The organism is Sorangium sp. So ce375 (assembly GCF_051473855.1).
Taxonomy (GTDB): domain Bacteria; phylum Myxococcota_A; class Polyangia; order Polyangiales; family Polyangiaceae; genus Sorangium.
Genome location: NZ_CP150335.1, coordinates 10503648 through 10734333, shown reverse-complemented (window position 1 = coordinate 10734333; position 230686 = coordinate 10503648). Strand labels below are relative to the sequence as shown.

Genomic DNA, 230686 nt, shown 5'->3' with positions numbered 1-230686 from the left:
GAGCCCCCGGCCGGAGATGGACCAGCCCCTCGGCCAGGCGTGCGGCGCGCCGGCGGCGCGCAGCGTGAACGCGAGCTCGTCGGGCGGCATGATCTCCCCGCCCTGGAGCTGCCGCTCGACGTTGCGCTGGGCGACGGCGGCGAGCGCCGCGTCCGCGCTCCCGCAGCGCGCCGCGAGCGCGGCGATCTCCGGCGAGACCGCCTTGGGTGGCTGGGGCGAGCGCGTCGTCGTCTCCCACGTGAGCGCCGGCGGCTCCGCCGTCGCCGTGCCGGCCGAGGCGAGCGCCGCGCCGAACACCCCACTGGCCCACAAAGACCGCATTTGCCTCGGCTAGCAGGTTTCCCGACCCGGCGCTCGTGCACCTGCGCCGGGGCAGGCTTGCCGCCTGCGCCGTGGGCAAGCTTGCGTCGAGGCGCGTGGACGCGCGTCTAGGCGCATGGACGCGCGTCCACGCGAAAGCCGCGCGGTCCTCGGGGCGGCTCGTGCTACCGTGGCCGTTGCGCAGCATGGCGGAGGTCTCCAAGGCCGCGAAGGTCGGCGTGATGACGATCGTGCTCGCGGGCGCGGCCTACGGCGGGTACCGCTTCGTCTCGCGCGACGTCGGCGGCGGGAGCGGCTACCGGGTCTGGGCCACGCTGCCCGATGCGATCGGCGTGTCGCCGCAATCGCGGGTGATGATCTCGGGCATCCAGGTCGGCGTCGTCGACAAGATCTCGCTCTACAACGGCCAGGCGCGCATCGACATCAAGATGAGCCCCGACGTCCCGCTCTACGAGGACGCGGCCATCGGCAAGCGCGCGACGAGCCTCATCGGCGAGTCGTTCGTCGTGCTCTCGCCCGGCACCGAGGGCAAGCCGCGCATCCCCGACGAGGGGCGGGTCCTCTACTACATCGATGAGCCGACCATCCAGTCGATGCAGGGGCAGGTCTCCGACATCCTCAAGGATGTCAAGGCCGTCACCGAGACGCTGAAGCAGACCGTCGGCTCCGAGGGCGGGCAGGAGCGGCTCGCGCAGATCCTCGACAACCTCGCGGACGTCACCGAGCAGCTGAACGCGACCGTGCGAGAGAACCGCGCGGGCGTCACGCAGACGATCAACAACATCAACCAGATCACGGGCGACTCGGGCCCGCGCCTGCGGGAGATCCTGCGCAACGTCGAGCAGGTGAGCCGCGACATCCGCACGATGACCGCCGCGGCCGAGGTGCCGGGCCGGAACGGGCAGCCCGGCGAGCTCCGGAGCGCCGCGGAGCGGGTGGGCCGCGCGACAGAGAGCCTCGAGTCGGCGCTGAAGCACGTGGACAGCGTCGCCGCGCGCGTGGACCGCGGGGAGGGGACGCTCGGCCGCATCACCCGGGACGAGACGCTGATCAACGAGGTCGAGACGGTCGTCGAGAACGTCGGTGACCTCGTCGGCGGGCTCAACCGGTTCCAGACCGTGGTCGGGCTCCGGACCGACTACAACTTCCTGGCGAACACCATCAAGAGCTACGTCGAGCTCAGGCTCCAGCCGGCGGAGGACAAGTATTACCTCGTCGAGCTGGTGAACGACCCGCGCGGCAAGACGGACTTCCAGCAGATCGACGTCGACACGACGAACCCGAACGAGCCCGCGCACTACCGGGAGATCCGCACGATCACGACGAACGCCTTCCGGTTCTCGTTCCAGTTCGCGAAGCGGCTCGGCCCGTTCACGGGCCGGTTCGGCATCAAGGAGTCGACGGGCGGCCTCGGCCTCGACCTCCACCTGCTCGACGACCGGTTCGAGCTCCGCCAGGACCTCTTCGGCTTCGGCGAGGAGCTGTCGCCGCGCTGGCGGGTCGCGCTCGCGTACGAGTTCATCCGCAAGCTGTGGCTGCTCGGCGGGATCGACGACATCCTGAACGGCGATCGCCGGGACTACTTCATCGGCCTGCAGCTCCGGTTCAACGACGCGGACCTGAAGACGGTCCTGCCCTTCGCTCCGTCGTTCTGATCGCGCGCGCGCCCTCTCGGCGCGGCCCCGGCGGTGCGCCCGAGCCCCTGTGCTATAGCGCGAGCATGAAGCGCTCGCTTCTTCGCGGAGTGCGTCGCGGATACGCGCTCTTGATTCCTTTCCTCGCGATCGCCGCGGCGGGCTTCGCTTCGGCCTGCCAGGGGTGCAAGCTCCCCGCGACGGCCGCCGTGAGCGCGGACGCGGACGTGGACGCGAACGCGAACACGCCGACGGTGCGGCTCTACGTGCTCAGCACCGTGGCGGGCGCGCTGGAGCCGTGCGGTTGCACGAAGGATCAGCTGGGCGGCATCGACCACCTCGCGGCCTTGATCGAGAGCCAGCGCAAGGAGGCCCCGCAGCGGCTCGTCGTCGGCGCGGGGCCGATGCTGTTCACGGACCCCGAGGTGAAGGCGGAGCGCTCGTCCCAGGACGCCTGGAAGGCCGAGGCGATGGCGCTGGCGGCGAAGGAGATCGGGCTGACGGCGTGGGCGCCTGGGGAGAACGACTGGGCGCTCGGCGCGGACGCGCTCGGGAAGTACGAGGAGCAGTCCGGGGCGGCGCTGCTCGGCAAGAACCTGGAGGGCGCGAAGGGGGTCCAGGGCGTCGTCGTGCGCGACGTCTCCGGCGTGAAGGTGGGCCTCATCGGCGTGAGCGACCCGAAGGGCCGCGCCGGCACGTATCCCGAGGGCGTCAAGGCCGGCCCGGCGATCGACGCGATGAAGGCGGGCGTCGAGGAGGCGAGGAAGCAGGGCGCGAGCGTCTTCGTGGGGCTCGCGGCCTTGCCCCGGGGCGAGGCGCTGCGGCTCGCGGACAACGTGCCGGCGCTGCACGTGCTGGTGCTCGGCAAGCCCAGCGAGCGCGGCGACGGCAACGACGGCCCGAAGCCGCCGGAGATCATCGGGTCGACGCTTGTCGTCGAGACGCCGAACCACCTCCAGTCGGTGGCGATCGTGGATCTCTTCGTTCGAGGCGGCGGCGCCGGCCCGCTCGTGTTCGCCGACGCGGGCGGCGTCGCGAAGGCCGGGGAGCTCATCAGCCTGTCCTCGCGGATCCGGGAGCTCGAGATCCGCCTGAACGGCTGGGAGGGCGACAAGCAGGTCTCGGCGAAGGACGTCGAGGCGCGGAAGGCGGATCTGGAGAAGCTGCGGGCCGAGAAGGCGCAGCTCGAGGCGGCGGAGACGAAGGTGAGCGGCAGCTTCTTCCGCTACAGCTCGGTCGAGGTGCGCGAGAAGCTCGGCGCCGACAAGGACGTCTCCGGGCAGCTCCTCGCCTATTACAAGCGGGTCAACGACCACAACAAGCAGGCCTTCGCGGATCGCGTCCCCGAGAAGCCGGCGAAGGGCGAGGCCAGCTACATCGGCATCGACGCCTGCACGAACTGCCACGACGAGGAGCGCAAGGTCTTCGACGGCACCGCGCACGCGCGGGCCTACGCGACGCTGCAGCAGGATTTCAAGGAGTTCAACCTGGACTGCGTGAGCTGTCACGTGACCGGGTACGGCAAGCCGGGCGGCTCCACGGTGACGCACAACGCCTCGCTGCAGAACGTGCAGTGCGAGGAGTGCCACGGCCCGGGCTCGCTGCACGCGAAGGATCCCGAGAAGAAGGGGCTCATCGTGCTCTCGCCCCCGCCCCAGAGCTGCGTCACGCAGTGTCACCACTCGCCGCACGTCGAAGGGTTCGAGCCCATGTCCAAGATGCAGCTCATCCTCGGGCCCGGGCACGGCAGGGACTGACGGGGGCGCCGCGCGGCGGCGGCGCTCTCCCGCTGGGCGGCTCCCGGCGCGGCGGCGGCGCTCTGCCGCTGGGCGGCTCCCGGCGCGGCGGCGGCGCTCTCCCGCTGGGCGGCTCCTGGGCTGCGGCATTCCCGCGCCGTTTCGATCGCGCTACGGCATGTGCCTGTGACGAACGTCCACGCCGTCGTCTCCCGCCTGGGCCCGGTCGAGAGCGCGATCCTCGCGGAGCTCACCTCGGGCACGCCTCCCTTCACCGTGCACCGCCGCGCCGCGCTGAGCTCGACGCTCCGCTACCTGGAGGGCGGCGGCGGCTCGCCGGTGGTCCTCCTGCACGGCCGCGGGAACGCCGCGACGACGTGGTTCCCGCTGCTCCCCGAGCTCGCGCGGCGCCACCGCGTCGTCGCCGTGGATCTGCCGGGCTTCGGCCACGCGTCGTCGCCCCCCTTCGAGGGAGGAGGCTTCGAGGGAGGCCTTCGCTTCTTCGTGGAGCCGGTGGAGGAGCTCCTCCACGAGCTGGGCCTCGGCGACGCCGCCCTCGTAGGCCACTCCCTCGGCGCGCTTGTCGCGGCGGAGATCGCGCTCCGCAAGCGCGCGCGCCCGCGGAGGCTCGTGCTCATCGGCGCGATGGGGGTCGGTCCCATCATGACCGCGCGGAGCCGCGCCTACTTCCGCGCTCCGCCGGAGCGCCTCGTACGGGTGCTCGGCCCCGCGCTCTTCCGCCGCATCCACCCTCCGGGGCCCACCGCGCTCGGCGAGCGCGTGGCGGCCTTGCACAGCGAGCTCTACGCCGTCCCTGACGGCCGGGTCGCGCCTGTCGCCGCGTTCAACGCGCTGTTCCCTGCCTTCGGCGCCGTGCCCCATCGCCTCTCGCGGCTCGGCGAGATCGACGCGGAGACGCTGGTGCTCTGGGGCGAGCGCGACGACGTGTTCCCGGCGCCGCTCGGCATCGCCGCGGCCGCCGCGATCCCCCGCGCCACGCTGCGCATGGTGCCGCTCGGGCACGCGCCCCACCTGGAGGATCCGGCGCTCGTCCTCCCGGCGCTCACCGCTTTCCTCTCGCCGGGAGCCGCGCCACCCCCGTAGCCCTCGTGCGACGCCACGACATCGCCGTGCGGTCCGGGACGGGAGGATCGGGGCCCGGGACGGGAGGATCGCGGCTCGGGACGGGAGGATCGCGGTCCGGGACGGGAGGATCGGGGCCCGGGACGGGAGGATCGGGGCCCGGGACGGGAGGATCGGGGCCCGGGACGGGAGGATCGGGGCCCGGGACGGGAGGATCGGGGCCCGGGACGGGAGGATCGCGGTCGAGGGCCGCTCAGTGTACGCCGCCGACGAGCCACGCCTGCGCCGGGACGAGCACCTCTTCCGGTGAGCCTCCGCCCTGCGACGCCGGGCCGGTCGTGCTGCCGTCTCCCATCGGCGCCATGCGGAAGCCGTGGTCGCCGAACACGAGCAGCAAGGTCCGCGGCGGCAGGCTGGCCATGAACCGCGCGACCACGTCGGCGACCTCCTCCGCGATGGCCTCGATCCGCTCGGCGAACGGCGGCCCCGCGGCGCGCAGGCGCGCCTCCACGAGGTCGAGCTTCATCAGCTCGCGCGACCCGACCCGCTCGCGCCGCAGCGTCGCCACGGCGCGCCCGCGGGCGATGGCCGGCTCCGCCTCGCTCGGGGGCATCGTCTCGCGGAGCCCGTCCGGCCCGCGGGCGAGCAGAGACATCTGCGCCGTCGTCGTGGGCGGCAGCGCCGCCCAGAGCAGCGATCGCTCCACGAGGATGGCCCGATCCATCAGGATCTCCCTTAGATGGGCGGCGACCCGCTCGCCGAGATCGAAGCGCATCGCGTCCACGAGCAGGAGCTTCACCCCGCGCGCCCCGTTGAGCCGGGCGATGCGCGCGGCGATGTCCGGGGCATCGAACACCATGGGCGGCCGCTTGCCGGTCACGCGCAGCGCCGAGAACGCCTCGCGGTAGCTGTGCTCGAAGCTGGTCCTCCAGGTGTCGACAACGCCGCGCACGGCCGCGTCGGTCTCGCCGGCGAGCGTTGCGCCGAGCAGCGGCGTGTAGTGGGTCGCGAACAGCTGCTCGATGACCCGGACCGGCTTCGGACCGCGGGCGTTGTCGAGCTCGACGGCGAGCGCGCGCCACTCCGCCGCGCTGAGGACCCTGTCGCGCGGCGCCTTCCGTTCCTGCCGCGCCTGCGGGGGCGCGTCGGCGTCCGCCTGGGCCGCGTCAGCGCTCGGCGCGCTCGGCGCGGCCTCGTACGCTGCTCGCGGCGGCCTCAGCGTCGGCCCTGCGCCGCGCTCCTCGCGCGGCGTGACCGGCTCCTCGGCCTTTGCGCCGGGGTCGGCGCTGGCCGGCGCCATCGCGGCCGTCTCGTTCGCGGCGGTCGGCGCCCCCGGCGCTCGCGCGACGCCGGCGCCCCTCCCGGCGACGACCGCCGGCGCATCCGCGCGGCGGATCCTCGAGGAGCGGGGGGGCAGCACGCCGCGCGGCCTCCCGTCGGTCCGCCCTTCGGCGGAGGCAGGCGACGCCGGTGCTCCGTGTGCCTCGGGGGCCGTCGGTCGGGCCTGGAGCGCCTCGTCCGTGGCCATCGAGCGGGCCTGGAGCGCCTCGAACGGGGCCGCCGGTCCGGCCTGGAGCACCTCGTCGGTGGCCGTCGAGCGGGCCTGGAGCACCTCGTCCGTGGCCATCGGTCCGGCGCTCGGCTGCGCCGGCCCGACGGGGCGCTCTTCCCCGCGCGCCGCGAGGCCGCGCGCCTGCCCGCGCGGGTACAAGGAGGAGACGGCGCCATACCCGTCGCGCGAGCTCCTCTCCACGAGGTCCGTGAGGGGCACCGGCGCGAGCAGCTGCGTGGACCTGTCGTCCGCGTCGAAGACGAGGGCGACGGGCGCCTCGCGCGCCGCGCCGAGCCAGGCGAGGAGCGTCGCGCTGTCCTCCAGGGGGAGCGCGCGCGGCGAGGCCGAGCGCCCGCCCGTGAGCCGCGGCAGCGCGACGGCGAGGCCTGCGGCGCCGAGCGCCCTGGCGCGGAAGACCTGGTCGGCGATCACCGCCTCGACCGGCGCGCCTTCCTGGACCCGCGGCGGCAGCGCGCCGCGCATGGCCAGCGCGAGCTCGACGGCCTCCTCGAGCGCCACGCGGAGCTGCCCTTCAGGCGCCGCCGGGGCGCTCACCCAGAGGAAGCGCTGCGCCCTGAGCTCGCGCTCGGCGTCGGCGCCCTGCCCGCTCGGGGCGAAGCGGGCCGTGCCGGATGGGGGCGCAGGGGGGGACGTCGGTCGGCCCTCCTCGGAGGTGGAGTCGAGGCGGGAGACAGGATCGAGGCGCATCGCGCGGGACCCTCGCAGAGCTCGCGGAAATGGGCCAAGTTTCGGCGAGCGAGCGCGTTATGGCCGGGCGCGACCCGAGCGGGCCATGGGCCCGGCCTCAGCGGGATTCGCGCGCGGTCTCGGCCATGAGGGCGAGCAGGGAGCAGGCGATGGCGAACCGGGCGTCGATTCGCCCCTGGTTCATCGACAGGTCGAGCGTGAACTCCTTCACGAAGAACCGGAACACCTGCTTCACCTTCGCGACTTCCTGCTGGTTGAGCTCGATGTGCCACTTCCCGACGAGGAGCGGGAACATGCGGCGGAGCATCGCGGCGCCGTCCTCCTGCATCAGCCCGACCGGCTGATCCGCGGGGTCGAGGATGTCCCACGTGTCGCGGATGATCGATTTGAGCCCGCGCGAGCGGATGGTGCCGACGCGCTCGCCGGTGCGCGCGTCGAGGACGTCGAGGCACCTGTTGAGGGCGATCACCTGCCGCGAGCGGATCGTGAGCAGCGGCTGCGACTCCGACTCGTCGGCGAAGAGGGTGAACTCCTCACGCAGCTTGAGCAGCGGGTGCTTGACGAAACAGACGAGGGAGCCGTCGGGCGCGTAGACGTGAAACTTGCGGCCGAGCAGCGACCAGAAAGGCCGCTTGATCGTGTAGGTGGGGTGCGCAAACGGTTGAACCGCGAGGCCGCCGTACGCGGCTTGGACCATGGGGCTGGCAGTCTGCATTGGCGTCGAGTAGGCCGGAGCCGAGCGCGTCGGTCAAGCGGCGTGTACCGCTCGGTCCACCGCTCGATTTACCTACTTATTACCTACCGACCTGCCGCCTACCGCTCGATCGGGCCGCGCCCATCGACGGTCATACCCGCCGTGATGGCCTTCACGAGGTCTGGTTTGACGACCTTGCCCATCGCGTTGCGCGGCAGGGTCCGCATGACGAGCGACTCGCGTGGGACCTTGTAGGGCGCGAGTCGCTCCTTCGCCCAGGCGCGGAGCGGTCCGGTGGCGCACTCCGCCTCTCGCCCCGGCGCGGCGACGACGACAGCGACGACGCGCTCTCCCCACGCCTCGTCAGGGATGCCGACCACCGCGACCTCGGCGATCGCGCCGTGCTCGCGCAGCGCCTCCTCGATCTCGAGGGCGGACAGCTTGTACCCGCCGCTCTTGAGGATATCGACCGAGGTCCGCCCGAGGAGCCGGAAGCACCCGTCGCTGGAGCGCTCCGCGACGTCGCCGGTGCGGAACCAGCCGTCCTGGAAGGCCGCGGCGGTGGCGTCCTCGCGCCCGAGGTATCCCTTGAAGACGCTCGGCCCGCGGATCCAGAGCTCGCCTCGCGCGACCGCGCCGCCGCCGTGCCGCGCCGACGGCTCGTCCGGCGGTCGTTCGCCCGGCGCCCACGCCGACGTGTTGCCCGCGTCGTCCGTGATGCGGGCCTCGACGGTCGGCAGCGGGGAGCCGACCCAGCCTGCCCGCCGCGCGCCCGGATCGAGCGGGTTGCTCATGCCGACGCCGATCTCGGTCATCCCGAAGCGCTCGAGCGGGATCGTGCCGGTGAGGTCGCGCCAGCGCTCGGCGAGCGTCACCGGCAGCGCCGCGGAGCCGCTCGTCGCGAGCCGCAGGGCCTGCGCCCCCGCGGCGAACCCGGGCGCGCCGCCCCGGTCGACGTGCTCGAACAGCCGCTGGTACATGGTCGGCACCGCCATGAACGCCGTCACCGAGCGGCGCGCGATCTCGGCGGCGACGCGCTGGGCGTCGAAGCGCGGCAGCATCCTCGTCGCGCTGCCCGCGAGCAGCGACGTCGTGAGCGCGATGGCGACGCCGTGGAGGTGGTGCAGCGGCAGCGCGTGCAGCAGCACGTCCTGATCGGAGAAGCCCCAGGCCGCGCGCAGGAGCTCCGCCTGCACGGCCAGGTTCCGGTGCGTGAGGAGCGCCCCCTTCGGCTTGCCGGTCGTGCCGCTCGTGTAGAGCAGGAGCGCCGGCTCGTCCGCGGCGAGGTCGGAGATCGCCGCGTCCGACCCCGGGGCGGCGCGCTCGAGGTCCTCCACGCGCAGGACGACGCGGCCCTGCGCGATCGGGGCGACGAGGGGGGCGAGGTCGTCGTCGGCGATGATCCTCCGCACGCCGGCGTCGCTCGCGAGCCACGCGAGCTCCGCCGGCGGGTAGAGCGCCGACAGCGGCAGCGCGATCCCGCCGGCGAGGATGGCGCCGAGGAAGGCCGAGACCCACGCCGCGCCGGGCGACACGAGGAGCAGGATCCGCTCCCCCTCCAGGGAGCTCGGGCGCCCTCCCTCGCCCAGGCCGCGCCGCGTGCTGCCCGCGAGCAGCGCGCCGCGGACGCGGAGGGCTCGCTCCAGGAGCGCCGCGAAGGGGGTCTGCCCCCGCTCGTCCTCGACGGCGGTTCGGGCGGACGAGCCGAGCTGAGCGAGCCGTTCGACGAGCGGGGAAGCCATCGCGCGAACTCTCGCACGGCGGACGTGCGCGGAGCCAGGCCGGTTGGTTACACTGCCGCGCCATGAGAGCTTCCTGCCTCCTTGTCAGCGCCTCGCCGCGCCTCGCGATCGCCGCCGGCCTGATCTTGGCCGCGGCGGCGTGCGAGAGCGCGCCGAAGCCCTCCGGGCCTGGCGCCGCCGTCACGGCGGCCACGAGCGTCGAGGCGCCCGTCGAGCCGCCGAAGCCGAAGGGCATGCCCGAGCTGCTCGTCGATTCCATGGGCCCCTACATCGGCGGCCAGCGCGTGGATCTGGCGCAGAAAGAGGGGCCGGAGAAGCTGGCGAAGGTGATCCGTGAGCTGCCGATCGAGGGCAAGCCCGTCACGCTGCTGGCCGAAAAGAGGGCGAAGCCGAGCGCGGTCGCCGCCGTCGTGACGGAGCTCGGCGCGGCCGGCGCGCCGAAGGTCGTGATCAAGACCGACGGGCGCGACGACCTCCCGAAGGAGATCACGGTGGTCCCCGAGGGGCGCGTGTCGAAGCCCCCCGCCTGCGCCGTCAGCACGATGGTGCTGAAGGATCTCGCGACGGCGATTTGGCCGTTCGGCGGCGGCTTGGGCAAGAAGCAGCGCAAGGGGCTCGCCGGCCCGGATCTTTCGAACACCGGCGAGCAGCTCACGAAGGACATCGCCGCGTGCAGCGCGACGGTGGCCTTCTTCTCGGCAGACGACGAGGTGCCCTGGGAGATGGCGCACAACCTGGCGGGCACGCTCATAACTTCCGACGCGAAGAAGAAGCTCGGTACGCTCGTCCTGCTCCGCGCTGCCCCGGTCGCGGGGCGGCCGGTGCAGCTCGGTGGCGGCTGACGTGTGTTGCCCCGGGGGATCCCTCGCCTGGACCGCCGTGCCCTCGGGGCGCGCATCCACTCGAGCGGGAAGGTGGTGCGCTCGGTCTGCATTTTTGCGAACAAGCTGTCGATTGGGGTTGGGGCGAGATGTCGTGTGTGTTCGTTTGAGCGCGGGCAGGGTTGGCGGGGGTGGCCGCGGCACGATCCGGCACACGTGATGGTGCCGCGAGGGCACGGAAATGCGTGGGCGGGCGCTCGCCGATGGGGTCGGCCTGGATCATGAATAGAGCGAGTCGCCGGTCCCCTGCGCCATCGGGGGCGTGACAATCACGGGAGGATGGTTCGGACATGTCGAAGCGACTTCTTGCATCGGCCCGCGCGAACAGGGGCCGAAGTCTCCGTCCTCGGGCCTCCCAGCCGCGCGTGTCGTCGGCGCCGGAGGGGCTGGCCGTCGCGACTCGAGACTCCGCGAGCCCGGTCGCGAGCGACCCGGACGTCGTCGCCGAGGCGGCTGAGCGCTCCGCTGCTCCTGCACAGGCCACCGGCGCCGAGAGTGATGTGCCGGCCGCGCCGCCGGCTCTCGAGGCGCCCGCTGCGCGGCCGGCTCTCGAGGCGCTCGCTGCGTCTCCGTGTTTCGAGGCGCCCGCTGCGCCGCCGGTTCTCGAGGCGCTCGCTGCGCGGCCGGCTCTCGAGGCGCTCGCTGCGTCTCAGTCTCTCGAGGCATCCGCTGCGCCGCCGGTTCTCGAGGCGCTCGCTGTGCCACGGGTCGCGGAGGCGGCCCGCGCTGAGCCGGCCGCCGCTGCCAAGCCGGCCGCCGCTGCTGAGCCGGCGTTCGAGGTGCTCGCCGCGCCGCAGGCCGTTCCAGGCGACACAGGCGACGCGGCGCCCGGCGACGCGCTGGAGCTCGACCCGTCGACCGTGTCTCCACGAGCCGGCTCCCTGGACCAGCCGGCTGCGCTCGCGTCCGCCCCCGACGAGCCGGCGTCCGACGCGGATGCGCTCGATCTCATCGATCCCTCCTCGCCCACCGCGGCGTTCTTCCGGCGCGAGGAGGAGTCGTTCCCGCCGCTCGCCGAGGTGGCCAGCAACCCCGATGATCACGCTGACGAGCGCCTCGTGGTGGTTCATCAGCTGTCGCCCGAGACCCTCGCCCGGCGGGCGCGCCTTCGTCGGATCGTCGCGGGGGTCGCCGGGCTCGCCGGGGTGATCTCCGTGGCGGTTGTCGCCAAGGCCGTGCTCTCGAGCAAGCCGTCCTCGCCTGCGCCGGTCACGATGGCCGCGCCGGCTCCGAGGCCCTCGCCCGTCGAGGCGAAGCTCCTTGCGGCGGCGGGAGCACCCTCTCCGGCTCAGGCAAAGGCGCCCGCGCAGGTCGACCCGGCGCTGACGGAGCCCGCTGCAAAGGGGGCGGGCGCCGTTCCCGATCCGGTGAAGGCGGCCGCCGAAGCGGAGAAGGCCGAGGCGGAGAAGGCTGCGGCAGAGAAGGCTGCGGCAGCGAAGGCCGAAGCGGAGAGGGCTGCGGCGGAGAAGGCCGAAGCGGAGAGGGCTGCGGCGGAGAAGGCCGAGGCGGAGAAAGCCGAGGCGCCGGCGGCCAGCCCGGAGGACGCAGGCAAGCTCAAGAAGGAGGCGCTGAGCTTCCTCAACCGCGGCAGGTACAAGGACGCGATCGAGGCGTCCCGTGCGGCCATCGCGGTCGATCCGACGGACGCGCTGCCCTATCTCTACCTGGGCTCGGCGCTCCAGGACACGGGCAAGTGGAAGGATGGCCTTGCCGCGTACAGCGATTGCGTTCGCAACGCCACGAAGGGCCCCATCCACGAGTGCAGGGCCATGGGCGGCCGCAAGTAGCGCGAGCGCAGGGACATGGGCGGCCGCAAGTAGCGCGAGCGCAGGGCCATGGGCGGTCGCACGCGGCGCTCAGCCCGGGCGGCGAGCGATCTGCGCGAGGAGCGCTGCGGCCGCGGCATAGCCGAACGCCAGGCCCGTGGCGAGGCGGGTCGTGTGCCAGACGGGGTGCAGCCCGAGGTCCTGGGTCGCGACGTCGATCGTCATCAGCGCGGCGAGGGCGATGAGGATCGGGCGCCACGCCGTCATCGCCAGGTGAGGCCGCGCGATCGCTGCGCCCGCCGCGAGCCCGGCGAAGATGCCGGCGCAGCGGCTGCAGAGCGGCATGACGACGCCGTCGAGCGCGAGCGATCGCTCGGGCAGGCGGTGGCACATCGGCGCGAAGACGCGATCGAGCGCGGCTCCGAGCGCTCCGAGCGGCGCGCGGCTCCGCGCCAAAGGGAGGCACCAGGGCAGGGCGCCGAGGAGCACCAGCGTGCAGCGCACAGCCGAGAGCAGCGAGGGCGGTTCGGCTGGGCTCGACTCGCCGGGCGCCCGCGCCGCCGGCCGCCCGTGCCCGGAAGCGCCTGCGGCCACCTCAGCCTCTGTCGGGCGCGCTCTTGCCGAGGTGGCGCATCACCTCTTTCAGATCGCTCCAGACCTCTCGCTTCGCGCCCGGCTGGCGCAGCAGGTAGGCCGGGTGGAACGTGGGCATGATCGGGATCGAGCCCTTGTAGAGCTTCCACGTGCCGCGGAGCTTCGTGATCCCCTCGCTCGTTCCGATCAGCCCCTGCACCGCGGTGGCGCCGAGCGCCACGATCACCTTCGGCTTGATCAGCGCGAGCTGAGCCGTGAGGTAGGGGCTGCAAGCCGCCATCTCGGCCGGCTCCGGCTTCCGGTTCTTCGGCGGCCGGCACTTCACGATGTTGCAGATGTAGACCGCGTCGCGGTGGTACCCCATCGCCGCGATCATCTTGTCGAGCAGCTGCCCCGCCGCGCCGACGAACGGCTGCCCCTGCAGGTCCTCGTCCGCCCCTGGACCCTCGCCGACGAACACGATGTCGGAGCTCGGATCTCCTCGCGAGAACACCGTGTGGGTGCGGCCCTCGTGGAGCGGACACTTCTGGCAGGTGCGGACCTCCTCCGCGATGAGCGAGAGCCGCGCCGCGCGCTCCTCTTTCGTGTCCGGCAGCGGTGCGCTCGCGCGTGCAACCGTCTCGGCGCGAGGCGCTGGTGCGGCGCTCATCGCAGGCCGGGGCGACGGCTCGGGACCCCGCGGCGATTGCGCCGGAGACCACGCCCCCTGCACCTCGGCGCCGCCTCGCTGCTCCGGACGCGGGGAGGCGCCCGCGACGCCGCCGCGCTGCTCCGCTTGCTGCGGGGAGGCGCCCGCGACGCCGCCGCGCTGCTCCGCTTGCTGCGGGGAGGCGCCCGCGACGCCGCCGCGCTGCTCCGCTTGCTGCGGGGAGGCGCCCGCGGCGCCGCCGCGCTGCTCAGGCGGCGAGAATGGCGCGCCGATGCCCCCGCGCGGCACCGGCGGCGAGGGCGCATCCAGCCCGGCGAAAGCGCGCTCCGGCCGCCGAGGGGCCGGAGGAGCGCCGTCCGAAGAAGCCGCGCCCAGCGCCTCGTGGAGCGCCGCAGGATGGCCCGGCATTCCGTCTGCGCCGGTCGCTGCGTGCCATTCCAGGAACGCCCGGACCGAGGCGGTCAGATCGGCGAGCTCTTCGCGCAGCGCTTCGACCATCGTCGTCCCCTCAGTGGCCGCCCTGCTGCGCGAGCCAGCGCTCCGCGTCGAGGGCGGCCATGCAGCCCGTCCCAGCGGCCGTGACGGCCTGGCGGTAGTTCCAGTCCTGCACGTCGCCCGCGGCGAAGACGCCGGGGATGTTCGTGCGCGTCGAGCCGGGCACCGTCTTCAGGTAGCCGTTCGGGTGCGTGTCGAGCTGCCCGACGAACAGATCGGTCATCGGCGTGTGGCCGATCGCGACGAACATCGCCGCCGCCGGCACGAGGTGGCTGTCGCCGGTCTTCGTGTTCTTCACGCGGACGCCCGTCACCATATCGGCCTTCACGTCGAGCACCTCCTCCACCACGTGGCTGTAGAGGATCTTGATCTTCGGGTTCTCGACAACGCGCTGGACCATCGCCTTCGACGCCCGGAACTCGTCGCGGCGGTGCACCAGCGTGACGCTGCTGCAGAGCCCGGACAGGTAGGAGGCCTCCTCCATCGCCGTGTCGCCGCCGCCGATGACGACGACGTCCTGGCCGCGGAAGAGCGCGCCGTCGCACACCGCGCAGGCGCTGACGCCCTTGTTCTTGAGCTTCTCCTCGCTCTCGAGGCCGAGGTAGTTGGCGCGCGCGCCCGTCGCGATCACCACCGCCTTCGCCAGGTAGAGCGTGTCTTCCACCCACACCTTGAAGGGGTGGCCCGTGAGCTCGACCTTGGTCACGTCCGCCGTCACGATCTCCGTGCCCTGATGAGCGGCCTGATCGCGAAAGCGCTGCATCAGCTCCTGGCCGGTGATCTTCTCGGGGAAGCCGGGGTAGTTCTCGACGTCGGTCGTGAACATGAGCTGGCCCCCCGGGATCAGGCCGCCGGCGCTGAAGCCCTCGATGAGGAGCGGCTTCAGGTTGGCGCGCGCCGCGTAGATGGCGGCGGTGAGCCCGGCGGGGCCGGAGCCGATGATGACCAGGTTGCGGACGTTCGATTCACTCATGGTGGAGGCATCTTATAGGCGCGACCGCCTTCCGCGTCGACCGCCCCGGCGGCCCGGCGCGCCTCCCGCTGCGCTGCGGCTCCGCGCCTCCTGCGCGCTACCACGTCTGAGGCACGTCTGAGGCACGTCTGAGGCACGTCTGAGGCACGTCTGAGGCACGTCTGAGGCACGTCTGAGGCACGTCTGAGGCACGTCTGAGGCAGTCGGAGGCACGCCGGTGCCACGTTCGAGCGGCCGCTCGCTCAGAAGCGCATCGTTCCGCTCAGACCGAACTCGTCCAGGCTGCTCTCGAAGCGGCCGCCGTTGACGCTCTGGAGGCTGCGGTAGCCGCTCAGCGCAGCGCCCGATACGGCCTTGAGGCGCCCGTTCCCGCCGTTGTCCAGCGCACCGAAGAACGTGTGCTGAAACGCGGCGGAAATGTCGACCGGCCCGACACGCGCGGTCACCCCGGCCCCGACGCCGATCCGATGGCCGAGGTGGAAATCGAGGTTCAGATCGGCGTCGTCCTGCCCCTTGCTCTCGAAGAAGCCGCCGGCCCGCAGCGCGAGGAGGCCCGGGAGCACGGTGAAGTCGCCGCCGAGCCGGACCCCCAGGACGTCTCGCCATCGGTGCGGGACGTCGGCGTTGGGCGGCACCGTGCCCACGGTCGTGCCGCGCACGGGGATGCCCTTGCGGAACCGGACCTCGATCGCGTCGACCGCGCTGTTGTTGGCCCAGGTGAAGTCGAGCTCCACGTCGAAGAGGTCGTCCACCATCGGGTCGCGGACGCGGGGCCCGGCGGCAGAGGCGAGGCCTGCGCTCGCCGCGCGCCGCGCGTCAGCGCGCGCGCGCGGCCGGTGGTACCGGAGGCCGAGCTTCGCCTCCATGGGGATCGGCATCCTGAGATCGCCCGCGCCCCGCTCCTCGGTGACATTGCACTTCGGCGCCTCGCCCTTGCAGGGGTCCTCGTTTTTGGCCCCGGCCGGCGTCCAGTAGCGAGACTCGATGGTGAGGTCGGTCTTCGCGCGCACGGCGTCCTGCCACTTGAACCATGCGCCCAGATCGAGGTGATCCGTCGCCGCCCAGCGCGCGCCGAGGACGAAGCCGGGGATGAAGAAGTCGCTCGCCTTCGCGCGCGTGCGCAGGTCGCCGTGCGCGTTGAAGTCGTCGCCCCCTTCGGCCGAGAGGGCCTCGCTGAAATTGACGAAATCGATGGCCGCCATGCCCCAGATGAAGCCGGCGCCGATCGAGACCCCCTCCGCCGGGGTGAAGCCGACCGAGAGCGTCGGCATCAACATCAGCGCGTCGAGCGACGTGAGCAGGTAACGCTGGGGCGACGGCTGCATCATGTCGCCGAAGCTCGGGTGCGTGTACCGGAGCGACTCGGGCCATGCCCGCTCGCCGACGCCGTGCGGGCCGAGCACCGCGACGCCGACGGCGAGCGCGTCGCTCAGGCGCAAGGTCGCCGCGAGCTGGGGGTTCGGGAACAGGCCGCCCTCGGCGCACACCTTCGGGTCGGGGCCGCCGTTGCTGCCGGGCGCCGGGATCGCCGTCGTGTAGCTCGGCGGGACGGGTCGCCCGTCCGGGCCGAGCCGCGTGAAGCACTGCGCCAGCTGGATGAAGTGGACGCCGCCGTGGGCGCCGCTCCGCTGCGCGGCGAGCCCCGCCGGGTTGAAGTAGGCGGCGAGCGGATCGTCCGCCCGCGCGACCCACGCCCCGCCGCGGCCGAGCTGGAGCACCCCGATGTCAGGCGAGTCGAGCCCCGAGGACGCGCGCGCCGCGCCGGCGGCCACCATCGCAGCGAACGCGGCGCCCGCGGCGCCGGCAGATCCTCGTCTCATGACCCCCCGTCCCCGCCGCGCGGCGATGCCGGCGGCTCAGGCTCACTTCACCGGAGACGCCTTGAGCGCCGCCTTGCCGTCCTTCACGTAGACCGTGAAGCGCACGCGCGAGCAGTTGTGGCGAGCCACGAGCGCGTCCTTGTTGCGCTGAAGCGTCCCCTTGAACTTCTCGAAGGTGAGCGCGTTCGTGGGCTCCCCGCACTGCTGCTTGACCGACAGGAACTCCTCGTACACGGCGTTCCATTCGGTGAGCTCGTCCGGGTCCGGCGCGCCGTCCTGCCGCGCGGCCGGCGCTTCCGGCGCGCTTGCCGCCTCGGGGAGCGGGTTCGGCGCGGCGGGCGCCCCCGGCGCCCTGGGCGGCGGCGGCGGCGGCGGCGGGCGCCGCGGCGGCGGCGGGCGCCCGGGAGCGCCCGCGGGCTCGAGGGCGGAGATCGCCATCCCCGCGTCCGAGACCTCCTCGATCGCCTCGACCGGCTCCACGGAGTCGCGGGCCGGCGGTGGACCGCTGAGCGGGTGCGAGCCGGGCCGCCGGGTCGGGCCGCGCGGGCTCACCATGGGCTTCGGGTACGACGGGCGCGAGTCGGGGCGCGGCTCGCCGGGGCCGAGCGGCACCGAGAACGCGCTCATCGCCGGCTGCGTCGGGATCGGGCCGAGCACCTGCTCGAGGTCGGCGGCCTTCCGGGGAGCGCCGCCCTTCGCGGCCACCTTCTCGACGCCGTCGTTGATGTCGGCCGCGATCTTCCGGTAGGCGCCGCGGAAGCGGCTCGGCGCCAGCACGTCGACCTCGCCCTTGGAGAAGCGCGTCGCCTCGTTGCGGAAGACATGGAGCGGCCGCGTGTGCTCCAGGAACGAGAGCACGAGGCCGATGGCGGCGGCGCCGAGGACGCCGGCCAGGATCAGCACCGTGGGCACCTCGCTCTTGTCGTCGTTGTTCGCCTTGTCGAGGAAGTTGAGGGGCGAGTCGACCGACGCCGCGAGGCGGCCGACCGCGTAGCCGGCGCCGAGCTCCCACGCCTCGCCGGGCAGCCGCGCGTACACCACGCCGAGGTGCTGGCCGATGACGCGGACCTCCGAGCGCCCCTTCTCGACGTAGTCCTTGTTGTCGTCGAGCAGCTTCAGATCCTGCGTGATCTGGTCGAGGTTCGCCTTGTCGAACCCCTCGGGCGCGCCGGAGGCGACGCGCGCCCCCTCGGCGTAGAAGCCGACGGCGGCGCCTGTGCGCTTCGTGACGGCGCGGGCGAAGGTGTCGTCGATGATCTTGGCGCCGATCACGGCGCCGACCGGCTCGCCGTTGACCTCCTGCTCGACGGGGCGCGCCACGACGCGGAGGATGCGGCCCTTCCAGACCCACGCGTCATCGCGGATCCAGCCGTGGAGAGCGTCGGCGACAAGCGGGTAGCCGCCGAGCTCCCAGTCCTCGCGGTGCTCGAAGTCCACCGACGCCATCACCCGGCCCGTCGCGTCGACGGCCCACACGTGGTCGAACTTGAGCTCCGGCGGCACCTCGGCGGTCGCGCTGCGCAGCGCGGTGCGGGCCTTCTCGCGCAGCTCGGCGCCGGGCTTGGCCTCGGTCGACGACTTGGCGAGCGCCGTCCGCAACGCGGGGTTCAGCGCGACCCGGATGAGCGCGCTGGAGCGCTTCCGGGCGTCATCGTTGAGGAACCACTCGACGGCGCTGGAGTCGGCGCTGAGCGCCTCGCTCATCGCGCGGTGGCTCGAGCGGTTGTAGAGCTGCGCGGCGACGAAGAGGACGAAGACCGCGGCGCCGAGCGCGAGCGCGAGCACCCCGTACCAGAAACGCGACAGCAGCATGGCCTACTTTCCAGCCTCCGCGCTCGGCGCGCCGGACTCACCCACGACGACCGGGTCCTTGATGAACTGCTCGTCCGGTCCGGGCTTCACGACCGCCTCGATGGGCTTCCCGACCGGCTCGCCGTTGAAGTAGCCCTGCAGCGTGTACGTGCCGGCCTCGATCTCCATGGCGAAGTTGCCCTGACGATCCGGGTAGGCGACGGCCACCGCCCTCGGCTCGACGACGATCCACGACCGGACGCTCGGGGCGAGCTGGTCGCGGAGCTCGTATTTGCCGGGTCCCGGCGGTGTCCAGGCGCGGGTCTTGGCGGCGGCGATCTCGACAGGCTGGAGCCCTTTGTTGCCGACGTCGTAGACCTTGTGCGGGAACGGATCCTGGTTCTCGAACTGGATCTGCTGGCCCTCGGCGACGACGATCGTCACGGGGGAGGTGCGGCCGCCCGAGATGACGATCGAGCGCGGCGTCTTGAGCGGCGCGCCCTTCTCGCCCAGCGCGGCGATGCACAGCTCCTTCGGGGCGTAGCCGAAGAGCGCGCGGACATCGGCCCGGACGGTCGGGGACGGCTCGCGGAAGGTGTACCGGTTCGCCTTCGGGTCCTTGGCCTCGTTCCAGACCGGGTTCAGGAGCTTGGGCATGCCCGTCGCCCTGCCCTTGATCGTCACCGCGGCCAGGGCGGCCCCGGGCACGGTGAGGATCGCGAGCGTCAAGGCCAGGCGCCGGACGAAGCGCGAACTGCCGGAGAGGCGGCGCGCGAGGTGGCTTGACGACCCAAACCGCGCTGCGCCGACGAGCGGGCGCCGCTCGTCGTGCTGCGCACCTGCAGATCGAGGGGATCTCGTATCCATCGCAGGGCCGAAGCTACCGGAAGGGGGATGAGAACGGAAACAAAAGCCGGGCCGAGGTTCGCACGCAGACGCCGCACGCAGACGCCGCACGCAGACGCCGCACGCAGACGCCGCACGCAGACGCCGCGCGCCCCGCCCCAGCCGGCACCCACCGGGCTAGGCTCCGCCGTGGCCGGCTGCGTCTACGTCGCCGCGCCCGCGGCCCTGTCCGCCCCCGCGCCTGATGCGGTGTGCCCCATCTTTTGCAGCACCACGCTTCATGCCGCGAGCGGCACGGCGTCGGGCCCCAGGTGGGGCAACCCCCATCCTCCGGTGACCCCACGGTGCGCCAGCCGTGGGCGGCCATGTCGAGGGCATCAAAAAACTGCGGGCCGTATGGACGGCCCGCAGGGGAGAGATGTTCCGTACCGCCGAGGACGTGGGCAGAAGGACTTGAACCCCTAGCATAGCTGCTAGGTGGGAGCCTAAGTACCGCTTCAGGCTTCCCGGTGAATGGTTCCGGGCCTAGCTCACCACGGTATCGTTGTTGGCTCCCTGGTTCTTGCTTACTCGGGATTCAATCGTCCAGCGCCTCACGAAGTCGGCAGAGGGAACAACCATAGGATAGTTCGCTGGGCGGCTCCGTCAACAGCTCGTTCTCACGTTCTCATGTTTTGCGAGTCGCGTTCGTCGCTCGTCGCTTGCCGCTCGCGGTTCGCCGTTCGCCTCGGCCGCACGTGTCTCGTCCGCACGCATCCCCGCATGGTATGGGTAGGGGGGCACGTACGAACTGCGCACGAATTGCGCACGGGTCCTGCACGAGCGCGTGATGCCGTACGGGTAGCCCCGAGCTGGCTGGCGCCTAGCGGGTCGGCGAGCCCGGGTGGGAGAACAGCGCGGCGATGGAGGCATGGACGAGGCCGTTCGATGCCACGATGTTGCCAGTGTGGTAGTTGGGCGGGCCGCTATCGAGTGCGGTGATGACGCCGCCCGCGCCGCGCACGATCGCGCTTCCGGCGGCGACGTCCCACGCATGCAGCCGGCGCTCCCAGTACGCGTCGTAGGTCCCGTCCGCGACCATGCAGAGATCGATGGCCGCGCTGCCGCAACGACGCACGGCCTGAGCGTTGCGCTTGACGGTCATGAAGGCGTCGAAGTTGTTGTCCGGCGCCCTGTCGCGGATCGGCGGGAAGCCGGTCGCTACCATCGCGTGCCGCAATGACGCCGTGGCGCTGACCGCGCATCGCTCGCCGTTGCGGCGCGCCTCTCCGGCGCTCGCCGCCGGCTCCGCCGCGGCGCCGCGCGGCCCTGGCTCGCGCGGCTGGAAGCCCGTCCAGCGGAGCCCGAGCGCGGGCGCGACGACGGCGCCGGCGACGGGCGTGTCGTCCTCCATCAGGCCGACGGACACGCACCAGAACGGATGGCCGTGGACGAAGTTCGTCGTGCCGTCGAGCGGATCGACATACCAGACGAGCCCCCCGCCCGGCGCCGCGCCGCACGCGGCGCTCTGCTCCTCGCCGACGACGGCGACGCCGGGCGTGAGCGCGCCGAGCCGCGCGACGAGCAGCTCCTCGCTCGCCCGGTCGAACTGGGTCACGAGATCGTGCGGCCCCTTCTCCTCCACGCGCAGGCCGCGCGGCCCCGCGCGGAACCCGGCCTGCACGAGCGCGGCTGCCTCCTCGGCGACGCGCAGCGCGATCCCGGAGAGCTCGAGCAGCTCGGCCGACCCGCGCCCGCTCATCGCGCCCCCGCCGACAGCGCGCCGCGGAGCTTCTCGTAGATGCCGCCGAACGCCCCGTTGGACAGGAGCGCGATCGTGTCGCCCTCCCGCGCGTCGCGCGCGATCGCGTCGACGATCGCGTCCACCGAGGCCGCCGCCTCCGCGCGCTGGCCCCCGCGCTCGATGTCGCGCACCAGCCTGTCGAGATCGAGCCGCTCGCCGGCGGCGATGTCCGGGCGCCCGAGCGGCGCCAGCACCACGCGGTCGGCCGCGCCGAAGGCGCGCGCGTAAGGCTCCTGGTGGAGGGCGCGGCACGCGGTCGCGCTGCGCGGCTCGAACACCGCCCACAGCGCGCCGCCCGGGTGCCTCGACCGGAGCGCGCGCAGCGTCTCGTCCACCGCGGTCGGGTGGTGCGCGAAGTCGTCGTAGACGCGGATCCCGCGCGCCTCGAACAGGAGGTCCTGCCGCCGCCGGACGCCCTCGAAGGCGGCGAGCGCCGAGGTCGCGGTCGAGAGCGGCACGCCGAAGCCCTGCGCCGTGGCCGCGATCGCGGCGATGGCGTTGCGCACGTTGTGGTGCCCCGGCATCTTCAGGGCGAAGCGCCCCGCCATGACGCCGCCGGCGTACAGGTCGAACGACTGGCCGCTGGCGTCGGCCTCCACGGGCGCGGCGAGCCAGTGCGGCGGCTTCCCGTGCGTGTCGTCGCCCTCGAGCGCGAACCACGCGACCTCCGCGCGCGCCGATCGCGACACAAGGTCGACGATCCGCGGATCGTGCGCCGCCGCCACGAGGAGCCCGGTCTCCGGGAGCCGCTCGATGAACCCGCGGAACGCCGCCTCGTAGGACGCGGCGTCGGGGTAGATGTCGATGTGGTCGTGCTCCATCGACGTGACGACGCCGACCTCGGGCTGGTAGTGCCAGAACTTCGGCGTCTTTTCGAAGAACGCGGTGTCGTACTCGTCGCCCTCGACGACGAACGGCGTTTTGCGGCGACCTGCGCCCGTCTCGCCGAGGAGCGGCAGGCCGCGGCGGTCGCCCGCCGAGGAGGCGCTCCGGGGCAGCCGGAAGCTCGCCTCGAAGTTCTTCGGCAGGCCGCCGATGAGGAAGCCGGGGTCCCTGCCCGCCTCGTGGAGGATCCACGCGCACATGGAGCTCGTTGTCGTCTTGCCGTGCGTGCCGGCCACGACGAGCGGGGAGCGGCCGGCGAGCATGTGATCCGCGAGCGCGTGCGCCATCGTGGTCACCCGCATGCCCCCCTCGATCGCGGCGCGGGCCTCGGGGTTCGTCGGGCGGCAGACGTTGCCGATGACGACGAGATCGGGCCGAGGGTCGAGGTGCGCGGGATCGAACCCGGTCAGGAGGCGGATGCCCCACCGCTCGAGGGCCGGTCCCATGGGCGGGTAGAACGAGACGTCGGAGCCCGAGACCTCGTGCCCCGCGGCCTTGAAGAGCCCCGCCAGCGCACCCATGCCGGTGCCCGCGACGGCGACGAAGTGGACGTGCATCGCGGCGCAGTGTGCCCGAGCGCCCCGGGGGAGCAAGGGGGCATCCGCGCGAGAGCTCGCCAGACCGTGCTGATCCACGGAGTCGCCGCGCGCCGCGTCCCCGAGGCCTGGAGTCGTGCGCGCGGCCTCGCCGCGGGGAGAAGAGAGCCAGCGCGCCTCGACTCAACATCTCACGCTCCCCGCGCTTACCGGACCTGGCAGACTCCTTGTCTGAACGGTTCATTGAGGAGGCGGCTCGACCGAGAGCGCGGCTCGGCCGAAGAGGCGGCTCGACCGGATCCAAGCAGCCGACTGCCGCGCGATGGGTCGCGTCCACCATCAAGGCGGATCGACGAGCACGAGCGGCCTCAGCCGCTTCAGCGACCGCCGGCCCAGCCCCTTGACCCGGAGCAGGTCGTCGACCTTCCGGAAACGCTTGAGCTTGGCGCGCAGCGCCAGGATCGCCGCCGCCTTCGCTGGGCCGATGCCCGGAAGGCGCAGGAGGTCCGCCTCGGTCGCGAGGTTCAGCACGACCTTTCCATCCGCGGTCACGCCGCCGCCCGCCGCGGCGCCCGCCCCGCCGTCGCCCGGCGGCGGCTCTACGGCTGTGGCCCCCGCGTCGGCGGCAGGCACGGCGGTGGCCTGGGGCGGGGGGCCTCCGGCGGAGGCGAGCGGCGCTGGATCGCCGGCCACCATCGCCAGCCCTGCGGCTGGGTCCGCCGGGCGGGCCGGGTCCGCCGGGCGGGCCGGGAGCAGGCTCAGCGCATGCCCGGAGCCCACGAGCGCCAGCGCGAAGAACCCCGCAACGTAGGCCGCGACCTTGCCGCCCAGCGCGGTCCAGGCCGAGTCCCTCAGCGCTTCCAGCGCCCGCTCCCGCCACGGGCGACCCACCTCGTTGCCTTGCGCTGCATCGGCCGGCCCGGCGGGCGAGCCTGTCCCCTTCGATGTCGCTTGCATCGTGCCGAATCTCCTTTTCGTGCCAAGGACGTCGCCCTCCGCGCACCAGCCGGCGGCGTTCGTCTCCTCGGCGTCGCCGCCAAGCGAGCGGCGTGCCGGCGCGCGTTTGCTTGGAAACCCGAGCAAATCCCGGGTGCCAGGCGCTCCGGGGCCTGGCGCCGCCATGGCGGAGGCGCGCGGCGGGGCCGAAGCGGCGCGGTCGACCTCGCCGCCGGGCGGCCGGGCGCCGTGTCTCGAGCGAGAAGCTCGGCTACCATCAGCGCCCCGGCGCCCGGCGACCGGCGGCATCCGCCACCTGCGCAAGGTGCTCACCACGAGGTCTTATGCCCTACGATCCCCGTCGCTTCGTTGATCCCGGCCCCGCGGGGCGCTCGCGCCGAGGCTTCCTCGGCGGGCTCGTCGCCGGTGCCGCGGGCGCCGCGCTCCTCGGCCCGCGCGCGGCGTTCGCGGAGGCGCCGCTGAGCCTCGCGGCCTCGCCGCCCCCCGGCTTCACGCCGCTCTCCATCCCGGGGAAGATCGTGAAGGTCACGAAGGCGAACTCGATGCAGCCGAACGGCCTCTGGCCCGACGCGTCGGCGGCGAAGATGATGCTCGAGCGGGCCATGGCCGAGCTCACCGGGAAGGCCGACCTCGGGGACGCCTTCGCGCGGTTCGTCCACAAGGACGACCGCGTGGCGATCAAGACCAACGGGATCGCCGGCCAGAAGGGGGCGACCATGGCCACCAACAAGGAGCTCGTGGTCGAGATCGTGCGCGGGGTGCTCGCGGCGGGCGTCCCCGCGGAGAACGTGGAGATCTTCGAGCAGTACCCGTCCTTCCTCGCCGGCACCCGCTGCGCCGACCGCAGCGCCAAGCCCGCGGCCGAGTTCCCGGCCGGGATCCGCGCCGCGGTTCACGAGAACAAGGACGCGGTGATGCAGAGCATCTCGGTCTGCGGCATCCCCACGAAGTTCGTGCGCCCGTTCACCGAGGCGACGGCGGTGATCAACGTCTCGCTGATCAAGGACCACTCGATCTGCGGCTATACCGGCTGCCTCAAGAACATCACCCACGGCGCGACCATCAACCCGCACTCCTTCCACGAGCACACAGCGAGCCCGCAGATCGCGGAGCTCTACGGGCAGGACGTCGTGAAGAGCCGTGTCCGCCTGCACATCACGGACGGCTTCAAGCTCATCTACGACCAGGGCCCGCTCGACAAGAACCCGAAGCGGCGCGTCCTCCACGAGTCGGTCTACGCGACGACGGATCCGGTCGCCATGGACGTGATCGGTTGGGGCGTTGTCGAGACGTGGCGCAAGGAGAACGGGCTGCCCACGCTGAAAGAGGCGAGCCGTGAACCTTCGTACATCCGCATCGCGGGTGAGCTCGGGCTGGGCATCTTCGACAAGAATAAAATCGCGATGCGCGAGGTCGGATTGTAGCGGCGCCGCGGGACCCGCCCGCGTGACCGCCGTCGATGAGATCGCTCGCCGAGGCTCGTGTTGCCCATGTCCTGCTCCAGGCCGACTGCGCGCTCGTCCACACGCCGGGGGATCGCGTCGGCGGTCCCGCTCCTCGCGTCCCTCGCGCTCCTCGCCTGCGGCAGCGCGCCCCCGACGAGGCCCCCGGGATCGCCTCCGACGCCGGCGTCGGTCACCCGCGAAAACCCGGGGGGCGACGCGGCCGACCCTGAGCGGGCCGCGCTCGAGCGGCTGCTTGTCGAGCCCTGGGGGAGGCAGCAGGACCGGTTCAAAACGCTCGACGTGCCCCTCGTCGACTGGAAGAGCTGGCGCAGGGTGCGGATCTTGACCTACCCGACGCGCGCGACCTTCCGGTACGGCGACGAGCACTACGCCGCCCTGTCGCTCCTCTACACGGACACCTCGGGGCCGAGCGATCCCGACAGCTGCCTCGACGAGTTCTGGACCAAGACCGCGCCGCTCGCCGACGGTTATGGCGTGCGGCTCGGGGAGGCGCAGATCATCCGGACGACGCAGGAGATCGACGGCGAGGTGCGGCCGCTCGTGTTCAAGGTCCTCCAGGGCAGCGTCGAGTCGGTGCTCGCGAGCGACGAGTACGTCGGAGCGATCGCCGTCTACGAGTCGTGGCCAGGGACGTGCCTCGTGGCCGCGATGGCGGTCAAGGCGAGCCAGCACCCCGAGCTCGCGCGCCGGGTGCGCGACCGCTGGATCGACGAGGGCGCCCCGAAGCTCAGGTGGACCTCCCGCATCACCGAGGCGCCCGCCACCAGCGCGCGGTAGCGCCGCCGTCGCGAAGATCGCAGCGACGCCCGTCGCGGCGATCTTCGCGACGGCGGCGTGGCGCCCCGCGGGATCAAGGTCCCGTCGGCCCCTCGCTCTCTGCGGCCTCCAGCGACCACGGCGCGCCCTGAGCCACGCTGTGGCAAACGACGGAGACGGCCCCGATGAGCAGGGCGATGGCGACCATCCAGGGGACCCGGAGCGGCGGCAGGACGCTGCTGTCCAGCACGACCTCGCTCTGCCGGTCGCACGATGCGGGAGCGGGCTCGACGACCGCGCCTGGCGACGTGGTGCTGCCGAGATCGTTCGCCGGCTTCGCCAGCATGGCGGCCATGGTCGTCTGATCCATCGCGCAGCGAAGCGGGGCCGCGACCGCGCCCACATCGCTCCGCTTCACGATGGCGCTCCGCTCGGACGGCGGCGGGATGGGGAACGCCGGCAGCGACTCCGGCGACTTCAGGGAGACCGGCATCTGCACGAGCGCGGAGAACGCTTCCATCATCTCCCTGCCCGACTGGAACCGCGCGTCGGGATCGAACTCGAACGTCCTGGCGAAGAACGCGTCGATCCCGGGCGGGAGCTCCGGCGCGAGCGCGGACGCCTTCGGGAACGACGTCTGGCAGATGTGCCTGACGAGCTCATTGATGTTGGCGCCCGCGAAAGGACACTGGCCGGTGATCGCGCGGTAGAGGATCACCGCCATCGACCAGAGATCGCTCCTGTAATCGACCTGCTTGGGCGCCATGGTCTGCTCGGGGCTCATGTACCTGGGCGTCCCGAGGACCATGCCCGTCTTCGTGATCCGATCGCGCGAGCAGGACGACTTCGCGACGCCGAAATCGACGACCTTGACCAGATCGTCGCCGGCCGAAGATGTGATGAAGATGTTCCCCGGCTTCAGATCCCGGTGGATCACCCCCGCGGCGTGGATCGCGTCGAGGGCTTTGCCGAGCTGCGTGAACAAGGTCGTCGCCTGCGCGAGCGGGAGCCGCTCCTCGCGCTCGAGGCGACGATTCAAGTCCTCTCCCTCGAGGTACTCCATCACGATGAACGCGCAGCCGCGATCGACGCCGTAATCGTAGGTCTCGACGACGTAGGGGCTCCGGACACGCGCGGACGCGCGCGCCTCGCGCTCGAAGCGGGCGATGAGCTCCGGCTCCGTCGCCGCGAAGCTCCGGATGAACTTGATGACGACCCGCCGTCTGAGCTTGATATCGAAGCCCAGCCACAGATCACCCATCCCACCGCCGCCGAGCCTGCGCTCGAGGCGGTACTTGTCCATGATGGCACGACCTTCAGCAGTCTCCTGCATGGCTCCGCACCTGCCACCCAATGCTCTAGCCTGGGACAAGTGATCACCCGATTCCTGTCGAAGGGTCCACCCCAGATACTACGCCTGATCAAACTATAGAGCAATCCGTCCGGACGGTGAGCTGAAAACGTCCCGAAATAGAGCGCAGCTCACAGAGAATGAGCGTATCGCGCCGAAACGCTCGTGGCGCTCGTGTGACTTGATGTGACTTGATGTGACTTGAGGTGAATCGATGTCTGTCGAGGTACGGCAGACTGCGATTATAGAATGTCGAAGGGGTAGGCGCGATCCGCATACGCTCGCACCGCGATGGCCTTGCGCAGCTCGTCGTCGTTCTTCTGGAAGTCAGCGACGTGCTGCCTCAGCCGCTTCTGCGCGATGCCGGTGAACACGGTCGTGAGATCGATCTCCCTCCGTGCCCCGTCCTCCCCGCGCCGCTCGATGGCCCGGGTCGTGCGCGAGATGCACGCGGCCATGCAGTAGAGGTCCATGGCCATCTCCGCGATGCGGCGCTGCGCATACTGCATCTCCGCGATCTCCCGCCCGTGCTTCCTGAGCATGTCCTCGCTGTGGGTGGCGAGCTCGGCGGTGCAGTCCTCGAAGATCACCGCCTCCCGGCTGAGCAGCGGGTGCGCCTTCGACATCCGCTCGCGCCCGAGCACCGAGCGCGCCTTGCGGAGCGCGAAGTCGCTGAGCAGCCCGAAGCCCTTGATGGGCTCTCGCATCGCCTTCGCGACGTCGGCGAGCGCCTTGCCCGGGCCGCTCATCCCGGAGAGCGCCATGAAGCAGCGCAAGATCTCGTTCGTCCCCTCGAAGATCATGTTGATCCGCGCGTCGCGCAGGTGCCGCTCGTAGGGGTACTCCTCCATGTAGCCGATGCCGGCCGCGATCTGGAGCGTCTCGTTGACCACGAACCACAGGGTCTCGCTCCCCATGACCTTGCAGATCGCGCTCTCGATCGAGAAGTCGGGGACCTTGGCGTCGACGAGGCTCGCCGTCAGGTAGGTGACGGACTCGAGCGCGTATGTGTGCGCCAGCATCGTCGCGATCTTGTCCTTGATGAGCCCGAAGTCGCCGATGCTCCGGCCGAACGCGCGCCGCTCCTGGACCCGGTCGAGCGCCATCCGGATCAGCGTGTTGCACGCGCCCACGCACCCCGCCGAGAGCCCGAGGCGCCCGTTGTTGAGCACCTCGACGGCGACCTTGAAGCCCTTGCCGACCTCGCCCAGCACGTTCTCGCGCGGCACCCGCACGTCGTCGAAGAAGAGCTCCGTCGTCGACGAGCCCCGGATACCGAGCTTCTGCTCGTTCGGCCCGTTCTTCACGCCCATGCCCCGCTCCACGATGAAGGCGGTGAGCTTCGGCTTCTTCCCCTCCTCGAGCGCGGAGGTCCGGGCGAACACCGTGAAGACGTCGGCGATGCCGCCGTTCGTGATCCAGATCTTCGACCCGTTCAGGGTGTAATACGAGCCGTCGGGCGACACCTCGGCGCGGGTCCTGATCGCCGCGGCGTCCGAGCCGGCGCCCGGCTCCGTCAGCGCGAAGGCCGCCATCCACTCGCCGGTCGCGAGCTTCGGGAGATAGCGTTGCTTTTGGTCCTCCGTCCCGAAGAGCTGGATCGCCTTGAAGCCGATCGACTGGTGTGCGCCGAGGGTGACGGCGATCGACGCGTCGAGCCCGCCGATCTCCTGCATCACGCGCGCATACGCCATGTTGCTGAGGTTGACGCCGCCGTGCTCGGCCGAGATCTGCAGGCCCATCAAGCCGAGCCGCTTCATCTCGGCCAAGAGGCCGGGATCGATGGTGTGCTCCCGGTCGATCCGGCCGCTGTCGACGCTCGACGCGAAGAACCTCCGCACGCTGTCGAGCATCATCGACGTCGTCTCCCGATCCTCGGCGGGCATCTCGGGATACGGGAAGATGATGTCCTCGGCGATGATGCCGTGGAAGAGGGCCTTCATGAAGCTCTGCTCGATCGTGGGAGGCATCGGACCGTCCTTTCCGGGCGCAGGCCGCTCGGCCTCCACGGGAGCGCGCGGCGCGCCCGGCCTGCTCAGTGGGTTTTTCGCGGAGTCCGTACGGACTCCGCCGGGCTCTCGTCCTTCACGGGCCCCCCGGCCTCGTCCACGCCCGCGGGCAGGGGCCCGCCCCGCGCGCTCGACGAGGGCGGCGGGGCAGCGCCTCGCGCGCTCGATGACGGCGGTGGGGAAGCGCCGCGCGCGCTCGACGAGGACGGCGGGGCAGCGCTCCCGTCCCGCGCCGGCGCGCTGGACGCCGGGACGGGCGTGGGCGTGGCGGGACGCGTGGGGTGCGGCGTGACCGTCGGCGGCGCAGGTGTGTGCCCGGCGCGATCGCTCTCGCGCTGCCACGGGTACTTGATGCGCCCGTGGTACATGTTGACCAGCGTCGACGCCATCCGGCTCGTCATGATGCGCAGGTCCTCGATCGTCAGCCCAGATTGATCGAGCTGGCCGGACGCGAGCTTCGAGAACATCACCCGCTGGATCATCTCCTCGAACTTCTTGTGCTCGGGCGGCCAGATGGTCCGCGACGCCGCCTCGATCGAGTCGACGAGCATCAGGATGGCCGTCTCCTTCGTCTGCGGCTTCATGCCGGGGTAGCGGAAGTGCTCCTGCGTCAGATCCTTCGGGTTCCCGTGCTCGACGCACTTGTGCCAGAAATACTCGACGACCTGCGTGCCGTGGTGGGTGTACGCGAACTCGACCACCGGCTCGGGGATGTTGCCCTCGCGCAGGATCTTCGTACCCATCACCACGTGCGCCATGATCGCGTCGGCGCTCACCTCCGGCTCGAGATCCTCGTGCGGCGATCGCTCGCCGGGCGCGAGGTTCTCGATGAAGTACTTCGGCTGCACCGTCTTGCCGAGGTCGTGGTAGTAGGCGCCCACGCGCGTCAGCAGGGCGTCGGCGCCGATCGCCGCGGCCGAGGCCTCGGCGAGGTTCGCCATCGCGCGCGCGTGCTCCCAGCTGCCCGGCGCCTCCGCCGCCATCTTCTTGAGCAGCGGCTGCTCGAGGTCGGTGAGATCGAGCAGCTTGTCGCGGGGCACGTGCCCCATCGCCCGCTCGGCCGGCTCCCGGAGGCTCCGACCGAGCATGCCGACGAGCAGCCCCCCGCCGATGCAGGCCAGCACGTTGGACCCGAGCCAGCGCTTCAGATCGGCGCCGAGATCGAAGCTCCCCTCGAACAGCACGGTCAGCGCGATGAACCCGATCGCGCCGGCGACGCCCGCCAGGCTGCACGCGACGAGCAGCTGCCTGGAGCCCTTGCGCTTGAAGAAGAACATCGTCGCGGCGATGCCGCGCACGAGCAGCACCGACAGGAGGACCACGTCGAACCGGAGCAGCGATGACGCGATGAACGCCACGCCGACCTCGACGAGGAACGCGGTCCGCCGATCGAACGCGATCGCCACCCAGAGCGGGAGCGCCGCGACCGGCATCCAGAACTCGGGCAGCGCCGTGAAGAGAAGGAGGGCCTTCGCGACGATCAGCGAGCCCGTCATCAGGACGAACATGCCCACCTGCGTACGGAGCAGCCGCACCCGGTTCTGCCCGAAGCGGCGCAGGTAGACCGTCAACATCAGGCAGACGATGAGGTAGATGGCGTACATGCTCGCGACGCGCGCGCCGAGCCCGGGCCGCCGCATGCGCCGCACCGTCTCGTACGCCATCGCGGCGTCGTGATCCTCGTTGTGCTCCGAGAGGACCGTGCCGCGCGGCACGATGACGCGCCGGTGCTCGTACGAGAGCGTGAAGCTCCCGTCGTGCGTGTCGCGCACGATCCGCGGCCCGTACGGGACCCGCAGCGTCACGGGCGCGGGCTTGCCCATCTCGGGGCTGAGCGCAGGGATGAAGAGCTCGCCCACGCCGAGCACGGCGAAGCACGCCGCGAAGAGGGCGCTCAAGACGAAGCCGGCGAGGGGACCTGCCCGGATACGCGTGCGCAGCATGGAACCGCTCGGTCTCGTCCGCTGGGTGCAGCCTGAGAAACGGTTGACAGGGCACGCTCGCGCGTCTCCCCGCCGCCACCGGACGACCGCGGGGGCCGCCGATGTCGATGTGTAGGCGGGACCCTAGCAAAGAAGCGAGGCCGAGTCAGCGGCGCGCGGAGCACGGCCCCCGGCGCGCCGATCCCCTGACGGCCTCCGTTCTCCCCGCTCCCCCGGTTCCCTCGGAGCCCTCTGTCCCCCATGGTTCCCGCTGACGCCCTACCTACCTACCCGCGCGCGGGGCGGCCGCCTGGAAGCCGACCCCCGGAGCCGAATGTCGACGCCGGTGCGCCGTCCAACGCCGGCGCGCGCTCGCCGGTCCAGCCGGCGTTGGAGGAGCGCGACGCGCCGGACCACCCTCGCGATGTTCCAATTGCTCCTGGAAAACATCGATTCGAGCAGACAATTGCCGTTCGGCGCAAAAGTTGCTACCCACAGGAAATGTCCCCGCTGCGCATGCTGCTCGAACGCCGCAGGAGCGTGGTGATCATGGGGGTCCTGAACCGCACGCCGGACTCGTTCTCCGATGGCGGTCGCTTCGCGGATGAAGAGACGGCTCTCGCGCAGATCGATGCGATGCTCTCCGAGGGGGCAGACATGATCGACATCGGCGCGGAGTCGACGCGGCCGGGCGCGCAGCCCGTGCCGGACGACGAGCAGATCGCGCGCATCGGCGGGAGCGTGCGCGACGCGGTGAGGAGGGGAGCCGTGGTCTCCATCGACACGACGTCTCCCGCCGTCGCGGCGCGCGCGCTCGACGACGGCGCGGCCGTCGTCAACTCGATCTCGCTCGACAGCGCGGCGGAGCTCGGCGCGCTCTGCGCGCGGCGCGGGGCGTCGCTCGTGCTCATGCACAGCCGCGGCCCGATGTCGTCGATGGCCGGCTTCTCCGCGTACCCCGACGACGCTTACGGCGACGTCGTGGCGGACGTGGCGCGCGAGTGGTCGAGCGCCGCGGCGCGGGCGATCGAGGCAGGCCTGCCGGAGGGCGAGCTCGTCCTCGACCCGGGCCTCGGCTTCGCCAAGAACGCGCGGCAGTCGCTCGAGCTGTGCGCCAGGCTGCACGAGCTGTGCGCCCTCGGCTTTCCGGTGCTCGTCGGGCCGAGCCGCAAGTCGTTCCTGGCGCGGGCCGCGGCCTCGGAGGTCGCGGCGCGGGGCGACCGCGGGGAAGCCGAGCTCGCGCCGCCCGCGGACCGGCTCGGCGGCACCGTCGCCGCGACGCTCGCGTGCGCCGCGCGCGGCGCCGCGGCCGTCCGTGTCCACGACATCCGCCCTGTGCGGCAGGCCCTCGACGTGATGCGCGCGATCGAGCGCGCGGGCGCCGGCGGCCGGCGGCGCCCCGATGCACCCCTCGCCCAGGGGGCGCGCGGCGATGGTTGAAGGGTTCCTCCGCCTCTTCTCGGCGAGGCCGGTGACGCAGGTCATCCGGGACCTCGTCGACATCTTCATCGTCGCCTACGTCGTGTATCGCGCGCTCCTCGTGCTGCGCGGCACCCGCGCGATGCAGATGGGCCTCGGGCTCGGCATCGTCTTCCTGATCTATCTCGGGGCGAAGATCTTCGGCCTGACGACGCTCCTCAACCTCCTCTCCTGGCTCCTCTCCTCGATCATCCTCATCGTGGTCGTCGTCTTCCAGAACGACATCCGACGCGCCCTCATCCGCGTGGGCGGGAGCAACTGGTTCACGAGCGGCCGCGAGCAACAGTCGCGCGTCATCGACGAGGTGGTCGCCGCCGCGACCGAGCTCGCCCGCCACCGCATGGGCGCGATCATCGCCTTCGAGCAGGACGCCAACGTGCTGGAGTTCGTGAAGAGCGAGGGGATCCACATCGATTCGGTCGTGACCCGGGAGCTGCTCGTCTCGCTGTTCGTCCCCGAGTCGGTGAACAAGCTGCACGACGGCGCGGTGCTGATCCGCGATCTCAAGATCGCGCGCGCCGGCGTCTTCTTCCCGATGCCGGAGACAAAGATCCTCGACGCCAGCCTCGGCTCTCGCCACCGCGCCGCGCTCGGGATCACCGAGGAGACCGACGCGGTCGTGGTCGTCGTCAGCGAGGAGCGCGGCACGATCAGCTTCTGCTTCAGCGGCAACATCGTCTCGAACCTCGATGGCCAGTCGCTGCGGCACGCGCTGCTCGGGCTCTTCGGCCGCTCGTCGCGCAGGCGACGCTTCGCCAAGAAGGTCGCCCAGGTCGGCCGCACGAGCCTCCCGACGCCGCCGGCGCGCAGCCCCGCGGTGGGCGCGGCGCCAGGCGCCGCCGGGCAGGCGCACGAGCCCGGCAAGCCCGCCGCCGCGAAGCCCGCGCCGATCGAGGCCAAGTCCGTGGCGCCGGTCTCGAAGACGTCCTCGATGATCAAGGCGGCCGCGGACCCCGACGCGCGGCCTATGGCGCGGATGTCGACCTCCACCCCGATGCGCTCGGGCGCCGAGGCGCGGGCCGCGAGCGGTTCCAGCGCCGACCTGCGCGCCGCGGCCGGGGCCGGCGCCGAGGCGCGGAGCCCGGGGGGAGCGGCCGCGCAGCAGGACGCGGATCGCCCGTCCGAGCGCGGCCGGCCGGCCATGGTCGATGTCCCCGGGGCGGCCGCGACCGACTCTCCCGTCCCGTCGCAGCGCACCTTCGTTCCGACGGGGCAGGTCGCGCCGACCGCCGCACCCAAGGGGAGCGCGGAGGGGATGCCCCCGCGAGATGAGCCATGACGCTTGCCGGCATCCGCGAGGCGCTCCGCTCGGCGCTGCTCGACAACCTCGGCCTCAAGCTGCTCTCGATCACCTTCGCGCTGTGCCTCTACGCCTTCATCCACGGCGCGGAGAACGCGCAGCGCACGCTGATGCTCAGCGTCGTCTCGATCCTCCCGCCCGAGTCGAGCAACCGCCAGCTCATGACCCAGATCCCGAACGAGGTGGCGGTCACGGTGCGGGGCTCGCGCACGCAGCTCGACGACCTGCGCGCCGAGAGCCTCGGGACGCTGCGGCTCGACCTGCGCAACGGCACGGTGACGCACATCGATCTCGACGCCTCGATGTTTCACGTGCCGGCCGGGCTGGTGGTCGAGCAGATGTACCCGTCGACGATCGAGCTCGGCTGGGACGACGTCGTCACGCGTGCGGTCCCGGTTCACGTGCCCCGCACGGGGGACGCCGCGCAAGGGTTCCTCGTGAAGGGCACGATCTCGGTCGAGCCGCCGATGCTCAGCGCCCGCGGCCCGCGCTCGGTCGTCGACGTGATGCAGCTCGCGCGCACCGCGCCGTTCGACATCAGCGGGCTCACGGAGGGCACCTACCAGCGGCAGCTGGCGCTCGAGCGGCCGCCGAAGCTCGTGACGTACAGCGTCGAGAGCGTGATGGCGACGCTCGAGATCGGGCGCGAGCTCGCCACGCGGACGTTCGAGCGCAAGGTCGAGGTGGTCGGTATCCCGCGCGCGACGGTCGCGCCGGCCGTGGTGCAGGTGAGGATCACGGGGACGCCCGAGGACGTGGGCGCCGTCAACGCCGACGCGATCGTGGCGCGCGTGGAGCCCAAGGCGGCGAACCTGGATCTGAGCCAGCCGGGCAGCGATTTCCTCGACGTGCTCGTCGACGTCCCGCGGGTCACCGCGGAGGTCAACCCGTCGAAGGTCATGGTGAAGTGGTGAGCGCGGCGCGCTGACGCTCCGCCGCCGCGGACGTCAGCGCGAGGGGACGACGAGCTCGCCCCGCGCGATCCGCGCGGACAGCGCGCTCACCCGCGCCTTCGTCGCGTCCGGGATCCCCGCCGCGTGCGGGCCTTCGCTCACGTAGCCGACGCCGCCCTCGGCCAGGCCGAACGACGAGACGCCGCCCTCGAAGCGACCCTCCACGAGCGCGCGGATCACCTCGAAGACCGCCACGTCGGCGCGCTTGATCATGCTGGTCAGCACCGTCCCCGGCATCTCGTCGTGCTGGTCCCTGTCGACGCCTATCGCCTTGACGCCCATGTCGCGCGCCGCCTCGAGCACGCCGTGACCCGTCGCTCCGGCGACGTGGAAGAGGACGTCGGCGCCCGCCGCCGCCTGGCTCACCGCGAGCGCCTTGCCCTTCACCGGATCGCGGAACGCGTCGGGCGTCGTCCCGGCGTAGGCGACGCTGACGTCGCACGCGGGGCAGACCTCTCGCACGCCAGCGCGGTAGCCCGCCTCGAACTTGTGGACGAGCGGGATGTCCATGCCGCCGATGAAGCCGACGCGCCCCGTCGCCGTCGTGAGCCCGGCGACGGCGCCGACCAGGAAGGAGCCTTCTTCCTCGCGAAAGGTGAGGCCAGCGAGGTTCTCCGGCGGGGCGCCGGCCGGCGGCGGCGCGTAGTCGAGGCACGCGAAGCGGGTGGCCGGGAACGCGCGCGCGACGATCTCGGCGTCGGTCGAGAAGATGAAGCCGACGCCGATCACCAGATCGAAGCCGCGCGCCGCGAACAGCCGCATCGCCGCTTCGCGATCCTCCGCGCCGCTCGGCTCGAGCACCTCGGTGGCCACCCCGAGCTCGCGCGCGGCGCGGGCGAGCCCGAGGTCCGCCGCGTCGTTGAAGCTCTTGTCACCGCGCCCGCCGACGTCGAAGACGAGGCCCACGCGGACGGGCGCGCGCTCGCCCTCGGCCCGGGGCGCCTCGCCGCGCGCGGGAAGGAGCAGCGACAGGGCGGCGAGGGCCGCGACGACGGCGGTGGCACGGCGGAGCGACAGCGCGGCGGGCATGGAGCGAGCAGATCGAATCGAGCAGATCGAGCGGACGACAGCGGCGCGCCGCTCGGCTGCTCAGCCGGGCGGGCGCTCGCCGCCGGCGTCCCGGGACAGCCCGAGCTCGCCGAGCAGCGCGCGCAGCTTCTCGGGCCCGCGCTTGGGATCGGCAAGCTTGACGATGGCGTAGCGCTCCTCCTCGGTCAGCTCCGCCAGGCGGTCGAGCGCGCCCTCATCGAGCGCGCCGTCCGGGCCGAGCCGATCGCGCAGGCGCGCGCTGACGCTCTCGCGGTCCCAGGCCGCGCGGCGCACCGGCGCGCCTGCGAGCGGGGCGAGCGTGACCCCGGCGCGCGCCGCGAAGCCGCGGAGCACCTCGGCGTACACCGCGACGTCCTCGTCCGTGTCGACCGGCAGGTGACACAGCGCGAGCCGCTCCGCGCGGGAGAGCGCCTGCCACCCCGCGAGCGAGATCTTGAGCTCGGCGAGGTCCAGCTTCCGCCGCACCGAGAGGGGCACACAGTCGAGCGAGGCGTGGACCTCGCCCTCGAGCGCGAACTGCCTGTACATGGCGCCATCCTATACCCGCACCCCGCGCTCCGGGCGCCCCGCGAGCCGAGGTCGCGCCCGGGATGGGATGCGCGGCGCTGTTGCGCTAGCCTGCCGACGTGCGCCGCTCCGGGCCCCTCACGACGCAGCTCTCGCTGCTCGCGCTCCTCGCGTCGCTGGCCCCCAGCGCACGCGGCCAGATCGCCCCGGTCGCGCCGCCGGCGGCGCCCGTGCAGCTCGATCGCGTCGTCGTGCGCTGGCACGCGCCGGAGACGGGCGGCGTGCGACGGCCTCAGTTCATCTTCGAGCGAGAGCTCGCCTTCGAGGCGCGCCTCGAGGCGCTGGCGGATCCCGACGCGGAGCCTGGCCTCTACCGGGACAGGCACGTCCGTGCCGCGCTCGACCGGCACATCGCGGAGACGCTGCTCGCCAGCTTGCCGATCTCGCCGGCGCCGACCTCGGCAGAGGTGGCGAAGCGGGCCGAGGCCGCCCGGATCGCGCTGGAGCAGCGCGCTCGCGGTCGCGCGCGCCTCCTCGCCGCGGCGGCCGCCGAGGGGATGAGCTCCGACGAGCTCGACGCTCTGCTGCGCCGTCAGGCGCGCGCGAGCTTGTACCTGGACCGCATGGTCGCGCCGATGCTCGAGCCGACCGATTTCGAGCTCAAGATCGTCCTGCGCTCCGGCGCCACGCCGTTCAAGGATCAGCGCTACGAGGACGTCGCCCCGGCGCTGAAGCGCTGGTATGTCGGGCAGCGGCTCGCCCAAGCGCTCGACGCGTACTACCAGAACGCGCGGGCCCGGGTCTCCTTGAGCATCGTGTCCGCTCGCTGAGCCGTGGCGAGCGCGCGAGCGCGCGAGCCAAGCAACGGACGGGGAGTCGCGCCTCGTTTTCCGCCTTTCGGCAGGCGACGGGCGCGGGATCAACCCACGATCTCGAGCGCCGTGCCGCTCGCCATGGCGAGGAGCCGGTGAGCCGCCGCCGGGTACCTGCGCGGCCGAGCGGCACGAGAGCAGAAGTCCATCACGCGGGCCGATTCCACCTCTCGATATCGAAGGACAGCACCAGACCTCGTGAAGATGGCTCGCAAAGAGTTTTTACACGGATGGCGGAGACCTTTTTCATCTCAGGCGCCTCTGGCGGTGAGCAGGCGGGATCGCGCCGCAGCCGCGGTCGGGGTGCGTGGCGGCCACGCCGAAGCAGATGGGATGTCCGGGGGGGCGACACCGCAACGCCCTTCCTGGACAAGAACGCGTCCACCCGCTGAACTGCAATCGAGATTGACCCGCTCCGGATCTGCGTCGATCGGTGCCTCGTTGCAACGCGTTGCGTTATTGCTCGCCTGAGGGCGATCTGCCGGCGCGGCCGCGCGCTGCGCTCTAGCCCTGCGCGTGCGCGCAGGATCCGCGCGCTAGCGCGGCGCGTTCGGCGCGCCGGCCAGCGTCAATGAGGCTCATCGGGGCGCGGGCTCGCCTGGAGCTCAACCTAGGAGAGAGAGGCGAGCACCGAGGCAACGCCTTCCCTGGTCTCCGACGTGAAAAGCCAGGTTCGAGGTCCCGAAACACGCGGCGCTCCATCGCGCGCCGTGGCGCCACAGCGCCGCGAAAGCGTGCCTTGCCGCGGCTCGTCAACGCAGCCTCCCTGTCCGTGTCACGCGCGCGGCGCGCACCCGGTAACGCACCCGGAGCACACGTGAATTCTTCTGGCAACACTTCAGCCAGCGCGAGCCTGTTTTTGGTGCAATGCGTCATCCCAAGCCCCCTGCTCCTGGCCCGAGGGAGAGAGCGGGTCCTGCTTAATCAAGTGATTTCGATTACTTAATAATGACGCGACGCAGAAAGTGACAAACTGCTGAAGACGGTTCGGAGACCTTTGACATGAACAGAACGTTCCTGTTAACTGTGCCCCCCGCGGGCCCCGCATGTGTGGCAGCGGGTGGCTCTACACCCACAGAGTCAACTTAGATTCTCTTGACAGGCCGCTTCCTCTGCCGCGCTTGGCCATCAGGCCGAATCACCTCCCATCACCCCAAGCACACTCCCAGAGAATGGATAGGAGCGTCGTTCGATGACATCACTTATGAGAGACAGGTCGTCGGTCCCCAGCAAGCGAATCGCGGGTCGGCGCGCCGCTGTCCGAGCCCTCGGGCTGCTTTCCGTCTCCGCCCTTTGCCTCACGGCGGCGCCGCGGTCGGCTCACGCGGTGGGGAGCGAGAATTTTGAGTGGCACTGGTACTCACGCCTCGGCATGGCGTGGTCCCCGGTCTACGGGCAGAACGTCCAGGGCGCGTCCCTGAACCTGCTCGGGTTCGGCATCGGCGGCCGCTACGAAGAGGGCGATTACTCCGAGCCGTCGTTCGTCGCGCACGTGGTGAAGGGCGCGACGCCGGATGACTTCTACGTGAAGTCCGAGATGACCTTCGCCATCTGGAACCAGTACGGCGGGCCGTTCATGCAGCCCTCGTCGAACGGTGGCCAGTCGATCACGGTGCAGTTCAACCAGGCGTACATCGAGGCCGGCAACTTCCTCGTCCCGGGCCTCAGCGTCTGGGGCGGCGCGAAGTTCTTCCGCGAGCAGTACGCGCCCATCGGCGACTACTTCTACCTCGACGACCTCAGCGGCCAGGGCGGCGGTATCAAGTACGGCGGTCTGCAGCTCGCGATCCTCGGGTATCGCGGCTTTGGAGCCACCACCCCCCCCTACAACGTCGACGTGAACGGCGACGCGCCGGGCGGGGGCCTCGAGCGCTTCCGCACCATCTTCGCCGGTAACTACAAGGCGGAGTTCGGCGGCGAGGCCAAGCACCACGTCAAGGTCCACGGCGAGTTCCATGTCCTGCCGGCCGCGAAGCTGAGCGAGGGGTGGGCGGTGCCCGACAACGCGCCGGCGGACTTCGGCGGCGTCATCGGCGCGAAGCTCCACCTCGGCCTCGGCCAGGGCAACTGGAGCGACACGGCGGTGCGCTTCGGCACCGGCATCGCCAACGGCGCCGCCGGCGGCGCGAAGACGTACCAGACCTGGGGCAACCCGAACGACGAAGGCACCTACTCGGGCTCCTTCGGCGTCGAAGCGGTCGAGCACCTCGGCTTCCGGATCGGCGACGCCGCCGCGCTGGAAGGCCTCGCCACCTTCCACTACACGAAGGCGGCGTACGAGGCGCCCGATGGCGCTGCGCCCGTGATTGGCGGCCCCCACGAGAAGCAGATGGACTTCTCGGTCCAGGCGAACGCCACGATCTTCGCGCACAAGAACTTCCACCCCGTCGTCGAGGCCTCGTTCCAGGGGCGCAAGGACGGCGACCTCGACATGGGCACCGCGATCAAGTTCTCGGTCGTCCCGACCCTCGTGCCGACGGGCGAGCTGAGCACCGGCGCGCGGCCGCACTTCAAGCTCATCTACTCGATGGCCATCTACAACGACGCGGCGAAGGAGCAGGCGCTGTCCGGCTACCTGCAGCGGGTTGGCGCCTCGGCGAACACCGGGTCGAACATCGGCCAGTACATCGGCGCGCGCACCGACTGGTACTTCTAGACCGCTCGGCGCTCGAAGCCGCCGCTCCCCTCCGTTCCCATCCCACCCTCAGGCCAGCGCCCCGGCGCCGCGATCGCGGCGCCGGCGGCGCGCCCTCACGCCGTGTCGCTGCGCGACTCGCTCGCGATCTCCTGCGAGGCAGGCCCGGCATCGTCATCGGCCGGCCCATGGGCCTCGTGGTAGTGGTGCGCGAACGACCGCGCCGCGCGGCGCGCCTTCAGGAACTCCGCGAACGCCGTCAGCGTGTCGAGATCCCGCGGGCCGAGCGCCTCGGCAATGTCGCGGAGGTTCTTCCGCAGGCTCTCCACGCTCTTGCCGCCGCGGCGGGGCTCCCGCGTCTCCTCACGCTCGCGCTCGCGCTCGCGCTCGCGCTCGCGCTCGCGCGCCGGCGCCTCCACCGCAGGTGCTGCCGGGACGGCCGCCTCCGGGCGGGCCGGCACCTCCGGCACCCAGAGCGGGCGAGGGACCGGGTTCAGCGCGTGGGCGCTGAGCCACGCCTCCATGAAGATCCGCAGCCGCTCGCTCCGGAACGCGAACCAGCGCTCCCGCTCCGGACCGTAGGACATCAACACATCCTTGAAGCGACGGAACGCGCCCTTGCCATCGATCGCCTGGCTGAGCTTCGCCTGGAGATCCATGTCTTCCACCATCGGGATGTAGCGCTCCATCCAGCGGTACTGCTCGCGCGAGCTCACGGGATCGATCCGGAGGTAGTTCGTGTCCGCGGCGATGCGCGCGTGCATCTGCGGATCCGCCACGCCGTCGACCACCCGCAGCACGTCGCCCGTGCCGAGGTGCAGGTACGAGTGCACCTCTGGGGCGTTGTTCTCGAAGGCGTCCTCCAGCGCCTCCCAGTCGATCGGGATGTCGCGAACGGCCGTCCCGCCGGCTGAAGCATTCTCGGTAGTCGGCATGTCCTCCTCGTCTCCATCGAAAGCAGCGAGGCGGCGGTGGGCTGGCCGCGCGCCTCGGTTCAAGTGCACCAAGTTTGAACGGAAATGCGCCGTCGTCATAGCACTCTACGCTGGTTGGGGGCTTCTGGGCCTAACTCTCGCAACCTAGGGTTGATTCCTTGATCCGGAAGCCCGTTCGGCCGCCGAGCCGCGGCGCGATGACGGCTCGGGAGCGAGCTTCGGAAGACCTGGTTCAAGCGGAAAACAGCGTGGAAATTCAGGGGAATCGGCGAGTGCTCAGCTGCGCTGCGAGCGCGTGCGGGCGACGGCGTCGGCCCAGCGGTGGAGGTGGGCGGATCGATCCGCTTCGCTCATCGCGACCTGGAAGCTCTGCCCCACACGGGACATGCGGGCCGCGTCCTCCTTCGTGAGGAAGAGGCCGGCGCCGACCCCAGCGAGCATTGCCGCGCCTCGCGCCGTCGTCTCCAGGTCGGTGGGGCGCTCGATAGCGACGTTCGCCACGTCCGCCTGGAGCTGCATGAGCAGGTCGTTCGCGGCGGCGCCGCCGTCCACGCGCATCCGGCGCAGCGGGTGGCCCAGGTCGTCGGCCATGGCCCGCACGAGATCCGTCACGGAGAGCGCGATTCCCTCGAGCGTCGCGCGGGCGAGGTGCGCCGCGGTCGTGCCGCGCGTCACCCCGGAGATGATCCCGCGAGCGTCCGGATCCCAGTACGGGGCGCCGAGGCCGGAGAGCGCCGGGACGAACGTGACGCCCTCGCTCGAGGGCACGCTGCGGGCGAGCGCCTCGATCTCCGCCGCGCTCTTGATGAGGCCCAGGCCGTCGCGGAGCCACTGCACCGCCGCGCCGGCGATAAAGGCGCTTCCCTCGAGCGCAAAGACCACCTCGGAGCCGATCTTCCACCCGACGGAGGTGAGCAGGCCGAAGCGGCTCCTGAGCGGGCGACCGCCGATGTTGGCCAGCACGAACGCGCCGGTGCCATAGGTGCACTTCGCGTCGCCCGTCGCGAAGCAGGCCTGGCCGAACAGGGCCGCCTGCTGGTCGCCCGCGATGCCGGCGATCGGGATGCCGTCGGGCAGGTGAGGGAAGCCGCGAGTCGCCGCGATGCGGCCCGCCGACCCGACGATCTGCGGCAAGAGCGGGCGCGGGATCCGGAGCATCGCGAGCATCGCGTCGTCCCAGCTCAGCGACGCGAGGCTCATGAGCAGGGTGCGCGACGCGTTTGTGACGTCGGTCGCGTGCACCGGCGAGCCGCCGGCCGCGTCGCCCGAGAGCCGCCAGATGAGAAAGCTGTCGACGGTGCCGAAGCAGAGCTCGCCGCGCTCGGCGCGCGCGCGCGCGCCGGGCACGTCGTCGAGGATCCACGCGAGCTTCGTTCCGCTGAAGTACGGATCGAGCACGAGGCCGGTGGTCTCCTCGACCGCCTGCTCGTGGCCCGCGGCGCGGAGCTCGGCGCAGCGCGCCGCCGTCCGGCGGTCCTGCCACACGATCGCGCGGTGGATCGGGCGCCCGGTCGCGCGCTCCCAGACGAGCGTCGTCTCGCGCTGGTTCGTGATGCCGATGGCCTTGATCGCGCTGCCGGCCACGCCCGCCGCCTTGAGCGTCTCGCCCACGGCATCCTGAACGCTCTGCCAGATCTCCTCCGGGTCGTGCTCGACGAGGCCCGGCTCCGGGAAGTGCTGGCGAAACTCGCGCGAGGCGCGGCCCAGCGTCGCGCCCGACGTGTCCATGAGGAGCGATGTCGTCCCGGTGGTGCCCTGATCGATCGCGAGGAGGTACGCGGAATCCATGCGGCCGACTAACGCGGCGGCATGTGGGCGCATAGCCGTTCCAGGCGGCGCCTCCATGAGATGCAGGCCTCGGTAGGCTAATCATCCGGTCAGGTATTCGTAGGACAGCCGACGACAGCCGCCCCGGGCGGTCGAGCTCGGCGCGCGTGTTTCCAGCAGGCCGAGGCTCATTTCACGCGGCCCGGCACGTCCGCTCCCCTCGGACGGTGCTGGACTTCGGCCGGAAAGATTGTCGGTCCGTGCCCGGCTGGGTAATCTCCCAGAACCAATGGCCCGCCTCATCCTGCAGACCGCCGAGGGCCAGCAGGCGATCGATCTGCGACCCGTGAACTCGCTGGGGCGCCACCCGAACAACTCCATCCAGTTGCTCGACAAGATCGTCTCGAAGGAGCACTGCATCATCGAGCAGCGGGGCGATCACTTCGTCCTGCGCGATCTGGGGAGCCTGAACGGCACGTTCATCAACAGCGAGCGTGTCCGGGGCGAAGCGCCGCTCAAACACGGCGACGAGATCGCCCTGGGGTCCACGCGCGGCCGCTTCGACGACCCGGGCGCCCCGGCGGCGCCGCCGCTCGTTCCGGGCTGGCCGCCCGTGGTCAACCACCCGGGCGCGCCGCCGGCGCAGCCGCAGGGCCACGGGTATCCGCCGCAGCAGCCGCCGTACGCGCGCCAGCCGCAGCAACCGCCGCTCCCGGGCACGCCGGCGGCGCCGCCGGTGACGCGGCCGCCGCCGTACGTGCCGCCGCCGCCGCTGGGCTCCGGGCCGGGCGGGACGGCGCCGCTGCCGGGGCGCTCGGGGGCGCACGGCGGCTCGTACGTCGCGCAGGGCACCCGCATCGACGTGAACGATCAGGCCCGGCAGATCGGGACCCAGATCGCCGCGGTCGACAAGGGGTTCCTGGCGTTCGATCGGATCGCCAACGACATGAACCAGCTGCGCGCCGACTACGAGCGGCTGCGCCTGTCGCACGAGCTGTCCCGCGAGATCGCCGCCGAGCGCGACACGACGAAGCTGCTCGAGAAGATCCTCACGAGCGTGTTCAAGTTCATCCGCGCCGACCGCGGGGTGATCTTCCTGCGCAACGAGAACGGCGAGCTCACGCCGCAGGCCATGCAGCGGCGCGACGGGACGACGGCCCCGATCAGCGTCTCGTCGACGATCCTGAACCACGTCGTGCACGAGCGGGCCGCGGTGCTCACCCACGACGCGGCGATGGATTTCGCGGCGTCGAAGGGCAAGAGCATGATCCTGAACAGGATCAGCTCGGCGATCGTCGCCCCGCTGCAGCACAACAGCGAGGTGCTCGGCGTACTCTGGCTCGACTCCGAGACGCTCGCGCAGTTCCAGCCCAAGGACCTCGAGCTGGTGACGGCGATCGCCTACCAGGCGGCGATGTTCATCGAGATCAACATCCTCGGGAAGAAGATCGAGAACGAGATCGTCACGCGCGAGCAGCTGCGCCGGCTGCTCTCGCCGAACATCGCCGAGCGCGTCCTGAGCGGCCAGCTCGCCGTGAAGCAGGGCGGCCAGCACGTCGAGGAGTGCACCGTCTTCAACAGCGACATCCGCGGCTTCACCCGCATGGCCGAGAGCAAGCGGCCGGAGGAGCTCGTCGAGATGCTGAACAAGTACTTCGAGCGGATGGTCGACACGATCTTCCAGTTCGAAGGCACGCTCGACAAGTTCATGGGCGACGGGATCATGGCGCTCTGGGGCGCGCCGGTCGCCCACCGGGACGATGCGGTCCGCAGCGTGGAGTGCGCCCTGAAGATGGGCGAGGTGCTCGGCGAGTTCAACCGCGAGCGGCTCGAGCTGGGCGAGCTGCCGCTCGCGATCGGCATCGGGATCCACACCGGCCCGCTCGTCGCCGGGTACATCGGGAGCTCGAAGGCGCTCAGCTACACGGTGATCGGCGACGTGGCGAACACGTCGGCGCGGCTCTGCTCGATCGCGCTGGCCGGCCAGATCGTCATCAGCGAGAGCACGTACGCGCAGCTCGGGGGCAGGTTCGAGACCGAGGAGCTCCAGCCCGCCAAGGTGAAGGGCAAGGACAAGCCGATCCCGATCTACAACGTCATCCGGAGCCGGCCGATCTCGCAGGTCCCGGCGAACGCCTTCATCCAGGCCGAGCCGACGAACGCCCTGCCCGAATGACCGCGATGACGCGCCGCCTCGGCCGTTCGGTCGAGGCGCGCGCGCACCCGTGCGTCATCCCATGGACGATGCAGCGCGGCAGCACAGCGCCGTAGCCGTCCGCCCGCTGCAGCGTTAGGGTCCGCGCCGTGGCTGCTTCGATCCTACCCTTTGAGAAACCTGTCGCAGAGCTCATCGAGAAGGTGCGGGAGCTGCGCGCCCTCGCCGCGGCGGATCCGCGGTTCGAGCCGGAGCTCGCCCAGCTCGAGGACAACACGGGCCGGCTGGCGCGCGAGATCTTCGCGGGCCTCACGCCGATGCAGAAGGTGCTGCTCTCGCGGCACGCGAACCGGCCGTACACGCTCGACTACATCAAGCGGCTCTTCACCGACTGGGTCGAGCTGAGGGGCGATCGGCGCTTCGCCGACGACTGCTCCATCGTCGGCGGGCTCGCGACGTACCACGGGCGGAGCGTGGTGGTGGTCGGCCACCAGAAGGGGCGCGGCGCGAAGGAGAACGTGAAGCGCAACTTCGGGATGCCGCACCCGGAGGGCTACCGGAAGGCCATCCGGCTCTACGAGATGGCCGACAGGTTCGGGCTCCCGATCCTGACGTTCATCGACACCATGGGCGCTTACCCGGGCATCGGCGCCGAGGAGCGCGGCCAGAGCGAGGCGATCGGCGCCGCGCTCGCCGCGATGGCGCGCGTCGGGGTGCCGATCGTGGCGACGGTCATCGGCGAGGGAGGCTCGGGCGGCGCGCTGGCGCTCGGCGTCGCCAACCGGGTGCTGGTGCTCGAGTTCAGCTGCTACTCGGTCATCTCGCCGGAAGGCTGCGCGGCCATCCTCTGGAAGGACGGCTCCCGCGCCGACGAGGCCGCGGCTCGGCTCAAGATCACCGCGCCGGACCTGCTGCAGCTCGGCGTCGTCGACGGGATCGTCGAGGAGCCGACCGGCGGCGCGCACCAGGACCACGACGACGCCGCGGCGCGGCTCGACAAGGCGCTCTGGGCGACGCTCACGTCGATGGACGGGCTCGGCCCGGAGGAGCTCGTCGACGACCGGTACCGCAGGTTCCGCGGGCTCGGTTCGTTCGTGGGTTAGGCGGCGCGTCGCCCCGGCTGGCTCTCCCCGAGCGCCGGGGCTATACGGCTCGCGGATGGACTACGGCAAGGCGCTGCGGATGCTGCTGCTCGTGGGCACCAGCGCCGTCGCCGGCGGCGCGGTCCTCTGGGTGCAGTCGAGGTTCAACGCCTCGGACCGCAGGGCCGCGCTCGGCATCGTGCAGCAGTACCGCCCCGAGGGCGGCCGGAGCGTGCCGGAGGCGATCGGCGCGCGGCACCCGGGAAGCGCGCCCTCCTGGAGCGCCGCGACCGAGTCGGCCTGCTTCCAGCACGTCCGCGTGAGCGCGACGATCGCGGGCGAGGCGCGCGCGCGGTACGACTTCCTCGTCGACATCAACGGCCCCTCGATCCACCCGGGCAACGCCGAGGGCGAGGTGATCCTCGGCGAGCTCGCGCGCCGGCCGGCCGAGTCCGCCGCCGCGCCGGGGGCGCCGTGAGCGTCCGGGTCGCGCTGGTGGGCTGCGGGCGGTGGGGGGAGAAGCTCCTCCGCGCGCTGTCGGAGAACGCGCGGGCGCGCGTGATCGCCGTGGCCGACGTCGACCGGGGCCGCCTCTCGCGGGCGCGCGCGCTCGCGCCGCGGGCGCGGCTCGTGCGCACGATCGACGAGGCGCTGGCCGCGCGCGTGGACGCGGTGATCATCGCGACCCCCGCGGCGAGCCACGCCGAGCTCGCGCTGCGCGCCATCGAGGCCGGCGCCGACGTGTTCGTGGAGAAGCCGCTGGCCCTCTGCGCCGCGCAGGCCGATCGCTGCGCCGCCCGCGCGGCGGCGCTCGGCCGGATCGGCATGGTCGGCCACCTGCTCCGCTACCACCCCTCCGTGGTGCAGCTCGTCGCGCTCGCGCGCGAGCGGCGCCTCGGCGATCTCGTGAGCTTCAGCGCGGCGCGCCTCTCGATGAGCGTCGGCGGCGTCGGCGGCGCCCGCTCGGCGCTCTGGACGCTCGGGCCGCACGACCTCTCGTTGCTCTCGGCGATCGACTCGAGCCCGCTCGCCGAGGCGCGGGCCCACGTCTCGCCGTGCGGCGAGCACGTCACGCTCGAGGCGCGCCTCGAGAGCGGCCTCGCGGCGCGGATCGAGCTCTGCTCGTCGAGCCCGACAAAGGAGCGGCGGCTGCGGCTCGCCGGCAGCGCGCGCGTCGCGGTCTTCGACGACGTGCGCGCGCCCGATCGCATCGTGTTCCTGGACGCGCGCGGCGCCGCGGCGGGCGCGCCGGTCAGCGAGCGCGCCGGGCGCGACGCGCTCGCGACGGCCGGGCGCGAGCTCGAGGTGCCGTGGCGCGAGCCGCTCTCCGTGGAGCTCGAGCACTTCCTCCGCTGCGTCGAGGACCGCGCGCCGCCGCTGACGCCGCTCGATGAGGGCGCCGCGGTCGTGAGGATCCTCGAGCGCGTCGAGGCGACGCTCGCCCCCGTCGATGCGCGGGTGGTCGCCACAGGGTGACTTGGGTAGCTGAGGAGCTGAGTCCCTGCGCAGCCGCGGCCCGCTCCGCCTCGGACATGGGGGCGACGCGCTCCGAGGTGCCCGGAAGGGCGCGGAGAGCGCGGAGAGCGCGGGCGCGGTCGGGCTCGGCGGGAGCCCTGGAAACCTCGGAGACGTCGCGAGATCCGAGAAAAGCCGAGCGGCGCTTGGTCGACGCGCCGCGGCGCTTTGCAGCGCCGGATCGGCGTGGTACTGCCGTCGGCTGGAAGGGCACGATGGCGCAGGATCCGAAGATCACTCCCACTCAGGTCAAGGCGCCGCACGGAGCGCGGGTGATGGAGATCCACTGGGCCGATGGCCACCGCGGCGTCCTTCCGCACGAGATCCTGCGCGGCTACTGCCCGTGCGCGAACTGCCAGGGGCACGGCGGCACGATCAACTTCGTGCCCGGCGGCGACCTGAACGTCCGCGAGATCGAGCAGGTCGGCAACTACGCGCTCCAGTTCACGTGGGGCGATCGGCACGACTCGGGCATCTACACCTTCCGGTACCTGCGCTCGCTCTGCCAGTGCGACGAGTGCAAGCCGCAGTTCCAACCCCCTCGCTCCAAGTGACAGCCTCCCGCCGCGCTCCCAAGCCTCAAGCTGCTCCGACGGCGCGCGCCGAGCGGCAGCTCGATCCGTTCCAGATCGTCGACTCGGCGTTCGTCGCCGGCGCGGGCTCGCTCGCGTCGCTCCCCCCGCCCGTCAGCGCGGAGGTGGCGTTCGCGGGGCGCTCGAACGTCGGCAAGTCGAGCCTCATCAACACGCTCGTCGAGCGCAAAGGGCTCGTCCGGACGAGCTCGAACCCCGGCTCGACGCGGCAGATCAACCTCTATGAGGCGCGGGCGCGCGACGGCGCGGTGTTCCAGCTCGTGGATCTGCCGGGGTACGGCTTCAACCGGCGCTCGAAGTCCGAGCAAGCGATGTGGGCGTCGCTGATCGAGGGGTACCTGCGCGGGCGCGTCACGCTCGCCGCGGTGCTGCTCCTTGTCGACGCGCGGCGCGGCCTCGAGGAGGACGATCTCGAGCTCATCCGCTTCATCGAGGCGTCCCGCGACGTCGCGCGGCGGCCTGTGGAGCTCCTCCTCGTCGCGACGAAGATCGACAAGGTGCAGCGCTCGTCCGTCCGGCGCGCGCTGGACCAGCTGTCCTCAGCGGCCCCGCGCACGGCGGGCGGCGCCCTCCGCCGCGCGGTCGGCTTCTCGTCGATCACCGGCGAGGGCAGGCGGGATCTGTGGCTCGCGATCCGGCGCGTGACGCTGCTCGGCAGCGCCGCCGCGTCGCCGAGCAGCGGCGCGGCGCGCGAGGACGACGCCAAGCAGACGACCGACGGGTGACCTCGCGGCGGTGCGAGACGCGCGCAGGAGCTGCGCGTCTCGCCGTGGAACAGGGCCGATGGAAGTATTGACCCGCCCTGTGGCCCTCCATTAACGTGCGGCTCCTCCGGTTCCGCGGGGGAGTCACAAGGGCCGACTGTCACGCTGGCTCGCCGCGTTTGCAGAGCAAAACGCGCGCGCCGGCTCACGTTCTCACCGGCTGCCCCTACGATGCCCGACTACTCCGGCCAGGTCACGCACGTCCACACGTCGCTGACGCCGCTCTGGTGGATTCCGCTCCTGCCGCTGCTCGGCGCGCTGGTGAACGCGCTGTTCGGCCGCGCGCTGCAGCGGAGCGCGTTCGGTCGCGAGGTGTCGAAGCGGCTCCACATCGGGAGCTCCGGCGTCACGCTCGTCGCCGTGGGCGCCATGCTGGGCGCCTTTGCTCTCGGGCTCGCGAGCTTCGTCCAGCTCGTCGGGCTCGCGCCGGGGGAACGCGCGCTCTACAGCTTTGCCTGGCAGATGGTCCGCATCGGATCGCTCGACGCGAACTTCGCGTTCGTGATGGATCCGCTGAGCTGCCTCATGACGCTGATCATCACCGGCGTCGGCACGCTCATCCATGTCTATGCCGCCTCGTACATGGAGGCGGAGCCGGCGTACTGGCGATTCTTTACCTACCTGAACCTCTTCGTCTTCTCGATGTTGCTCCTCGTCCTCGGGGACAACTTCATCGTGATGTTCTTCGGCTGGGAGGGCGTCGGCCTCTGCAGCTATCTGCTCATCGGATTCTGGTACAAGGACTACAAGAAGGCCTCTGCCGGCATGAAGGCCTTCGTCGTGAACCGGGTCGGCGACTGGGGCTTCGTGTGCGGCCTAGCGCTCCTCTTCTGGGGCCTCGGCGCCAAATGGCTCGACGACGGCCGGTTCCTCTCCGATTACCGTGCGCGCTTCGTCGCGGTGGCCGCGGAGGCGCACGGCGAACACGGAGCCGCTACCACCGATGCGCGCGACGGCGCCGGAGCCAAGGCGGGCGAGCGCAGGGCGCAGCCGCTCGCCGGGGCGAAGGGAACTCTGACCTTCACCGGTCATCCCGGCGCGCGCGTGTACCTCGGTATCGCCGACGCCGCGCAGCTCGCCTCGCGCCCGCAGCCGTTCGGCGTGTCCCCCTTTGTCCGCAAGGAGATCGACGCCGGGGCGCACTCCGTGGTGATCGTGCCGGGCGACGGCGCCGTGATCGGCGGCGATGGCGTCGAGATCGCCGCGATCGAGCGGGTGCGCGTCGAGCCGGGCAAGGAGGTCGTTGTGGCGACCGTGGGCTCGACGGTCACGTTCCGCGAGATCCACGACCAGCTCGTGATCAAGGACGCGAGCGGCAAGGCGTTCCTCAAGGATGGTCTCGAGTCGAAGACGGTGTGGGGCGTCGCGCTGGTCACGCTGGCCTGCCTCTTCCTCTTCGTCGGCGCGGCCGGCAAGAGCGCCCAGATACCGCTGTACGTCTGGCTGCCCGACGCGATGGCCGGTCCGACCCCCGTCTCCGCGCTGATCCACGCCGCCACCATGGTCACGGCCGGCGTTTACATGGTCGCGCGCCTCAGCTTCCTGTTCTCGCTGAGCCCGGTCGCGAGCGGGGTGATCGCGCTGATCGGGGCCTCGACGGCGCTCCTCGCGGCCACGATCGGCTTCTTCCAGTACGACATCAAGAAGGTGCTCGCCTACAGCACGGTGAGCCAGCTCGGCTTCATGTTCATCGGGGTCGGCGTCGGCGCGTACTGGGCCGCCGTGTTCCACCTGATGACGCACGCCTTCTTCAAGGCTTGCCTGTTCCTCGGCTCCGGCTCGGTGATCCACGGGATGCACGCCGTGGAGCACGACGAGGCCGCGGCCCAGGACATGCGCAACATGGGCGGGCTCCGCCGCGTCATGCCGCTCACGGCGCGGACGTACCAGGCGGCGTGTCTCGCCATCACCGCCGCGCCTATCCCGTTCTTCGCCGGCTTCTGGTCCAAGGACGAGATCCTCTGGAAGGCGTTCGGCACCGAGAACACCGGCCCGATCCCGGGGCTGCTCATCTACGGAATGGGCCTCGCGGCGGCGCTCGGCACCTCGTTCTACATGTGGCGGAGCTACTTCCTGACGTTCGAGGGGCCCCACGCCCGCAAGGAGATCGCGACCCAGGTCCACGAGTCGCCGCCGGCGATCACCTGGGTGCTCGCGGTGCTGGCGGTCCTGTCGGCGTGCGCGGGCGCGGTGTTCGGCTTCTCCAGCCACTTCGTCGGCGGCCACGGCGAGCCCCTGCTGGAGGCGTGGCTCCATCCGGTGTTCGCCCACGCGGAGGTCTCGTTCCGGCGCCACGGGCTTGGGCTCGAGCTCGCGCTGATGGCGCTCTCCGTCGGCGGCGCGATCGTCGCCTTCTCGCTCGCCCGCGCCCGCTACGGCGCGCGTCGCTCCCCGCGCTGGGCCGAAGAGGAGCGGCGGCTCCCGGGCTTCCAGCTCCTCTCGAGCAAGTACTACGTCGACGAGATCTACGACGCGACCGTGGTGCGCGCCGCCCTCTCGCTGCGCCTCGTCTTCGCCGAGATGGACCGCTGGATCGTCGATGGCATCGTCAACGGCGTCGCGGTCCTGGCCCGGGCCGCCGCCTGGGTCACCGGCGCCATCGACAGGTACCTCGTCGACGGCGTCGTGAACCTCGTCGCCGAGGGCACGCTGAGCGCCGGGGCGAAGCTCCGCTCCCTCCAGACGGGGCGCATCCAGAGCTACGTCTATTTCCTCCTGGGCGGCGTCGCCTTGTTCAGCATCGTTCATTACTTCCTGCGGTGAACGGCCGATGTCGAACCTCTCCATCCTCAGCATGCGTCTCGGATTCGCCCTCGCGAGATCGGCCAGGTCCACCTCGATGAAGCTCCTGATTTCCCTCCTGGCCGCGCTCTGCGTCGTGCTCGGGGCAGCGCCGCCGGCGCCGGCGCAGACCCTCGATGCGCCGAGGGCGCTCGGGCCGCGCGGCCAGATCGCGCTCCGCGCGGAGCCGCCCGGCGCGCCGGTCGAGCTCGCCGCGAGCGGGCCGGACCACGTCGGCTCGTTCACGATCGAGAACCGCGGCGACGGCCCGCTGAAGGTGACGCGGGTGATCGTGCGCTCGTCCCCCGAGGACCCGCGCGTCCCGCCGGGCGTGAGCGCGGAGCTCGAGGGCGGCGGCAGCTCGGCGACCCTCCCGCCGGGCGCGAGCCGGAAGGTCGTCGTGCGGTGGAAGACCGCTGGCGTGCGCGCGCGCGAGCTCTACGGGCACGTCGTCGTCGAGTCGGACGCGGTCGCGGCCGGCGCGGCCGGCGCGCTGGAGGTAGCGCGGACCCTCGCGATGGGCATCCACGCCGAGCGCGGGAGCGGTTTCGTCGGCGACCACATCCTCTCGATCATGACGTTCTTGCCGCTGCTCGGCGTGGTCGCGATCTTCCTTGCGCACCTCCTGCGTTACAAGGACGACAGGAAGCTACGGCTGATGACCGTCGTGCTGATGGGCGTGAACCTCGTCCTCGCGGCGTGGCTCTACGCCCAGTTCGACCGGGGCTTCACCAGGGCCGACGGGAACGACGGATACCAGTTCATCGAGCACGGCGTGTGGATCCGCTCGCTGAGCGTCGAGTACTTCGTCGGCGTCGACGGCGTGTCGATCTCGATGGTCCTGCTGACGGCGCTGATCTCGTTCGTGGGCGCCCTCGCGAGCTACAGCGTCAAGGACCAGCTCAAGGGCTACTTCGCCATGTACAACCTGCTCGTCACAGGGATGTTCGGCGTCTTCATCGCGCTCGACCTGTTCCTCTTCTTCGTCTTCTGGGAGGTGATGCTCCTGCCGATGTATTTCCTCATCGGCATCTGGGGCGGACCGCGGCGCGAGTACGCGGCGATCAAGTTCTTCCTCTACACGCTGGCCGGCAGCGTCTTCATGCTGCTCGCGTTCATCTGGTTCTACCTGAACGCCGGCCACACCTACCTGGTCGACGGCCAGGCCACCGAGCGCATCTTCTCGATCCCGGAGCTCTCGCGGGTCGCGTGGACCGCGCAGGGGCTCACGATCCTCGGCGTCGCCGCGGTGAAGGTGGTCTGGATCTGGCTCTTCATCGGGTTCGCCATCAAGATCCCGATGTTCCCGTTCCACACCTGGCTGCCGGACGCCCACGTGGAGGCGCCCACGGCGATCAGCGTGATCCTCGCCGGGGTGCTCCTCAAGATGGGCACTTACGGCATCCTCCGCATCAACTTCACCCTGCTGCCCGATGCGACGCAGTGGGCCGCGCCGGCCATGGCGGCGTTCGGGGTGGTCAACATCCTCTACGGCGCCTTCTGCGCCATGGCGCAGAGCGATCTGAAGAAGCTCGTCGCCTACTCCTCCGTCAGCCACATGGGCTTCACGCTGCTGGCGCTCGGTGCGATGACGCCGCAGGGCATCCAGGCGTGCCTCGTCCAGATGTTCAACCACGGCCTCATCACGGCGATGCTCTTCACGCTGGTCGGCGTCGTCTATGACCGCGTGCACACGCGCGACATCGACAGGTTCGGCGGCCTCGCCTCGGAGATGCCCCTCTACACGGCGCTCGTCGGCTTCGCGTTCATGGCGTCGCTCGGCCTGCCCGGCCTTTCCGGCTTCTGGGGGGAAGCGATGACGTTCATCGGCGCCTTCCCGCGCTACCGCGCCCTCACGATCCTCGCCGCCATCGGCGTGATCCTCACCGCGGCCTACCACCTCTGGGCGCTCCAGCGGATGTTCCTCGGCACGTTCCGCGCGTCGTGGCGGCAGAGCAAGTACCTCGAGCCGTTCGGCGGGAAGTTCCCGGAGATCAGCGGGCGAGAGCTGGCGTCGATCGCGCCGCTCGCGGCGCTCGTCCTCCTCCTCGGCTTCTGGCCGCGCCCGCTGCTCAGCCTCATCGACCGCGGGGCCCTCGAGGTGCACCGCCTCGTGGACAGGCCGGGGCAGTCCCAGATCGCCGGCGCGTCCGGCGCGGGCGGCGCCGCGTTCGCCCGCGCGGGCGGCCCGGAGGAGGGCGCCTCGCCGAGCCAGGGCGCGCTCGCCAGCGCCAGGTAAGCCGTGGAACCCCGCACCCTCGACAACGTCGCGAGCCTCGCCTACTTCGCGCCGGAGCTCGGCCTCATCGCCGCCGCCCTGCTGCTCGTCGTGTGGGATCTCGCGTCGCCGGCGCGCCTCAAGCTCGCTGGCCTCGTGATCATCAGCCTCGCTGCGCTCGCCTGGTCAGGCGGGCTGGGCGCGTACTTCCTGGCGACGGACGCCGGCCCTCACGGGCTCTTCTACGGCCTGCTCGCGTTCGATCGCTTCTCGAACCTCTTCCGCGTGATCTTCGCGCTCGTCACAGGGGCGATCGTCCTCTTCTCGGTGCCCCCTCGGGCGCCGGGGATCGAGCCCGAGCTCCGCCGCGACTCGGGCGAGCTCTTCACGCTGATCCTCGTGCTCTCGCTGGGCATGAACCTGATGGCGGCGAGCCGCCACCTGCTGCTCATCTACCTGTCGCTCGAGCTCGTCAGCATCATCAGCTTCGTGCTGGCGGGCTTCAAGATCAACGACGCGAAATCGAGCGAGGCGGCGCTCAAGTACGTCATCTTCGGCGGCGTAGCGTCGGGGATCATGCTCTACGGGATGAGCTGGATCTTCGGCATCACCGCGTCGATGCGGCTCGACGAGTGCGCGGCGCGGATCGCCGCGCTCACGGCGCAGCAGGGCAAGGTGCCGGAGGTCGTGTTCGTCGGCACGGCCTGCATGCTCGCGGGCTTCGGTTACAAGATCAGCGCCGTCCCCTTCCACATGTGGACGCCGGACGTGTACGAGGGCGCGCCGACGCCGGTGACCGCGTTCCTCTCGGTCGGGCCGAAGGCGGCCGGCTTCGCGGTGCTGATCCGCTTCTTCTCGGACGCGCTCGGCGTCGGCAGCGTGTTGCCCGCCGTGGCGACGCCGTGGCCGGTGCTCGCCGGGTGCCTCGCGATGGCGACCATGACCGTCGGCAACCTGTCGGCGCTCGAGCAGGAGAACGTGAAGCGGATGCTCGCCTACTCGAGCATCGCGCACGCGGGGTACATGCTGCTCGGCTTCTCCGTGTTCAGCGACGCCGGCGTCGCCGCGATCGCGTTCTACATCGTCACCTACTGCTTCATGAACCTCGGCGCGTTCATGGTGGTGATGGCCGTGGCCGAGGAGAGCGGCGGAGACGAGACGTTCGCCGCCTTCCGTGGGCTCGGGCGCCGCGCCCCGCTCGTCGCCGCGGCGATGGCCGTGTTCCTGGTCTCGCTCACCGGTCTGCCCCCGATGGCCGGCTTCGTCGGCAAATTCTACCTCTTCTCGGCGCTGCTCGCCGCCGGGGGCGCGTGGAGCTGGTTTATCGCGGTCGTCGGCGTGCTGAACAGCGTGATCTCGCTGTTCTATTACGCGCGCCTCCTCCGCGTGATGTACCTGGAGAAGAGCGAGCGCACCGAGCCCACCCCCGTGCGGCCGCTGCTCGGCGCGACGACGTGCGCGCTCGCGATTCCGACCCTGCTGCTCGGGGTCTACTGGGGGCCCGTTTACGATTTCGTGGCGAGCTCGGTGGCGATCCTGCGCTGAGCGGTAACGGAACGGTACCTGAACGGTACCTGAACGGTAACCGCCGTCGCCCCGTCCGGCGCGCGCAGGACCGAACGCGGCGGTATCGATCCCCCTGCGATCCTTGCTAGTGTGCGCGCGCTTGGCCACCACGCAGGACACGAGCTCTCCAGAGGAACGTTTCGCGCGGGGGGTACGCCTGGCCCCGGGCGGCCTGGACATCGGCGGCAAGCTGGTCCCGCTGTACGCCGGCAGCGTGCACTACTGGCGGCTCGACCCGCCGCACTGGCGCGCCTGCCTCGAGGCCACGCGCTCGCTCGGCGTTCACCTGATCGACATCTATGTGCCCTGGGCCGTCCACGAGACCGGTCCGGGCCAGTTCGATTTCGGCCGGATCGATCCGCGCCGCGATGTCGGCGCCTTTCTGCGCCTCGCGCACGAGCTCGGCTTTTACGTCATCGCCCGGCCGGGCCCGCACATCAACGCGGAGCTCACCTGCTTCGGCATCCCCGAGCGCATCATCTGGGACCCGAGCTGTCAGGCCCGCTCGGCGCGGAACAACCCGGTCGTGCTCCCGATGTTGCCGTACGGGTTCCCGGTCCCGAGCTACGCGAGCAACGCATTCCACGATGAGGTCGCCCGCTATTTCAACGCGCTCGCCCCGGTCCTCAAGCCGCACCTCTATCCGGACGGGCCCATCGTGCTCTTGCAGATCGACAACGAGGGCGCGCTCTACTTCCGCGACGGGGCGTACGACCAGGATTACCACCCGGACGCGATCTCCCTTTATCGCGACTTCTTGCGCGAGAAATACCGGACGATCGAGGCGCTCCAGCGCGCTTATGCGAAGAGGGCGGAGCCCGCGCCGGAGGGCGCGGTGGCCGAGGACGCCGGCGCGGCGCTCCTGCGGGTGGCCCGGGAGCGCGCGCAGGTCGAGGAGGGCGACCTGCGGTTCGCCACCATCACGCCGCCGGTCGCGTTCGACGCCGAGGAGCCGGCCGATCTCGCGCGCCACCTCGACTGGAGCGAGTTCCACGAGCACCTCCTCGAGGTCGCCATGGGGCGCTTCGCGAGGGCGCTCTCCGAGGCGGGCATCGGCGGCTTGCCCACGATGCACAACTTCCCGATGGGACAGGACGCGACGCCGCTCAACCCTGCTCGCGTCTCGCGCGTCGTCGACCTCGTCGGCCTCGACTACTACAGCGTCGCGAGCCCGAGCAGCCGGCAGATCATCGCCCGCCGGACGAGCGAGCTCGCCGTGCGCTGCGAGGCGCTCTCGCTGCCGCCCTTCGCGTGCGAGATGGGCGCCGGCTTCCCGCCGTTCTTCCCGCCGCTCGAGGAGCGCGACAGCGTGTTCGTGATGATGGCCGCGCTCGCCTACGGGCTGCGCGGGTACAACATCTACATGGCGGTCGAGCGCGACCGCTGGATCGGCGCGCCGATCGATCCGCGCGGCCGTCCTCGCCCCTTCGCCGCCTTCTGGCGGAAGCTCGCCGCGGCCCTCGAGGCCACGAGGTTCCACGAGCTCCGCCGCCCGGCGCCGGTGCGCATCGTCACGCCGCGCACGGAGCGCCGGCTCTCCCGCGTGATGCACGCCTTCGGCCCGCTCACCGGGGCGTTCTTCTCGATCCTGAACTTCGGCGCGCGCGATCGCTGCCTCGAGGACGACCTCGGGCTCGGTTACCCGCTCGCGGTGGAGTCCGACACCTTCGTGCGCGCGTTCGAGGAGGCGCTCGACGCGCGCGGCGTCCCCTACGCCCACGTCGGCGGCGAGGATCGCGACATCTCGCTCGCCGGGGCGCGCTGGGTCATCTGCGCCACCTCGGGCGGCCTGAGCCCGGAGCTCTTCGCGTGGCTCGAGGCGACGTCTGCGCAGGGGACGCTGATCACGCTCGGCCCCCGCGAGCCCACCTTCGACGGCGCCTTCCGCCCGCTGCCGCGGCCCTACGACCTGAAGCGGCTCCTCGCCCCCGGCCAGAACCTGCCGGCGCTCCTCCAGGACGACCCCGCCGCGGCCGATTCTGCGGTGTCGCGCGCCATCGACGCGCTCGGCCTGCCGACCTTCGCGTGTGATCCCGACAGCGTGTTCGCCACGCTGCACGAGGACGCGGCGGGCACGCCGCGGGTGCTCTTCCTGCTGAACCCTGGCGACGCGGACGTGGTGGCGCGTGTCACCGTGAGCGCGCTGCGCGCGCGCGACGTACTCGACGACGCGCACTTCGAGGCGCGGCGCGGGGCGCTCGAGGTGCGGCTCACGCCTCGCTCCGTGCGGATGCTCGCGCTGGAGTAGCCCCGTCGCCGCGGCGCCGCGGCGTCGCGCGCCGCGCGGCGGCGGTCCGCGAGGCTCGGTATCTCCGCGCGTCCGCCCGCTCTTCTCCTGAGCCGGCGTGCCTCTCGGTCAGCGGTCGAACCGGAGCGAGTTGCCGTCCGCGTCGCGGAAGCGGCCCATGCCGATCATGAGCATGTCGATCAGCGACCAGATGCCGAGCCCGCCGCACGTCAACAGCTTTGCGATGCCGAGCCCGGTCTGTCCGAGATAAAAGCGATCTGCGCCAAAGTAGCCGAGGAAATACGAGAGCAAGAAGAGCGTGGACTGGCTCTTGGTCGGGTGACCGACGGGCGCGTCGCGCCTGAGCACGAGCCCCTGGGCATCTCGCATCGAGCCGGTGCCGATCAGGATCATGTCGATGAGGCTCCAGAAGCCGAGGCCACCGCACGTGACCAGCTTCAGGAGCCCGAGCCCTGTCTGGCCCAGGTAGAAGCGGTCGACGCCGAAGATCCCGAGAAACGCGGCGAGCAAGAAGGCTGTCGCCTGGTCCTTGTCGGAATAGGCCTGCACCGGGGCGCCGTGAGGCGGTCCGCCGCCGTGAGCCGGCGGCGGGCCCCAGCCGCCTCCAGGCGGCGCGCCGTAACCGCCGGGGGGCGCGCCGTAGCCGCCGGGGGGCGCGCCGTAGCCGCCAGGGGGCGCGCCCCATCCTGCGCCTGGCGGCGGGTATCCGCCGCCCGGTGGATATTCCCCACCCGGCGGCGGGTATCCGCCCGCCGAGGAGCCACCCGGCGGTGGATATCCGCCCGCCGAGGACGCGCCGCCGCTGCCCGGCGCGACGCCCTGGCCGCCGGGCGGGCTCGACCCCCAGCCGCCATTTCCCCAGCCGCCGCCTCCGGGCGGAACCCCGCCCCCGCTCGTGCTCATCGTTGTTCCCTCCAGCTGATGCGGTGGTGGAGGCCGTCGTGCGCCTCCGCGGTCGTCAGCCGAGCCTGACTGTATCCCGGAACCACGGCGCTGCGCTCGCGCAACGAGGAAATCACTGGTGTATGCCGGAGGCCGACCCTACCTTGGGCGCGCCACGGGCCGCTGAGCGCGGCGCGAGGAGCGAGCGCAACCGGCGATGCAGCAAGAGACCCAGTCCGATCGATGGCTGTCGTTCGCCCTCCGGGGGGCGCTCATCGCGCTGTTCTTCTGGATGGTGAAGGGGCTGCTCGTCCCCGTCCTGCTCGGCGGGCTGGTCGCGCTCCTCGTCTCCCCGCTCCAGCGCCGCCTCTCGCCTCGACTCGGCCGCTTCCGCCAGCTCGCGCCCGCGATCTCGACGGCGAGCGTGATCATCCTCGTGTGCATCCCGCTCGCGGTGATCATCATCGAGGCGTCCGCCTCGATAAGCCGCTTCTTCGCGCGGGACTGGTCGAACACGATCGAGCGGGTCCAAGGCCTCCTGAACGACGGGAGGATCACGGGGCTCCTCAACAGGGCGGGCCTGTCCGGGGACGATGTCCGCACGTACGTGGGCAACCTGTTCCAGCGGGTGGGCAGCTCCATCGCGGGCTTCGCAGGGGGCATGGTCGCCGCGGTGCCGCAGACGATCGTCGACGCCTTCCTGTTCATCGTGGCGCTCTACTACCTGCTCCGCGACGGGGGCATGCTGCTGCGCTGGTTGCTGACGCAGTCGCCGTTCAGGAACGAGGAGACGGACGTCCTCTTCGCGTCGATCCAGGACACGGTGCACGGCGCCGTCCTCGGGCTGCTCGCGACGGCGGCCGTCCAGGGGACGCTGACGACGGTCGCGCTCTTCGCCTGCAAGGTGCCGGGCGCGTTCCTGTTCGGCCTCCTGGCCACGCTGCTCTCGCTCGTCCCCATGATCGGGACCACGCCGGTCACGCTGGGGGCGGCCATCTACCTGTTCGTCATCGGGCGCATCGGCGCGGGCATCGGCATGTGCGCCGCGGCGGTCGTCGTCGGGCTCTCGGACAACGTGATCCGGCCGTGGGTCCAGAGCTCGCACGGCGGGATGCACCCGCTCATCGCGCTGCTCGCCATCTTCGGCGGGCTCGAGCTGTTCGGCGCGGCAGGGATCTTCATCGGCCCGGTCGTCGCCGCGATCGTCCTCTGGGCGGTCAACACGCGCGGGAGCGTTTCCGGTTCGGGCCTCCCGCTCGGCCCGCACTCGTCGCGGCCGCCGGCCTCGCTCGGGTCGCCGACGTCGCGACCGCCGCCGCCGGCCTCGCGTCCGCCGCCGGGCTCGCGACCGCCGGTGTGAGGCGACGGCGCGCCGGCGCTGTATGAAGGGCGCGGGTCGCTCCCGCGAGCGAGGCGCTCACGGCGACAGGCCGTAGCCGCGGGCGAGGGTGAGGGACAAGAGGTTGCACGCCGCGTGGAACACGAGCGGCGCTCCGATGCCGCCCGTGCGCGCCCGCAGCCACCCGAAGAGGAGCGCGGGGAAGAAGACGGCGAGCCGGGCCGGGTGCTGGATCGTGAGCACGTGGCCGAGCGCGAAGATCGCCGACGAGAGGAGCCACGCCGGGCCGAGCGTCGCGCCGGCGACGCGGAGGCGCGGCGGGAAGACGCGGTCGAGGGCGCTCTGGAGGTAGCCGCGGAAGAACGCCTCCTCTGGCAGCGCGACCACGAGCAGCTGCGCGGCGATCTCGTCGGCGAGCGAGGGCGGCGGGCGCAGCACGAACGGCGAGGTCGCGCCCCAGTAGCGCCGGTAGCCCAGCCAGAACAGCGGGAAGACGATCGCGGCGACCAGCGTCGCCCAGGCGACGGCGTGGAGCGCGGCGCGGACGAGGCGCCTCGGGGACAGCGGCACGGGCTCCAGGAGTCCACCGAGCGACAGGCCGTGGGCGCGGATCGTCGACTCGTCGTACCTCAGCACGAGCCAGAACGTCGCCGCGAAGAACGTGAGGCCGACGAGCGTACCGGCGTAGCTCTTCGGCGCCGCGGCGGACACCGCGGTCACGGCGGCGGTCGTGATGGCGGCGGCGGCGAGCGCGCGCGCGGCGGTCGGCTCGGGCGGCCGCGGGCGCTCGCGCTCGCCGACGCTCGCGCGTGCGGCGTCCGCGTCCGCCGGCGCGCCGGGCGTCTCATCGCCGGCACGTGGGTGGGCGTCGCGGCTCGGTTCGATGGGGGTGGGCGGTTGCAAGGCGTGTTCGTCGCGGAGGGTCGTGCGCGGGGCGGGGGCGTGCGCGAGGATCGCGGCGACCAGGCGTCGCGGCCGCGCGCGCTCAGCCTAGCCGCGACCATGTCCCTCCGCGATGGTCAGCAGCGGCGGCGCGATTCGGGGGCTGCACACGGGTCCAGCCACCGCCCATTTTCTAGCCTTCCAGCCAGGTCACGTTAGAGTGCGGCCGCTGTGGCGTTTTCCCGATTTCACTGTCTTCTGAAGCCGCTGGCCTGCGCGCTGCTCGCGTCCGTCGCGACGCTCGGTCCGGCGCCCGCGTCGGCCGCGTCGCCGTTCCTCACGATGCCGGAGGCGGGCGTCGCCGAGGCGTCCCCGGCGTACCGCTACGCCAACATGACGAACGAAGAGGCGCTGGCGGAGCTGGATCGTCGGAAGATCTTGTACCTCAAGGTCGATCACGCGCCCGGGGTGCGGGCTCCGATCCGGCTCACGGGTCGGCTGAACGGCGTGCACTTTCATTCGGTGCTCCCGCCTGAGCAGCGCGTGACGAGCATGTTCGAGATCCTGGACGCGCGCCTCGCGCTCGCCCTCGACGATTTCGCGGCCGTGCTCTCGCGGCACGATATCGACGAGGTCGTCCATTACACGATGTATCGACCCAACGTGCCGATGCGCGGTCGCGAGGGCGTGGACGACGAAGGAGAGCACGGGCACCCGGCAGCCCAGGCAAAGGCCGCTGACGGCGCGGTGCAACGAGCAGAGGCCGCGGACGGCGCTGCCCGCGAGGAATCGACGGGGCAGGCCTCGCCGGTCGATGCCGCGCCGCCGGTGGAGCTCGGCAAAAAGGGTGCGCTCGACGGGACGTCGAAGGCACCTGAGGAGCGCCCGCGACGTCTGAAGGAGAAGGGTGCGGGGGAGGCCGGGCCGAAGGAGAAGGCCGCAGCTGGGACCGAGCCGAAGGCGAGGGCCGCAGCGGAGTCTGGGCCGAAGAAGAAGGCCGCAGCGGAGTCCGGGCCGAAGGAGAAGGCCGCAGCGGAGGCCGGGCCGAAGGAGAAGGGTGCGGCGGAGCCTGCGCCGAAGGCGAGGGCCGCAGCGGAAGCCGGGCCGAAGGAGAAGGCCGCAGCGGAGGCCGGGCCGAAGGCGAGGGCCGCAGCGGAGGCCGGGCCGAAGGAGAAGGCCGCAGCGGGGGCTGATGGAAGCGCCGCTTCGAGGGCTCCTGGTCAACGGACGCGGACGATCGCGGCGCGCAGCGGGTCGGCCAAGGCCGCCGGCAAGGTCGGAGCGCGCCGCGCCGCCCGGCGCAAATCCGTGGGGGCGTCCCGGGCCACGGCGTCTCCGGCCAAGCATCGCGGCGACGTCGCGCTGCGCAGCGACGCGGGGCAGAAGCCGCGCGGCACCTGGGCTCCGCCCGGCACGCGGCACCCCGCCGGCCTGGCCATCGACGTCGGTGCGCTCAAGAAGCGCGACGGCACCTGGATCAGCGTCGCGCGCCACTTCCACGGTCGCATCGGAGACAAGACCTGCGGTGAGGGGGTGCCCCAGCCCGAGCTCCCCGAGGCGCGCGAGCTCCGGTCCATCGTGTGCGAAGCGGCGGATCTCGGGATTTTTACATATGTGCTGACGCCCAATTTCAATGCGGCGCACGTCGACCATTATCATATGGAGATCAAGCCGGGCGTCCGGTGGTTCCTCTATCACTGAGCGAGACGCACGCCCCCTGTACAGCCCTGAACAGCTTGCAGCGCGCCATACTGCACATCCGTTGATTGCGCATTTTTGATGATCTGAGCGGCTAGTTCGCGCAACTTCTGCCACGAGCGCGACGATTCCCTTCCCGAACGAAGGCGCCGGCGCTCCGCCGCGCGCCCCCGCAAGGGAGGTCGACGGACATGGTGCAAAAGAAAGACGGACAGCCGCTGCCGGGGACTTCCTACCGTCTGCTCCGTCGGATCGGGGCAGGCTCGTGCTCCGAGGTCTTCGAGGTGACCGGGCGCCGCGGCCAGCTGCGGGCGCTCAAGCTGCTCCGCGCCATGCACGAGGGATCGAGCGAGATCGGGGCGCGCCTCGTGCAGGAGGGGCGCACGCTCTCGGCGCTGAGCCATCCGCACATCGTGAAGGTCGAGGAGGTCGGCGTGACGAGCGACGGCCGGCCGTTCCTCGTCATGCCGCGCCTCTTCGGCGAGACGCTCCGCGAGCGGCTCGACGCGCGCGGACCGCTCGCGACGCCCGCCGCCGTGCGCATCGCCATCCAGGTGCTCGGCGGGCTCGCGGCGACGCACCGCGCCGGCATCGTCCACCGCGACATCAAGCCGGCGAACGTCTTCCTCGCGCAGGCGTGCGGCACTGAGCAGCGCGCGGCCGATCTGGAGGGCGCGCCCGGCGCGCCCGAGGCCGAGCACGCCGTGCTCATCGACTTCGGCATCGCGAAGGTGAGCTGCGAGGGGCGGGAGTCGTCGACGGGCACCGACGTCCTCGGCACGCCGCGCTACCTGTCGCCCGAGCAGATCCGGGGCGAGGGGGTCGACGCTCGCACCGACGTGTACGCGGCGGGTCTCCTGCTCTTCGAGGCGATCACCGGACGCGGTCCGTTTCCGGTGGTCGATTCGATGGCGGTGATGCGGGCGCACCTCAACACCCCCGCGCCGCGGCTTCGCTCGCTCCTCTGGGTACCTCCGGCGCTCGATCATGCCGTCGCGCGCGCCCTCGAGAAGGATCCGGGGCTCCGCTGGCAGACAGCGGACGCCATGGCCGCCGCGCTCATGGAGGCGCAAGGCGAAGACGGGGGCAGGGAGACGCCGGCTCACGGCGGAGCGGGGCGCGCCGCGCCGCCGGACGGCGAGCGCAGCGCGCGTGCCCACCTCACGGGCGGGGCGGCGCGATGAGGGGCGCGTCAGCCGAGTGCTCCGCGGCGCGCACGCTGCTCTACGCGTGCGGCGTGTCGCTCGCGCCGAGGGGGCCGATCGCGCGGCCGCTCCGCGCGCTCGGCGAGGGCGAGCCGTCCGAGGGCGCGCGGCCGCTCCGCACGCTCGGCGAGGGCGAGCCGTCCGAGGGCGCGCGGCCGCTCCGCACGCTCGGCGAGGGCCAGGCGCTCCCCGGCACACCGTATGTCGTGCTGCGCCTGCTCGGTCAGGGCGGCATGGGCGAGGTGTACGAGGTCGAGCACCGGGCGCTCGGACGCCGGTTCGCGGTGAAGGTGCTGCACCGCAGCCACGCCGGCCGGAGCGATCTCTCGGCGCGCCTGTGCGCCGAGGCGCGCTCGATCGCCCGCCTGCGTCACCCGGGTCTCCCCGAGGTGTTCGACCTCGGCGCGACCGAAGGCGGCCGCCCCTATTTCGCCATGGAGCTCCTCGAGGGGCGCGACCTCCGGACCGAGCTCGCGCGCCTCGGCGTGGTCGCGGTCCCCACTGCGCTCGACCTGGTCCTCCAGGCCCTGTCCGCGCTGTCGCTCGCGCACGCGGCGGGCATCGTCCACCGCGATCTCAAGCTCGAGAACCTGTTCCTGTGCGATGACGGCACGCTCAAGGTCCTCGACTTCGGCGTCGCGAAGCTCCTTCACGCCAGCGCCTCGCTGACCGCCCCGGACGCCATCATCGGCACGCCCAGGACGATGTCGCCCGAGCAGTGCGCCGCCCAGCCGATCGATCCGCGCGCGGACATCTATGCGATGGGTCTCGTCCTCTACGAGCTCGTCGCCGGGCGAGGCCCGTTCGACGAGCTGCGCGGCCGGGGCGACGCGCTCCGCTTTGCGCACTGCGAGGCGGAGCCTCCTCCTCCCTCGCGCTTCGCCCCGCAGCCGGTCCCGGCCGCGCTCGAGCAGCTGATCCTGCGCGCGATCGCGAAGGCGCCGGAGCATCGCTTCCAGACGGCCGCCGACATGGAAGCCGCTGTGCGCCGGTTGCACGGCGGATCGCTCGGCGGAGCGCCGCTGAGCGTCGCGCCGGCGGTCAGCGCGATCGCGCTCACCCCGACCGCGTCCGACGCCTCCGCGGCCCGCGCGCCTGCGCGCGGCGAGGCGCCCACCGTCGCGCAGCGCCGACCGCTGCTCGCCGCCTCGGTCGGCGCTGCGCACCTCTCGCGCCGCCCGAGGGCGCGCTGGGTGCGGCGCGTGCATTCTACGCGGCCGACGCGGCCGACGCGGCCGACGCGGCCGACGCGGCCCGTCGCCTGTCCCGCGTCGCGCGCCTCAGCGCTCGCCGTCTGTGCGCTGGCCGTCGCGTCGGCCGCGCTCGGGCTCGCGCTCGCGCAGCGCTGGATCGCGACGAGCGAGCACCTCGCGCCTGCGCCGCCGTCCGCGCGCGCCGCGGCGCAGGCGCGCTCGTCTGTAAGGTAGCCTCGCCGCGCCCGTTCTCCGGTCGACACCGCAATTGCGGGGTGGAGGGACCATGAACCGGACGCGACGAATCGGGCTGGCTTGTTTGGCGATATCGCTCCTCGCGAGCACCGCCGGCTGCGGCGGCAGCACCGCGGCTCGGCCGGCGGATTCCACGGCGAAGGGGGGACGCGTGGTCACGGGCGCTCCCGGGCCCTCCGGCACACAGGGGTTTCAGGACGGCGCCGCGTTCGAGCCGGGCGCGCCCGCCGCGCCGCCGTCGCTCGACGCCTCGCCCGCTGCGCCTGCGGCCGAGCTCGCGCCGCCCTCGAGCGCGGGCGGCGCCGAGCGCGCCGAGGGGGCGGCGCGCAAGGCGCCGAGCAGCCAGGTCGCGCCGGAGCCCATCGATCGCCCGGGCCTCGGCACCGAGTGGGGTGAGACGCGCGTGTCGCGCATCTCGACCGCGCCGTTCGTCCGGGCCGACGTCAATCGCCCCTTCGTGGTCGCGAGCCTGTTCTACAACGACGCCGAGGGCGCCCGCGCCATGGCGAGCGCGTCCGGCTTCCGCCGCACGTCTCCGCAGGCCTTCACGCTGGCCGGCGGCGCCGTCGCGGTCGGGCTTCGCAGCGAGGGCGGCGGCTTCCTGAGCGGCTTCGTCGCCGGCGAGAAGAACCACGTCATCGGCGAGGCCGGCCAGCGCTACAGCATCGTGCTGCGCAACCTCACGCCGAACCGCCTCGAGTGCGTCGTCTCCGTCGACGGCCTCGACGTCATGGACGGCCAGGCCGCGGCGTTCAGCAAGCGCGGTTACCTGATCGATCCCCACGGCGAGCTCGAGATCGACGGCTTCCGCCAGTCCGTTGACACGGTCGCCGCCTTCCGCTTCGGCTCGGTCCGCGGCTCCTACGCGAACCAGAAGCACGGCGACACGAGGAACGTCGGCGTGATCGGCGTGGCCCTCTTCAACGAGCGCGGAACGACGCCCTGGACGTTCGATGAGGTCCAGCGCCGCCGGGAGGCGAACCCGTTCCCGGGGCAGTTCGCCACGCCGCCCGGCATCTGAGCCTTTCCAGCGGGCATCTCGCGCCTCCTCCGAGCTCCGACAAAATCAAGCTCCCGCTCCGGCGCGCGCCGGGCTAGGCCACGGCACGGTGTCGGACTTATTGAACCCGTCTCAACGTGCGGCCGTCGAGCACGAGCTCGGGCCAATGCTGGTGCTCGCCGGCGCAGGTTCCGGCAAGACGCGCGTGGTGACCACGCGGATCGCCCGCCTGCTCGATCGCGGCATCCCGGCGCGCTCCATGTTGGCGATGACCTTCACCAACAAGGCCGCCGCCGAGATGCACGAGCGCGTCGGCAAGCTCGTCGGCGCCAAGGTCGCGCGCGAGCTCAAGGTCTGCACCTTCCACCGCTTCGGGCTCGACGTGCTCGGCGCGGAGACCCGCGCCCTCGGCCTGCGGGGCGGCTCCTTCGCCATCTTCGACCAGTCCGACGCCCTGGGGGTCATCCGCGAGATCCTCCGCGAGCTCCGCGCCGGCAAGAGCTACGACGTCAGCGCGATCCTCTCGCGCATCTCGAACGCCAAGAACGCGTTCCTCGACCCCGAGACGTGGGCCGAGGCGCAGCGGCAGGGCAAGGGCATCGACGACTACGACGAGATCTCGATGCTCGTGTACCCGCGCTACATGGCGGCGCTGCGCTCGTTCCAGGCGTTCGACTTCGACGATCTCATCTGCGAGGTGGTCCGCCTCTGGCAGGCGCGCGCCGACGTCCTCGAGCGCTGGCGGATGCGCTACCGCTTCGTGATCGTCGACGAGTACCAGGACACGAACCGCGCCCAGCTGGAGCTCCTGCGCCTGCTCTGCGGCGAGCACCGCAACGTGGTCGTCGTCGGCGACGACGACCAGTCGATCTACGCCTGGCGCGGCGCCGACGTGCGCAACATCCTCGATTTCGAGGAGCACTTCTCGGGCGCGAAGGTCGTCAAGCTCGAGCACAACTACCGATCGCGCAAGCCGATCCTCGACGTCGCGAACGCGGTGCTCGCCAAGTCGGGCGCCCGGCGGCACAAGAAGTCGCTCATCGCCACCCGCGTGGAGGGCGAGAAGGTGCGGTCCATCATCTGCGTGGACCCCGACGTCGAGGCGAGCTTCGTGGCCACGGAGGCGCAGCGCATCCTCGAGCGGGAGGCCGCGCGGCCGAAGGACATCGCCGTGCTGTACCGCTCGAACCTCCAGGCGGCCGCGATCGAGTCGGCCCTCAAGGAGCGGCAGATCCCGATCCGGATGATCGGCGGTCAGCAGTTCTTCGAGCGCAAGGAGGTCAAGGACCTCATCGCCTACCTCCGCGTCGCGCTCAACCCGGGCGACGAGATGTGTCTGCGGCGCATCCTGAACTACCCGGCGCGGGGCATCGGCGACGTCGCTGTGGCCAAGCTCAGCGCCTACGCGACGGCGCACGACGCGACGCTCTGGACGGCGGTGTCGCGGCCGCACGCCATCCACGAGCTGACCTCCGCCGCGATCGAGGGCTGCCGCCAGCTGCTCCGGATCATCGAGGCCACGCGCGCGCGGTTCGAGCGCGGCGAGCCCTCCGCGGAGGTCGCCCGCGCGCTCCTCGCCGACGCCGGCTTCAAGGAAGACATCATGGCCGGCTCGTCGACGGCCAACGCCGCGGCGCGCCGCTGGGGCAACATCGAGGGGCTGCTCAACGTCTTCGCGCGCCGCGACGAGAAGGGGAAGGGGGACCGCGCGAGCTTCGCCGAGTTCCTGCGGCTGCTCGCCCTGCGGCAGGACTCCGAGGAGGAGGAGGCCACCGATCGCGTCACGCTCACGACGATGCACGGCGCGAAGGGGCTCGAGTTCCCGTACGTGTTCGTGATCGGCCTGGAGGAGGGGCTGATGCCCCACCAGCGCAGCCTCGACGAGCGCGCCACGGACGCCGCGCCGAGCGGCGCGGAGGGCGGCGACACGGGCGGTCACAGCATCGAGGAGGAGCGGCGGCTCTTCTACGTCGCGGTGACGCGGGCCCGCGATCGGCTCTACCTCACGCGGGCGAAGCACCGCGGCTCGCGCGGCAAGATGGTGCCGAGGACGCCGAGCAGGTTCATGCTCGAGATTCCCCCCGAGCTCCTGGACGAGCGCGAGGAGCTCGCGCCGGTCGCTCCCGCGATGGAGAAGGTGAAGGCGGGCGCGGCCGGCGTGCTGGCCGCGCTCTCGATGAACCCGTTTGCAGGGGACCCCCCCCTCATCCCGCGCCGCCGCACCTGAGCGGGGCGCGGGACAGCGGGTCTCAGAGGGCGCCTTCCGCGACGGCGAAGCCGGCGCGGGTGATCTCCTGCACGCCCTTGCGCGTGACGAAGTCGCGGAAGCTCTCGCCCTCGGCGCGGCTGGCCATGTAGAAGCGCGCGATGGCGGCGATCACCTTGGGCGTCTCCTCCTCGGGGATGCGGCCGTCGAGGCGCTCCCCGACGCGCGCGCTCGGGCCGCAGCAGCCGCCCACGCGGAGCGAGTAGTGCGGGCGCTCGACGCCGTCCTTGCCCTTCACCATCAGGCCCGTCATCCCGATGTCCGCGACGTGGTGCTGACCGCACGAGTTCGGGCAGCCCGAGATCTTGATGTCGAACTCGCCGAGCGCGCTGACGAAGTCGTCGGCCTCCTGGCGGCTGCCGTTCGGCACAAGGTGCTCCCGGATGCGCGCGCCGACCTCCATGCTCTTCGTGATCGCGAGCGTGCAGTAGTCGCCGCCGGGGCAGGTCACCACGTCCGTGATGTGCCCTGCGTCGGCCTCGGCGAGGCCCATCTCCGAGAGCTCGCGGTGCAGGCTAAGGAGCTTCCCCTCCGGCACCCAGCGCAGCACGAAGTTCTGCGTGTTCGTCGCCCGCACCTCGCCGTTGCCGAAGCGCCGGGAGATGTCGGCCAGGCGCCTCAGCTGCTCGCCCGTGATGTCACCGAGCGGCAGCTTGACCGTCGCCACCCGATAGCCGGGCTGCTTCTGGGCGATCGTGTTGGTCCGCTTCCAGCGCGCGAACGCGCCGTCGCCGAGCGTCTCCCGCAGCGGCGTGAGCGGGGGCGGATCGTTCTCCCGGTACCCGGCCACCTGCTCCGTCAGCTCGGCCGCGAGCGCCTCGCCGCGCTCCGCCTTGATGCGAGCGAACTCCTCGTCGAGCCTGCGCAGGAACTCCGCCTCGCCGATCTTGCGCAGCAGGAACTTGAGGCGCGCCTTCTTCCGGTTCTTCCGCTCACCATCCCGGTGGAACACGCTCACCACGGCCTCGCACACCGGCAGCAGATCGGACTCCGGGATGAACTCCTTCCAGAGGTGCGCGATCTCGGGCGTCGAGCCGAGCGAGCCGGCCACGTAGACGGCGAAGCCGCGGCCGCGGTCGCCGATCTTCGCGAACAGCCCGATGTCGTTGATCATGATCTGCGCGTGATCGCGCGCGCTCCCCGAGAAGGCCACCTTGAACTTCCGCGGTAGCCGCCGGTTGTGCTCGTGGAAGAGGAAGTGTTGGGTGACCGCGAGCGCGTAAGGCGTCACGTCGAACACCTCGTCCTCGACCACGCCAGCGAGGTGGGACGCGGTGATGTTGCGGAGCGTGTCCGCGCACGCGCCGACCGTCGTCACCCCCGCGCCCACGAGCACGCGCTGCAGGTCGATCGTCTCCTCGATCTCCAGGTAGTGCAGCTGGATGTCCTGGCGGGTCGTGACGTGCGCTAGCCCGCGACCCCACCGCTCCGTGACTTCCGCGAGGGCTTCCAGCTGCGCAGCCGTGAGCTGCCCTCCAGGAATCTTGATCCGCTGCATGTGCTTCACATGCGCGAGCTGTGCGTAGACACCCATGGCCAGCCGTAGCGGACGGAACTGGTCGGGGGTCAGCTCACCACGTTTGAATTTGGCGACGTTCTCGGCGTGTACGTCGATGGCCGCCGCAAGGCGCTCGACTGGATGCGACATAACCGATGGTATTCCCTATATTTCCGACGCGTCAAGTGCGACAATTATCACGGCCGGTTCCACGAGAGTTCTGGCCTCCAGCACCAGCACCATGAAGACCGATCTGCCGAACTCGACCGATGCCGTGCACGCGGGCGTACTCCGCCAGCGCCCCTCCCACACCCTCGCGCCTGCGATCGCGCAGACGGCGACGTACACCTTTGAGAACACGGCGGACCTCGAGCGTTACTTCGCCGGAGGCGACGCGGATCCGGAGCGACAGGAGTACGGCCGCTACGGAAACCCCACGGTGCGCGAGGTCGAGCAGCGCATCGCGGCGCTCGACCGCGCGGAGGACGCCCTGCTCTTCGCGAGCGGGATGGCGGCGGTGACGACGACGGCGTTCGCGCTCCTCAAGGCGGGCGACCACGTCATCCTGTTCCGCGACGTGTACCGCCGCACGCGGCAGTTCGTGATCAACGTGCTCTCGCGGCTCGGCGTCGAGCACACGCTGATCGACCCGGGCGCGTTCGACCAGCTCGAGGCGGCCATCCGGCCGCGCACCCGCTTCGCGCTCAGCGAGTCGCCGACGAACCCTTACCTCCACTGTATCGACCTGTCCCGCTTCGCCGAGATCTGCAAGAAGGCGCGGGTCAAGACGGTCGTCGACGCGACGTTCGCGACGCCCTTCAACTCCGACCCCATCGGCCGCGGCATCGACCTCGTGGTCCACAGCGCCAGCAAGTACCTGTCCGGGCACAACGACGTCCTCGGCGGCGCGGTGTCCGGATCGAGCGCGCTGATCTCGCTGATCCGCGACATGCGCAGCGTCCTCGGGAGCATCATGGACCCCCACGCCGCGGCGCTGATCGGGCGCGGGATGAAGACGCTCGCGCTCCGCGTCGAGCGGCAGAACGCGACCGGCCTCGCCGTGGCGCGCGCGCTCGAGGCGCACCCCGCGGTGGAGCGGGTGTTCTACCCGGGGCTCCCCTCGCACCCCGATCACAAGGTCGCGGCCGAGCAGATGCGCGGCTTCGGCGGCGTCGTGAGCTTCACCGTGCGCGGCGGGCGCGAGGCGGCGTCGCGCGTCGTCGACGGCGCGCGGATCGCCGCGATCGCCCCGAGCTTCGGCGGCGTGGAGACGCTCGTCGAGCAGCCCTGCATCATGAGCTTCCACGAGCTCAGCGACGAGCAGCTCGCGGCGATCGGCATCTCCCCCGCGCTGATCCGCCTGTCCGTCGGCGTGGAGGAGACCGAGGACGTCGTGAAAGACATCGTCGGCGCGCTCGACGCGCTCGGCAAGCGCTAGCGCCGCGCGCCCGCGCGCCCGCGCGGGGAGCGCCTCCGCGCGCGGCTAGCCCCCGAGCTTCTTCAGCTTCCGCTGCAGCGTCCGCCGGTCGATCCCGAGCAGCTTCGCCGCGGTGGCCACCACGCCGCCCGACTCCCTGAGCGCGGCGCGGATCGCCTCGCGCTCGAGATCGTCGAGCTTCAAGCTCCCCGGCGGCGGCGTCGGCGCCGCCGACGGCGGGGACCGCTGGCGCTCCCGGAGGCTCGCGGCCTCGCGCAGCAGCTTGTCCGCGTCGACGGGCTTGCTGAGCAGCGTGTCGGCGCCCTCGCGCATCGCCGCCACGGCGAGCGGGATGTCCCCGAACCCGGTCAGCATCACGATCGCCGCGTCGGGCTGCAGCTTGCGGTACTTGGCGAGCGCGCTGAGCCCGTCGCCGCGCGGCATGCGGTAGTCGATGACCACGAGGTCCACCGGCTCGTACTCGAGCGCCACGAGCCCCTCGTCGATCGTCGCGGCGGTCCTCGCCACGACCCCGCGGCGCCGCAGCGCGCCCTGGAGGGTGGTGCGGAACGCGTCGTCGTCGTCCACGAGGAGCGCCGTCTCGATCCGTCGCGTCATCTTCACCTCAAGCGGCCCCGGAGCGCTTCAGCGCGCCGGGGAGATCCGCGTCCATGGGGTCCGTGCTGCCGTCGAGGCGGAGGCGCAGGGTCGCCTTCGCCCCGCCGGTCTCGACGCTCTCCATGCGCAGCACCGCGTTCATGCGGGAGGCCATCATCGAGCTGATGTAGAGCCCGAGCCCCATGCCTCCCTGCGACATCTTCGTCGTCTGGAACGGCTCCCCGAGCCGCCCGGCGATGTCGGGGTTGAGCCCCGGCCCGTTGTCGGAGACCGCGATCTCGCAGACGTCGCCGCGCTCGACGACGCTCACCTCGATCCGCGGCGCGGCCGATTCGGCCGTCGCCTCGGCGGCGTTGGCGAGCAGGTTGACGAGCACCTGGCGGAGCGCCGGCCGCAGCACGTCGACCTCCACCGGCCGCGGCGTGTCGAACGCGAGCTCGCCGCGGTAGCCGAGCCGGGCGAGCTCGACCTTCGCCAGATCGCGCGCGAAGCGGGCGAGCTCCAGCGGCTCCAGCCGCTGATCGAGCCGGATCTGGCCGCGCATCAGCCCGATGATGTCGCTCGCGCGCCTCGCCTCGCCGGCCACGGTCTCGGCCATGCGCGCCGCGTCCTCGGAGCCGGTCTCGCGCGCCACGTCGACGAGGTCCTTGCTCGCGAGGAGGATCGTCGCGAGCGGCGTGCTGAGCTCGTGCGACATCCCGCCGACCATGCGCCCGAGCATCGCCAGCCGCTCGTTCCGCTGGCTCTGCTGCCGGAGCTCCTCGAGCCTGTGCGCGTAGACGACGACGAAGAAGCCGAGGAACAGCGTCAGCGACGTGAGCGAGACGAGATCGCCGAGCCGCCGGATGCGCTCGCCGCCGAGCGGCGCCGCGTCGAGCGGGATCGGCGTCGCGTACGTGAGCACGGCGATCGCGGCCAGCGTCAAGAGGCCCACGAGCACGGTCGTGCGCCGCGGGCACAGGAGACCGGACAGGGCGATATGGAAGGCGAGGAAGACGGCGAACGGGTTCGCTAGCCCGCCCGAGAACCAGAGCATCCAGGCGTTCGCGATCACGTCGCCCACGAGCTGGGCGCGCGCCAGATCCTGCGCGGGCTCGCGCGCCGAGGGCTCGCCTCCGTCCGGCCGGCGCGCGCGCCGGACCCGGAACGTCCAGGCGACGTTGACCGCCGCGATCGCGGCGATGCCGAGGATCAGCGGCGCGAGCCTGAGGTCGGGGACGAGCTCCCTGCCCGCGACCGTCGTCGCGATCATCCCCGTGATCGCACCCCACCGCAGCTGGATCAGCCACCGGTCGGCGGTGTCCCAGGACGGGGGCTTCGGCCCGGAGAGCAGCACCGCGAGCCGCCGGCGCGCGGCCGGCGGCGCGCTGCTCTTGGCGGGGTCGGGGCCTGCGTCAAGCGACCATGGCTGGAAGGAGGAGTGCATCCGCGCGCGGACAGGGGGGCTTTCCAGGGCGCGGTCGAGGCGCCCGGCGTCCATCCCGGAGCAACCTTCCGACGTTGCCTTGCATCCGGTCCCTTGTACCGCGCACGAAAGCCGCGAGCACGCGCGAGGTGCGCCCCGACCCAACTCCAGGGGGTGTCAGGAAAAACCCCCTGAATACCGCAACCTGGAATTGTTGGCTGGATTACGTCTGATCTCGTGCCGGCGGGGCGCTCGGCCCCGGGCCGGTCACTTCGCTTCTTCGGCCCCGCCGTGCGCGCCGTGCGCTGGCGGCGGCGGCGCCTTGTGCGCCCGCTTCATCCTCCAGTCGTCGGCGGCGCGCTTGCCGTCGAACGGCGCCTTGATGTCCGCCGGTCGCTCGGCCTCGATCCCGTCGGCCCGGCCGCGGTTGGCCGTGTCGAACATCGTGAAGCCGATGAAGATCGCCAGGAAAATGAGCGACGACGCGAAGATCAGGGTGTGGAACTTATGGTCCCACTTGAGGTGCATGAAGATGAGCGCCACGACGCCCGCCTTCATCGTCGCGATGAGGATCGCGATCGCCAGGTTGGCCGCGCCGAGGTCGACGTAGCTCGCGCCCACGGTGACGACCGTGAGCACGAGCAGCGCGAGCCACGTGGCGATGTAGACCTTGAGCGGCAGGACGTGAGGCACGTGGTCTCCGCCGTGACCATGGCCGTGCCCGTGCCCGTGCGCGCCGGCTGCTTCTGCGTGTGTCGACATGCTGTCCTCTAGGCCTCAGCCCACCAAGTAGAGCAGGGGGAAGAGATAGATCCAGATGAGGTCGACGAGGTGCCAGTACAGCCCCACCCCTTCGACCGGCGAGTAGTAACGGCTCGAGAACTCACCGCGCGTGTTGCGGATGAGGATCCACGTGATGAGCCCCATCCCGATGACGACGTGCAGGCCGTGGATGCCCGTCATCATGAAGTAGATGGCGAAGAACGTCCCCGCGTGGGCCGTGGTGAAGCCCTCCGCCGTGAAGTACTTCCCGGGCAGGAGGCCGTCGTGGAACTTGTGCTGGTACTCGAAGTACTTGATCACAAGGAACACGGCCGCGCAGAGCAGGGTCACCACGAGCAGCCGGGTGGTGTTCTTCTTGTCGCTCCGCTGCGCAGACCGGACGGCGAGCGCCATCGTCAGGCTGGAACAGATGAGCACGATGGTGTTGATGCCGCCCATCACCTTGTCGAGGTGGTGGTGCGCTTCCACGAACGAGTCGAAGAACCAGCCCCGGAAGATGGCGAACGCGCAGAACAGCCCGCCGAAGAGCAGGATCTCCGTGACCAGGAAGAGCCAGATGCCCATCCTGCCGGCGTCGAACTGCGTGTCGGCGGAATCGAAATGATGGGCGACGTGGAAGTCGGGGGACAGGACGGCGCCTGTCTTGTTCGGCCGGTCGGCGGCCTCGGCGTGCGCGCTCATGCGTTCTCCGTGTTGAAGTCGTAGGCGCCCTTGGTCACGACCGGGGTGCGGACGAAGTTCTCGGTGATGGGCGGGGAGGCGGTGGTCCACTCGAGGCTGAGGCCGCCCCAGGGGTTCGCCGGCGCCGGCGCGCCGGAGCGCAGCGAGCGGATGAAGCCGATGATCATCAGGAGGAAGCCGAGGCCCAGGATCCACGAGCCCACGGTCGAGAAGGCGTGCAGCGGCTGGAACTGGTCCAGGTAGTTGTAGTAGCGGCGCGGCATCCCGCGGCTGCCCATGATGAACTGCGAGAAGAACGTCACGTTGAAGCCGATGAAGATGAGCGCGCAGGCGACGGCGGCGAGCTTCTCGGAGTACATCTTGCCCGTCATCTTGGGCCACCAGTGGTGGAGCCCGCCCATGAAGGCGATGACGGTGCCGCCGACCATCACGTAGTGGAAGTGCGCGACGACGAAGTACGTGTCGTGCAGGTGCAGGTCGACGCTGAGCATCCCGAGGAAGATGCCGGTGAGCCCGCCGATCGAGAAGAGGATGAGGAACGACAGCGCGTACAGCATCGGCGCGTTGAAGCTGATGGAGCCGCGCCACAGCGTCGCGATCCAGTTGAAGACCTTCACGCCGCTGGGGATGGCGACGAGGAAGGTCAGGAACGAGAACATGATCGCCGCGAACTCGCTCTGGCCGGAGGTGAACATGTGGTGGCCCCACACGAGGAAGCCGACCAGGGCGATGGCGATGCTGGAGAACGCGATCGCCTTGTAGCCGAAGACCCTGCGCCGCGCGTGGACGGCGATGAGCTCGCTGATGATGCCCATGCCGGGCAGGATCATGATGTAGACGGCCGGGTGGCTGTAGAACCAGAAGAAGTGCTGGTAGAGCACCGGGTCGCCGCCGAGCGCCGGGTCGAAGATGCCGATGTGGAACGCGCGCTCCGCGATGAGCAGGAGGAGCGTGATGCCGAGGACCGGCGTGGCGAGGATCTGGACGATGCTCGTCGCGTAGATCGCCCAGAGCATGAGCGGCATCTTGTACCAGCCCATCCCGGGCGCCCGGAGCTTGTGCATCGTGACGATGAAGTTCAGCCCCGTGAGCACGCTGGAGAAGCCCAGGATGAACACGCCGAACGTGACGCTCAGGACCGACGTCGTGGTCACCGTGCTCGAGTACGGCACGTAGAACGTCCAGCCGGTGTCGATGCCGCCCGTGACGAGCGACGACAGCGTGAAGAGGGCGCCGATCCAGTAGAGATACAGGCTGAGGAGGTTCAGCTTGGGGAAGGCGACGTCCTTCGCGCCGATCATGATCGGCAGGAGGAAGTTGCCGAGCGCGCCGGGGATGCTCGGGATGATGAACAGGAACGTCATCACCGCGCCGTGGAGCGTGAACATCTGGTTGTAGGTGTTCGCGCTCATGAGCGTCGCCTTCGGCGTCAGGAGCTCGAGCCGGAGGATGAGCGCGAACACCCCGCCCATCGCGAACGCGATGAACGTGCTGATGAGGTACATCAGGCCGATCCGCTTGTGATCGACCGTGGTGAGCCACGACATGATCCCGCTCTGGGCCCGGATGTAGTCCGTTCCGTGGCCGCCGTCGGGTGACGTATTGACGTCGAGGGTTGTTACGGTCTGCGACATGACTGCTTCTCCCCGGCGCTCACTTCACCGACTTCAGATAAGCGATGAGCGCGTCCACTTCTTTGTCCTTCAGGAGCCCCTTGAACGACGGCATCACCGGCGGATAGCCGCGCACGACCTGGCCGCCGGGGTTGAACAGGCTCTCGCGGACGTAGTTCTCGTCCACGACGACCTTGGCCCCGTCCGCGAGCTCCTCCTCGCGGCCGAAGAGCGCCTTGAGCGACGGGCCCTGGATCCGCGTCCCGTCGAGCGAGTGGCAGGTCGCGCAGCTCCGCTTGGTGAAGAGCAGCTTGCCGAGCTCCTCGGGCGGCAGGTCGCTGTTGTTGTTGCCCTCGAGCCACTTCTCGAAGTCCGACTGCTCCAGCACCTTGACGGTGGCCAGCATGTCCGAGTGACCGGAGCCGCAGTACTCGGCGCACAGGAGCACCGTCTCGCGCGCCTCGGTCGCCTCGAACCACACCGACGTGTACGAGCCCGGGACCACGTCCTGCTTCACGCGGAACTCCGGGATGAAGAAGCTGTGGAGGATGTCCTTCGAGCTCAGGATGACCCGCACCGGACGCCCCCGCGGCACGGCGAGCTCGTTCACGGTCGTCGTCCCGTCGGGGTAGGTGAACGTCCACAGGTACATCTCGCCCGTGGCGTTGATCTCGTAAGCCTCGGCCGGCGCGACGGAGGCGTGCACGTAGCCGCGCAGGCCCACGAAGAAGAGCGCGATCACGATGGCGAGCGGGATCAGCGTCCACACGACCTCGACCGTCGTGCTGTGGTCGATGGGGCTCGTCTTGTCGCGCTCGCTGCGCCGCTTGTACTTGATGGCGAAGAGGACCGTCGCCCCCGCCACCAGGATGAAGAAGAGGACGGAGACCCAGTAAGCCGCAGCCCAGGCGCCGTCGATTCGCTCAGCGATCGTCGAGCCCTGACGGGGCAGCCAGAAGGAGCCGAGTTCGATCGGGTTTTTCATCACCATAGTTGTGGCTCCGCCACCTTGTACCTAGGAAGCCTCGTTTACGCGCGCCCTCGTTCGGGAGCGTTCAGTCCGCCAGAAGCGAATCAGCCAGATCCCGAGGAGCACGACGGTGACCGCGCCTGACGCCATCATCAGCCGCTTCGTCGCCAGGACGTACCCTCGGGCGTTGGGATCGTAGTGAAAACAGAACAAGAGCACCCGATCCCAGGCGCTCCCGACCTGCCCGCTGCCCGCTTCGCGCAGCGCGAGGCCGAAGTTCTTCTGTGGGAAGGAGATGCCGTAGAGCGTACGCGACAGGCGTCCATCCGGCGTGAAGACGAACGCGCCCGCCGCGTGCGCGTACTGCTTCGTCGTCTCGTCCCACCGGTAGTGGAAGCCCACCGCGTCGGCGAGCGCGCGCACCGACGCCTCGTCTCCGACGAGGAAGTCGAAGCCGTCGCCGGTGACCGGCTTGCCGTACGCCTCGATATAGTTCGCCCGCTTCTTGCGCCCGGCTTCGGGCGTATCGCGGGGGTCGAAGCTCACGACGAGGGTGCGGTACTCGTTGCCCGCGGTCCAGGCGCTCTCCTTCATGGCCTGGAGCACGCCGTTCAGGACCAGCGAGCACAGCATCGGGCACTCGAAATAACCGAGCACCAGGACGAGGGGCTTGTCCCCCGCCGCGTACTTTGCGAGCTCGACCTCCTGCCCCGACTGGTCGCGGAGCCGGACCTGGCGCGGGAGCAGCGCTCCCGGCCGCTCCTCGATGTCGATTCCGGCGAGCTCGGTCGGGATGGTCGTGTCCGCGGCTCGCGCGCTCCGCGCCGGGGTGACCGTGGCCACCACGAGCGCGAGAACGGCGAGCAGGGCAGACAGCGGGCGGGACATCACTGCTCCGGGGCGGGGGTCGCCGGGGCGGCGGGCTTGGGCGCCGCGCCTCCAGGCTGGGCGGGCTTGGCGTCGGCGGGCTTGGCCGGCTTCACGGCGTCGGCGGGCTTGGCCGTATCGGCAGGCTTCGCGGGCGTGGCCGTATCGACGGGCTTGGCGTCCGAGGGCTTCGCCGCGTCCTTGTCGCCCGGCTTCGCTGCGTCCTGAGCCTTCGACGGCTCGCCAGGAGCGGCGCCCTCGTCGGGCTTCGCCGCGCCGTCCGCGGGCTGAGCGTCGTGCGGGATCGTGTGGATCACCGGGGGGGTGGCCGCGGGCCTCACGCGCTGCTCCTGGTAGTCCTTCAGGGTGAGCGCGACGGCCTGATCGACCGGGATGCGGACGATGCCCTTCTTCTCGTCCGCCCACTGGTAGCGGCCGAGCCGCTCCTTCTCCGTGGCCCGCAGGCCTCGGAGCGTGCTGTTCGGCGGCTCGAGCACCTTTGTCGAGATCTCGTGCTCCATCGTCGACTTGAAGACCTCGTTGACGAAGAGCACGACCGCCACGATCGAGAACAGCGTGGCGATCACGATCACGAAGATGAGCGAGTTATTCGGTCGATCCGCCTCGGCCTGGGCCTCGGCGTGATCGGTCGCTGTGTTGTCGGTCGCTTCGCTCATGGCCGGCTCCTTACGGGTTGTCGATCCGAGCCGCTTCGGCAAGGTGAGGGTCGTTCAGGGGATACAGCGGGCTCTTGGCCGCCTGGAGCGAGAGCACCCAGGCTCCCACGCCCAGCGGGCCGAGCAGGCCGGCGAGGTCGATCCAGCTCAGGTGCGCGCCGTGGTGATCCACGTTCGGCATGACGAGCCAGTAGAGGTCGACGTAGTGCATCACGAGGAGGAGCACCGACGCCGCGCCGAGGACGAGCGGGCTCCGCTTCGCGTGCCGCGACAGGAGGACGAGGAACGGAACGACGAAGTGCCCGAACAGCAAGGCCAGGCTCACGACCTTCCACGAGCCCTCCCAGCGGTGCTGGTAGAAGATCGTCTCCTCGGGGATGTTCGCGTACCAGATCAGGATGAACTGCGAGAACGCGATGTAGGCCCAGAAGATCGTGAAGCCGAAGAGCAGCTTGCCGATGTCGTGCTGGCGCTCGACGTTGCTCACCTTGCGCAGGAGCCCCGCCTTGTGGAGCGCGATCGTGATCAGCGCGAGCGCCGAGAGGGAGCTCGTGGCCGCGCCGGCGAACACGTAGACGCCGAAGATCGTCGAGTACCAGTGCGGGTCGATGCTCATCAGCCAGTCGAACGCCGCGAACGAGATGGTCAGGGCGAAGACGATGACGGCCGGAGCGGCCCCGGCGCGCATCCTCGCGGTGGGCCGGAAATCGGCGCTCTTGTCCTGCGCGCGGGAGGTCTTGATGAACCAGAGCGCGAGGCCCGCCCACGCCGCGAGGAACACCACGGCGCGGATGTAGAAGAAGGTCGGGTTCAGGTAGGGCGCCTTCTGGTGGAGCACATGATCGTTCGCCGCATCGGGCCCCATCCAGTGATGGTAGATGTCGTGGGCGAGCACCGCGACCGGGAGGAACAGCACGATGCAGGCGGGCAGGACGCCGCTCATCCACTCCATGTGGCGGCGCGCGGCCGCCGACCAGCGCGCGCGGGTCAGGTGCTGGATGATCACGAAGAACAGCGCGCCGAGCCCGATCGTCACGAGCCACGTGAAGCCGGTGAGGTACGAGAACGCAAAGCGCTTCGCGTCGGAGACCGCCGCCGCCGCCGAGAGCGCCACGCCGACGATCGCCAGCACCATGCTCCCCGAGACGAGCCGCTTCGCGACCGCCGGATCGAGGACCTTCGTGTCCTCGGCCAGAGCACTTCCGTGGGACTTCATGGAGTACCGCTCTCCTTCGCGATGTTGCCCCGCTGGGCCGCGGGCACGTCGTCGATGTGCGCGTGCTGGCTGTGCTGCAGCACGCGGACCCACGTGACGATCGCCCACCGGTCCCGGACCGGGATCTGCTTCCGATAGGACGGCATGTTCCGCACGCCGTTCGTGATGACGTTGAAGATCTCGCCGTCGGGCAGGCCGAGGGCCCGGTCGGACGCGAGGTCGATGGGGGGCGGATACCCGCGCTTCACCACCATGCCATTGCCGCTCCCGCTCTGGTCGTGGCACGGCGCGCAGTAGATGTTGAAGCGATCCTGGCCGCGACGGATCACCGTCTCATCGACGGTGATGGGCGCCAGGGCCAGGAAGGTCTCGCCGTCCTTCTCCTTGCCGGTGCGGAAGGCCTCGCTCTCGTCGAGCGCTCCCTGGGCCACCGTACCTTCGACGATCGGCCGCATCGCCCGCCCGTCGGGGAACAGGCGCGTGCCCTCCTCGGGCTGGAACTTGGGCTGCCAGTCCATGTCGCCGAAGACGTGGATCGGAGGATCGCTGCTCGCCTGTCCACGACAGCCTGCCAGGACGACGAGGAGGGGAATGCACCAGCGCTTCACGAGGAGACCTCCCGGATGCCCTGCGCGCCGAGGCGCTGGAGGAGGTTGCGCGTCTCCGCGGAATCGTACTTCGGGTCGCTCGCCTCGACGCTGATGAAGAAGGCGTCGTCGGTCGCGCGCGGGAACGAGGGGTGCGTCATGGTGGGGTGGAACAAGGTCGGCAGGCGCCCGAGCGCGAAGAGCCCGAAGAAGCACGTGAGCGCCGCGAAGAGGACCGTGAGCTCGAAGAAGATCGGGATGAAGGCCTGGTACGAGAACGACTGCTTGCCGCTGATGATGAGCGGATAGTCGTAGTACTGCGTGTACCAGGCGAGCAGGATGGCGCTTGTCAGCCCCGCCGCGCCGCCGCCGAGGACGAGCCACGGCAGCGGAGACGGCTTGAGCCCCATCGCCTTCTCCAGCCCGTGCACGGGGAACGGCGTGTGCGCGTCGAAGCGGCTGTACCCGGCGTCCCGGAGCGCCTCGCACGCGTGATAGATGTCCTTCGGGGTCGTGAAGTAGCCCATGATCCCGAAGAGGGCCGACTCGCCGTCCGCCTCGTGCTCGGCCTTGCGCTCCAGCTTGCGCTCGATCGAGAGCGCGGCCTGCCCGTGCGGCCCGCTCTCGTGGGGCTCGGAGTACTCCGCGTCGTCCTCGGGCACGTGGCCCTGCGGCTCGATGTCGGGCTGGCTGTCGCGCGCGGGGCCCTTGTGCGCCCGTGCCTCCTCGGCAGAGGCGGGCTTCCCGGAGCGCTTCTGGCGTCGAGTATCGCTGTTACGCTGCATGATGAGCCTCGTCGTCGCTGTGCGAGCCGTGAGGATCGGCCGCCGCCGTGACCCCCTTCACCTCGCTGATCGCGACCATCGGGAGGTAGCGGACGAACAGCAGGAAGAGGGTGAAGAAGAGGCCGAACGAACCGAAGAACGTCGACATGTCCCAGATGGTCGGGCGGAAGTAGGTCCAGCTCGAGGGGAGGAAGTCGCGGTGGAGGCTCGTCACGATGATGACGAAGCGCTCGAACCACATCCCGATGTTGACCAGGATCGAGATGATGAACATCGCGGGGATGCTGGTGCGCACCTTCTTGAACCAGAAGAGCTGCGGGAAGATCACGTTGCAGCTCACCATGGTCCAGTAGGCCCAGGCGTACGGGCCGAGGATGCGGTTCCGGAAGGCGAACTGCTCGTAGCCGTTGCCGCTGTACCAGGCGATGAAGAGCTCCATCGCGTACGCGTAGCCGACCATGGTGCCGGTCGCGACGATGACCTTGTTCATGTTCTCGAGGTGCCGCATCGTGATGAGCCCCTCGAGGCCGAACGCCTTCCGCGCGAACACCATCAGCGTGACGACCATCGCGAACCCGCTGAAGATGGCGCCCGCGACGAAGTACGGCGGGAAGATGGTCGTGTGCCAGCCGGGGATGATCGAGACGGCGAAGTCGAACGACACGATCGTGTGCACGCTGAGCACGAGCGGCGTGGAGAGCCCGGCGAAGAGCAGGTAGGCCTTCTCGTAGTGGAGCCAGTGGCGGTGCGAGCCGCGCCAGCCGAGGCAGAGGATCCCGAAGACGATCTGCTTCGTCCGGGTCGTGGCCCGGTCGCGGATCGTGGCGAGATCAGGGATGAGCCCGACGAACCAGAAGAGCGTCGAGACCGTCGCGTACGTCGAGACGGCGAACACGTCCCAGAGCAGGGGGCTCTTGAAGTTCGGCCAGAGGCTCATCTGGTTCGGGATCGGGAACAGCCAGTGGGCGAACCAGATCCGGCCCAGGTGGGCCACCGGGTAGATGGCGGCGCACGCGACCGCGAAGATCGTCATCGCCTCCGCGGCGCGGTTGATGCTCGTCCTCCACTTCTGGCGGAAGAGGAAGAGGATGGCGCTGATCAGCGTGCCGGCGTGGCCGATACCGACCCAGAACACGAAGCCGGTGATGTCCCACGCCCAGTTGACCGTGGTGTTCAGCCCCCAGATGCCGATACCGGTCCCGACGAGGTGGACGAGCGAGCCGGCGAGGATAAGGAGGATGCTCAGGGCAAGGCACAGCAGGACGAGCCACCCCGGGGGGCGCTTGCTGAGGATGATGCCCGAGACCTTGTCGGTGAGAGAGCGGAAGTCGTCCTTCCCCTGCACGAGCGGCGTCTCGTCCAAGAGGGCGGCGCGGTCGGAGAGCCGGGGGTGTTCGACCTGGAGGGGTGCTGTGGCGCTCATGCGTCGGCGAGCTCCGGGTTCTTGTTGCGGATCTTGGCGAGGTACGTGACCCGCGGCTTGGTGTTGATCTCGTCCAGCAATCTGTAACCGCGCGGGCTAGCGGACGTCGCGGCCACCTGGCTCGTGCGGTCGTCGAGGTCGCCGAAGACGATCGCCTGCGTCGGGCAAGCGCCCTGGCACGCGGTCACGATCTCGCCGTCCTTGATGTGAGCCCGCCCCTCTCGCTTGGCGTCGATCTTGGCGTGGTTGATCCGCTGCACGCAGAAGGTGCACTTCTCCATGACGCCCCGCGATCGGACGGTGACGTTGGGGTTGAACTGCATCTTCCGCTCCTCCGAGTCCGGCTGGCCGTACTCGAGGAAGTTGAAGCGACGGACCTTGTAAGGGCAGTTGTTGGCGCAGTACTTCGTGCCGACGCACCGGTTGTACGCCATGTCGTTCAGCCCCTCGGGGCTGTGCGTCGTGGCGGCGACCGGGCACACCTGCTCGCACGGCGCGTTCTCGCAGTGCTGGCAGGGGAGCGGCTGCTGGATGCTCTCCGGCTCGTTCGGATCCGTGCCCTGGAAGTAGCGGTCGATCCGGAGCCAGTGCATCTCGCGGGTCTGCCGCACGCCGTCGGCGCCGACGACCGGGATGTTGTTCTCGGCCTGGCAGGCGACAACGCACGCGTTGCATCCGATGCAGGCGTTGAGATCGATGCTCATGCCCCAGGCGTGGCCCTGCCTGCGGTTCGGCTCCTGGAACAGGCTGAAGAGCGACGGCACGTGGACCTGCTTCTGGGCGAACTCCGGGTCCTTCTGGAGCTCGGCGAGCGTCCCCTCGCGCGCGAGCGGGCGGCCCTCCATGACGAAGTGCTCCTGCGTGCGCGCGAGCGCCACGACCTCACCGGCCTTCTCCAGCGAGAAGCCGCCGGCGAGCTCGAAGGCGTCGCTCTTCCGCAGCGGCGTCGTGTCGACGCCGACGCCGTGCCCGACCCGGAGCTTCGCGCGCCGCCCCTGGCCGATGGTGATGCCCACCGAGTCGTCCGCCTGTCCCGGCGCGACGAGCACGGGGATCTTCACCGACGCGCCGCTGCCGGTCAGCGTCACGACGTCGCCGTCCTTCAGGCCGAGCCGCGCCGCCGTCGACGGCGAGAGGCTCGCGCCGTTGCCCCAGGTGAGCTTGGTCATCGGGTGGGGCAGCTCCTGGAGCCACCCGTTGTTCGCGAACCGGCCGTCCCACGCGTGCACGTCGGGCCGGAAGGTCACCTCCATGCCCTCGGCCGCGGCGGGCGCGAACGCGCGCAGCGCCTCGATCGCGCCCTGCGCCGCGGCGGCCACCTGCTCGTCCGCGAGCTGGCTGCCCGCGACGAGGCCGTCGTGGAGGGCGCGGCGGAAGTCGTCCTCGGTGCGCTTCGCGCCCTCGGCGGTCAGCCAGGTCGCCCGCACCAGGTCGTACGCCGTCCGCGAGCCGCCGAGCAGGAGCTCGATGACCTCCGCGTCGGTCCTGCCGCCGAAGAGCGGCGCGATGAGCGGCTGCGCGATGCTGGCCGTCCCGTCCTCCGCCCGGACGTCGCTCCACGACTCCAGCGGGTGGGCGCGGTTCAGGTGCCAGCGGGTGCGCTCGCTCGTCTCGTCGACGTGCGTCGAGACGTGCACGCTCACGGCCACCTTGGCGAGCGCGTCGGCGAAGCGCGCGTCGGCGGGCGCGTCGAAGGCCGGGTTGCCGCCCAGGATGATCAGCGTCTCGACCTCGTTGCGCTCGATGGAGCGCGCGAGCTCGACGAGCGCCTCGGGGCCCTCGCGCGAGTCGTCGAACGGCGCGACGAGGCGGACCGCCTTGCCGGTGTTGTCGAGCGCGAGGTTGATGAGGTGCACGAGGGCGTGGACCTCCTTCGGCAGCGAGCGCCCCGCGACGACCGCGCCCTGCCCGCGGTTGGCGGCGAGGTCGGCGGCGATGGCGGCGACGTGCCGGGTCGCCTTGGCGTCGAGCCCTTCCGACTTGCCCTCGAGCGCCTTGAGGACCTCGGCGTCGAGCGAGACCCCGCGCTTGCCGAGCTCCGTCGCGAGCGCGAAGGCGAAGGCGGGGATCTTGCGGCTCTGGATGCGGAGCCGGTGATCCGCGGCCGCGCCGGTGATCGTAAAGGTGCTCTCGACCGCGTAGAGGCGGTTCATCGCCGTCGGGTCCTTGTCGACCGCGCGGCCCGCCGCGAACGCGCGCGCCTGCTTGAGCGGGCTGCCGTCGGACGCGAACAGGTCGGCGTCGAGCGCGACGATCACGCGCGCCTTCGTCAGGTCGAGCGTCGTCTCGAGCGGCTTGCCGAACGCGAGCCGCGCGCCCTCGCGGGCGGCGTCGCGCGAGAAGGGCTCGTACCGGACGACGCGCGCCTCGGGCAGCGTCTTGCGGAGATCGGCGAGGCGCGCGGCCAGCGTCGGCGACCGGTGCGCCTCGGTCAGGATCGTGAGCCCCTTGCCGCCGCGGCCGCGGAGCTTGTCGCCCTCGGTGCGCAGGAACGCCGCCGCGTCGTCCCACGACTTCTCGGTCGCGCCCTCGCGCGGCGACTTGCTGCGATCGGGATCGTAGAGGTCGAGGACCGTGGCCTGGGTATAGAGGGTTGTCGCGCCGAGGCTCTCGGGGTGCTTCGGGTTGCCCTCGATCTTCGTGGGCCGCCCCTCGTGGCTCTCGACGATGACGCCGAAGGCCGTGCCCATCATCGGGAGCGCCGTCGCGAAGAACAGCGGCTTGCCCGGGATGACCTCCTCCGGGGTGTGCGAGTACGGCAGGATCTGCTCGACCGGCCGGCGGCAGCCCACGAGGCCGCCGAGCGCGAGCGACGCGCCCATGAGGCTCAGGAACGTGCGCCGCCCGACGCCCTCCGGCGGCTCGAACGCGGCCGGCGGGAACTCGCGCCCGAGCGCGTCGACGAAGTCGGCCGAGCCGGCGAGCTCGTTCAAGCTGCGCCAGTAGGTCTTTCCGGAGAGATCCTGAGCGAGGGGGAGAGGAGTTCGTTTGCTCATCGGTGGCACCCCGAGCAGTGGAGCGGAGCCTGCACCTGCCGCCCGGAGGAAGTGACCGCGGGCACGCGATCGTTGTAAGGCTCGTGGCTCGCAGGGACCCCTGCGGCCGCCATGGCGGCCGTCGCCGGTGCCATATCCATCTTTGTGACGTCGGCAGGATTGCGGAGGTGGGGGCCTGGATTGCGGTGGCAGTCCAGACACCATCCCATCGAGAGCGGCTGGACCTGCCGGACCTTGGGCATCTGGTCGACGCGGCCGTGACAGCTCACGCAGCCGACCCCCGCGGCCAGGTGGGCCGAGTGGTCGAAATAGGCGTAGTCGGGCAGGTTGTGGACGCGCACCCAGGGAATGGGTTGATCCGTCGCCCAGCTCTCCTGCACGGGGAGGAGCTTTTCGCTGTCCCGCCGCACCTTGGCGTGACAGTTCATGCACGTCTCCGTGGGGGGAACCGCGGCGAAGCTGGAGACTTCTACTGTGCTGTGACAGTAGCGGCAGTCGATGCCGAGGTCGCCAGCGTGCAGCTTGTGGGAATAGTCGACCGGTTGCTCCGGCTGATATCCGACCTCAAGGTGTTTGTTGGTACCGTAGTACCAGAATCCGCCGATCACAGCGGCGCCGAGGGGCAGGACTCCGAAGAGCAGCCCCAGCGGCACCACTTTGTTGGCCCATCGTGGGAACAGGAACCGAGCCATAGGGTTGTGTGTGGCGTCGGAGGGACGCGCGGGCGCAGTTATGGCTTGCTGGCGGGGTGCGACAAGACGGCAAAGTGCCGCGTGACTGCGGCAGATTGCCGCTGTGGATAACTGAGGCTCCACGCCGCGGCAGGTCGCCGCGGGGGCGCGGCGCTTTGCCGCGGATGTTGGCGTCCACCCTTACGACACGGGGGTGAACTGGACACGACACCGGAGCGAAAAATCGTCGAAATATCGGCGCCGGCCGGGGAGGGAGCCGGGGAAGCAGGGCGGAACGGGAAGGAGAGGGGCTACCGAGCGAGGGCCGTCGGCCACGCCGAGCCCGGCTGCCCGGAGGGGCTCAGAACACGGGCGTGAACGTGCGTGGGGCCTTCTTCTTCCGGAGGCAGCGGGTCGCCCTGCTCATGTAGCAGACGGTGAAGGCCCGCCGCGGCTGGCCGCTCCGGTTCACGGCGGAGCAGTGCCAGAGGTAGTTGTGGATCAGCAGGGCCTCGCCCGCGCGCGCCGGCAGCGCGATCTTGCGGGCGTCCGCGTCGGCCGCGCGCACGCGATCGCCCGGAACGACGCCGCCGAGCGGCGTCGCGAGCCCGTCGAGGTGGCTGCCTTCGAGCACCTCCACGCAGCCGCCGCCGGCGGGGGCGTCGTCGAGCGCTGTCCAGATCTGCAGCTCGGGGTCGCGATCCAGCCCCCAGTAGCTGCCGCCGTCCTGGTGCCAGGGCAACGGCGTCCCGCCGGACGCGGCCTTGTTGAAGAGCACGGCCCGGTAGATGGAGACCTCTCCCTCGATGAGCGCGCGCGCGATCCTCTCGAAGAGCGGGTTCTCGATCCACGCGAGGAACAGCGGGTCCTTCTCGAGCTTCTCGAGCTTCCGGTACGACGTGCTCGGCCCCTGGTAGCCCTTGCCGTACGGCAGATCCTCGTAGCGGCCCGACGCGGCGTCGTGCTGGAAGAAGAGCCCGGGGTACGTCACGCGCCCGAGCATCAGATCGTCCGAGCGCGCGCGGAGCGCCGCGAGCCCCGCGTCGGTCATCACGCGCCCGAGGCGGGCATGGCCGCGGGCGGCGTAGTCGGCCAGGGGGCCCGCGAGGTCGAGGTCCCTGGCCTCGGGCAGCAGGAGATCGATCATCGCGCGTAGCTCGCGTCGGTGCCCAGGTGATCGCGGTAGAGCGCGTCCATGCGCCGCGCCGCCTCCTCCGAGAGAGGGCGCCCGATCGCGTCGGCCGCCTCGTCGAGGTGCTCTGCCCGGACCGGGCCGACGAGGACGGAATCGACCACGTCGCGCCCCGCGAGCCAGGCGTACGACAGCGAGAGCAGGCTCCTCCCTTCGTCCGCCGCCACGGCGGCGTAGGCGGCCGCGAGCTCGAACATGCGCCCGCTCCAGTAGCGGCGCTGGTAGATGCCGTTGCGCTCGAAGCGCGAGCCCGCCTGCGTCGCCTCCGGCCCGGCGTGCCGCCCCGTCAAGAGCCCGCCGGCGAGCGGGTTGTACACAGCGGTGGCCAGCGAATAGCGGCGCGCGAACGCGGCGTACTCGACGTCGAGCTGGCGGATCAGCGCGTTGTAGAGCACCTGAGAGACGGCGGGGCGCGGCCTCCCGACGGCGTCGCGGCGCGCGATGATCTCGAGGATCTGCCACGAGGCGAAGTTGCTGACCCCGAAGCGCAGGACCTTCCCCTGATGGATCAGGGCGTCGATCGCCGACAGCGTCTCCTCGACGGGCGTCTCCGGATCCGGCGCGTGGAGATAGCAGACGTCGACGCGGTCGGTGCCGAGGCGCGCGAGGCTCTCTTCGACGGCGCGGATCACGCGGTCGCGCCCGAGGCCCTCGGGCTTGCCCCGGAGGCGGCGCAGGCCGACCTTCGTGGCGATCTGCGCCTCGTCCCGGCGACCCCGGAGCGCCCGGCCGAGGATCCGCTCGGACCCGCCGTCCAGGTAGAGGTTGGCCGTGTCGAACGCGGTGATTCCACGCTCGAGCGCGCGATCGACGATGCGCTCGGCCTCCTCGGGCGGCGTGCGGCCGCCGAAGTTCATCGTGCCGACGACGATCGCGGGCGGCGCGCCCGGCCGCCGCTTCGCCGTCATTCCAACCGGATCGTCAGCCTTCATGTCAGGCGCCACGCCCCGCTCCTCACGCCCGCGCGACGAGGAGCGCGAGCACGTACACGATGAGCCACACGAGCCACAGGGTGCTCGTTCGCCGCCACCCCAGCCGGAAGCCGTACATCGGCGCGAGCGGCGGCACCACCAGCGCGACGAGCCCGCGCCAGCGCGGCTGGCTCCGGAGCGCGAGCCGCGCGGCCAGCGCGACGTGCGTGGTCACCCAGGCGGCGAATGACAGGACGAGGGTCGCGGTCGCCGCGATATCCTTCACGGGGCCAAGCCTAGCGTCGCCGGCGCGCTCCGCCTCTGGAAAAAGGGCGACCCCGGCGAGCGCGGCGACCTCCGGGCGCGCCCCGAGCCCCGGGTCTGTCGCGCTACCAAATCCGGGCTAAGCTTGGTCCGTGCCTTTGCGCAACATGCCGTGTTTTCGTCCGGATTCCTTCCTCACCGCGCGCGCCGCACCGCGCGCGACCCGCTGCGCGAGGGCGATCGCGGGCGCCGCCCGCGCCCTCGTCGACCGCGAGGGCCGCCTCATCCCCCTGAGCCTGCTCGCCGGCGCGGCGTGCAGCATCGCTGTCGGCGTCGGCGCGGCTCAGGCGATCTCCGCTCCGCCCGATACGTTGCCCATCTCCGAGGTGAAGCCGGGCATGAAGGGATACGGCCTCACCGTCTTCTCCGGCACCACGCCCGAGAAATTCGATGTCGAGGTCATCTCGACGCTCCGCAATTTCCGGCCGAACCAGGATCTCGTCCTCGTCAAGACGAAGCACCCGCGCCTCGAGGTCGCCCGCACCGTGGCGGGGATGAGCGGCAGCCCGATCTACCTGAACGGCAAGATGATCGGCGCCTACGCGTACGGCTGGCTCTTCGGCGCGGAGGCGATCGCCGGCGTCACCCCGATCAAGTCGATGCTCGACGAGCTCGCGCGGCCGCTCCCGCGCGGGATCGCCCCGAAGGTCGGCGGCCCGCTGCCCGCCCCGGTGAGCCGCGCCGGTGGTGCGACGCCGCCGCCGCCGCCGCGCGCCGCCGCGCCGTCCCGCCTGCACGGGAGCCGCGGCTTCCTGGGGGCCGCCGACGCCTACGACCTCGCCGGCCACGCCGGCCAGATCGCCGCGCGCGTCGCGTCGTCGCTCGCCCCGCCCGAGTCGACGGGCCTCGCGCGCGCCTCGACGCCGGTGATGCTCGGCGGGCTCGGCGGGACGTCGCTGCGCATCGCGAGCGACCTGCTCGGCCCGATGGGCCTCGATCCGATGCAGGCCGGCGGCGGCTCGTCCGCGAATCCTGAGCCGGGCGCGCCGACGAAGTACGTCGACGGGGGGGCGATCGGCGTCGAGCTCGTGCGTGGCGACATCTCCGCGATGGGCATCGGCACGGTCACGCGCGTGTCGGGCGACAAGCTGGTCGCGTTCGGCCACCCGATGATGAACGGCGGCGTCACGAACCTCCCCACGGCGATCGCGAGGGTCCACTGGATCCTCGCGAGCCAGAACCGGAGCTTCAAGATCGGCGAGGCGGTGCGGCCCCTGGGCACGCTGGTGAACGATCGGCAGGCCGCGATCGTCGTCGACAGCTCGGCGAAGGCGCCGGTCTTCCCGATGCGCGTCCAGATCGACGGCGTCGAGGGGGCGCCGCACCCGACGTGGAACGTCGAGGTCGCGCACGATCAGTTCCTCGCGCCCGCCTTCGTCTCGATGGCGGTCGGCAACGCCGTGGAGGCGACGACGGCCGAGCGGCGGGACATGACCTGGCGGGCGGTGAGCCAGGTGAAGATCGGCCGCTACGGCACCATCTCGCTCGTCGACTTCGGCGCCGGCAACGGCACCCCGCTCAGCAGCGACGACTTCGTCCGCAGCCGGCTCGTCCGGGCCATGGGGGCGCTCCTGAACAACCCCTGGGAGGACGTCTCGATCGAGCGCGTCGACACCCGCGTGAAGGTCACCTTCGACCGCGAGGTCGTGCTGCTGCGCGGCGCGAAGGTGCTCGAGCCGGAGATCGATGCGGGCGCGCCCGCGCGGATCCGCCTGGATCTCCAGCCCCACCTGGGCGCCGTGGAGTCGCGCGTCATCGAGGTGCCGTTGCCGCGCGAGCTCGCCGGCAGCCAGGTGGACATCGATCTCGCGCCCGGCTACGAAGTGGAGCGCCCGATGGCGACCCCGAACAACGTCGCCGAGCTCGTGGCGATGCTGCCGAACCAGACCCACGACGCCGAGAGCGTCGTCGCGACGTTCCGGCTCCGCGAGAACGGCGCCGCCTACCGCGGCAAGGTCGCCTCGCGGCTCCCCCCCGGCGCGATGGACACGCTGCGCCCGACCTCCGCGTCCGACGCGCCCGAGACCTTCGGCGCGCAGGTGCAGGTGCCGATCTCCCTCAAGCGATTCCTTGTCGGTAAAGACTCCGTGAGCGTCACGGTCCGGCCTATCCTCCGCTGATCCCGCCGTCTCCCCGCCTCCCTCTCTCTGTCCAGACCCCCTCCTCCTCACGACCCATGAGCACAGTGCGCTCTTCTGCCCATCCTCGACCGCTTCCCCTCCGCGCCGTTCCCTCTCCGCGCCGGCTCCTCGCCGCCGCCGTCGCCGCCGCGGGGCTCGTGGCGCTGCCGGCCCACGCGGTGGGCACGCGCAGCTTCGAGCTCCGATCGCTCGAGGACCTGAAGGGCGGGGATCTCACAGGCGTCAGCGTGGACTCGAACGGCGCCGTGCGCGCCGGGCTGACGCTCGGCGCGACGCCGCTGCCGGACGCGACGTCCATCTGGAGCTCCGTGGTGCTGCCCGACGGGACGGTGCTGCTCGGCACGGGCAACGAGGGGAAGATCTACAGCGTCTCGGGCGGCCGGGTCGCGCTCGTGGCCACGACCGGGCAGATGGCGGTCAGCGCGCTCGCCCTCGCGGAAGGCGGCGACGTCATCGCGGGGACCTTCCCCGAGGGCAAGCTCTTCCGCCTGCCGCGCGGCGCGGGCAACGGCGGCCCGGCGAAGCTGTTCGCCGAGCTCCCCGGCGCCGAGGACGTCTGGGGCCTCGCGTACGACCCCAGGGCGAAGGCGCTCTACGCGGCGACCGGCTCCGATGGGAAGCTGTTCCGCGTCGACGCCGCGGGCAAGGCGCAGGTGTACTTCGACAGCGACGAGCCCCACCTCATGTGCGTCGCCGTCGGCGACGACGGCGCCGTCTACGCCGGCTCGAACGGCAAGGCGCTCCTCTACAAGATCACGGCGCCCGGGCGCGCGACCGTGCTCTACGACTTCGAGGCCGACGACGTGAAGGCCATCGCCGTCGCGCCGGGCGCGAAGGGCGGCGCGATCTACGCGATCGCCAACAAGTACACCGAGGCGTTCGCCCCGCCGAAGCGCAACCGGAGCGGGCCGCCGTCGCCGCAGCCGACGCGCACGCAGAAGCCTGGCAAGGGCGTGCTCATGCGCTTCGATCGGAACGGCGTCGCGGAGAAGATGATGAGCGACGACGACACCCACTACGTCTCGCTCGGCCTCGGCGACGATCTGACGCCGTTCGTGGGGACGGGCGCAGAAGGCCAGCTCTACACCGTGAGCGACAACCACGTCGCGCGGCTCGTCGCCGACACCGACGAGCGCCAGGTCGGCGCCTTCATGATGGCCGGGCGGCGCAGGTTCGTCGCGACCACCGACCCCGCGGTCTTCCACGAGGTGAAGGGCGTCGGAGGCGCCGAGGCGGTGTGGACGAGCAAGGTGCTCGACGCCGGGCTGCGGGCCACGTTCGGGCGCCTGACGTGGCGCTCCGACGGCGCGCTGGCGCTCGAGACCCGGAGCGGGAACACCGACGCGCCGGACGGCACCTGGAGCCCGTGGTCCGCCGCCCTGGCCGCGCCTGGGGACGCGAAGAGCCCGCCGGCGCGCTTCGCGCAGATCCGCGCGCGCTGGAGCCGCGATCCGGGCGCGGTGCTCCGCGAGGTGAAGCTCTCCTTCGTCACCGACAACGCGCGCGCCGTGGTCACCTCGATCGAGGCGGCGCCGAAGGGGCAGACGAAGCCCTCTCGCTCGAGCCTCCCGCCGTCCGGCGGGGAGGCGCCGAAGCCCGTGAGCGCGCTCCAGCTGACGTGGAAGGTCGACAATCCAGACCAGGACGATCTCCGCTACCGCCTCTCCTACCGGATGGAGGGGCAGTCGACCTGGCGCAGCCTGCTGAAGCCGGGCGAGAAGGTGACGCGCGCCGAGCACGTATGGGACACGACCGCCCTCCCCGAGGGCGAGTACCGCATCCTCGTCGAGGCGAGCGACGAGCTGGCGAACCCGCCCGAGCGCACGCTGCGCCACAGCCTCGAGTCGGGCACGGTCCTCGTCGACAACACGCCGCCGCTGTTCCGGGCGCTCGCGCTGCAAGGGCGCCGGCTCACGGGCGAGGTCGCGGACGGCCTCGGCCCCATCGCGCGCGTCGAGGTCTCGATCGCGGGCCTGGAGGAGTGGCGGCCCATCTTCCCGAGTGACGGCGTCTTCGATGAGGCCGTCGAGCCGTTCGAAGCGGATCTCGGCGCGATCGTGCCGCCTGGCGCGCACCTGCTCGCGGTGCGCGCTTACGACAGCGCGGGCAACGTGGTCACCCGCGACATCGACGCGCGGTAGGCGTCGTCACACACCGTCGCGCGAGGCCCGGCGCTCGGCGCGACACGGGCGTCATGCTTGCGCCAGGGGCGCCCGCGGGCGAGGCGCACCCGTTGTCGCCGCGCGCACGACGGCGTCCCCTCCCGGCTTGCCTTCGGCGCCCTGGCGACGACACACCGAATCGGCACATTCTGTGAATGCAGGAGGCGACATGATACGCTCATTCCGCTTGTGCTTTTTTGGTGGTCCTGGAATGAGCTCACACCACGCCCGTCTGTTTGCTGGCCTCGCGGCGACCTGGGTTCTCGCGCTCTCCGCGTGTTCGGCCGACGACGGGGCGGCGGGTGGGATCTTCGACGACGGCGGGGCGACGTTCGGGGGTGGAGGGGGCGATTACTGGTCGAGCGGATCGGGCGGCACCCCTCCGATGGCGAGCGGCGGCGCCGGTGGCGCCGGCGGCGTGCCCGTGACCGAGGACGTCAACATCCCGGCGGCCCCCGAGGCGCAGGATCCCTACACCCGCTTCGCTCACCTCTGCGGCGACGGCTGCACGCCGGGGGGTGATCCGATCGAGTGCTCGTCGGACGGCGGCGACGGGGCAGGGGCGGGGCTCCCTGGCGCGCAGACGCTGCGCTGCCAGCTCGTGCTCGACGACGGCGATGTCATCCCGAGCTGCCGGCCGGTGGGGCGCTACGAGGCAGGCGGCCCTTGTCACAGCAGCGCCGATTGCGCGGCCGGCCTGGGGTGCGTGGCCGCCGACGGCGGGGGCGGCGTGTGCCGGCAGTATTGCTGCGGCAACGTCGAGGGCTGCGCGGCGGGGACGTACTGCGACGAGCGACCGATGGCCGAATCGGCCGTCGCGGGGTGCGCTCCGGTCCCGATACCGGTCTGTGTCCCCGCGATGAACTGCGAGCTCTTGAACGACAGCGTGTGCCCCGAAGGCCTCACCTGCACGATCGTCCGCGAGGACGGGACGACGAGCTGCGTGGTGCCCGGCGAAGGGCGGGCCGACGAGCGTTGCCCGTGCGCGCCCGGCTTCGTGTGCTCCATGCTCACGAACCAGTGCAAGCAGCTCTGCCGGATCGACAGCAGGGCGCAGGACTGCGGCGCAGGCGCCAAGTGCCAGGGCGGCAGCGCGATCTATCCCGCCGGCTTCGGCGTGTGCGTCAGCACGTCGTAGCGGCGCTCCGCCGGGTCGCTCGGTTAAGAAATGTTGTAGGGTCCCGCTCCGGCGCGGATCGGAGCGGCGGGCGCGCGCCGCCGTGGTCATGCTGGACGCGTGCAGCGACCGCTCTTCTCCTTCGTCCTCTTCATCGCTGTCTTCAGCGCCATCGTGGCGGGCGTCCACTACTACCTGTGGCAGCGCCTGATCCGCGCGCCCGAGCTCGGCCCGCTCTGGCACCGCGCCGGCAGCGTGGCCCTGGTGGTGCTCGCGTCGCTGGTGCCCCTCGGCCTCTTCCTCACCCGCGCGCTGCCCCGGCACATCGCCAGCGTCGTCGCCGGCGTCGTCTACACGTGGGTCGGGCTCGCGGTCCTGCTCTTCTTCCTCCTGCTCGGCTCCGAGCTCGTCCGCCTCGGCGCCCACGGCGTCACCGCGCTCCTGAACCAGCCGCTCGACGGCGAGCGCCGCACGTTCCTCTCGCGCGCCCTCGCGGGCGCGGCCGGCGTGCTCGCCATGGGCTTCGGCGTCGCCGGCGCCGCGAGCGCCCTCGGCGAGGTCGCCGTCCGCCCGGTGCGCGTCCGCCTCCGCCGCCTCCCCGCGGCCATGTCGGGCTTTCGCGTGGTTCAGCTGACCGACCTCCACATCGGCCCGACGATCGGCCGCGCGTGGCTCGAGCGCGTCGTCGCGCGCGTGAACGCGCTCGAGCCGGATCTCATCGCGATCACGGGCGATCTCGTCGACGGTCCGGTGGAAGAGCTCCGCGAGCACACGGCGCCGCTCGCCGATCTGCGCGCCAGGCACGGCGTCTTCTTCGTGACGGGCAACCATGAGTACTACTCCGGCGTCGAGGCGTGGATCGCGGAGCTCGGCCGGCTCGGCGTGAGGGTGCTGCGCAACGAGCGCGTCTCGATCGGCGACGGCGAGCTCAGCTTCGACCTGGCGGGCGTGGACGACTGGAGCTCCCGCGGCATGGGCCGCGGCCACGGCCCCGATCTCTCGCGCGCGCTCGCGGGGCGCGATGCTTCGCGGGAGCTCGTGCTGCTCGCGCACCAGCCCAAGCAGATCCTGGAGGCCGCGGAGAGGGGCGTGGGCCTGCAGCTCAGCGGCCATACCCACGGCGGTCAGATCTTCCCGTGGAACTTCTTCGTGCGGCTCGACCAGCCCTACGTGGCCGGGCTGTCCTCGCACGGCGACAGCCAGATCTACGTGAGCCGCGGCACCGGCTACTGGGGGCCGCCGATGCGCGTCGGCGCGCCGTCCGAGATCTCGCTGATCGAGCTCGAAGGCGCCGCCGCGGCCGAGGCCTTGGCGTGACCCGACCGCGCGCTCACGGGAGCGGGCTCGCCGGGTCCCTCTTGCAGTTGATGACAGGCGCCGGGTAGCTGCTCGGATCGGTGATGCGCTCCATGGCGAAGGTAGAGCCCTGGAGATCCAGGGGGACGGGCCTCGCCGTGGTGCCGGTGACATCGCCACAGACGAAGTCGGCTGGCGCGCAGAGGGAGCCGCCGGCCAGCGTGATGGTGGCCTCGAGCTCGCTGCCGGAGATGGAGTTGGCGTCGCCCGGTACGACGAGCGTGGGCAGCTGGGCGGTGAACGTCCCATCGGCGGACAGCTCGAAGGGACCCACATCGAACGGCTCGCCGATGGGCGTCTTGCGATCGGCGGCCACGAGCGGCTGGAAGGTCAGCGAGAAGCTCAGGCCGCCGTCGCTGGCCTCGGTGGTCAGGCTGGCCACGAAGACGATAGGGGCTCGCCGCTTGAGATAGGCCGAGAGGCTGAAGAAGAAATCGCCGTCGACGGCGCCCGCTTCCAGCAGGCAGGGGCCTCCACCACCGCCGCCGCCTGCGCCGCCATTTCCGTCGCCGTCACCACCGCCATCGCCGCCGCTCATCTGGTCTTCGCGGATCGCGGTATCGCGAGCTTCGAAGTCATCGTATCTGCCTTCCGGGTCGGCGCATCCGATGAGGAGCGCGGCGCAGGAGAGCGCAGCTGATGCGAGGCAGGGGAGGGCGGCTGAGGCGAGCGTTGTCCGGATGGTGCGGGAGAAAAGCATTTGACACCGTGCAAAAGGTGACATTTGACTTGGGCGGGTCGAACATCCCCCGACGTGGCAGGTGTTGCAACCCTACCACGCAGGGTCCGTCGCAGGCGCCGCATTCCTCCGCCCTCAGAATCGAGAACACCGGATATGTCCATCAACCGCTCCTGTTTCGCGATCTCCGTCGGCCTCCTCGGCGGTCTCGTCTGGACCGGATCCGCGTCGGCCGGTGGATTCGCGACCGCGCGGTTCGGCGGCGAGCACGGCAACCCGATGACGAGCAATGCGACCGCCGTCTATTACAACCCCGCAGGCCTCGCCGAGAGCGAGGGCATTCACCTGTTCCTGGACGGAAACCTCGCGCTGCGCTCCGTGTCCTACACGCACTTGCAGGCGCCGACCGATGACGTGACGGTGCCGCAGGCGAACACGGGGGAGGCGACCCTGTTCAACGTGGCTGCCGCGCCGATGCTCGGCGCGTCGGCCAGGCTCGGGGATCTGGCGCTGGGCGCCGGCGTCTACGTGCCCTTCGGCGGGGCGGCGTCCTGGGACACGAACGGGGCGTTCGAGGGAAATAGCGAGCTCGCCGGGCCGGTCGACGGCGTGCAGCGCTGGCACTCCATCGAGTCCTCGCTGCAGGCGATGTTCTTCACGGTCGCCGCCGCCTACAAGATCCCGGAGCTCCGCCTCAGCCTCGGCGTTTCAGGCAACCTGATTCGGACCCAGGTGAACACCGTGCGCGCCCGCAACGCCTCCGGGGACAACGTCCTTGAGACCGAGGGGCGCTCGCTGCTCGAGGTGAGCGGCCTCCACGCGAGCTTCGGCGTCGGCGCGCTCGTCGAGGCGGTGCCGAAGCAGCTCTGGATCGGCGCGTCGTACCAGTCGCGGCCGAACGTCACGGGGGGAGAGACGCTCGAAGGCACGCTCACGAACCGCTTCAGCGGCGTGTCGAGCGGCGGGAGCGACGTGGAGCTGCACCAGGGCCTGCCCGATATCGTGCGGCTCGGCGCCCGCTTCGTCCCGGAGGACCGCATGGAGATCCGTCTCTTCGGCGACTGGACGCGGTGGAGCTCGATGGAAAACCAGTGCCTCACCCAGGTGGGCGCGGCGTGCGAGATCGACCGCGACGGCTTCGCCGGAGAGGGGTCCCGCGTCGTGCAGAACATCGTCCGCCGCTGGGACGACACCTTCGGCGTGCGCGTGGGGTGGAGCTACTGGCCACGGCCGGCGATCGAGGTCTTCAGCGGCGTCGGATACGACTCCAACGCCATTCCGGACGAGACCCTGGATCCGTCGGCCGTCGATTTCCACGATGTCTCGTTCGCCCTCGGGGGGCGCTTCCAGGTCGCGAAGCAGCTGCACCTCGCCGCGTCGTACACCCACCTGTTCTACGTCGGCCGGGACACGACGGGGGAGAGCATCACCGCGGGCCTGCACCCCAACTCGAGGGCTCCCGACTCCGGCGGGCACTACGGGCAGACCATCGGCGTGCTCAACCTCAACGTGGATGTCGCCTTCTGAGCGCGGATCCTGAGCGCGAGCCCGCGCCGCGGTGAAAGTACGCCGCAGCGAGCTTCACTCTGCGGATGAGCCCGTAGCGCACGAGCCCGCGCCCTGCTCTAGGAAGCGCGCCGGGTCCGGCGGAGCAGGCTGAAGATGCGCGCCCCCAGCTCGGGGGCGCGGAAGGGCTTCACCATGTAGTCGTCGGCGCCGCTGGCGAAGGCCTCGACCATGTCCTGCGACGAGGCGTGCGCCGTGAGGAAGAGGACCGGCAGATCGCCGATCCCAGGCTCCTGCCGCAGCGTCCGGCACAGCTCGATGCCCGTCATCCTCGGGAGGTTCCAGTCGAGGACCACGAGGTGAAACGGTGAGCTGCGGACCCGCGCCAGCGCCTCTTCCGCGCTCCCGACGGCGACGACGGCGAGCTCGACCGCCTCGAGCATCGCCGTCAAGAGCTCGCGGATGTGGGGGTCGTCGTCGACGACGAGGACGCGCGCGCCTTTGCCCTTCAGCCGAGGCGGCGCCGGGAGCGGGGGCGCCCGGCCCGCCGGGCCGGCGCCCTGGACGCCAGGCGGCGCGGCGGGCCCGACCTCGTCCGCGGGGCGGAGGAGCGCCGCGCGGTCGATGTCGGGCACGGAGCCGGGGCGGGGCGCCTCCGTCCGCGCGAAGTGGGCGAGGCGACGCCAGTCGCGCGGCTCGAAGGTGAGGCGCGCCCCCTCCGGGGAGACCGACGCGCACGCCGCGGCCGACGTCGCGCGCCGGTTTTCGCCCAGCTCGAAGACGGCGAGCACCCACTCGCCGTCGGCCACGATCTCTCCGGCAGGCAGCCCGAGCTCGAGGTCACCCTCCTCCGGATCGCACACGATTTGCTCGAACTGCTGCAGATCCGGGAAGCGGTAGAGGACGCTCCGCACCTCATGACGCTACACCCGCGCTAGCATCTCGCAAGGGGTCCGACTAAGCTCGCGCCGCGATGTCATTCCTGCGCTGGATGTCGCCGGTCCTCGCGTTGCTTTCGATCGGCGTCACGGGTTGTCCTGGGAACTCGAGCTCGAGCGAGCCCAAACCGGCCCCGAGCCCGGAGGTGTCGGTCTCGCTACCGGGCGTGGACACCTCCTCGCTGACGCCGCGCGAGCGCCGAGAGTGGGCGGCCCAGGTCTCCGAGCTCCTCTCCCCCTGCCCCGACACGCCCGTGAGCATCGCGCAGTGCGTGAAGGAGCAGCGGTCGTGCAAGGCGTGCCTCCCCGCCGCGCAGCTCCTGCTCGATCAGGTCAAGGACGGCAGGTCGAAGAAGGAGCGCGAGGACGCGTTCCACATGCGCTTCGACGCGAACAAGGTGAAGACGCTCGTCACCGATGGCTCGCCGGACATGGGGCCGCCCGACGCGCCGATCACGATCGTCGAGTGGGCCGACTTCGAGTGCCCGTTCTGCAGGCTGATGGCGCCGCTGCTCGAGGAGCTCGTGAAGCGCTTCGACGGGCAGGTGCGCCTCGTCTTCAAGTTCTACCCGCTCTCGGCGCACGTCCACGGGGAGCCCGCCGCGCGCGCGGCGACCGCCGCGCTCAACCAGGGCAAGTTCTGGGAGATGCACCACCTGCTCTTCGAGAACCAGGACAAGCTGGAGCAGGCCGACCTCGAGCGCTACGCGCAGCGGCTCAAGCTCGATATGGTGAAGTTCCGCGCCGATCTCGTCTCGACGGACACCAAGGCGCGCATCGACAAAGACAAGCTGCAGGCCGACGGGGTCGGGCTCGAGGGGACGCCCCTCGTGTTCATCAACGGCCGCGAGGTCAACCTCCAGCTCCTCACGAACCCCGCCGAGGATCTCGAGGCGTGGGTCAAGCTCGATCTGGAGCTCCTCGGCAAGACGCCGCGGCCTGCGCCGCCGAAGCCGGCCGACGCGCCCGCCTCCGGAAGCGCGATCCCCGCCGCGAGCGCGACCCCTGCCGCGAGCGCGACCCCTGCCGCCGGCACCAGCACGCCGGCGGGCAGCGCGGCGCGCCCCGCGACCTCTCCTGCGCCCGCCCAGCCCGCTCAGCCGAGGACGCCTTGAAGGTCGCCGACCCGTGCGGCTGCTTCCCGACGGGCCGGCACTACCCTGGGATCGCGCACCTCCTCAAGGTGCGCGCCGTCGGTGTCGCGTCCGAGATCGACGCCGGCAGCGGCTGGATCGACCAGCCCATCGCCTTCGTCGACGTCGAGACGACGGGGCGCGATCCGGCCGGTGATCGGATCATCGAGCTCGGCATCGTCATCGGCCGCGCCGGCGAGATCCTGACGCGTTACAACTGGCTCATCCATCCGGGGCGGCCCATCCCGGCGGAGAGCACGGCCATCCACGGGATCAAGGACGCGGACGTCGAGGGCAAGCCGTCGTTCGCCGAGGTCGCCGAGGAGATCCTCGCCTGCTTCAAGGGGGCGATCCCCGCGGCGTACAACGCCTCCTTCGACCGCTCGTTCCTGCTCGCCGAGCTCGAGCGCGCGGGCATGCGCCCGCGCGAGCCGCCGCCCGCCATGCGGCGGGAGGTCGACTGGGTCGATCCGCTCACGTTCGCCCGCGAGCTCTACAAGAACGAGGAGAGCCGCGCCCTCGGCGACATGGCCGCCCGGCTCGGGATCTCGCTCGAGAAGGCGCACCGCGCGACGGACGACGCCGAGGCGGCGCTCCAGGTCCTGTACGCCTTCGCGAAGGATCCGCGGGTGCCTCGCGCCTACGGCGGCCTGATCCAGGAGCAGCGGCGGCTGGTCCGCCTGCAGGACGAAGCGCGGAAGCTCTGGCGGAAGGCGCCTGCCCCCGCCGCGCCCCCGACCTCGAAGCCCAGCTGACGTCATGGGGGACGCGCCGAAGCGACGCCTCCCGGTCGTCGGCAGCGGCGCGGCCGGCGCGGCGCCTCCCCGCGACGGCGCGGCAGCGCCGGAGAAGCGCAAGCTCCCCGTGCTGCAGAGCAGCGGCGACGAGGAGGGCGAGGACCGCCCGCCGTGGCACTGGATCGCGCTCGGGACGGTGGCGATCTTCATCGCGTGGCTGCCGCTCGCGGGCCTCGTCAACACGCTGCTGCGCCGGCTGATCGAGCGGGCGGGAGACGCCGAGGTCCAGGGCTCGGTGCGGCTCGCGATGGTGGGGCTCAACGCGATAGCGTTCGCGCTCGCCGGCGTCGCCGGCGGCTACCTCGTGGGGCGGTTCGGCGGGCGCGCCGGGCGGCGCGAGGCGGCCGCGAGCGGGGCCGTCGTCGCGACGCTCGCCTGGGCGCTCGCCCTCGCGGAGGGCGCGCCGGCGGGCGCGCTGGGGTGGGCGCTGCTGCTGGTCGTGGTGGTCTCGATCGGCGGCGCGGCCTCGTACGCCGGAGGCCTCGCCGGCCTCCGATCCCGCGCCGCTGCCGGCCCGCCGCGCTCGCGCTGAGCGCCGCGCCCGCGCGCTGCGGCGGCGCACGAGCGGCAGCTCAGATCGGGTCGAGCTTGTGAATGGGCGCGCTCGCGGCGGGGAGCTCGGCGTACGCGAGGGCCGTGCGAGGATCGCGCGCGTCGGGGGCGACGTCGAGCAGCGGCCTGAGCGCGAACACGCGCTCGCAGAGCCGCGGGTGCGGCACCACGAGATCCGGCTCCGCGACGACTTCGCCCTCGATCCAGAGCAGATCCAGATCGATCGTGCGCGGCCCCCACCGCACCGGATCCGGGCGCGTCCGCCCGAGCGAGCGCTCCACGGCGAGGGTGCGGTCGAGGATCTGGCGCGCTGGCAGCGACGTGGCGACGAGCACCGCGGTGTTCACGTAGTCGCCTTGCGGAGGGCCGCCTGCGGGCGGCGACTCGTAGCGCGACGCCTCGCGGAGCACGTCGAGCTCGGGATCCGCGCCGAGCGCCTCGATGGCGGCGCGGAGGGTCGCCAGGCGATCACCCAGGCTCGACCCCAGCCCGATGACGACGCGACGACGGGACCTCATGGCGAGAACCTACCATGCGCCGCGCGCCTTTCGGCGTCCCGCGGCGCTCCGCGACGAGAGCGAGCGGCGCTCCGTTTCGGAGCATCGTCGACGAGAGCGAGCGGCGCTCCGTTCCCGGAGCATCGTCGCGGGAGGGGCGCCGGCGCGACCATCGCGATCACTCCACCGGATCGGTGGTGCGGCGCCCCCCGCTGAGCCGCCGGCCTTCCAGCCGCGGGGGGAAGACGCGCCGGTCCTCGGGGCTGCGGCGCGGGATGGGGGAGCGGCGCTCTGCGGACGGATCGCGCTGCGCCGGCTGCGCGCCGCGCTGGAGCCCCACGAACAGCGCGCGCATCTCCTCGAACGTCGCCGGCATGGCGGCGACGACGGTCGCCGCGTGCGTCCGGCACAGGCTCAGCGAGCGCCCCTGGATGACCACGCGCGCCATCCGCGTCCTCGCGCGAGGATCCCCGGGCGCACCGCCCTCCCGATCGCCCAGCTCGCCGTCGTCACACACGGCACATCGCTCGAATGACTCGCCCATGGGGGAGCCTTCGCAGAGCCGGGACCTCCGGGCCAACTTTCCGGAGCGAGGCGGGTTACGCGTTCACGGCCCGGCCGCGCGCGCGCTCCTCGGCCCAGGCGATCACCCTCGCGGCCGGATCCACGCCGTTGAAGCGCCCGAGCTCCTGGATGCCCGTCGGGCTCGTGACGTTCACCTCGGTCAGGCGCTCGCCGATGACGTCGAGGCCCACGAAGTAGAGGCCGTCGGCGCGCAGGCGCGGCGCGACCGCGCGGACGAGATCGAGCTCGCGCGGCGAGAGCTCCGTCGAGACCACGCGCCCGCCGACGTGGATGTTCGAGCGGTGATCGTCGTCGCGGGGCACGCGGAGGATGGCGCCGAGCGGCTCGCCGTCGAGCAAGAGGACGCGCTTGTCGCCGTGGACGACCGCGGGCAGGTACTCCTGGACCATCGCGAGGCGGTGCCCCTCGCTGGTCATCATGTCCGCGATGGCGCGCGCGTTCTTGTCGCGCTCGTTGATCTGCAGCACGCCGAGGCCGCCCGCGCCGTCGAGCGGCTTGATCACCGCCGTGCCGCCGAGGGCGCGCACGAACGCGTGGATCTGCTCGCGGTCGGCGCTGACCAGCGTCTTCGGCGTCCACTCGGGGAAGTTCAGCGCGTAGAGCTTTTCGTTGGCGTCGCGCAGCCCGCGCGGGTCGTTCACGATGACCGGGCAGCGCCGCGCGCGCTCCAGGATCAGCGTCGCGTACAGGTAGCTGCGATCGAACGGCGGGTCCTTGCGGATGAAGATGGCGTCCACGTCCGCGAGCCGGAGCCGCTCCGGGCCCCCCGCGAGCGAGATGAACGGGGGCGCGTCGCCGATGAGCACCGGCGAGACCGAGGCGTGCGCCTCGCCGCCCTCGATCGAGAGGTCGCGCGGCAAGCAGTGGTAGCTCTCGTGGCCGCGCGCCTGCGCCGCGCGGATGAAGGCGAACGACGTGTCCTTGTCGTGCGTCACGCGGCTCAGCGGATCCATGACGAAGACGAAGCGCATGCGGTCTCTCGCGGGTGGGGGTTGGTCGGGGGGGACGAGGGAGGGGAAGACTGCGCCCGCTATCGCGGGGCGCAGGTTCGTGCGCTACGGGCTCATCCGCGTCGTTCGGCTCGCTGCGGCGTACTTTCGTACGCCTCACTCGCCTGCCTAGCGGCTGAGCCCGTATCACACGAACCTGCACCCCGCTATCTATAGAGCGGGCGCCGGCGCGCTCACTGCATCGCGGCGAGGACGAGCTGCGTGCTGACGTCGTCGCCGAGATCCGACGCGAGCGCGTAGCCCACGCCGCTGCGCTCGGCGGCGGCGACCGAGTAGCCGTTGATGTTGCCCACGTAGACGGGGCGCTCGCGCACGACGCGAGGCTGCAGGATCGGCTGCGCCTTCTGCACCGGGACCGCGCGCGAGTTGAACAGGTAGACCGTCACGCGGTGGTTGCCCCGCACCACGAACTGGAGCAGCGCGGCGCGCCGATCGCGCATCGTGTGCACGCGGGCGCCCATGAAGTTCGCGGGGATCGACTGGAACTGCGGCCTGCGGACCGGGACGCCGACGAACGGATCGAAGCGCGGGAGGTCCTCCGGGTTTGTCGTCTCCGGCGGCAGCGGCTGCGCGTGCTGGGTGACGAGATCGTCGAGCAGGACCTCGACGCTCTCGGAGGACGCGAGGTCGATCGCCGCCCTCGCGGCGTTCGCCTTCGCGGTGTCCGCCGGCGCTGCGTCCCGCTGCCGCGCCACGCCCACGATGAAGACGACGCCCGCCGCCGCGGCGAGCGCGATCGCGTACCCCTTGTGCACGAGGCGCGGCCTCGCCTCGGCCTGCTGCGCCGCGTCGCGAGCCGCCCCGCGCGCCTGCTCGTGCGCCATCGCCGCGGCGATGCGCGCCCGGAGCGCGTCCGGACACCCCGACGGCCGCGCCCGCTTCAGGCTCCCCCGCAGCGAGCGGAGCAGCCTCACCTGCTCGAAGCACGGCGGGCACTGGACGAGGTGGGACTCGAGATCGACGGCGTGATCCGGATCCAGCTCGCCGTCGATGTAGGCGCACAGCGCGTGATCGAACCGCGAACAGCTCTCGATCGATTTTGCAGCGTTCATGCGGCACCCCGCTTCCGCTTGCGGTACGCGTCCAGGTCGGCGGGCGCGTCCTTCGCCGCGTCGTCGCTGACGATGCCCATCAGCACCGCGTGCTCGCGCAGCGTCTTCTGGAGGAGCTTGCGGCCCCGGTGCAGCCGCGACATCACCGTGCCGATCGGGCAGCCCATCGCCTCGGCGATCTCCTTGTAGGAGAGCTCCTCGATGTCCGACAGCACCACCGCCAGGCGGAACTCCTCGGGCAGCGCGTCGAGGGCGCGCTGCACCTCCGCCTCCACGAGCGGCGTGAGCGCTTGGGTCTCCGGATCGCGCATCGCCCGCATCGTCGTCGCGCCGATCCACCCGTCGGTGAGCGGCTCGGCGTCGGGGCCGTCGAAGATGCCTCGCTCGAGGCCTCCGCGACGGTAGCGGTTGATGAACGTGTTCGTCAGGATCCGGAGCAGCCAGGCCTTGAGGTTGGTGCCCGGCTCGAACTGATCGCGGGCGCGCATCGCCTTGACGATGGTGTCCTGGACCAGGTCCTCCGCCTCGGTCGAGCTCTTGGTCATCCGGCAGCTCACGCCGTACAGCGTGTCCAGATGACCCAGGAGCTCGATCTCGAAGGCATCGGCGCGACCACCGTCGCTGCCGACCAACGACAGGTCCTGCGCTACGGACGCAGGTTTCTTGCTGAAGAAGAACGGCATGGGATCGACACGGGGAACAGAGGAGCGCCCTGGGCTATTCCAGCTTGCTCTCGCCCCCCGGAGCCTCGTCCGCGGATTCGTCCGCGCCGGAGCCCGCCTGGAGCGGAGCCGCACCCTCGATGGGTTCACCCCCGCGTCCCTGGAGCTTCGCCTCCAGCTCGTCAATGCGCTGTGACAGACGCTTGACGTCGGCCTGGAGATCGCGGACCAGCCCGAGGCCCGGGAGGATGGCGCGGATGCGCTCGTCGACGGCCTGCTGCCACTGATCGAGCGTCTGCTTCGAGCTCTCGACGATCCCGCTCAGGCGCCCCTTCGCGTGGCTCGACCTGTCCGTGTCGAGCGGCGGGGGCGGGTGGGACGACGGCGTCGTGGACGCCACCTGCTCCGTCCCCGGGACCGGCGCCGTTCCGGGCGCCGCCGCGCCGCCCTCTCCAGGGACCGCGCCGGGGATGAGCCGGCCGATCGGGCCCTCGCGCAGCTGCGAGAGCAGCCGCTCGCCGCGCTCCTGGATCAGATCCCTCAGCGTGCCGAGCGGGACCGAGCGCGGCTGCGATTTGAGATCTTCCGAGATGATCAGCGCCAGCGTGACCTCGGTCTTGTCCTCCTTGGTCGCGTTGTCGATGATCTGGACCTCTTCGCCAGCCCGGACCATCTCCCCTATCTGCTGCAGGGTGACGTAACGACTGTCCTTCGTGTCGTAGAGCTTCCGATTGGAGTAGCGCTTAATAACGCGACGCGGTACCTCGCCGCCTCCCAGAGTCTCCTTCGCCGTTTCCATCTCCTCTACGCCTCGAGTCGATTGGACCACCGCCAGAAACCTCGCGCAAGGAAAGATCACTCGATATCACTCAAATCATTCGACAAAAGAGACCGCGTGCAGGGGCCGGCGATCGATCTGCGTGACGTGGCAGCGAGCTATCCCACCGGGAGGCTGGCGCTGGAGGGGATCAGCCTGGAGGTGCGCGCGGGCGAGCTCTGCGCCGTCCTGGGGCCGAACGGCGCGGGGAAATCGACGCTGGTCCGGGTCCTCTCGGGGGCCCTGCGGCCCGCGCGGGGCGAGGCGACGTTGCTGGGGAGGCCGCTCGCCGGCATGGACCGGCGGGCGATCGCGCGGTGCGTGGCGGTCGTGCCGCAGGGGATCGCCTCGGCGCCCGGCTTCACGGTGCGCGAGGTCGTCATGATGGGCCGCGCGCCCCACCAGGGCGCGTGGATGCGCGCCGCGGGCCGGGACGAGGAGGCGGTCGCCCGCGCCCTCGGCGCCTGCGATCTCGTCGGGCTCTCCGGCAGGCCGGTGGCCGAGCTCTCCGGCGGCGAGCAGAAGCGGGTGGCCATCGCCCGCGCGCTCGCGCAGGAGGCGCAGGTGTTGATCCTCGACGAGCCCGGGGCCCACCTCGACATCCGCCACTCGATCGAGGTCCACGAGGTCGTGCGCAGGGAGGTGGCCGAGCGGCGCCTCGCCTGCGTCGCGGTGCTGCACGACCTCAACGCGGCGGCCCAGTACGCCGACCGCGTCGCGCTCCTCAAGGCCGGGCGGCTGGTCGCCCACGGCACCGTCGAGGAGGTGATGACCTACCGCCGGCTCAAGGACGTGTTCGAGGCAGAGCTCTACGTGGGCGTGAACGAGCTCGACGGCAGCCGGTACTTCCTCCCCGTCCGGGGCCGGTAGGCAAGTCGGTAGGTGGACGGCGCGAGCGCTTTTGTCCGCATTCTCGACCGAAGGAGCGGCGCGGTTTATAAGCGGCGCCATGCGCGGATCTCCACCCTGGAGAGCTCTCTCTCGAGGCTTCCTGCCGTGCCTCCTGGCCCTCCTCGCGCTCCTCGGCGCGGCCGGCTGCGCCGAGAGCAGGACGGCGCCCGAGCTCCTGAGCGTCGTCGACGTCGTGCCGCGCGAGGTCGACCTCGGCGACCGCATCGAGATCCTCGGGACGAACCTGCCCACGGCCGAGGCGAAGGAGGCGGTCGTCACGTTCCGCGGCACCCTCCGGCGCCCCGGCCAGGCGCCGCTCACCGGCCAGAGCATCGAGATCGACGGCGCGCAGGTCAGCAGCACGAAGATCTCGCTGATGTTCTCCGAGGGCCTGCAGGCCCGCTTCGCCGGCCGCGGCGACGACGCGGTGCACACGACCTTCCACGGCGACGTGATCGTCGAGATCCCCGCGACCGCGCAGGGGACGCTCCCCGTGAACGGCACGGTGCGCGGCGTCACGATGGACTTCCTCCCGCCGACCCCGCGCCGCGCCGTCATCGAGGCGCGCACGAAGGAGGGGGCGCGCGCGCTCGCGTTCTTCGGCATCGAGGTCGCGGCCGAGTCGCCGCCCGCCGGCGGGCTCGTCGTGACGGGCGTGCGCGACGGGAGCCCGGCGGCTCAGGCAGGGCTCCAGCGCGGCGACGTCATCACGAGCTTCGAGGGCGTGAAGGTCCTGTCGAAGGGCGACGTGATCCCGAGCGGCCACGAGCGGCGGTCCGCGGTCGGGATCCGGCGGGGCGCCGCGGCCCTGCCCGAGATCGCGCTCTCGACCGAGGGGTTCCACGCGAGCGCCCCGACCGATCTGCTCGGCGCCGGGATCATCCTCGGCATCGCCGCCGCGATCATCCTGCTCTTCATGGCGCCGACCGCGGGGATCATCACTTGGGTCGAGCGCCGCGTCTCGGCGCGCATGCAGTCGCGCATCGGGCCGAACCGCGCGGGGCCGCAAGGCTTTCTCGTGTGGGTGGCCGACGGGATCAAGTCGATCATGAAGGAGGACGTCATCCCGGCCGAGAGCGACAAGGCGCTCTTCCGGCTCGCGCCCTACCTCGTCTTCGTCGGCGTGTCGGCGACGTTCGTCGTCATGCCGTTCGGCCAGTACCTCATCGCGGCCGACCTCGACATCGGCATCCTCTTCGTCATCGCCGTGACGTCGCTCGTCACCATCGGCCTCATGACCGGCGGCTGGGCGTCGAACAACAAGTGGTCGCTCCTCGGCGGGATCCGCTCGGCGGCGCAGATCATCAGCTACGAGATCCCCGGCGCGGTCGCGATCGTGTGCATCGTGATGATGACGGGCTCGCTGCGGCTCCAGGACATCATCGGCGCGCAGGGCGGCACCGGGGCCTCGTTCCTCGACGTGGGCGGCTGGCCCTGGCACTGGTTCGTCTTCCGCAACCCGATCACGTTCGCGCTGTTCTTCCTCTACTTCACGACGGCGCTCGCGGAGGGCAACCGCGCGCCGTTCGACCTGCCCGAGGCGGAGAGCGAGCTCGTCGCCGGCTACTCGACCGAGTACTCGGGGATGCGGTACCTCTTCTTCTTCTTCGCCGAGTGGGCGAACGTCTTCGTGATGTGCGGCATCGCGAGCGCGCTCTTCCTCGGGGGCTGGCAGATCCCCGGCGTCTCGCCGGCCCAGCAGGAGGCGAGCTTCGGGCTCCAGCTCGTCGGCGTCTTCCTCTTCCTGCTGAAGAGCTGGGCGCTCGTCTTCGTTGTCATCTGGATCCGCTGGACGCTGCCGCGCGTCCGCATCGACCAGATGATGAACCTCTGCTGGAAGTGGTTCGTCCCGCTGTCGTTCGTGGCTTTCCTGCTGACGGCGCTCTGGATGGTGATCGGCGTCAGCAAGACGGTCCAGCTCGTCATCAGCGTGGTCACCTTCGCCGTCTGGGCGTACCTGTTCATCCACTTCATCCGCAGGGTCCAGCACAACCTGCGGGAGGCCAAGGTTGCGCTCCACCTGAATCCGTTCCTGTGAGCGCAAACCGCGGTGCCACCTCGGCCTTGCGCTGAGGTATGCTGTCGGCGTGGCGGTCCCCTCCAGCCCGGCCTCCGACTTCTGCTCCGCGTGCGGGTTCCCGCTGCGCGGGCCGCGGTGCGAGGCGTGCGGGGTGGACCGGCCGCCGGCCCTCTCCCTCTCGCGCAAGCCGCCCGCGGACGCGGACTGGGACGGGAGCTCGGTCGACGCCTGGCGCTCGCGCGACCCGGTGCGCTTCGTCGCTCACTGCGCCTCCGCGGAGGCCGGGGCGAGCCTCCAGGCGACCACGCTGCAGGAGGGCGTGGGGTGGATCGTTCCGCTCGGGGCGATGACGCTCTTCGTCTCGCTCGACGCGGCGAACGAGCGGGTGTCGATCGACGTCCCGGTCGTGCGCGTCGCGGAGCGGCACCGGGTGCCGCTCCTCAGGACGGCGCTGGAGCTGTCGGGCGGCGCCGAGCCGTTCCGGCTCTGCCTGCGGGAGGATCTGCTGCTGCTCCGCCGCGTCGGCCGCGTCGCCGCCTTCACGCCGGAGGCGCTGCGCCGGGCGCTGCGCGAGAGCGGCGAGGCGGCGCGGCGGCTCGGGGAGACGATGGCCGCGTGGTTCGACGCGCGGCCGCCCTTCGCCGAGGAGCAGCGGGCGGGCCTCACGTGGGCCTCCGCCGGCCGCGCCCGGCCGCTCAAGAGCTTCACCATCCCGCCCGTGCCGGTCCGCCCTCAGAGCGCTCCCTCGGTGCGGGCCGCCGCGCCGGCGACGCCGGTCTCGGGGGCGCGGACGCCGCTCGAGGAGCTCGCGGCGTGGGCGGCGCCCCCCTTGCCGCGCCTGCCCGAGTCGGTCGCGCGCCCCATCCGCGACGCGGACGCGATCCCCGACATCCTGTCCCCGTCCCTGGCGTCGGTGCCGGCCGCGAGCGCCGCGTCGTCGAAGAACGGCGGCGCGCCCGCGCCCAAGGCCGGCATCCTCCCGCCGGCGCACGACGCGGGCGCGGCGTCGAAGGCGGGCGGCGGCGCCGCGGCGCCCGGGTCCGAGGGCGGCGCTGCGAAGCCCGCCTCGGGGAGCGCGGTGACGGCGGCGCCGCTGCCGGGCGAGCAGGCGCCGGCCGCCGAGACGCCGGCGCAGGTCAGCGATCGCCGCAGCGCGCGCACCGTGCCCTTTCGTCGCCCGTCCTCCATCATGGCGGCGACGCCGCTGTCGGTGCGCCCGCCCGCGCTGCCGGAGGTGGAGATCGACCCTCCGTCGCGCCGGAGCATCCCGTCCCGCCCGGAGTCGGCGAACGCGGCGGCCGATCGGTTCTGCCAGCTGCTCCGGGACGCGCAGGTGCTCGGCGCGGCGCTCAGCTTCCAGGAGCGGCCGGGCGTCATGGTGCTCCTTATCCGGTGCACGGTCTTCCGCGCGATCTACGAGCACGGCGAGGCGATGCCCGACGCGGTGGCGCACCTCTACCGCTGCACGGCGGCCGCGACCCGCGAGCTCATCCAGGCCGAGGGCGGCGCGCGCCGCGGGAACACCGCCGGCGTCGCGGAGCCGGCGCTCCTCGCGATGGAGCGGCTCGTGGCGGTGCGCGGCCAGGTGCCCGAGGAGAAGCCGCTCCACATCGATCCGCTCACCACGGCGGCGCTCGCGCGCGAGCACCTCGGCCGCTACCTGCGCGAGATCGAGCGCGCGCCGGCCGACCCGATGCTCCGCCACTTCCTCGCGATCGGCGCCCTGTCCGAGCTCCTCGTGCGCACGAAGCTGCCCGTCAAGACGGAGCAGCGGCTGCGCGACATCGTCGCCTACGCGCAGCGTGACGGCGCCAAGCCCGGCACGATCGAGCTCCTGATGACGGCGCTCTCGAGGATCGTCGCGCAATGACGTCGCAGCTCGCGGCGCACGGCGACGGCGATCTCGCGCTGCTCCACGAGCGCGTCGCCCGCGCCCGTCGCTCGGTGGTGGCGATCCGCGCCGGCGCGCTCGTGACGACCGGCTGGGTGGCGCTCGGCAACGGCGTCGTGGTGGCGAGCCGGCGCGGGCTCGGCTACCCGACGGAGGTCGCGCTGGCGTTCGAGGACGGGCGCGGCATGGCGGGGCGGGTGATCGCCGCGGACGTGGGCCGGGACGTGGCGCTCGTCGCGCCGGCCGATCCGCCCGGCGTGGCGGCGCTCGCCGTCCGCGCGCCGTCCGAGCCGCGGCTCGGCGAGCGCGCCGCGGTGCTGAGCTGCCTGCCGGGGCAGAGCCTGCGCCTCGCGGTCGCGCGGGTCTGCCATGTGGCGCGCAAGGTCGACGGGCAGATGCCCGTGTTCGAGCTCGACGTGGCGGCGCCCCTCGGCGCGCCGGTGCTCGACCCGGAGGGGCGGGTGATCGGGGTTGTCGCGGCGCCGTCGGGCGCGGCCGGGGAGCTCGCGGGGCACAGCGTGGTGGTGCCGGCGGGCGCGTTCCAGCCGCTGCTCGCGTCGGTGGACCGGCCGCTCGTGGAGCTCAGGGAGCGGGCGCCGGTGTACCGCTGCCCGGCGTGCGAGGAGCCGTTCGACGTGGAGTGCGACCGGTGCCTTGGCTGCGGCCGGCTGCTGCCGCACGCGTACGCGCCGTGCCCGGCGCGCGCGGGCGTCGAGCGGGTGATCCGGCAGGGCCTGTCGTCGCTCGGGCTCATCGCCAACCGGGCGCGCATCGGGCCGCGTGCGTGGCGCATCGCGCAGCGGCCGTATCCGACGGCGGAGACGGCGACGCAGGTGGACATCGAGATCGACGAAGAGGGGCGCCTGCTGACGCTGCGCGCGCCGGTCGTGGGCCTGCCCTGGGCGAACCACGAGCCGTTCTACCGGTTTTTGCTCACGATGAACGACCAGACCACGGGGGAGTTCCGTGTGTCGCTCACGGGCGACGAGGTGTCGGCGTCGTGCGTGGCGTCGCTGGAGGGCTGCGCGGACCACGATGTGGCGCTGCTCATCGATGGGCTCGTGCAGATGGCCGACGAGTACCGGAGGACGCTGGCGGAGACGTTCGAGGCGGCGCCCAGGTTCGAGTCGGCGGCAGGGCGCTGAGGGGGCGGGCGCGGGAGAGGTTCCAGTCGGCGAGCGGGGAGCGGGGAGCGCGGGCGGGGACGAGGTCTCGCCGAGCTGACCGGCCATCGGAGGGCCTACGCCCCGCGACGCGGTACCACGGCGCGGGGAAGCGTCGGGCGTGCGTCGGGAGGGAGCGGTCACGCTCGCGAAGGTGCTCGTCGCCGGTACGGAGGCTTCGCGCGCGCTCTGGAGGCTTCGCGCGCGCTCCGGAGGGTTTCCCGCGCGCTCCGGAGGTTTCGCGCGCGCTCCGGAGGGTTTCGCGCGCGCTCCGGAGGTTTCCCGCGCCGGGGCGAAGACCAAAATTCCCGGGAAAATCGTTACACGGCGCCCGCTGGACGGCGCCGGGCGGGCGGCGGACTCCGCTAAGTACGCGAAATCTCGTGCTCCAACGCGCGCGGAAGGTTTCCGGAGCGCGCGCGAAGCTTCCGGAGCGCGCGGGAAGGTCTCGGAGACGAGCCCGAGGTGCGAGACTGTGTTGTGGATTACTTGATTTGGGCGTCGCCGGTCACTTCACCTCGCTCTGCTGGGTTGGGGGGCGTGGCGGTGGGCTTACCCGGGTTGGGCGGCGCGGCGGTGGGCTTGCGTTGGCGCACCTTGCGGCTCGCGAGGCCGAGGCGGATGAGATAGCTGCGCTTCTTGATGACGGCGCGGGCCGTGGTCGACCATTCGTCGAACCAGGCGCGCAGCTTGGCGAGCGCCTCGCGCCGGCGCGCGGACTCCGGGAGCTCGGTTTGCTCGGGCAGAGGCGATGTCGGGCCGAGCGCCACGTCGACGAGCCCCTGGAGGCGCTTGCGCTCAGCCTTGTCGAGGCCGCGGGTCCCGAGGAAGGCGACGGCCTTCTTGTCGCTCTGCTTCAGCCCGGTGCGGCCCGGGTCGGTGCCATTCTCGAGGGCATCGAGCCGCGCGAGGAAGGTGGCCACTCCCTGGACGGCGGCAGTGCCGGTGGAGGGCGCGAGGTCCTTGAAGACATAGGTGTTCACCTCGGGGAAACGCCGGCGGAGCGCGGCGCCATGACGGGCGAAGTTGGGCTCGTCCCACTGATCGAGCTCACCCGTCGCTGCGCGCTGCGCTCTGGCATCGTCGGTATCGGCCGACGCGCCAGGCTGGCGGGGAGCGGCCAGGACATCGAGGAGGAGCGCGCGACCCTCCAGGATATCGTCATCGGTCATCCCCGCCCCGGCCATCAACGTGCGAATCGCGGCGACCGCGCCTATCCCCATCAGGAACTTGGTGACGCGCTCCGGCGTGGTCTCCAGGACCGTATCCGAATACTCCATGCTGACTTCCTCCCTGCCGACCGGGAGATCCGGACGGCGGCAATGAGAACAGAAGCTACAATGGGTGTTTCGACGGTTGGAAGAGGATTGTTGCGCGCACGGGCGTGAGCGAGCGTCGGTTTTTTGCTCTATCGGTCCGGTGCGAGCGGCGCTCGGTGGACTCGGCGACTTGGGGCAATCGCGGACTCCGTCGGATGCGCGGGTGAATGCGCGGGCAAATGCTCGGGCGGACGCGCGGAAGGACGCTCCCGGCGCGAAGCATGCGAGGCGCCCTGTCACGGGGGAGCCCGGCGATGGTGCGTGCGCTGAGGACGGATGGGTTGGCTGGGATCCGGACGACCCGTCGAACTACGCGCTCGGTGCGAGCGATGTGCCGTGGGTCGAGGTGCCGGACATCTCGGAGGTGGACGGGGCGTTCGAGGAGGGGAGGGACCCGTATGCGGCGTACGGGGACGCGGTGCTCGCGGCGCTGGAGGCGGACGTGAGCGGCGGAGCGGTGGTCGCGCGGGCGGACTTCGTGGCGAACGTGCGGGCGTGGAGGGCGAACAGCGCGGCGCTGGAGATCGCGCTGCGCGACCGGAGGGGCGTGTCGCTGGCGGAGACGAACGCGTTCCTGAAGGCGCAGAACCGGCTGACCGGGTTCGTGCGGCGGTTCATGGATGCGTCGGACTGGTCCGAGGACTCGCCGGTACCGGCGGATCTGCGGGCGCAGGTGGACACGGTGCTGAAGCCGCGGTTCGAGGCGCTGGCGGATCGGATGAAGGACAGCCTCAACCTGTGGACGGGCGACGCGCTCGACCTGGAGCAGACGCAGCTCTACCAGACGATCAGCGCGTTCGCGGGGGCGATGTCGACGATCGGCGAGGGGTTCGAGGCGTACGGCGAGATGACGCAGACGCTGGTGCACGCGACGACGCGCATCGGCGTGGGGTTCGTGCCTGTGGTCGGGCCGGTGCTCGACCTGTGCGAGGCGGTGACGGGCAAGTCGTTCTGCCTGCCGTCGGGGGAGGAGCTCAGCGACGAGGAGCGGATCTTCTCGGGGGTGGGGTTTGGGCTCGGCGCGGTCGGGCACGTTTGGCACGGAGTCGCTGCCGCAGGCGCCCTGCGGCCGGGAGCGTTCCGGGTCGCCAAGAAGATCGAGGAGATCGAAGAGCCCGTCTGGGCAGCGATTCGCGCGAACCGGCGCAACTGGTACAAGACGCTGCGTGGGGCGGTCACGAGCAAGTCGCTCGACGCGATGGAGAAGAAGGCGGCCAAGTTCATGCTGGACGACGGGCGGGCGCTCGTCGGGGTGGGGGATGACGGCGTGCGCACAGTGCTGGATATCCCGAAGCAGTCACCCCCTGGCACCGACCTTGCCAAGGCTCCCGATTTCCTGTCGGTCACCAAGGGGAACGCGCTCGCTCTCTCGGAGGTGAAGTCGATTGAGGAGGGGAGCATCGACGTCGATAAGGCGCTCAAGCAGTTGAGGAACGGAATGGAGGCACTCAAGAAGAAGGGGCTCGCCGGAGATGTCCAGAGGGTCGAGCTGATCATGCCCAAGGGCGCGCCGCTCAACAATGAGGATCTGAAGATAGTGAACGGCTACTTGGTGAGGGTGAGCACGGGCGAGCGCATCACCATCAAAGGGTTCAAGAATCTGGTGATGGTCATCCAGCTATGAGCGATTCAGGTCCTTGGTTCTACGCGTGGTGTGACGAGGCGGCGAGAGTTGAGGCGTTCGAGGCGGCCCTGGTCGCCCTCGTCCACCCGCAGGGGCGCTGCGATGTCGACATTACCTCGCTCGACACTCCTGCCAGGATATGGCGTCGCTCGATTCTCATCGACGAGGTTGTCACGGTGACACGTGCCGCCTTTGCTGCGAATACGCACGTCTCCGTCGACTTCGGAGTGCAGCTGAGGTCTGGGCGTTGGCCTTGCTTCGACATCGAGTGCTTCGGCGCGGAGTACGAGCACCGGTCCCCATCCGGCCCGCTGCGCGGGTCGCCGTTCGACCGGAGGGATGTGCTCCCGTGGCGCCTCGAGATCGCCTTAGGCGGGAGCGTGGGCGGCGTGGAGATCGAGGCGGCGATCGCGTCGATGCAAGCCCAGCAGGACATCGAGGATCTCCTGATCCGCCTCTGCGCGCCGGAGGTGCATGCGCGCGTGAAGACCGGCGCGTGCGTGGGTGTCGGGGACTGGGGCGCCCCTGCCGAGACGTGCGCGACCTACCACGCTGACGTCGCATCGATCGCGCGCGACCTGGCCCTCTCATGGGTCCATCTGTACGAGGGTTACAAGACGCCATGTACAGCGGGCATGTCGCTCGACTCGCTACGCGCGTGCATCGACGCTGCTCCGCATGGGGCATGTGTCGGTATCGCAGGCGATGTCGAGCTTGTGCGCCAGCACATGCGGATGGACTGGGCCGCAGCGGCATCGAGAGACACGCGGCCTACGCGCGCCGAGGCTGTTCGTCGCGGAGCGCGCGCCGCCATCGAGGGAGACGCCGAGCTCACGCGCGAAACCGTCATCAAGGCGCTTGATACGCCTCCGAGCCTGCTCCTCGATGCGCTCGAAGCCTCTGCAGTACCGGACGACGCATGGCGCTCGGTCGAATCGGCCGCCCTTGAGACCATCGCAGCCACGAAGGCGGGCGCGCCCACCTACGAGGCGGACGTCACCTCGCGCAAGCACGTCCAGTTCATCGAGCGCCACGCCCCCTACCACGTACGGCGCACCCCGAACGGCGGCGTCATTCTGGCGACCCACCCCTACCGCACGCTCTGGCCGCTCTGGGCGGACACCCTCTTCTTGCTCGGTATCACGTCATGACGAAAGGACATGTCCGCTCCGCCTCGCGGCTCACTGCATTTCATCAAGGCCTCTCGGCCGAGTAGAATCGGTCCTATTGTCTATGAATAACGGACGTCACGAAAGGATGGGCGAGCTCTCGCGTCTCGTTGAGCTGGTGCTCGACGTTGCAAGGAGTGCTCTGGAGGAACAGGGGACATTTCTTCCCGGTTCCATCGCGGTCGACGCCGCCGGGAAGTATGCCCTCGGCGTGGCGCCGCACGGCGGTGTTGACGGCTGGACGCTCCTCACGACCGCGTTCCGGCAGCGCGCGGCGGCCGAGGAGCTCCGAGCGGTCGCGCTCTATCGAGACGTGCGGGTCCGCGAACGAGGCGCATCGGAGGACGTGGACGCCATCCATGCCGTCGTGGAGCTCGCCTCGGGGGAAGCGGTCCATGTGTTCCAGCTCTATCGCAGGAACGACACGGGGCAGGTCGTCTACGACAAACCGGAGATCGAGCAGGCACCCTCCGTCATCTTCGCGGAGTCGCATTGAAGCAGGAGGCGCGAGGCGGCGCGTGAAGAGCGGTGGTCGGAGTCCTGGAGCGAGCCAGGCGTTCTCGAGGCCGTCGACCCATGAGGGAGGGCGAGCCCTCCTACGAGGTGAGGGTCGCCACGGGGAGGCACGTCCGGTTCATCGAGCGCCACTCGCCCTATTACGTCCGGCGCCTTCCCAGTGGTGGCCTCCTGCTGGCAACCCACCCCTCCCGCACCCTCTGGCCGCTCTGGGCGGATGCGCTCCTCGTGCTTGGCATTATGCCGTGAGTGAAAACCGCGGATCGTTTCCTCGGATCATAACGCGCGCCCACCGCTCTCCTGAGTTCACCTTCTTCTTGCTGGCGATCACATCATTGATGTAACGGTCGGCGTGTGACGCGCGTGGGCCCATCGATCCTGGCAGGCCCGTCGCCCATCGTCGGAGCAGGAGGCGCGGTCCATGAGCAAAGATCCTCACGCCAAGCGATTCGAGATCCAGCGGCTCGTCGAGCGGTCGCTCGACTTGGCGCGGCGCGCGCTCCTTCAAGATGGCTCGTTTCTCCCCGGATTCATCGCGGTCCAGCCCAACGGGAAGTACGACATCGGGGTCGCAGCGCAGGGCGGCAGCGATGGATCGAACCTGCTCATCAGCCGGCTGAGGCAGAAGGCCGTGACAGAGCACCTACGAGCGGCCGCGGTATATCGGGACGTGCGCGTCCGGCCACGCGGATCACTGGAGGACGTCGATGCGGTTCAAGTCGTGGTCGAGCTCGTGTCGGGGGAGTCATACAACGTGTTTCAGCTGTACCGCTTGGACGACGAACAGCTGATCTTCGAGGAGGGGCCGGACGTCGAGCGTGCCCCCTCCGTCATCTTCGCGGAAGCGGTTCGTATGGCGGAAGCCGCCAGGCGATGGTGGGAGTTCTGGAAGTGAGCGCCGCGACCGCTTCCTCCCCCGCGCTCGACGCTCAGCCCGGGCACTCCGCGCATTATCCACTCCACAGTCGCTGCCGCGCCATCCGCCGCATTTCACGCCCTCGAGCCACGCGGCGCCTCGCTGGTCTCGACTCGGGCACAGCTGCCTGACACGAGGCAGCTGTGCCCGAGTCGAGACTAGGGCGCCGAACAGATTGAATGCTGTCTGAATTCATTAAGCTGCGATGCCCAACCGTTCTTCCGAGAAGCAAGCTCCAAGGGCAAGGAATGCGGGAAGGAGAGCAACCGCAAGGGCGCAAGGGGCGCAAGGGACGAGAGACGAGAGACGAGATATTTTCTTGCCTTCCCCTTGCGCCCCTCGCGCCCTTGCGGTTGCTCTTCCCTTCTGTTGATTTCCTCGCGACTCAAACGTCATCGGTCCTCTAGCGTACGCCAGCGATAGGCCGGTCGGCCGCGCCTGACGGCCCTTCTTCCGGGCGAGAGATGCCGCGATGAATGGCGTCACCAATGCCTCGACGCCGGCGTCGCAATGCCGCCCGAGCGGCCCGCGTTGCTTGCGGATACGCCAGGATCCACGCTACAACTAGGCTTCTCAAGCACACGCGCGCTCGCTCGCCGCGAGGTGCGCGGCGGCGTGCCCGGCAACCCCGGAGGGAAGGTGATGGCCCAGCTCCTCACGGCTTCGAGCGTCCTTTTGTGCCCGCATGGCGGCACGGTGAGCATCGTTTCGTCCAACGTCCGCTCCCAGGCGATGGGCGGCGCCCTCGCGCGCGCCTCCGACACCTTCCTCGTCAGCGGGTGCGCCCTGGCCGGCAGCTCCCCGCCCTGCGTGACCGTGAAATGGATCGTGCCGAGCGCGCGCAGCAGGGCTGCCGGCGACAGCGCGCTCACCACGGACAGCGTCGGGCTGTGCATGTCGGCGGCGAACGCCCCTCTGGGGAGCGTCGTGGTGGCCGTCGCCCAGCCCAGGGTGAGCGGGCAATGACCGCGGCGGACGCGCAGGACGAGGCCGATTGGCACGAGGCCAACCGGCGGTACCTCGTCGCGCGCCTCGCGGCGCTCGGGTGCCTGCTCTCGCCCGGATCCGGCGGCGAGGACGAGGCCCGGCGCGCCATCGCCGAGGCGGCCGACGCCCTGCGCGCCCCCTCGGCGATCGACCGGGTGGCGGCCCTGTTCGATCTGTCGCCGTTCGAGCGCGATCTCCTGCTGCTCTGCGCGGGGGTCGAGCTCGACGCCTCCTTCGCCGCGCGCTGCGCGGCCGCGCAGGGCGATCCGCTGCGCGTCGCCCCCACCTTCAGCCTCGCGCTCGCGGCGCTGCCGGACGCGCACTGGGGCGCCCTCGGGCCGGGCGCGCCCCTCAGGCGCATGCAGCTCATCGAGGTCGGTCAGGGAGAGACGTTGACGCTGAGCCCGCTGCGCATCAGCGAGCGCGTGCTGCACTTCATCGCGGGCGTCGAGCACCCCGAGGAGCGGCTCGTCGGGCTCGTCGCGCCCGTGGCGCCCGTGGCGCCCGTGGCGCCGGTCGCGGCCCCGCTCGCCCCCTCGCAGGCGCGCCTCGCCGCGCGGATCGGCGACGCCCTCCGCGCCGCGGAGGCCTCCGGCGGCGCGGAGGCCTCCGGCGGCGCGCGGCCGATCGTGAGCCTCACCGGCGCGGATCCGGCGTCGCGCCGCGCGGTCGCCGCGGCCGCGTGCGCCTCGGTCGGCCTCGGCCTGCTCGCGCTCTCGGCCGACGCGCTCGCCGCGCGGCAGGACGCCCAGCTCGTGTGCCGGCTGCTCGGCCGTGAGGCGGTGCTCTCGTCCTCCGCGCTGCTCGTCGAGGCCGATGATCTCGACGCGACCGACGCCGCGCGGGCCGGCCTCGTGGGCCGCCTGCTCGACGGCCTGCCCGGCCCCGTGCTCGTGAGCGCGCGCGAGCGCCTGCGGCTCGGCCGCGCGCCGGACGCGGCGTTCGAGGTGTCGCGCCCCGCCGCCCAGGAGCAGGCCGCGCTCTGGCGGCAGGTGCTCCCGGCGGCGCAGGGCGGCCTGATCGACCGGCTCGTCGCGCAGTTCGATCTCGACGAGCCCGCCCTCCGGAGCGCCGCCGCGGCCGCGGCGAGCGCGGGCGACGGCGCCGATCCGGACGTCGCGCTGTGGGACGCCTGCCGCGCCGAGGCGCGGCCCGCGCTCGACGAGCTCACCCAGCGCATCGAGCCGGCCGCCACGTGGGACGACCTGGTGCTGCCCGAGGCCGCGCGCGCGTCGCTGCGCGAGATCGCGGCGTCGCACCGGCAGCGCGGCACGGTGCACGGCGCCTTCGGGTTCGCCGAGCGCGGCGCGCGCGGGCTCGGCGCCGGCGCGCTCTTCGCGGGGCCGAGCGGCACGGGCAAGACCATGGCGGCCGAGGTGCTCGCGGCCGAGCTGCGGCTCGATCTGCACCGCGTCGACCTGAGCCAGCTCGTCAGCAGGTACATCGGCGAGACGGAGAAGAACCTGCGGCGCGTCTTCGACGCGGCCGAGCGGGGCGCCGCGATCCTCCTCTTCGACGAGGCCGAAGCGCTCTTCGGCCGGCGCGGCGAGGTGCGGGACACCGTGGACCGCTACGCGAACATGGAGGTCGCCTACCTGCTCCAGCGCATCGAGGCGTACCGGGGCCTGGCGATCCTCACGACGAACCTCGAGCGCAACCTGGACCCCGCGTTCCTGCGCCGGCTCCGGTTCGTGGTGCGCTTCCCGCTGCCGGGCCCGGCGGAGCGGGCCGCGCTCTGGCGGCGCGCGTTCCCGCCCCGGGCGCCGGTCGTGGGGCTCGACGTCGAGCGGCTCGCGCAGATGAGCCTGACCGCGGGCAGCATCCGGAACGTCGCGCTCCGCGCCGCGTTCCTCGCCGCCGAGGCGGGGACGCCCATCCGGATGGATCACGTGCTCGCCGCGGCCCGGGCCGAGTACGAGAAGCTCGGGCGAGGCGAGGTGAGGGCGGAGGGCGGCTGAGCGCCCCGGCCCGCTCCGCCCGGCGCTCGCGTCGAGCACCCGTTGCGCCGGCGAGCCTCCACGGTGTCCGGGCGCGCGCCGCCGCGACGGGCGCGGCTCACCGCGGGGCCTCCACGGTGTCCGTGCGCGCGCCGCCGCGACGGGCGCGGCTCACCGCGGCTCCCGGCTCGCCGGCAGGACGAGCCGGCCCGCGTCGACCACCTTGCCCATCTTCTGGTACTCGCGCCGCGCCGCGTGCACGAGGTGCCGCATGCCGATCGGCGCGCCCTCCTCGGCCGCGAGGAACGACGCGGCGAGCGCGACGTTGCGGATGTAGCCGCCCGACAGATCGATCCGATCCGCGAGGAAGGCCAGATCGACGTCGGGGCCGAGCGGCGCCTCGGCGGGCCAGATCTTCTGCCAGATCTTGAGCCGCTCCGCGGGCCCGGGCGCAGGGAACTCGATGACGAAGCCGAGCCTGCGCACGAACGCCTCGTCCACGTTCTTCACGAGGTTCGTGGCGAGGATGACCACGCCGTCGTAGGCGTCGACGCGCTGGAGCAGGTAGCTGGTCTCCTGGTTGGCGTAGCGATCGTGCGCGTCGCGCACCTCGGTGCGCTTGCCGAAGAGCGCGTCGGCCTCGTCGAAGAAGAGCGCGGCGTTCGCGGCCTCGGCGTCGGCGAAGAGCTCGGCGAGGTGCTTCTCGGTCTCGCCGATGTACTTGCTCACGACGCGGCTCAGATCGATGTGGAACAGCTCGACGCCGAGCTCGCCGGCGATGACGCCCGCGGCCATCGTCTTCCCCGTGCCCGGCGGCCCCGAGAAGAGCGCCGAGAGCGGGCGGCCGGGGCCGAGCTTCCGCTCGAAGCCCCACGCGCCGAGCACGCGGCTCCGGTGCTTGAGCTGCAGGCAGACCTCGCGCAGCGCGGCCTTGCGATCCGGCGGGAGGACGAGGTCGTCCCAGCCGAACTGCGGCGGGATGCGGCGCGCGAGGGCGGCGAGCTTGCGGCCGTGGCGCAGCCGGCACGCGGCGGTGACGTCGGCCATGGACACGGGCCCGTCCGCCGCGCCGCGGAGCCGGGCGAGGCTCCGCGCGGCGTCGGCCGCGTCGCGGATCTGGCCGCCGGTGAGCCGGAAGGCGCCGGTCAGGGCCTCGAGGTCGACGTCGGGCGCGCGGCGCTCGCCGAGCGCGCGCGACCAGAGCTCTGCCTGCTCCGCCGCGCCCGGGCGGGGCAGCTCGGCCCGGACGAACGCGCGGCCGCCGAGGGCGCCGGCGGGCTCGAACGGCGCGTCGCCGGAGAGGAAGACGGGGCCTTCGTGCGCGGCGATCGCCGCGAGCAGCGCGGCGCGCGCGGCGGGGCGGGCCTCGTCGAGGACGGCGTCGGCCGCGACGAGGTGCAGCGCCGCGCCGGCGAGCCGCGCCTCGCGCGCGGCGAGGCGCGCGGCGCGCGCGAGATCCGGCTCGCCCGCGGCGAGCAGGCCCGCGCAGTCGACCGCCACGAGCCGCGCGCCGAGCAGCCGGCAGAGCGCCTCCGCCGTGGCGCGCTTGCCCGCGCCGTAGGGGCCCTGGAGGTACACGATGGGCCCGCCCGCGCCGCCCTGCGCCGTGACGAAGCGCGCGAGGCCCTCCTTGAGGGAGGCGGGCAGGAGCAGGTCGTCGAGCCGCGCGCGGGGCTCGTCGAGGCGGGCGTGCGGGGCGAGGCGCGCGTCGAGCTGGTCGTCGCCGTGGAGGTAGGCGGCGATGCGCTCGTCCACAACGACGGCGTGCGCGAGCAGCGAGGCGCGGGGGGCCGACGGATCGGCGCGCAGGTGCACGAGCTCGTGACGGAGGAGCGGGGCGCGCGGCGAGAGGCGCGCGCGCGCGGCGAGGCGCGCCTCGAGCGCGGGCGCGAGGCACTCGACCGCGGCGCCGGCGGTCGCCTGGCCCCCGCCGTCGGGGTCGACGAGGGCGAGCAGGCGCCCGGCGTCGCGGTCGAGCTCGGCGAGCAGCGCGAGGAGCAGGAGGTCGAGGTCGAGCCGAGAGAGCGCGAACCGCTCGGCGAGGTCGGCGAGGCGCAGCGGGACGCCGCGGCGCGCGCTCTCGTCGCAGTGGCGCGCGATGTCCGCGGCCATGGCGTCCGCGGCGGCCTCGGCCTCGGCCAGGGCGGGCGTGAGGTGGGTCGGGGCGGCGCCGCCGGGGCGCACGCCCCGGTCGAGCAGCGCGAAGAGCTCCTCCTCGGGGGAGAGCGCGGGCCCGCGCGCCCCGCCGCCCGGGGCCGGCCTGGCGACCGCGATGCGCAGGAGCAGCGCGATGCGGTCGAGCTCGGCGCGCAGGTGCTCGAGCGAGCTCGCGAACGGCGCGGCGGGGCGCATCGGGGGGCGGTGCTCGACGGGGGAGAGGGGCATGGGTGCGATCTCGCCGCGCCGGCTCAGCCGGCCGGAGGCGCCTCCGCGGCGGCGCCGCCCGAGGCCTCGCCGGAGCGCTCTTGCTCGAGCACCTCGCGGAGGACCTGCATGGCCCCCTCGATGCGCAGGAGCGTGCTCGCGACGCCCTGGCGCCGGGCGTCGAGGTCGGCGACCACCTTCTGGCCGGCGTCGTATTCGGCCTGGAGCTGCTTCATTCGTTCTTCGAGGTGGTGCTTCATTGGACGGGGTTTCCTTTCATCGCGTCGAGGCGACGCTCGAGCGCCTGGAGGGCCTGGTCGTGCGCTTGCACGGCCCGGGTGAGCACGGCGAGGATGCTGAAGGGAGCAATGGCTTTCCGGTCGGGGGTGCCCACGAGATCGGGCACGTCCTCGGCGATGAAGCCCACCTGGAGGCGCTGCTCCGGGTCGTCCTTGTAGGCGTAGGTGACGGGCGTCAGGTTGCGGAAGACGGACAGGGCCTCCTCGGCCGGGAGGGCCTGGATGTGGTCCTTCAAGGCCGCTGCGGAGGTGACCGTTACCCCACTATTGGTCGTGACGTTCCCGCGCAGGTTGACCGTGGCGCCGGCGAGGCCGATGTTCACCGTGGTGCCAGAGAGCTTGCCGATGTCGACCGTGCTGCCTGCCGTCGAGCCGAGGCTCGCGTTGCCGCTGACGCTCAGGGTCGCGGCGCTCACGCTGCCGTAGACCGTCAAGTTCTGGGCGCTCGCTATGCCGCTGATGGTCAGGTTCGCGAGGGTCGTGTTGCCGCTGACGGTCAAGGCCCCTGCGCTCGCGTTGCCGCTGACGCCCAAGGTTGCGGAGCTCGCGCTGCCAACCGTCGTCAGGTCGCCTGTGACGCGGAGATCCTGGCGGACCTCGACGCGAGACCGGCTGCTGCCTCCCCCTGTATTTCCGACGAGGACGAGCGCCTTTGTGGCACCGGTACTGTTGACGATGAACGAGCGCGAAGTATCTCCGCCGCTCGGCGCCACAGAAGTGGAATTGAGCGTCAAACCGGAGGTGGTCGAGGTGTCGACGGCGAGGCTCCCCATGGAAACGCGCGTGTCCCCGTCCACCGTGAGGCGCGCGCTCGTTTGGGGCAACGAGCCTCCGATAGCTACCCTGCCGTCGTCGGTGATATAGAGTCGCCTCGGCGAAAAAGCGCTGCTTTCAATGTCGAGCACGTTCGCGCTTTGGTACGTCTCGAAGATGAAGCTGGGGGCGCGCAAGAGCATCTGGTTCGACGCTTCCGCATTCGAGGCGAAGATAACGAAATTCCTGAAGACTTGCCCGTCGATATCCTCGTCGAACGCCCCGATGGCGCCCTTCGGCACTCCGCTCGGCGTGATGACGTCGAGCCGTCGTGCCGCACAATTCCCCGTGACACTGGCATCGCCGGTGATGCTCAAGCTCGCGTTCAGCTCCGCCCAGCCAGGGCTCCCGTCGCCCTTCGCCCGCAGCGCGAAGCTCGTCTGGCTCGGCCCGGGGAGCCGCAAGCCCGAGTAAATGCGCCCCTCCGGGCCGACCGAGACCACGCCCGATGTCCTCTGGACCGTGCCGAGCACGATCTGGTGGGGGACGTTAGCGTTCAGCGCGACGACCTCGATGAGCGGCGTCTGCTTGAAGCGCGTCGCCTCGGGGGCTCCCAGGTTGTCGTTCGGGATCCGATCGCCCAGCTCGTCAAAGAGCATCCTGAGGAACCATGTCCCGTTTCCAGCCGGGGTCACGTTCACCGTCCGCGCCGTCTCGAGCAGGATCTGCCGCCCCGTGTCGTCGACCGCCGCGCCCGGTGACACGGTGAGCACGCCCGCGTTGACGGTGACGTTCAGGCCCTCGAGGATCCCCGCGACGTGGAGGAGCCGCTCGTGCCGGTGCCGCCGATCGGTGTGGTGGTTCTGCTCGTCGATGAAGTCCTGGTCCTTCAGGTACTGGCCATCGAAGTAGCGGACCCGCGAGGTGACCGTTCCGGGAAGCTCATACTTGGGTGACATCCATTGATCGGGCATGGTGCTTTCTCCATCCGTTCTACATTGAGTCTCGCTCGACGAGCGCGCCTGACCTCAGTCCGTCTCGGTCCCGAGGAGCGTGTTCGTACCGACGATGATGCCCGGACCGAACTCGGGCCTCGCCGCAGGACCGCTGTTGTTGATCTGCATCGCCGGCGCGATGGTCTCCAGCGCATAACAGGTGTGCGCCGGCTTCTCGCGGTCGATGATCGCCCGCACCCGGCGCAGCTTGCGGTTGATCTCGTGCGGGTCGCCGTCCTGCACCGTGACGATCACCTTGAAGTAATGCGTCCGGTCCGGGGGCTCGACGATCTGCGCGGGATCGCCGGACAGCCGGAGCACCTCCGCCATCCCGAAGACGGTGCCCCGCACGTTGTAGAGCGGGACGATGGAGCGGATGAACTGGCGCTGTGTCTGGGCGCTCCAGTCGTCGCGCAGGCTGGTCGCCACCCACTGCGCGAGCCAGGGCAGGAAATCCTCGGGGACCTCGTCCGGATCGAAGAAGGCCTGCACGCTCCCGAGGAGCTGCTCGAGCCCGACGATCTGGCCCGCTGTGGCGAAGCCCGCCGGCAGCGAGAGGCCCTGCCTGTCGGCCGCCGCGAGGTCCGCTCGCTCCACGGGGCTCAGCGGCAGCTCACCCTCCGGGAGCTGGCTCAGATCGAGCCCGCTCAGCACCGCCTCGAAGGCGCGCAGGAACTGCCCGAGGAACGACCCCTGCCGCAGGACGGCAGGCAAGTAATGCAGGTAGCTGCTCACGTTACCTCCACCCACGCGTCGCCGACGCGCTCCTTGATCACGAGATCGCCCGCCTCCACCTCGAAGCGCGGCAGTTGGTGCGGCTGCAACAGCACGGCGTCCGGGCTCCCGGGCGCGCCGACGATCCGCTCAGGGGGCACGCCCGGCGCGGACAGCACGACCGCGTCGGCGAACTCCACCCCGCGGACGCCGTCGAGCGTCGCGTAGATCTCCGAGACATAGACGCCGCGCCCGAACGGCCACCCGCCGCCCCCCCGTCCGCCCTCCAGCGGGTCGAAATAGGCCTCGAGCGCCGTGGCCGCCGCGCTCCGCACGTCGGCCGCCCGCGCGTCGTCCTTGATGTGGAGCGTCGCCGTGAGGCTCATGCTCACGTACGCCGGCGCGACCGCGTGGAAGCGCGTGCCGGCGAGCAGCCGCGAGCGCATGAAGAGCTCGATCGCGTCGCGGAGCGCCTGCGCCGGCAAAGGCCACCGGGCCGCGTCGCTCCCGGGCGGCGCCCCGGGCACATGGCGCGGGACCACGACGAGGCTCACATGTCCTGTCCTGTCCCATTGCGGTGAGAGCGCGTCCGTGAGATCGCAGCCGGACAGCGCCCGCACCTGCGCGAGCGCGCTGGCCGGAGCGCCGGGCGACCCAGCCGTCGCATCGTGCGCCGCCGCTATGGACGATATCGGCCAGTGGTGTCGCGCGATGTACTCGAAATCGTCCAGGCTGACCGCGCGGTACCGCTCTCGCAGGTCGACGATGGCGCCGTGAACCGCCTCGTCGAGCGGCAATGCCTGCCTCGATCCGGCGCCCTCCACGTCGAGGATCCGCAGGAAGGTGCGCGTGCTCGCCTCCGGGATCCTCCCCGTGCGATAGACGAGCATCTCCGTCAGCCAGGCGAAGAGCTCGACGAGCGCGATCCCCGGGTCGGAGGGGTTGTGGTCGGTCCAGGCGGGATCGATCGTGGGAATGGCCGCACGGGCCTCCTCGACCAGCTCCTCGTACGTCTTGTTGTCGAGCTCAGGCAGCGCAATGGGCATCGAAGCCTCCTCTCCGGCTAGACGATCTCGATGGCGTGAGACCCCGAGTACACGAGGGCGCGCGCGCTCCACGCGGCGTCCTCCGGGTCGCCCGCGAGCGGCGTCTCGGTCAGGTCCACGGAAATCACGCTCTCGACGCCGGCGATCGAGAACAGCAATCGATAGATATCGGAGACGTGCGGGAGCTCCCCGAACTGCCAGCCGACCCCGCCGGGCGCGCCCGTGAGCGGGTGCAAGAAGTCGGTGAGGGCGCGCAGCACCCTTCCGCGGAGATCGTCCACGCCCTCGAGCGTCGCGGGGACGAGCCGGACGTGCGCGCTCACCTTCAGCCACTCGGGCCCGACGACGCGCAGCGCGGCGGTCGCGGGGCTCCGCCTTCGCAAATAGTCCTCCACATCCATCAAGAGGCCCATGCTCGGCCGCGGCGGCACCTCGGGGCTGCTCGGCACGACGAGCACGGTGACGTGCCCGCCGCCCTCGATCGCCGCCTCGAACGCGACGTCGTCGTCCTCCAGCTCCGCGAGCTGGAACGGCGAGAACCGCGGCGTGATGGCCCGGGCGCGCGCCACGGCGGGCGAGGCCTCGCGCGCGAGATCCTCGATGTCCTCGGCCGTGACCCCGCGGCCCCGGTGGCGCAGGACCCGCGGGCCGCGCTCCGCCACGCGCGCGTCGGCCTCCCACTCCGTGCCCGCGGTCGCGGGCTCGTGGTTCAGCGCGCCGTCGACGTAGGCGACCGTGGTCTTGAGCTGCGTGAGCGCGCCCGCCGGCCGGTTGCCGTCGGCGCCGCCGCCCGCGCGGTAGACCGCGGCCCGCACGCTGCGCACCCCGCGGGGGGGCGCCATGCCGCGCTGCCCGTCGCCGAAGCGCACCTCGCCGGTCCGGCGATCCAGGCGGTAATGGCGGTCGCGCGGCCCCGAGCCGTGGAAGTCCTGTACCTCGTGCCACCGCACCCAGATCTCCTGCGCTCCGCCCGGCGCGCCGACGGCGCGCACGGCGTCCGGCCCCTCGAGCCGCTCGAGCTCGGCGCGCTCCTCCGGAGGAGGCGCCGCCGGCTCGAGCACCTCGATGCGCTGGCCCTCCAGCACCGGGCGGTGCGACAGCGCGAACGTGAGGCCCGCGCCGCCGTCGCTCGATCCGAGCACCTCGCCCTTGATCGTCGTCGCGTGCGTCGCCCACACGGTGTTCGTGAGCACGCGGCCGAGCCGCGGCGATACCGCGAACGAGCCCTCCGCGAGCCGCGCGCGGAGCCAGAAGAGCTCCTGGCCGAACCGCGCGCAGGGCGCGAGATCTGTCGGGCCGATGAACGCGACGAGGCCGCTCTGGGCGAGGTCGCGCGTCTCGTCCGCGGGGAAGAGCGCCTTCCAGCCGAGCGCGTCGTCGCCGGCCGCGATCCCGCCGGCCGCGGCGGCGGTCGCGTATTCCCAGACGAGCTTCGCCGGCGCCCCGCCCGGGGCCTCGAGCAGCGCCGCGCCGCTCGAGATCGGCTCGACCTGCAGATACAGCAGGTTGTCCCGGTTGGCGAAGGGCTGGTTGAAGCCGAAGTAGATGGCGCGGCCAGCCGCGAGCCGCCGCCACGGGGCGAACGCGGCGCCGGGCTGGTGCTCCACGAGCGCGAAATCGTCGCGCGAGACGCAGAATGGCGTGTTGCTCGTGACCGTCTGGGTGTAGCGGAGCGAGAGCGCGGCGAGGATCGGCGGCCGGTACCCGTCGTCGGTGATCGTGGAGCCGACCTGGATCCCCTTGCCATAATCGTTCTGCACGAGGCGGATCCGCAGCCAGTACGCCTGTTTGCCGAGCACCTCGGCGGGCGCGACATTGGCCGGCAGCGTGAACGTCACCGTGTGAATGGCGTTGTTCTGGTGCATCGACGGGAAGGTCGCGTCCGCGGCGCCGGTCTTCTTCATGTCCGGGGAGACGACGCGCACCCAGCCCGACGCCGTGGACACCTCCCACGCGAGCGTCGGGTCCTCCGTGGTGCGGAGGGGCGCCATCGCGGGGCTCGGCGTCACCGTTACCGTGACCTGCGCCCCCGCGCGCGAGAGCACCGCCGCGCTCGCCACATAGAACGTGTCGCCCACGCGAGGGCGCTCGCCGAGCGGGCGGAAGTCCAACGAGAGGTCCGCCTTGCGGCCGATCGCCAGCGCGAGATCCGGCGCGATCCCGCCCGCCGCGGGCCACGTGATCTCCGCGCGCATCCTCACGGCCTGGATCTGGGGGATCGGATCGAGCGGCCACGCCACGAGATCGGCGCGCAGGAAGCGCGCGGTCCGGCCGGCGACGGTGGTGGCCGCCATGTCGGCGGGGATCGCGAAGCCGAGGTTCCACGCCGTGGTCGAGCCGCCGTCGAGGCTCGGCGTGCACACGAGCTCCTGCCATCCGGCGCCGTTCCAGTACGACCAGCTCACGAGCGGCGGCTCGGGCGGGCTCTGCTGGTAGGCCGCGTCGCCGGCGAGCGGGGGCAGCGCCAACGCGTGCAGGGCGTGGAAGCGCGCCCGCTCGGCCGCCGCGATCTCGAGCGTGACGGTGACCGGGGTGCCCGCGGGCGCGCCGAGGATCGCGTCGTCGGCCAGGTAGAGGGCGTGCTCCACCGGCCGGTCGCCCGCGAGCGCGTCATAGAAGCCCGCGCCCGCCGCGGCGGCGGTGCGATCCGCGTAGCGGTCGCCGTCGGGATCGCGGACGAAGACGGCTTTGAGCTCCGCGCGCGTCGTGGCGAGCTCGCGCTCGGTCTCGAACACGATCTCGCGCGTGTCGCCCGGGACCGCGGCGGCGCCCACGCGCGTGCCCTCGGGCACCACGGGCTCCGCGCTCGAGCGCTGCACGAGCGTGAACGTGAGCGGGACGCGCGCCGGGCGCGGCGGCGTGGGCTCGACGCCGACGAGGTTGAGGAACGCGACGAAGCTCCGCTCCGGCACGCGGTTGAGCCGTTCGAGCGCGTGGCGGGCCATGCGATCGAACACGCGGATGAGCGCGCGGCCGGGATCGGCCGCGTCGCCCGCGGGCGGCCTCCACGGCGAGAGCGCTTGCGCGAGCTTCTCGGTCCGCGCGGCGATGTCGTCGTGCGGCGCACCAGCGATCAGGGGGCGGTCGGGGCTCTGCATCACACCACCGGTCAGGTCGAGAGGTAGAAGGGAAAGACGAGGTTCTGGCGGCTGTTCGTCGCGCGGACCTCGTACTGGATGTCGATGAGGATCCCCGCCGGGTCGGCGGGGTGCAGCCGGGCATCGACGCCGAGCAGCGCGACGCGCGGCTCCCATCGATCGAGCGCCTCGGTCACCGCGCGGCGGACCTCCCCGAGCGTGCCCGTCGTGCGCGGCGCGAACACGAGCTCGTGAAGGCCACAGCCGAAATCGGGCCGCCCGATGCGCTCGCCCCGCGCCGTCGAGAGGAGGAGCCATATCGACTGGCGGACCTTGTCCTCGCCGCTCGCCGCGGCGATGGCGCTGCCCGGATCGAGCCCGACGCCGGGCGCCCCCTCGTCCAGCCCGAAGGCCCAGCCGCTGCCCAGGAAGCCGTCATCCGTATTGTCCATCACCGCACCTCCAGCGCGCCGCTGTTCATGTCGATCCCCGCGAGGCACTCGAGCGCGAGGCCCGATTGCGCCTCCACCCTGCCGTCTTGCCCGCCCGTGATAGCGAACGACTGCCTCGCCTCCACGGAGAGCGCCTTGCACTTGATGGCCAGATCGCCGTCGCCCGCGTCGATGGTGACGCCGCCCTTCGCCTGTATGGCAAGGTCCTTGTCCGAGGTGATCGCGATCGAGCCCGCCGGCCCGTCGATCACGATCGTGTTCTTGCCGGTGCCGTCCGCGATCGTGATCTTCTCCGCTCCTTCGGTGTCGTCGAGCACGATCGTGTGTCCGCTGCGCGATTTGATGACACGCACGTTGTTCTTGCCGTCATCGTTCTCGGCAGGCGGCCTGTCCTTCCCGTTCCAGAGCGCGCCGACGACGAAGGGGCGCTCGAGGCTGCCGTGCTCGAACGCGACGAGCACCTCGTCGTCCACCTCCAGGCCGAAATAGACCCCGCGGCCGTCGCCGGCCATCGGCGCCGCGACGCGCGCCCAGTTGCTCTCGTCGGCCTCGGCGAGCCACGGGAACTTCAGCCTCACCCGGCCGAGCCCCTCGGGATCCTGCGTGTTGGTCACGACCCCGATGGCCACGCCGTGGATCGGCGCCTCTCGACGGCGCCCGGGCTCGTAGTAGGGCTCGAGCAGCTCAAAGCCGTTCATGTCGCGTTCCTCCTCGCGGAGAAGCTGGTCCGATAACCCCGCTGCGGGGAATAGCTATGGGACGTGGAGGTCACGTAATACCTGCCCTCGAAGCGCCCGACGCTCTTCACCTCGATGACGATGCCGGCCCTGAGGTCGGGCCGGCCGAGGCACGCGCCGCTCGCCTGCACGAAGCCGAGCGCGGCCGCCTCGAGCTGCTCGCGGGCGATCCGGTCGGCCTCCTCCTGCGTGGCGACGTTCCTGTCCGCGATCACGAGCGGCGCGTCGCCGAGCGCCCGCTGCGCGGCCGCGGCCGCGGCGACCTTGCCCATCGACGATTGATCCGCGGCCGCCGCCCTGCCGATGATGGGCGACTTCGTCTTGGGGTCCCAGCCGCGCACCTCGACCGCGCTCGGGATGTCGCCGACCGACATCTGCGCGGAGAACTCGAGGAGGTCGCTGCCCGCCTCCATGACGAGGTCCGGCGCGGCGCCGTGCCTGCGCGGCTGGAAGTGGAGCGCCTTGCCCCGGACGAGCACCTCGTAGCCGATCAACGACGCGCGCTGCCGCAGGAAATCGTAGTCGGAGACGCGATCCTGCTCGACGTGATCGAGCTGGATGCCGCTGTCGACGACGTCCGGGGTCAGGCCATAATCCTTGTCCCTCGCGATCTCGGCGGCGATGTCGCTGTCCTTGATCTTGACGAACGGTTTACGCTTCTTCCTGCCGCGCTGCATCCGGTAGCGCCGGTCGCACGCGCTCACCACGAACGACGGCGACTCGCCCCCCTGGAGATCGAGCTCCAGGCGCATGATGTCGCCGAAGAGCATCGTATCGAGCTTGCCCGAATAGCCGAGCTGGAGCTCGATCTCGCCGCCGATATCGAAGAGATCGTCCTCGGCCCACGAGAGGCTCCGCCGCTCGTCGTTCCACGCCGACAGGCGCAGGGTGAGCTGCGAGGGCGCGTCCAGATCCTCCTGCACCGCCACGTCGCGCAGGTCACGATAGGCCTCCTCGGGCAAGGGGCGCCCGTTGAGGAGGACGGCGACGTCGGGGGTTCTGCTCTGTGCGTCAGGCATGGCGCTCGCTCAGCGGATCCGGGGGATGGTGAGGGTCTGCCCGGGCGAGATGCGCCGCGGGTCGTCGATGCGGTTCGCCTCGGCGATGCGGCGCCACGCGGACCTGTCGCCGTACAGCGCGGCCGCGATGCCCATCAGCGTGTCGCCCGGGCGCACAACGTGCTTCTTCGCCACGTCGGGCGAGTGCTGCTCGTCCGACACGAGGGGCTGCCCCGGGTGCTCCACGAAGGTGCAGCTCATGGTGGCGCGCACCGGCGTGCCGTCGTCGAGGAAGAGCAGGTAGGTGCGCGAGGCTTGCTGGAGGACGCCCTGGAACAGCGTGAACGCGCCCCAGGACAGCCTGCAGACAGGCGGGCGGTGCAGCTCGATGTCCTGCTTGGCGAGGTTCGCGACGGCGTCCGTGGCCTTCACGACGCTCTCCGCGCCCAGCCCCGCGCCGAACGAGGGCAATAACCCGAGGAGGTCGCCCCCGGCGCCGCCCCGCGCGTACGTGTCGAAGAAGAGCTCGAGGGTGAGCGTCTCGGGCGCCGAGGACTGATAGAGCATCTCGAAGCCCGGGCGGTACTTCGCGGCTCCGGTGGTGTAGCTCGGAGCCCACGTCACGCTCTTGCTGTAGACGAGCTGATTCGGGTTGAAATAAGCCCCGGGCTCCAGAAGGACGAAGTTGTTCTGCTGATCCTTCTCGTGATGAATTGTGAGCTTCTCGAGGGTCATCGAAATCCTCCTCTGCGCTCGCGCTCCGCGGACATGCGCCGGACGAGCTTGCGTTGCACCTTGTCGACGAGGGTCTCGAGATCCATGCCCAGGGCGCCCGCGACAGGGCCGGGCGCCGCCGCGAGGGGGGAGACGGATCCCGGGACGACCGGGGTCGCCGCGGCGACGGGCACGGCGCGCGGCGGGAGCATCGGGGCGCCCGGCGCCGCGACGGGAGCGGCGCTGTCCGGCGCGGCCGCGGCCTGGGCCTCGGCGCGGCCGCCTGCGACGCGCACGTGCGGCAGGTGATCGGGCCGGGGCGCGGCCGGCTCGGGCGCCGGCGCGACGCGCGGCAGCGGCGGCGCGCCATGGGGCAGGGGCCCCGGCGCCGCAGCGGCGGCAGCAGCGCCGCGCTGCGCGGGCGACGGCTGCACCACGGGGCGCCGCGGCCCATCGCCCAGCGCGACCAGGGCGTCGTCCACGCTGCGCGCGGGCCGGAGGGGCGCCTGGGCGCCGCGCGACAGCGGTGCATGGGGCAGCTGCGCGCGCGCCTCCAAGGGAGCGAGCGAGCGCGCCGGCGAGCGGGGCGCCACGACGGGCCGCGAGGACGGCGCGACAGCCGCAGAGGCGGCCCGCGGCGCAGCGGGCAGCGGCGCGGCGGCCCGCTGCGCTGGTGCGGCCAGGACGAGCGGCAGCGGCGCACCGACGGCCGGGCGCGCCGCGAGCGCGACGGGCAAGGGCGCCGAGGTCACGACCGGCAACGTCGCTGTCGCGCCCCCTGCGACGGGCGAGGGCGCCCGATCCGGATCGAACGCTGCGCGAGGCGCCGCCGGCGCGGCGGGCGCGGCGCTCGCCTCCCGCCTCGCCCGCTCCTCACCTGCCTGCGGCGCGCCCGCGCTCGTCGCCGCCGCAGCGCGGACCGTGACATGGACAAGCGCCGCGCCGGCGGCCGCGGGGGCGGCAGGCGCGCCGAGCCGCCCCGCGCCCTCGTCCGGGCGCGCCGCGGGCGCGGCCTTCACCACGATGACCTCGCGCGTCGCCGCCGGCGCCAGCGCCGGCGCGCTCGGCTCCGGCCGCGGCGGCGCGACCCAGCGGCCGTGGACGATCGGCACCTCGTTCACGCGCAGCCCGCCCGCCTGGCCGCGCCGCCGCGCGAGGTGGGCGAGCAGCGGCAGCCGCGCCGAGAAGCGCTCGACGCCGCGCAGGATGCGCCGCACCAGCGCGAGCGAGATCACCCCGGGAGCGACGAGCGGCCTGAGGAGCCGCTCGAGCAGCACCGGATTCACGCTCTCTTGCCACGCTGCAGCGCTCATGGTGGTTTCGCCCTCGCTCCTCAGAGGAGCTGCCCGGCCCCGGCGCGCACCGCCGTGAGCGCGCGGCTCGCCGTGGGCTTGACGATGCCCCGGTGCACGAGCTCGATGGTCTCCGTCGCCACCTCGCCGTCGCTGCCGGCGTTCAGCGTCGGGCCGACCCACTTGACCGGCAGCGCCTCGCGGACGTTCCACCACATCGCGGGCAGCCGTCGCCCGTCGAGCAGCATGAGCGTGAGGTTGCGACGGACGATGATCCCGCGAGCGACGTCGTCGTACCAGGACCACATCGTGTCGAGATCGACGAGCCCGCGCGCGAGCACGAGGTTCGCGTGCCGCACGGGGCCCGGGAGCCTGTGCAGAAAGCCGTTCTCGCCCCCCTCGGCGTACTCCTTGATCTCCACGCTGCTCTCGAGCCCCCGCACCTCGCGGAAGCCCCCGGAGAGCAGCCCCTCGATCTCGATCAGGAAATTGCAGCCGAGGTACGGATCGAGGCGGGCCCCGAGCGTCCCTGCGGCGGCCGAGAACACCGCGCTCAGCCCGGCGGCGGCGCCGAGGCCCACAGTGGCGTTCACGTTGACGCTGGCGCTGACTCCGAAACCAAAGGCCATGATCTCGTATCCTTATCTCCAGGATGGTTGTGCCGGCCGCGCGCCGCCGTTACGGGCGGCGCGCGGCCTCCTCGTTGATCTGCTGGTTCATCCGCGCGACCTCCGTCACCCACCGCTGCCTCTCGCGGTGATCGAGGCGCATCACCTCGTCGTACGACCAGCGCATGTAATGGGACAGATAAGCTACCTCCTCGAACAGGCGATCCGAGGGGTAGCTCAGGCTTCCCCCAGAGGGCTCGTCTCCACCTCGAACTCTCCCTGGCAATGAGGACAGCTCACGACGAGGCGCGCGTGGCCGTTCTCGTTGATGCGCCGATAGAGGTCCTGCAAGAACATGAGATCCCCCGAGAGCAGGCCCTCCATGACCTTCGGGTTCACGAACTCGAGGGTGCCGAGCCTGGTGACCACCCTCGAGAGGAGGATGATCACCAGATAGCCCGGGTTCGCCTGCACGCGCGGGTCCTTGAGCGGGGCGATCTCGTCGAAGGCCGTGGCCAGACGCATCGCCCCCTCGCGGTGCACGGCGCCGTCCGGGCCCGTGAACCCGTGCGGCAGCGTGAACGGGAACTCCGCGGGCGCGGCTCCTACCACTTCTGCACCTCGACGCCCTCGTGCGCGAGCTCGAGCGTCTCGACGGCCACCGCGTCGCTCGCCGCGTCGAAGCTCGGCCCCGACCACTTGATCGGCCAGCAGTTGCGGATGTTCCAGCGGATCTTCTCGTTGCCCGCGTCGTCGCGCAGGATGACCGAGATCGTCCGCCGGAGCGGCGTGCCCGTGGCCACGCTGTCGCGCCAGTCCCAGAGCGCGCGGTCGTCGGTGACGCCGCGCTGGAGCGAGATGTTCGAGAACGACAGGAGCCCCGGGAGCTGGCGCTGCGCCAGCGTGGGATCGGTGCCCTCTCGGTACTTCACCGCCGCGCTCGAGCTGTCGAGCCCCGACGCCTGCTTGAAGCCCATCCGGGTGATCCCGTCGAGCTCCACCGCGAAGTTGTAGCCGTTGAACGGATCCTTGCGATCAATTGCCATGGTTTCCCTCTCGAGTGCTTCGACGATCTCTCGGAGCGTCCTTCAAAGTGCGTCACCGGCCGGCGGGCGCGCCGGCGATAGACGCGCCGGCGGCGCCCGAGACCAGGCGCACGACCACGAACTCACTGGGCCTCGCGAGCGAGAGCCCCACCTCGGTCACCACCATTCCCTGGTCGCGCGTCGCGGCCGGGTTTGTCTCTGCGTCGCAGCGGACGTAGAACGCCTCGTCCGCCGTCGCGCCTGCGAGCGCGCCCCTCCGGTGGAGCGCCTCCAGGAACGCGGACGTCTCACGGCCGATCCGGGCCCACAGCCGGAGGTCGTTCGGCTCGAACGCGACGGCCGCCATGGTCTGCTCGAGCCACCGGGCGACCGTGATGAGCACGCGGCGCGCGTTCACGTGGGCAAAGCTCGATCCGTGGAGCGCCAGCTGGTCGCTGCTCGCCAGCGTGCGCGCTCCCCAGACCCGGACGCCGCGCCCTGGCAAGGCGCGCAGGGCGTTGACGCCCTTGCCCTTGAGCTCGACGAGCGCCGCGTCGTCGAGGTGGGCGGCGAGGTCGAGGACCCCCTCCACCACCTCGTTCGCGGGCGCCTTGTGCGCGCCGACCCTCCGGTCGGTGCGCGCATAGACGCCCGCCACGTGGCCGGCGGGCGGGACGAAGCCGTCGCCCGTCCCCGCGCAGCCGTTGCACGCCCAGGCCTCGATCCGGCCCGATCCCTTGCAGATCGGGCAGCCGCGCACCCGGACCCAGGGCGCGTAGAGCGCGGCGCACTCGCTCCGGAACGGCGCGTCGAGCGCGGCGGCCGTGAGCGCGTCCCCGGGCGCGTGGAGGACGAAGAACCGCCGCGGGGGCCGCTGCTCGAAGAAGCCCACGAGCGCCGCGAGCAGGCCCCCGGCCGTGGCGGGGAGATCCGGCGCGCAGACCAGATCGAAGTCCTCCACCGCGTCGAGCGCCTCGAACGCGCCCGCGAGGGGCGCGGGAGGCGCCGCGATGTAGCAGCGGCGGCCGCCGTTCTCGAAGAAGCCGCGCACCGCGAAGCCGAGGTAGCCCTCGGCCCACGCCGTGCCCCTGGCCGCGCCCGTGAAGCGGAGGTCCGCGACCTCCGCGGACGCGGCGGAGCGGATCTCGAGCGCGTTCCACGCCGCGCGATCCAGCGGGACCACGCTCCCGCCGCCCTCGAACGGCGCGAGGGCCCCGCCGAGGACCGAGAGCTGCCCCAGGAAGAGCGGCACGCCCGTCTCGAGCGCCGGCGTCGGTCGCCGCGGCGCCTCCTCGAGGTAAACGCCCGGCGCGAGGATCTCGGTCGAAGCAGCCATGATGGTCCCCGCTCAGCTCCCCGCCGTCTGCCCGAGCCGGAAGATCACGAACTCGGCTGGCCGGACGATGGCGATGCCGATCTCCGTGACGACCTGGCCGAGATCCCGCTGCGCCGGCGGGTTCGTCTCCGCGTCGCACTTGACGTAGAACGCTTGCTCGGGCTTGTCCCCGAACAGGCCCCCTGCCGCCCAGACGGTGGTGAGGAAGGCCGCGGTGTTGCGCGTGATCTTCGCCCAGAGGTCGGGGTTGTTGGGCTCGAAGACGGCCCACTGCATGCCCTGATCGATCGACCCGCGCACGAAGTTGAACAGGCGGCGGACATTGAGGTACTTGAACTCGCCGTTCTCGTCGCCGCCCAGCGTGCGCGCCCCCCAGACCTTGACGGCGCCGTTCACGGAGCGGATGGCGTTGACGCCCTGAGGGTTCAGCCCCTCCTGCTGCGATTTGCTGATCGCGTGTCGCACGCCGAGCGCGCCGCGGATCGGCTCGTTCGCCGGGGCCTTGTGCACGCCCCGCTGCGCGTCGACCCGCGCGTAGATGCCCGCGATGTGCCCGCTCGGCGGGACGAACTTGTTCGTCTTCGAGGCGGGGTCGAAGACCTCGATCCAGGGGAAATAGAGCGCCGTGCTGTCGGAGAACGAGGGGAGCGTGCTGCCCGCGGCGTCCGGGTCCAGCGCCGAGAGCGCGGCCGCGACGTTGCCGAACTCCTCCGTTTCGAGGATCGCCACGCGGGTCCCCATCTTCTCGCAATGATCCTTGAGCGCGGTGCGCGCCGCGCTGATCGCGAGCCCGGGTGACGCGACGATGGCGATCTCGTCGATCGACTCGAAGCGCTCGAGCACGCCCGTGATATCGGGCAACGCCGGCGACGCCGGGGGCACGACATAGGCGACATAGCAGCGCGTACCGCCGTTGAGGAAGAAGCCGTTGACGGCGTGCGCGAGCGGCTGGTGCGCGCTGTTGTCCAGGAAGCCCTTGAAGGCGGCCTTGAACTCCGAGAAGTTGGTGATGAGCTTGACCTCGCCCGGGGCCGTCGGGATGGTCTCGGTGATGGTCTGGTTGTGCCTTGGATCGTTCGTGTCCGTGATGCTCGAGTCGTAGATCGGGTTCGGGACCGTGAGGGTCTGGGTGAATGCGCCCACGAAGCCCGCGGTGCTCGTGCCGACGCCGGCGATAGGAGCAGAGCCGGACGGAACCTGCTCCACGTACACGCCCGGTGAACTATAGTTGGCCATGTTCTCACACTCCAGCGTTCAGTTGACGGTTGCCTGGTTCGGCGGCGCGGTCTAGACCGGAGCCGCGTCGAGCAAGACTGTGCCGATATCGGCGATGACACCCTTCGTGATCTGGACGTCGACCGTGGCGAGCAGGAAGCCTGACGCGCTGAATTGCAGCGCGCGCTCGCCCACCTCGACGCCGGTCAGGTAGAATCGACCCTGCGAGTCGCAATAGGCCTCTTCCCCGGTGCCCGCGACGCGCACGCGCGCGAGCGGCAGCGCCTCGGGCGTCCCCTGCACGGGCCCGTGGATGATCCCTCGAACCCCGGTCGGCGGCAGGGCGATCTCCGCGAGCTGCGCCGCGAGCTCGCCCTCTGCGCCGCGCGCGATCGTGAAGTCCCGCGTGGCGTCCCCGTAGCGCCGCGCGCCGCCGGGGACCGTATACGATAGGACGTAATCTCCGTCGGGCAAGTCCACGAATCGATAACAGCCGTCCCGCGCGGTGCGCGTGCGATCCGGCCGCTCGACGAGGGAGCCCCACGCGCCGCCGTGGCGGAGCGCCGCCATGGCGAGCTCTCGTGAGAGCGCGGTGGGCATCCCGGTGATGACCACATGGACGCCCGCGACCGGCTGCTCGGTCTCCTGATCGATCACGCGCCCCGCGATCGCGGCCTGGTGGACGCGACTCTGGATTTGAAGAAGGCTCGGCATGGTCTCCCTCGCTCCTCAACCCTGGGTGGAGAGCACGACGCGGCCCGCGTCCTCCGGCGGGCGCGGGTCGACGGCGATGGTCACGGTGAAGCTGAACGCGGCCCGCGGCTTGCCGCCGAGGGCCTGCCAGAAATCGCCGTTCGCGCGCTCGTTCCCCGGGGCGAGCACGGCTGTCCGCACCGGGAACGCCTGCGATTTGAGGCTGCCTTGCAGCGCCTCGCGCGGGAGCTCGCGGTGGCGGTGGAGCACGCGCAGCGCCTCGCCCAGCAGGCGGTGCTCGTCCTCCTCGGGCCGCGGCGCGTTGGCCGTCCCCCACGCCGTGACGAGATAGCGACAGTCGACGCGCAGCGGAGGCGGCGTGCGCGTCACCGCGCCGTCCGCGCTCCGCTCCACCCACGCCTCGGTCGCGCGCAGCTCGCGGTGCTCCGTGAGCTCGTGGAGAAAGAGATCGATGGCCGGGAGCGTCACCGACGCCGGCGGGAAGTCGTTGCCTGGCGCGGCGAACGTGATGCTCACCTGCGACACGATCTCCGGCGGGAGCTCGCGGCGGAGCAACTCGGCCAGCGTGCTGTCCAGATCGTTGAACATGCTACTCCGTGTCTCCCGCCGCCGCGCGGCCGGGGCTGAACGATGGTGTGAACATTCGCTTCCATGAGTCGAGTTGTCAAACAGGCTAGATGCCGTGAGCAGGCGGTCGACGACGGGATCAGCACGTGAGTCGTGGCGTCTCGCTCGTGACGCCACGATCTCTGCTGATGTTTGCTCAAGACAACAGATCCCGCCTTTGCGACGCGGAGGAGCCGGCGACGGGTGATAGAGAACTCCGGCCGTCGCTGGTGGCGCCGACGCCGGCGTGGCCGATCATCACGTTTGCTTCACGCAACGGAGCGCGCAGCGCGTCGCGGCGCGGGGCGTCATGGATGATGACGAGATGCGCTGTGCAATTCTTATGGAAGCTTGCGAGATGGCGGGCGACGTCGATTGTTGGAAACCTGTTTCGTCTTGGCGTCGTCCGTCGAGAGCTGATAGGTTAGAGTCGTTCCCAAGTAGGTCTGTGCGGCAGCGGTGACATGGCGCTGTCAGGACCGGAGGATTCGATGGTGCGCGTTATCGCACGTGGGCCGCGAGCAAGGCAGAGCGCCCCGACGCAGGGGGCGCCCACGGCGCCGTGGGCGCCGAGGAGATCCGTGGCGGCGCGGGGTCGGTCGTCGAGGAGCCAGGCGGCGACGCCGCTCCCGGTCGCAGGGGGGCACACGCTGTCCATTCCTGGCCGCCTCCGCCGCGCCGTGGAGCGAGCGACGGGGGCATCCACGGAGGGCGTCCGGGCCTTCCGCGGCGCGCTCCCTGCCGGCGCCCCGGCGAGCATCGCCGCCACGTTCGGGCGCGACTGCTTCCTCTCCCCCTCGGCGCCGTCGCTGGGGACGCTCGAGGGGGACCTCGTCATGATCCACGAGATGGCCCACGCGGTGGCCCAGCCGAGGGTCGGCCCGGCGCAGGCCGGGATCGCGCCGCGCGGCGGCCCCGCGCCCGCCGGGGCCGAGTCGGAGGCCCATCACGTCGCGCTGGCGACCCTGGGCCTCTCACCGCCCGCGCGGGTGCGCCCTGGCCCCGCGCCGTACTGGGCTCCTTTCGACGACGCCGTGCACCGCGTGATCGAGGAGCTGGCGCTCCGTGGGGTCTTCACGGAGGAGGAGATCGCGGAGATCTATCGAGGGAATCTGATGAGGGACATGTCCCAGGTGCCCGCGATAGCGAACCCCGCCTTGATCCACGAGTACGGCGACTTCGGTGGATACAGGCCTGTGGAGCATTTCGACAACTATGTGTGGGATCGCTCGATCAATCGGTTCACCGGCCGCGGTCAGGGGCAGGGGGATCCCATCGAGTACATCAACGACAAGCTCGAGCAGAGCATGGGCAGCGCCGGACGCCCCAACCTGGTTCGCCTGGGCGACGCGCTGCACGCCATCGAGGATTTCTTTACTCATTCCAATTTCTTGTCGCTCATCCAGATGTCGGAGGAAGAGCGCGCGAAGCACCTCCTCATCACCGGGAGCTTCGACGGCCACGACCAGCTGGTCACCTTCCAGGAGAAGCTCGCCACCTACGCGGGCGACGAAGAGCGCCGTAAGAGGACGAACGAGGATCTGGAGAAGAGCAGGCTCCTGAAGCCCGATGGGCATTCGCAGCTGAACAAGGACGGCCCCCATCGCCACGGCTTCGCGCAGGCCGCCTCCCTGGCGCTGAGCACGATCGAGGGTGTCGCGCGCCTGATGGCCGCCGCCTACCGGGATCGTGGAGATAGAGGCGCCGCGCACCTCCTCGAAGCGCAGCGGCTTGTCGCCGAGCGGCTCCGGTTTCCGGAGGGCGCCCCCGAGGAGGGCTGGTGGGCCGAAGCGCTCACGGATTTCAACGTCCGCCGGATACAGGAGGCGTTCCGCGGGGTCGACCCGGCGTCGAACATGGGCCCGTTCAGCGTCGCGCGCATGCTCCGCTGGGCGCAGGGGCCCATTCTCCCTCTCCCCCCCTTTGCATCGATGCATTCGTTCCGCTCCGAGGCGATCCCCGGCTATCCGATGGAGATCAACCTGGCCATGGGGCTGCTCACCATGCAGAAGCTCGCGCCTCAGGACCCGCGCTGGAAGAACACGCCGATGGAGCGCACGGCGGGCGTCCCCCTCGTCCCGGGCTGGCCCGGCGGCAAGGACGACGGGTGGCCGCTCCTGGGCCTGGGCTTGGCCATCCAGGGGCGATTCTGATGTCGGGCCAGGCGCCCGAGAGGGCGCGCCGGACCGTGATTGGAACGGCGATGTAGGACCGAAATCCACGTTGAAAGGCCCTTCTCGGGGAAGGATCCGCCATGCTCACGTTCGACCGAAAACCGTGCTCCTCGCCAGCCCGTTCCCCCGACCCGATGACGGCGTCGCTGCGCGCGATGCGGTCGCCGTCGGTGAGGCCGCCCCGGTTCCGGCTGGCCTCACCGGGTGAGGGCGGCGCCGCTGGCCGGCTCGATCTCGCCAGCTTCCGCATCATGCCGCCGGTCCAGCGCAAGCCGGCCATCAGCGCGCCGGGAGACGCGTCCGAGCGCGAGGCGGACGAGGTGGCGGAGCGGGTGATGCGGATGGCCGATCCCGCGCCCATCGGCGTGGCGCCTGCGCCGGTGCAGCGGAAGTGCACGGCGTGCGAGGACGAGGAGGGGGCGGCGATCCAGACCAAGCGTGCGCCTGCTGCTACCGCCGGGGCACCGCTGGATGGGGAGGCCGCCGTCCGCGCGGCCAGGCGCGGCGGAGAGCCGCTGCCGAGGGCGGTGCGCGAGCTCTTCGAGCCGCGGTTCGGGCACGATTTCGGCGATGTGCGCGTGCACGTCGGCGGCGACGCGGCGAGCGCGGCGCGCGCCGTGGAGGCGCGGGCGTACACCACGGGGCGCGATATCGTGTTCGGCGCCGGCGAGTATGCGCCGGCCACCCTCGAGGGCCAAAGGCTCCTCGCGCACGAGCTGACGCACGTCGTTCAGCAAGCCTCCTTCGCCTCGCGGCCCTCGGGTCTGTCAGGCGCGCGCCCCGCCCGGATCGCCCGCCAGCCGGCGGAGCCCGCGGACATCGAGGCGACGAACGCGCTCGGCGACGCCATCGCCACGGCGATCGTCGAGGAGCGCTTCGCGTTCGTCTTCGCCGAGCTCGACATGCGCGACATGAAGCCGATGCTCGACGTGCTCGATCGGCTCGCCGCCGCGGAGATCGGGGTCCTGATCGAGCACTGCCACGCACCGCACACCGACGGCCGCTTCGTCGAGCGGCTGCGCGCGGCGCTCACCACGGTCTGGATCGCCAAGGGCGGCGGCAGCGCCGGCATGGCGGCGGTCAGGAGCGGTGTCGAGGCGATCGCACAGACCGCGCAGACCGCGGCCATCGTCGCGTACCTGAAGGCGCACGCCGAGGCGGAGGACGCCAGGATCCTGCTTCATCAGCTCTCGCCCGAGGCCGACAAGGCGCGCAGCGGCGCAGCCGGAGCGGCCGAAGGCGGCGTCCTCTCGGCCTTCAAGCAGGCGGTGCGCAAGAGGGCCCTCGCCGCGCTCGCGGGCAACCTGACGGCGATCGAGCAGGAAGAGGCCAAGTACGCGGACACGCGCGAGGAGAGCGCGGCCTGGGCGAGGCTGCGCGAGATCGTCAAGCCCATGCTCGCCCGCGACCGCCAGCTCAAGCAGGCAGCGGAGGGCTTCGACGCGCAGGCGGCGAGGGCGGAGGAGGCGGCGCGCGCGGTCGCTGCCCTGGTGGAGAGGAGCGAGGGAGAGGGGGGCGCCGAGGGGGGGCGCGCCGATTCTCCCATGGACCACGTGAGCGCGCTCCTCGACGAGCAGGCGCAGCTCGCCGCTCCGCTGCAGGGCGCCCAGGAAGGGGCGCCGGCCGAGCGCGCGCGCGAGGCGGACGTCTCCGACGCGCTGGGGGAGCTCGAGGCGAGTGCGGCGCTGTGGAGGCAGAGGGCGGCGAGCGCGCGCGCGGCGAGCCAGGCCTTGCGCGCGGCGTATCCGATCCTGGCCGCGGGGGATCTCCTCCACGACGAAGGGCAGGAGGGCGCGTCGGGCGCGAGCGCGAAGGGCGCGGACACGAACGAGCAGCTGCTCGCGAAGATCCGGGTGCGGGTGTTCGGCGCGAGCCGCGAGGCCATCGCCAGGACGAAGGAGCGGATCCTGAGCGACAGCGTGCCGCTCGACGAGCTCGGGCCGATCGTGCGCGAGGTCGAGCGGGAGATGCGCCTCGACGACCCGGCGCGCGCGCAGGACAAGGCGATCGTCGACGGCTGGATCGCGCAGACGCGGAGCCGGGAGCGCACCATCCAGATCGCCGTCGCGGGCGCGGCGGTCGCCTTCGGCATCGCGGCCATCGTGACCGGCGGCGCGGCGGCGGTGATGCTCGGGTTCATCGGCTCCACGGTCGGGCTGGCAGGCGCGACCTACAACGTCCGGCGCGCCGGCGCGCTGAACGACGCCGCGACCGCGGGCGACATCGGCGCCCCGCTGCTCGACGATCCGGACGGGGCCAAGGCGGCCTACCACATGGCCCTCGTCGACCTGGTCCTGAGCGGCATCGACTTCGCTGTCGCGCTCAAGCAGGCCAAGTCGATGGCCAGGGTGATGGCGCCGGAGCGCGCGGCCGGGAGGGGCGCCGGCGGCGGCGCCAGGGCCGCGACCGCCGACGTGACCCGCGAGCAGCTGGCCGCGGAGCTCGACTACCTCGCGAGGAACGCGAAGAACCCCAAGGTCGTCCGGGGCAAGCCGCCGCGCCGCACCGCCCGCCTTGGCGAGCACGACTGGATCGAGCAGCCGGGCGGCGGGTGGTGCCGCTACTCGACAAAGCCGGTATGCACCCCGCAGAACGGCATCCCCGGAACGCTCCGAGCTGCCCCGATCGCCGAGTTCAAGCCGCAGACGCGGATCCTGGACCCGGCCGACTTCGAGAAGGTCGGCGACGTGAAACAAGGCCTCAACCCGGACAAGGTCAGGCTTCGGCAGAGATCGACCGGCAAGGAGTACCTGTTCAAGCCGGCCTCGGCGGAGCAGGAGGCCAACTGGGGAAAGGGCATGGGCATCTTGGCCGGCGACCGCGCCCGGAAGACGCCTGCAGCAGCAGAGCTGGCCGAGCGGCTCGGGATCCCGACGCCGAAGGCCGATCTCGTGGATTATGGCGGGGAGATCGGCTCGCTCCAGGACTGGCAGCATGATCTGGACCAGGGGGAGTCCCTGAAGGAGCTACTCACGCTCAACCAGCCGCGCTACGCCGAGGTAAAGGCGTCACAGCTGAAGAAGGACCTCGACACCTTCAATTATTTCATCGGCGCCATGGACTCGCACGAAGGCGACATGATCGTGTTCGTCGACAGCGCCGGAAAGCCGAGCCGGATCGTCCAGCTCGATAATGACATATCGCTGGGACCGCTGCCCACGCGGTACCCATACCTGGGCAAGCCCCTCCCGGGCTACCACGAGCCTCTCCCGGACGTCATCAGCAAGGATCTGTACGACAGGCTCTCCGCGATGAGCACGGCCAGCGGCCAGGCGGACGTGCGGAGAGCCTTGCAGGCATGGCTGACCGAGAAGGAAATGGACAGCGCCTTCATCCGGTTGAAAGAGATCCTCGACAGGGTCAAGGCAGGAACAATCAAGGTAGAGTGAGAGCAAGATGGCCAAGGTCAAATTCGTGGAGCTCCACCTCGTCAGGGCGCACCAGGAGGTCGTCCCGCTGGCTCGCTTCGTCCTCGGGTCGGAGGGCCCCCCCGTGCGGGTCGTGAAGCTCCACCCGAAGTGCATGAACGCGGTGGGCGACATCCTCGAGCAAGGGCTGCCCAGCTACGAGCGCGTCTACACCCTCGAGGATGGGCTCGATTTCCTGAAGGCCTTGCGGCGGACCTATCACTCCCTTCGGTACTACGCGACCGAGGTCGCCGAGATGGACGAAGAGGAAGCGCTCCGTGGCTGCGAGGACGCCGAGGGGTAACGCGCGGGCCCACCGCGTGGCGCGCGGCCGCCTGGCTCGGCACGCACACCGCCTGAAGGAAGTCAACCCACACGCCCACACGCCGCCGCCGTCCGCCGGCGACCTCGCGCAGGTCTGTCCCGCACCGCCGCGCCGCCGCTCTCCGCACAGCCCGCCGGGACCCTCACCCGGCGGCGCGTGGTAGCTTCACCCGCGCCCGCACGAGGCCGTGCGGCCACCCGTCATCGAGGAGATCATGAAGCGAGAGAAGCGACTGACAAAGCGCGAGCGGAAGGCGCTCGCGCCCGCGCGCCCGGCGCAGCCCCACGAGCACAAGCACATCCACTGCGTCGCCTGCGGCAAGCACCTCGACGCGGAGGAGTTCCTGGCGCAGGGGACGGCGACGTGGATCCAGTGCCTGCACAAGTCGCGCTTCGCCACCTGCGTCGAGTGCGTCGAGATCTCAAAGCGCCTCCTCGCCGAGCACGACCGCACCGGACAGCCCGTGCAGTCCGCTCAGGCATGGCACTGAGCGACCGACCCCAGCCGACGCGCCCGCGCGGCCAAGCCTGAGCACGCCCGCGCGGCCAAGCCTGAGCACGCCCGCGCGGCCAAGCCTGAGCACGCCCGTACCGCAGATGGGCGCCCTGGACAGGCCCCCCAGAAACCCACTCCCATCTCCCGCTCTCCCGGAAACGGAAGCGCGTCGAGGACGGCCAACCGCTGGAACACACGGGTCGTCGGTAGTCCAGGGGACGCCGCTGCGTCCGCTCCGGATGCGCCGGCGCTCATTCCAGTGCGCCGCATCTCATCGCAGCTGTTCCTCGCGCCACACACCCGCGCTGGCCCGTGCGGCATCACACGTGCGCCGCCTACCATCGCAGCTGTCGCTCGGTGTCGCACACCCGCGCTGTGCCCGCCCGGCGTCCCGTCACGGCTCGCCGCGCCCCGCCGAACAGCGCGCGCCCTCGACAGCGACGCGTAACCTCGATCGCTCTCCCGCGCGGCCGTCCACCCCGGATACGCTTGCGCTCGGGGCCCTTTCCGTCAATGGTTTGCGCCCCATTCATCTCGGAGGATCTGCATGACGAAACCAATCCGCCGCGCGGGCGTCATCGGCGCGGGCGTCATGGGCAGCGGCATCGCCGCCCACTTCGCGAACGCCGGCATCGAGGTCCTGCTCCTCGATATCGTGCCCCCCAACCTCACCGACGCCGAGAAGAAGGACCCGGCCGCCCGCAGCCGGTTCGCCGCGGGCGGGCTCGAGAAGGCCCTCAAGGCCAAGCCCGCCGCGCTCTTCCACCCGTCGAACGCCCGCCTCGTCCGCACCGGCAACACCGAAGACAACTTCGCAGAGCTCGCCCAATGCGACCTCGTTATCGAGGCGATCATCGAGAAGATGGAGCCGAAGCGCGCCCTCTTCGCGCGGCTCGAAGAGGTCTTGCGGCCCGACGCGATCGTGGCGTCGAATACCTCCGGGCTGCGCATCGAGGAGATGATGCAGGGGCGCTCCGCGGACTTCCGCAAGCGATTCCTCGTCATGCACTTCTTCAATCCGGTCCGCTACATGAAGCTCCTCGAGCTCGTCGTCGGGCCCGACACCGATCCCGCCGTCGTCGCCCGCGTGCGGAAGCTCGGCGAGGACGTGCTCGGAAAGGGCCTCGTCTTCGGCAAGGACACCCCGAACTTCGTCGGCAATCGCATCGGCACCCACGCGATGCTGACCGCCATCCACCTCATGATCGAGGACGGCCTCGCGCCGGAAGACGTCGACGCCATCACCGGCATCGCCATGGCCCACCCGAAAAGCGCGAGCTTCAGGACGGGCGATATCGTCGGGCTCGACACCCTCGTCCACGTCGCCGACAACTGCTACTCGGCGCTCGATCGCGACGAGGACCGCGAGGTCTTCAAGGTGCCCGCCTACATGCGGAAGATGATCGAGGCGAAGCTGCTCGGCGACAAGACAAAGGGCGGCTTCTACCGCAAGGCCAAGGAAGGCCTGGAGACGCTCGATCCGGCGAAGCTCGAGTACCGCCCGCACGGCGGCGACGAGGCGATCAAGAAGGCCACGAGGTCGTGCGAGAAGATCGAGGACCCCGCCGCGCGCGTGAAGAAGCTCGCGAACGACCCCGGCAAGGCCGGGCAGTTCGCCTGGAAGGTGCTCTCGCGCTCGCTCGCGTACACGGCGCGGCGCGTCGGAGAGATCGCCGACAGCATCGTGGCGATCGATGACGCCATGCGCTGGGGGTACAACTGGGAGCTCGGGCCGTTCCAGACCTGGGACGCGCTCGGCTTCGCCGAGACCGTCGAGCGGATGCAGAAGGACGGCATCAAGCTGCCCGAGTCGATCCTCCGCATGAAGCAGAGCGGCGCGACGTCGTTCTACCGCGCCGATGGGGCGGTGTTCGACCTCCTCAAGGGGGAGTACGCCGCCCGCGCCGTCGATCCGCGCAACGTGACGCTGGCCGGCGCGCGCGCGGCCGTGAAGGGCGCGAAGGCCGTGCTCGCCAACGACGGCGCGGAGGCGTGGGACCTCGGCGACGGCGTGCTCGGCGTCACCTTCAAGACCAAGGCGAACAGCCTGGATCCGGACTCGATCGGGATGCTCTCGCTCGCGGCCGAGAAGGCCGAGCAGGACTTCCGCGCGCTCGTCGTCTTCAACCAGGGCGAGCACTTCTGCGTCGGCGCCAACCTGTTCCTCGTGGCCATGGCCGCGGGCAACAAGGACTGGGACGCGATCCGCAAGATGGTGAAGGCGTACCAGGACGCGACCCAGCGGCTGAAGTACGCGAGCGTGCCGGTCGTGGCCGCGCCCTACGGGATGACGCTCGGCGGCGGCCTCGAGCTCTGCTTCGCCTGCGACGCGGTGCAGGCCGCGGCCGAGACGTACGCGGGGCTCGTCGAGGTCGGCGTCGGCCTGATCCCGGGCGGCGCGGGGACGCTCAACATGCTCTGGCGCGCGCTCGAGGGGATCCCGGAGGGCGTGACGGTGCCGACGTACGACATCGTGACGCAGGTCTTCAAGAACATCGCCCTCGCCAAGGTCGCGACAAGCGCGGACGAGGCGAAGGCGCTCGGCTTCTTCCGCAAGACGGACGGCGTCTCGTTCGACCGGGCGCGCCAGCTGTACGAGGTGAAGGCGCGCGCGATCGGCCTGGCCGAGGCCGGGTACCACGCGCCCGTGCCGCGCGCCTACAAGCTGCCGGGCGAGAGCGGGATCGCGACGCTGCAGATGATGATCGACACGCTCGTCGCCGGCGGCCACGCCAGCGAGCACGACGCGAAGATTGCGCGCAAGCTCGCCGAGGTGCTCTGCGGCGGCGCGGGCGGCGGGGCGCGCGAGGTCACCGAGGACGAGATCCTCGAGCTCGAGCGCGAGGCGTTCGTCAGCCTGTGCGGCGAGCCCAAGAGCGCCGAGCGAATGCAGTACATGCTGATGAACAACAAGCCCCTCCGGAACTAGGTGAACGCCATGGTCGACGTCGTAATTGCAGAGGCCGTCCGCTCGGCCGTTGGCCGGGCCCACAAAGGGTCGCTTGCGCTGAAGCGCCCCGACGAGCTCGCCGGCGAGGTCGTCGCCGCGCTGCTCCAGCGTGTCCCGCAGGTGAAGCCGGAGGACGTCGAGGACCTCGTCCTCGGCTGCGCCATGCCGGAAGGCGAGCAGGGGCTCAATATCGCGCGCGTCGTCTCGCTGCTCGGCGGGATGGCGCAGGAGGGATCCGCGATCACCATCAACCGCTTCTGCTCGAGCGGGCTCCAGGCGATCGCGAGCGCGGCGGGCAGCATCGCGATGGGATCGCTCGACATCGCCGTCGCCGGGGGCGTCGAGTCGATGACGATGGTCCCGATGACCGGCAACAAGCTGAGCGCGTCGCCGGAGGCGATGGAGCGGTGTCCGACGGTGTACACGCCGATGGGCATCACCGCGGAGAACGTGGCGAACCGCTTCCAGGTGAGCCGCGCCGACCAGGACGCGTTCGCGCTGAAGAGCCACCAGAAGGCGGCGGCGGCCCGCGCGGCCGGGCGCTTCGAGGACGAGATCGTCACCGTGAAGGGGGTGCGCTTCGAGAACGGCAAGCGCGCGACCTTCGACTTCCGCACCGATGAGCTGATCCGCAAGGAGACGACGGCGGAGGCGCTCGCGGGGCTGAAGCCGTCGTTCGCGGCGAAGGGGAGCGTCACGCCGGGCAACAGCTCGCCGCTGTCGGACGGCGCCGCCGCCGCGCTCGTGATGAGCAAGGCGAAGGCGGACGCGCTCGGCGTGAAGCCGCTCGGGTACTTCCGGGCGTTCGTGACCGTCGGCGTCGACCCCGCCGTCATGGGGATCGGCCCGGTGCCCGCGGTGCGCAAGCTGCTCGCGAAGACGGGGCTGAAGATGGCCGACATCGACGTCTTCGAGGTCAACGAGGCGTTCGCCTCGCAAGCCGTCTACGTGCAGCGGACGCTCGAGATCCCCGAGGAGAAGCTCAACGTGAACGGCGGCGCGATCGCGCTCGGCCACCCGCTCGGGTGCACCGGCGCGAAGCTCACCGCGACCGCGCTCTACGAGCTGCGCCGGCGCGGCGGCCGGTACGCCGTCGTGACGATGTGCATCGGCGGCGGCATGGGCGCGGCCGGCCTGATCGAGCTGGCCGGCGCGACCGCGCGCGGCTGATCGCTCCGCGCCGATCCCGCGCCGGAGATCCCGTCGACAGCGCGCCCCGCCGCGGCCCGAGCCCTGCGCTCCGGCTTTCCCGCGGCGGGGCGATCGCCTATACATCGCCCATGCCGAGCCACCTGACGACCTTTCAGGGGTCGATCCCCGAGGCCCTGAAGCGCGCCATCGAAGAGAAGATCGAGGGCTCCACCGCCGAGGTGACCGGCGGCGGGGGGCACTTCAACCTGGTCGTGACCTCGCCGGTGTTCGCCGGCAAGAGCATGCTGGAGAGCCAGCGGCTGGTCTACGGGGCGATCGCCCACCTCATGGCCGGCGACCAGGCGCCCGTCCACGCGATCGACAGCCTAAAAACGCGCACCCCCTGAGCGAGCGGGGCGCACCCGCTGCGGATACGGGCCCACCTCGACGTTTTCGGTGCTCGGCGTACCGGAGTACGCCTGCGCGCCGAAAACGCCGATCTGGGCCCGTCTCCTGTGCGGGTGCGCCCCGCTCGGCTGACGCGGATCAGCGATCGGAGGCGTGACGTCGGTCGCCCTCGACGTGGCAGGTGCTGCTGCAGCCGTCGCCGTTGGCGGTGTTGCCGTCGTCGCACTCCTCCAGCCGCGCTTCGATGCCGTCGCCGCAGACGGGGACGCAGGCGCTGGGCTCACCGCTGCAGGTGTAGCCGGGCTCGATGGCGCAGCCCGCGTCGCAGCCGTCCTCGCTCCGGACGTTGCCGTCGTCGCAGGTTTCGGTGCCGCCCACCGCGCCGTCGCCGCACCCACCGGCCTCGGCGCCGCCACCACCGTTGCCGCCGCCGTGGCCGCCATCGCCGTGGCCGCCATTGCCGTGGCCGCCATCGCCGCTGCCGCCGCCGTGGCCGCCATCGCCGCTGCCGCCGCCGTGGCCGCCATCGCCGCTGCCGCCGCCATCGCCGCTGCCGCCGCCGTGGCCGCCGTCGCCAGCGCCGCCCGCGCCCGCGCCCGCCGTCGTCGCGCTCGAGCCGTCCGCGCTCGACGCAGCCTCTCCGGTCCCGCCGGCGCCGTCGCTCGCGCCTCCCTCTCCGCACGCGAGCAGCGCCGTCGCCGCGAGCACCGCGGCCGTCCCAGTCCACCTCGTCATCAGCATCTATCTCTCCAGGCGCGAGGTCTACGAGCGACGGTGGCCTCCCTCGACCCGCGAGCCCGCGCCGAGCACCTGTCGCCCCGATCTCTCACGGAATACTCCGCTCCGGTGGTCAGGACAACTTCACCCCACCGGAGGTCCCGGCGCGCGGCCGCGCGGCGTGTCGGCGCGCGTCAGCGTGTAATTCCCGGTGGATCGCCGGCTCCGCCGAGGGGGAGGTGGGCGCGCCCCGGGCTCAGCAGGGCGTCACCCTCGCTCGCGCCGCGAGCCCGCCGCGCCGTCTGTTTGACACCGGAATTCGCGCGGTGGTACGTGGCGCCGGGCGCCCCCACGCGCTCGCCCGACAGCGACCTCACGACCCCGAGGACCCCTCCCATGACGCCTCGTTCCCCGTTGCTCCCCGCCGAACCGCTCCCAGGCGCTCCTGGGGCGAACGACGCCCGGCTCCCGGCGCTTTCGGCCCAGGCGCGCCCCGGTCGAGCCTCCCGCCTGGGCGCCGGGCTGCTCTCCTTCGTCCTCGGCGCCGCGATGACCGCCGCCTCCGCAGGCGACGCCGCTGCCCAGACGCGCACGGGTGATGGCGCCAACGGCGATGGCATGGACCTGCACCTGTTCCGCCCCGCGGTCGACTCCAAGGGGCTCTTCTCTGTCAACGGCGCGGACATCCTCGGCGCGAACGACATCAGCCTCGGGCTCGTGCTCGATTACGGGCACAACATCCTGCCGCTCACTGAGAACGACCAGAAAACGGACGTGATGCTCAATCACGCGTTCCAGGGGACGTTCCAGTTCGATTACGGCATCGCGAACTTCCTGGTCGTCGGGCTCTCGGTCCCGGTGGTGCTCAACGGGGGCAAGAAGATCAACGACATCGGCCCGGGCCCCGGCGCCAACTACAACGACGACCTGCTCGAAGCGCAGGCGCTCGGCAACCTGGCGGTCCACGGGAAGGTGCGCGTGCTCCGCCCCGATCAGGACGTGATCGGGCTCGCGGTGATCGCCCAGGCCGGCGTCGGGGTCGGCGGGTCCGAGGATTTCGCGTCGGATCCGGGGTTCTTCTTCTGGCCGCAGATCGTGCTGGAGAAGCGGCTCGGCACGACCAACCCGTTCCGCATCGCGGCGAACGTCGGCTACCGCGGTCACACCGGGAAGAACCCCTCGTTCGGCCGGCGCGAGGACGGCACGACCTTCCAGCTCAAGCACGGGGACCTCGAGTACTCCGACCTGATCACCGCCGGGTTCGGGATGAGCTACCGCGTCCTCACGCCGCTCGATCTCGTGGCCGAGACCTACCTGACCCAGCAGGTCGGCGGCGGCGACAGCGCCGACCAGAAGCTGTCGGCCGAGGCGATCGGCGGCATCAAGCTCTTCATCGAGCGGAACAGCTTCCTCATGCTCGGCGCCGGCGTCGGGTACACGCCCGGGTTCCAGTCCGCGGCGCAGCGCGCGACGATCGGGTTCGTCTTCGAGCCGTCCATCGGCGATCGGGACGGCGACGGCATCAAGGACGATCAGGACGACTGCCCCGACGAGCCGGAGGACTACGACGGCTTCCAGGACACGAAGGCGGACTCGCCGCCCGGGAAGTACGGCTGCCCGGATCCGGACAACGACGAGGACGGCATCCTCGACGTCGACGACCGCTGCCCGAACAACCCGGAGGACCGCGACGGCGACGAGGACGACGACGGCTGCCCGGAGGGGAGCGACGGCGATCGCGACGGCGACGGCATCCTCGACTCGCGCGACAAGTGCCCGGACGACCCGGAGGACCGCGACGGCTTCCAGGACAAGGACGGGTGCCCGGATCCGGACAACGACAAGGACGGCATCCCCGACAAGTCCGACCAGTGCCCGAACGACCCCGAGGACAAGGACGACTTCGAGGACGAGGACGGGTGCCCGGAGCCCGACAACGACAGGGACGGCATCCCGGACGTGGCCGACAAGTGCCCGAACGATCCGGAGACGTTCAACGGCCTCGAGGACGAGGACGGGTGCCCGGACAAGGGCAACGTCGTGATCGAGGAGAACAACATCGTCATCCTCGAGAAGATCCAGTTCGCGACCGGCAGCGCCGAGATCCTCCCGGAGTCGTTCGGCATCGTGCAAGCGGTGGCCGAGACGCTGAAGCACCACCCGGAGTTCACGATGATCGAGGTGCAGGGGCACGCCGACGAGCGCTCGGCCGACGCGTACAACCTCAAGCTGACCCAGGCCCGCGCGGACGCGGTCGCCGCGGCGCTCGCGCAGCGCGGCGTCAACAAGAACAGCGTGCGCTCGATGGGCTACGGCGAGTACTGCCCGCTCGACCCCGCCCACAACGCGGCGGCCTGGGAGAAGAACCGGCGCGTCGAGTTCAAGGTCGTGCGGACCGACAAGGGGCCGACCAACGTGGAGCTCGGCTGCGCCCTGGCGCGATCCAAGGGCGTCATCCCGCCGCCGCCCTGAGCAAGTGCGGCGTCGCCCCGAGCGGGAGCACGGCGCCGCCGATCTGGACAGGACCTGTCGGGCCGGGAGAGAGTGAGCCCATGAAGGCCCGCGCCAGGCGCTCCGCTGTCACCCAGCTCACCGCCGCGGCGCTCGCGGTTGCGAGCGCCGCCGCCGCGCTCGCCATGGCGGCGAGCGGCTGCATCGACACCGACGCCGCCGTGTTCGTCGAGCCGTCCATCGCGGCGCCCGAGGCGACCGTCTCCTCGAACGCGCTCGGCACCGGCCTCACGGCGAGCTTCGCGCTCAAGCTCCACCTGGGCTCGCGTGCGAGCGGGCCCAGCAGCGTCGCGGTGCGCACCTTCGCGATCACGAGCGCCGATCAGAAGACCTCGATCGTCCAGCCGCTCCCCGTCGAGACCACGACGGCGCTGCCGGTCGAGGTCGCTCCGGGCAGCGACGTCACCGTGGCGTTCACCGTCGACACCGGCGCCGAGGGAGGGACGCTCCCGGCCGACGCGGCGGCGACGCTCTGCGCCGCGGAGGGGATCCGCATCACGGGCGCGATCGAGGACTCGCTGGAGGACGGGGCGACGCCGCTCGCCTCCGACGTGTTCCACGCGCGCTGCCCCTGAGGCGCCGCGCGCCCTCCGCGCCGCCGCGTTCGCCGGCATTGCCCGGCGTCATCGCGTGCGCCCCGCGCTAACATGCCGGCCATGGCGTCTCGAGAGCTCACCCCCCCTCCGGAGACCGCGGCGGATCGCGCGCCCGGGTCCCCGGACAACGCCGACGAGCGCGGCGGCGACGCGCTCCGTTCCACGAACGGCGGGGGCGGCGAGGGGGTCGCGCTCGACGAGGCAGGCCTAGAGGCGCTCCGGCGCGCGGTGGCCGCGTGGCGGGCAGGCCCGGTCGCCGAGGCGTCGGCGCGCTTTCCGCCCCGGAGCGAGCGCTTCACCACCTGGAGCGGCATCGACGTGCCCGACCTCGCGACCCCGGCCGACGCGCCGGTCGACCACGCGGCGGATCTCGGGCTGCCCGGGGAGTACCCGTTCACGCGGGGCGTCCAGCCGACGATGTACCGCGGCAGGCTCTGGACGATGCGGATGTTCGCGGGCTTCGGCACGCCGGAGCAGACGAACGCGCGGTTCAAATACCTGCTCGCGGAGGGGCAGACGGGCCTCTCGACCGCCTTCGATTTCCCGACCCTCATGGGCTACGACTCGGATTCTCCGAGGTCGCTCGGCGAGGTCGGGATGTGCGGTGTCGCGGTCGACACGCTCCGCGACATGGAGGTGCTCTTCGACGGCATCCCGCTCGATCAGGTGACGACGTCGATGACCATCAACGGCCCCGCCGCCGTGCTGCTCGCGTTCTATATCGCGCTCGCCGACAAGCGGGGGATCCCGCGGAGCCGCATCGGCGGCACCGTGCAGAACGACTGCCTCAAGGAGTTCATCGCCCAGCACGCCTGGCTCGTGCCCCCGCGCCCGGCGATGCGCGTCGTGACCGACATGATCGAGTTCTGCGCGCGCGAGGTGCCGCGGTGGAACTCGGTGTCGATCAGCGGATACCACATCCGGGAGGCGGGCTCGACCGCCGCGCAGGAGCTCGCGTTCACGCTCGCGGACGGGCTCGCCTACGTCGAGAGCTGCGTCGCGCGCGGCCTCGACGTCGACGCCTTCGCGCCGCGCCTGTCGTTCTTCTTCGACGTCCACAGCGATTTCTTCGAGGAGATCGCGAAGTTCCGCGCCGCGCGCCGCATGTGGGCGCGGTTCCTCAAGGTGCGGTACGGGGCGAAGAAGGCCGAGAGCATGAAGCTGCGGACGCACGCGCAGACGGCCGGCGTGTCGCTGACCGCGCAGCAGCCGTACAACAACGTGGTCCGCGTCTCGCTCCAGGCGCTCGCCGCCGTGCTCGGCGGGACCCAGTCGCTCCACACGAACTCGCTCGATGAGACGTACGCGCTCCCGACCGAGGAGAGCGTGACCATCGCCCTCCGGACGCAGCAGATCATCGCGCACGAGAGCGGGGTAGCGAACACCATCGATCCGCTCGGCGGGAGCTACTACGTGGAGTGGCTCACGGACCGCCTGGAGAGCGAGGCGCTCGCGTACATCCAGCGGATCGACGAGATGGGCGGGATGGTGGCCGCCATCGAGAAGGGGTATCCGCAGCGCGAGATCGCCGCCTCGGCCTATCGGTTCCAGCGAGAGCTGGAGTCGAACGAGCGGATCATGGTGGGCGTCAACCGCTACGCCGGGGCGGGCGAGAAGACGATCCCCCTCCTGCGCATCGACGAGGAGGTGCAGCGGGTGCAATGCGAGAACCTGGCCCGGGTCAAGGCCCAGCGCGACCAGGACCGGGTGCGGAGCGCCTTGGCGGAGGTGCGGAGCGCCGCGCGGGGCCGCGACAACCTGATGCCGCCCCTCATCGCGGCGGCCAGCGCGTACGCGACCGAACAGGAGATCTGCGACGTGCTGCGCGACGTCATGGGGACCTACAGCGATCCGGCCGAGTTTTGAGCGCGCGCGGGCGCGCGGGAAGGGGCGCGCCCGCGGCGTGCTGCGGCGCGCCGTGGGCGCCGGCGTGCGCATCCGAGCAGGTCGAGGGCGGCGCGGGGGCCGGGGAATCCCTCAACTCGTCAGGTTGACACTTCTCTACGTCGGCCGGTAGAGTGCGCCGGCGTCAGGTTGCCGCAGTCGCGGCTCATCCGTGGCGCCGCCGTACGGTCTGCATTTGTCGCTGCGCTGCGGCGCTGCGTTCTGTCGGTCGAGTGAGAGGATCGTCGTGGGCGACCGAGGTCGCCGCGTAGGGAGCAAGCTTATGAAGAGTCGATCCATGTCGCGCCGCATTTTTGCCCTTTCGGCGCTCGTCCTATCTGTCGGCGCCACGGCGGCCTGCGAATCCAAGCCCGAGTCCGGCGGCAAGGACCCCGCGGGCGGCACCACGGCCGCGCCCGGGGCCACGGGCGCGGCGAAGGGCGATGCGAAGGGCGGCGCGAAGTTCGTCACCATCTCCAGGGAGCAGCAGGCGTCCTGGGTGCGCAACTTCAACCCCCTGCTCGGCGAGGGGGCCACGCGCTTCCCCACCGTCGCGGGCATCTACGAGCCCATGATCGTGTACAACACGATGAAGGGCGAGTTCGTGCCGTGGCTCGCCACGAAGTACGAGTGGAGCGACGCGAACAAGAAGCTCACCTTCACGACCCGCACCGAAGTCAAGTGGTCTGACGGACAACCCTTCTCGGCGAAGGACGTCGCCTTCACGTTCGGGCTCCTCAAGAAGTTCCCCGCGCTCGATCAGACGGGCGTCTGGAAGCTCATCGAGTCGGTCGAGGCCAAGAACGACACGACCGTCGAGTTCATCTTCAAGGAGCCCTTCGTGCCCGGGCTCCACTACATCGGCCACCAGCCGATCGTGCCGGAGCACAAGTGGAAGGACGTCGCCGACCCGGTCACGTTCACGAACGAGAACCCCGTCGCGACGGGCCCCTTCACCGAGGTGAAGACGTTCCAGAACCAGATCTACGAGCTCGGCAAGAACCCGAACTACTGGCAGAAGGGTAAGCCGGCGGTCGAGGGGCTGCGCTTCCCGGCGTACCCGGGCAACGACCAGGCGAACCTGGCGCTCATCAACGGCGAGGTCGACTGGGCCGGCAACTTCGTCCCCGACATCGACAAGACCTACGTCTCCAAGGACCCGGAGAACAACCACTACTGGTTCCCGCTCGTCGGCGGCACCGTGACGCTCTACCCGAACGCCACGAAGAAGCCGTTCAACGACATCAAGCTGCGCAAGGCCATCAGCATGGCCATCGACCGCGCCCAGATCGCGAAGATCGCGGTCAACGGCTACACGGTCGGCGCGGACGGGACCGGGCTCGACGACGCCTACGGGCGCTGGCGCAACGAGAAGGCCGCCGCGGCCGGCGACTGGACGACCTTCGACGTGGCCAAGGCGAACGCCCTCCTCGACGAGGCCGGCTACGCCAAGGGCTCCGACGGCATCCGCGCGAAGGACGGCAAGCCGCTGAAGTTCGACATCAACGTCGTGACCGGCTGGTCCGACTGGGTGCGCGCGGTCCAGATCACCACGCAGAGCCTGAAGGCCGTCGGCATCGAGGCCACGCTGAAGACGTACGACTTCAGCGCGTTCTTCGAGGCGCTCCAGAAGGGCACGTTCGACATGTCGATGGGCTGGACCAACACCGAGCCCACGCCGTTCAACTACTACCGCGATCTCATGGCCCCGGAGTTCGTGAAGCCGGTCGGCGAGGTCACGAACCGCAACTGGCACCGCTTCTCCGCCAAGGAGGCCGAGCCGCTGTTCAAGAAGTTCGCGGCCGCGACGGATCCGGCGGAGCAGAAGAGCATCGTCGACGAGCTGCAGATGATCTACGCCGCGCAGGTGCCGGTCATCCCGCTGTTCAAGAACCCGTCCTGGGGCGAGTACAGCACGAAGCGCTTCGTCGGGTGGCCCAGCAAGGAGAACCCGTACGCGAAGCTGTCGCCGAACAACGCGCCGGACTACCTGCTCGTCCTGACCGAGATCAAGCCGAAGTGACGGCTCCTGCGCTGCGCGCCGGGTATCCGGCGCGCAGCGCGTGTGTCTCGGCCGACAGCGCCTAGAAGCGCTTCATCTCTCTTCCCACCTCAGACTCAGCACAAACCTTGGCCGCCGGCGGCGCCGGTGCGAAGATCGCACTGCATGCTCCCCTCGGGCGTCCAGATTGCACGCTTCGCTGCGCTCCTCTCCGGAGTCTTCCTCGCCGCCTGTAGCGGTAACCAGCACGCGGGCGCCGCTGCGTTCTGGGAAGGCGATACCGTCGATCCCGCCGCGCCGGCGGATCAGACGGAGACGGGCGCGAAGAAGAAGGCGCCCCGGCGGGCGCTCGGCGCGGCCGACGATTTCAGCGGGGCCCCGTCGACGCCCCAGGAGCGGGCGCCCTCGTCGTGGGTGGGCGTGCGGCACGATCTCTCGCTCGCGCGCGCCGAGTCGCGCAAGGAGCGCTGCAGCTGCCTGGCCGTGGAGGTGGGGGAAGCGCGCGATCCCAGGTTCCAGTGGGCGGCGGGCGCGCCCGAGACCGGGGCCGATACGCTGGCCATCGCGCTGAGCGCGCGCGGGGTGCCCTGTCCAGGCGGCGCTCCCGACGAGGAGAGCCGGCGGCCGTCGATTTCGGCGGTCGATCAGGAGGGGAGCGATATCGTCATCGAGGTCGAGGAGCTGCCCGCCGGGCGCCCGCTCGCGACAGGGGCCGTGATCCCGAGGCCCGCTCCGGGCGGGGCGATCTACGTGAAGGGGCGCAGCGCGAAGATCCCGTATGCGCGCGCCGTGGGTGGCGCGCGCTGCAAGGTCTACTGAGAAGCCCGCCCTATCGAGAGCCCGCCCTGCCGGGACAGGCGCTGAGTCGGGCGGACGGGCTCACTCGGGAGCGCCGGCGCAGATCCAGTCGCTGATTGTCTTGATATTGGCCTCGGACAGGGCCGGTGCCGGGGCCGGGGGCATGCGCTTGCCAGTGGCGCAGAGGTCCTTGCCGCGCAGCTCGTTGATGAGGTAGCTCTCGCTCGGCTTGCCCGGCACGACGAGCACCCTGCCGTTGCAGGTCGAGCTGGCTCCGTCGACCAGCTCGCCATGCGCCATGTTCGCGCGGAGGTCGAGGCCGGCGGCCGGCGCGTTCTGGCTGCCGTGGCAGGTCGCCCCCGCGCAGCTCGTGTTCAGGATCGTCCGCACCTGAGCGAAGGTCGCGGTGTCCGTGCCGCACGCGGGGTCGCTGGGGGCGGCGGAGCCGCCTTCACCGCTGCCACCCTCGCCGCTGGCGCCGCCCTGGCCGCCGGTGCCGCCGCCCTGGCCGTCGGGGCCGCCGCCCTGACCGCCGGTGCCGCCGCCCTGGCCGTCGGTCCCGCCGGTGCCGCCGCCCTGGCCGTCGGTCCCGCCGGTGCCGCCGCCCTGGCCCGCGCTGGTGCTGCTGGTCGTGCTGCTCGCGCCGCTGGTGGTGCTGCTGGTGCCGGTCTCGTCACCGTCGTCAGAGCAGGCAGCCGCCGCGAGCCCGATGGTCAGAGAGAGGACCAGTTGAAGTGCAGTTTTATGGGAGAACATGTGAGGACCTCTTTGACGCTGTGTTCGCGCGGCGAGCGCCGCGCCGTCAACTCGCGGAGGACCCTAGATGGCATTGCCGGTGTTCACAACGCATTTCACGAAATGAAAATAATTATCTTTATCGCGAGCTCGCGACGCTGCAATGCAATGATAGAACTGTACGGGGGCTTTGTTCGCCGGCTACGCGGAGAGCGCCTTCGAGGAGAGCAGCTCACCGGGATCGCGCTCGGCCATGTCCTCGAAGCGCGGGAGGTCGGCGAGCCGGCGCGCGATCGTGGCGGACGTCTCGGGGTCGCGCTGGAACACGACCGCGCGGCTGAGGCCCTGCTTCGACACCCCCCGGAGCAGCGCGGGCGAGTGCGTCGTCGCCACGATCTGGCAGACGGAGGGCCGCGCCGCCCCCTCGAGGAGCTGCGCGAGCAGGCCGGCGCGCTCGGGGTGCATGCCGGCGTCCGGGTCCTCGACGAGGAGGAGCGAGCCCTCCGGCGCGGTGAGCACGCCGGCGATCTTGCCGAGCGCGCGCAGCGCGCCGTCCGGGAGGCTCGGCGCCGGGACGCGGGCGCCGCCCCTCTCGACGAGCACCATCATCACGTCGCCGAGGCCCGTCTCCGCGAACTCGATATCTTCGATCTCGGGCGCGAAGATCGAGCGCACCCAGCCGAGCACGTCGGCCTTGTGCTCGGCCTCCTGACAGAGCCAGCGGAGCACGGCGGAGAGGTTCTGCCCGCCAGCGCCGAGGTTCTCGATCTCGTGCGGCACGTAACCCCTCATCCGCGAAGGATCGATGTCGAGCGACAGCGTGCTCCGCATCGCGACCTGGAGCGCGTTGCAGAGCGGGATGACGTCCGAGAGGCTCACGTCGTCGCCGCGCCCGCGGTGGTGCTCTATCTGGCCGAGCAGGCTGCGCCGCGCGGGGTTGCGATCCATGGAGGCGATCCTCATCGAGCGGCCCTTCTTCGACGCCGCCTTCATCGCGCCGCCCGAGGTGAACCCCTCCAGCCCCTTCAGCGCCGACGCCGGCGTGTCGAAGAGCGGGCCCCCTGCCGACTTCGCCTCGAGCGACTCGTGCTCCACGATCACGTCAGGCTCGACCTGACACGTGATCTTGTGTGTGAGCTCCTCCCTCCCGATCGTCCATCGGCTCTCGATGGTGAACGATTTCGCCCCCCGGTGCGTGGCCCCCTGCGTGCCGCCGCGCAGGCCGGGCCACACCTCGCGCCTGCCGTCGACGCGGCCGCGGAAGACGTCGCACAGGGGCAGATCCAGCCCGACGCCCTGCAGGAAGCGCAGGGCGTCGAGGAAGTTGCTCTTCCCGGAGCCGTTGGCCCCGAGCAGCAGCGTGAAGGGGGACAGCTCCACCGTTTGATCGGCGAAGCTCTTGAAGTTCCTGAGTCGGATGGATGTCAGCATGCCTGGCCGCTCGCAGCCATCATGTGACCAGGCAGTCGGCCGGATGTAAAGCGCCGGCCGAAGAAGGCTCAGCGAAAGTCGATGAGCTCGATGTCGAACACCAGCATACCGGCGGGCGCGCCGGGGCGTGTGGGCTTGTCGCCGTAAGCGAGGTCGGCCGGTATCCAGAATCGCGCCTTCTCGCCTTTCACCATCAGCTGTACGCCCTCGGTCCACCCCTTGATCACGCCACCCACCGGGAAGGTGGCCGGTTCGTCGCGGACGATGGAGCTGTCGAACATCTTCCCGTCGGTCGTCCAGCCCGTGTAGTGGACGGTGACGCGGCTCGTCGGCTTCGGGTGCTCGGTGCCCGTGCCCTTCTGCAGGACCTGGTAGGCGAGCCCGGAGGCGGTCTTCGTCGCGCTCTTCGGCGGCGCCTTCACGTCCTTCGGCACGGGCGGGGGCTTCGGCGCGGCGGCGAAGTCGAGCAGCTCGACATCGAACACAAGCATTCCGGCCGGGGCGCCCGGCTGGGCCGGCTTGTCGCCGTACGCGAGGGCGCCGGGGATCCAGAGGCGGCGCTTCTCGCCCTTGCTCATGAGCTGGAGCGCTTCCGTCCACCCCTTGATCACGCCGCCCACCGGGAAGCTGGCCGGCTCGCCGCGGAGCGTGGAGCTGTCGAACATCTTCCCGTCCGTGGTCCACCCCGTGTAGTGGACCGTCACCTTGTCGTCGGGGCCGGGGTGCGCCTTGTCCTTGCCCGGCGTCAGCACCTTGAACGCGAGGCCCGACGCCGTCTTCTGCGCGTCGGCGGGCGGCGCCGCGACGTCCGGCGGCGCGGGCAGGCCGGCGGGCTCTGCGGGCTCTGCGGGCTGCTGCGGCGTGGCGGCGGGCTCGGGCGTGGGCGGCGGCGGGGCCGGCTTGACCGAGACGCTCACCGGCGCGTCGGCGGTCGCCTGCGAGGCAGGCTTCTGGTCGCACGCGGTGAGGGGTACGGCGAACATTGCAACGAGGACGAGGGAGAAGCGCTTCATGCGCGGCTTCATAGCTCGTCCGCCGTCGAGAGCCGGTATTTTTGTGAGGCGCACGCCGCAGTTCCGACGGCTCTGGATCTGACAGCGGTCGTCGACGGTCGGCCGTCCGACGGACGTCTGCGGACGTCTGCGGACGTCTGCGGACGTCTGCGGACGTCCATTCCGCCGTTCGACGGATCTCGACCTGACTGCGAGGACGATCTAGCGTGCCCCCGCCATGGGGAGATCGATATATTTCTTCGGCGCAGGTCAGGCGGACGGGGACGCACAGCAGAAGGATCTGCTCGGCGGAAAGGGCGCGGGGCTCGCCGAGATGACCCGCCTCGGCATCCCGGTACCGCCGGGCTTCACGGTCACCACCGAGGTCTGCAACGCCTACTACGCCGCAGGCAAGGTGCTCCCCGCCGGCGTCGAGGACGAGATCAAGGCGGCGATCGGTCGGCTGGAGTCGCTGCGCGGCGCGCGGTTCGGCAGCGCCGATGCGCCGCTGCTCGTGTCGGTCCGCTCGGGCGCGCGCGCGTCGATGCCGGGAATGATGGATACCATCCTGAACCTCGGCCTGAACGACGAGATCGCGCAGGGGCTCGCGCGGCGCACCGGCAGCGAGCGATTCGCGCTGGACGCCTATCGGCGGTTCATCCTGGCGTATGCCGATATCGTGCTCGGCGTGCCCCGCGACCGCTTCGAGGATGCGCTCGGCCGCGCGCGCAGGCAGGCGGCCGCGAAGCTCGGCGTCGACGCGACGCGCCTGAACTCCGCCGAGCTCGAGCGCAAGGTGCCCGATTCCCTGCTCGATCCGGAGTCGCTCGCGGCCCTGATCCAGCGCCAGAAGGATATCGTCCTCGGGGCGACGGGTCGCCCGTTCCCCGATGATCCGGCTGCGCAGCTCTGGGGGGCGATCCGCGCCGTATTCGATAGCTGGAAGAACCACCGGGCCGAGGTGTACCGGAAGATTCATGATATCCCGGAGGCCTGGGGGACGGCTTGCACCATCCAGGTGATGGTGTTCGGCAACCTGGGCGACGACTCCGGCACGGGCGTCGCATTCACGCGCGATCCGTCGACAGGGGAGCGGCGCTTCTACGGCGAGTGGCTCCCCAACGCGCAGGGCGAGGACGTCGTGGCGGGGGTGCGCACGCCGCATCCCCTGTCGCTGACCGGCACCGGCGCGGGCGGCGCGGACGACGGGAGCTCGCTCGAGGCGCGGATGCCCGCGGTGTACGCGGAGCTCTTCGCGGTGCAGGGCAAGCTCGAGCAGCACTTCCGCGAGGTGCAGGATCTGGAGTTCACGATCCAGCAGAACGAGCTCTTCCTGCTCCAGTGCCGCGCCGCCAAGCGCACGGGCCGCGCGGCCGTGCGCATCGCGGTCGAGATGGCCAAGGAGGGCCTGATCAGCCAGCGCGAGGCCATCCTGCGGGTGGATCCAGGCTCGATCGATCAGCTGCTGCACCCGAGCATCGACCCGAGCGCGCCGAAGGAGCTGCTCGCGCGCGGCCTCCCGGCGAGCCCCGGGGCGGCGACGGGTCAGGTGGTGTTCAGCGCGGACGAGGCGGAGCGGCGCGCCGGCCAGGGCAGGGCGGTGATCCTCGTGCGCTCCGAGACGTCGCCGGAGGACATCCACGGGATGAAGGCGGCGCGCGGCATCCTGACGGCCCGGGGCGGCATGACGAGCCACGCGGCCGTGGTCGCGCGGGGGATGGGCAAGAGCTGCGTCGCCGGTTGCTCGGCCATCAGCGTGAGCCAGGGCCGGATGGCGGTGACGACCTACGACGACCACGGGCGCACGACCGGCGCGATCACGGTGAAGGACGGCGACCTGATCACGCTCGACGGCGGCACCGGCACCGTCTACCTCGGGGCGGTGCCGACCGTCCCGGCGGCGCTGAGCGACGAGTTCGGGGAGCTCATGGCCTGGGCCGACGCGGTCCGGCGCCTCCGGGTGCGGTCGAACGCCGACACGCCGCACGACGCCAGGACGGCGCGCAACTTCGGCGCCGAGGGCATCGGGCTCTGCCGCACCGAGCACATGTTCTTCGACGAGGAGCGCATCCAGGCGATGCGCGAGATGATCCTCGCGGACAGCGAGCTCGGGCGGCGGCGCGCGCTCGCGAAGCTGCTCCCGTTCCAGCGCAGCGATTTCCTGGGCGTCTTCCGGGAGATGGCCGGTCTGCCCGTGACGATCCGGCTGCTCGATCCGCCGCTGCACGAGTTCTTGCCGCAGGACGAGGCGCAGCTCGCTCAGCTCTCGAGGGCGACGGGCGTCTCCGCGGAGGATCTCCGGCACAAGAGCGAGGAGCTCGCCGAGTACAACCCCATGCTGGGCCACCGCGGCTGCCGCCTGGCGATCACGTCGCCGGAGATCTACGAGATGCAGGCGCGCGCCATCCTCGAGGCGGCGTGCGAGGTCGCGGCGGCGGGCATTGAGGTGGAGCCCGAGATCATGATCCCGCTCAGCATGACCCGACGAGAGCTCTCCCTGACGCGCGCGCTCGTCGAGGAGGTCGCGGAGAAGGTCTTCGCCGAGAAGGGGAGGCGGGTCGACTTCCGGTTCGGGACGATGATCGAGCTCCCGCGCGCCGCGCTCAGGGCCGGCGAGCTGGCCGAGGAGTCGGAGTTCTTCAGCTTCGGCACGAACGATCTCACGCAGACGACGCTGGGCATCTCGCGCGACGACGCGGGCCGGTTCCTCGGCGCGTACGTCGAGGCCGGCGTCTTCGCGAAGGATCCGTTCCAGTCGCTGGACGTGGCCGGCGTCGGAGAGCTCGTGGAGATCGGCCGGGATCGAGGGCGCGCCGTACGGCCCGGCCTGAAGCTCGGTGTCTGCGGCGAGCACGGCGGCGATCCGAGCTCGATTGCGTTCTTCGAGCGGGCCGGGCTCGATTACGTATCTTGCTCCCCGTTCCGCGTCCCCATCGCGCGCCTGGCCGCGGCGCAGGCGGCGCTCGCGGCGGAGGCCGCGAGAGGTCCGCGCGCGACGGATTGACACCCATCGTCCGGTGAACATATGCCCGGACAGGGCGGCGGGACATCCGTTCTCACGAGCGTTATTTGATTATGCTCGTGCGAGCTTTGGTATCTCGCCAAGTCTGCTAAAACAGGAACCTCGCTGTTCATCGCCGGTGTCTCGCCGGGCGCGCCAGGCCGCCCGAGCCGCTCCACCGCGCGCTGGCGAGACATGGAGGTTTCATGCGTCATCTCGGCGTCTCCTCTACGCTTCTCGCTCTCCTTGGGGCTGCGACCTCGGGTGTGTTCGTCGCGGTCGGCTGCAATGCCTCGGCCCCGCGCATCGACTTCGTCGCGAGCGGCGGCGCGTCTGGGGACGGCGGCGGCGGCGGCGCGGCCGGGGGCGCCTCCGAGGGCGGCAGCGGCAGCGGCAGCGGTGAATTCATCCCGGAGACCGGCCCTGGCGGGTTCATCCCGCCCGACGACGGCGGGGTCGATGCGGCCGTGAACCCCTGCGGCACCCAGTGCGGTACGGAGGAGCTCTGCGATCTCAACCACCTCGGGCTCGACGACGACTGCGACGGTCAGGTCGACGAGACGTGCTCCTGCCTCGCGGGGCAGGCGCACGCGTGTTTCATGGGCGATCCGTCGTACCGCGGGGCGGAGGGGTGTTTTCCGGGCACCGAGCTTTGCAACGAGGTGGGCGTCTGGGGGCCGTGCATCGGCGGCCGCCACGCGACCGAGGCCTGCTTCAGCGAGAACCCCGGCGGGTGCCACGCGCTCCGCGTGCCTCCGTTCGCGGACGTGGATCTGAAGGAGGGGACAGGCACGTTCGGCGTGGACGCCGAGCCTGGTTCGGAGACCTGGGAGGTCGTCTGCCCGGCGGGCATCGATCCGTGTCCGGCCGTGTCCGGGGTGAGCCCGGCGGATGACTACAAACCGCTCCAGTCGGGGGAGTACAAAGTCATTTACACGAAGCGCCTCGCGGACGGCACGATCGACTCGTGCGAATACGCCCTTTACGTCGGCGCGCCCGGCCTGCGGGTCGAGCTCGAGTGGGAGCACGACCTCGGCGACGAAGGGGTGGATCTCGATCTGCACCTGCACGAGCCGGGCGAAACGCGGCCGTGGAAGGTCGCCGGCTCGTCGAGCGACTGCGGCTACAACAACTGCACCGTGGACACGCTCGGATCGGATCCGGAGCTCCGGTGGTTCAGCGACTCCGCGTCGCCGCCGGAGCCGGTGAGCTGGTATTTGGACCAGGAGGAGGCGAAGAACACGTGTTACTTCGCCCCTCGCGGCGCCGGACAGGCATGGCGCGAGCTCGGGCTGGGGTGCCACAACCCGCGGCTCGACATCGACAACATCACGTGCGACCCCGACGTCACGGACCCGGACGACGACGACTTTTGCGCGCCCGAGAACATCAACGTCGATTTTCCACCGTTCGGGAAGTGGACGCGGATCGGCGTCCATTACTACTCGGCGCACGGCCGGCACTACTCGGTTCACCCGCGGATCAAGATCTACTGCAATGGCTCCCTCGGGGCGGATCTCGGCCCGACGGGGTTCTACGACCCGGAGGCGCCCGTCACGTTCGCGTCGGCGGACGGGAGCACCCGGTACTGGCTGGTCGCCGACGTCGCGTTCGTCGACGGGGGCGAGTGCGGGGAGGACAGCTGCGTGGTGAGGCCGCTGTACGACGACGAGACGCTGAAGACCCCGCTGCTGACGACGCGGTCGTCCGTGGAGTCGAGCTTCGGTCCGGCGTACCCGCCGCCGCCCTGATCGCCGGTCTCCCTGGGGCCGCGGGGGCGCCCGCGGCCCCGCGTGCGGGCGCTTTACAGGGGCGGCGGGGCGGTGCACGCTAGCGTGCATGGGCATCTTCGACCGGATGGGAAAGGTCATCTCGAGCAACGTCAACGCGCTCCTCGACAAGGCGGAAGATCCGAAAAAGTCGCTGGATCTCATCGTCGAGGAGATGAAGGACCAGGTCCGCGCGGCGCGGAAGGAGCTGGTCGACGCGGTGGCGGCCGAGAAGGTGCTGCGCAAGAAGGTCGACGAGCTCGACGCCGAGGCGGAGAAGTGGGAGAAGCGCGCCGAGCTCGCGCTGAAGGCGAACGACGAGAAGCTCGCGCGCGAGGCGCTCGTCCAGAAGAAGCGGGTGGTGGGCGAGCGCGACCGCGCCGAGGCGATGCGCGCGGAGCAGCGCTCCGCCGTGCTCTCGATGAAGACCGAGCTCGAGCGCATGGAGGCCAAGCAGGAGGAGTTCCAGGCGCGGAAGGGCACGCTCGCGGCGCAGATCCAGCAGCAGCGCGCGGGCGGCGGCGCCGAGGGGCTCGGGGCGAGGGGCGGCCAGAGCGCCTTCTCCGAGTTCCGGCGCATGGAGGAGCAGGTCGAGGGGCAGGTGGCGCAGGTCGCGGCGTCGCGCGAGATCGAGGAGGCGATCTCCGGCGGCGGCCTGTCGGCGGCGGAGCTGGAGGCGAAGTTCGCCCAGCTCGAGCACGGCCGCGGCGGCGCTGGCGCCGGCAGCGCGGACAAGCCCGGCGGATCGGCGGTCGATGACGAGCTCGCCGCGCTGAAGAAGCGGATCCGGATCGGGTCCTGAGCGCCTGAGAAGAGAGCGGCAGGAGGGCGGGCAGCGGCGACCGTCCTCGCCGAACGCGCAGCGGCGCCGGCGCCTCAATCGAGCGTCATTCCGCCTCGGCGAGCATCCTTCCTTCGACAGGTGACGAAGGCTCCATCACGGAGCGGCGCGGGCGACATCCCGCTCATCGGCACATCGGCTGGGGACGCGTCGTGAGATGGCAGACTCAGCCGTATGGACCGATATTTTCGGCGTGCCTGTAGCTCATGTTACGCTGCTGCGCGTCACAGAGAGCCGAGGTGCGAATGAAGTGGATATCGATCGTCTTTCTTGGGTGCTTGCTGGTTGCCTGCGGGGACGACGAGCCCAGCTCTGGTAGCGGCGGCGCGGGCGCGGGCGGCAACGCGGAGGGCGGCGGCGGCGCGGGCGCGGGCGGCGCTGCGGAAGGCGGCGGCGGCGCGGGTGCGGGCGGCGCTGCGGAAGGTGGCGGCGGCGCGGGGGCAGGCGGCGCTGCGGAAGGCGGCGGCGGCGCGGGTACGGGCGGTAGTGCCGAAGGCGGCGGCGGCGCGGGCGCGGGCGGCAACGCGGAAGGCGGCGGCGGCGCGGGCGGCAACGCGGAAGGCGGCGGCGGCGCGGGCGACAGCGGCCTCGGTACGACGGAGCTCGCGATCGCCTCCGACGAAGCCGCCACGGCGGGGTGCGCGACGTTCGTGGACGGGGCCTGGGGCGTCGGGGAAACCGACTTCATCGGCGGCGAGCCCACGAACGACGATTGCGCCCTGGTGCCCGTGCTGGTTGATGGGAATCCCTACTGGATCGCGTCGCGCGAGTTCGACGGGGACATCCATATCGACCGCCTGGAGCACTCGTTCTCGACCGCGGCAGCGGCGATCAGCGTGGGGAGCTATTCGTTCGTCCTCCGCAACTTCACGTTCGAGGAGATCTTCACCGGAAGCCTCGAGGTGGCATACGTGACGGACGATGCCGTCACCCTGTCGATCGAATAGAGTCCGTGGCCCCTCACTCCTCGCCCCCGACGGCGCGCAGCTCGTCACGGCGGCGCCGCTCGAGCACCCATGGGCGCAAGGACCTGGCCCGGCGTGCTCGCATGAGCGATCACGAGAGAGGCAGCTCGACGTGGAAGGTCGAGCCCAGGCCGACCTCGCTCGACACGCGAATTCGTCCGCCGTGCGCCTCGACGATGGTGCGCGTGATATAGAGGCCGAGCCCGAGCCCCCCGTAATGCTGCGACGAGACGCCGCGGCGAAATCGCTCGAAGAGCTGCGCCTGCACCTCGGCCGGGATCCCGATCCCGTGGTCCGTCACCGAGAGCCGTGCGACCCGATCTTCCCCGGTGATGGTGATCTCGATCGGTGAGCGTTCCCCGAACTTGATTGCATTGGTGAGGAGGTTGGTCACGACCTGCTCCAGGCGGTACGGGTCCCACCAGCCGGTGATCGGCTGCTCCGCGCTCACCGCGAGCGTGCTGCCCGACTGCGCGAGCTGGTCGCCGAGGTGGGCGACGATCTCGGTGACCAGCTCGCGCAGATCGACGGACGCCCGGTGCAACTCGAGCCTCCCTGCCTGGATCCGGGAGACGTCGAGGAGCATGTCGACGAGGTTGGTGAGGCGCTTGATCTGGCGGTCGGAGAGCGCGACCGCCGATCGCACGCGCTCGGCGTCCATGCCCCGCGAGAGCCTTTGCCCCAGCGATTGAATGGAGAGCTGCAGGCTGGTGAGCGGGGTACGGAGCTCGTGCGAGGCGACGAGGAGGAACTCGTCCCGCAGGCGGATGGCCCCCTCCGCCGCCGCGCGCGTGCGCCGCTCCTCCAGCAGGAGCCGATCGCGCTGCTGTTCGGCGTGCACGCGCGCGGTGATGTCGCGGAAGCTCCAGACCCGCCCGACCACGCGCTCACCGAGGCGCTGGGGCTGCGAATAGCGCTCGAAGACCCGCCCGTCCAGGAGCGCGAACGTGTCGACGGCGCTCACCTCGGGCTCGGCACAGAGGTCATGGACGCTCTTCACGAAGAGCTCGGGCTCACGGAGCTGGCCGCAGGCGAACGCGAGGCACACGTCGGCCGATCCGTCGGCGAGGACGTCGTCGGGGATGCGCCACATCTGCGCGAGCCTGTGGTTATGGCGCACGACGCGCCTCGCGCCGTCGACGACCAGGATGCCGTCCGCCGTCGATTCGAGCGTGGCCTCGAGGAGTGAGTAGGAATGGCGCAGCACGTCCTCGGCGTGCTTGCGGTTGGTGATGTCGGTCGAGATACCGCAGATGCCATCAGGCTCGCCGGCGGGGCCGCGGAGCGGGAACTTGAGAGAGAGGTACGTGCGTACGCCGTCGCGCTGGGGGGCCACCTCGTCGAGCTCCATGGCCCCATTCTGCTGCAGGACGAGCAAGTCGTTGGCGCGATACCCATCGGCCTGCTCGCGCGGGAAGAGGTCGTGGTCGGTCTTGCCGATGACCTGCTCGCGGCGCACCTGGAAGAGCTCCTCGAACCCGCTGTTGACGAGCATGTAGCGGCCCTCGATGTCCTTCGCGAAGACGACGGCGGTCGTGTTGTCGACGATGGCCTGGAGCAGGTGCTGGCTCTCGCGGAGAGCAGCGTTCGAGCTGGCCAGCTCGGCAGTGCGTTCTCGCACCCGCTGCTCCAGCTCTTGATGGACACGCTGCAGCTCCGCGTTCTTTTCTTCGAGCTCCTTTTGCGCCTCGCGCAGGCTCAGGTGCGTCGTGATCCGCGCTATCACCTCTCCAATCTCGAATGGTCTGGTGATGTAGTCGACGCCCCCCGCCCTGAACCCCACGAGCTTGTCAGCCGCGTCGGTCAGGCAGGTCATGAAGAGCACCGGGATGTCTCGAGTTCTTTCTGCCCCTTTCAGCCGCCGGCAAGTCTCGAAGCCGTCGATGCCAGGCATCAACACGTCCAGCAGGATCAGGTCGGGTCGCATGAGGCTGGCCCGCATCAAGGCCTCTTCGCCGCCCTGAGCGACGAGCACTCGATGACCTATGCACTCCAGGCTGTCCACCAGCACGCCGAGGTTGGCGGGCACGTCATCCACGATCAGGACGACGCGGGTGCGCGGACCGGGTACCGTGGCGCGGCTCATGGTCGCTGACCGCCCTCCATGCACGGCGGTAGCTCCGGCCCCACCATCGCCTTCGGCTCGGCCCCCTGCAGGCGCTCCTCGACCAGGTTGAGGAGCGCCTGGGACTGGTAGTCCTGCGCGAGGCGATCCAGGCGGTCGGCGAAGGGGCGGTAGCGCTCGCCCAGGGTGGTCAGGTAGGCCGCCCGCCTCCGGATGTCGCGCATGTTGCCCTGCAGGGCCAGGGCATGCAGGACTTCCATCTCCTCCCGGGGAGGCGCCACGAGCTCCGCGGCGCCCCCGTCCCCGGCTCGCTCCCCGGCCGGTCTGGCATAGACCCAGGTGAGCCCGAGCTGGGCGCCGACGATCCGCAGCAGGCTTTCCTGGTCGATCGGCTTGCTGAGGAAGGCGTCGGCGCCGGCGGCGACGCTCTCAGCCTGGTCTTCCTCGTTGGCGATCGCGGAGACGACGATGAACGGCAGCCGCGCGAGCCCACGAGCCTCGCGATTGCGGCGAATGCAATGGATGGTCTCCAGGCCGCCCATCACCGGCATGACCAGATCCATCACCGCCAGATCCGGCGACGCCGCCATCTCCTGCTCAACGGCTTCCTGGCCATTGGCCGACTCGCAGACCTCGAAGCCCAGGCCGCTCATCAGGTTCGAGAGCACCGCCCGATTGCCCACCACATCGTCTGCGACCAGCACCTTCCGGCGCGGCCCCTCGTAGCCGACGGCGACCCGCTCGGAAGGCCGGAGGGGCGCCGCGATCTCGGTCACCGGCAGCGTCACCTCAAACCAGAACCGGCTGCCTTCATCGGGCCGGCTCTCCACGTGGATCTCGCTGCCCATGAGCTGCACCAGCTGGCGGCTGATCATGAGCCCGAGGCCGGTGCCCGCGCGGCGTCGCACATCGCCTACCCGCCCGAAAGGCTGGAAGAGCTTTCCCAGCTGCTCCGGCGTCAGTCCGACGCCGGTATCCTCCACCTCGAAGCGCAGGCGCGCCCCGGTCCCGTCCCGGGCCAGCACCTGCACCCCGAACCGCACCCGCCCCCGATCGGTGTATTTCACCGCGTTGCCCAGGAGGTTGAGCAGCACCTGGCGCAGGCGCTTCTCGTCGGCCAGCACCGCCTGGGGCAGGTGGGGCGTGACCTCGTAGACGAAGTGAAGGCTCTTCTGCTCCACCCTGACGCGGATGATGTCGGCGACGACCGTCAGGAAGGACGAGAGATGGATCGGTTCGGGGCAGAGCTCGAGCTTGCCCGCCTCGATCTTGGCCAGGTCCAGGAGGTCGTTGATGAGGGTCAAGAGGTGCTGACCGCTCTGCTGAATGGTATTCAGTCCCACCGCCTGGCGGTCTTCGAGATCGGGGGAGCGCTTGAGGATCTGTGCGTAGCCGAGGATGGCGTTGAGCGGCGTGCGCAGCTCGTGGCTCATGTTCCTCAGGAAATCGGTCTTTGCTCGGCTCTCGGCTTCGGCCGTCTTGCGGGCTTGGCGCTCCGCCTCGGCCTGCTTGCGCTCGGTGATGTCGGTGGAGATGCCGCAGATGGCATAAGGCTGCCCCGCCGCGTTGCACAGGGGATACTTGAGAGAGATGTAGGTGTGCAGCCCATCGTCCTGTGAAGCCTCTTCCTCGACTTGCAGCGCGGTTCCGGTGGCCACCACCTCTTGGTCGACGGCGCGGTAGGCATCGGCGCGCTCCCTGGGAAATACATCGTAGTCGGTTCGGCCGACGATCGCTTGCTCACTGACGTGGAACAGCTCGGCGTAGCGCCGGTTGATCATCAGGTAGCGACCCTCGAGATTCTTGAGGGAGATGACCGCTGTCGAGTTGTCGACGATCGACTGCAGCAGCTCTTTGCTGTCCCGCACGGCCTGCTCGGCTCGCCGGCGTTCGCTGTTCTCCTGGAGCAGGTCCGCGTAGAGCGTGGCATTGGCGATCGAGATGGCGGCCTGGGCCGAGAGCAGCTCCAGCACCGAGAGCCGCTCCGGGGTGAACGCGCCGGCGATGAGGTCGTTTTCCAGGTAGAGCAGCCCTACGAGCTCCGCCTGCCGCAGGATGGGCAGGCAAAGGGCGGATCTGGGGTAACGATAGAGGTCGCCGCTGGCGATGATGGGACTCTGTGCCGTCCCGTCGTCCAGGATCACCTTCTCCCGGCTGCGCCGGACGTAGTTGAGCAGGGACGCCGGCAGATCCGGAGGGGAGGCTTCGGGCTCGTGGGGAATACGCACCTCGATCTGGGGGCCCTCCGCCCTCGCCTCGGCCGTCAAGAACAGGGTCTCGCCGCGGGCGAGGAGCAGGCAGCCCCGCCTCGCGCCGGCGTTCTTCACCAGGATGCGCATCAGGGTGTCGAGCAGTCGGTCGAGGACGATCTCGCCCGAGATCGCCTGAGAGGCCTTGAGCACCGAGCCGAGGTCGAGGGCGGTGGTGGCGGGCGCGGCGGCCTCCGGAGGCGTCGCGCCGCGGAGGATCTCGCCGGGGACGAGGTCGGGGTACGCGCGCTCGAGGCGGCGCATCGCCTCGGTCGCGCTCCATCGGCCGTAGGCGCTGTGCGCTTCGGTGAGGTAGGCGCGGGCGATGGTGGTCTTGCCGAGCGCGCGGAAGGAGAGGCCGGCGAGCTCGTTGGCGAGCGCCTCGTCGTGGAGGTAGCCGCCGCGCTGCGCGAGGGAGATCGCCTCGTCGTAGCGATCCCCCGCCGCGCGCGCGTCGCCGCGGACGCGCGCGAGCTCGGCGCCGAGCAGGGCGCTGCGGTGCGCCATGTTCTCCGGGCAGAGGTCCGCCCAGCGCGAGAGTTTTTCAGCAAAGAGCTCCGCGCGTTCGAGGAAGAGTGCGCGCTCGTCGGGGGAGACCACGTCCGCCGCCCGCGTGAACGCGACGCCGGCGTAGAAATGGAACGCGGGGATGCCGTGCCAGGCCGCCACGGCCGGGGTCTCGATGTTCAGCGGGAGAGCCGCGCGCGCTGCATCCTCGAACGCGCCCTGGAAGACGCCGAGGAGAACGACGTAGAAGTTGGCGAAGACGAGCGAGCCCTGGCTGTCGATCCGGCGGGCCTCCTCGATCACCTCGTCGATGTCGACCCATGCGCCCTTGAGCTTGGCCGGGCACGCGGTCTCGTTCGAGAGCTGATGCGCGAGCTGTCCGACCGCGCCGACCATCCAGGTGATGGCGTTGAACTTGTCGAGCTTTCGTATCGGCTGGTAGCTCTGCGCCTCGGCGAGGAGGTCGGAGAGCGGGAGGCCCCGGAGGAGGCTGTTGGTCATGCCATTGACCGCGCTGTAGAACGCCCAGATGTACTGGCCCGTCTCGAGCCCGGCGTGCATGCCCGCGAGCAACGAACCCTTGCAGGCGGGGTAGCCCTCTCTCCAGTGCTGCACGAAGGCGCCCCAGATGTCGCGGAGCACCGCTTCGGACTTCTTGTCCGGGTAGCGCTCCGAAAGGTCGATCGCGGCGCGGCCGAAGCGGTAGCCGAGCGCGATGTCGCCGCGGCCGCAGAGGAACGCCCCGAATTGAATGTAACCGAAGATCGCGTGCTTCGACACCCCGTGGCGCAGCGTGTTCTCGACGAGCTTCGCGAGCATGACGCTGTGGTTGTTGAGGCTCAAGAACCAGCAGGGGAGGAAGAGCTCCACGAGCACGTCCTGCATGGCACGGATCTCCGGGTCCTCGAGTTGCGGCAGAGCTGGCAGCGCCTCGATCGTCTTTTCCCGGACGAGGTCCATCGTCGCGCGGATCTGGGCGTCGACCATCGCTTCGTCAGGGAAGGGGGGCAAGTCGAGCCCGAACGGGCGCAGGGCCGCGAGCCCCTCCGCGAGCGCGGCGGGCAGGTCGTTCTTGAGCACCTGCACGCTCAGCTTGAGCCGCAGCACCTCGGTGCGATCGAGCCGGCCCACGGCGCGTTCCAGGCAACCGGAGAGGAGCGCGAGGGCGTCGTCGTGCCGGCCCGAGAGCGAGAGCATGAGGGCCGTCTTCCTCGCGTACTCGAGGCGGAGCGGGTACTGCGACGTCCATGCGTCCTCCGGAAGGTGCAGGAGGCCGAGCTCCAGGTAGCGCAGGGCGGCGTCGAAGGCGGCCGAGTCCTCGGCGCGGCAGGCGGCATCGAGGCTCATGCGGGCGAGGGAAAGGCGCTCCGCGGGGTCTGACACGAGGTCGCACGCGCTGTTCAGGTGGCCGACGACGTCGAAGAGGCTCTGGCTCTCGGACAGGTCGAGCTTGCCCGCGAGCAGCCGGCCGATGCGGAGGTGGAAGGCGGGCCGGTCCGCCTCCGGGATCATCGCGTAGGCGCCCTCCTGCACCTTGTCATGAGCGAAGCGGTAGCCATCGCGCCTGGCGATCACGAGCCCCTCGCTCACGGCGGGATCGAGGCGGCCGTACGCTTCTTCCTGCGAGCACTCGCTCACGGTGGCGAGCACGTCGAGGTCGAACCGGTTGCCGATCGCCGCCGCCAGCTTGAGCGCCTCCACCGTCGAAGGCGGCAGGCGCGCGATGGTGCGCACCATGAGGTCGACGACATTGTCCGTGTACGCGAGCGCGCCGATCCGGGTGAGGTCCCAGCGCCAGCCTGACCCGGCTTTATACGTGAGCACGCCGTGGTCGTGCAGCGACCGGACGAACTGCTTGACGAAGAACGGGTTGCCGCCGGTCTTCTTCTGCACCGCATCGACGAGCGGCCCGCAGTCGTCGCACTTGAGGCTGTCCGAGAGCATCTGGAGCAGGTGCCGGCGCGCGAGCGGGGCGAGGACGATGTCGCGCACGACGAGCCCTGTGTGCTTGAGCTCCGCGATGGCACGGACGAACGGGTGCCCCGGCGACACCTCGTTGTCGCGGTAGGCGCCGCAGAAGAAGAGCGCCTCGAGCGAGTCGTCGGCGAGGAGAGCGCGGAGCAGCCCGACGCTCGCGGGATCGATCCACTGCAGGTCGTCGAGGAACAGGACGAGCGGGTGCGCGCTGCGCGCGAACACCGAGACGAACAGCAAGAAGCACCGGCTCAGGCGGTTCTGCGCCTCGAGCGGGCCGAACGCCGGCACGGGCGGCTGCGCGCCGAGCACATGGCAGAGCGAGGGGATGACGTCGCAGATGACCTGCGCGTTCGGCCCGAGCGCCTCGAGGATCGCGCTCCGCCAGCGCTGGATGCGCGCCTCGCTCTCGGTGAGGATCTGCCGCACCAGGCCGTCGAACGCCTGGATCACCGCGCTGTAGGGCGCGTCGCGGTTGTACTGGTCGTACTTGCCGCTCGTGAAATAGCCCTTCTGCCGCGCGAGCGGCCGCAGGATCTCCTGCACGAGCGAGGACTTGCCGATGCCGGAGTAGCCGGAGACGAGGACGCTCTCGCGGCTGCCCTCGAGCGCGCGCTCGAACGAGGCGGTCAGCGCCTCGATGTCCTGCTCGCGGCCATAGAGCTTCTGGTGGATCCGGAACAGGTCCTGGCGATCGTGCTGGCCGGCGACGAAGGGCTCGATCGTCCCCGTGCCGCGCAGGGCCTCGCGGCAGCGTTCGAGGTCGGCGAGCAGGCCCTCGGCGCTCTGGTAGCGGTCCTCGGCGTTCTTCGCGAGCAGCCTGAGCATGATGCCGGAGATGGCCTCGGGGATCGTCGGGTCGACGCGGGACGGCGGCGCGGGAGCGAGGGCGAGGTGCGCGTGGATGAGCTCCATCGGGTCCAGTGCATCGAAGGGGCGCTGACCCGTGAGCATCTGATAAAGGATGACGCCGAGCGCGTAGAGGTCCGTCCGGTAGTCGACACCGCGGTTCATGCGGCCTGTCTGCTCGGGGGAGACGTAGGGCAGCACGTCGGCGATCACCGCCGGCGCGTAGAGCCGCTCGTGCGCGCGGGTGATCTCGGCGTCGACGCCGAAGCTCGTGATCTTGACCGCACCGCACGCGCCGACGAGCACGTTGTGCGGGCGCAGATCGCGGTGGATGAGCCCCGCCGCGTGCACGGCGGCGAGGCCTTCGGCGAGCGCGGCCGTGAGATCGAGCGCCTCGCAGAGCGGCATTCTGCGCGACGGGCGCGCGGCGAGGATCCGCGCGAGAGCGCGGCCCGGGAAGTCCTCGAGGACGACAATCAGGGCGCCGGCGGACTCCTCGACGCCGTGCAGCGCGACGAGGCGGGGTGAGGCGAGCTGCGCGATGCGCTCGCACTGGTGCTTGAAGCGCGCGATCTCGGCGCGAGCCGCTCTTTCGGCGCGCAGGACTTTCAGCAAGACAGGGACGCCGTCGCCTTCGCGGCACGCGCGGAACAAGCTGAAATCAGCGTGTTCCTCCATCTTCTCGCGGAGCGCGTAGCCTCTTTCGACGAACATCGATAGCTCAACCTCGCTCGCTTGCCCGTGAGAGGTGGTGCATTCAACCAGTTATATCTCCGAGGGGGAGCTCTGCACCGAGCTGTGCCGCCAGGGTTGGCTGCCCACGCCCCCAGCCTCCAACATCATCAACATCATAGCGAACCAGGTTCAGGCGCAGCCGCCAAACGGGGTGACTCACTGGGAGTCCCCGCAGGCGACGCGGCACCCGGCCAGCCGCTCCGAGCCCGACGCGCTGAGCCAACATCTGCCAACACCTGTTCGATGACGAGCACGAGCGGCGGAACGAGCTCCCCGGAGCCAGGTGCGGGCCGGCGGACGACACCAACAACAACCACCTGCGCGCCGCCCCGCGGGAGCATGGAGTCCGTCGAATCGACTCAGGACGGATGGGGGAGAGCGATATATGTCCGAACTGCAGTGTGATGTATGTCCGAACTGCGGTGTACTGATGCGCAATCCGCAGAACCACGCCAATCAGGGGCGTCCCGAGGGCGAGCCGCCGGTCGACCTTGGGAACCGGGCGATCGACGCGCCCAGCCAGCGAGCTCAGGACGCCGTGGCGGCCGGGAACCCGCGCCCGGGGCCGCCACGGCGCGCTCGTCCCCCGCTCCTCGGCGCTACTTCGGCCCCGCCCTGCCGATCGCGATCACGTTCTGCTGCGCCGCCGGCTTGCCGCCCTCGTGCGCCGGCACGAACGCGCGCGGGTGCGCCCGGAGCAGCGTCACCGTGAGCGTGATCCCCCAGCCGTCGTTCGTCTTGAGCTCCGCGTGGCCGTGGCTGTCCTCGACCGCCAGGATCAGCCGGCCGAGCGGCTCCAGACCTGCCGGCGCGGCGCCGGGCGCGGTGAGCACGCGCTGGAGCGCCGACTCGGGCAGCCCCAGGCCGAAGCCGACGTCCAGGATCGACAGCTGCACGCCCTGGGCCGCCTCGCGCACCGACACCACCGGGCCGTGGCCCGGGAGCCCGCGGCCCGCGACGTCCGTCAGGAACGCCTCGAGCACCTGCCCGAGCTCGCCGCGGTGGCCGAGCGCGTGCGTGGCGCCGCGGATGGGCTCGAGCCGCACGGCGCGGCCCGTCGCGCGCGCGGCGCTCGCGACGGCATCGGCCACGACGTCGCCGAGCTGGAACGCGCAGAGCGGATCGGCGGCGTCGCGCACCGCGAGCGGCCGAACGTTCGCGGACGCCGGGGCCGCCTGCTGGACCGGGATCAGCGCGGCGACGTAGCCCGCGATCCACGAGGAGCCGTCGGACTCGCGCCGCAGCGGGCGCACCGAGAGCACGGCCGGCTCGGGCGCGCTGACGCTCAGCTCGATGCCGTCGTCGCTCGCCATCACGCTGGAGAGCGACACGGCGGCGTCGCTCGCGGACGTGGCGCCGAGGACGTCGCCCAGCGTGAGCGAGCCCGGCGGGAGCGCCGCGCTCGCGCTCTCCGCGGGCACCGTGACGTCGCGCGCCCGCAGCCACTTCGCGAACTCCGGCGCGACGAAGCGGACGTCGCCGAAGGCGTCGGCGTACAGCAGCCCGACCGGCGCGCTGCGCAGCATCGAGCCGAAGAGCTGGAGGTCGTCGAGCGCGACGCGCGCGCCCTCGACGAGGTCGTCCTCCGGCGAGCCGCCGCCGCGCGCCTCGCCCGCGCCGCCCTGCGCCGTGCGCGCGAGGCGCTTCCTGCGCAGGAGCAGCGCGAGCTCGCGGCCGACGTGCTCGGCCCGCTCCGGCTCGCGCGAGAACGTCTGCTCGGCGACCGGGCCGCAGAAGAACACGTACCCCTCGATCTCGCCGAACGCGATGAGCGGGACCACGACCGCCGGCATGTCCTGCTTGGCCAGGAACCGGCGCGAGAGGCGGATCGCCGGCACGCCCTGCTCGCTGCTGTACGGCGGGCGGCGGACGTCGCGGCGGAGCTCGGCGACGAGGCTCTCGCCGCCGCCCTGCCGATCGTTCCAGAACCGGAGGTGCCAGCTCCCCGCGGGCAGCTCCGCGACGAGCACGAGATCGGCCGGGTGCGCCTGCTCCGCGAGGCGCGCCACGCGCGGCCAGAACTCCTCGTCCGGCAGCGTGTGGACCCCCTGCATGCGGAACAGCGCGGCGCGCTGGATGAGCTCCGCGGCGCGATCGACGGAGCGCTGGGCGACGAGGCCGCGGAGGATCATGACCCCCGTGAACGCGACCGCGAGGCCGAACAGCGTGCTCGGCAGCGCGATCAGGCTCGCCTCGGCCCGCGCGGCGAGCGCGCCCTGGCCCATCGCCAGCGCGAACACGCTGAGGAACAGCGCGGCCGTGGCGACGAGGATCCCGTAGCGGCGGCGCACGAGCCTCACGAGCCCGCCCGCGAGCAGCACGAACAGCGCCGGCACCCACGCCGGCGCCGCGGCGCGCCGGCCGCCGTCGAGCAGCCCGCCGAGGACCGCGGCGACGCCCTTCGCCGGCGGCAGCGCCGACGTCGCGACCGCCTGGGGCGCAACGCCGCCGGCGCCCACCGCGACCACGGCGACGCGGCCCTCGAGCGCGCTCGCGGGGACCTGGCCGTCCGCGAGATCGCGCAGGCTGACCGCCGGGACGCTCTGCGGCGCCTTCTTGATCACCCAGGGCGCCGCCGAGACGCCGAGCGCGCCGAGCTCCGGCGCGCGCTCCTCCGCCGCCGGCGGGAAGAAGCCGACGACCTCGCCCGCGCTCAGGCGGAGCAGCGCGGGCGGCATCCGTACGACCGGCGACGCGTTCGCGGCGGGGCCTGCGGCGCTCGCGGCGCCCGCGGCGCTCGCGGCGCTCGCGGCGTGGCCTGCGGCGCTCGCGGCGTGGCCCGCGCTGCTCGCGGCGCCCGCGGCGGCGCCGCCGCAGAAGGCGTCGGCCGGGGGGATCAGCAGCGCGCCGCGCGCGCGCCCGCGCTCGAGCAGACCGGGGAGCGAGCGCTCGCAGAGCCCATCGCGCAGCGCCTCGGGCGAGGCCGTGACGAGCAGCACCTGCGCGGACGGCGCTGCGTCGGCGAGCGCCGACGCGGTGAGGCCGCGCGCCACGTAGTCGAGCCGATCGAGCGGCGCCACGGCGGCGATCAGCGCCCCCGCGGCGATCGAGAGCACGTCGGGCCTGAGCCACCCGAAGCGCGCCGCTTCCGCCTGCGCGGTCATCGGTCGCGGGATGCGAAAGGGCTTGGGGATCCGCGGACGGTAAGTCTTCGCCATAATCGCTGAAAGCCGCGGCCGTCGAGGGGCGCGGGACGCCCCGGGCAGCCAGAGCGTCGCATCGTGGTCGAATCAATACAATTGTCCACCCGGCTCGGCCGCGCCAAAAACATCGGCTGTCCGACGAAGACGGTCGCGCCCTGCGGCCGCGCGCGCAGGCAGGCGCCCGCGCCTATCCGCCTCCGGCGCGCCGCGAACTCCGACCGGGCCGCGGCGCCGCGGCGAATCTGTCCGTGACAGGGTGCGACGTGGTGCTCCCAACCCTCCGACGAGGCGCGTTGTGCTGCCGGCGGCGTACGTGTGATGCGACGTCCGCGCGCCGTGGACGATTCGGCTGGATCGGCCTGTCGGAAGGCGTTTGAATCCTTGCTGCGTATGCGCCGTGCTTCACCCGTTCTTCGTGCCGCGCCCGCCCTCGGACTGCTCAGCCTGGTCAGCAGCGTGGTCTTCTCGACCTCGAGCTGTGGCTGCGAGTCGGACGTGCAGATCGCAAATCCTTCGGGCAGCGGGGGCGCCGGCGGCGCGGCCGGCAGCGGCGGCGCGGCCGGGACCGGCGGCGGGGGCGCGGCCGAGACCGGCGGCGGGGGCGCGGCCGAGGGCGGCGGCGGGGCGGGCGGCGCCGGTGGGCAGGCTCTGCCGGACGAGCTGCCCGACTTCACCGAGGAGGAGCGCGAGCCCACGCAGGCCACGGACGGCATCCCGAGCCCGCTTCCGGGCGTGTACACCGACAAGGGCGTGGCCGGGGGCGACGAGGTGGTCCGCGCGCTGATGGGCTTCCCCATCCGCAACTCGGGGCTGCTCGAGCAGAGGATCGCGGAGATCTACGACCCGACGAGCCCGCGGTTCCGCCAGTACCTCACCCGGGACGAGTGGATCGCGGCGTACGCGCCGCGGGAGCTCGACGTGCACCTCGTGAAGCTCTGGCTCGAGGAGCAGGGGATGCAGGTGAACTTCACGGCCACGAACCGGCTGCTGATCCAGTTCACCGGCACGGTGAGCCAGTTCAACGAGACCTTCGATACGGAGCTCCGGGTCTTCGAGCGGGAGAACCCGCAGGCGGGGAATCCGCCGTTCGACGTCTACGGCGCCCTCGGCCAGCTCACCGTGCCGACGTGGGTGTCCGAGCGCACGACCGGCATCCTCACCGCGGATCTCGCGGCGAGCACCAAGCCGCTCCCGGGCGAGGGCGGGGAGATCGAGCCGGATCCGCCGGACAACGTCGAGCGGGGGCTGACACCCGCGCAGATCGCGGGCGCGTACGATATCGACGACCTCTACGAGCTCGGGTTCACCGGCGAGGGCGTGAAGCTCGGGGTCACGATCGGCGCGACCTTCAAGTACAAGGACCTGCAGTCGTTCTGGCGGGCGCTCGGCGTGGAGCGGGCGAACCCGCAGGTCGTCCTGACCATGGAGCCGGTGGCCACGCGCTACGTGGAGTCGACGCTCGACGTGGCGTGGTCGGGGGGCCTCGCGCCGGGCGCGGACCTCGTCGTCTACCAGGGCCCCGACTCGCGCAACACGTCGATGGTCTACACGTTCAACGAGGCCATCGGCCGCGGTGAGGTGTCGGTCATCACGGACTCGTTCGCCCACCGCGAGGACTCCGAGCCGCCGGCCGTGCGGCTCCAGTACCACCGCTCGGCGCAGATGGCCGCGGCGCTCGGGATCACCGTGGTCGCGGCGACCGGCGACTCGGGGCAGACCGACACGCCCTCGGCGAGCCCGTACGTGACCGGCGTCGGCGGGACGTCGCTCTGGCTCGACGCGGACGGCGAGGTCGAGGAAGAGCTCGCCTGGACCGGCTCCGGCTCCGGCCCGACGCTCTCGTTCCCGATCCCCTCCTGGCAGGTCGGGGTCGTCGAGGGATCCGACGGCAAGCGGGCGGTCGCGGACGTCGCCATGCACGCCGCGACGTCGCCGACCCCGTACTGGGTCTACTACCTCGGCGAGTGGCGGCAGTACGGGGGGACGTCGTTCGCCGCGCCCTCGTTCGCGGGGCTCATCGCCGTGGTGAACAGCTACCGCGCCGCGGAGGGGCTGCCGCGCGTCGGGTTCCTCAACTCGCTCCTCTACACGACCCCCGCCGTGCAGGCGACGTTCCGCGACGTCGTGCGCGGCGAGACGGAGTTCTTTGCCGCAGCGCCCGGCTGGGACTACCCGACGGGCTGGGGCGCGCCGAGCGCGATCGGCCTGGCCACCACGCTGCCGTAGCGCAGCGCCCGCCGGGCGGGCCGCGGCGCGCGCCGCGCCGTCCCGCCGCCGCCCCGCCGCATGCTCGAGAACCTGCCGCTCTTCCCACCGAACGGGCTCGATCGGAGCCTCCACACCGCGGTCCTGATCGGCCTCGTCTTCGGGACGTTCTTCACCGAGACGCTCGGCTGGACGTACGCGGGGCTCGTCGTGCCCGGCTACCTCGCGACGGTGTTCTTCGCGGCCCCGGTCACCGCGGTGTTCATCATCGCGGAGTCGATCGTGACGTACCTGTTCGTCGCGCTGATCGGCCGCTGGGTCACCCGGACCGGCGCGTGGTCGACGGCGTTCGGGCGCGAGCGGTTCTACCTGTTCATCGTCGGCGCGGTGATCGTGCGGCTCTTCGTCGAGGGCTTCGTCGTGCCCGAGGTCTCGGCGCGCTACGACTTCGTGCACTCGCGGGAGCTCTACAGCATCGGGCTCGTGCTGGTGCCGCTCATCGCGAACGCGTTCTGGAACAGCGGCTTCCTGCGCGCGGCGCCGCGGCTCGCGGTCGTCACGACGCTGACGGCGCTCGTGCTCGGCGTGCTGCTCCGGACGACCAACCTCTCGGTCTCGCGCTTCCAGGTGCTCAACGAGAGCCTGTCGCTCGAGTTCCTCGAGCTGCCGAAGGCCCACATCATCCTGGTCATCGGCGCGCTGATGGGCGCGCGCAACAACGTCCGCTACGGGTGGGACTACAACGGCATCCTCGTGCCCGGCCTGCTCGCGGTGGCCTGGTACGAGCCGACGAAGCTGCTCACGACGACGATCGAGGCGCTCGTCGTCTTCTACCTCTCGCGCTGGATCACGTCGGTCCGCCCGTTCTCCCGGATGCTGCTCGTGGGGCCGAGGCGGATGATCTTCGTGTACGTGCTCGGCTTCGTCGTGAAGATGGGGATCGGCTTCGCCATGGTGCGGTACGCGCCGGGGCTGCAGATGATCGACTACTTCGGCTTCGGTTACCTGCTCCCGAGCCTGCTCGCCGTGAAGATGTGGAACAAGGAGCACGTTGGCATCGTGATCATGCCGACGATCCAGGTGTCGCTCACGGCGTTCCTCGTCGGCAACGGCGTCGGCTACGCGCTGGTCGCGCTCGGCTGGGGCGGCGGGCCGCCGCCGCCCGCGGCCGAGGCCAGGCCGGTGCCGCGCGTCGAGAGCGCGGCGATGTCGCTCGTGCTCGCGGACACGGCGCCGCGGCCAGGCCCGCGCCCGAGGGCGGCCGCGATCGCGGCCGACATCGAGTCGCGGCGGATCGCCCACCGGCTCGCGCGCGGCGTGCTGCGCGACGGGCGGCCCGCGGACGAGATCCTCGGCGCGGCGGAGCGCGCGCGGGTGTCGGTGGCGCGAGAGGGCGACGGCGAGCGGCCGTGGTACGTGCTGAGCCCGCGGTTCGACGATCCGGACGACACGCCGAGCGCGCCGCGGGCGGCGATCCGCAAGCGCGCCGGCCGGAGCCCGACGTCCGCGCCCGAGTGGCTGGTGCTGGCGGCGCCCGCCGAGATCGGCTCGGCGCTGCCGGCGGTGGCGCTCCGGGTCGCGGAGCTGCTCGACGCCGCGGGGGTCGTGCTGCTGTCGCGCCACGGGGCGATCCGGCGCCACGACGAGGCGTTCGCGGCCGCGGTGATCGAGGCCATGGAGGATCCGCAGGTGCTGATCGTGGAGCCGGGCGGCGGCGACGGGCCGGAGCTGAGCGTGGTGGGCTCGCCGGCGGGGCTGCCCGTGGTGTCGATCGGCCTGGGGCTCGGCGCCGAGACGGCGATGACGTTCCGCCCGGCGGCCGAGCCGTCCGTGCCCCTCGGCGACGCGCCGCGCCTGCGGGTGCCGCGCGACGTCGCCGAGGCGGTCGGCGCGCGCTCTCTCGGCGCGCCGGAGGCCGTGCGCTGGAGCGGGACGCTGGAGGAGGAGCTCTCGAAGCGCATGGTCTCCTTGACGGAGGTCCAGCCGGGCCGCTTCCGTCCGCCGTCGCTCGAGGAGCTCAGGTTGTTCGACGCCGCGGTGGCGCCGCGGCTGATCGCGGCGGCGACGCGCCCCGGCGGCGCGTCCGGCGCGGAGCCGGAGGCCGCGTGGGAGCGGGCGATCCTCGGGCGCCTCGGCTTCCGCGAGGTGCGCATCGGCGGCACCGACGCGGCGCCGGCGGCGTGGGGCATCGCGGAGCCCGGTCCGGCCGAGGGCGGCCCGGAGCGGCGCGGGAACCCGGCGTGGCTCGTGCTGGCGCATCAGTCCGCGCCGCCGCACGCGGCGTCGAGCGGCGGCATCTTGCCCGCGGCGCCCTCCACGGAGGCGGTGAGGTCGCCGCTCTCGAGCGCGATGCTGATCGAGGTGCCCGCGCCGCGGTGGCAGATCGGGGCGTTCGGCGCGGGGCTCGCGCTCGCCGACGCGCTCTCGGCGCAGTCGCTGCTGCTCGCCGGGGCGGTGCCCACGGCGGAGCCGGGCGGGGCCGCAGACGTGCGGCGCGCCGAGGGGCTGCGCAGCTACTTCCAGCGGGCGCACGAGGTCTGGGTCGGGGACGGCGGCAACGCGCTGTCGGTGCAGGCGATCGAGGCGGACCGGACCCACGAGCGGGACGCGGTGATCTCGTTCGGGTACGAGGTCGTGCGGCCGGGGCACGTGCCGACGTTCTCGGGGCCGCTGCTGGAGACGCTGCGCGATCTCGAGCTGCGCGTCGGGATCTTCGACGGCGCGCGCGAGCAGGTGCCGTTCAGCGGCGCGACGGACATGGCGATGGCCTACGCGAAGCGGTTCGCCGAGGGGCGGTTCGCGATCGTGTACCTGGGCAGCGCGCTCCGGCGCTTCTTCGAGCTCCGGCGCTTCGCTCCGGGGCAGGGAGAGACGCGCCTCGAGGCGCGGCTCGGGCGGCTCGGCGTGACGCCCGAGCCGCTCGACGTGGCCGCGCGCGCCCAGGCGCTCGCGTCGTGCGCGGGGAGCGCGGGCGCAGGCGCGAGCGGGGACGAGGTCTGCCCGACCCGGGGCGTGACGGCAGAGTGCGATCTTTCCGCTGCGATGGAAGCCTTCCGGCGCTACACGACCGAGCGGAACCCGTACTACCTGAGGGCGTACTTCTCGACGCAAGCGGCTGGGCTCGGGGGCGCTCCGGCGCGAACGGACGCGCCGCGGGCAGGGGCGTCGGATGCGCCGCGGGCCGGAGCGTCCGACGCGTCGCGGGCGGGGGCGGCGGACGCGTCGCGGGCAGGGGGTGCGGCTGCGCCACGGGTGGGGGTGGCGGCCGCGGCGCGCGCGGCGGCTGCGGCTGCGCTGCGCGCGAGCGCGGCGGCCGCGCCGCGGGGCGAGGCGCGGTGCCATGTGGAGGTCGCGCGCGACGTGATCACGGGGCGCCCGTGGGTCATCGCGGCGCGGCCGGGGGAGGCGCAGCTGCTGCCCATCGACGGCGCGCTCGTCGCGGTGCCGGGCGCGGCCGTGCCCGTCGGCCCGCGGCTGCGGCGCGCGGTCACCGTCGGCACGAGCGCGCTCCGGGTCGAGGCGGCCGGGCCTCCTGCGGCCCCGCGGGAGGCGGCGCCGTGACCGCCCCGGCGAAGCGCCGCGAGCCGTCGAGCCACGAGCTGCCCGCGCCGCCGCGCCCCGCGCGGCCGCCGTCGCGGGTGCGCCTTCCGACGGGGGGCTTCCGCGCCCGCGACGGCGCGCCGCGCAGGGCGCTGAACCCGCGGTGGCTGATCGCGATGGCGCTGCTCGGGGTGACGGCGTTCGCGCTCTCGCAGCTGTCGAGCGCGCCGCCGCTGGGCAGCTCGCTGCCGGCCGAGGACGAGATCCTCGCCTACCACATCGAGACGGAGCGGGACCTCGTGATCAAGGTCCCGGCCGAGATCGACGCGGTGGAGGTGACGACCTGGGGGAGCGTAAAGGCCGACGCCTGCGACTCGGCGCGGCGCTACCCGTACGGGTTCGTCGCGGCGTTCGTGAACGAGCGGGGGGAGGAGGTCGCGCGGCACGCGATCGATCTGGAGAGCCGGGTCAGCTGCGATCCGGATCGTCCGCTCGGCGAGGGCGAGTACGCGGCGCGGCTCGCCGGCGGCGGGGGCGCGGTGACGGATCCGCGCTCGACGCTGCTCATCACGCACGACGTGCTCCCGCAAGGCGGGCAGGTGCGGCTCCGGGCCAAGCCCACGGTGGGGAGCGACGGCGCGGGCGTGCCGAGCGAGCTGACGATCCTGTCCCGGCTGGAGGGGCGCTACCAGCGCAGCGAGGCGTCGCGCGCGGTCTACGAGCAGAGCCTCGACGCGGAAGAGCGGCGGCAGCTCGGGCTCCGGGTGTCGGCGCTCGGCTTCGCCGATCTGCCGGAGCCGGCGCGCAAGGAGCTGCTCCGGGGCTGGGCGCGGCGGCTCGAGGCCGGGGGTCGCGAGGGGCTCGACTACGAGATGTCGCGGCTCCTCTTGCGGCGGTTCCGGATGCCGTACCCGCGCGCCGAGGGGCGCGGCGCGTCCGAGTTCGTGATCGGCGAGCGCCGCGCGGCCGCCCTGAACTTCCGCGGCCCGCTGTCGCTCGACATCGAGGGCCCGCCGGGCCGCACGGTGCGGGTCGCCGACGGCGCGAGCTCCTCCGCGAGCGTCGCGCTCGGCCCGCTCGGGCGGGCGACGGTGCGCCTCCTGCGGGAGGACATCCGGACGGTGGTGATCGACGGCGTCGGCCCGGATTTCGGCGTGCGGTTCGGCGCGTCGGAGGCGCAGGCGGTGCAGCAGATAGGCGAGATCGTCCACCCGGCGATGCCGTCGCCCGCGGCCGCTGGCGGCCCCGGCGCCGCGCCGGAGGCCGCCGCGGAGCCGTCCGCGCCGTCCGCTCCCGCCGCGGCGCCGGCGGAGGCGGCTCCGGCGCGGCTCCAGACGCCGCCGGACGTGCGCATCGTGCGCTACCTGGCGCTGGATCCGAGCGATCCGGTGATCGCGCGGATGGCGCCTGGGCAAGAGCTCCTCGGGCTGCTGATCCGGGCGGAGATCGACGCGACCGGGGGCGCGAACCAGGGCGACGCGAAGGTGGTGGCGCGGTGGGGTCCTGGGCCGTCCGAGCGGGCCGAGCTCGCGGTGACGCTCCCGCGATCGCGGTTCGAGTGGTGGAACGAGGGGGCCGACGCGTCCGAGCCGCGGCTCGCGATCCTCCGGCCGCCGGCGGGGGTGGAGCGGATCGAGATCACCGGCGACGCGAGGACGCGCCTGCGGCTGCGCACGATCGAGCCGGGCGTGAACGAGACGCTGTACCGGCTGCCGTACCGGGTGACGCTGGCCGAGGACGAGACGTGGCGCTACGCGCCGTTCGACGTGAGCACGTGGACCGACGTCCGCGCGTTCAACCTCGACGAGCTGGAGCGGAAGGAGCGCTTCTCGGATCTGCGCGAGCAGGTGCGGATCGAGCGGGCGGGGGAGGGGGCGAGGTCGGACGCGTATCGGCCGGAGCGGGTGCTCATCCCGGAGCACGCGCCGGTGCGGAGGCGGCTGTTGATGCCTGCGTGGCAGTCGGCGGGGGAGCCGTCGCCCGGCGATGCGTGGACGCCGCTGCTCGTGGCGAAGGACGTGCGGGTCGACGGGGAGGGGGCGCGGGCCGGGCGGCTGTCGGTGATCTACCGGGCCGCGCGCGCGTCGCTGGGCAAGGAGGTGGCGGTGCGCGTGGACGGCGAGGTGGCGCTGAGGGAGCCGATCGTGGCGCTGTCGGGGTCGCTCCGCGTGACGGCGCCGGCGGGGGCGCGGCGGGTGGAGATCGAGGGGCTGGGCGAGTCGGGGGTGGCGTACACGGACGCACCGCCGGCGAAGGGCGGGGCGATCGTGCGGCGGCGCGACGTGTTCGAGCTGACGCGCGGCCGGCCGATGACGTACCGGTTCGAGCAGGCGGCGGGCGAGACGCTGCACCTGGTGCTGTTCGTGGTGACGCCCGGGGAGAACGCGGACTACCGGATCCGGTACCGGATCGAGGGGGCGACGCCGGCGTCGCGGGAGGCGGCGTTCTTCCGGCGGGTGACGATCCCCGACGGCGTGCTGGCGGGCCGGGGCGGCGATCTGACGCGCGCGACGTTGTGGGAGGCGGCGACGGACAAGCGCGGTACGGACGGGGTGGGGCGCGGGGTGATCCGGCTGGGCGACGATCTGGCGCCGGGGGAGCGGGCGGTGAGGCTGTCGCTGCTGGGGCCGCAGGCGGGCGACACGGGGGAGCCGGCGAAGGCGGTCTGGGTGGGGGCGGTGCTGGTCGGGCAGAAGGCGCCGGGGCGGGACGACGGGCCGAGGCTGTGGGTGGAGGACGATCCGTGAGGTGTGGCCGCAGGACGGAGCGCGGCTGGCGAGCGACGGTGCGTGTTGGGGAGGGATGTGGGACCGCGACGACAATGGGGCGACTCCTCGAAGAGATGGCGAGGAGCCCCTGCACTGGAATAAGCTCGATTAATTGGTACGAGTTTGACCAGCGTGTCTGGCTCGGGGCCGCGCAGCTGCGAGAATCGCTTCGGAGAGCTGCTCCTCGAACCGGAGGAACGCAGGCAGTCGGCGGAGCGTCTTGGGGTCAATGTTGGCGCCAAAGAAATCGTAGAGATCGGAACCGCAGAGGCGACCGCCGCCGCTCGTCGTGAGGACCTCTTCGAGCGCACGCTTCGGATCGAGCGCCGCCGCGACGTGCGCGCCGGGGCGTCGATGCCCACGCTGGGGCCGATCATGGGCACCTCGGGGAGCACCTTGGCGGCGAGCGCGGGGATCAGCTGATCGAGGAGCGGCAGCAGCAACGCATAGTCCGTTCTTCCCTCGGCGAAGAGCCCCGCGCAAAGGTACGTCATGCCTCCGCGGGCTCCGCGGGGCTGGCCGTCTCCAGGATGCGCCGGAGCTCTGCTGTCGAGATGTACCGCTCGCGATCGATGACGCCGGCGGGCGCTACCCGTCGTACCCGTGTGCGCCGGAGTCCGCTGCCGAGCCGTACCAGGTCGAGCGCCATGATGCACTCCGGGTGATCCATCAGGGCCGCGAGGACGACTGGAGAGTGGCTGGTGACCAGCACCTGCGCGGTGCCAGCGGCATCCGAGTCGCCGTCGCTGGCGGTCGGGCGCTGCGTCGCGTCCAGGATCCGCTCGATGAGGGTCCGGACGCGCGCTGGGTGGAGCCCGTTTTCCGGCTCTTCGATCGCGATCAGCGCGCCCGGGGCGTCTGCGCGGAGCACTGTCGAGAGCGCCAGGACGCGCAGCGTCCCGTCGGAGAGGACACGCGAGGGGAGGCGCTGGCCATCGGACGATTCGATCTGCACGACGAGCGTGTCGCCCTCGACGACGACCTCGACGGTGCGGACTCCAGGCACGAGGCTCGCAACGTCGGCACGGATCTCGGCGAGCACACCGGGGCTCTGCGCCGCCAGGGTAGCGGCCAGGTTGGCGCCGTCTGCTGTGAGCTCCGCTGGTGCGCCAGGCTCGCTCGGCTCGCGGATCCGCTGGGCCGCCAGGTGCAGCACGCGCAGGCCGCTGAGCGCCTCGGCGACGGCGCGCAGGTGCGGCGAGCGAGCCTGCATCTCCGGCTCCGAGAGGAACGTTGCCTCGGGAACGTACTGCACGGTCGCTGTCATCGAGAACTGGGGCGCGCTCGGATCCGCCACGGTCAGAGCCCGCCCGTACTCCATGAGCGCGCCGCCGTCCCCATGGCGTATGCGTGACGCAAAGGTCGGATGGCGCTTCAGCCATGTGTCCTCGTCCGACGTCATCGACCGCAGCACCTCGCGGACGACCGTCAGCCGCTCTCTCATGGAGCTGAGCTGCTGGAGCTCCATGTCCACTTCATAACGGAGCCGCGTCGTCTCGAGCGGTACGTCGCGCAGCCCGATCCTCACGGTGGAACGCGGCAGGATCACCTCGATCGCGAGCGCCATGCTGGCGAGGGCACCAAAGCCGCGTTCGACCGTCGCGGTCGGCTCTTCGTCCCGGCGACGGAACTGCTCGCGGATGCGCCCTCTCCCCTCTCCGACCGCGGCGGCGAGCGGGCTACCCGCCAGCCGCGCAAGCAGCGAGAGCGCGTCGAGCAGGTTCGACTTTCCGGCTCCGTTCGGGCCGATGAGAACGGAGAACGGCTCGAGATCGAGGGCGAAGCCCTGAAACGACTTGAACCCGTCTATCTCGATGCGGGTGATCATTCCCGGAGCCCTTGTGGCAGAGCCTACAGCACATGAGTCCCGCCGGCCAGCGGTTCTCGGGGTTGAGCCGGCCATCTGAAGCGGGCGGCGCCAGCGGCTCGTGCCGGTGCGATGTCGACGAAGTCAACGCGAGCCGGCACCTGGCTCGAGGGCGTGCAACCGCCCGCCGAGAGCAGCCGCGCCGGCTGACCAGTCGGCCGGCGAGCGCTCGCAGCAGATTGCCAGGCGCTTACTCCGCCGGCGTCCAGTTCCCCCGGCGTTCTTCCGGCGGGTCACGATCCCGGACGGCGTGCTCGCCGGTCCTGGTCGTGACCTGACAGGCCGTCGTACTTGACGGCAAAGTCGTTGGTGCCGCGAAACTGCATGACCGGGATCGGCCGCGCCGGCCCACCTCGGACGAACCTCCGGCGGCGAGACCCATACAGCCGAAGAAGACCACCAAGCGCTGCCCGTGAGGGTTCAACTTCTTCACAACCACCTCGAGTTTGAATTGCTAATAGAAAGGGTGGGAGCCAACCTGCGGGGTCAAACTCGAGGTGGTTGTCGGCTGATCGATCGAGACCTGCGGGCTGTGCCTTCATGACCCGGCAGCAGCGCGGTCTCTACGTCGACTGAGCTCTCGATGAGCCGAGAAGCGACGGCACCAGGGGCTAGCGCCGGGCGCAGCGCTCGTCAGCGGTCGGGGGTGCCGGATCTGCCACTGTCGCGCCCGACGGCGCCCCGGCGCCCGCGCCGTCGTCGTGCTGGCCGTCCGCGTGGCCTCGACAGGTTGGTCGTGCCGCCCTTTTTGTTGTAGGGTCTCCCCGCGCGCCCCCGCGGCTCGCTGCAGCGGAACGAGCACACATGGCGGAAACGACGACGAGCCCGCTCGGGAAATGCCTTGTTGCGGCACCCATTCTTCGCCTCGCCGACACCCGCCGTGGCGCGGGTCTCCCGCAGCGCGCTCGCGCCTTCGCCGGCCTGGCGTCTGCTGTCGCGGTCGCGCTCGGCGGAGCGGCGGCGCACGCGCAGCAGCCCGCGCGCGACCCGGTGGCCGCGGAGGCGCTCTTCAAGGCCGCGCGCGCGCTCGTCGACAAGGGGGACGACGCGGCGGGGTGCCCGAAGTTCGAGGCCAGCCTCGCGCTCAACCCCTCCGCGAGCACCCAGATCAACATCGCGCGTTGCCGCGAGCGCGAGGGCAAGCTCGCGACGGCCTGGCACGATTACCACCGTGCCCTCGTCCTGAACCGCGAGACGGCCGGGGAGCAGCGGCAGAAAAGCCTCGAGGAGATCGCGAACAAGGGGATCGCGGCCCTCGATCCGCGCGTGCCGAAGCTCGTGATCGTGGTCAAGGGCGCCGCCGCCGGCGCGGAGGTGCAGCGCGACGGCACGGCGCTCCCGGTGGCCGCGCTCGGAGAGCCCCTGCCGGTCGATCCTGGCCCGCACGAGATCCGCGCGAGCGCCCCGGGGCACGAGGCAGAGACCCGCTCGATCACGCTCGCGGAGGGCGAGACGGCGACGGTCGAGCTCACGCTGCGACCGGCGGCCGCGGCCAGCGCCGCGAAGCCGCCCGCCAAGGCGGACGAAGCGCGAGGCGGGGGCACCCCGACCTGGGCATGGCTCTCCGGAGCCGCCGGGATCGCGCTCGCCGGCGCGTCGGTCGGGTTCCTGATCGACGACCTCTCCGCGATCAGCGCACTGCGCGAGAGCTGCCGCGAGGTCCCGGGCGGGACGTACTGCGACCCCGGTTATGATTTCGCTGCCGACAATGCGCGCAAGAACCGCGATTTCGGCCTCTTCGCCGGCCTCGGCGCCGCGGGGCTCGTCGCGATGGGGGCGGCGGTCTATGGGATCACCCGGTCGGGCGGCGAAGAGGCGCGCGCGCCGGCGGCCGTCGCGCTCCCCTGGATCGCGCCGTCCGGCGCCGGCGCCAGCATCTCCGGGAGCTTCTGATGCGCACGGGCGACAGCAAACGCAGGGTGTTCTTCAGGCCTCTTGCCGCGATGGCGATGCCGCTGGCCGCGATGGGCGCGTGCATCCCTGACGTGGAGCCCAGCGTGTTCGTCCTGCCGCATTGCGACAAGGTCGCGCCCACGTGCGGTCCGGCGGCCGACGAGAGCTGCTGTGCTGCGGGCGAGGTGGTCGGCGGCCAGTTCAACCGCCTGAACGACGTGAGCTATCCGGCCACGGTGGCCGACTTCTCCCTCGATCGCTTCGAGGTGACGGTGGGCCGGTTCCGGCAGTTCGTCGCGGGCTACCCGGCGATCAGGCCGACGGCGGGCGCGGGCGCGCACCCGCTCATCCAGGGCAGCGGCTGGGACCCGGCGTGGGATGCGAGCTTGCCCGCGGGGCAGGACGAGCTGCGGGCCTCGCTGGGATGCGACGCCAATTTCCGGACGTGGACCGATGAGCCCGCCGGAAACGAAGATGCGCCGATCAACTGCGTGAGCTGGTATCTCGCGTTCGCCTTCTGTGCATGGGACGAGGGCCGGCTGCCCACGGAAGCGGAGTGGAACTACGCCGCGGTCGGGGGGAACGATCACCGCGCCTATCCGTGGGGAGACGAGGCTCCGAGCCAGGAGCTCGCGGTGTACGGCTGCGATACCACGACGACGGTGTGCCCGATCCCGCACGTGGGGTCGAAATCTCCGGCGGGCGACGCGAGATGGGAGCAGGCGGATCTGGCGGGCAGCCTGTTCGAGTGGGTCCTCGACTACCATGCCGATCTGACGGGGACGTGCACCAACTGCGCGGCCCTGACCGACGGAGGCTTCGGTAGGGGCTCGCGTGGAGGGGCGTTCTCCCACACCGAGGAGACGCTCAGCCCGGCGTACCGTATCGGCGAGCTGCCCGAGAGGACGCTGTCTTTCTACGGTTTCCGCTGCGCGCGGGACGAGTAGGGGGTCGACGGCGTCCCGGCGCAGCCATACCCGTCGACAGGTCTCTCGGGCGCGATCACTCGAACGTCCGGGTTTGCCGGGGTGCAATTCATCGTAAAAAACCATAGATCCCGTTGGGGGGCGATGAGGCGAGGCGATATCTATGGCGTCGGCCTCGACAAGGGCGTGTGGCGCACGCGTCCTGGTGAAACAGGGCAACGCATCACCGAAGGGAGCGTGACGGCGATTTCGGTCACTCCCAACGGCGACGTATAGAGCGCCGAACGGGTTGAAGCTTGCCTGAATTCAATGGGTTGTAAATCCCAGCCGATCTTCCAGGAAGCAAGCTCCAAGGGCAAGGAATGCGGGAAAGAGAGCAACCGCAAGGGCGCAAGGGGCGCAAGGGACCAGAGATGAGATATTTCTTGCCTTTCCCTTGCGCCCCTCGCGCCCTTGCGGTTGCTCTTCCCTTCTGTTGATTTCCTCGGAACTCCAACGTGATCGGTGCGCTAGGGTGTCAGTCCGATAGGGCCGTGTGGCGTAGGTAGTCGTAGTCTCCGGGAGAGCTGCCGCACGCGCCTTTCGTGCTGCGGAACCCGCTGCCGGTCGGGGCGCTTCGAACGACCGCCCCAGCAGCGTCTGCGGTGCGCCCCGCCACCGCGAGGGTCGCGGCGCGCGCTGGTCGGTCGCGCTCTCGCCGATCGCGTGCTTGCGCTCGACGCCGGAAATCGGTTAGCCCGATAGCCCGCGGCGCACGGAGCGCACGATGGGCATGGTGCAAGAGTAATCGCCGTGGATCTCGACACCTTGGTCGCGCCCGCTGCCCGCCGCGCGCTGCTCGGTGCGGCCCTTGCCCTCGCCCTTGGCGTGGCCCCCGGCGCCCCGGGGTCGCGCGAGGCAGCGGCCGCGGAGCCGCTCGCCTGGGTGGCCCCCAGCAGCGCGCGGATCGTCTCGTGGACCAGCGGCCAGCAGCAGGGCGCGCCTGCTCGGGAGAGGACGAGCGCCGCGCCCGTCGCTGCTGATCCGAGCAAGCCGGTCGCGCTCACCACGGAGCAGCTGCTCCTCGTGCCCGTGGAGCCCGGCGACCGGCTGGAGGTGCGCGGCGACGTCGCGGGCATCGGGCTCGGCTCCGGCATCGCGGATACGCCCGACGTGATCACGTGGATGCCGCTGCCGCCCCTCAGGGCGGGCGCGCGCGACGTCGCGGTGCCGGCCTGGTCGAGCGCGCGCTTCGTCGTCCTGCGCGCGGCCGCCGCGCGCGGCGCCGCGAGCACACAGGTCGCCGTGCGGGTCGCCGCGCGGGAGAGCGCGCCGCTCGTCTGGTACCGCCTCGACGAGGACGTCGCCGCATGGCTCGGCGGCCGCGCGCCCGCGCCGGCCAACGCGCCGGGCGAGGCGGGCGCGCTGCTCCGCTGGGTCGTCGCCGCGCGCGCGGCGCTCTCCGCGCCGGGCGCCGCGAGGGCGTCCTCCGCGCGCCTCGACCCGGCCGCCGCGCGCCTCGACCCGGCCGCGGCCGCATGGCTCACCGCGCGCTACCTCGAGGAGTCGCTGCTCGTCCGGCCGCTCGTCGAGCCGTACTTCGTCGTGCGCGACGTCGAGCTGCGCGGAGGCCGGGAACGCTCCGAGCTCCCGGCCGTCGAGCGCGCCACGCCATGGCGCTCGCTCGGCGCCGGGGCGCGGCTCGAGCTCCGCGCGCCCGGCGCGGACGTGCTGCGTATCGCCCTCCGGGCGCGCGCCTACGGCACCACGCGCGTCGTTGTCCGCGCCAGCGGTGCCGTTGTCCGGGAGCTCGCCTTCCGCACCGGCGCGCGGCTCGCGGACGCCGCGCGCTGGAGCGAGCCGCGGTGGATCCGCGTACCGCTGCCGGTCGACGCGCGCGCGGCGACCGTCGACGTCCTCGAGGGAGAGATCGCCGTCGCCGCCAGCGGCCACCAGCAGCGCGCCGGCGTCGCCGAGCTCCTCACGCCGCAGCGCGACCGCGCCGCGCTGCTCGATCGCGCGGCGCAGCGCGATCAGACCGGCGACGGAGATCGCACGCCGGTCCACGCCGAGGCCCCGCGGCTCCTCGCCGCCGCAGACCGGGCCGCCGCGCCGGCCGCCGCGAAGGCCGCGCTCGACTTCGCCGCGCGGCCGGCCGTGCCGCCGTCGCTCCGGGCGCTCGTCCTCGCCGAGTCGGTGCGGTGGGCGCCCTCTCCAGGCGCGGCGTTCGCGCGCGCGGCGCAGGCCTATGCGGCGGCGCAAGGCGATGCGGCGCCGCAAGGCGGTGCGGCGGCGCCGCGCAGCACCGCGCCGCCGGGCAGCACGGCGGCGGGCGCCGTGTCCCTGAAGCGCGCCCTCCTCGCGCGGCTCGCCGCGGTGCACGCGGATCCGGGCGCCGCGGACGCGCCCTGGGCTGCGCACGCACGGCCCGAGACGCCGCGCGATCCCGCCGGTGGCCGTGCGCACCCGGACGACGTCGCGGCCGTGGCCGCGCTCGGCGCCGCGCTGTCGCCCCAGCGCGACGGCCGCCGGCCGGCGGGGGCGCCGGTCGCGGAGCGCTATGCGCTCGGCCACGGCGACGTCGAGAGCGCGGCGCCGCTCGCGCGCACCGCCTGGACGCGCGAGGCCCCCTGGGATGCGCTCGACATCCCCGACGGCGTCATCGCGTGGAGCTCGATCGCGCCCCCGCGCGACGCGCTGCCGCCCACCGAAGCCGGCGCCTCGCAGCGCGTCGCCACGGACGGGCTCTGCGAGGTGGACGCGGAGTCCGGGCTTCGCTGGACGCTCCTCGACGCCGCGCGCGCGCAGATCGACGTCGAGGCGCTGCCGGGCGCCCACGCGCGGGTGCTCCTGCGGAGCGCCTCGAGCCAGGTCGTCCCCGAGTCGTCGGTGCTCATCGACGGCACGCCGGCCGCCGTGCACGGCGGCGCCGGGCTCACCTCGGTCGTCGCCGTGGCGCCCGGGGCGCGCACCTTCCAGCGGCCGGCGGGCTCCCCGCACGTGCTCGCGCGCATCCCGCGCAGCGGGCGCGCTCCGTGCGCGTCCCTGCGCGAGATCGTGCAGTGGGCCTGGGTCGACGGCGCAGCGATCTTCGCGCTCCCCGACCCGGAGCGCGCCACGGTGGCCCGCGTCGTCATCGCGCCGCCCGCCGTGATGAGCGAGGCGGCGCTGGCGTCCGGAGCGCCGGGCGCAGCGGCGCGGACGCCCGGAGCGCAAGGCGCGCCGCCCGCCGCAGGCGGCCCCGCGCGCGTGCTCCGCGTGCGCGCTGGCGCCGCCGTCCACGAGGCGTGGGTGCGCGCTGGCGCCACGGGCTCGATCGAGATCCCTGTCCCCGCCGGCGCACACGCGCTGCGCATCGAGACCGACGCGCCAGCGCTGCTCCGCGCCGCGGTGCGCCTGCACCCGGTCGATCCCGGAGCGCCGCGCGTCGTCACGCCGGCGCGCCCGCCGGCCGGCTCGCCCGTCGACGGCACGCTCGAGCAGATCCGGGGCGCCACGCGCGCCCTCCGCGCCGCGCCCTCGCCTGCCCGCGCGGGGCTCCACGCGCAGCGGGCCGCGGCGCTCGAGGCCCTCGGCTTCCCGGCGCTCGCCGCGCTCGACCGCCCCGCCGCCGACGAGCCCTGGGACGCCGGGCAGCTCCCTGGCGCGTCGATCGCGGGCGCGCCGCCGAGCACCGTCTTCTCCCTGCCGCCGGGCAGCCCGACGGCCGTCGCGCTCGGCCTGCCCGCGCGTGTGCCGCCGCTCCCGCTGCCCGACGACCGTGCGCCCCTCGCCGCCGCGCGCGGCGCGCACAGCAGCGGCGACCCGCGGCGCGGCATCGCGTTGCTCGCGGGCCCCGCGGGTGACAGCGCGGGCGCCGACGCGCTCCTGCTCGGCTTCCTCGCCGAGCGCTCCGGCGACGCGCAGATCGGCGCGGACGCCTTCACCCGGATCGGGCTCGCCCACCGGTCCGCCGCCGCGCTCGCGCGCGCAGCGAACCTCGCCACCGACGTGGCCGCCGCCGCTGCGACGCCCGATCGGCGGCTCACCCTGCGCGCCCTCGCGCTCGCCGAGCTCGCCGTGCAGGAGTCCGCCCGCGAGGCTGGCGCCGCCCAAGGCGTCGCGCCCGCGGCCGCCGGGAACACCGCGCCCGCGGCCCCCGGGAACACCGCGGCGAGCCCGGCCGCCGCTCCTCCGGCCGGCGCTGCATCGGCCGCGCCGTCGCCGCCGCTCCAGCTCCCGCCGGCCGCCCTCGCGCGGCTGGCCCCGGTGACCGGCTGGGCCGTGCCGCCGCGCGCCGACGCCACGGCCGGCACGGCGACGCTCGAGATCCGGGCCAGGGCCGATCGCGATCTGCCGCTCCGCGTGCGGGTGCGGCGCGCGCTCGTCGATGCGCCGGAGGCGTCGCTCCTCATCACCGACGGCGCGCGCGCCGAGTTCCGGCTCGACCGCCCCGCGCCGGGCGCGATCGTGCTCGACGGCCTCTGCCGCGCGCTCGACCGCGAGGAGACGCCCTGTGCGTTCTCGATCGCGCTCGACGGCGAGCCGGTCGCGTGCTCCGCCGCGTCGGCGCCGATGGCGGACCGCTGCGTCGTGCAGGTGCCGCGGGGCAGCCACCGCATCGAGGCGCGGCCTCCGGCGGACCGGAGCGTCCTCGGCTGGATCCGCGCTACCGCGGCCGGCGCGGCGCAGCCCTTCTCTGGCCGCGTCCTCTCGACCTGGAACGACATCGACCCCGCGCGCCCCCTGGAGCTCGCGTTCGTCGGCCCGACCGTGGTGCGCATCCGCGCCCGCGCCGCCTACGAGTGCGCGTCGCCCCGCGTGCGCGCCGCGCCCGCGGACGGCGGGGATCCGGCCTGCCATCCCGAGGTCGCCGCGGCCACGCCGTCCGGCCAGCTGCGCTTCTCGGTGGCGCCGCTCGACGTTGACGGCGGCGAGGCCGGCAGCGGCGCGCCCGGCGAGGCCGGCAGCGGCGCGCCCCGCGCGCTGGAGGAGGGGACCATCGCGCTCGACGCCTCCGAGGACCGCGCCGCGCGCCGTCTGGGCGTCACGCGCGAGCCGTTCTTCTGGCTCGGCGGCGAGGTCGAGTCCCGCGTCGCCGTCCTCCCCGAGGGCCCGCACGTGCTGCGCGTCGCCTCGCCCGGCGGCAGGGCGCTGCTCCGCGTCGAGCTCGCCGTCGCGAGCGGCGCGCCCCGCCCCCGCGTGCCGCCGCCCGCGCCGCCGCCGCCGCCTGCGCCGCTCGCGCCCGCGGACGAGGCGCTCCGGCCGGCGCCCCCGGTGGGAGAGGATCCGGACGCGGGGCCGCTCACCGTCGGCGGCTACGCGCGCCTCGTCGACAGCGAGCTCGCCGAGGAGGACTTCCGCCTCCCGCTCCGCTTCCTGGAGCTCGGCGTCGACGCGCACCGCGAGCTGATCGAGCGGCGCGCCTGGATCGCGGCCGCGGGGTTCGGTCGCCTGCGCGACGGGCCGGCGAGCTTCGGCGCGGAGGCGCGCTTCGACCTGAGCTCGAGCGGCTGGGTCCCCGGCGGTTCGCTGAGCGGCCGCGTGGTGTTCCAGCCGGACGCCAGCGACGCGATGGGCGCCAGGGCGAGCGCGAGCGCGTTCTGGTCCATCCCGCTCGGCGGGCTAACGCTCTCGCCGTGGGCGGGCTTCACGTGGCTCGCGGTCGACGAGTCGCTGCGAGGCTTCACCGGCGCCGACAAGGACGTCTACACGCCGTACGGCGCCAAGCACGGCACCCAGGCCTCGCTCGGGGCGCGCCTGCGGTACCGGCCGTTCGTCGACGCGCTCGTCACGGCGGGCACGTCGCTGCGCCTGAGCCCGGTGCCGTCGACGCTCGACCGCATCGACGCGACGCTCGACCTCGACCTGCTCCCCGGCCGGGGGCTGTGGCCGTGGATCCAGCTCGGCTGGCTCGCGAGCTACGGGCCGGTGAACGAGACGCGCGACGAGGCTTTCCTGCGCGACGCGTTCACCGCGGGGCTCACGTTCTGGAGCTGGCTCGCGCGCGGACACCGCGTCTCGCTCGGCGCGGAAGGGACGTTCCTGTTCGACGTCCCGAGCCCAGCCGAGACCTCGCCGCGCGTCTCGGGGCTGGTCTTCGTCCGTTACGACTACACCGCCCGCCGCGGCCTCCGCGACTTCCCGCCGGCGTCGACGCCGTTCCGCGACCGGCAGGAGGAGGGGAGCGGGCGTATCGAGCGGGAGCGGCCGGCCGTCGAGCCCTCGTGGCAAGAGCCGTGAAGCAGGCTGCCCGGTCGGCGCCCGGGTGGTGACGATGAGCTGCGGGGCAGGAGAGCGGTCATGTCACGCTCAATTCGTGACGTGTCACGCTCGATCCGTGACATGTCACGCTCGAGCCGAGGCATGTCACGACGGACCGCTCTCTCGTCGCCGCCAGCGCTGCCGTGGAAATGCGCCTGATCTCGCTGGCCGAGGGCTGGCCCGACGATTGCTATTATCTCTAGGAGACGATCGCCAGGCAAGGTGATCCATCGCGCCTGACGACGGCTCGCCCGGTCGCACCGGCGACTCCACGCCATCCACCGCCCCTCCGCGCCTCGCGGCCGCGGCGGTGAGCACCTGCTCGGGAACGATGTCGAGGAGATGGATTCAAATCGAGGTGCTTGAACCATTCACGCGAGAGGACGGACGCCAAAGCATGAGTTCAACGATGCGACCCGCCCATTCGCGCCCTATATCATCGCTCGGTGCCTTGCGTCCGGCGTCCGTGGAGGGGCCCGAGAGCGGTGATGACCATGGTGAGACCACGCATCGTCGCCGCCCCGCTTCGATCTCCGCACCGCGGTCCTCGCGGCTCGGCGGCGCCCTCGCCGCGGCGTCGGCGCCCGCAGGCCGTGGAGTGAACGCGGCCCCTTCGATGCGTGGATAGATTGTTGATATCGCATCGCTTTTTCAGGAGGGGGCGGATCGCACAAGGTCTTTCTATGTCAACCAGCGCGCGCGGCGTGGCTGACGATGGGACGGCGCTGCGAGGAGCTTGATTTTCTTGTCACGAATGGCGAGCGGAGGCGTGACAGACCGGCTTCTGACGGTCATTCAACGAACCATCCACCCGCCAGGAGCTACATCAGGCGCGTAACGCGCTTCGTCGGGAGCGCGAATGACGGGCGAGGGATGCCCGCTTGTCCGAGGTGAACCATGAAGATTCATAAGATTGGCCTGGTCATCGGGTTGGCCGCGGCTGCGCTTGGCCTGGGCGTGTTGGGTAGGAGCGCGGGCCTCACCGCGAAGCTCGCGAGGCTCGGCGCGCCGGACGCGCCGCAGACGGCGGCGGCCACGGCCGCGGAGGCGGTCACCGGCGCCCGCGCCGACGGCTCGGCGCCGCGGTCTGCGGCGCCGAGCCTCCGCCTGGAGGGGCTGCTCGCCTCGCTGGAGGGCGCTGTCGCGCGGGAGCTCGACGCCTTCTGCGAGCGCGCGAACGTCGGGGCGGAGACGAAGCAAGCTGTCGCGCGCGTGCTCGGTGAGCACCGGAGGCACAGCCTCTCGTTCGTGGGCCACCCGCGCGGCGACTTCCTGATGGATCGGTTGAACCGGTTCACGCGAGCGCGCGTGATCGCGCTGCTCGATCCGGATCAGGAAAAGGCCTTCGACCAGTCGGAGCTGCCGGGCGCGCTCGGCGAGTAGGCGCCGCGCAGGGCCGAGCTCGGCTCCGCCTGCGGCGGGGGCGGCTGGCCGATATCGAGATCTCATCGAAGCGCCGGGCGCAAGGGCCCGGCGCACGGGACACGTGTTTTCTTCGTGCAACGACGAAATCCATTGAATCTAACCTAGGGGAAGAGAGATTGTCATGAGGCGTTCCAGTATTCTCGCAGCAGGTTGGTTGTTGGCGCTGGTGGGCGCTGGTTGCGACGGATGGCCGGGCCCACACGGGGACCCGACCGACAGGGTGTGGTGCTCCGTCAAGAAGACGCAATGCTCGGACTGGATCGTTAACCAGGACGGTATCCCGCAGGTTTGCCTCGCGGTCACCCGGGACGCGAACGGGGTCACCGCGCTCGTCCCGCAGGATCCTGAGGGGATCGGGCAAGCCAAGTGCTTCGATCCGAACCTGCAGACCCCGCAGGAGGCATGTGAGGTCGAGTGCCAGTGGCTGAACCCGGTGATGCAACCTCCTGTCACGAACGCGCAGGGGCAGGTGATCTCCGGCGCGCCGCGCTGCGTGGCGCAGGTCCTCGACGATCCGGCCAACCCGAACGACGGCGTGCAGCCGGGCGAATGCGTCGAGTCGAGCAGCCAGCCTCTCGAGTACGACAACGAGATCCCCGGGGCGCCGACGAGCCCGGATTTCTACGGCGACCTGGCCGGCTCCGGCTCCATGACGTTCGATGGGTCAACCCATGTCGTGCAGGTCACGGGAGGGTTGATCTCGCTGAAGACGCCCGATCCGACGTGCGCGAACAGCCCTGGCGTATGCCGCATGCGGGTGAACGCGGTCGAGGTTCACTACGATACCTTCTCGATCGACGGGCACGCCGTCAGCGGCTTGAAGGTGTTCCTCGTCGAGCCTCTCGACACCCTCGCCTTCCCGATCGAAGGGACATCGGAGGTGGCCTTCGTGATGCTGAGCGGCACGGTGCTGAACGCCACCGGCACGGTCGATGGAGAGAGGGTCAGCCTCAGGGTCCAGACCACGTCGGAGATCAACGGCACCTACGACTGGCAGACAGGGGCCATCACGCTCGGCATCGACTTCGCGGGAGCCCTCGCGGGACAGCCCGTGAGCGGGACCGCCTTGGTGACCACGGACCAGATCGGCAACCGGCCTCCGATCGCCGTCGCCGGGGCGGATCAGACCGTGGCGGCGACGGGCTCCTGCGAGGCGCTCGTGGCGCTCGACGGCAGCGCGACCGCGGACGGTAACGGCAACCTGAGCGAGCTGCTCTGGTCGACCGAGACCGCGACGCTCGGGTCCGGGCCGACCATCCAGGCGTCGCTCCCGATCGGGGAGCACCGCGTGAAGCTCACCGCGCTCGACGAGGCAGGCGCGTACACGTTCGACGAGCTGATCGTCACCGTGACGGACGAGACGCTGCCCGAGTTCGTGGCGCCGGCGGCGGCGGAGCAGGTGTGGAGCTGCGCGCCGGGTGCGAGCACGGTGACGCTGCCGGTGCCGCAGGCGGTGAGCCCGTGCAGCGGCGACGCGCCGGCTGTCACGGGGCAGGTGGTGTCGATCAACGGCGCTCCGGCCTCGCTGCCGGTCGTCGACGGGCACGTCTCGCTGCCGGCGGGCACGAGCGTCGTCGAGTGGACCGCCACCAACGACAACGGGTCGGTGACCATCACCCAAGAGGTACACGTCGCCTCCCAGCCGACGCTGTTCGCCACGAGCTCCCTCACGGTCGGCGACGCCGTCCAGGTCAACGCCGACGGCGGCGTGCGCGGCACCCTGATGAGCGTGGGCAGCAGCCCCACCACGCTCCGCAACGACGTCCGGCTCGGCGACGTCTTCAGCCTGCCCTCGGTGACGGTCATGGACCGGGGGGTGCTCGCGAGCCTGCACCACGGCGGGGCGTTCACGCTCGGCAACCAGGTCAGCATCGGCGCCATCGTCGCCGACTCGGACTTCCCGCAGCCCCAGATGCCCGTGCTGCCGGCCATCGGCACGGGGCCCGGCGTGACCGTCGAGCCGGATCAGACCGACTCCATCGCGCAGGGCAGCTACGGAAACGTGGTCGTCAGGTCGCGCGCGAAGCTGACCCTCGCGGCCGGCGTCACCACCATGGAGCGGCTGGAGCTCTCTCCGCAGGCTCAGCTCGTGGTCCCGAGCGACGGTAGCGCGCAGCTCTTCGTGCGCGACCAGCTCGTCTTCCAGGGCTCCGTCACCAGCGTGGGCCCCTCGGGCTCCACCGTCGCGACCCCGCTCTACCTCGGCTTCGCGGGCGCCGAGGGCAGGCTCTCCGCCGACTTCTGGGGGGTCGCCGTCGTACCGAACGGGCGGCTGCTCATCGAGAGCGCGAGCTCCCCCTCCTCGCCCTCCGCGCGCGGGCGCTTCTATGCCCAGTCGATCGATGTCCAGGCGGGCGTCCGCCTCAAGCACGACAGCGTCTTCTGCCAGTGATCCGCGCGGGAGAGCCGCAGGCGCGCAAGGCGCCTGCGGCTCTCCGCGTCCCCTTTCCCCCCCCGGCGCGGCCGTCGCCGCGCGCACGCCCTCGCAGTCGGCTCGAACGACAGATTGTAAGAGAGGATTTCATGTCAAAGCGATGGAATGTGATTGCGACCATGGTATGGGCCGCGGCCGGCGCAGGGTGTGACGGCGAGCTGCCCCCTCCTCCGCTCTCGCCGGAGCCCGACAAGGTCTACTGCCGCGCCGAAGTGACCGCTTGCGCCCGCGTGGGCAGGAACGCGCAGGGCGAGCTGGAGTGCCAGGAGATCGAGACCAACCCTGACGGCTCGGTGTTGTGGACCCCGCTGTTCGGGAAGAACGAACGCTGGACGTGCTTCGATCCAGGATCGGACACCCCCGAGAACGCGTGCAACGCGGACATGTGCGACAACCTGAATCCTGTGTTCACTCCCGCTCCCGCGCCGGGCCAGCTGGGCTGCCGGGCCTTCCCCCAGGCGGACGAGACCCATGGCGACGCCGTTCACCCCGGCGAGTGCGACCACTCCTTCGACCAGAGCAGCCAGCCGCTCAGCGCGATTCCCGGCCCGACGTTCAGCCCGGACTTCGATCTGGGCCTGGCGGGCACCGGGGAACTGACTGTCGGCGACGGGCTCAGCTTCGTGATGCTCGAGCGGGGGCACGTGTCGCTGAAAGCCCCGGACCCCACCTGCACGAACAGCCCGCTCCACGGGTGCCGTATCCGGATCAACGATCTGGAGGTCGAGTATGAAGATTTCGACTACGACGATCGGTCGATCGTCGACTTGACGGTGTTCACGGCGAAGCCCGTCGACTCCTTCGCGGCGTCGATCGACGGCACGCGCCTGTTCCTGTTCTCCATCCCTGCAGGCACGGAGTATCATGCGACAGGGCTCATCGACGGCGTCCGGTACACGCTCGTGCTGCACTCGGACAACGCTGTCACGGGGACGTACGACACGGAGACCGGAGAGGTCACGTTCAGCCTCCAGTTCAGCGGCGAGGCATTCGGCGCGAGCGTGGCGGGATCGCTGTTCGGTGGCACGAACGTTGTCTACAACCGTGCCCCCATCGCCCGCGCCGGTGAGGATCTGCAGGTCGCCGCGACCGACGCCTCGTGCGCGGCGGAGCTGGTCCTGGACGCCTCGGCGACCACGGATACGGACGGCGATCTGCTCCGGCTGCTCTGGTCGGAGGACGGGGCGACCATCGGAGCCGGCAGCTCGGCGCCGGTGAGCTTGCCGATCGGCCACCACGCCATCACGCTCGAGGCGTTCGACGCGGCGGGAGCTTACTCCTACGATAACCTGTCCATCACCGTGACGGACGAGACGCTGCCCGAGTTCGTGGCGCCGGCGGCGGCGGAGCAGGTGTGGAGCTGCGCGCCGGGCGCGAGCACGGTGACGCTGCCGGTGCCGCAGGCGGTGAGCCCGTGCAACGGCGACGCGCCGGTGGTCACGGGGCAGGTGGTGTCGATCAACGGCGCTCCGGCCTCGCTGCCGGTCGTCGACGGGCACGTCTCGCTGCCGGCGGGCACGAGCGTCGTCGAGTGGACCGCCACCAACGACAACGGGTCGGTGACCATCACCCAAGAGGTACACGTCGCCTCCCAGCCGACGCTGTTCGCCACGAGCTCCCTCACGGTCGGCGACGCCGTCCAGGTCAACGCCGACGGCGGCGTGCGCGGCACCCTGATGAGCGTGGGCAGCAGCCCCACCACGCTCCGCAACGACGTCCGGCTCGGCGACGTCTTCAGCCTGCCCTCGGTGACGGTCATGGACCGGGGGGTGCTGGCGAGCCTGCACCACGGCGGGGCGTTCACGCTCGGCAACCAGGTCAGCATCGGCGCCGTCGTCGCCGACTCGGACTTCCCGCAGCCCCAGATGCCCGTGCTGCCGGCCATCGGCACGGGGCCCGGCGTGACCGTCGAGCCGGATCAGACCGACGCCATCGCGCAGGGCAGCTACGGAAACGTGGTCGTCAGGTCGCGCGCGAAGCTGACCCTCGCGGCCGGCGTCACCACCATGGAGCGGCTGGAGCTCTCTCCGCAGGCCCAGCTCGTGGTCCCGAGCGACGGCAGCGCGCAGCTCTTCGTGCGTGACCAGCTCGTCTTCCAGGGCTCCGTCACCAGCGTCGGCCCCTCGGGCTCCAACGTTGCGGCCCCGCTCTACCTCGGCTTCGCCGGCGTCGAGGGCAGGCTCTCCGCCGACTTCTGGGGGGTCGCCGTCGTGCCGAACGGGCGGCTGCTCATCGAGACCGCGAGCTCACCCACCTCGCCCTCCGCGCGCGGGCGCTTCTATGCCAAGTCGATCGATGTCCAGGCGGGCGTCCGCCTCAAGCACGACAGCGTCTTCTGCAGCGCGCCCTGAGACGCGCGCGTCAGGATGGCGGCGCCGCGCGGCCGGCGCAGCGCTCATGACCCGAGGCGACCCGCGCGCCAGGATTCCTATCCTGGCGCAGCGCCGACCTGCCGCCACGATTCCATCGGACTCCACGGCCGCGCGAATCTCTGCGAGCCCCGTCGCCGTGGGACACCTCGCCCTCTACCGCGCGTGCGACGAATACTCGACATAACACTCGACACGAAATCAATACAACCCCCTCGCATTGACCCGCGATCTGCGGTGAGCTACGTTCGGCCCATTATGCGTCGAACCATGATATTGGGCACTGCAGTCGCATTCAGCGTGCTGCTCGGCGCTGGCTGTTCTGAGGTCGAATGGGAGGGAGGCGTCACGTCGCTCTCCGCGCACTTTCGTTATCACATGCGCGAAGACGATACGCACGTGTGTAGCGACATCCACTCGGCCCTCGAGCGACACTTGCAAGTGATGACGGCGGAGCTCGGGATCGACTGGCCAGAGGATGCCGTGATCGACTACTACAAGTTCCGGGACGTACAGGACTCCAGGGCGCACTCCGGGTGCGGGGGCTCGATCGCTTCGTGCTACTCGGACGACGGGCTCAGGTCGCCCTTCGCGATGGACCCGCACGAGCTGATACACGCCTACACGATGTCGCAGTGGGGCGACAGCGCGTCGCTGCTTCGAGAGGGGATCGCGGTGGCGCTCTCGTGCCGGCCATGGGGACGTGTCGGCCAGGGGTTGGCCTGGCAGGACGCCTTCGCAGGGACCGAGGTGGTCGACGACTCCAGCTACCTGCTCGCCGGCGCGCTGGTGACGCGCCTGCTCAGCGAGCACGGCGGCATGTCCAAGTTCCGGCAGCTTCATCAGAGCGTCCCGCGCTTTAGCCCGCCCGAGTACTTCGCGTCCGCGTTCCAGCGTGTCTACGGCGTCGACATCGATACCGTCTGGTCGGCCTTGTTCGCGGGCGTGCAGATCCCTACCTGCCTCCCCATCTGGGCCTGCGCGGCCGGCGAGCTCTCGGAGACCGACCTGGTCGGGCCGACCTGCGCGGGGACTGGAGAGCGCGTCTTCAGCACGGACACGCCGAGCGTGCTCCTCACGGAGGGACCGCCGCTGCGCGCCATCTCGTGCGATCGAGGCGGCCGCGAGGTGTTCCTGGGCGGCGAGGATCCCGTCTTCGGGACGGTTCGAGGGCAGCACTTCTGGCCTGCGCTCGGGGAGCGGTTCGCGCTCACGCGGATCGGAGAAATGAACGATATCGCTGCGCTCGCGGAGCCCACGCGCACGGAGCTCCGCGCGATCGAGGCGTGGTCCAGCCCGACCTGCGGCGAGCCCGAGGCCGTCCGGTTGCCCTCCGACGCGATGAGCACGTTCGTGCTGCCGGAGGCCGGGCAGAGGGTGCGCGTGCTCGCCGACGGCGAGCGGCAGCTCGGCGCGATCACCGACGGCGGCGTGGCGGCGTTCTGCGAGGACTGTGACGCCGGCTGCGTGGACGTGATCGGCTTCACGACGCTTCCGCGGCTGGACAGCGCCGTGCTCGAGATGCGCGCGCCGCTCGGGCTCGGCGCCTTGCGCGTGCACCCCCTTCCTTGACCTCGGACAGGAGGCGTCGCGCCGGGCGCGCGCGGGGGTTCAACGCATGCAGATGACGCCGCCCTCCCGCGGACGACGGATCACGGTGGTCGGGAGGCCGGGAGAGGTGTCGCGGGAGAGGTGCTGATCGTCATGAATCGAGATGTGCTCTGCGGTGTCGCGGCGACGCTCCTCGCGCTGCCCGGCTGTGATTCTTACGCCGTCGATTGGGACGGCGGGATGACGTCGAGCTCCGCGCATTTCCGCTACCACGCGCGCGAGGGGGACGAGCACGCCTGCAGCGACGTCCACGCCGCCCTCGAGCGGCACCTCCAGCGGATGACCTCGGAGCTGGAGATCGAGTGGCCGGACGACGCCGTCATCGATTACTACAAATTCCTTGACCAGAGCGATTTCAATGAGCACTCAGGGTGCCCGAACGGGAGCAGCGGGTGTTACTACCGCGGTGAGGTCCGCGCGACGCGCCCGTTCGAGCCTCACGAGCTGATCCATGCGTACGTGGGCCCGCGCTGGGGGCAGAGCGCGCCGGTGCTCAACGAGGGCCTCGCCGTGGCGCTCTCGTGCTCCCCGTGGGGCCACGCCCAGCGGACACGGAGCTGGCAGGAGGTGTTCGACGAGGCGAACGACAGCGGCTTCGCCTACGTCCTCGCGGGGGCGCTGGTGACTCACCTGCTCGACGAGCACGGCGGCGTGTCGAAGTTCCGGGAGCTCTACCAGAGCCTCTCGCCCTCGACCCCGGCCCTGTATTTCCCGCAAAAGTTCAAGGCGGTCTACGGCGTCGACCTGGAGACCGTCTGGTCGACCTTGCTCGGCCGCCAGCGCATCCCCATCTGCCGCCCTGTCTGGGCCTGCGCGGCCGACGAGCTTTCGGCGAGCGATGAGGTGGGGCCGACCTGCGCGGGCTCCGGCGAGCGCGTCTTCAGCACGGAGACGCCGATCAGGCTGGTCACGGAGGGATTGCGGCTGCGCGCGATGGCGTGCGACGGCAGCGGACGCGAGGTGCTCCTGAGCGGCGGGGATCCCAGCCTCGGCGCGGTTCGAGGGGAGCACTGGATGCCGGCGCTCGGGGAGCGGTTCGCGCTCACGCGGATCGGAGAGGGGCGCGACATCGAGTGGTCCATGGTGCCCACGCGCACGGAGGTCCATGCGACGGCGGCGTGGTCCGCGGCGATGTGCGCCGAGCCCGAGGTCATCCGGCTCCGGCCGGACACCATGAGCACCTTCGTCATGCCGGAGGCCGGCCAGATCTTGCGGCTGGCAGCGGATCGAGACGAGCAGTTCCAGGTGGTCGCCAACGGCATGGTGCTTTGCCGCGGCTGCGAGGAAGGCTGCGCCGACGTGCAGAGCTTCGCGCTGCTCCCCAGGGACAGCGTGCTGGAGAGGCGCTTTCCCAGCCAGCTCGGCGTGCTGGAGATCTCGCCCAACCCCTGAGCCGGCACCGCCCGCGCCCCGGTCGCCGTCCAGCGCTTCGTCCCACACGCCCTTCCCGGCATCCTAGCGGCGCGCGGCTCCTGCCTAGAACAACGGCGTCCCAAGGCGGGAAGATGATCATGGTTTTCTTCGCGCCTTCCCGCCTTCATGGTCAAATTTGACCATTACCCTCGCCTGTCTAGCGGCTGAGCCCGTATCCCACGAACCTGCTCCCCGCGATAAGACCTCGGAAAACACGCGCCTGACGGACAGCGAGGGCGATGGCGGCGCGACGACATCGCGCCCGGGTCTCGCGCAGCGTCGCGGCGGGCTCATCGCCTTCGGACATGATAACACTCGATCCATCATCCGGGAGGCTTTGCATGTTGACACTTGACCGGAAACGCCCCGCGCCTTCCGTGCGCTCTCCCCTCCAGATGTCCGAATCTCGGGATCAGACGTCGGCGCCGACGAGCCCGCTCTGGTCTCGGTCGGCCTCGTCCAGAGGTGTCCGGGCCACGGCCCGGCACGGTGCCCAGCTCGACTTCGCCCGTATCGCCATCACGCGACCACCGATCCTGCGCAAGCCGGCCGTCAGCTCGCCGGGTGACCCGTACGAGCGCGACGCGGACGATGCGGCCGACAAGGTGATGCGCATGGCCGAGCCGGCGCCGATCGGCGCGGCGCCGGCCGTGGTTCAGCGCCGGTGCGCGACCTGCGAAGGCGAGGAGGAAAGCGTGGTCCAGCGCGAGCGCGCGCCGTCGCTCGAGCCCGGCGCGGAGCTCGACGTGGAGTCCGCCGTGCGCGCCGCCAGGCGAGGTGGAGAGCCGCTGCCGGGCGCGCTCCGCTCGTATTTCGAGCCGCGCTTCGGGCACGACCTTGGCAACGTACGGGTACACGCCGGGGGCGAGGCGGCAGACGCGGCCCGCGCGGTGCAGGCGCGGGCGTACACGGTGGGCGGCGACATCGTCTTTGGCGCCGGCCAGTATGCCCCCGGCACGGAGGCGGGGAAGCGGCTCCTGGCGCACGAGCTCGCGCACGTCGTGCAGCAGCGCGCCGCGCCTGCCGGATCCGCTGGCCTGCTCCAGCGGCAGCCGGCCGAGGGCCCGTCGCCGGGCTGCGGGCCGCGCTTCAAGCGGCGATTTCGAGGGAAGGTCAACGCAGAGCAGCCCGAATCGCACCGCGGCGTCCCGCGCATGTACTACGCGACGACCCAGCAGGACGAGAAGGTCCCAGGCCGTCCGGTCGAGCCGCTCATCGCGGGAACGGAGCTCGACGCCGGGGAGACCGGCGGCTACGGGGGGCTGTGGCGGTCGGTCTGCTCTAAGACGTCGACCTTGCCCGCCCAGATCCTCTGGGTCCTGGACGAGTATGTCTCGAACCTGGACGCGCAGCGGACACGCGAGGCGGAGGCCGCTGCTGAAGCCGGAGCGGTGCAGGCTCCCGATGCGTCGAACGAGCCTGCGGACGGAGCGGACCTCCTCGCCCGGCCGGCGAGCGAGATCATGAAGGACAGCAGCTACATCGACAACCGCATGAAGTCGGTGAGCTTCTACGCCGGTGAGCTGGCGGTCATCGATTACGAGGACGGGAGCCAGCTCAGGGTGGGGCTGGTACCCCGGCACATCAAGGCTCCCATCGAAGGCGTCGACTATCGCACCCCCCGCTCGGAGCACATCCTTGTCTCGTCCAGTGAGCGGGGAAAGATGGGCTATATCCCGCGCGGGCGGGAAGCTCTCCTCCACCTGCCGGACAGCATGACCGCGGGAGAGGCGATCGAGGCCTTGAACCGCACCGTCACCTTCAAGCGCGATCCCGCCAGCAAGCGCATCGTCCCGACGCAGATCAACGACCTCACCGCCCCGCGGCTCTGCCAGGCGCTCAGGGAGGCCGAGGCGGAGTTCGTCAGGGACTTCGATGCGTTCGCGTCCGGTGGCGAGAAGATCAGCAAGAAGGCCGAGCTGATCTTGCACATCGCGTCGCTCCTGCCGGGCGGCGGCGCCGTCGCCAGAAGGCTGGAGGCCAGCGCTGCCAGCAAGGCGGCGTCGAAGGCGGGCGAAAGCCTGGTGGCGAGGCTGGCAAAGAGATTGACCGATGCGCTCCCGGGCGGCGGAGCGCTCGTGGAGATCCTCGAGGACGGTGTATACCTGGGGTCGGTGCAGGTCAGCCGTACGGGGACGACCCTCGCCGTCCGGTATATCTTCATCGAGAACGTCGGCAGGGTCGCCAACCAGGGCAAGATGATGCAGATCGCCCTGGAGGGCGCCGCCGTTCAGGTCGCCAGGGAGGCTGGCCTCAAGGAGGCCCGTGTCATTGTCGAGCTCGTCGTCAACGCCAAATGGGCCGCCTACCTCGAGTCCATCGGGTACACAAGGTCCGTGCTCACCAAGGTTGGCAGCGTGGGCTTCGAGGCCGTGTACCTGAAGGTCCTGAAGGTCGTCGAGTAGGAGGCCCTCGGGATCACCCGCTGGGCTACAAGTCCGGGAGATCGATCTTTTCGAGCTCGAGGAGCAGCGCGAGGTTCGCGGGATCGGTGCGCGACGGCGCGAAGCCGATCCACCGGAGGCCGCTGGCCCTCGCCTTTTCCCAAGTCGCGCGGCATGCCGCGAACCAGTCACGGACGAGCTCGTCGTGGCTATCTCGGAACTCTTCCGGCCGGTACATCATGGATCGACAGGACTGGAGCATGATGAGCGTCTTGAGCGTCGACAATTCGACGTCGCGCGGCCTCTCATCCGACCAGACCAGCATCCCCTTGGTCAGCTCGTAGCTCACCCTCGCCACCGGATCCTCCGTGAGCGCCTCGATCTTCGCCCGGTCGGCGGGCGGGAATAGATCGTTCGAGTCACTGTCAGTCGGGTCGTTCATTCGACGAGCGTACACAGCAGTCAATACCTCGTCCAGGAGCAGCCGCGTGGCACGGGTTATGCCAGATCATGCTAGCAGCCCGTGCACCCCGGCAAGATTTTCCGGAACGAACGAGGCGGCTCTTCCGGAACCAACGCCGGACACGCTCACGCAACGCACCGCGCGGATGCTAGAGGCCAGGATGGGTCGACGCTGACGCGAAGAGGTGGTAGACGCACGGGTCCCAGGAGTGCACCATGGCGCCGACACGTACGCGAAAAGTGAGTCTCTGCGGCAAGGAGCTGCACGGCCTGCAGCACATCTGCGCGTTCTTTGATTCGCGCAAGGAGATGTACGACGTCCTCAATCCGTACTTCCAGGAAGGAATCGATACCGGCGACGAGGTGGTGACCATCCTCGAGTCGAGCGTTCACGACGACCATGTGAATCGGATGCAACAGGGCGGCGTGCCCGTGCAGGATGCGATTCAGCGTGGCCAGCTCAAGGTCGTGCCCTCCGAGGAGACGTACATCCAGGACAACGTGTTCGTCGTGGACCGCATGTACGCGACCGTCGAGGGCGTGCTCAAGGGCGCAGCCGAAGGCGAGTTCAAGTCCGTTCGCACCTGCGGCGACATGGAATGGGCGCTGAAGAACCTGCCGGGCACCGAGGAGCTGATGGTCTACGAAGCAAAGCTGAACACGTTGACGCACGAGCACGACTGCACGCTTCTTTGCTGCTACGACGTCAATCGCTTCAGCGGCCGGGTGATCGCCGATGTGCTCGCCACGCACTCGCACGTGATCATCGGCGGCCACGTACACGAGAATCCGTACTACCTCGACCCGGTGACGTTCCTGCGGAAGCTCGCGCTGCGTCGGGCCCCGGTGTCTCTCACGAACGAAGGCTGACCGTCACGCCTTCGGCAGGTCCGCGTCACGCGGCAGGCGCTCGTGGTCGCGGGTCATTGGCCGGCAGGCGGCTGCCAGAGCTCTACCTTGTTTCCTTCTGGATCGATGACCCAGGCAAACTTCCCGTACTCGGAATCGTCGATCTTCTCGAGGACGTTGCAGCCTTCTTCGCGCAAGACCTTGACGAGGGCGTGGAGATCCTCGACCCGGTAATTGACCATGAACGTCGCGGTGCTGGGCGCAAACTGGTCGCTCTGCGCCGGAGCAATGGACCAGGCGGTCGTTCCGGCGACCGGCTTGCCTTCGCCGTCGGTCCAGGTAAAAGCCGCGCCGCCCCATTCCTGGACATCGATCCCGAGGTGACGCTTGTACCAGGCCTGTAGCGCCGGAGCGTCTTTGGCTTTGAAGAAGATGCCGCCAATGCCAGTGACTCGCTTCATGGAACCTCCGAGGACGGTTTGTGGTGAGGGAGAGCGTGTTTTCTGCTACCTGACGCCCGCGTCGAGCCGCGCCGCGGAGCGGCGTCGGCTTGAACGATCTGCTGGCTATCACTCCATGGGTTGGCGGATGATGGTCTTCCACCTGGCCGGATCGGCGCGGCGTATGTCGCTCAGATACACCTCATGGTGCTTTCCTGCAAGCGCCGAGCGCGCACAAATGAAATCATGGACTCGCTGAATGGTCGGCCCTTCTTCGGTGAAGGGGCCGATGTGAAGTATCTGAGCGCATGATCCTTCGGTGAAGCTCTCCAGCCTGAGCGCGCCTACCGCGGGGAGCGCCTTCTTTCGCCTCACCTCCACCATGGCCGCCCGGATCACCGCCTCCTCCACGAAATGAGGCTGCATGATCATCATCGTCCATTTCCACCTCGACCTGTCGTTCGAGGTGAAGACGGACATGTCATCAGACCACCAAAGGCCTTCGAGAGGCATGACCGCATAGTCGACCCCTCGCGCCCCCTTCTTTATCATGAACTTCGTCGTGTAGGCAACGGAGAACAGCGCTTCCACCGCCTCGGCGTACGCCTGTGATGTGTTGGGGTCGCCCTCGCCGTCGATCATGAGGAACTGCAATGTTGGCACTTCGACCTGGACCACCTCCTTCGCGGATGCCTGGTAGAGGTGTTTGAGCTCCCTCTTGAGATCAACCTTCGACACGAATGCACCTGATGATGGCCAGCGCGTTGCCGCAGAAATAGACAATGGCGTCGGCGGCTTCCCGGTGAGCCGCTCTCTCGACGTCGCTCATGGTGCAGGGAGCTTACCGCAACTTCGGCCGGGTCACGAGCCGGGCCCGCCTCGGCGCGGGTCCTGGGCGAGGGGCCTTGGCTCGCGGCGACCCCGGTCCTTGGTCCGCTGCCGGCGACGCCCGGCCTGCAGGTCACGCAGACCGACCGGCGCTTGCACCGCCGCGTCCGCGGCTCACTCCGAGCCCGCGACTCCGGCGAGGATCAGGTCGATCCCGGCGAGGAACTCTTCGCGGTCGTCGTGGCCGGGGAGGTGGGCGGCGACGTTTCGCGTGAACGGGTACTCACGGGCGTCGAGCTCGCGCCAGCGCGCCGCTGCCGCCTCGAGGACGTCGACGCGGTTCGTCGACGGCCCGAGCTCGCGGCGCGCGAACTGGCTCGCCGTGGCGTTCTGGATGCTCACGCCGATGACGTAGCCGAGCAGCGTCGACGCCGCGGTGAACTGGGCCCTCCCGCGGACGCCCAGCGCCTCGACTTGACGGCCGAGGCGCTCGTAGATCCGCAGCATCGGCGTCTCCCACGGAGCGCGCGAGAGCTGCGCACCCACCCACGGATGCGCCTCGATCGCGTCGAACACGCCGAGCGCGACGCGATGGATCGCCTCGCGCGGCTCGGGCGAGCCGCGCACTGCGCCCATCGTGCGCGCGATCACGGCGTCGGCCGCGGCGACGAGGAGCTCGCTCTTGTTCGTGACGTGCCAGTAGATCGCGCCCGAGCCCGTCGCCAGGCTCGTCGCGAGCGCGCGGAACGTCAGCCCCTCCTCACCGTCCGCGTCCAGCAGCGCGATCGCCGCCTCGACGATCCGCTCGCGCGAGAGCGCATCCTCGCGGCGCTTCTCGCGGTCCGGCCCTCGCGTCGCCTTCTTCGCCAAGGCTCCATCTTGACAGGTCTGGAACGGCGCTCCAAGTAAATGAATGGAACGATGTTCCAGAATGAAGGCCGAGAGGGATCACGATGACTTCTATCTCCATCATTGGCGCCGGACCGGGCGGGCTCACCCTCGCGCGCGTCCTCCACGTCCACGGGATCCGGGCGACCGTGTACGAGGCGGACGCCTCCGCCAAGGCGCGTACCCAGGGCGGGATGCTCGACATCCACGACTACAACGGCCAGCTCGCGCTCAAGGCCGCCGGCCTCTTCGACGAGTTCCGCCGCATCGTCCACGAAGGCGGCGAGGCGATGCGCATTGTCGATCCGCAGGGCACCGTCCTCCTCGACCAGCCGGACGACGGCACCGGCGTTCGCCCCGAGGTGCTCCGCGGCGACCTCCGCCGCATCCTCCTCGACTCGCTCCCGCCTGGCACCGTGCAATGGGGCCGCAAGCTCACGGGCGTGCGTGCGCTCGGCGACGGAGAGCACGAGCTCACCTTCGCGGACGGGTCGACCGTGACCACCGGCCTCCTCGTCGGCGCCGACGGCGCGTGGTCGAAGGTTCGGCCGCTCCTCTCCGACGTGAAGCCCGAATACATCGGCACCGCTTACATCGAGACGTACCTGCTCGACCCCGACGCGCGGCATGCCGCCAGCGCCAAGCTCGTCGGCGGGGGCGCGTTCTACGCGCTCACGCCCGGCAAAGGCATCCTCACGCACCGTGAGACGAACGGCGTCCTCCACACCTACGTCGCGCTCACGAAGCCAAAGGCGTGGATCGAGGGCATCGACTTCACCGACCCGAAGGCGGCGCGGGCGCGCGTCGCCGCGGAGTTCGAGGGCTGGGCTCCGGCCCTGACCGCGCTCATCACCGACGGCGAGACCGATCCGGTCCCGCGCATGATCCACAAGCTCCCCGTCGGGCATCGCTGGGATCGCGTGCCCGGCGTGACGCTCCTCGGCGACGCAGCGCACCTGAGCCCGCCCGACGGGGAAGGCGCAAACCTCGCGATGTACGACGGCGCGGAGCTCGGCAAGGCCATCGCCGCGCACCCGAATGACCTCGAAGCCGCGCTCGCCAAATACGAAGAAGAGATGTTCGCTCGTGGAGCGAAGGCCGCCGCCGAAGCCGCGGCGACCTTCGAGCTTTGCTTCGGCGAAACCGCCCCGCACGGCATCATCGCCTTTCTGTCGGGCGGGGAAGCGCTGTCGAGCGGCTGAGACGTGTGGCTGCCGTCGAGGCGCTGCTCGTGCTACGGCCGCACGTCGGTGAGCGGCGGCGCCGTCCGCGATGCAGGAGAACTGCACGTTCCGCGAGCTGTGGTGGTCATGCATCTGCCCAGATCACACGGCCATCGTAGGGCGTCATGAGCCGATCGGCGGTGACGAGCTGGATGTCCTCGACCTGGGCCTGCGCGACCAGGATCCGATCAAATGGATCCTTGTGATGCGGGGGAAGTCCGGCGACCTGGAGGGTGTGCCGTTGCTCGATGGGCAGAGAAAGGTGACCGAGGGCGGCCATGCGGGAAGGAATGTATTCGGCAGGCGGGATGGGAAGGGAGAGCTTTCCGAGCGCGTGCTTGATGACAATTTCCCATGCTGTCGCTGCCGAGATGTAGACGTCAGTGCCTTCTGCGACGAGCATCTCTACGACGTCGCGCCTGATCCTCTCGGGGTCGGCGACGAGTCAGAGCCAGCAGTGTGTGTCGAGCAGCACCCTCATGTCTCGCCATCGAACGCTCGCTGTAGGTCCTCCGGCAGCGGCGCGTCGAAGTCGTCGGCGATCTGGACCGCACCCCGATCCATGCCAAGCGCTGCCCGCTTGTCGCGTGGCGCAGCCTTCTGCGGGGCGGTGATGAGGACGATCACCTCCGCTGGACCTTCTGGAAGGTCTGCGGGCACCTGTAGTTCCACCCGACGGTCTGCGGGGATGACGATGGGGATCTTGGCGGCTTGCACGGTGCTTCCTCCTGTTCCGTTACCGGCGATCTCAGTCTAGCGTCAGAGCTCCCCGGCGTCACGCGCGATGCCCGAGGCGGGCCGCCCGGTGTGCGCGGCCCGGGCGGACACGTCCGGCGGGCGCCGGCTCGACCCGGCGTGATGTGCCGGAACCTGCGCCTGAACGACCGTACCCCGGTCTTTGCCCGCCCAACGCCTTGCCGGTCACCCGCGGGCGCTTCGCGCCTGTCGGGTGCAGCGGCGGGTTGGGCCGCTCCTTCATTCTCGTGCGCTTTTACCTCACGCTCGACTGACATCGAAGGCCGCGCACGGCACGTACGACGCACCCGCTCACCCTGTCATGGTCTGGCACATCTTGGCGCCCCGTATGACGCGCTGATCGCTCCGGCCACGCGCAGGGCGGTGCATTCGGCGCCGAGCGCGCCTCGGAGCTCGTTGGCCCAGCCATTGTATGCCCCCTTCGATGCGTGGATAACCCATCCCTCTTCGGGGACGGTGGCGGATCGCGTGAGGGGTCGTCTGCCCCTCGCGACGAGCATGGATCCAGCGCTTGATATCATCGTACAATTTTGCTCCATTGTCGCGAATTCTTAATGTCCTTATTCGAGGTTGACGGAGATGAAAGGAACAGTCCGAAAACTCGGCTCGTTGTGGTCCATGACCTGTGCTCCGGCCGTCGTGCCGAGCTTCTCGCGCACCTTGCTCACGCTGCACGCCGGGCTCGCGATTGCGCTCTCCGCCTGCGGAGGTGATGGGGAGTGTACTGCATTCAATTACTATGGCTACGCGGTTCGGGCCGACCTCGGCTGCCCTTCGACTCAGGAGGTGGAGGAGGTCATGCAGCCGCGTATCGAGCGCGATAAAACAATCGATGACATGGTAATCGAGAATTCCCCGGGGGAGATTCGCACGGAGCCATGGACGGTTTGTTGGTACCGGATCGAGGGCTCTCCTCTCGAGTTCGACTGCGCCGATGAAGAGAGCGCTGTGACGGACGACAGCCTGCTGTCCAGAGCGCTGCGCCTCGCCCGGGTTCAAGGGACGGGACGCGACGATCTCTGGGCGGACAATACGCCATCGTCGGACGGGCGAGCTGATTATCCGATCGCGTGCGACGCGGAGGGGTTGCTCTATGCCCACACGATCGTTCACGATGTGACGAGCCAGGATGCCGCCCTGGCCACGATGCCCGCCGATTGCCCCGCTGCTCTGACTGAAGAACAGGTGAAGGAGGTGAACGTGCACGACCCTTCCGCGGCCGATGAGACGCGCCAGTGGAACGCTGCAGGCGAAAGGCTCTCTGGGCTGGTGGGGCGCGACTTCTACCCGGCGCGGCTCGAATGCACTTACAAGGCGGTCGTGCATTATGCCTGCAGCGATTCTGGCCTTGGTTGGCCGATCGGCCCCGATTGACGAGGTGGAGCGCTCGGGGGCTCCAAGCCGATGTCGTACGAGGGACGACTGCGGACGGTCAGGGGCCTGCGGACCGAATTCACATGCACCGCCGCAGACTGGGCAGTATCTCGAGCTGCATATCGACATAAATCAGTTCGTGGCGCGAGGCTCTGGGCGGCGTGTAAAGACCGAGCAAAGCGCAATGCTTTTTTCTTTGCTCCGAAGCGCGCGCCGGGTCTACCATGCGACGGAGCATCAGCACCATGCGCGCGCCCTTCCTTCAGACGCTCGCCCTCGTCCCTGCCTTTGCGCTCGTCGCTTGCGGCGCGCGCACCAGCCTGCTGGAGCTCGATACTCTGGGCGAGGGGGGCGCGTCGTCAGCGTCGTCGTCGTCCTCTGCATCAGCCAGCGGCACCGGCGCCGGCGTGCCCTGCTCCGAGGAGCTCTGCAACGGCGTCGACGACGACTGCGACGGTCAGATCGACGAAGAGAGCCCCATTTCCGGCGCCGCTTGCCTCACGGGACTGACGGGTCCTTGCGCGAACGGAAGGGTCTTTTGTGTGGGCGGCGCGCTCGCTTGCATCCCCGATATAGAGCCGGTGCCCGAGTTGTGCGGCGATGAAGTCGACAACGACTGTGACGGCAGGATCGACGAGGGCTGCGCGCCAACGACAAACGGCTGCAGTGACGGCACGCGCGAGGCGTTCATCGAGGAGGACCTCTATCCGTTGATCGCCGGGTGCGCAGGCGGCTTCACCGTACCGGGTATCTTGATCGATCCATTACCCCAGTGTGGGTTCGGCGGCGGCAACACCGGCCAAAACCCGGCGGGCCTCGGCTGCAGCGCCAGCGACCTGTGCGCGAGAGGTTTTCATGTCTGCAAGGGCGCGGATGACGTCGCTCTCCATTCGCCTACCGGCTGCGACGGCGCGGTGGCCGAGCCCGGCCTGTTCTTCGCGACGCGCCAGGGGAGCACCGGCTGTGCGTATTGCACTCTGGGGGACAACAAGGACCCGGATGTGTGTACCGGAGCGAGCTGCGCCCGCGGTTGCGCCACCTCAAGCATCACGGCGAACGACCTCTTTGGGTGCGGCTCCGTCGGCAGAAGGCCACCCATTTGCGGCGTGCTCGACCGCACCTCGGGCGATCTCTGCGAAGCCCTCAAAGGGCCCTGGGACTGCGGGGGCGACGGCTATGACGAGTCCAATCAAGTCATAAAGCCTGGAGCAACGGGCGGCGGCGTGCTCTGCTGCGCCGATTGAGATCGGTTGCTCCGAGCCCGCTCGGGGGGGAGGCACGTCGTCATCGTGGTGTCGCAGCCGTAGATCGCACGATCGTACTCCGGCCCTTCGTCGCCCGCAGGCTGTCGAGCTCCAGGCGGCCGAGATCCTTCAAGGGGAGAGGATGAGCACCTTGACCTGGCTCGGCACGATCCGCATTCCGGGGCAGTTCGTGGAGTTCTGCAGGCTCATGCTGGTCAGCCGGGTGGCCGGCATGCCGCCGACGAGGCAGGTGAACGCGGCGGTGATGTGGCGGGAAGGCCCCATGACCGAGCCGGACGCGACCCCCAGGGCGACGCCGGGCTGATCGCCGACGGAGATGAGCTGCGTCGTCAGCAGGTTATGCGCGGGCGCGCACATGAACAGCACGTTGTACGCGGCTGGCGCGCTCACCGGGCCAAAGGACATGTTCGGATAAGGGATCGGGACAGGCACCGGCGGGGTGAGGCACACGTCCGGAAACCCCAGGTTCATCCCGCCCATCTGCGTGTTCGCGAACATGATGCCTCCTCAACCCAGGTGGATCTGCTCGCCGTCGATCTTGACGAGCTCCTGCGCTGTCACCAGCGTGTTCTCGCCGCGCAGGCTCATCGTCTTCTTCGCGACGTAATCGATCCGCTCGGCCCGGAGCTGCTCGCTCTCCTCGATGGTACGGTAGGAGCGCTTCACCCGCTGCGAGAGCCGCTCCAGCACGGAGTCGAGGCTCCCGGCAAGGACCTTGGCCTTGCTGATCTCCGCGCGAAGGAGCGTCCCGACGAACGAGAGGCTCTGCAGCGCGATGTTTCCGTCGACGGCGTTCACCGAGAGGCCCGCCGAGACCACCGCCACTTCCTTGGCCGAGACCAGGCCGATGCCGTCCTGCGCGGCGACGCCGAGGCGACCGGCAGGCAGCTTGATGTTCAGGTCGCCGTCCGCGACGATGCTCCCGGGCGCGCCGTCCTCCCGCTCCAGCACGGAGAGCACGTAGCAACGCCCGTCGCTCGCCACGGCAACGAGCACGAGGTCGCCCGCCTCGGGCTCCAGGAGGCACCCCTTGGCGCGCTTCGCCCTGAATTCGCCCGCGTCGGTCTCCACGACGAGCGCCGCGCCGTCGGCGCGCGCCACGGTGCCGAACTCCTGAGTGACCAGAGCCCTCGGCTCCTGCTTTCTCGCCAGACTGCGCATGATTCCCTCGTCAACGTGTAGACGTCTCGACACCCACGGCCGGAGGCTCCGAGCTCCCCCGGCTGCCGCCCAAAACCCGTGATTGCCACTGCTCCGCCTCGGCGAGATCCGCGTCGTCGCCGAGGGCGGCAGCCCGGCTGGACCACACGGCCCCTTCGTCCTTGATCCGATGGAGGCGCGCCCGAAACAGGGTCGCCCTCGAGAAGTCGCCGGCCGAGACGTCGGCGTGGGACAGGTCGGCGTACGTCAGGTTGGCGCCGTTCCAGCGCGCGCCCGCGCACGCGGCCCGGGTCAGGATGCACATCTCCAGGTTGGCGCCGGCGAGGTTGGCCTCGATGAGGCGAGCGCCCACGAAGACCGACTCCTTGAGCACGGCCCCGGCGAGGCTCGCGCGGGTGAGGTTGGCATTCACGAAGAGCGCGCGGCCCGCGAGAGCGCCGTCGAGCTTGGCGCCGGAGAGGTTCGCGTCCTTGAAACCGCACTGCGTCAGCGTCGCGCCGGAGAAGTCGCAGCCGCTGAGATCGGCGCCCGTGAACTGCGTCATCGTGAACGACATCCCGCGCAGGTCCTGGCCCGCGAGCTTCCCCTCCACGAGCACGACGAGCTCCAGGACGGCGCCGCCGAGGGTCGCGGTCGAGAGATCGGCGCGCACGAGCGCCGTCTGCTTCAGCACGGCGCCCGAGAGGTCGATCCGCTCGGTCACCACGTCCAGGATGGCGGCGCGGTCCAGGTTGGCGCGCGTGAGCCAGGCGCCCGAGAGGCTCGTGTCGATCACGCTCGCGAGGGTCATGTCTGCGCCGCTCAGGTCGATCCCGGAGAGATCGCCGCCGGTGAGCTGCGCTGCGATCAGGGAGGCGCCGTCCAGCTTCGCCCCCGTGAGATCACAGTCCACGATCGCCGCAAGGTGCAGGTTGGCGCCGGACAGGCGCGCGCCGCTGAAGCTGCAGCCGGTGGCCGTCGACTCCTTCAGCCGAGCGCCCGAGAGGTCCGCGCCGGCGAAGCTCACCTTGTCGAAGATCGCGCCGGAGAGATCGGCGCCCGAGAGATCGACGCCCGAGAGGTCGACGTCGGAGATGATCTCGCCGCCCTGGACCAGCTCGACAAGATCACTTCTGTCCATGGCTCTCCGGCGGCGCGACGAAGCGCACGTATTTCACATTGGCCCCCTTCAGGCTCGTCGCGGCGTTTCCGCGCATCTTCGTGGCGTCGACGCGGAACAGGTTGGCCCTCTCGAAGCTCGCGTCGTCGACCTTCGCCTTCTGCAGCACGGCCTCCATCAGATCGATGCCGGACAGCGAGGCGCCCGAGAGGTCTGCCCGCGTGAGCATGGCGCCCACCGCGACAGCGCGATCCAGGCGAGCGCCCGTGAGGTCGCACTCGCTGAGATCGGAGCTCCGCAGGTTCGCCTCGGTGAAGTCGCTCCCTCTGAGGCAGGTGCCCCGAAGGTTGGCCTGCTCGAGCGAAGCGCCGCGGAAGTCGGCGCCGGTGAACGACGAGCCCGCGATGAGGCGGATGTTGTCGAGCTTGGCTCCGCGGAAGACGGCGCCGTCGCCCTTGCCGGTGATGAACACCGACGCGCGGAGGTTCGCCCCGCGAAAGTCGACGCCCTCCACGTTGGCCTCGATGAAGGTGCACTGCTCGAGGTCTGCGCCGGAGAGCTGGGCGCCGGAGAGGTCGGCGTTGATAAGGACGAGGTTGCGCGCGGTCACGCGGCTGAAGTCGGCCCCGTCGAAGGTCGCCTCGGACAGGTCGGCGTCCGACAGGCGCGCGCCGGTCAGGTCGGCGCCCGCCAGGTTGGCCTTGGCCAGCACGGCGCCGGTGAGGTCGAGCCCGCCGCCCATCTTCACGTCGCAAAGGTTCGCTCCGCCGAAGTTCGCGCCGGCGAGGTTCGCCCCGGTGAGATCTGCGCCGAGGAGATTGGCCTTTGCCAGGACCGCGCCGGCGATGTTCGCGCCGCACAGCCGGGTGCCCGTGAGGACGGCGGCCTCGAGCAGCGCGCCCTCGAGATCGATGCCCGACAGGTCGAGGTGCGAGAGATCGGCGCCCGTGAGATCGCGCCCCGCGAAGCTCTCCCCGGCCCGGTGCCCGGCGATCACCTCTTCCCGCACGCGAGCGGCCTCCTCGCCGCCCAGCCGGGAGGCCGCCGGGTAGTGGTGTGCGAACTTCCGGTAGGCAGAGCGCATCTGCTCCTCGACCTGGAACAGGCGCGCCACGAGCTCCGGATCACCGAGCTGCGCCTCGAGCTCGGGCCACTCGACCCCGCCGTTCCGCGCCATCTGGGCCACGTCCTCGAGCCGCTCGAGCTCCTTCTTGGCCGAGAACCGGGGCGGGCCGCCGGCTTCTTTCTGCCGCTCGCCCATGATCGCGTCGTAATCGAATCCGTGCTTCGCGCACTCGGCGCGCGCCCTCTGCTCCTCGGCCGCGCGGCGCGCCTCCGCGTCCGCCTTGGCCTTCTCGGCCTCGGTCATCGCCCGCTCGACGTACGCCGGCAGCTCGTCCAGGCTGGGCTCGAGCACGTCGTCGTCCGGCGGCAGCGGGGCGACGAGCGGCGCCGGATCGAGCCCCTGCGCCCGGATCTTCGCCTTGATCTCCTCGAGCTCCCGCTCCGCCTTCGCGCGGGCGCGCTTCTGCAAGAGCCCTTCCGATCGGAGCAGCCTGGTCATCTCCGCCTGAGGGTCGTCCGGCAGCGGCCCCGCGTCCGGCGGCGGAGGCGGCATCAGATCCGCGTCACGCAGGAGGAAGAGGTGCCCTTTCTCCTTGTCCAGCCGCTGGGCCATGACGGTTCGGTAATGCTCGACCGGCCTGGGCTCGCCCATCGCCTCGCAGCCCGCGACGATGTGGAGCACGTCGGCCGCGTCGTCTTCACGGATCGCGAGCACCCCGCGATAGACGAGGATCCCGCGCTCGTGGTGAGGGAAGAGCCGGACCGTGTCAAGGCGTGTCGCGATCTCCCGGAAGGACTCCCCCTCGCCGGACCTCTGGTTGATGAAGCACCGCGTCGCCACCCCCGGCAGCGCCCCTTCGATCCGGGGCTTCCCGGGGTGCATGTTCTCGATGACGAACGCCTCGTCGCCCCGGAAATACCCCTCGATCTGCTGGTCCGGCGGCGCGGCGTTGAAGAAGCTCCAGTCGAGGTCCCTGGCGAGCTCGGGGAAGCGCTCCTTGAGCCACGCTTCATCGTACGTCCCGACCTTGGAGAAGCGCTGTGGCCACGTTGGATCGTAACCTCCGAACCCGGCGGGCGGGGGCCGGTCGCTGGGCGACCGGACGAGGCGGCGCGGATCCTCGATGTTGGGCAACGGATGGACCGAGCCGTCCTCGCCGCGCACCGGCGCGAAGCCTTTGCCGATCGGGTTCGGCGCGTAGCCCTCGCCCCCGAAGGCGTTCCGCCATGTGATCGGCATCTCGGCGAACGGCTCCGGATCGGTCATCCCCAGGAGCCCGAAGCGGCGGTCTCCGACGACGTAAAGCGTCTTGTCGATCGCCCCGAGCTGGACCCGCACCGAGCACGCGGCGCGCGGCACGGCGCCCGCGGTGAAGCAGCGGCCGTTCACGAGCAGCTCTCCCCGGAGCTTCGGCATGCACTCGTCGAGGATGGCGTCGCTCCCGAGCTCCGCGCCGGCGAACCTCCAGAGGCTCTGCTCGTAGAGCAGGTGCCTCGGCGCCTCGAACGGGAAGAAGACGAGGAGCGTGACGACGAGGTACGGCTCGCCGTCGTTCTCGAACACCTTGGTGAGCAGCCCCAGCCGGTTCGGCTTGATGGTCTTCATGAGGTTCGCAGCTGGCTCCCGCGGTCTTCTGCTCGACGCCGCGCTAGTGGAACATGTGAAGAAAGGATTGCCAGACGTGAGCCCCCGTCGAGGTCACCTTGGCGGCAGCAGCCCTGCTGAGCGTTATCCCCGAGTTGCCGATCTTGACGGCCGAGTTCTTCATGTCGAGCAGAGTGACGTCGGTCTTGCCTTTTGAATTCTTGTAGTTCCAGCCCCAGATGATCTCCGCCTTGAGCCCGGCGATGACATCCACCTTCAATCCCACGACCAGCTCCGTCCTTTGCGGGGTGACGACGTTCAGGGTACCGAAGCCGTAGGTGAGGTTGATCAGGCCGCCGAAGGTGTTTTGAATTCTGAGGCCCTGGATCTCGCGGTAGTCGGATTTGGCCTTCGCTCTGAAGTGCTCTGCCTGGATAACATAGTTGCCCGTCGCGATGTGCTCGACGTTGCCGCCCGGGATCTCGACCTTCCAGCCGTCGTTGAGCTTCTGGTGCTCAAGGCCGGTGGTCTCCTCGTACCGGCCGCCCGTCGTCACCTTCGTCTCGTGGTGGCCCTCGTACCTCTCCGTGACCTTCCCGTGGACGGTCGTCTCCTCGGTGCCGTGCTCGGATTTGCGCAGGTTGGTGACCGTCGTGGTCTGGGTGTCCAGGTAGGTTTCCGTGACGGGCTTGGTGACCGTCTCGGTCTTCGTGTCCTTATAAATCTCCGTGACGGCCTTCGTGACGGTCTCGGTCTTCGTGTCCTTGTACTCGAGGGTGACGGAGCCGGTGACGGTCTCTTTCAGGTAACCGCCGACCTCGGTCTCCATTTGATCGTCGACGTTGTCCTTCCTCCAGGTGCCCGTCTGGATCTCGAGCGACTTGCCCGTCTTGATGAGGGCTGTGCCGTCCGTCCTGGAGATGAAATTGTGGTGATCGTTGGGCGCGCCCATGCGCAGTATCGTGTTCTCGGTCGGCGTGCTGACGGTGATGCGCTGCGAGCCCGCCTGGTCCTCGAGCTCGATGCGGTTCCTGCCCCCGGTCTGGATGACGTTCCTCGTCCTGTTGGCCGAGGTGACGGGGCTCGGCGTGAGCGCGTTGGGGGCGACGCCGGCGATGACGGGGCGGTCCGGATCCCCGCCGAGGAAGGTGCACATCACCTCGGTGCCCTTGCGCAGGGGGAAATGGAACCCCTCGGTGCCGCCGCCGTGCGGCTGGAGCATGCGCACCCAGGTCGAGGCCTTGCCGCCCCGGAGGTCGCTCTCATCGAAGCTCAGCTTGACCGCGTAGCGGCCGTGCTGGTCGATCTGGGCGTACTCGCTGTCCGCCGGGCCGTCGACGACGGCGTGCTCGGTCCCGTAGATACGAGGCCACGGCGTCCGCTGCGGCGCCCGGTACTGGATGGTCGAGGAGACGGCCTTGACCTCCATCCGATACACATCGTCCCAGGTGAGCCCGATGAGCTGCATCAGCTCGGGCGCCCAGCCCGTCTGGTTGCCCCAGTGCTCGACCTCGGTGGCCAGATACACCGTATTGAACGCCGGCCACGGGTGCTCTTCGAGCTCGAACGTGTACCCGGGGCGCATGGTGAACGCCGCCCCGGTGCCGTGGTAGACGACCTGGCCCGCGAGCAGCTCCTGCGCCCTCACGGCCGCGAGGCGGCTGCCCTCGGCCGGCGTGAAGAAGCGCGCGCCGTGGACGCTGATCTCGCCGAGCCCGTTCGCCGCGACGGGCGCCCTGCCGGAGATCTCGATCGCGGGGTTGTTGTAATCATAGTCGCTCATGCGGACCCTGGACGGCATCGACGTGTGCCGGCACGTGAAGGTCCAGAGCAGCTCTCCCTTGGCCCTGTGCTCGCCGAACTGCGGGACATACCGGACCGCCTTCTGGCCGAGCGGGACGTGGACGCCTTTGTCGTCGGTGATGACGAGCGTCTCCCCGCCGTCCCCTTGCTCGAAGTAATAATAGAGGCCCTCGCGCTCCATCCACCGCGAGATGAAGTCGAAGTCGCTCTCGCCGTACTGGCACACGTGCTCCTGCGGCTTGTAGCTGCCGATCAGCCTGAGCTCGTAGTCCGAGACCCCCGCTCCCGAGAGCACCGTCTTGATGATGTCGGGCACCGTCTGGTCGGTGAAGACCCGGCTATGCAGGGAGATGGTGAGCTTCCAGAGCTGCGGCACGAGCACGGCGCGGAAGACGGAGCGCTCGCCAAATGCGTGGACGAGCTCCACCGTCGCGAAGATGCCGCTCACCAGAGAGGGGGGCCCGCCGTCCGACGGGGACAGGCGGAGTGTCGCCTTCGCGCCTACAGCGTCGGCGAGGTCGAGATCCTGGCCCACGTAGTTCGTCATCACGAGGTAGATCTCGAAGACGTACGGCTTCGACAGCCCCTCTGTCCCTCGAAAGCCAACGACCCGCGTGGCGGCAGGGAGCGCGCTGGCGCTGACGGTGAACGCATCTTGCATGGTTATAATTCCCCGTTGTCTGTGCGCGCTGGCTCCTGGCGCCGGAAGAACGTCGACTCTAGAGGTGATTCCTGGAAAGCAAAGCGATGATTGTATGTCACGACGGCGCGTCGCCATCGTGTGATCCGCATACCTGACATCTGACATCGCATCGCGTGGATCAGCCGGCCTGCGCCGCGTGGGCGCCATTGTCCGCGGGCTGACGCGGCGCTCCGCGCAGCGTCGCGATCTCGGCCTCTACCTGCGCTCTCAGGCGCGGATCGCCGGCGAGCCGCCTGGCCCAGAGCCGCTTCATCTGCGCCCACACGGTGCGTCGAATGGCGAGCGGATCGAGCGCCGCGGCCGCGCCGTCGCGCTCGGTCGCGACGACGAGCCGCGCATAATCGGTCGGATGCAAAACGCCGCGGATGGCCTCCCAGGCGGCGAGATAGGCTGCATCGAACCGATCGCGCAGCGGTCGCTCCCGGCGTCCGGCCTCCTCCGCCATCGCCTCCTGCCATCGCATCTCGGCCTGCTCCCAGCGCTCATCGGTGAGGCCGTGCGCGCGGAGCACGTCGGCCCGGGGGACCGGCCGCTCCGCGAGCTCCGCCGCGACGACCGCGCACCGCTCGACGCTGACCTCGTCGCCCTCGCCGAGCGGCGGGAGCGGCCCCGGGACGTCGTCGCCCCCGCGTCGGAGCTCGTGAAACAAGCGAGACGCGGCCGGCTGATCGGACGCTTCCGAGACGAGCCCCGGGGCCGCGGTGGTGTCGAGGGGAGCCTCGGAGCACGCGGGCGCCGCCGCCGTCGGCGCGGAGGTCGCGGGCCCCACGGACGCGGAAGGCGACCGTGCAGCGCGCTCGCCGGACCAGGGCGCGCCAGGGATCGGCAGCTCGGGCGCGACGCGCGGCGGAAGCGGCGGCGCGGCAGGAAACGGCGTCGCGGGCTGATCGGTGGCCCGCGCCTCGTCCTCGCTCGACAGGAGCGTCGTGCTGGTGAAGATGGCAGGGATTTGTTCTGCGACCGGCACCGGCCCAAGCTCGCCCTGCGACGCTGGCGCAGGGGCTGCGGGCCCGAAGGGGAGCGCCGGCGCGCGCACCGACGGCTCGCCCGGCTCCACGGGGAGCGCGAGCGTTTGAAAGAGCGACGCGGCGGATAGCGGTGGATCGACGAGCTCGACGTCCTCGGCGGAGAGGCTGATCGGGAGCTCCGGGGCGAGCCGCGCCTCGCCCGCCCCGTCGGGCGCGTTTTCGATCCGGGCGATCTCCTGGGAGCCGAGGCGGAGGGAAGGCGGATGCGCCGGCTGCACGCGCTCCTGCTCCTCGAGGCGCACGTCGGGCCATGCGATCTCCTCGCCTTCGAGCTCGACGCCGGCCACGATCCGCACGGCCGCGAGGGCGTCCTCGCCGGAGACGGGGAAGACCCGGCGCCACACGACCGTGCAGCGCTGCTCGACGCCGTCGATGCGAAGCGTGTCGGCGTTGAGCTCGACCAGCTCGCCGTCTGCCGCTGCGGAGTCGGCGAGCCCCCGGATCCGCGCCACCCCGCGCGCCCCGGGCAAGCGCATCTGAAGCCGTGGAGCCGCCGGATTCACGTGCTCGAGCACGATCCACTCATCGCCTTGCAGGAATGGGATCCGCTGGTCCGCGGGCGCCGCCTGGAAGTACGACCAGTCGAAGCCCGCGGGAATGTCGGCGTTCGGCCCCTCGAGCGCCCTGCGAGGCGTGCTGCCGAGCAGCCCACGGCGCACCGGCGAGCCGCGAGCGAGCGGCGCGAAGCCGGCGAGGCGCGCGGGATCCTGGAGGTCGAGGATGCTGGCCGGGCCGTCCATCGGCTCCCCATCGAACGGATTCTCCCACCCGTTCGCGCCGCAAACCGCCCTCTCGTACACGAGGGGTATCTGCCGGAAAGGGCCCTTGTCGCGGACGAGGAGGCGCTTGTCGAGCACCCAGCCGCCCGCGCTGTAGACCGCGAGCCGCACCGGCAAGGACTGGACCTCGGTGCCGCGCGGCGCGTGCGCGTCTCCGGTGAAGACCACATCGGCGCGACCGAGGTAGGGCGCGAGGTCCCCGCTCCAGCGGATGCTCCGCGACGGGTTTTGGCCATGGTGGACCTCGGCGCGGAGGATCTCCTGCGGATCGGTCCGCCACATCACCGCATCGATCGCAAAGGCGAAGCTCGCCTTGGCGATGACGGTGATGTAGTGCCGGCCCTGCGTGCGCCAGCCGATCGCGGCGGCCGCGGCGCCTCTCAGCGGCGTCACGGCGCCGCGCGGGAGCGCGCTCATGAGCGTGCTCTCCGACAACCGCACCCGGCCATGGCTCGTCTCGGCACCATGAATCGCCTCCCATGTGGAGTACCCTCTCTTGTGTGAAGAGTGCGCGGCGATCTCGCGATCTGTGTGTGACTGCGGCGCCGGCGCACGGCGCACGGCGCATCTCATCGTCGGAGTCGGCGCGGGTCGAGCAGCAGCGTTCCCGCACGCCTGCGCTCGGGCGTTCGAGCGTCGCGCGAGCCGGACTGATCGCCCGTGAGCGCCTCGTCACCGCCACATCGACCTACACGCTGAGGCCGCCGGGCAAGGGCGGCATCAGCTGGGACGACCAGGGCAAGATGATCTCGGGCGAGGACGGCGTCTCCGTGGACACGCTCCGGTTTCCTGGATCGCTGGATTGGAGCTCGCCCTCGCCCGCACAGCGCCTTGACAATCACCCGCAGCGCGAAGCGGCGTCGGGTGCATTGCCGTAGTGGGCGGGCCATTCACAAGGCACGAGTGAGCCAGTACAGCGGACGTCGCTTTGCATGCGCGATGGCGAGCACGAGCGTGTGCTCGGGGTGCACCTCGAACGCAATGACGTACGGAAAACGGTCGACGATCGCTCTGCGAATGCTTTGTGGCGCAGGAGAAGTCCCTGGCCAGATCTGAAAAGATGTCGGGCGTCTACAATCTTATCGAGCATCGACGAGACCTCGACGATGAACTCGTCGCCCAGCCCGGGGCGCCTCTCGTCGTACCAGATGGCCGCCGCACGAAGCTCAGCGCGCGCTTCAGGATGAAGCTCGACCCGCACGCCGGTCGTCGAGCTCCTTCAGGATCTCCGCCCGCGCCGTGCCCCAGTCGACCGTCTGGACCTTACCCTCCGCGACCTCGCGCGCTCGGCGCGTCAGCTCACCCGTCCACGCTGCTGCGACCTCCTCGGCGTCGGGCTCCTCAAGGCTGGAGAGCACTTCTTCTGCCAGCCGGGCCCGCTCGTGGCGGGGCAACAGCAGCACCTGCGCGAGAAGGTCGTCGGTGGACATAGGGGAATTGTAGCGTGGTTCGGGTCCGCCACGCACGGCGATGCCGCCTCCAGCTCGATGGCCCGCCGCACCCGCGCCAGGTTGGCTTGCTCGGGACGTGGCTGACGGGGGCTGCACGGACGGCGACTACGGGATCTGCGCGCGAGGCACCGCCGGCGCCCCCGGCCAAGGCATCGGGCGCATCAGCGAGGCCGGCTGGGAGGCGGACTGGGCCGGCGACGGGGCTGGGGCACGCCGGGCCAGGGCGGCGGCGACCGCAGAAGCGGGCTCGGCGTGTGCGGCGCGGCGTCCAAGGGCTTGGTGGGACCGCGTGCGGCGCTCACATCACCTCTTTCTTCAGTAGCCCGGCCTCTGCTTTGCGTGTGCGATGGCCACGACAAGAATGCGCGTGGGCTCGTCTCGGTACACGACGAGATAGGGAAACCGTGTCAAACGCACCCGACGCGTCCCGTGACGGTAAGAGGGCCAGCGGTCCGGCGCCTCCGCGATTCGGTTCAATGCCGCCTCGATCTCTTGGGCGAACCGTGCTGCTACGCGTGGATCCCGTTCCGCGTACCACGCCGCAGCCTCCTCGGCTTCCGCGAGTGCGGCTGGCAGGACCTCAAGGAGCTTCACGACGGCCATTGGCAGCCGCCAGGATGCGGCGCCTGGCTTCCGGCCAAGGGACCGGCGTGACCACCCCGGCGTCGACGTCGGCGAGACGTTGCTGGATCTCCTCGGCCCACGCAGCCTCGACCCCCTCGGTCGTCTGCTCGGTCTCGTCGAGGCTCTGGATCAGCGCGGCCGCCACGGCCGCTCGGTCCTCCGCCGACAGACGCAGCGCTGCGACCAGGACATTCTCGACGTCGCTCATGATGCAGGGAGCTTACCGCAAGTTCGGCCGGGTCACGAGCCGGGCTCGCCTCGGCGCGGGTCCTGGGCGAGGGGCCGTGGCACGCGGCGGACCCGGTCCTTGGTCTGCTCCCCGGCGACGCCCGGCCTGGCTCGATCCGAAGCTCTTTCAGAATTTCGAGGTCCTCGGTGAGGTTGTCGAGCCGGGCTGCCATCCACCCTGTTACTTCAGCAGCCGTCTTCAGCTCGGCGACCGTCGAAACCATCGTTGCTCGAAAGAGCGCGAGAGCCCACGCGGCC

171 protein-coding genes, 1 other RNA gene and 1 pseudogene (2 of these 173 only partly in view) are annotated in these 230686 nt (G+C 71.2%); 80 read left to right on the top strand and 93 right to left on the bottom strand.

Features of this window, described 5'->3' with window-relative positions; all coding sequences use genetic code 11:
• Positions 1 to 321, bottom strand: partial view of a CAP domain-containing protein gene (locus WME90_RS40175; RefSeq protein WP_437277374.1) — the start only. Its footprint begins 837 nt before the window's first position; 321 of the gene's 1158 nt are visible here — the first part of the coding sequence; its start codon is at positions 319 to 321; its stop codon lies beyond the left edge, outside the window.
• Positions 322 to 506: 185 nt separating this feature from the next.
• Here WME90_RS40175 and WME90_RS40170 point away from each other — a divergent pair, with 185 nt between their 5' ends.
• From WME90_RS40170 to WME90_RS40160, 3 genes are all read left to right on the top strand, one after another.
• Positions 507 to 1976: an MlaD family protein gene (locus WME90_RS40170; protein WP_437277373.1), complete on the top strand. Its 1470-nt coding sequence runs from the start codon at positions 507 to 509 to the stop codon at positions 1974 to 1976.
• 110 nt (positions 1977 to 2086) lie between these two features.
• Entirely contained in the window at positions 2087 to 3712 is a 1626-nt protein-coding gene (locus tag WME90_RS40165) for a multiheme c-type cytochrome (protein ID WP_437277372.1), read from the top strand.
• Between the two features lie 159 nt (positions 3713 to 3871).
• Complete coding sequence (locus tag WME90_RS40160; RefSeq protein WP_437277371.1) at positions 3872 to 4795, top strand: alpha/beta fold hydrolase; 924 nt, start codon at positions 3872 to 3874, stop codon at positions 4793 to 4795.
• A 232-nt stretch (positions 4796 to 5027) separates the two neighbouring features.
• Here WME90_RS40160 and WME90_RS40155 read toward each other — a convergent pair whose 3' ends face one another.
• From WME90_RS40155 to WME90_RS40145, 3 genes are all read right to left on the bottom strand, one after another.
• Positions 5028 to 7034, bottom strand: coding sequence for a hypothetical protein (locus WME90_RS40155; RefSeq protein ID WP_437277370.1), 2007 nt, complete (start codon positions 7032 to 7034; stop codon positions 5028 to 5030).
• A 97-nt stretch (positions 7035 to 7131) separates the two neighbouring features.
• Complete coding sequence (locus WME90_RS40150) at positions 7132 to 7731, bottom strand: hypothetical protein (RefSeq protein WP_437277369.1); 600 nt, start codon at positions 7729 to 7731, stop codon at positions 7132 to 7134.
• 116 nt (positions 7732 to 7847) lie between these two features.
• Positions 7848 to 9470 carry an AMP-binding protein gene (locus WME90_RS40145; RefSeq protein ID WP_437277368.1) on the bottom strand — a complete coding sequence of 541 codons (1623 nt, stop codon included), beginning with the start codon at positions 9468 to 9470 and terminating at the stop codon, positions 7848 to 7850.
• A gap of 62 nt (positions 9471 to 9532) precedes the next feature.
• Between WME90_RS40145 and WME90_RS40140 the strand changes: the two genes are divergently transcribed.
• A complete protein-coding gene (locus WME90_RS40140) occupies positions 9533 to 10312 on the top strand; it encodes a biopolymer transporter ExbD (protein WP_437277367.1) in 780 nt (259 codons plus the stop codon).
• Positions 10313 to 11049: 737 nt separating this feature from the next.
• Positions 11050 to 12138 carry a hypothetical protein gene (locus WME90_RS40135; RefSeq protein ID WP_437277366.1) on the top strand — a complete coding sequence of 363 codons (1089 nt, stop codon included), beginning with the start codon at positions 11050 to 11052 and terminating at the stop codon, positions 12136 to 12138.
• 69 nt (positions 12139 to 12207) lie between these two features.
• On the opposite strand, the gene WME90_RS40130 is transcribed toward WME90_RS40135, so the two are convergent.
• The 10 genes from WME90_RS40130 to WME90_RS40085 form a co-directional block, all read right to left on the bottom strand.
• Positions 12208 to 12711 carry a DUF2085 domain-containing protein gene (locus WME90_RS40130; protein WP_437277365.1) on the bottom strand — a complete coding sequence of 168 codons (504 nt, stop codon included), beginning with the start codon at positions 12709 to 12711 and terminating at the stop codon, positions 12208 to 12210.
• Position 12712: 1 nt separating this feature from the next.
• Positions 12713 to 13858, bottom strand: a complete 1146-nt coding sequence (locus WME90_RS40125) for a uracil-DNA glycosylase family protein (RefSeq protein ID WP_437277364.1) — start codon at positions 13856 to 13858, stop codon at positions 12713 to 12715.
• A 10-nt stretch (positions 13859 to 13868) separates the two neighbouring features.
• Entirely contained in the window at positions 13869 to 14828 is a 960-nt protein-coding gene (trxB, locus tag WME90_RS40120) for a thioredoxin-disulfide reductase (protein ID WP_437277363.1), read from the bottom strand.
• Positions 14829 to 15070: 242 nt separating this feature from the next.
• Positions 15071 to 16648 carry an OmpP1/FadL family transporter gene (locus WME90_RS40115; RefSeq protein ID WP_437277362.1) on the bottom strand — a complete coding sequence of 526 codons (1578 nt, stop codon included), beginning with the start codon at positions 16646 to 16648 and terminating at the stop codon, positions 15071 to 15073.
• Between the two features lie 42 nt (positions 16649 to 16690).
• The gene (locus WME90_RS40110) at positions 16691 to 18460 is read right to left on the bottom strand and encodes an MXAN_5187 family protein (RefSeq protein WP_437277361.1); all 1770 of its coding nucleotides are present in this window, start codon (positions 18458 to 18460) and stop codon (positions 16691 to 16693) included.
• A gap of 3 nt (positions 18461 to 18463) precedes the next feature.
• Entirely contained in the window at positions 18464 to 19168 is a 705-nt protein-coding gene (locus WME90_RS40105; RefSeq protein ID WP_437277360.1) for a cupredoxin domain-containing protein, read from the bottom strand.
• Between the two features lie 538 nt (positions 19169 to 19706).
• Positions 19707 to 19899: non-coding RNA, 6S RNA (ssrS, locus tag WME90_RS40100), on the bottom strand.
• A 248-nt stretch (positions 19900 to 20147) separates the two neighbouring features.
• On the bottom strand, positions 20148 to 21026 hold the full coding sequence (locus WME90_RS40095) for an inositol monophosphatase family protein (protein ID WP_437277359.1): 879 nt from the start codon (positions 21024 to 21026) through the stop codon (positions 20148 to 20150).
• Complete coding sequence (locus WME90_RS40090; protein WP_437277358.1) at positions 21023 to 22510, bottom strand: UDP-N-acetylmuramate--L-alanine ligase; 1488 nt, start codon at positions 22508 to 22510, stop codon at positions 21023 to 21025. The genes WME90_RS40095 and WME90_RS40090 overlap by 4 nt, the downstream gene beginning before the upstream one ends.
• A 318-nt stretch (positions 22511 to 22828) precedes the next feature.
• Positions 22829 to 23446, bottom strand: coding sequence for a ComEA family DNA-binding protein (locus tag WME90_RS40085; RefSeq protein WP_437277357.1), 618 nt, complete (start codon positions 23444 to 23446; stop codon positions 22829 to 22831).
• A gap of 323 nt (positions 23447 to 23769) precedes the next feature.
• Between WME90_RS40085 and WME90_RS40080 the strand changes: the two genes are divergently transcribed.
• Together WME90_RS40080 and WME90_RS40075 are read left to right on the top strand one after the other, a co-directional pair.
• On the top strand, positions 23770 to 24870 hold the full coding sequence (locus WME90_RS40080; RefSeq protein WP_437277356.1) for a DUF362 domain-containing protein: 1101 nt from the start codon (positions 23770 to 23772) through the stop codon (positions 24868 to 24870).
• A 66-nt stretch (positions 24871 to 24936) separates the two neighbouring features.
• On the top strand, positions 24937 to 25689 hold the full coding sequence (locus tag WME90_RS40075) for a hypothetical protein (RefSeq protein WP_437277355.1): 753 nt from the start codon (positions 24937 to 24939) through the stop codon (positions 25687 to 25689).
• A gap of 73 nt (positions 25690 to 25762) precedes the next feature.
• On the opposite strand, the gene WME90_RS40070 is transcribed toward WME90_RS40075, so the two are convergent.
• The 3 genes from WME90_RS40070 to WME90_RS40060 form a co-directional block, all read right to left on the bottom strand.
• Positions 25763 to 27001: a serine/threonine-protein kinase gene (locus tag WME90_RS40070; RefSeq protein ID WP_437277354.1), complete on the bottom strand. Its 1239-nt coding sequence runs from the start codon at positions 26999 to 27001 to the stop codon at positions 25763 to 25765.
• A 260-nt stretch (positions 27002 to 27261) separates the two neighbouring features.
• Positions 27262 to 28989, bottom strand: coding sequence for an acyl-CoA dehydrogenase family protein (locus WME90_RS40065; RefSeq protein WP_437277353.1), 1728 nt, complete (start codon positions 28987 to 28989; stop codon positions 27262 to 27264).
• Between the two features lie 65 nt (positions 28990 to 29054).
• The gene (locus WME90_RS40060; RefSeq protein ID WP_437277352.1) at positions 29055 to 30971 is read right to left on the bottom strand and encodes an HDIG domain-containing metalloprotein; all 1917 of its coding nucleotides are present in this window, start codon (positions 30969 to 30971) and stop codon (positions 29055 to 29057) included.
• A gap of 495 nt (positions 30972 to 31466) precedes the next feature.
• Here WME90_RS40060 and folP point away from each other — a divergent pair, with 495 nt between their 5' ends.
• The 3 genes from folP to WME90_RS40045 are packed head-to-tail and all read left to right on the top strand — an operon-like array spanning position 31467 to position 34643.
• On the top strand, positions 31467 to 32390 hold the full coding sequence (gene folP, locus WME90_RS40055; RefSeq protein WP_437277351.1) for a dihydropteroate synthase: 924 nt from the start codon (positions 31467 to 31469) through the stop codon (positions 32388 to 32390).
• The gene (cdaA, locus tag WME90_RS40050; RefSeq protein ID WP_437277350.1) at positions 32383 to 33708 is read left to right on the top strand and encodes a diadenylate cyclase CdaA; all 1326 of its coding nucleotides are present in this window, start codon (positions 32383 to 32385) and stop codon (positions 33706 to 33708) included. Before folP ends, cdaA begins: the two co-directional genes overlap by 8 nt.
• Positions 33705 to 34643, top strand: coding sequence for a CdaR family protein (locus tag WME90_RS40045; protein ID WP_437277349.1), 939 nt, complete (start codon positions 33705 to 33707; stop codon positions 34641 to 34643). The genes cdaA and WME90_RS40045 overlap by 4 nt, the downstream gene beginning before the upstream one ends.
• 33 nt (positions 34644 to 34676) lie before the next feature.
• On the opposite strand, the gene WME90_RS40040 is transcribed toward WME90_RS40045, so the two are convergent.
• Entirely contained in the window at positions 34677 to 35711 is a 1035-nt protein-coding gene (locus WME90_RS40040) for a BMP family lipoprotein (RefSeq protein ID WP_437277348.1), read from the bottom strand.
• A gap of 60 nt (positions 35712 to 35771) precedes the next feature.
• Positions 35772 to 36260: a nitrate reductase associated protein gene (locus WME90_RS40035; protein WP_437277347.1), complete on the bottom strand. Its 489-nt coding sequence runs from the start codon at positions 36258 to 36260 to the stop codon at positions 35772 to 35774.
• 98 nt (positions 36261 to 36358) lie between these two features.
• Between WME90_RS40035 and WME90_RS40030 the strand changes: the two genes are divergently transcribed.
• A complete protein-coding gene (locus tag WME90_RS40030) occupies positions 36359 to 37069 on the top strand; it encodes a hypothetical protein (protein ID WP_437277346.1) in 711 nt (236 codons plus the stop codon).
• 1369 nt (positions 37070 to 38438) lie between these two features.
• Positions 38439 to 39767 (top strand): carbohydrate porin, encoded by a 1329-nt coding sequence (locus tag WME90_RS40025; protein WP_437277345.1) that lies wholly within the window; start codon positions 38439 to 38441, stop codon positions 39765 to 39767.
• 95 nt (positions 39768 to 39862) lie between these two features.
• Here the strand turns inward: WME90_RS40025 and WME90_RS40020 are convergent, their stop codons facing one another.
• Positions 39863 to 40681 (bottom strand): UPF0158 family protein, encoded by an 819-nt coding sequence (locus WME90_RS40020; protein WP_437277344.1) that lies wholly within the window; start codon positions 40679 to 40681, stop codon positions 39863 to 39865.
• 276 nt (positions 40682 to 40957) lie between these two features.
• The gene (glpK, locus tag WME90_RS40015; RefSeq protein WP_437277343.1) at positions 40958 to 42469 is read right to left on the bottom strand and encodes a glycerol kinase GlpK; all 1512 of its coding nucleotides are present in this window, start codon (positions 42467 to 42469) and stop codon (positions 40958 to 40960) included.
• A gap of 268 nt (positions 42470 to 42737) precedes the next feature.
• Between glpK and WME90_RS40010 the strand changes: the two genes are divergently transcribed.
• From WME90_RS40010 to WME90_RS39965, 10 genes are all read left to right on the top strand, one after another.
• Positions 42738 to 44624: an adenylate/guanylate cyclase domain-containing protein gene (locus tag WME90_RS40010; protein ID WP_437277342.1), complete on the top strand. Its 1887-nt coding sequence runs from the start codon at positions 42738 to 42740 to the stop codon at positions 44622 to 44624.
• Positions 44625 to 44752: 128 nt separating this feature from the next.
• Positions 44753 to 45706 (top strand): acetyl-CoA carboxylase carboxyltransferase subunit alpha, encoded by a 954-nt coding sequence (locus WME90_RS40005; protein WP_437277341.1) that lies wholly within the window; start codon positions 44753 to 44755, stop codon positions 45704 to 45706.
• A gap of 55 nt (positions 45707 to 45761) precedes the next feature.
• Positions 45762 to 46163 (top strand): hypothetical protein, encoded by a 402-nt coding sequence (locus WME90_RS40000; RefSeq protein WP_437277340.1) that lies wholly within the window; start codon positions 45762 to 45764, stop codon positions 46161 to 46163.
• Entirely contained in the window at positions 46160 to 47161 is a 1002-nt protein-coding gene (locus WME90_RS39995) for a Gfo/Idh/MocA family protein (RefSeq protein ID WP_437277339.1), read from the top strand. Before WME90_RS40000 ends, WME90_RS39995 begins: the two co-directional genes overlap by 4 nt.
• Positions 47162 to 47415: 254 nt before the next feature.
• Entirely contained in the window at positions 47416 to 47754 is a 339-nt protein-coding gene (locus tag WME90_RS39990; protein WP_437277338.1) for a gamma-butyrobetaine hydroxylase-like domain-containing protein, read from the top strand.
• Positions 47751 to 48518, top strand: a complete 768-nt coding sequence (gene yihA / locus WME90_RS39985; protein WP_437277337.1) for a ribosome biogenesis GTP-binding protein YihA/YsxC — start codon at positions 47751 to 47753, stop codon at positions 48516 to 48518. Before WME90_RS39990 ends, yihA begins: the two co-directional genes overlap by 4 nt.
• A 210-nt stretch (positions 48519 to 48728) precedes the next feature.
• Entirely contained in the window at positions 48729 to 51320 is a 2592-nt protein-coding gene (locus WME90_RS39980; RefSeq protein WP_437277336.1) for an NADH-quinone oxidoreductase subunit L, read from the top strand.
• 7 nt (positions 51321 to 51327) lie between these two features.
• Positions 51328 to 53577 (top strand): complex I subunit 4 family protein, encoded by a 2250-nt coding sequence (locus WME90_RS39975; protein ID WP_437277335.1) that lies wholly within the window; start codon positions 51328 to 51330, stop codon positions 53575 to 53577.
• Positions 53578 to 53580: 3 nt separating this feature from the next.
• Entirely contained in the window at positions 53581 to 55101 is a 1521-nt protein-coding gene (locus WME90_RS39970; protein ID WP_437277334.1) for an NADH-quinone oxidoreductase subunit N, read from the top strand.
• Positions 55102 to 55222: 121 nt separating this feature from the next.
• Complete coding sequence (locus WME90_RS39965; protein WP_437277333.1) at positions 55223 to 57370, top strand: beta-galactosidase; 2148 nt, start codon at positions 55223 to 55225, stop codon at positions 57368 to 57370.
• A 108-nt stretch (positions 57371 to 57478) separates the two neighbouring features.
• Here WME90_RS39965 and WME90_RS39960 read toward each other — a convergent pair whose 3' ends face one another.
• Positions 57479 to 58273 (bottom strand): TM2 domain-containing protein, encoded by a 795-nt coding sequence (locus WME90_RS39960; RefSeq protein WP_437277332.1) that lies wholly within the window; start codon positions 58271 to 58273, stop codon positions 57479 to 57481.
• A 196-nt stretch (positions 58274 to 58469) separates the two neighbouring features.
• On the opposite strand from WME90_RS39960, the gene WME90_RS39955 reads away from it, so the two are divergent.
• Positions 58470 to 59612 carry an AI-2E family transporter gene (locus WME90_RS39955; protein WP_437277331.1) on the top strand — a complete coding sequence of 381 codons (1143 nt, stop codon included), beginning with the start codon at positions 58470 to 58472 and terminating at the stop codon, positions 59610 to 59612.
• A gap of 57 nt (positions 59613 to 59669) precedes the next feature.
• Here WME90_RS39955 and mrtC read toward each other — a convergent pair whose 3' ends face one another.
• Positions 59670 to 60494: a myxosortase MrtC gene (gene mrtC, locus WME90_RS39950; RefSeq protein ID WP_437277330.1), complete on the bottom strand. Its 825-nt coding sequence runs from the start codon at positions 60492 to 60494 to the stop codon at positions 59670 to 59672.
• Between the two features lie 210 nt (positions 60495 to 60704).
• Between mrtC and WME90_RS39945 the strand changes: the two genes are divergently transcribed.
• From WME90_RS39945 to WME90_RS39925, 5 genes are all read left to right on the top strand, one after another.
• Positions 60705 to 62174, top strand: coding sequence for an extensin family protein (locus WME90_RS39945; RefSeq protein WP_437277329.1), 1470 nt, complete (start codon positions 60705 to 60707; stop codon positions 62172 to 62174).
• 188 nt (positions 62175 to 62362) lie between these two features.
• Positions 62363 to 63355, top strand: a complete 993-nt coding sequence (locus WME90_RS39940; protein ID WP_437277328.1) for a serine/threonine-protein kinase — start codon at positions 62363 to 62365, stop codon at positions 63353 to 63355.
• Complete coding sequence (locus tag WME90_RS39935) at positions 63352 to 64803, top strand: serine/threonine-protein kinase (protein ID WP_437277327.1); 1452 nt, start codon at positions 63352 to 63354, stop codon at positions 64801 to 64803. Before WME90_RS39940 ends, WME90_RS39935 begins: the two co-directional genes overlap by 4 nt.
• Positions 64804 to 64855: 52 nt before the next feature.
• Positions 64856 to 65845, top strand: a complete 990-nt coding sequence (locus tag WME90_RS39930) for a hypothetical protein (RefSeq protein ID WP_437277326.1) — start codon at positions 64856 to 64858, stop codon at positions 65843 to 65845.
• A complete protein-coding gene (locus WME90_RS39925; protein ID WP_437277325.1) occupies positions 65778 to 68051 on the top strand; it encodes an ATP-dependent helicase in 2274 nt (757 codons plus the stop codon). The genes WME90_RS39930 and WME90_RS39925 overlap by 68 nt, the downstream gene beginning before the upstream one ends.
• Positions 68052 to 68073: 22 nt before the next feature.
• Here WME90_RS39925 and WME90_RS39920 read toward each other — a convergent pair whose 3' ends face one another.
• Complete coding sequence (locus tag WME90_RS39920) at positions 68074 to 69738, bottom strand: nitrite/sulfite reductase (RefSeq protein ID WP_437277324.1); 1665 nt, start codon at positions 69736 to 69738, stop codon at positions 68074 to 68076.
• A gap of 91 nt (positions 69739 to 69829) precedes the next feature.
• Between WME90_RS39920 and WME90_RS39915 the strand changes: the two genes are divergently transcribed.
• Positions 69830 to 71026, top strand: coding sequence for a trans-sulfuration enzyme family protein (locus WME90_RS39915; protein ID WP_437277323.1), 1197 nt, complete (start codon positions 69830 to 69832; stop codon positions 71024 to 71026).
• Positions 71027 to 71071: 45 nt separating this feature from the next.
• Here WME90_RS39915 and WME90_RS39910 read toward each other — a convergent pair whose 3' ends face one another.
• From WME90_RS39910 to WME90_RS39830, 17 genes are all read right to left on the bottom strand, one after another.
• Positions 71072 to 71623 carry a response regulator transcription factor gene (locus WME90_RS39910; RefSeq protein ID WP_437277322.1) on the bottom strand — a complete coding sequence of 184 codons (552 nt, stop codon included), beginning with the start codon at positions 71621 to 71623 and terminating at the stop codon, positions 71072 to 71074.
• 7 nt (positions 71624 to 71630) lie between these two features.
• Positions 71631 to 73103, bottom strand: coding sequence for a sensor histidine kinase (locus WME90_RS39905; protein WP_437277321.1), 1473 nt, complete (start codon positions 73101 to 73103; stop codon positions 71631 to 71633).
• Between the two features lie 192 nt (positions 73104 to 73295).
• Positions 73296 to 73790, bottom strand: coding sequence for a cytochrome C oxidase subunit IV family protein (locus tag WME90_RS39900; RefSeq protein WP_437277320.1), 495 nt, complete (start codon positions 73788 to 73790; stop codon positions 73296 to 73298).
• A gap of 15 nt (positions 73791 to 73805) precedes the next feature.
• Positions 73806 to 74492 (bottom strand): cytochrome c oxidase subunit 3 family protein, encoded by a 687-nt coding sequence (locus WME90_RS39895; RefSeq protein WP_437277319.1) that lies wholly within the window; start codon positions 74490 to 74492, stop codon positions 73806 to 73808.
• Complete coding sequence (ctaD, locus tag WME90_RS39890; RefSeq protein ID WP_437277318.1) at positions 74489 to 76126, bottom strand: cytochrome c oxidase subunit I; 1638 nt, start codon at positions 76124 to 76126, stop codon at positions 74489 to 74491. Before ctaD ends, WME90_RS39895 begins: the two co-directional genes overlap by 4 nt.
• A 19-nt stretch (positions 76127 to 76145) precedes the next feature.
• Positions 76146 to 77090 carry a cytochrome c oxidase subunit II gene (coxB, locus tag WME90_RS39885; RefSeq protein ID WP_437277317.1) on the bottom strand — a complete coding sequence of 315 codons (945 nt, stop codon included), beginning with the start codon at positions 77088 to 77090 and terminating at the stop codon, positions 76146 to 76148.
• A gap of 30 nt (positions 77091 to 77120) precedes the next feature.
• Entirely contained in the window at positions 77121 to 77963 is an 843-nt protein-coding gene (locus WME90_RS39880) for an SCO family protein (RefSeq protein ID WP_437277316.1), read from the bottom strand.
• Positions 77963 to 78619: a hypothetical protein gene (locus tag WME90_RS39875; RefSeq protein ID WP_437277315.1), complete on the bottom strand. Its 657-nt coding sequence runs from the start codon at positions 78617 to 78619 to the stop codon at positions 77963 to 77965. Before WME90_RS39875 ends, WME90_RS39880 begins: the two co-directional genes overlap by 1 nt.
• 10 nt (positions 78620 to 78629) lie before the next feature.
• The gene (locus tag WME90_RS39870; protein WP_437277314.1) at positions 78630 to 79835 is read right to left on the bottom strand and encodes a hypothetical protein; all 1206 of its coding nucleotides are present in this window, start codon (positions 79833 to 79835) and stop codon (positions 78630 to 78632) included.
• Positions 79832 to 80443, bottom strand: coding sequence for a c-type cytochrome (locus WME90_RS39865; RefSeq protein WP_437277313.1), 612 nt, complete (start codon positions 80441 to 80443; stop codon positions 79832 to 79834). Before WME90_RS39865 ends, WME90_RS39870 begins: the two co-directional genes overlap by 4 nt.
• Positions 80440 to 81207: a DUF3341 domain-containing protein gene (locus WME90_RS39860; RefSeq protein WP_437277312.1), complete on the bottom strand. Its 768-nt coding sequence runs from the start codon at positions 81205 to 81207 to the stop codon at positions 80440 to 80442. Before WME90_RS39860 ends, WME90_RS39865 begins: the two co-directional genes overlap by 4 nt.
• On the bottom strand, positions 81197 to 82630 hold the full coding sequence (nrfD, locus tag WME90_RS39855; protein ID WP_437277311.1) for an NrfD/PsrC family molybdoenzyme membrane anchor subunit: 1434 nt from the start codon (positions 82628 to 82630) through the stop codon (positions 81197 to 81199). The genes WME90_RS39860 and nrfD overlap by 11 nt, the downstream gene beginning before the upstream one ends.
• A complete protein-coding gene (locus WME90_RS39850; protein WP_437277310.1) occupies positions 82627 to 85626 on the bottom strand; it encodes a TAT-variant-translocated molybdopterin oxidoreductase in 3000 nt (999 codons plus the stop codon). Before WME90_RS39850 ends, nrfD begins: the two co-directional genes overlap by 4 nt.
• Positions 85623 to 86318 carry a cytochrome c3 family protein gene (locus WME90_RS39845; RefSeq protein ID WP_437277309.1) on the bottom strand — a complete coding sequence of 232 codons (696 nt, stop codon included), beginning with the start codon at positions 86316 to 86318 and terminating at the stop codon, positions 85623 to 85625. Before WME90_RS39845 ends, WME90_RS39850 begins: the two co-directional genes overlap by 4 nt.
• Positions 86319 to 86658: 340 nt before the next feature.
• Positions 86659 to 87444, bottom strand: a complete 786-nt coding sequence (locus WME90_RS39840) for a phytanoyl-CoA dioxygenase family protein (protein ID WP_437277308.1) — start codon at positions 87442 to 87444, stop codon at positions 86659 to 86661.
• The gene (locus WME90_RS39835) at positions 87441 to 88421 is read right to left on the bottom strand and encodes an aldo/keto reductase (RefSeq protein ID WP_437277307.1); all 981 of its coding nucleotides are present in this window, start codon (positions 88419 to 88421) and stop codon (positions 87441 to 87443) included. Before WME90_RS39835 ends, WME90_RS39840 begins: the two co-directional genes overlap by 4 nt.
• 22 nt (positions 88422 to 88443) lie before the next feature.
• The gene (locus tag WME90_RS39830; RefSeq protein WP_012240189.1) at positions 88444 to 88686 is read right to left on the bottom strand and encodes a hypothetical protein; all 243 of its coding nucleotides are present in this window, start codon (positions 88684 to 88686) and stop codon (positions 88444 to 88446) included.
• Positions 88687 to 88831: 145 nt separating this feature from the next.
• Between WME90_RS39830 and WME90_RS39825 the strand changes: the two genes are divergently transcribed.
• The 4 genes from WME90_RS39825 (at position 88832) to WME90_RS39810 (ending at position 95461) form a co-directional block, all read left to right on the top strand.
• The gene (locus tag WME90_RS39825) at positions 88832 to 90844 is read left to right on the top strand and encodes a SpoIVB peptidase S55 domain-containing protein (protein WP_437277306.1); all 2013 of its coding nucleotides are present in this window, start codon (positions 88832 to 88834) and stop codon (positions 90842 to 90844) included.
• A gap of 56 nt (positions 90845 to 90900) precedes the next feature.
• The gene (locus WME90_RS39820) at positions 90901 to 93006 is read left to right on the top strand and encodes a hypothetical protein (protein ID WP_437277305.1); all 2106 of its coding nucleotides are present in this window, start codon (positions 90901 to 90903) and stop codon (positions 93004 to 93006) included.
• 232 nt (positions 93007 to 93238) lie between these two features.
• Complete coding sequence (locus WME90_RS39815; protein WP_437277304.1) at positions 93239 to 94165, top strand: hypothetical protein; 927 nt, start codon at positions 93239 to 93241, stop codon at positions 94163 to 94165.
• Positions 94166 to 94264: 99 nt separating this feature from the next.
• Complete coding sequence (locus tag WME90_RS39810; protein ID WP_437277303.1) at positions 94265 to 95461, top strand: metallophosphoesterase; 1197 nt, start codon at positions 94265 to 94267, stop codon at positions 95459 to 95461.
• Positions 95462 to 95474: 13 nt separating this feature from the next.
• On the opposite strand, the gene WME90_RS39805 is transcribed toward WME90_RS39810, so the two are convergent.
• Positions 95475 to 96038, bottom strand: coding sequence for a hypothetical protein (locus WME90_RS39805; RefSeq protein ID WP_437277302.1), 564 nt, complete (start codon positions 96036 to 96038; stop codon positions 95475 to 95477).
• Between the two features lie 297 nt (positions 96039 to 96335).
• Between WME90_RS39805 and WME90_RS39800 the strand changes: the two genes are divergently transcribed.
• On the top strand, positions 96336 to 97706 hold the full coding sequence (locus tag WME90_RS39800) for an OmpP1/FadL family transporter (protein ID WP_437277301.1): 1371 nt from the start codon (positions 96336 to 96338) through the stop codon (positions 97704 to 97706).
• Positions 97707 to 97804: 98 nt separating this feature from the next.
• Here WME90_RS39800 and WME90_RS39795 read toward each other — a convergent pair whose 3' ends face one another.
• Positions 97805 to 98599: a response regulator transcription factor gene (locus WME90_RS39795; RefSeq protein ID WP_437277300.1), complete on the bottom strand. Its 795-nt coding sequence runs from the start codon at positions 98597 to 98599 to the stop codon at positions 97805 to 97807.
• Between the two features lie 59 nt (positions 98600 to 98658).
• Between WME90_RS39795 and WME90_RS39790 the strand changes: the two genes are divergently transcribed.
• The 3 genes from WME90_RS39790 to WME90_RS39780 are packed head-to-tail and all read left to right on the top strand — an operon-like array spanning position 98659 to position 101085.
• Positions 98659 to 99738: a DsbA family protein gene (locus tag WME90_RS39790; protein ID WP_437277299.1), complete on the top strand. Its 1080-nt coding sequence runs from the start codon at positions 98659 to 98661 to the stop codon at positions 99736 to 99738.
• Entirely contained in the window at positions 99735 to 100511 is a 777-nt protein-coding gene (locus tag WME90_RS39785) for a 3'-5' exonuclease (protein WP_437277298.1), read from the top strand. The genes WME90_RS39790 and WME90_RS39785 overlap by 4 nt, the downstream gene beginning before the upstream one ends.
• A 4-nt stretch (positions 100512 to 100515) precedes the next feature.
• Positions 100516 to 101085: a hypothetical protein gene (locus WME90_RS39780; protein ID WP_437277297.1), complete on the top strand. Its 570-nt coding sequence runs from the start codon at positions 100516 to 100518 to the stop codon at positions 101083 to 101085.
• 40 nt (positions 101086 to 101125) lie between these two features.
• Here the strand turns inward: WME90_RS39780 and folK are convergent, their stop codons facing one another.
• The 6 genes from folK to WME90_RS39750 all read right to left on the bottom strand — a co-directional run bounded on the left by folK (position 101126) and on the right by WME90_RS39750 (position 105710).
• Entirely contained in the window at positions 101126 to 101623 is a 498-nt protein-coding gene (folK, locus tag WME90_RS39775) for a 2-amino-4-hydroxy-6-hydroxymethyldihydropteridine diphosphokinase (protein WP_437277296.1), read from the bottom strand.
• A 157-nt stretch (positions 101624 to 101780) separates the two neighbouring features.
• The gene (locus tag WME90_RS39770; protein ID WP_437277295.1) at positions 101781 to 102146 is read right to left on the bottom strand and encodes a hypothetical protein; all 366 of its coding nucleotides are present in this window, start codon (positions 102144 to 102146) and stop codon (positions 101781 to 101783) included.
• A gap of 55 nt (positions 102147 to 102201) precedes the next feature.
• Positions 102202 to 103158 carry a glutathione synthase gene (gene gshB, locus WME90_RS39765; protein ID WP_437277294.1) on the bottom strand — a complete coding sequence of 319 codons (957 nt, stop codon included), beginning with the start codon at positions 103156 to 103158 and terminating at the stop codon, positions 102202 to 102204.
• 212 nt (positions 103159 to 103370) lie between these two features.
• Positions 103371 to 104249, bottom strand: a complete 879-nt coding sequence (locus tag WME90_RS39760; RefSeq protein WP_437277293.1) for an anti-sigma factor family protein — start codon at positions 104247 to 104249, stop codon at positions 103371 to 103373.
• Positions 104246 to 104932, bottom strand: a complete 687-nt coding sequence (locus WME90_RS39755) for a sigma-70 family RNA polymerase sigma factor (protein ID WP_437277292.1) — start codon at positions 104930 to 104932, stop codon at positions 104246 to 104248. Before WME90_RS39755 ends, WME90_RS39760 begins: the two co-directional genes overlap by 4 nt.
• 34 nt (positions 104933 to 104966) lie before the next feature.
• Positions 104967 to 105710 carry a polyhydroxyalkanoate synthesis regulator DNA-binding domain-containing protein gene (locus WME90_RS39750; protein ID WP_437277291.1) on the bottom strand — a complete coding sequence of 248 codons (744 nt, stop codon included), beginning with the start codon at positions 105708 to 105710 and terminating at the stop codon, positions 104967 to 104969.
• A 147-nt stretch (positions 105711 to 105857) separates the two neighbouring features.
• Between WME90_RS39750 and WME90_RS39745 the strand changes: the two are divergent.
• From WME90_RS39745 to WME90_RS39730, 4 genes and pseudogenes are all read left to right on the top strand, one after another.
• Positions 105858 to 106598, top strand: a pseudogene (locus WME90_RS39745) (ABC transporter ATP-binding protein); the annotation flags it as partial.
• 79 nt (positions 106599 to 106677) lie between these two features.
• A complete protein-coding gene (nuoH, locus tag WME90_RS39740; RefSeq protein ID WP_437277290.1) occupies positions 106678 to 108657 on the top strand; it encodes an NADH-quinone oxidoreductase subunit NuoH in 1980 nt (659 codons plus the stop codon).
• A gap of 49 nt (positions 108658 to 108706) precedes the next feature.
• Positions 108707 to 110509: a hypothetical protein gene (locus tag WME90_RS39735; RefSeq protein ID WP_437277289.1), complete on the top strand. Its 1803-nt coding sequence runs from the start codon at positions 108707 to 108709 to the stop codon at positions 110507 to 110509.
• On the top strand, positions 110506 to 111675 hold the full coding sequence (locus WME90_RS39730; protein WP_437277288.1) for a trypsin-like peptidase domain-containing protein: 1170 nt from the start codon (positions 110506 to 110508) through the stop codon (positions 111673 to 111675). Before WME90_RS39735 ends, WME90_RS39730 begins: the two co-directional genes overlap by 4 nt.
• 503 nt (positions 111676 to 112178) lie before the next feature.
• On the opposite strand, the gene WME90_RS39725 is transcribed toward WME90_RS39730, so the two are convergent.
• Positions 112179 to 112973: a hypothetical protein gene (locus WME90_RS39725; RefSeq protein ID WP_437277287.1), complete on the bottom strand. Its 795-nt coding sequence runs from the start codon at positions 112971 to 112973 to the stop codon at positions 112179 to 112181.
• A gap of 202 nt (positions 112974 to 113175) precedes the next feature.
• Between WME90_RS39725 and WME90_RS39720 the strand changes: the two genes are divergently transcribed.
• The 6 genes from WME90_RS39720 (at position 113176) to WME90_RS39695 (ending at position 120182) form a co-directional block, all read left to right on the top strand.
• Positions 113176 to 114636: a hypothetical protein gene (locus WME90_RS39720; RefSeq protein WP_437277286.1), complete on the top strand. Its 1461-nt coding sequence runs from the start codon at positions 113176 to 113178 to the stop codon at positions 114634 to 114636.
• A gap of 380 nt (positions 114637 to 115016) precedes the next feature.
• Positions 115017 to 115787: a hypothetical protein gene (locus WME90_RS39715; RefSeq protein ID WP_437277285.1), complete on the top strand. Its 771-nt coding sequence runs from the start codon at positions 115017 to 115019 to the stop codon at positions 115785 to 115787.
• 106 nt (positions 115788 to 115893) lie between these two features.
• Complete coding sequence (locus WME90_RS39710) at positions 115894 to 116301, top strand: hypothetical protein (RefSeq protein WP_437277284.1); 408 nt, start codon at positions 115894 to 115896, stop codon at positions 116299 to 116301.
• Positions 116302 to 116742: 441 nt separating this feature from the next.
• On the top strand, positions 116743 to 117216 hold the full coding sequence (locus WME90_RS39705) for a hypothetical protein (protein ID WP_437277283.1): 474 nt from the start codon (positions 116743 to 116745) through the stop codon (positions 117214 to 117216).
• Positions 117217 to 117852: 636 nt separating this feature from the next.
• Entirely contained in the window at positions 117853 to 118203 is a 351-nt protein-coding gene (locus WME90_RS39700; RefSeq protein ID WP_437277282.1) for a hypothetical protein, read from the top strand.
• Positions 118200 to 120182 carry an ATP-binding protein gene (locus WME90_RS39695; protein ID WP_437277281.1) on the top strand — a complete coding sequence of 661 codons (1983 nt, stop codon included), beginning with the start codon at positions 118200 to 118202 and terminating at the stop codon, positions 120180 to 120182. The genes WME90_RS39700 and WME90_RS39695 overlap by 4 nt, the downstream gene beginning before the upstream one ends.
• A 150-nt stretch (positions 120183 to 120332) precedes the next feature.
• Here WME90_RS39695 and WME90_RS39690 read toward each other — a convergent pair whose 3' ends face one another.
• From WME90_RS39690 to WME90_RS39600, 19 genes are read right to left on the bottom strand one after another with little or no spacing between them, the layout of a single operon-like run.
• Positions 120333 to 122546, bottom strand: coding sequence for an ATP-binding protein (locus WME90_RS39690; protein WP_437277280.1), 2214 nt, complete (start codon positions 122544 to 122546; stop codon positions 120333 to 120335).
• Between the two features lie 23 nt (positions 122547 to 122569).
• Positions 122570 to 122785, bottom strand: a complete 216-nt coding sequence (locus WME90_RS39685) for a hypothetical protein (protein ID WP_437277279.1) — start codon at positions 122783 to 122785, stop codon at positions 122570 to 122572.
• Positions 122782 to 124551, bottom strand: a complete 1770-nt coding sequence (locus tag WME90_RS39680; RefSeq protein WP_437277278.1) for a tail fiber domain-containing protein — start codon at positions 124549 to 124551, stop codon at positions 122782 to 122784. Before WME90_RS39680 ends, WME90_RS39685 begins: the two co-directional genes overlap by 4 nt.
• 54 nt (positions 124552 to 124605) lie before the next feature.
• On the bottom strand, positions 124606 to 125307 hold the full coding sequence (locus WME90_RS39675; RefSeq protein WP_437277277.1) for a phage tail protein I: 702 nt from the start codon (positions 125305 to 125307) through the stop codon (positions 124606 to 124608).
• Positions 125304 to 126332: a hypothetical protein gene (locus tag WME90_RS39670; protein ID WP_437277276.1), complete on the bottom strand. Its 1029-nt coding sequence runs from the start codon at positions 126330 to 126332 to the stop codon at positions 125304 to 125306. The genes WME90_RS39675 and WME90_RS39670 overlap by 4 nt, the downstream gene beginning before the upstream one ends.
• 17 nt (positions 126333 to 126349) lie before the next feature.
• Positions 126350 to 129430 (bottom strand): putative baseplate assembly protein, encoded by a 3081-nt coding sequence (locus tag WME90_RS39665; RefSeq protein ID WP_437277275.1) that lies wholly within the window; start codon positions 129428 to 129430, stop codon positions 126350 to 126352.
• 11 nt (positions 129431 to 129441) lie between these two features.
• Positions 129442 to 129861 carry a GPW/gp25 family protein gene (locus WME90_RS39660; protein ID WP_437277274.1) on the bottom strand — a complete coding sequence of 140 codons (420 nt, stop codon included), beginning with the start codon at positions 129859 to 129861 and terminating at the stop codon, positions 129442 to 129444.
• Positions 129861 to 130559, bottom strand: a complete 699-nt coding sequence (locus WME90_RS39655; RefSeq protein WP_437277273.1) for a phage baseplate assembly protein V — start codon at positions 130557 to 130559, stop codon at positions 129861 to 129863. Before WME90_RS39655 ends, WME90_RS39660 begins: the two co-directional genes overlap by 1 nt.
• Positions 130556 to 131617 carry a phage late control D family protein gene (locus WME90_RS39650; RefSeq protein WP_437277272.1) on the bottom strand — a complete coding sequence of 354 codons (1062 nt, stop codon included), beginning with the start codon at positions 131615 to 131617 and terminating at the stop codon, positions 130556 to 130558. Before WME90_RS39650 ends, WME90_RS39655 begins: the two co-directional genes overlap by 4 nt.
• A 9-nt stretch (positions 131618 to 131626) precedes the next feature.
• Positions 131627 to 132331 (bottom strand): CIS tube protein, encoded by a 705-nt coding sequence (locus WME90_RS39645; RefSeq protein ID WP_437277271.1) that lies wholly within the window; start codon positions 132329 to 132331, stop codon positions 131627 to 131629.
• A complete protein-coding gene (locus WME90_RS39640; RefSeq protein ID WP_437277270.1) occupies positions 132328 to 133623 on the bottom strand; it encodes a hypothetical protein in 1296 nt (431 codons plus the stop codon). Before WME90_RS39640 ends, WME90_RS39645 begins: the two co-directional genes overlap by 4 nt.
• 20 nt (positions 133624 to 133643) lie before the next feature.
• Entirely contained in the window at positions 133644 to 134231 is a 588-nt protein-coding gene (locus WME90_RS39635) for a phage tail protein (protein ID WP_437277269.1), read from the bottom strand.
• 49 nt (positions 134232 to 134280) lie between these two features.
• A complete protein-coding gene (locus WME90_RS39630; RefSeq protein WP_437277268.1) occupies positions 134281 to 134397 on the bottom strand; it encodes a DUF6760 family protein in 117 nt (38 codons plus the stop codon).
• 50 nt (positions 134398 to 134447) lie between these two features.
• Positions 134448 to 134822, bottom strand: a complete 375-nt coding sequence (locus WME90_RS39625) for a phage tail assembly protein (RefSeq protein ID WP_437277267.1) — start codon at positions 134820 to 134822, stop codon at positions 134448 to 134450.
• Positions 134816 to 135256, bottom strand: a complete 441-nt coding sequence (locus WME90_RS39620) for a phage tail protein (RefSeq protein ID WP_437277266.1) — start codon at positions 135254 to 135256, stop codon at positions 134816 to 134818. Before WME90_RS39620 ends, WME90_RS39625 begins: the two co-directional genes overlap by 7 nt.
• Positions 135257 to 135308: 52 nt before the next feature.
• A complete protein-coding gene (locus tag WME90_RS39615) occupies positions 135309 to 136571 on the bottom strand; it encodes a phage tail sheath family protein (protein WP_437277265.1) in 1263 nt (420 codons plus the stop codon).
• Positions 136572 to 136583: 12 nt separating this feature from the next.
• Positions 136584 to 137807, bottom strand: coding sequence for a phage tail sheath family protein (locus tag WME90_RS39610; RefSeq protein WP_437277264.1), 1224 nt, complete (start codon positions 137805 to 137807; stop codon positions 136584 to 136586).
• Positions 137808 to 137858: 51 nt separating this feature from the next.
• Positions 137859 to 138500: an MSCRAMM family protein gene (locus WME90_RS39605; protein ID WP_437277263.1), complete on the bottom strand. Its 642-nt coding sequence runs from the start codon at positions 138498 to 138500 to the stop codon at positions 137859 to 137861.
• A 15-nt stretch (positions 138501 to 138515) separates the two neighbouring features.
• The gene (locus WME90_RS39600) at positions 138516 to 139088 is read right to left on the bottom strand and encodes a DUF4255 domain-containing protein (RefSeq protein WP_437277262.1); all 573 of its coding nucleotides are present in this window, start codon (positions 139086 to 139088) and stop codon (positions 138516 to 138518) included.
• A gap of 599 nt (positions 139089 to 139687) precedes the next feature.
• On the opposite strand from WME90_RS39600, the gene WME90_RS39595 reads away from it, so the two are divergent.
• The 7 genes from WME90_RS39595 (at position 139688) to WME90_RS39565 (ending at position 149995) form a co-directional block, all read left to right on the top strand.
• Positions 139688 to 141259: an eCIS core domain-containing protein gene (locus tag WME90_RS39595; RefSeq protein WP_437277261.1), complete on the top strand. Its 1572-nt coding sequence runs from the start codon at positions 139688 to 139690 to the stop codon at positions 141257 to 141259.
• Between the two features lie 101 nt (positions 141260 to 141360).
• A complete protein-coding gene (locus tag WME90_RS39590; RefSeq protein ID WP_437277260.1) occupies positions 141361 to 144669 on the top strand; it encodes an eCIS core domain-containing protein in 3309 nt (1102 codons plus the stop codon).
• Between the two features lie 7 nt (positions 144670 to 144676).
• Positions 144677 to 144991: a hypothetical protein gene (locus WME90_RS39585; RefSeq protein WP_437277259.1), complete on the top strand. Its 315-nt coding sequence runs from the start codon at positions 144677 to 144679 to the stop codon at positions 144989 to 144991.
• 235 nt (positions 144992 to 145226) lie between these two features.
• Complete coding sequence (locus WME90_RS39580; protein WP_437277258.1) at positions 145227 to 145502, top strand: hypothetical protein; 276 nt, start codon at positions 145227 to 145229, stop codon at positions 145500 to 145502.
• Between the two features lie 552 nt (positions 145503 to 146054).
• Complete coding sequence (locus WME90_RS39575) at positions 146055 to 148436, top strand: 3-hydroxyacyl-CoA dehydrogenase/enoyl-CoA hydratase family protein (RefSeq protein WP_437277257.1); 2382 nt, start codon at positions 146055 to 146057, stop codon at positions 148434 to 148436.
• A gap of 9 nt (positions 148437 to 148445) precedes the next feature.
• Positions 148446 to 149627, top strand: a complete 1182-nt coding sequence (locus WME90_RS39570; protein WP_437277256.1) for a thiolase family protein — start codon at positions 148446 to 148448, stop codon at positions 149625 to 149627.
• A 110-nt stretch (positions 149628 to 149737) separates the two neighbouring features.
• Positions 149738 to 149995 (top strand): BolA/IbaG family iron-sulfur metabolism protein, encoded by a 258-nt coding sequence (locus WME90_RS39565; RefSeq protein ID WP_437277255.1) that lies wholly within the window; start codon positions 149738 to 149740, stop codon positions 149993 to 149995.
• A gap of 139 nt (positions 149996 to 150134) precedes the next feature.
• On the opposite strand, the gene WME90_RS39560 is transcribed toward WME90_RS39565, so the two are convergent.
• Entirely contained in the window at positions 150135 to 150731 is a 597-nt protein-coding gene (locus WME90_RS39560) for a DUF4215 domain-containing protein (protein ID WP_437277254.1), read from the bottom strand.
• Positions 150732 to 151109: 378 nt separating this feature from the next.
• On the opposite strand from WME90_RS39560, the gene WME90_RS39555 reads away from it, so the two are divergent.
• The 5 genes from WME90_RS39555 to WME90_RS39535 all read left to right on the top strand — a co-directional run bounded on the left by WME90_RS39555 (position 151110) and on the right by WME90_RS39535 (position 158525).
• Positions 151110 to 153185, top strand: coding sequence for an OmpA family protein (locus WME90_RS39555; RefSeq protein ID WP_437277253.1), 2076 nt, complete (start codon positions 151110 to 151112; stop codon positions 153183 to 153185).
• Between the two features lie 80 nt (positions 153186 to 153265).
• The gene (locus WME90_RS39550; RefSeq protein ID WP_437277252.1) at positions 153266 to 153799 is read left to right on the top strand and encodes a hypothetical protein; all 534 of its coding nucleotides are present in this window, start codon (positions 153266 to 153268) and stop codon (positions 153797 to 153799) included.
• A gap of 81 nt (positions 153800 to 153880) precedes the next feature.
• Positions 153881 to 155686 carry an acyl-CoA mutase large subunit family protein gene (locus tag WME90_RS39545; RefSeq protein WP_437277251.1) on the top strand — a complete coding sequence of 602 codons (1806 nt, stop codon included), beginning with the start codon at positions 153881 to 153883 and terminating at the stop codon, positions 155684 to 155686.
• Positions 155687 to 155987: 301 nt separating this feature from the next.
• Positions 155988 to 157727, top strand: coding sequence for an ABC transporter substrate-binding protein (locus WME90_RS39540; protein WP_437277250.1), 1740 nt, complete (start codon positions 155988 to 155990; stop codon positions 157725 to 157727).
• Positions 157728 to 157871: 144 nt separating this feature from the next.
• A complete protein-coding gene (locus WME90_RS39535; RefSeq protein WP_437277249.1) occupies positions 157872 to 158525 on the top strand; it encodes a hypothetical protein in 654 nt (217 codons plus the stop codon).
• Between the two features lie 60 nt (positions 158526 to 158585).
• On the opposite strand, the gene WME90_RS39530 is transcribed toward WME90_RS39535, so the two are convergent.
• From WME90_RS39530 to WME90_RS39520, 3 genes are all read right to left on the bottom strand, one after another.
• Positions 158586 to 159260, bottom strand: a complete 675-nt coding sequence (locus WME90_RS39530) for a PE-PGRS family protein (protein ID WP_437277248.1) — start codon at positions 159258 to 159260, stop codon at positions 158586 to 158588.
• 180 nt (positions 159261 to 159440) lie between these two features.
• A complete protein-coding gene (locus tag WME90_RS39525) occupies positions 159441 to 160670 on the bottom strand; it encodes an AAA family ATPase (RefSeq protein ID WP_437277247.1) in 1230 nt (409 codons plus the stop codon).
• 68 nt (positions 160671 to 160738) lie between these two features.
• Positions 160739 to 161683 carry an FKBP-type peptidyl-prolyl cis-trans isomerase gene (locus WME90_RS39520; protein ID WP_437277246.1) on the bottom strand — a complete coding sequence of 315 codons (945 nt, stop codon included), beginning with the start codon at positions 161681 to 161683 and terminating at the stop codon, positions 160739 to 160741.
• 217 nt (positions 161684 to 161900) lie between these two features.
• On the opposite strand from WME90_RS39520, the gene ppdK reads away from it, so the two are divergent.
• The 4 genes from ppdK (at position 161901) to WME90_RS39500 (ending at position 168220) form a co-directional block, all read left to right on the top strand.
• Positions 161901 to 164666, top strand: coding sequence for a pyruvate, phosphate dikinase (ppdK, locus tag WME90_RS39515; RefSeq protein WP_437277245.1), 2766 nt, complete (start codon positions 161901 to 161903; stop codon positions 164664 to 164666).
• A gap of 203 nt (positions 164667 to 164869) precedes the next feature.
• Entirely contained in the window at positions 164870 to 166414 is a 1545-nt protein-coding gene (locus tag WME90_RS39510; RefSeq protein WP_437277244.1) for a hypothetical protein, read from the top strand.
• 88 nt (positions 166415 to 166502) lie between these two features.
• On the top strand, positions 166503 to 167234 hold the full coding sequence (locus tag WME90_RS39505; protein WP_044966827.1) for a PspA/IM30 family protein: 732 nt from the start codon (positions 166503 to 166505) through the stop codon (positions 167232 to 167234).
• 284 nt (positions 167235 to 167518) lie between these two features.
• Positions 167519 to 168220, top strand: a complete 702-nt coding sequence (locus tag WME90_RS39500) for a hypothetical protein (protein ID WP_437277243.1) — start codon at positions 167519 to 167521, stop codon at positions 168218 to 168220.
• Positions 168221 to 168329: 109 nt separating this feature from the next.
• Here the strand turns inward: WME90_RS39500 and WME90_RS39495 are convergent, their stop codons facing one another.
• The 3 genes from WME90_RS39495 to WME90_RS39485 all read right to left on the bottom strand — a co-directional run bounded on the left by WME90_RS39495 (position 168330) and on the right by WME90_RS39485 (position 179721).
• Positions 168330 to 170324 carry an ATP-binding protein gene (locus WME90_RS39495; RefSeq protein ID WP_437277242.1) on the bottom strand — a complete coding sequence of 665 codons (1995 nt, stop codon included), beginning with the start codon at positions 170322 to 170324 and terminating at the stop codon, positions 168330 to 168332.
• A complete protein-coding gene (locus WME90_RS39490; protein ID WP_437277241.1) occupies positions 170321 to 176596 on the bottom strand; it encodes an AAA family ATPase in 6276 nt (2091 codons plus the stop codon). The genes WME90_RS39495 and WME90_RS39490 overlap by 4 nt, the downstream gene beginning before the upstream one ends.
• Before the next feature lie 620 nt (positions 176597 to 177216).
• Complete coding sequence (locus WME90_RS39485; RefSeq protein WP_437277240.1) at positions 177217 to 179721, bottom strand: hypothetical protein; 2505 nt, start codon at positions 179719 to 179721, stop codon at positions 177217 to 177219.
• Between the two features lie 534 nt (positions 179722 to 180255).
• Here WME90_RS39485 and WME90_RS39480 point away from each other — a divergent pair.
• Genes WME90_RS39480 through WME90_RS39470 form a run of 3 tightly spaced genes read left to right on the top strand, consistent with a single transcriptional unit; the run spans position 180256 to position 188252 of the window.
• Complete coding sequence (locus tag WME90_RS39480; RefSeq protein ID WP_437277239.1) at positions 180256 to 181986, top strand: S53 family peptidase; 1731 nt, start codon at positions 180256 to 180258, stop codon at positions 181984 to 181986.
• Between the two features lie 60 nt (positions 181987 to 182046).
• Positions 182047 to 185526, top strand: coding sequence for a poly-gamma-glutamate biosynthesis protein PgsC/CapC (locus tag WME90_RS39475; RefSeq protein ID WP_437277238.1), 3480 nt, complete (start codon positions 182047 to 182049; stop codon positions 185524 to 185526).
• Positions 185523 to 188252, top strand: coding sequence for a hypothetical protein (locus WME90_RS39470; RefSeq protein WP_437277237.1), 2730 nt, complete (start codon positions 185523 to 185525; stop codon positions 188250 to 188252). Before WME90_RS39475 ends, WME90_RS39470 begins: the two co-directional genes overlap by 4 nt.
• Positions 188253 to 188763: 511 nt before the next feature.
• On the opposite strand, the gene WME90_RS39465 is transcribed toward WME90_RS39470, so the two are convergent.
• The gene (locus WME90_RS39465; RefSeq protein WP_437277236.1) at positions 188764 to 190101 is read right to left on the bottom strand and encodes an AAA family ATPase; all 1338 of its coding nucleotides are present in this window, start codon (positions 190099 to 190101) and stop codon (positions 188764 to 188766) included.
• 843 nt (positions 190102 to 190944) lie between these two features.
• On the opposite strand from WME90_RS39465, the gene WME90_RS39460 reads away from it, so the two are divergent.
• The 9 genes from WME90_RS39460 to WME90_RS39420 all read left to right on the top strand — a co-directional run bounded on the left by WME90_RS39460 (position 190945) and on the right by WME90_RS39420 (position 210838).
• Complete coding sequence (locus tag WME90_RS39460; protein WP_437277235.1) at positions 190945 to 192033, top strand: PEGA domain-containing protein; 1089 nt, start codon at positions 190945 to 190947, stop codon at positions 192031 to 192033.
• Positions 192033 to 192980, top strand: a complete 948-nt coding sequence (locus WME90_RS39455; RefSeq protein WP_437277234.1) for a formylglycine-generating enzyme family protein — start codon at positions 192033 to 192035, stop codon at positions 192978 to 192980. Before WME90_RS39460 ends, WME90_RS39455 begins: the two co-directional genes overlap by 1 nt.
• 771 nt (positions 192981 to 193751) lie before the next feature.
• On the top strand, positions 193752 to 199160 hold the full coding sequence (locus WME90_RS39450) for a hypothetical protein (RefSeq protein WP_437277233.1): 5409 nt from the start codon (positions 193752 to 193754) through the stop codon (positions 199158 to 199160).
• Between the two features lie 918 nt (positions 199161 to 200078).
• On the top strand, positions 200079 to 200564 hold the full coding sequence (locus WME90_RS39445) for a hypothetical protein (protein ID WP_437277232.1): 486 nt from the start codon (positions 200079 to 200081) through the stop codon (positions 200562 to 200564).
• A gap of 262 nt (positions 200565 to 200826) precedes the next feature.
• Positions 200827 to 202998, top strand: coding sequence for a hypothetical protein (locus WME90_RS39440; RefSeq protein WP_437277231.1), 2172 nt, complete (start codon positions 200827 to 200829; stop codon positions 202996 to 202998).
• Between the two features lie 131 nt (positions 202999 to 203129).
• On the top strand, positions 203130 to 205391 hold the full coding sequence (locus WME90_RS39435) for a hypothetical protein (RefSeq protein ID WP_437277230.1): 2262 nt from the start codon (positions 203130 to 203132) through the stop codon (positions 205389 to 205391).
• A 417-nt stretch (positions 205392 to 205808) separates the two neighbouring features.
• Positions 205809 to 206981: a hypothetical protein gene (locus WME90_RS39430; RefSeq protein WP_437277229.1), complete on the top strand. Its 1173-nt coding sequence runs from the start codon at positions 205809 to 205811 to the stop codon at positions 206979 to 206981.
• 132 nt (positions 206982 to 207113) lie between these two features.
• Entirely contained in the window at positions 207114 to 208412 is a 1299-nt protein-coding gene (locus WME90_RS39425; protein ID WP_437277228.1) for a hypothetical protein, read from the top strand.
• Positions 208413 to 208828: 416 nt separating this feature from the next.
• Positions 208829 to 210838 carry an eCIS core domain-containing protein gene (locus WME90_RS39420; protein WP_437277227.1) on the top strand — a complete coding sequence of 670 codons (2010 nt, stop codon included), beginning with the start codon at positions 208829 to 208831 and terminating at the stop codon, positions 210836 to 210838.
• Positions 210839 to 210863: 25 nt separating this feature from the next.
• On the opposite strand, the gene WME90_RS39415 is transcribed toward WME90_RS39420, so the two are convergent.
• Complete coding sequence (locus WME90_RS39415; protein ID WP_437277226.1) at positions 210864 to 211259, bottom strand: hypothetical protein; 396 nt, start codon at positions 211257 to 211259, stop codon at positions 210864 to 210866.
• A 236-nt stretch (positions 211260 to 211495) separates the two neighbouring features.
• Between WME90_RS39415 and WME90_RS39410 the strand changes: the two genes are divergently transcribed.
• Positions 211496 to 212149 carry an MEDS domain-containing protein gene (locus WME90_RS39410; protein ID WP_437277225.1) on the top strand — a complete coding sequence of 218 codons (654 nt, stop codon included), beginning with the start codon at positions 211496 to 211498 and terminating at the stop codon, positions 212147 to 212149.
• Between the two features lie 53 nt (positions 212150 to 212202).
• Here the strand turns inward: WME90_RS39410 and WME90_RS39405 are convergent, their stop codons facing one another.
• The 3 genes from WME90_RS39405 to WME90_RS39395 all read right to left on the bottom strand — a co-directional run bounded on the left by WME90_RS39405 (position 212203) and on the right by WME90_RS39395 (position 214266).
• Complete coding sequence (locus WME90_RS39405; protein WP_437277224.1) at positions 212203 to 212589, bottom strand: VOC family protein; 387 nt, start codon at positions 212587 to 212589, stop codon at positions 212203 to 212205.
• A 108-nt stretch (positions 212590 to 212697) separates the two neighbouring features.
• The gene (locus WME90_RS39400) at positions 212698 to 213306 is read right to left on the bottom strand and encodes a GyrI-like domain-containing protein (protein WP_437277223.1); all 609 of its coding nucleotides are present in this window, start codon (positions 213304 to 213306) and stop codon (positions 212698 to 212700) included.
• Between the two features lie 264 nt (positions 213307 to 213570).
• Positions 213571 to 214266, bottom strand: coding sequence for a TetR/AcrR family transcriptional regulator (locus WME90_RS39395; protein WP_437277222.1), 696 nt, complete (start codon positions 214264 to 214266; stop codon positions 213571 to 213573).
• A gap of 83 nt (positions 214267 to 214349) precedes the next feature.
• Between WME90_RS39395 and WME90_RS39390 the strand changes: the two genes are divergently transcribed.
• On the top strand, positions 214350 to 215486 hold the full coding sequence (locus tag WME90_RS39390; RefSeq protein WP_437277221.1) for an FAD-dependent oxidoreductase: 1137 nt from the start codon (positions 214350 to 214352) through the stop codon (positions 215484 to 215486).
• 106 nt (positions 215487 to 215592) lie between these two features.
• On the opposite strand, the gene WME90_RS39385 is transcribed toward WME90_RS39390, so the two are convergent.
• Together WME90_RS39385 and WME90_RS39380 are read right to left on the bottom strand one after the other, a co-directional pair.
• The gene (locus WME90_RS39385) at positions 215593 to 215931 is read right to left on the bottom strand and encodes a type II toxin-antitoxin system VapC family toxin (protein WP_437283723.1); all 339 of its coding nucleotides are present in this window, start codon (positions 215929 to 215931) and stop codon (positions 215593 to 215595) included.
• Between the two features lie 53 nt (positions 215932 to 215984).
• A complete protein-coding gene (locus WME90_RS39380) occupies positions 215985 to 216224 on the bottom strand; it encodes a hypothetical protein (protein WP_437277220.1) in 240 nt (79 codons plus the stop codon).
• Positions 216225 to 216842: 618 nt separating this feature from the next.
• On the opposite strand from WME90_RS39380, the gene WME90_RS39375 reads away from it, so the two are divergent.
• Complete coding sequence (locus tag WME90_RS39375; protein ID WP_437277219.1) at positions 216843 to 217637, top strand: hypothetical protein; 795 nt, start codon at positions 216843 to 216845, stop codon at positions 217635 to 217637.
• A 245-nt stretch (positions 217638 to 217882) separates the two neighbouring features.
• Positions 217883 to 218881: a MopE-related protein gene (locus WME90_RS39370; protein ID WP_437277218.1), complete on the top strand. Its 999-nt coding sequence runs from the start codon at positions 217883 to 217885 to the stop codon at positions 218879 to 218881.
• A gap of 129 nt (positions 218882 to 219010) precedes the next feature.
• On the opposite strand, the gene WME90_RS39365 is transcribed toward WME90_RS39370, so the two are convergent.
• From WME90_RS39365 to WME90_RS39340, 6 genes are all read right to left on the bottom strand, one after another.
• The gene (locus WME90_RS39365; protein WP_437277217.1) at positions 219011 to 219400 is read right to left on the bottom strand and encodes a DUF4150 domain-containing protein; all 390 of its coding nucleotides are present in this window, start codon (positions 219398 to 219400) and stop codon (positions 219011 to 219013) included.
• Between the two features lie 9 nt (positions 219401 to 219409).
• Positions 219410 to 220063: a DUF3540 domain-containing protein gene (locus WME90_RS39360; RefSeq protein WP_437277216.1), complete on the bottom strand. Its 654-nt coding sequence runs from the start codon at positions 220061 to 220063 to the stop codon at positions 219410 to 219412.
• A gap of 10 nt (positions 220064 to 220073) precedes the next feature.
• Positions 220074 to 221183 (bottom strand): pentapeptide repeat-containing protein, encoded by a 1110-nt coding sequence (locus WME90_RS39355; RefSeq protein WP_437277215.1) that lies wholly within the window; start codon positions 221181 to 221183, stop codon positions 220074 to 220076.
• A complete protein-coding gene (locus WME90_RS39350) occupies positions 221170 to 223833 on the bottom strand; it encodes a DUF2169 family type VI secretion system accessory protein (RefSeq protein ID WP_437277214.1) in 2664 nt (887 codons plus the stop codon). Before WME90_RS39350 ends, WME90_RS39355 begins: the two co-directional genes overlap by 14 nt.
• A gap of 43 nt (positions 223834 to 223876) precedes the next feature.
• Entirely contained in the window at positions 223877 to 226276 is a 2400-nt protein-coding gene (locus tag WME90_RS39345) for a type VI secretion system Vgr family protein (protein WP_437277213.1), read from the bottom strand.
• A 160-nt stretch (positions 226277 to 226436) separates the two neighbouring features.
• Entirely contained in the window at positions 226437 to 228542 is a 2106-nt protein-coding gene (locus WME90_RS39340; RefSeq protein WP_437277212.1) for a DUF2169 domain-containing protein, read from the bottom strand.
• A gap of 62 nt (positions 228543 to 228604) precedes the next feature.
• Between WME90_RS39340 and WME90_RS39335 the strand changes: the two genes are divergently transcribed.
• Positions 228605 to 229003, top strand: a complete 399-nt coding sequence (locus tag WME90_RS39335; protein WP_437277211.1) for a hypothetical protein — start codon at positions 228605 to 228607, stop codon at positions 229001 to 229003.
• A gap of 300 nt (positions 229004 to 229303) precedes the next feature.
• Here the strand turns inward: WME90_RS39335 and WME90_RS39330 are convergent, their stop codons facing one another.
• The 4 genes from WME90_RS39330 to WME90_RS39315 all read right to left on the bottom strand — a co-directional run.
• Complete coding sequence (locus tag WME90_RS39330) at positions 229304 to 229555, bottom strand: addiction module protein (protein WP_437277210.1); 252 nt, start codon at positions 229553 to 229555, stop codon at positions 229304 to 229306.
• 336 nt (positions 229556 to 229891) lie between these two features.
• Complete coding sequence (locus tag WME90_RS39325; RefSeq protein ID WP_437277209.1) at positions 229892 to 230179, bottom strand: type II toxin-antitoxin system RelE/ParE family toxin; 288 nt, start codon at positions 230177 to 230179, stop codon at positions 229892 to 229894.
• Complete coding sequence (locus tag WME90_RS39320; RefSeq protein ID WP_437277208.1) at positions 230157 to 230408, bottom strand: addiction module protein; 252 nt, start codon at positions 230406 to 230408, stop codon at positions 230157 to 230159. Before WME90_RS39320 ends, WME90_RS39325 begins: the two co-directional genes overlap by 23 nt.
• Positions 230409 to 230614: 206 nt before the next feature.
• Positions 230615 to 230686, bottom strand: the end of a protein-coding gene (locus WME90_RS39315) for a DUF4260 domain-containing protein (protein WP_437277207.1). Its footprint extends 438 nt past the window's final position; 72 of the gene's 510 nt are visible here — the last part of the coding sequence; its start codon lies beyond the right edge, outside the window; the stop codon is at positions 230615 to 230617.

Bases quoted from the DNA above. Each gene is read 5' to 3' on its own strand.
- WME90_RS39840 (WP_437277308.1), bottom strand. From the start codon at position 87,444: ATGATCGATCTCCTGCTGCCCGAGGCCAGGGACCTCGACCTCGCGGGC.
- WME90_RS39365 (WP_437277217.1), bottom strand. From the start codon at position 219,400: ATGTTCGCGAACACGCAGATGGGCGGGATGAACCTGGGGTTTCCGGAC.
- WME90_RS39820 (WP_437277305.1), top strand. From the start codon at position 90,901: ATGAGCACAGTGCGCTCTTCTGCCCATCCTCGACCGCTTCCCCTCCGC.
- WME90_RS39650 (WP_437277272.1), bottom strand. From the start codon at position 131,617: ATGCCTGACGCACAGAGCAGAACCCCCGACGTCGCCGTCCTCCTCAAC.
- WME90_RS40065 (WP_437277353.1), bottom strand. From the start codon at position 28,989: ATGCCTCCCACGATCGAGCAGAGCTTCATGAAGGCCCTCTTCCACGGC.
- WME90_RS40060 (WP_437277352.1), bottom strand. From the start codon at position 30,971: ATGCTGCGCACGCGTATCCGGGCAGGTCCCCTCGCCGGCTTCGTCTTG.
- WME90_RS39475 (WP_437277238.1), top strand. From the start codon at position 182,047: ATGCTCGAGAACCTGCCGCTCTTCCCACCGAACGGGCTCGATCGGAGC.
- WME90_RS39495 (WP_437277242.1), bottom strand. From the start codon at position 170,324: ATGAGCCGCGCCACGGTACCCGGTCCGCGCACCCGCGTCGTCCTGATC.
- WME90_RS39615 (WP_437277265.1), bottom strand. From the start codon at position 136,571: ATGGCTGCTTCGACCGAGATCCTCGCGCCGGGCGTTTACCTCGAGGAG.
- WME90_RS39860 (WP_437277312.1), bottom strand. From the start codon at position 81,207: ATGCAGCGTAACAGCGATACTCGACGCCAGAAGCGCTCCGGGAAGCCC.
- coxB (WP_437277317.1), bottom strand. From the start codon at position 77,090: ATGAAAAACCCGATCGAACTCGGCTCCTTCTGGCTGCCCCGTCAGGGC.
- WME90_RS39575 (WP_437277257.1), top strand. From the start codon at position 146,055: ATGACGAAACCAATCCGCCGCGCGGGCGTCATCGGCGCGGGCGTCATG.
- WME90_RS39500 (WP_437277243.1), top strand. From the start codon at position 167,519: ATGAAGTGGATATCGATCGTCTTTCTTGGGTGCTTGCTGGTTGCCTGC.
- folK (WP_437277296.1), bottom strand. From the start codon at position 101,623: ATGAGGTCCCGTCGTCGCGTCGTCATCGGGCTGGGGTCGAGCCTGGGT.
- WME90_RS39990 (WP_437277338.1), top strand. From the start codon at position 47,416: ATGGCGCAGGATCCGAAGATCACTCCCACTCAGGTCAAGGCGCCGCAC.
- WME90_RS39565 (WP_437277255.1), top strand. From the start codon at position 149,738: ATGCCGAGCCACCTGACGACCTTTCAGGGGTCGATCCCCGAGGCCCTG.
- WME90_RS39415 (WP_437277226.1), bottom strand. From the start codon at position 211,259: ATGAACGACCCGACTGACAGTGACTCGAACGATCTATTCCCGCCCGCC.
- WME90_RS39670 (WP_437277276.1), bottom strand. From the start codon at position 126,332: ATGCCCATTGCGCTGCCTGAGCTCGACAACAAGACGTACGAGGAGCTG.
- WME90_RS39600 (WP_437277262.1), bottom strand. From the start codon at position 139,088: ATGTTCAACGATCTGGACAGCACGCTGGCCGAGTTGCTCCGCCGCGAG.
- WME90_RS39330 (WP_437277210.1), bottom strand. From the start codon at position 229,555: ATGTCCACCGACGACCTTCTCGCGCAGGTGCTGCTGTTGCCCCGCCAC.
- WME90_RS39485 (WP_437277240.1), bottom strand. From the start codon at position 179,721: ATGACCGCGCAGGCGGAAGCGGCGCGCTTCGGGTGGCTCAGGCCCGAC.
- WME90_RS39340 (WP_437277212.1), bottom strand. From the start codon at position 228,542: ATGAGCGCGCTCCCGCGCGGCGCCGTGACGCCGCTGAGAGGCGCCGCG.
- WME90_RS39725 (WP_437277287.1), bottom strand. From the start codon at position 112,973: ATGGAGTATTCGGATACGGTCCTGGAGACCACGCCGGAGCGCGTCACC.
- WME90_RS39530 (WP_437277248.1), bottom strand. From the start codon at position 159,260: ATGTTCTCCCATAAAACTGCACTTCAACTGGTCCTCTCTCTGACCATC.
- WME90_RS39335 (WP_437277211.1), top strand. From the start codon at position 228,605: ATGTGGAGTACCCTCTCTTGTGTGAAGAGTGCGCGGCGATCTCGCGAT.
- WME90_RS39800 (WP_437277301.1), top strand. From the start codon at position 96,336: ATGTCCATCAACCGCTCCTGTTTCGCGATCTCCGTCGGCCTCCTCGGC.
- trxB (WP_437277363.1), bottom strand. From the start codon at position 14,828: ATGAGTGAATCGAACGTCCGCAACCTGGTCATCATCGGCTCCGGCCCC.
- WME90_RS40140 (WP_437277367.1), top strand. From the start codon at position 9,533: ATGAGAGCTTCCTGCCTCCTTGTCAGCGCCTCGCCGCGCCTCGCGATC.
- WME90_RS39930 (WP_437277326.1), top strand. From the start codon at position 64,856: ATGAACCGGACGCGACGAATCGGGCTGGCTTGTTTGGCGATATCGCTC.
- ppdK (WP_437277245.1), top strand. From the start codon at position 161,901: ATGGGGAGATCGATATATTTCTTCGGCGCAGGTCAGGCGGACGGGGAC.
- WME90_RS39405 (WP_437277224.1), bottom strand. From the start codon at position 212,589: ATGAAGCGAGTCACTGGCATTGGCGGCATCTTCTTCAAAGCCAAAGAC.
- WME90_RS39710 (WP_437277284.1), top strand. From the start codon at position 115,894: ATGGGCGAGCTCTCGCGTCTCGTTGAGCTGGTGCTCGACGTTGCAAGG.
- WME90_RS40125 (WP_437277364.1), bottom strand. From the start codon at position 13,858: ATGGTCGAAGCGCTGCGCGAAGAGCTCGCCGATCTGACCGCCTCGGTC.
- WME90_RS40080 (WP_437277356.1), top strand. From the start codon at position 23,770: ATGCCCTACGATCCCCGTCGCTTCGTTGATCCCGGCCCCGCGGGGCGC.
- WME90_RS39570 (WP_437277256.1), top strand. From the start codon at position 148,446: ATGGTCGACGTCGTAATTGCAGAGGCCGTCCGCTCGGCCGTTGGCCGG.
- WME90_RS39845 (WP_437277309.1), bottom strand. From the start codon at position 86,318: ATGGCTCGGTTCCTGTTCCCACGATGGGCCAACAAAGTGGTGCCGCTG.
- WME90_RS40045 (WP_437277349.1), top strand. From the start codon at position 33,705: ATGACGCTTGCCGGCATCCGCGAGGCGCTCCGCTCGGCGCTGCTCGAC.
- WME90_RS40000 (WP_437277340.1), top strand. From the start codon at position 45,762: ATGGACTACGGCAAGGCGCTGCGGATGCTGCTGCTCGTGGGCACCAGC.
- WME90_RS39580 (WP_437277258.1), top strand. From the start codon at position 145,227: ATGAAGCGAGAGAAGCGACTGACAAAGCGCGAGCGGAAGGCGCTCGCG.
- WME90_RS40070 (WP_437277354.1), bottom strand. From the start codon at position 27,001: ATGCAGGAGACTGCTGAAGGTCGTGCCATCATGGACAAGTACCGCCTC.
- WME90_RS39445 (WP_437277232.1), top strand. From the start codon at position 200,079: ATGAAGATTCATAAGATTGGCCTGGTCATCGGGTTGGCCGCGGCTGCG.
- WME90_RS39805 (WP_437277302.1), bottom strand. From the start codon at position 96,038: ATGAGCGGCGGCGATGGCGGTGGTGACGGCGACGGAAATGGCGGCGCA.
- WME90_RS39940 (WP_437277328.1), top strand. From the start codon at position 62,363: ATGGTGCAAAAGAAAGACGGACAGCCGCTGCCGGGGACTTCCTACCGT.
- WME90_RS39910 (WP_437277322.1), bottom strand. From the start codon at position 71,623: ATGACGCGACGGATCGAGACGGCGCTCCTCGTGGACGACGACGACGCG.
- WME90_RS39880 (WP_437277316.1), bottom strand. From the start codon at position 77,963: ATGTCCCGCCCGCTGTCTGCCCTGCTCGCCGTTCTCGCGCTCGTGGTG.
- WME90_RS40075 (WP_437277355.1), top strand. From the start codon at position 24,937: ATGTCCTGCTCCAGGCCGACTGCGCGCTCGTCCACACGCCGGGGGATC.
- WME90_RS39695 (WP_437277281.1), top strand. From the start codon at position 118,200: ATGACCGCGGCGGACGCGCAGGACGAGGCCGATTGGCACGAGGCCAAC.
- WME90_RS39900 (WP_437277320.1), bottom strand. From the start codon at position 73,790: ATGTCGACACACGCAGAAGCAGCCGGCGCGCACGGGCACGGGCACGGC.
- WME90_RS39540 (WP_437277250.1), top strand. From the start codon at position 155,988: ATGAAGAGTCGATCCATGTCGCGCCGCATTTTTGCCCTTTCGGCGCTC.
- WME90_RS39350 (WP_437277214.1), bottom strand. From the start codon at position 223,833: ATGAAGACCATCAAGCCGAACCGGCTGGGGCTGCTCACCAAGGTGTTC.
- WME90_RS39960 (WP_437277332.1), bottom strand. From the start codon at position 58,273: ATGAGCACGAGCGGGGGCGGGGTTCCGCCCGGAGGCGGCGGCTGGGGA.
- WME90_RS39620 (WP_437277266.1), bottom strand. From the start codon at position 135,256: ATGGCAATTGATCGCAAGGATCCGTTCAACGGCTACAACTTCGCGGTG.
- WME90_RS39925 (WP_437277325.1), top strand. From the start codon at position 65,778: ATGAGGTCCAGCGCCGCCGGGAGGCGAACCCGTTCCCGGGGCAGTTCG.
- WME90_RS40115 (WP_437277362.1), bottom strand. From the start codon at position 16,648: ATGAGACGAGGATCTGCCGGCGCCGCGGGCGCCGCGTTCGCTGCGATG.
- WME90_RS39610 (WP_437277264.1), bottom strand. From the start codon at position 137,807: ATGGCCAACTATAGTTCACCGGGCGTGTACGTGGAGCAGGTTCCGTCC.
- WME90_RS39425 (WP_437277228.1), top strand. From the start codon at position 207,114: ATGAATCGAGATGTGCTCTGCGGTGTCGCGGCGACGCTCCTCGCGCTG.
- glpK (WP_437277343.1), bottom strand. From the start codon at position 42,469: ATGGATTCCGCGTACCTCCTCGCGATCGATCAGGGCACCACCGGGACG.
- WME90_RS39760 (WP_437277293.1), bottom strand. From the start codon at position 104,249: ATGAACGCTGCAAAATCGATCGAGAGCTGTTCGCGGTTCGATCACGCG.
- WME90_RS40150 (WP_437277369.1), bottom strand. From the start codon at position 7,731: ATGGTCCAAGCCGCGTACGGCGGCCTCGCGGTTCAACCGTTTGCGCAC.
- WME90_RS39325 (WP_437277209.1), bottom strand. From the start codon at position 230,179: ATGGCCGTCGTGAAGCTCCTTGAGGTCCTGCCAGCCGCACTCGCGGAA.
- WME90_RS39545 (WP_437277251.1), top strand. From the start codon at position 153,881: ATGGCGTCTCGAGAGCTCACCCCCCCTCCGGAGACCGCGGCGGATCGC.
- cdaA (WP_437277350.1), top strand. From the start codon at position 32,383: ATGGTTGAAGGGTTCCTCCGCCTCTTCTCGGCGAGGCCGGTGACGCAG.
- WME90_RS39835 (WP_437277307.1), bottom strand. From the start codon at position 88,421: ATGAAGGCTGACGATCCGGTTGGAATGACGGCGAAGCGGCGGCCGGGC.
- WME90_RS39630 (WP_437277268.1), bottom strand. From the start codon at position 134,397: ATGCGCTGGTCGTACGACGAGGTGATGCGCCTCGATCACCGCGAGAGG.
- WME90_RS39825 (WP_437277306.1), top strand. From the start codon at position 88,832: ATGCCGTGTTTTCGTCCGGATTCCTTCCTCACCGCGCGCGCCGCACCG.
- WME90_RS39655 (WP_437277273.1), bottom strand. From the start codon at position 130,559: ATGAACGGCTTTGAGCTGCTCGAGCCCTACTACGAGCCCGGGCGCCGT.
- WME90_RS39730 (WP_437277288.1), top strand. From the start codon at position 110,506: ATGACGTCGCAGCTCGCGGCGCACGGCGACGGCGATCTCGCGCTGCTC.
- WME90_RS39345 (WP_437277213.1), bottom strand. From the start codon at position 226,276: ATGCAAGATGCGTTCACCGTCAGCGCCAGCGCGCTCCCTGCCGCCACG.
- WME90_RS39790 (WP_437277299.1), top strand. From the start codon at position 98,659: ATGTCATTCCTGCGCTGGATGTCGCCGGTCCTCGCGTTGCTTTCGATC.
- WME90_RS39360 (WP_437277216.1), bottom strand. From the start codon at position 220,063: ATGCGCAGTCTGGCGAGAAAGCAGGAGCCGAGGGCTCTGGTCACTCAG.
- gshB (WP_437277294.1), bottom strand. From the start codon at position 103,158: ATGCGCTTCGTCTTCGTCATGGATCCGCTGAGCCGCGTGACGCACGAC.
- WME90_RS39490 (WP_437277241.1), bottom strand. From the start codon at position 176,596: ATGTTCGTCGAAAGAGGCTACGCGCTCCGCGAGAAGATGGAGGAACAC.
- WME90_RS40170 (WP_437277373.1), top strand. From the start codon at position 507: ATGGCGGAGGTCTCCAAGGCCGCGAAGGTCGGCGTGATGACGATCGTG.
- WME90_RS39635 (WP_437277269.1), bottom strand. From the start codon at position 134,231: ATGGCCTTTGGTTTCGGAGTCAGCGCCAGCGTCAACGTGAACGCCACT.
- WME90_RS39550 (WP_437277252.1), top strand. From the start codon at position 153,266: ATGAAGGCCCGCGCCAGGCGCTCCGCTGTCACCCAGCTCACCGCCGCG.
- ctaD (WP_437277318.1), bottom strand. From the start codon at position 76,126: ATGTCGCAGACCGTAACAACCCTCGACGTCAATACGTCACCCGACGGC.
- WME90_RS39420 (WP_437277227.1), top strand. From the start codon at position 208,829: ATGTCCGAATCTCGGGATCAGACGTCGGCGCCGACGAGCCCGCTCTGG.
- WME90_RS39685 (WP_437277279.1), bottom strand. From the start codon at position 122,785: ATGAAGCACCACCTCGAAGAACGAATGAAGCAGCTCCAGGCCGAATAC.
- WME90_RS39505 (WP_044966827.1), top strand. From the start codon at position 166,503: ATGGGCATCTTCGACCGGATGGGAAAGGTCATCTCGAGCAACGTCAAC.
- WME90_RS39895 (WP_437277319.1), bottom strand. From the start codon at position 74,492: ATGAGCGCGCACGCCGAGGCCGCCGACCGGCCGAACAAGACAGGCGCC.
- WME90_RS39520 (WP_437277246.1), bottom strand. From the start codon at position 161,683: ATGAAGCGCTTCTCCCTCGTCCTCGTTGCAATGTTCGCCGTACCCCTC.
- WME90_RS39975 (WP_437277335.1), top strand. From the start codon at position 51,328: ATGTCGAACCTCTCCATCCTCAGCATGCGTCTCGGATTCGCCCTCGCG.
- WME90_RS39770 (WP_437277295.1), bottom strand. From the start codon at position 102,146: ATGGGCGAGTCATTCGAGCGATGTGCCGTGTGTGACGACGGCGAGCTG.
- WME90_RS39905 (WP_437277321.1), bottom strand. From the start codon at position 73,103: ATGGACGCCGGGCGCCTCGACCGCGCCCTGGAAAGCCCCCCTGTCCGC.
- folP (WP_437277351.1), top strand. From the start codon at position 31,467: ATGCTGCTCGAACGCCGCAGGAGCGTGGTGATCATGGGGGTCCTGAAC.
- WME90_RS40145 (WP_437277368.1), bottom strand. From the start codon at position 9,470: ATGGCTTCCCCGCTCGTCGAACGGCTCGCTCAGCTCGGCTCGTCCGCC.
- WME90_RS39585 (WP_437277259.1), top strand. From the start codon at position 144,677: ATGGCCAAGGTCAAATTCGTGGAGCTCCACCTCGTCAGGGCGCACCAG.
- WME90_RS39935 (WP_437277327.1), top strand. From the start codon at position 63,352: ATGAGGGGCGCGTCAGCCGAGTGCTCCGCGGCGCGCACGCTGCTCTAC.
- WME90_RS39850 (WP_437277310.1), bottom strand. From the start codon at position 85,626: ATGAGCAAACGAACTCCTCTCCCCCTCGCTCAGGATCTCTCCGGAAAG.
- WME90_RS39390 (WP_437277221.1), top strand. From the start codon at position 214,350: ATGACTTCTATCTCCATCATTGGCGCCGGACCGGGCGGGCTCACCCTC.
- WME90_RS39870 (WP_437277314.1), bottom strand. From the start codon at position 79,835: ATGAAGTCCCACGGAAGTGCTCTGGCCGAGGACACGAAGGTCCTCGAT.
- WME90_RS39410 (WP_437277225.1), top strand. From the start codon at position 211,496: ATGGCGCCGACACGTACGCGAAAAGTGAGTCTCTGCGGCAAGGAGCTG.
- WME90_RS39320 (WP_437277208.1), bottom strand. From the start codon at position 230,408: ATGAGCGACGTCGAGAATGTCCTGGTCGCAGCGCTGCGTCTGTCGGCG.
- WME90_RS39920 (WP_437277324.1), bottom strand. From the start codon at position 69,738: ATGTCGCATCCAGTCGAGCGCCTTGCGGCGGCCATCGACGTACACGCC.
- WME90_RS39465 (WP_437277236.1), bottom strand. From the start codon at position 190,101: ATGATCACCCGCATCGAGATAGACGGGTTCAAGTCGTTTCAGGGCTTC.
- nuoH (WP_437277290.1), top strand. From the start codon at position 106,678: ATGCGCGGATCTCCACCCTGGAGAGCTCTCTCTCGAGGCTTCCTGCCG.
- WME90_RS40090 (WP_437277358.1), bottom strand. From the start codon at position 22,510: ATGCACGTCCACTTCGTCGCCGTCGCGGGCACCGGCATGGGTGCGCTG.
- WME90_RS40040 (WP_437277348.1), bottom strand. From the start codon at position 35,711: ATGCCCGCCGCGCTGTCGCTCCGCCGTGCCACCGCCGTCGTCGCGGCC.
- WME90_RS39815 (WP_437277304.1), top strand. From the start codon at position 93,239: ATGAGCTCACACCACGCCCGTCTGTTTGCTGGCCTCGCGGCGACCTGG.
- WME90_RS39690 (WP_437277280.1), bottom strand. From the start codon at position 122,546: ATGCCCCTCTCCCCCGTCGAGCACCGCCCCCCGATGCGCCCCGCCGCG.
- WME90_RS39660 (WP_437277274.1), bottom strand. From the start codon at position 129,861: ATGGACAATACGGATGACGGCTTCCTGGGCAGCGGCTGGGCCTTCGGG.
- WME90_RS39955 (WP_437277331.1), top strand. From the start codon at position 58,470: ATGCAGCAAGAGACCCAGTCCGATCGATGGCTGTCGTTCGCCCTCCGG.
- WME90_RS39665 (WP_437277275.1), bottom strand. From the start codon at position 129,430: ATGCAGAGCCCCGACCGCCCCCTGATCGCTGGTGCGCCGCACGACGAC.
- WME90_RS39780 (WP_437277297.1), top strand. From the start codon at position 100,516: ATGGGGGACGCGCCGAAGCGACGCCTCCCGGTCGTCGGCAGCGGCGCG.
- WME90_RS40020 (WP_437277344.1), bottom strand. From the start codon at position 40,681: ATGCCGACTACCGAGAATGCTTCAGCCGGCGGGACGGCCGTTCGCGAC.
- WME90_RS40095 (WP_437277359.1), bottom strand. From the start codon at position 21,026: ATGAGCGGGCGCGGGTCGGCCGAGCTGCTCGAGCTCTCCGGGATCGCG.
- WME90_RS39755 (WP_437277292.1), bottom strand. From the start codon at position 104,932: ATGCCGTTCTTCTTCAGCAAGAAACCTGCGTCCGTAGCGCAGGACCTG.
- WME90_RS39680 (WP_437277278.1), bottom strand. From the start codon at position 124,551: ATGCCCGATCAATGGATGTCACCCAAGTATGAGCTTCCCGGAACGGTC.
- WME90_RS39875 (WP_437277315.1), bottom strand. From the start codon at position 78,619: ATGAGCGAAGCGACCGACAACACAGCGACCGATCACGCCGAGGCCCAG.
- WME90_RS39980 (WP_437277336.1), top strand. From the start codon at position 48,729: ATGCCCGACTACTCCGGCCAGGTCACGCACGTCCACACGTCGCTGACG.
- WME90_RS40010 (WP_437277342.1), top strand. From the start codon at position 42,738: ATGGCCCGCCTCATCCTGCAGACCGCCGAGGGCCAGCAGGCGATCGAT.
- WME90_RS39915 (WP_437277323.1), top strand. From the start codon at position 69,830: ATGAAGACCGATCTGCCGAACTCGACCGATGCCGTGCACGCGGGCGTA.
- WME90_RS39455 (WP_437277234.1), top strand. From the start codon at position 192,033: ATGCGCACGGGCGACAGCAAACGCAGGGTGTTCTTCAGGCCTCTTGCC.
- WME90_RS39605 (WP_437277263.1), bottom strand. From the start codon at position 138,500: ATGCCGAGCCTTCTTCAAATCCAGAGTCGCGTCCACCAGGCCGCGATC.
- WME90_RS39510 (WP_437277244.1), top strand. From the start codon at position 164,870: ATGCGTCATCTCGGCGTCTCCTCTACGCTTCTCGCTCTCCTTGGGGCT.
- WME90_RS39645 (WP_437277271.1), bottom strand. From the start codon at position 132,331: ATGACCCTCGAGAAGCTCACAATTCATCACGAGAAGGATCAGCAGAAC.
- WME90_RS39555 (WP_437277253.1), top strand. From the start codon at position 151,110: ATGACGCCTCGTTCCCCGTTGCTCCCCGCCGAACCGCTCCCAGGCGCT.
- WME90_RS39535 (WP_437277249.1), top strand. From the start codon at position 157,872: ATGCTCCCCTCGGGCGTCCAGATTGCACGCTTCGCTGCGCTCCTCTCC.
- nrfD (WP_437277311.1), bottom strand. From the start codon at position 82,630: ATGAGCGCCACAGCACCCCTCCAGGTCGAACACCCCCGGCTCTCCGAC.
- WME90_RS39525 (WP_437277247.1), bottom strand. From the start codon at position 160,670: ATGCTGACATCCATCCGACTCAGGAACTTCAAGAGCTTCGCCGATCAA.
- WME90_RS39560 (WP_437277254.1), bottom strand. From the start codon at position 150,731: ATGACGAGGTGGACTGGGACGGCCGCGGTGCTCGCGGCGACGGCGCTG.
- WME90_RS39640 (WP_437277270.1), bottom strand. From the start codon at position 133,623: ATGAGCGCTGCAGCGTGGCAAGAGAGCGTGAATCCGGTGCTGCTCGAG.
- WME90_RS39370 (WP_437277218.1), top strand. From the start codon at position 217,883: ATGCGCGCGCCCTTCCTTCAGACGCTCGCCCTCGTCCCTGCCTTTGCG.
- WME90_RS39355 (WP_437277215.1), bottom strand. From the start codon at position 221,183: ATGGACAGAAGTGATCTTGTCGAGCTGGTCCAGGGCGGCGAGATCATC.
- WME90_RS39375 (WP_437277219.1), top strand. From the start codon at position 216,843: ATGAAAGGAACAGTCCGAAAACTCGGCTCGTTGTGGTCCATGACCTGT.
- WME90_RS39460 (WP_437277235.1), top strand. From the start codon at position 190,945: ATGGCGGAAACGACGACGAGCCCGCTCGGGAAATGCCTTGTTGCGGCA.
- WME90_RS39750 (WP_437277291.1), bottom strand. From the start codon at position 105,710: ATGGAAACGGCGAAGGAGACTCTGGGAGGCGGCGAGGTACCGCGTCGC.
- WME90_RS39705 (WP_437277283.1), top strand. From the start codon at position 116,743: ATGAGCAAAGATCCTCACGCCAAGCGATTCGAGATCCAGCGGCTCGTC.
- WME90_RS39590 (WP_437277260.1), top strand. From the start codon at position 141,361: ATGCTCACGTTCGACCGAAAACCGTGCTCCTCGCCAGCCCGTTCCCCC.
- WME90_RS40155 (WP_437277370.1), bottom strand. From the start codon at position 7,034: ATGCGCCTCGATCCTGTCTCCCGCCTCGACTCCACCTCCGAGGAGGGC.
- WME90_RS40110 (WP_437277361.1), bottom strand. From the start codon at position 18,460: ATGCTGCTGTCGCGTTTCTGGTACGGGGTGCTCGCGCTCGCGCTCGGC.
- WME90_RS39435 (WP_437277230.1), top strand. From the start codon at position 203,130: ATGTCAAAGCGATGGAATGTGATTGCGACCATGGTATGGGCCGCGGCC.
- WME90_RS40085 (WP_437277357.1), bottom strand. From the start codon at position 23,446: ATGCAAGCGACATCGAAGGGGACAGGCTCGCCCGCCGGGCCGGCCGAT.
- WME90_RS40035 (WP_437277347.1), bottom strand. From the start codon at position 36,260: ATGTACAGGCAGTTCGCGCTCGAGGGCGAGGTCCACGCCTCGCTCGAC.